The organism is Clostridium sp. CTA-6, from assembly GCF_054768115.1.
On the sequence record NZ_BAAAAU010000006.1, the window covers coordinates 57,672 to 288,357 of the forward strand.

The 230,686-nt window shown below is 28.3% G+C and carries 219 protein-coding genes, 3 pseudogenes and 2 riboswitches (2 of these 224 only partly in view); of the genes and pseudogenes, 34 read left to right on the plus strand and 188 right to left on the minus strand.

The genetic code is table 11. The features are described 5' to 3' along the window. On the minus strand, positions 1-773 hold the 5' portion of the coding sequence (locus ACYUDJ_RS10620) for a PhzF family phenazine biosynthesis protein (protein ID WP_460289637.1). It extends 76 nt beyond the left edge of the window; only the first 773 of its 849 coding nucleotides appear in the window; the start codon lies at positions 771-773; the stop codon falls past the left edge of the window. A 290-nt stretch (positions 774-1,063) separates the two neighbouring features. Beyond that, positions 1,064-1,984, minus strand: a complete 921-nt coding sequence (locus ACYUDJ_RS10625; protein ID WP_043032061.1) for a PhzF family phenazine biosynthesis protein — start codon at positions 1,982-1,984, stop codon at positions 1,064-1,066. A 324-nt stretch (positions 1,985-2,308) separates the two neighbouring features. Between ACYUDJ_RS10625 and pdxR the strand changes: the two genes are divergently transcribed. Beyond that, complete coding sequence (gene pdxR / locus ACYUDJ_RS10630; protein WP_043032062.1) at positions 2,309-3,802, plus strand: MocR-like pyridoxine biosynthesis transcription factor PdxR; 1,494 nt, start codon at positions 2,309-2,311, stop codon at positions 3,800-3,802. Between the two features lie 203 nt (positions 3,803-4,005). Here pdxR and ACYUDJ_RS10635 read toward each other — a convergent pair whose 3' ends face one another. Next, positions 4,006-5,100: an alkaline phosphatase family protein gene (locus ACYUDJ_RS10635; protein ID WP_043032063.1), complete on the minus strand. Its 1,095-nt coding sequence runs from the start codon at positions 5,098-5,100 to the stop codon at positions 4,006-4,008. 665 nt (positions 5,101-5,765) lie between these two features. Between ACYUDJ_RS10635 and ACYUDJ_RS10640 the strand changes: the two genes are divergently transcribed. Continuing rightward, positions 5,766-6,218 (plus strand): staygreen family protein, encoded by a 453-nt coding sequence (locus tag ACYUDJ_RS10640; RefSeq protein ID WP_043032064.1) that lies wholly within the window; start codon positions 5,766-5,768, stop codon positions 6,216-6,218. Between the two features lie 81 nt (positions 6,219-6,299). Here ACYUDJ_RS10640 and ACYUDJ_RS10645 read toward each other — a convergent pair whose 3' ends face one another. Further along, positions 6,300-6,746 (minus strand): helix-turn-helix domain-containing protein, encoded by a 447-nt coding sequence (locus tag ACYUDJ_RS10645; RefSeq protein ID WP_043032065.1) that lies wholly within the window; start codon positions 6,744-6,746, stop codon positions 6,300-6,302. Between the two features lie 167 nt (positions 6,747-6,913). Further along, entirely contained in the window at positions 6,914-7,945 is a 1,032-nt protein-coding gene (locus ACYUDJ_RS10650; protein WP_043032066.1) for an alpha/beta hydrolase, read from the minus strand. 250 nt (positions 7,946-8,195) lie between these two features. On the opposite strand from ACYUDJ_RS10650, the gene ACYUDJ_RS10655 reads away from it, so the two are divergent. Continuing rightward, entirely contained in the window at positions 8,196-8,624 is a 429-nt protein-coding gene (locus ACYUDJ_RS10655) for a DUF2935 domain-containing protein (RefSeq protein WP_003485222.1), read from the plus strand. Between the two features lie 128 nt (positions 8,625-8,752). Here the strand turns inward: ACYUDJ_RS10655 and ACYUDJ_RS10660 are convergent, their stop codons facing one another. Beyond that, positions 8,753-10,105 (minus strand): amidohydrolase, encoded by a 1,353-nt coding sequence (locus ACYUDJ_RS10660; RefSeq protein WP_043032067.1) that lies wholly within the window; start codon positions 10,103-10,105, stop codon positions 8,753-8,755. Between the two features lie 206 nt (positions 10,106-10,311). Continuing rightward, positions 10,312-11,655 (minus strand): nucleobase:cation symporter-2 family protein, encoded by a 1,344-nt coding sequence (locus ACYUDJ_RS10665; RefSeq protein WP_043032068.1) that lies wholly within the window; start codon positions 11,653-11,655, stop codon positions 10,312-10,314. A gap of 125 nt (positions 11,656-11,780) precedes the next feature. After that, a riboswitch (purine riboswitch) is annotated at positions 11,781-11,880 on the minus strand. A gap of 212 nt (positions 11,881-12,092) precedes the next feature. On the opposite strand from ACYUDJ_RS10665, the gene ACYUDJ_RS10670 reads away from it, so the two are divergent. Next, positions 12,093-12,992 carry a hypothetical protein gene (locus ACYUDJ_RS10670; RefSeq protein WP_043032069.1) on the plus strand — a complete coding sequence of 300 codons (900 nt, stop codon included), beginning with the start codon at positions 12,093-12,095 and terminating at the stop codon, positions 12,990-12,992. Between the two features lie 339 nt (positions 12,993-13,331). Continuing rightward, the gene (locus ACYUDJ_RS10675) at positions 13,332-14,654 is read left to right on the plus strand and encodes an APC family permease (RefSeq protein ID WP_043032070.1); all 1,323 of its coding nucleotides are present in this window, start codon (positions 13,332-13,334) and stop codon (positions 14,652-14,654) included. Positions 14,655-14,721: 67 nt separating this feature from the next. Here ACYUDJ_RS10675 and ACYUDJ_RS10680 read toward each other — a convergent pair whose 3' ends face one another. The 11 genes from ACYUDJ_RS10680 to ACYUDJ_RS10730 all read right to left on the minus strand — a co-directional run bounded on the left by ACYUDJ_RS10680 (position 14,722) and on the right by ACYUDJ_RS10730 (position 27,212). Next, complete coding sequence (locus ACYUDJ_RS10680) at positions 14,722-15,456, minus strand: protein kinase family protein (protein ID WP_043032071.1); 735 nt, start codon at positions 15,454-15,456, stop codon at positions 14,722-14,724. Next, a complete protein-coding gene (locus ACYUDJ_RS10685; RefSeq protein WP_003398567.1) occupies positions 15,447-15,662 on the minus strand; it encodes a hypothetical protein in 216 nt (71 codons plus the stop codon). Before ACYUDJ_RS10685 ends, ACYUDJ_RS10680 begins: the two co-directional genes overlap by 10 nt. 296 nt (positions 15,663-15,958) lie before the next feature. Next, on the minus strand, positions 15,959-16,732 hold the full coding sequence (gene hadI / locus ACYUDJ_RS10690; RefSeq protein ID WP_043032072.1) for a 2-hydroxyisocaproyl-CoA dehydratase activator HadI: 774 nt from the start codon (positions 16,730-16,732) through the stop codon (positions 15,959-15,961). 75 nt (positions 16,733-16,807) lie between these two features. Next, positions 16,808-18,484, minus strand: a complete 1,677-nt coding sequence (locus ACYUDJ_RS10695) for a YkvI family membrane protein (RefSeq protein ID WP_043032073.1) — start codon at positions 18,482-18,484, stop codon at positions 16,808-16,810. 309 nt (positions 18,485-18,793) lie between these two features. Continuing rightward, positions 18,794-19,843 (minus strand): electron transfer flavoprotein subunit alpha/FixB family protein, encoded by a 1,050-nt coding sequence (locus ACYUDJ_RS10700; protein ID WP_030035490.1) that lies wholly within the window; start codon positions 19,841-19,843, stop codon positions 18,794-18,796. A gap of 18 nt (positions 19,844-19,861) precedes the next feature. After that, positions 19,862-20,647 (minus strand): electron transfer flavoprotein subunit beta, encoded by a 786-nt coding sequence (gene etfB / locus ACYUDJ_RS10705; protein ID WP_043032074.1) that lies wholly within the window; start codon positions 20,645-20,647, stop codon positions 19,862-19,864. Between the two features lie 39 nt (positions 20,648-20,686). Then, positions 20,687-21,820 (minus strand): putative isocaproyl-CoA dehydrogenase AcdB, encoded by a 1,134-nt coding sequence (gene acdB, locus ACYUDJ_RS10710; RefSeq protein ID WP_003485205.1) that lies wholly within the window; start codon positions 21,818-21,820, stop codon positions 20,687-20,689. Positions 21,821-22,188: 368 nt separating this feature from the next. After that, the gene (gene hadC, locus ACYUDJ_RS10715) at positions 22,189-23,316 is read right to left on the minus strand and encodes a (R)-2-hydroxyisocaproyl-CoA dehydratase subunit beta (protein WP_043032075.1); all 1,128 of its coding nucleotides are present in this window, start codon (positions 23,314-23,316) and stop codon (positions 22,189-22,191) included. Then, complete coding sequence (hadB, locus tag ACYUDJ_RS10720; protein ID WP_043032076.1) at positions 23,316-24,548, minus strand: (R)-2-hydroxyisocaproyl-CoA dehydratase subunit alpha; 1,233 nt, start codon at positions 24,546-24,548, stop codon at positions 23,316-23,318. The genes hadC and hadB overlap by 1 nt, the downstream gene beginning before the upstream one ends. 62 nt (positions 24,549-24,610) lie before the next feature. Further along, entirely contained in the window at positions 24,611-25,825 is a 1,215-nt protein-coding gene (locus tag ACYUDJ_RS10725; protein ID WP_043032077.1) for a CaiB/BaiF CoA transferase family protein, read from the minus strand. 565 nt (positions 25,826-26,390) lie between these two features. Further along, the gene (locus tag ACYUDJ_RS10730; RefSeq protein WP_080333538.1) at positions 26,391-27,212 is read right to left on the minus strand and encodes an EFR1 family ferrodoxin; all 822 of its coding nucleotides are present in this window, start codon (positions 27,210-27,212) and stop codon (positions 26,391-26,393) included. Between the two features lie 555 nt (positions 27,213-27,767). Here ACYUDJ_RS10730 and ACYUDJ_RS10735 point away from each other — a divergent pair. Together ACYUDJ_RS10735 and ACYUDJ_RS10740 are read left to right on the plus strand one after the other, a co-directional pair. Beyond that, positions 27,768-29,039 (plus strand): 2-hydroxyacyl-CoA dehydratase subunit D, encoded by a 1,272-nt coding sequence (locus tag ACYUDJ_RS10735; protein ID WP_043032079.1) that lies wholly within the window; start codon positions 27,768-27,770, stop codon positions 29,037-29,039. A 2-nt stretch (positions 29,040-29,041) separates the two neighbouring features. Next, positions 29,042-30,736, plus strand: a complete 1,695-nt coding sequence (locus ACYUDJ_RS10740) for an acyl-CoA dehydratase activase (protein ID WP_043032080.1) — start codon at positions 29,042-29,044, stop codon at positions 30,734-30,736. Between the two features lie 280 nt (positions 30,737-31,016). Here the strand turns inward: ACYUDJ_RS10740 and ACYUDJ_RS10745 are convergent, their stop codons facing one another. The 11 genes from ACYUDJ_RS10745 to ACYUDJ_RS10795 form a co-directional block, all read right to left on the minus strand. After that, complete coding sequence (locus ACYUDJ_RS10745) at positions 31,017-32,168, minus strand: methyl-accepting chemotaxis protein (protein ID WP_043032081.1); 1,152 nt, start codon at positions 32,166-32,168, stop codon at positions 31,017-31,019. Between the two features lie 696 nt (positions 32,169-32,864). Beyond that, on the minus strand, positions 32,865-34,187 hold the full coding sequence (locus tag ACYUDJ_RS10750; RefSeq protein ID WP_460289638.1) for a sensor histidine kinase: 1,323 nt from the start codon (positions 34,185-34,187) through the stop codon (positions 32,865-32,867). Positions 34,188-34,341: 154 nt separating this feature from the next. Continuing rightward, the gene (locus ACYUDJ_RS10755; RefSeq protein WP_043032083.1) at positions 34,342-35,034 is read right to left on the minus strand and encodes a response regulator transcription factor; all 693 of its coding nucleotides are present in this window, start codon (positions 35,032-35,034) and stop codon (positions 34,342-34,344) included. A gap of 265 nt (positions 35,035-35,299) precedes the next feature. Continuing rightward, positions 35,300-35,758, minus strand: coding sequence for a DUF4342 domain-containing protein (locus tag ACYUDJ_RS10760; protein ID WP_043032084.1), 459 nt, complete (start codon positions 35,756-35,758; stop codon positions 35,300-35,302). A 248-nt stretch (positions 35,759-36,006) separates the two neighbouring features. Beyond that, the gene (locus tag ACYUDJ_RS10765; protein WP_043032085.1) at positions 36,007-36,606 is read right to left on the minus strand and encodes a nitroreductase family protein; all 600 of its coding nucleotides are present in this window, start codon (positions 36,604-36,606) and stop codon (positions 36,007-36,009) included. A gap of 452 nt (positions 36,607-37,058) precedes the next feature. Beyond that, positions 37,059-38,048, minus strand: coding sequence for a choloylglycine hydrolase (gene bsh, locus ACYUDJ_RS10770; RefSeq protein ID WP_043032086.1), 990 nt, complete (start codon positions 38,046-38,048; stop codon positions 37,059-37,061). Positions 38,049-38,320: 272 nt separating this feature from the next. Further along, a complete protein-coding gene (locus tag ACYUDJ_RS10775) occupies positions 38,321-38,914 on the minus strand; it encodes a GNAT family N-acetyltransferase (RefSeq protein ID WP_043032087.1) in 594 nt (197 codons plus the stop codon). 288 nt (positions 38,915-39,202) lie between these two features. Continuing rightward, positions 39,203-40,591, minus strand: coding sequence for a GntP family permease (locus ACYUDJ_RS10780; RefSeq protein WP_003485178.1), 1,389 nt, complete (start codon positions 40,589-40,591; stop codon positions 39,203-39,205). A 226-nt stretch (positions 40,592-40,817) separates the two neighbouring features. Then, positions 40,818-41,822, minus strand: coding sequence for a 4-hydroxythreonine-4-phosphate dehydrogenase PdxA (gene pdxA, locus ACYUDJ_RS10785; protein ID WP_043032088.1), 1,005 nt, complete (start codon positions 41,820-41,822; stop codon positions 40,818-40,820). Positions 41,823-41,834: 12 nt separating this feature from the next. Next, positions 41,835-43,154 carry a four-carbon acid sugar kinase family protein gene (locus ACYUDJ_RS10790; protein ID WP_043032089.1) on the minus strand — a complete coding sequence of 440 codons (1,320 nt, stop codon included), beginning with the start codon at positions 43,152-43,154 and terminating at the stop codon, positions 41,835-41,837. Positions 43,155-43,218: 64 nt separating this feature from the next. After that, a complete protein-coding gene (locus ACYUDJ_RS10795) occupies positions 43,219-43,977 on the minus strand; it encodes a DeoR/GlpR family DNA-binding transcription regulator (RefSeq protein WP_043032090.1) in 759 nt (252 codons plus the stop codon). A 539-nt stretch (positions 43,978-44,516) separates the two neighbouring features. Between ACYUDJ_RS10795 and ACYUDJ_RS10800 the strand changes: the two genes are divergently transcribed. Continuing rightward, positions 44,517-45,017, plus strand: coding sequence for a GNAT family N-acetyltransferase (locus ACYUDJ_RS10800; protein ID WP_043032091.1), 501 nt, complete (start codon positions 44,517-44,519; stop codon positions 45,015-45,017). A gap of 241 nt (positions 45,018-45,258) precedes the next feature. On the opposite strand, the gene ACYUDJ_RS10805 is transcribed toward ACYUDJ_RS10800, so the two are convergent. Further along, positions 45,259-46,152 carry a CPBP family intramembrane glutamic endopeptidase gene (locus ACYUDJ_RS10805; protein WP_043032092.1) on the minus strand — a complete coding sequence of 298 codons (894 nt, stop codon included), beginning with the start codon at positions 46,150-46,152 and terminating at the stop codon, positions 45,259-45,261. Positions 46,153-46,559: 407 nt separating this feature from the next. Here ACYUDJ_RS10805 and ACYUDJ_RS10810 point away from each other — a divergent pair, with 407 nt between their 5' ends. Further along, positions 46,560-47,945, plus strand: coding sequence for a L,D-transpeptidase family protein (locus ACYUDJ_RS10810; RefSeq protein ID WP_043032093.1), 1,386 nt, complete (start codon positions 46,560-46,562; stop codon positions 47,943-47,945). A gap of 85 nt (positions 47,946-48,030) precedes the next feature. Here the strand turns inward: ACYUDJ_RS10810 and ACYUDJ_RS10815 are convergent, their stop codons facing one another. Together ACYUDJ_RS10815 and ACYUDJ_RS10820 are read right to left on the minus strand one after the other, a co-directional pair. Beyond that, the gene (locus ACYUDJ_RS10815; protein WP_154698154.1) at positions 48,031-48,198 is read right to left on the minus strand and encodes a hypothetical protein; all 168 of its coding nucleotides are present in this window, start codon (positions 48,196-48,198) and stop codon (positions 48,031-48,033) included. Between the two features lie 67 nt (positions 48,199-48,265). Then, positions 48,266-48,859, minus strand: coding sequence for a TetR/AcrR family transcriptional regulator (locus tag ACYUDJ_RS10820; protein WP_043032095.1), 594 nt, complete (start codon positions 48,857-48,859; stop codon positions 48,266-48,268). 143 nt (positions 48,860-49,002) lie between these two features. Here ACYUDJ_RS10820 and ACYUDJ_RS10825 point away from each other — a divergent pair, with 143 nt between their 5' ends. Further along, the gene (locus ACYUDJ_RS10825; protein ID WP_043032096.1) at positions 49,003-49,524 is read left to right on the plus strand and encodes an NAD(P)H-dependent oxidoreductase; all 522 of its coding nucleotides are present in this window, start codon (positions 49,003-49,005) and stop codon (positions 49,522-49,524) included. A 147-nt stretch (positions 49,525-49,671) separates the two neighbouring features. Continuing rightward, the gene (locus ACYUDJ_RS10830) at positions 49,672-50,325 is read left to right on the plus strand and encodes a hypothetical protein (RefSeq protein WP_043032097.1); all 654 of its coding nucleotides are present in this window, start codon (positions 49,672-49,674) and stop codon (positions 50,323-50,325) included. Between the two features lie 209 nt (positions 50,326-50,534). Here ACYUDJ_RS10830 and ACYUDJ_RS10835 read toward each other — a convergent pair whose 3' ends face one another. From ACYUDJ_RS10835 to ACYUDJ_RS10845, 3 genes are read right to left on the minus strand one after another with little or no spacing between them, the layout of a single operon-like run. Continuing rightward, positions 50,535-50,786 carry a hypothetical protein gene (locus ACYUDJ_RS10835; RefSeq protein WP_030035516.1) on the minus strand — a complete coding sequence of 84 codons (252 nt, stop codon included), beginning with the start codon at positions 50,784-50,786 and terminating at the stop codon, positions 50,535-50,537. Positions 50,787-50,795: 9 nt separating this feature from the next. Further along, the gene (locus ACYUDJ_RS10840; protein ID WP_003485157.1) at positions 50,796-51,176 is read right to left on the minus strand and encodes a hypothetical protein; all 381 of its coding nucleotides are present in this window, start codon (positions 51,174-51,176) and stop codon (positions 50,796-50,798) included. A 21-nt stretch (positions 51,177-51,197) separates the two neighbouring features. After that, complete coding sequence (locus tag ACYUDJ_RS10845) at positions 51,198-51,563, minus strand: DUF2089 domain-containing protein (RefSeq protein ID WP_043032098.1); 366 nt, start codon at positions 51,561-51,563, stop codon at positions 51,198-51,200. Between the two features lie 361 nt (positions 51,564-51,924). Here ACYUDJ_RS10845 and ACYUDJ_RS10850 point away from each other — a divergent pair, with 361 nt between their 5' ends. Next, positions 51,925-54,387 (plus strand): GxGYxYP domain-containing protein, encoded by a 2,463-nt coding sequence (locus ACYUDJ_RS10850; protein ID WP_043032099.1) that lies wholly within the window; start codon positions 51,925-51,927, stop codon positions 54,385-54,387. A gap of 120 nt (positions 54,388-54,507) precedes the next feature. Here the strand turns inward: ACYUDJ_RS10850 and ACYUDJ_RS10855 are convergent, their stop codons facing one another. The 6 genes from ACYUDJ_RS10855 to cooS form a co-directional block, all read right to left on the minus strand. After that, a complete protein-coding gene (locus tag ACYUDJ_RS10855) occupies positions 54,508-56,238 on the minus strand; it encodes a SpaA isopeptide-forming pilin-related protein (RefSeq protein WP_043032100.1) in 1,731 nt (576 codons plus the stop codon). A gap of 1,052 nt (positions 56,239-57,290) precedes the next feature. Beyond that, positions 57,291-57,965 carry a class D sortase gene (locus tag ACYUDJ_RS10860; protein WP_043032101.1) on the minus strand — a complete coding sequence of 225 codons (675 nt, stop codon included), beginning with the start codon at positions 57,963-57,965 and terminating at the stop codon, positions 57,291-57,293. 612 nt (positions 57,966-58,577) lie between these two features. Continuing rightward, complete coding sequence (gltA, locus tag ACYUDJ_RS10865; protein WP_043032102.1) at positions 58,578-59,960, minus strand: NADPH-dependent glutamate synthase; 1,383 nt, start codon at positions 59,958-59,960, stop codon at positions 58,578-58,580. Between the two features lie 34 nt (positions 59,961-59,994). Beyond that, positions 59,995-60,879 (minus strand): sulfide/dihydroorotate dehydrogenase-like FAD/NAD-binding protein, encoded by an 885-nt coding sequence (locus tag ACYUDJ_RS10870; RefSeq protein WP_043032103.1) that lies wholly within the window; start codon positions 60,877-60,879, stop codon positions 59,995-59,997. Between the two features lie 166 nt (positions 60,880-61,045). Beyond that, complete coding sequence (locus ACYUDJ_RS10875) at positions 61,046-62,119, minus strand: 2,3-butanediol dehydrogenase (protein WP_043032104.1); 1,074 nt, start codon at positions 62,117-62,119, stop codon at positions 61,046-61,048. 510 nt (positions 62,120-62,629) lie between these two features. Further along, positions 62,630-64,594 (minus strand): anaerobic carbon-monoxide dehydrogenase catalytic subunit, encoded by a 1,965-nt coding sequence (cooS, locus tag ACYUDJ_RS10880; RefSeq protein ID WP_080333539.1) that lies wholly within the window; start codon positions 64,592-64,594, stop codon positions 62,630-62,632. A gap of 476 nt (positions 64,595-65,070) precedes the next feature. On the opposite strand from cooS, the gene hypA reads away from it, so the two are divergent. Together hypA and hypB are read left to right on the plus strand one after the other, a co-directional pair. Beyond that, positions 65,071-65,412, plus strand: coding sequence for a hydrogenase maturation nickel metallochaperone HypA (gene hypA, locus ACYUDJ_RS10885; RefSeq protein ID WP_043032105.1), 342 nt, complete (start codon positions 65,071-65,073; stop codon positions 65,410-65,412). A gap of 2 nt (positions 65,413-65,414) precedes the next feature. Continuing rightward, on the plus strand, positions 65,415-66,053 hold the full coding sequence (hypB, locus tag ACYUDJ_RS10890) for a hydrogenase nickel incorporation protein HypB (protein WP_043032106.1): 639 nt from the start codon (positions 65,415-65,417) through the stop codon (positions 66,051-66,053). A gap of 23 nt (positions 66,054-66,076) precedes the next feature. On the opposite strand, the gene ACYUDJ_RS10895 is transcribed toward hypB, so the two are convergent. The 12 genes from ACYUDJ_RS10895 to ACYUDJ_RS10950 form a co-directional block, all read right to left on the minus strand. Beyond that, the gene (locus tag ACYUDJ_RS10895; protein ID WP_061329476.1) at positions 66,077-66,433 is read right to left on the minus strand and encodes a NifB/NifX family molybdenum-iron cluster-binding protein; all 357 of its coding nucleotides are present in this window, start codon (positions 66,431-66,433) and stop codon (positions 66,077-66,079) included. A 103-nt stretch (positions 66,434-66,536) separates the two neighbouring features. Next, on the minus strand, positions 66,537-67,382 hold the full coding sequence (locus ACYUDJ_RS10900) for an ATP-binding protein (protein ID WP_043032108.1): 846 nt from the start codon (positions 67,380-67,382) through the stop codon (positions 66,537-66,539). Further along, positions 67,373-68,203: a nucleotide-binding protein gene (locus tag ACYUDJ_RS10905; RefSeq protein WP_003485134.1), complete on the minus strand. Its 831-nt coding sequence runs from the start codon at positions 68,201-68,203 to the stop codon at positions 67,373-67,375. The genes ACYUDJ_RS10900 and ACYUDJ_RS10905 overlap by 10 nt, the downstream gene beginning before the upstream one ends. Before the next feature lie 24 nt (positions 68,204-68,227). Then, positions 68,228-68,587, minus strand: a complete 360-nt coding sequence (locus tag ACYUDJ_RS10910) for a NifB/NifX family molybdenum-iron cluster-binding protein (protein ID WP_043032109.1) — start codon at positions 68,585-68,587, stop codon at positions 68,228-68,230. Between the two features lie 598 nt (positions 68,588-69,185). Further along, positions 69,186-69,563 (minus strand): hypothetical protein, encoded by a 378-nt coding sequence (locus ACYUDJ_RS10915; RefSeq protein ID WP_003485130.1) that lies wholly within the window; start codon positions 69,561-69,563, stop codon positions 69,186-69,188. A 307-nt stretch (positions 69,564-69,870) separates the two neighbouring features. Next, complete coding sequence (locus tag ACYUDJ_RS10920; protein WP_003485129.1) at positions 69,871-70,635, minus strand: OmpA/MotB family protein; 765 nt, start codon at positions 70,633-70,635, stop codon at positions 69,871-69,873. A 17-nt stretch (positions 70,636-70,652) separates the two neighbouring features. Further along, positions 70,653-71,438, minus strand: a complete 786-nt coding sequence (gene motA, locus ACYUDJ_RS10925; protein WP_043032110.1) for a flagellar motor stator protein MotA — start codon at positions 71,436-71,438, stop codon at positions 70,653-70,655. Between the two features lie 627 nt (positions 71,439-72,065). After that, the gene (locus ACYUDJ_RS10930; RefSeq protein WP_003485124.1) at positions 72,066-73,676 is read right to left on the minus strand and encodes a cell wall-binding repeat-containing protein; all 1,611 of its coding nucleotides are present in this window, start codon (positions 73,674-73,676) and stop codon (positions 72,066-72,068) included. Between the two features lie 316 nt (positions 73,677-73,992). Further along, a complete protein-coding gene (locus tag ACYUDJ_RS10935; protein ID WP_003485123.1) occupies positions 73,993-74,571 on the minus strand; it encodes a DUF4352 domain-containing protein in 579 nt (192 codons plus the stop codon). 416 nt (positions 74,572-74,987) lie between these two features. Then, complete coding sequence (locus ACYUDJ_RS10940; protein ID WP_043032111.1) at positions 74,988-76,106, minus strand: VanZ family protein; 1,119 nt, start codon at positions 76,104-76,106, stop codon at positions 74,988-74,990. Between the two features lie 139 nt (positions 76,107-76,245). Further along, a complete protein-coding gene (locus tag ACYUDJ_RS10945; protein ID WP_042384765.1) occupies positions 76,246-77,691 on the minus strand; it encodes an aminoacyl-histidine dipeptidase in 1,446 nt (481 codons plus the stop codon). 691 nt (positions 77,692-78,382) lie between these two features. Next, on the minus strand, positions 78,383-79,411 hold the full coding sequence (locus ACYUDJ_RS10950) for a threonine aldolase family protein (protein ID WP_043032112.1): 1,029 nt from the start codon (positions 79,409-79,411) through the stop codon (positions 78,383-78,385). Positions 79,412-80,083: 672 nt separating this feature from the next. Between ACYUDJ_RS10950 and ACYUDJ_RS10955 the strand changes: the two genes are divergently transcribed. Then, entirely contained in the window at positions 80,084-80,218 is a 135-nt protein-coding gene (locus ACYUDJ_RS10955) for a hypothetical protein (RefSeq protein ID WP_003485119.1), read from the plus strand. A 20-nt stretch (positions 80,219-80,238) separates the two neighbouring features. Here ACYUDJ_RS10955 and ACYUDJ_RS10960 read toward each other — a convergent pair whose 3' ends face one another. Beyond that, entirely contained in the window at positions 80,239-81,384 is a 1,146-nt protein-coding gene (locus tag ACYUDJ_RS10960) for a glycerate kinase family protein (protein ID WP_042385508.1), read from the minus strand. Between the two features lie 247 nt (positions 81,385-81,631). Between ACYUDJ_RS10960 and ACYUDJ_RS10965 the strand changes: the two genes are divergently transcribed. Continuing rightward, positions 81,632-82,429: an SDR family NAD(P)-dependent oxidoreductase gene (locus ACYUDJ_RS10965; RefSeq protein WP_003485117.1), complete on the plus strand. Its 798-nt coding sequence runs from the start codon at positions 81,632-81,634 to the stop codon at positions 82,427-82,429. A gap of 117 nt (positions 82,430-82,546) precedes the next feature. Here the strand turns inward: ACYUDJ_RS10965 and ACYUDJ_RS10970 are convergent, their stop codons facing one another. From ACYUDJ_RS10970 to ACYUDJ_RS10985, 4 genes are all read right to left on the minus strand, one after another. After that, positions 82,547-82,750, minus strand: coding sequence for a DUF5673 domain-containing protein (locus tag ACYUDJ_RS10970; RefSeq protein WP_003485116.1), 204 nt, complete (start codon positions 82,748-82,750; stop codon positions 82,547-82,549). Next, positions 82,737-83,129: a hypothetical protein gene (locus ACYUDJ_RS10975; RefSeq protein ID WP_043032113.1), complete on the minus strand. Its 393-nt coding sequence runs from the start codon at positions 83,127-83,129 to the stop codon at positions 82,737-82,739. The genes ACYUDJ_RS10970 and ACYUDJ_RS10975 overlap by 14 nt, the downstream gene beginning before the upstream one ends. A gap of 492 nt (positions 83,130-83,621) precedes the next feature. Then, a complete protein-coding gene (locus tag ACYUDJ_RS10980; protein ID WP_003485114.1) occupies positions 83,622-84,800 on the minus strand; it encodes an ABC transporter permease in 1,179 nt (392 codons plus the stop codon). Positions 84,801-84,813: 13 nt separating this feature from the next. Next, positions 84,814-85,533 carry an ABC transporter ATP-binding protein gene (locus ACYUDJ_RS10985; protein WP_003485104.1) on the minus strand — a complete coding sequence of 240 codons (720 nt, stop codon included), beginning with the start codon at positions 85,531-85,533 and terminating at the stop codon, positions 84,814-84,816. A 415-nt stretch (positions 85,534-85,948) separates the two neighbouring features. On the opposite strand from ACYUDJ_RS10985, the gene fosX reads away from it, so the two are divergent. After that, positions 85,949-86,362: a FosX/FosE/FosI family fosfomycin resistance hydrolase gene (gene fosX, locus ACYUDJ_RS10990; RefSeq protein WP_042384757.1), complete on the plus strand. Its 414-nt coding sequence runs from the start codon at positions 85,949-85,951 to the stop codon at positions 86,360-86,362. Between the two features lie 110 nt (positions 86,363-86,472). On the opposite strand, the gene ACYUDJ_RS10995 is transcribed toward fosX, so the two are convergent. Both ACYUDJ_RS10995 and ACYUDJ_RS11000 read right to left on the minus strand, forming a co-directional pair. Continuing rightward, on the minus strand, positions 86,473-87,384 hold the full coding sequence (locus ACYUDJ_RS10995) for an N-acetylmuramoyl-L-alanine amidase (protein WP_043032114.1): 912 nt from the start codon (positions 87,382-87,384) through the stop codon (positions 86,473-86,475). A gap of 280 nt (positions 87,385-87,664) precedes the next feature. Continuing rightward, entirely contained in the window at positions 87,665-88,363 is a 699-nt protein-coding gene (locus tag ACYUDJ_RS11000; protein ID WP_043032115.1) for a hypothetical protein, read from the minus strand. A 479-nt stretch (positions 88,364-88,842) separates the two neighbouring features. Here ACYUDJ_RS11000 and ACYUDJ_RS11005 point away from each other — a divergent pair, with 479 nt between their 5' ends. After that, positions 88,843-88,977 carry a hypothetical protein gene (locus tag ACYUDJ_RS11005; RefSeq protein WP_003485100.1) on the plus strand — a complete coding sequence of 45 codons (135 nt, stop codon included), beginning with the start codon at positions 88,843-88,845 and terminating at the stop codon, positions 88,975-88,977. Positions 88,978-89,166: 189 nt separating this feature from the next. Here the strand turns inward: ACYUDJ_RS11005 and ACYUDJ_RS11010 are convergent, their stop codons facing one another. The 7 genes from ACYUDJ_RS11010 to ACYUDJ_RS11040 form a co-directional block, all read right to left on the minus strand. Continuing rightward, positions 89,167-89,586 (minus strand): ribosomal maturation YjgA family protein, encoded by a 420-nt coding sequence (locus ACYUDJ_RS11010; protein ID WP_003485099.1) that lies wholly within the window; start codon positions 89,584-89,586, stop codon positions 89,167-89,169. Between the two features lie 327 nt (positions 89,587-89,913). Then, positions 89,914-90,882, minus strand: a complete 969-nt coding sequence (locus ACYUDJ_RS11015) for an ABC transporter substrate-binding protein (RefSeq protein WP_043032116.1) — start codon at positions 90,880-90,882, stop codon at positions 89,914-89,916. 152 nt (positions 90,883-91,034) lie between these two features. After that, positions 91,035-91,745, minus strand: coding sequence for an ABC transporter ATP-binding protein (locus tag ACYUDJ_RS11020; RefSeq protein ID WP_003485097.1), 711 nt, complete (start codon positions 91,743-91,745; stop codon positions 91,035-91,037). After that, the gene (locus tag ACYUDJ_RS11025; RefSeq protein ID WP_003485095.1) at positions 91,732-92,496 is read right to left on the minus strand and encodes an ABC transporter permease; all 765 of its coding nucleotides are present in this window, start codon (positions 92,494-92,496) and stop codon (positions 91,732-91,734) included. Before ACYUDJ_RS11025 ends, ACYUDJ_RS11020 begins: the two co-directional genes overlap by 14 nt. Continuing rightward, positions 92,486-93,097, minus strand: a complete 612-nt coding sequence (locus ACYUDJ_RS11030) for a hypothetical protein (RefSeq protein ID WP_141650351.1) — start codon at positions 93,095-93,097, stop codon at positions 92,486-92,488. Before ACYUDJ_RS11030 ends, ACYUDJ_RS11025 begins: the two co-directional genes overlap by 11 nt. A 274-nt stretch (positions 93,098-93,371) precedes the next feature. Further along, positions 93,372-94,442, minus strand: coding sequence for a uroporphyrinogen decarboxylase family protein (locus tag ACYUDJ_RS11035; RefSeq protein WP_003485091.1), 1,071 nt, complete (start codon positions 94,440-94,442; stop codon positions 93,372-93,374). Positions 94,443-94,787: 345 nt separating this feature from the next. After that, a complete protein-coding gene (locus tag ACYUDJ_RS11040; RefSeq protein ID WP_043032117.1) occupies positions 94,788-96,236 on the minus strand; it encodes an NAD(P)/FAD-dependent oxidoreductase in 1,449 nt (482 codons plus the stop codon). Between the two features lie 358 nt (positions 96,237-96,594). Between ACYUDJ_RS11040 and ACYUDJ_RS11045 the strand changes: the two genes are divergently transcribed. Beyond that, complete coding sequence (locus tag ACYUDJ_RS11045; RefSeq protein ID WP_003485086.1) at positions 96,595-97,413, plus strand: MerR family transcriptional regulator; 819 nt, start codon at positions 96,595-96,597, stop codon at positions 97,411-97,413. Positions 97,414-97,486: 73 nt separating this feature from the next. On the opposite strand, the gene ACYUDJ_RS11050 is transcribed toward ACYUDJ_RS11045, so the two are convergent. The 3 genes from ACYUDJ_RS11050 to ACYUDJ_RS11060 all read right to left on the minus strand — a co-directional run bounded on the left by ACYUDJ_RS11050 (position 97,487) and on the right by ACYUDJ_RS11060 (position 100,369). Continuing rightward, the gene (locus ACYUDJ_RS11050) at positions 97,487-98,890 is read right to left on the minus strand and encodes an amino acid permease (protein ID WP_043032118.1); all 1,404 of its coding nucleotides are present in this window, start codon (positions 98,888-98,890) and stop codon (positions 97,487-97,489) included. A 436-nt stretch (positions 98,891-99,326) separates the two neighbouring features. Next, on the minus strand, positions 99,327-99,869 hold the full coding sequence (locus ACYUDJ_RS11055; protein WP_043032119.1) for an ADP-ribose-binding protein: 543 nt from the start codon (positions 99,867-99,869) through the stop codon (positions 99,327-99,329). 242 nt (positions 99,870-100,111) lie between these two features. Then, a complete protein-coding gene (locus ACYUDJ_RS11060; protein ID WP_042384749.1) occupies positions 100,112-100,369 on the minus strand; it encodes a DUF1294 domain-containing protein in 258 nt (85 codons plus the stop codon). Between the two features lie 357 nt (positions 100,370-100,726). On the opposite strand from ACYUDJ_RS11060, the gene ACYUDJ_RS11065 reads away from it, so the two are divergent. Genes ACYUDJ_RS11065 through ACYUDJ_RS11075 form a run of 3 tightly spaced genes read left to right on the plus strand, consistent with a single transcriptional unit; the run spans position 100,727 to position 102,036 of the window. Continuing rightward, positions 100,727-101,191 carry a hypothetical protein gene (locus tag ACYUDJ_RS11065; protein WP_042384747.1) on the plus strand — a complete coding sequence of 155 codons (465 nt, stop codon included), beginning with the start codon at positions 100,727-100,729 and terminating at the stop codon, positions 101,189-101,191. An 18-nt stretch (positions 101,192-101,209) separates the two neighbouring features. Further along, a complete protein-coding gene (locus tag ACYUDJ_RS11070; protein ID WP_043032120.1) occupies positions 101,210-101,641 on the plus strand; it encodes a MarR family winged helix-turn-helix transcriptional regulator in 432 nt (143 codons plus the stop codon). Positions 101,642-101,643: 2 nt separating this feature from the next. Continuing rightward, positions 101,644-102,036: an HsmA family protein gene (locus ACYUDJ_RS11075; protein WP_003485079.1), complete on the plus strand. Its 393-nt coding sequence runs from the start codon at positions 101,644-101,646 to the stop codon at positions 102,034-102,036. Positions 102,037-102,208: 172 nt separating this feature from the next. On the opposite strand, the gene thiM is transcribed toward ACYUDJ_RS11075, so the two are convergent. The 13 genes from thiM to ACYUDJ_RS11140 form a co-directional block, all read right to left on the minus strand. Then, positions 102,209-103,006, minus strand: coding sequence for a hydroxyethylthiazole kinase (gene thiM, locus ACYUDJ_RS11080; protein WP_043032431.1), 798 nt, complete (start codon positions 103,004-103,006; stop codon positions 102,209-102,211). Beyond that, positions 102,984-103,553 (minus strand): energy coupling factor transporter S component ThiW, encoded by a 570-nt coding sequence (gene thiW / locus ACYUDJ_RS11085; RefSeq protein WP_043032121.1) that lies wholly within the window; start codon positions 103,551-103,553, stop codon positions 102,984-102,986. The genes thiM and thiW overlap by 23 nt, the downstream gene beginning before the upstream one ends. Before the next feature lie 300 nt (positions 103,554-103,853). Next, a riboswitch (TPP riboswitch) is annotated at positions 103,854-103,960 on the minus strand. 33 nt (positions 103,961-103,993) lie between these two features. Further along, positions 103,994-104,431 carry an N-acetyltransferase gene (locus ACYUDJ_RS11090; RefSeq protein WP_003485076.1) on the minus strand — a complete coding sequence of 146 codons (438 nt, stop codon included), beginning with the start codon at positions 104,429-104,431 and terminating at the stop codon, positions 103,994-103,996. Positions 104,432-104,556: 125 nt separating this feature from the next. Next, on the minus strand, positions 104,557-105,285 hold the full coding sequence (locus ACYUDJ_RS11095; protein ID WP_003485074.1) for an MBL fold metallo-hydrolase: 729 nt from the start codon (positions 105,283-105,285) through the stop codon (positions 104,557-104,559). 185 nt (positions 105,286-105,470) lie between these two features. Beyond that, entirely contained in the window at positions 105,471-105,743 is a 273-nt protein-coding gene (locus ACYUDJ_RS11100) for a CD3324 family protein (RefSeq protein WP_043032122.1), read from the minus strand. A gap of 283 nt (positions 105,744-106,026) precedes the next feature. Beyond that, positions 106,027-106,710 (minus strand): dethiobiotin synthase, encoded by a 684-nt coding sequence (gene bioD / locus ACYUDJ_RS11105; protein WP_043032123.1) that lies wholly within the window; start codon positions 106,708-106,710, stop codon positions 106,027-106,029. A 2-nt stretch (positions 106,711-106,712) separates the two neighbouring features. Continuing rightward, positions 106,713-107,669 carry a biotin synthase BioB gene (gene bioB / locus ACYUDJ_RS11110; RefSeq protein WP_003485060.1) on the minus strand — a complete coding sequence of 319 codons (957 nt, stop codon included), beginning with the start codon at positions 107,667-107,669 and terminating at the stop codon, positions 106,713-106,715. Continuing rightward, positions 107,662-108,222, minus strand: coding sequence for a biotin transporter BioY (locus ACYUDJ_RS11115; RefSeq protein WP_003485059.1), 561 nt, complete (start codon positions 108,220-108,222; stop codon positions 107,662-107,664). The genes bioB and ACYUDJ_RS11115 overlap by 8 nt, the downstream gene beginning before the upstream one ends. 111 nt (positions 108,223-108,333) lie before the next feature. Then, complete coding sequence (locus tag ACYUDJ_RS11120; protein WP_003485058.1) at positions 108,334-108,714, minus strand: MarR family winged helix-turn-helix transcriptional regulator; 381 nt, start codon at positions 108,712-108,714, stop codon at positions 108,334-108,336. A gap of 328 nt (positions 108,715-109,042) precedes the next feature. Further along, positions 109,043-109,435: an Ig-like domain-containing protein gene (locus ACYUDJ_RS11125; protein ID WP_265575291.1), complete on the minus strand. Its 393-nt coding sequence runs from the start codon at positions 109,433-109,435 to the stop codon at positions 109,043-109,045. 287 nt (positions 109,436-109,722) lie between these two features. Further along, positions 109,723-112,371, minus strand: coding sequence for a transglutaminase domain-containing protein (locus ACYUDJ_RS11130; RefSeq protein WP_242867245.1), 2,649 nt, complete (start codon positions 112,369-112,371; stop codon positions 109,723-109,725). Positions 112,372-112,604: 233 nt separating this feature from the next. Further along, on the minus strand, positions 112,605-113,093 hold the full coding sequence (locus ACYUDJ_RS11135) for a DUF4352 domain-containing protein (RefSeq protein ID WP_003485056.1): 489 nt from the start codon (positions 113,091-113,093) through the stop codon (positions 112,605-112,607). A gap of 225 nt (positions 113,094-113,318) precedes the next feature. Beyond that, positions 113,319-113,915 carry a DUF3862 domain-containing protein gene (locus ACYUDJ_RS11140; RefSeq protein ID WP_043032125.1) on the minus strand — a complete coding sequence of 199 codons (597 nt, stop codon included), beginning with the start codon at positions 113,913-113,915 and terminating at the stop codon, positions 113,319-113,321. Between the two features lie 177 nt (positions 113,916-114,092). On the opposite strand from ACYUDJ_RS11140, the gene ACYUDJ_RS11145 reads away from it, so the two are divergent. Both ACYUDJ_RS11145 and ACYUDJ_RS11150 read left to right on the plus strand, forming a co-directional pair. Further along, positions 114,093-115,886, plus strand: a complete 1,794-nt coding sequence (locus ACYUDJ_RS11145; RefSeq protein WP_043032126.1) for an aminopeptidase P family N-terminal domain-containing protein — start codon at positions 114,093-114,095, stop codon at positions 115,884-115,886. A 30-nt stretch (positions 115,887-115,916) separates the two neighbouring features. Then, positions 115,917-117,314 (plus strand): peptide MFS transporter, encoded by a 1,398-nt coding sequence (locus tag ACYUDJ_RS11150; RefSeq protein WP_003485053.1) that lies wholly within the window; start codon positions 115,917-115,919, stop codon positions 117,312-117,314. 85 nt (positions 117,315-117,399) lie between these two features. On the opposite strand, the gene ACYUDJ_RS11155 is transcribed toward ACYUDJ_RS11150, so the two are convergent. The 4 genes from ACYUDJ_RS11155 to ACYUDJ_RS11170 all read right to left on the minus strand — a co-directional run bounded on the left by ACYUDJ_RS11155 (position 117,400) and on the right by ACYUDJ_RS11170 (position 118,650). Next, positions 117,400-117,648: a hypothetical protein gene (locus ACYUDJ_RS11155; protein ID WP_003485052.1), complete on the minus strand. Its 249-nt coding sequence runs from the start codon at positions 117,646-117,648 to the stop codon at positions 117,400-117,402. Between the two features lie 225 nt (positions 117,649-117,873). Further along, on the minus strand, positions 117,874-118,020 hold the full coding sequence (locus ACYUDJ_RS11160; RefSeq protein ID WP_003485051.1) for a hypothetical protein: 147 nt from the start codon (positions 118,018-118,020) through the stop codon (positions 117,874-117,876). A 97-nt stretch (positions 118,021-118,117) separates the two neighbouring features. Next, a complete protein-coding gene (locus tag ACYUDJ_RS11165; protein ID WP_003485049.1) occupies positions 118,118-118,387 on the minus strand; it encodes a DUF1599 domain-containing protein in 270 nt (89 codons plus the stop codon). Between the two features lie 104 nt (positions 118,388-118,491). Further along, a complete protein-coding gene (locus tag ACYUDJ_RS11170) occupies positions 118,492-118,650 on the minus strand; it encodes a DUF1064 domain-containing protein (protein ID WP_003485048.1) in 159 nt (52 codons plus the stop codon). A 53-nt stretch (positions 118,651-118,703) separates the two neighbouring features. On the opposite strand from ACYUDJ_RS11170, the gene ACYUDJ_RS11175 reads away from it, so the two are divergent. After that, positions 118,704-119,687 carry a sulfide/dihydroorotate dehydrogenase-like FAD/NAD-binding protein gene (locus ACYUDJ_RS11175; protein ID WP_003485047.1) on the plus strand — a complete coding sequence of 328 codons (984 nt, stop codon included), beginning with the start codon at positions 118,704-118,706 and terminating at the stop codon, positions 119,685-119,687. 92 nt (positions 119,688-119,779) lie between these two features. Here ACYUDJ_RS11175 and ACYUDJ_RS11180 read toward each other — a convergent pair whose 3' ends face one another. The 16 genes and pseudogenes from ACYUDJ_RS11180 to ACYUDJ_RS11255 all read right to left on the minus strand — a co-directional run bounded on the left by ACYUDJ_RS11180 (position 119,780) and on the right by ACYUDJ_RS11255 (position 133,912). Continuing rightward, a complete protein-coding gene (locus ACYUDJ_RS11180) occupies positions 119,780-119,947 on the minus strand; it encodes an aspartyl-phosphate phosphatase Spo0E family protein (RefSeq protein ID WP_003485045.1) in 168 nt (55 codons plus the stop codon). A gap of 129 nt (positions 119,948-120,076) precedes the next feature. Beyond that, positions 120,077-120,232: a hypothetical protein gene (locus ACYUDJ_RS11185; RefSeq protein WP_003485043.1), complete on the minus strand. Its 156-nt coding sequence runs from the start codon at positions 120,230-120,232 to the stop codon at positions 120,077-120,079. Between the two features lie 7 nt (positions 120,233-120,239). Further along, on the minus strand, positions 120,240-120,485 hold the full coding sequence (locus tag ACYUDJ_RS11190) for a hypothetical protein (RefSeq protein WP_003485041.1): 246 nt from the start codon (positions 120,483-120,485) through the stop codon (positions 120,240-120,242). Between the two features lie 353 nt (positions 120,486-120,838). After that, positions 120,839-121,246: a hypothetical protein gene (locus ACYUDJ_RS11195; RefSeq protein WP_042385502.1), complete on the minus strand. Its 408-nt coding sequence runs from the start codon at positions 121,244-121,246 to the stop codon at positions 120,839-120,841. Between the two features lie 406 nt (positions 121,247-121,652). Continuing rightward, on the minus strand, positions 121,653-122,246 hold the full coding sequence (locus ACYUDJ_RS11200) for a hypothetical protein (RefSeq protein ID WP_043032127.1): 594 nt from the start codon (positions 122,244-122,246) through the stop codon (positions 121,653-121,655). Positions 122,247-122,442: 196 nt separating this feature from the next. Further along, positions 122,443-122,892 carry a peptide-methionine (R)-S-oxide reductase MsrB gene (gene msrB / locus ACYUDJ_RS11205; protein ID WP_043032128.1) on the minus strand — a complete coding sequence of 150 codons (450 nt, stop codon included), beginning with the start codon at positions 122,890-122,892 and terminating at the stop codon, positions 122,443-122,445. 193 nt (positions 122,893-123,085) lie between these two features. Further along, positions 123,086-123,682 (minus strand): superoxide dismutase, encoded by a 597-nt coding sequence (locus ACYUDJ_RS11210; RefSeq protein WP_003485034.1) that lies wholly within the window; start codon positions 123,680-123,682, stop codon positions 123,086-123,088. Positions 123,683-123,887: 205 nt separating this feature from the next. Beyond that, positions 123,888-125,633, minus strand: coding sequence for an ABC transporter ATP-binding protein (locus ACYUDJ_RS11215; RefSeq protein ID WP_003485032.1), 1,746 nt, complete (start codon positions 125,631-125,633; stop codon positions 123,888-123,890). Then, on the minus strand, positions 125,626-127,431 hold the full coding sequence (locus ACYUDJ_RS11220) for an ABC transporter ATP-binding protein (protein WP_003485030.1): 1,806 nt from the start codon (positions 127,429-127,431) through the stop codon (positions 125,626-125,628). Before ACYUDJ_RS11220 ends, ACYUDJ_RS11215 begins: the two co-directional genes overlap by 8 nt. Before the next feature lie 281 nt (positions 127,432-127,712). Next, positions 127,713-128,671 (minus strand): annotated as a pseudogene (locus ACYUDJ_RS11225) (helix-turn-helix domain-containing protein). A gap of 437 nt (positions 128,672-129,108) precedes the next feature. After that, positions 129,109-129,846 carry an ABC transporter permease gene (locus tag ACYUDJ_RS11230; RefSeq protein ID WP_003485024.1) on the minus strand — a complete coding sequence of 246 codons (738 nt, stop codon included), beginning with the start codon at positions 129,844-129,846 and terminating at the stop codon, positions 129,109-129,111. Between the two features lie 35 nt (positions 129,847-129,881). Continuing rightward, positions 129,882-130,628: an ABC transporter permease gene (locus ACYUDJ_RS11235; RefSeq protein WP_003485021.1), complete on the minus strand. Its 747-nt coding sequence runs from the start codon at positions 130,626-130,628 to the stop codon at positions 129,882-129,884. Then, a complete protein-coding gene (locus tag ACYUDJ_RS11240; protein ID WP_003485019.1) occupies positions 130,621-131,541 on the minus strand; it encodes an ABC transporter ATP-binding protein in 921 nt (306 codons plus the stop codon). The genes ACYUDJ_RS11235 and ACYUDJ_RS11240 overlap by 8 nt, the downstream gene beginning before the upstream one ends. A 318-nt stretch (positions 131,542-131,859) precedes the next feature. Next, positions 131,860-132,771: a sensor histidine kinase gene (locus ACYUDJ_RS11245; RefSeq protein ID WP_003485017.1), complete on the minus strand. Its 912-nt coding sequence runs from the start codon at positions 132,769-132,771 to the stop codon at positions 131,860-131,862. Beyond that, entirely contained in the window at positions 132,771-133,475 is a 705-nt protein-coding gene (locus ACYUDJ_RS11250; RefSeq protein ID WP_003485015.1) for a response regulator transcription factor, read from the minus strand. Before ACYUDJ_RS11250 ends, ACYUDJ_RS11245 begins: the two co-directional genes overlap by 1 nt. Before the next feature lie 296 nt (positions 133,476-133,771). Beyond that, on the minus strand, positions 133,772-133,912 hold the full coding sequence (locus ACYUDJ_RS11255; RefSeq protein ID WP_187116474.1) for a hypothetical protein: 141 nt from the start codon (positions 133,910-133,912) through the stop codon (positions 133,772-133,774). A gap of 207 nt (positions 133,913-134,119) precedes the next feature. Here ACYUDJ_RS11255 and ACYUDJ_RS11260 point away from each other — a divergent pair, with 207 nt between their 5' ends. Continuing rightward, positions 134,120-134,893 (plus strand): 3'-5' exonuclease, encoded by a 774-nt coding sequence (locus ACYUDJ_RS11260; protein ID WP_460289639.1) that lies wholly within the window; start codon positions 134,120-134,122, stop codon positions 134,891-134,893. Between the two features lie 29 nt (positions 134,894-134,922). Here the strand turns inward: ACYUDJ_RS11260 and ACYUDJ_RS11265 are convergent, their stop codons facing one another. The 6 genes from ACYUDJ_RS11265 to ACYUDJ_RS11290 form a co-directional block, all read right to left on the minus strand. Next, a complete protein-coding gene (locus tag ACYUDJ_RS11265) occupies positions 134,923-135,225 on the minus strand; it encodes a Dabb family protein (protein ID WP_042384739.1) in 303 nt (100 codons plus the stop codon). A gap of 161 nt (positions 135,226-135,386) precedes the next feature. Further along, complete coding sequence (locus ACYUDJ_RS11270; protein WP_003485007.1) at positions 135,387-136,223, minus strand: MBL fold metallo-hydrolase; 837 nt, start codon at positions 136,221-136,223, stop codon at positions 135,387-135,389. A gap of 221 nt (positions 136,224-136,444) precedes the next feature. Then, positions 136,445-136,978, minus strand: a complete 534-nt coding sequence (locus ACYUDJ_RS11275; protein WP_003485005.1) for a GNAT family N-acetyltransferase — start codon at positions 136,976-136,978, stop codon at positions 136,445-136,447. 587 nt (positions 136,979-137,565) lie between these two features. After that, complete coding sequence (locus tag ACYUDJ_RS11280; protein ID WP_042384737.1) at positions 137,566-138,309, minus strand: AAA family ATPase; 744 nt, start codon at positions 138,307-138,309, stop codon at positions 137,566-137,568. A gap of 505 nt (positions 138,310-138,814) precedes the next feature. Beyond that, on the minus strand, positions 138,815-139,312 hold the full coding sequence (locus ACYUDJ_RS11285; RefSeq protein ID WP_003484999.1) for an HNH endonuclease: 498 nt from the start codon (positions 139,310-139,312) through the stop codon (positions 138,815-138,817). Positions 139,313-139,421: 109 nt separating this feature from the next. Beyond that, a complete protein-coding gene (locus ACYUDJ_RS11290; protein ID WP_003484997.1) occupies positions 139,422-140,585 on the minus strand; it encodes a helix-turn-helix domain-containing protein in 1,164 nt (387 codons plus the stop codon). A gap of 276 nt (positions 140,586-140,861) precedes the next feature. On the opposite strand from ACYUDJ_RS11290, the pseudogene ACYUDJ_RS11295 reads away from it, so the two are divergent. Further along, positions 140,862-142,234, plus strand: a pseudogene (locus tag ACYUDJ_RS11295) (glycosyltransferase family 39 protein). A gap of 183 nt (positions 142,235-142,417) precedes the next feature. On the opposite strand, the gene ACYUDJ_RS11300 reads toward ACYUDJ_RS11295, so the two are convergent. From ACYUDJ_RS11300 to ACYUDJ_RS11350, 11 genes are all read right to left on the minus strand, one after another. Beyond that, positions 142,418-142,723: a LiaF transmembrane domain-containing protein gene (locus ACYUDJ_RS11300; protein ID WP_003484992.1), complete on the minus strand. Its 306-nt coding sequence runs from the start codon at positions 142,721-142,723 to the stop codon at positions 142,418-142,420. Next, positions 142,716-143,240, minus strand: coding sequence for a hypothetical protein (locus ACYUDJ_RS11305; protein WP_003484989.1), 525 nt, complete (start codon positions 143,238-143,240; stop codon positions 142,716-142,718). The genes ACYUDJ_RS11300 and ACYUDJ_RS11305 overlap by 8 nt, the downstream gene beginning before the upstream one ends. Then, positions 143,230-143,673: a hypothetical protein gene (locus ACYUDJ_RS11310; RefSeq protein WP_042384734.1), complete on the minus strand. Its 444-nt coding sequence runs from the start codon at positions 143,671-143,673 to the stop codon at positions 143,230-143,232. Before ACYUDJ_RS11310 ends, ACYUDJ_RS11305 begins: the two co-directional genes overlap by 11 nt. Beyond that, positions 143,670-144,182, minus strand: coding sequence for an RNA polymerase sigma factor (locus tag ACYUDJ_RS11315; RefSeq protein ID WP_080333625.1), 513 nt, complete (start codon positions 144,180-144,182; stop codon positions 143,670-143,672). The genes ACYUDJ_RS11310 and ACYUDJ_RS11315 overlap by 4 nt, the downstream gene beginning before the upstream one ends. A gap of 408 nt (positions 144,183-144,590) precedes the next feature. Further along, positions 144,591-145,124: a CDP-alcohol phosphatidyltransferase family protein gene (locus ACYUDJ_RS11320; protein ID WP_042384732.1), complete on the minus strand. Its 534-nt coding sequence runs from the start codon at positions 145,122-145,124 to the stop codon at positions 144,591-144,593. Positions 145,125-145,448: 324 nt separating this feature from the next. Beyond that, a complete protein-coding gene (locus ACYUDJ_RS11325) occupies positions 145,449-146,117 on the minus strand; it encodes a YsnF/AvaK domain-containing protein (protein ID WP_003484980.1) in 669 nt (222 codons plus the stop codon). A 78-nt stretch (positions 146,118-146,195) separates the two neighbouring features. After that, positions 146,196-146,660, minus strand: coding sequence for a YsnF/AvaK domain-containing protein (locus ACYUDJ_RS11330; RefSeq protein WP_080333542.1), 465 nt, complete (start codon positions 146,658-146,660; stop codon positions 146,196-146,198). Between the two features lie 171 nt (positions 146,661-146,831). Continuing rightward, entirely contained in the window at positions 146,832-148,184 is a 1,353-nt protein-coding gene (locus ACYUDJ_RS11335) for a CCA tRNA nucleotidyltransferase (RefSeq protein WP_003484977.1), read from the minus strand. Beyond that, positions 148,174-149,184, minus strand: coding sequence for a DNA polymerase beta superfamily protein (locus ACYUDJ_RS11340; RefSeq protein WP_003484975.1), 1,011 nt, complete (start codon positions 149,182-149,184; stop codon positions 148,174-148,176). The genes ACYUDJ_RS11335 and ACYUDJ_RS11340 overlap by 11 nt, the downstream gene beginning before the upstream one ends. A gap of 378 nt (positions 149,185-149,562) precedes the next feature. Next, on the minus strand, positions 149,563-150,387 hold the full coding sequence (locus ACYUDJ_RS11345; RefSeq protein WP_003484973.1) for a CPBP family intramembrane glutamic endopeptidase: 825 nt from the start codon (positions 150,385-150,387) through the stop codon (positions 149,563-149,565). Between the two features lie 3 nt (positions 150,388-150,390). Continuing rightward, positions 150,391-150,618: a hypothetical protein gene (locus tag ACYUDJ_RS11350; RefSeq protein WP_003484971.1), complete on the minus strand. Its 228-nt coding sequence runs from the start codon at positions 150,616-150,618 to the stop codon at positions 150,391-150,393. 257 nt (positions 150,619-150,875) lie between these two features. Here ACYUDJ_RS11350 and ACYUDJ_RS11355 point away from each other — a divergent pair, with 257 nt between their 5' ends. Both ACYUDJ_RS11355 and ACYUDJ_RS11360 read left to right on the plus strand, forming a co-directional pair. Next, positions 150,876-151,208, plus strand: a complete 333-nt coding sequence (locus tag ACYUDJ_RS11355) for a PadR family transcriptional regulator (RefSeq protein ID WP_042384730.1) — start codon at positions 150,876-150,878, stop codon at positions 151,206-151,208. A gap of 73 nt (positions 151,209-151,281) precedes the next feature. Beyond that, positions 151,282-151,986, plus strand: coding sequence for a permease prefix domain 1-containing protein (locus ACYUDJ_RS11360; protein ID WP_187116479.1), 705 nt, complete (start codon positions 151,282-151,284; stop codon positions 151,984-151,986). Between the two features lie 316 nt (positions 151,987-152,302). On the opposite strand, the gene ACYUDJ_RS11365 is transcribed toward ACYUDJ_RS11360, so the two are convergent. The 10 genes and pseudogenes from ACYUDJ_RS11365 to ACYUDJ_RS11410 form a co-directional block, all read right to left on the minus strand. Continuing rightward, complete coding sequence (locus ACYUDJ_RS11365) at positions 152,303-152,623, minus strand: hypothetical protein (protein ID WP_003484962.1); 321 nt, start codon at positions 152,621-152,623, stop codon at positions 152,303-152,305. Positions 152,624-152,810: 187 nt separating this feature from the next. After that, entirely contained in the window at positions 152,811-153,170 is a 360-nt protein-coding gene (locus ACYUDJ_RS11370; protein ID WP_003484961.1) for a DUF1653 domain-containing protein, read from the minus strand. Positions 153,171-153,398: 228 nt separating this feature from the next. Beyond that, positions 153,399-154,694 (minus strand): hypothetical protein, encoded by a 1,296-nt coding sequence (locus tag ACYUDJ_RS11375; protein ID WP_003484959.1) that lies wholly within the window; start codon positions 154,692-154,694, stop codon positions 153,399-153,401. 1,750 nt (positions 154,695-156,444) lie between these two features. After that, positions 156,445-157,071 carry a collagen-like protein gene (locus ACYUDJ_RS11380; RefSeq protein WP_460289640.1) on the minus strand — a complete coding sequence of 209 codons (627 nt, stop codon included), beginning with the start codon at positions 157,069-157,071 and terminating at the stop codon, positions 156,445-156,447. A 276-nt stretch (positions 157,072-157,347) separates the two neighbouring features. Then, positions 157,348-157,617 carry a hypothetical protein gene (locus ACYUDJ_RS11385; RefSeq protein ID WP_042384728.1) on the minus strand — a complete coding sequence of 90 codons (270 nt, stop codon included), beginning with the start codon at positions 157,615-157,617 and terminating at the stop codon, positions 157,348-157,350. A gap of 1,826 nt (positions 157,618-159,443) precedes the next feature. Next, positions 159,444-159,545, minus strand: a pseudogene (locus tag ACYUDJ_RS11390) (DUF1659 domain-containing protein); the annotation flags it as partial. Positions 159,546-159,674: 129 nt separating this feature from the next. After that, positions 159,675-159,809 (minus strand): YvrJ family protein, encoded by a 135-nt coding sequence (locus tag ACYUDJ_RS11395; RefSeq protein WP_003484956.1) that lies wholly within the window; start codon positions 159,807-159,809, stop codon positions 159,675-159,677. Positions 159,810-159,910: 101 nt separating this feature from the next. Continuing rightward, on the minus strand, positions 159,911-160,441 hold the full coding sequence (locus tag ACYUDJ_RS11400) for a sigma-70 family RNA polymerase sigma factor (protein WP_003484942.1): 531 nt from the start codon (positions 160,439-160,441) through the stop codon (positions 159,911-159,913). 158 nt (positions 160,442-160,599) lie between these two features. Beyond that, positions 160,600-163,713, minus strand: coding sequence for an SIR2 family protein (locus ACYUDJ_RS11405; protein ID WP_003484940.1), 3,114 nt, complete (start codon positions 163,711-163,713; stop codon positions 160,600-160,602). Positions 163,714-163,969: 256 nt separating this feature from the next. After that, on the minus strand, positions 163,970-164,251 hold the full coding sequence (locus ACYUDJ_RS11410; protein WP_003484939.1) for an RloB domain-containing protein: 282 nt from the start codon (positions 164,249-164,251) through the stop codon (positions 163,970-163,972). A gap of 98 nt (positions 164,252-164,349) precedes the next feature. On the opposite strand from ACYUDJ_RS11410, the gene ACYUDJ_RS11415 reads away from it, so the two are divergent. Continuing rightward, on the plus strand, positions 164,350-164,523 hold the full coding sequence (locus tag ACYUDJ_RS11415; RefSeq protein ID WP_071236016.1) for a DUF2281 domain-containing protein: 174 nt from the start codon (positions 164,350-164,352) through the stop codon (positions 164,521-164,523). A gap of 58 nt (positions 164,524-164,581) precedes the next feature. On the opposite strand, the gene ACYUDJ_RS11420 is transcribed toward ACYUDJ_RS11415, so the two are convergent. The 5 genes from ACYUDJ_RS11420 to ACYUDJ_RS11440 all read right to left on the minus strand — a co-directional run bounded on the left by ACYUDJ_RS11420 (position 164,582) and on the right by ACYUDJ_RS11440 (position 168,635). Then, positions 164,582-165,391 (minus strand): ATP-binding protein, encoded by an 810-nt coding sequence (locus tag ACYUDJ_RS11420; protein WP_042384726.1) that lies wholly within the window; start codon positions 165,389-165,391, stop codon positions 164,582-164,584. A 33-nt stretch (positions 165,392-165,424) separates the two neighbouring features. Beyond that, positions 165,425-165,568: a DnaD domain protein gene (locus ACYUDJ_RS11425; protein ID WP_141650358.1), complete on the minus strand. Its 144-nt coding sequence runs from the start codon at positions 165,566-165,568 to the stop codon at positions 165,425-165,427. A 325-nt stretch (positions 165,569-165,893) separates the two neighbouring features. Beyond that, positions 165,894-166,499, minus strand: coding sequence for a hypothetical protein (locus tag ACYUDJ_RS11430; protein ID WP_003484930.1), 606 nt, complete (start codon positions 166,497-166,499; stop codon positions 165,894-165,896). A 44-nt stretch (positions 166,500-166,543) separates the two neighbouring features. Then, on the minus strand, positions 166,544-167,344 hold the full coding sequence (arsM, locus tag ACYUDJ_RS11435; RefSeq protein ID WP_154698153.1) for an arsenite methyltransferase: 801 nt from the start codon (positions 167,342-167,344) through the stop codon (positions 166,544-166,546). A 589-nt stretch (positions 167,345-167,933) separates the two neighbouring features. After that, positions 167,934-168,635, minus strand: a complete 702-nt coding sequence (locus ACYUDJ_RS11440; protein ID WP_003484926.1) for a pentapeptide repeat-containing protein — start codon at positions 168,633-168,635, stop codon at positions 167,934-167,936. 762 nt (positions 168,636-169,397) lie between these two features. Here ACYUDJ_RS11440 and ACYUDJ_RS11445 point away from each other — a divergent pair. Continuing rightward, positions 169,398-170,675 (plus strand): FAD-dependent oxidoreductase, encoded by a 1,278-nt coding sequence (locus tag ACYUDJ_RS11445; RefSeq protein ID WP_003484924.1) that lies wholly within the window; start codon positions 169,398-169,400, stop codon positions 170,673-170,675. A 91-nt stretch (positions 170,676-170,766) separates the two neighbouring features. On the opposite strand, the gene purB is transcribed toward ACYUDJ_RS11445, so the two are convergent. Then, positions 170,767-172,197: an adenylosuccinate lyase gene (gene purB / locus ACYUDJ_RS11450; protein ID WP_003484922.1), complete on the minus strand. Its 1,431-nt coding sequence runs from the start codon at positions 172,195-172,197 to the stop codon at positions 170,767-170,769. 252 nt (positions 172,198-172,449) lie between these two features. Between purB and ACYUDJ_RS11455 the strand changes: the two genes are divergently transcribed. Then, complete coding sequence (locus tag ACYUDJ_RS11455; protein ID WP_003484913.1) at positions 172,450-172,671, plus strand: DUF378 domain-containing protein; 222 nt, start codon at positions 172,450-172,452, stop codon at positions 172,669-172,671. A 27-nt stretch (positions 172,672-172,698) separates the two neighbouring features. On the opposite strand, the gene ACYUDJ_RS11460 is transcribed toward ACYUDJ_RS11455, so the two are convergent. From ACYUDJ_RS11460 to dprA, 40 genes are all read right to left on the minus strand, one after another. Further along, on the minus strand, positions 172,699-172,956 hold the full coding sequence (locus tag ACYUDJ_RS11460; RefSeq protein ID WP_003362134.1) for an HPr family phosphocarrier protein: 258 nt from the start codon (positions 172,954-172,956) through the stop codon (positions 172,699-172,701). 111 nt (positions 172,957-173,067) lie between these two features. Beyond that, on the minus strand, positions 173,068-174,261 hold the full coding sequence (locus tag ACYUDJ_RS11465; protein ID WP_003484910.1) for a pyridoxal phosphate-dependent aminotransferase: 1,194 nt from the start codon (positions 174,259-174,261) through the stop codon (positions 173,068-173,070). 33 nt (positions 174,262-174,294) lie between these two features. Then, positions 174,295-174,651 (minus strand): SMR family transporter, encoded by a 357-nt coding sequence (locus ACYUDJ_RS11470; RefSeq protein WP_003484908.1) that lies wholly within the window; start codon positions 174,649-174,651, stop codon positions 174,295-174,297. Next, positions 174,648-175,931 (minus strand): glycosyltransferase family 39 protein, encoded by a 1,284-nt coding sequence (locus ACYUDJ_RS11475; protein ID WP_003484906.1) that lies wholly within the window; start codon positions 175,929-175,931, stop codon positions 174,648-174,650. The genes ACYUDJ_RS11470 and ACYUDJ_RS11475 overlap by 4 nt, the downstream gene beginning before the upstream one ends. An 18-nt stretch (positions 175,932-175,949) precedes the next feature. After that, positions 175,950-176,816, minus strand: a complete 867-nt coding sequence (locus tag ACYUDJ_RS11480) for a decaprenyl-phosphate phosphoribosyltransferase (RefSeq protein WP_003484904.1) — start codon at positions 176,814-176,816, stop codon at positions 175,950-175,952. Positions 176,817-176,971: 155 nt separating this feature from the next. Further along, entirely contained in the window at positions 176,972-177,232 is a 261-nt protein-coding gene (locus tag ACYUDJ_RS11485) for a stage V sporulation protein S (protein WP_003362540.1), read from the minus strand. A 138-nt stretch (positions 177,233-177,370) separates the two neighbouring features. After that, positions 177,371-178,912: a ribonuclease Y gene (gene rny, locus ACYUDJ_RS11490; protein WP_003484902.1), complete on the minus strand. Its 1,542-nt coding sequence runs from the start codon at positions 178,910-178,912 to the stop codon at positions 177,371-177,373. 233 nt (positions 178,913-179,145) lie between these two features. Continuing rightward, on the minus strand, positions 179,146-180,204 hold the full coding sequence (gene recA / locus ACYUDJ_RS11495; RefSeq protein WP_042385496.1) for a recombinase RecA: 1,059 nt from the start codon (positions 180,202-180,204) through the stop codon (positions 179,146-179,148). Between the two features lie 279 nt (positions 180,205-180,483). Further along, on the minus strand, positions 180,484-181,068 hold the full coding sequence (pgsA, locus tag ACYUDJ_RS11500) for a CDP-diacylglycerol--glycerol-3-phosphate 3-phosphatidyltransferase (protein ID WP_003484899.1): 585 nt from the start codon (positions 181,066-181,068) through the stop codon (positions 180,484-180,486). Beyond that, positions 181,052-182,389 carry a 30S ribosomal protein S12 methylthiotransferase RimO gene (rimO, locus tag ACYUDJ_RS11505; RefSeq protein ID WP_003484898.1) on the minus strand — a complete coding sequence of 446 codons (1,338 nt, stop codon included), beginning with the start codon at positions 182,387-182,389 and terminating at the stop codon, positions 181,052-181,054. The genes pgsA and rimO overlap by 17 nt, the downstream gene beginning before the upstream one ends. A gap of 94 nt (positions 182,390-182,483) precedes the next feature. Continuing rightward, positions 182,484-184,760, minus strand: coding sequence for an FtsK/SpoIIIE family DNA translocase (locus ACYUDJ_RS11510; RefSeq protein ID WP_003484897.1), 2,277 nt, complete (start codon positions 184,758-184,760; stop codon positions 182,484-182,486). A gap of 230 nt (positions 184,761-184,990) precedes the next feature. Beyond that, entirely contained in the window at positions 184,991-185,686 is a 696-nt protein-coding gene (locus tag ACYUDJ_RS11515) for a ClpP family protease (protein WP_003484896.1), read from the minus strand. An 85-nt stretch (positions 185,687-185,771) separates the two neighbouring features. Continuing rightward, positions 185,772-186,977 (minus strand): aspartate kinase, encoded by a 1,206-nt coding sequence (gene dapG, locus ACYUDJ_RS11520; protein ID WP_003484895.1) that lies wholly within the window; start codon positions 186,975-186,977, stop codon positions 185,772-185,774. Between the two features lie 15 nt (positions 186,978-186,992). Next, positions 186,993-187,265, minus strand: coding sequence for a YlmC/YmxH family sporulation protein (locus tag ACYUDJ_RS11525; protein ID WP_042384720.1), 273 nt, complete (start codon positions 187,263-187,265; stop codon positions 186,993-186,995). A 76-nt stretch (positions 187,266-187,341) separates the two neighbouring features. Next, complete coding sequence (locus ACYUDJ_RS11530; protein ID WP_003484893.1) at positions 187,342-188,643, minus strand: M16 family metallopeptidase; 1,302 nt, start codon at positions 188,641-188,643, stop codon at positions 187,342-187,344. Between the two features lie 67 nt (positions 188,644-188,710). Continuing rightward, complete coding sequence (locus ACYUDJ_RS11535; protein WP_003484892.1) at positions 188,711-190,819, minus strand: polyribonucleotide nucleotidyltransferase; 2,109 nt, start codon at positions 190,817-190,819, stop codon at positions 188,711-188,713. Between the two features lie 263 nt (positions 190,820-191,082). Next, the gene (gene rpsO / locus ACYUDJ_RS11540) at positions 191,083-191,346 is read right to left on the minus strand and encodes a 30S ribosomal protein S15 (RefSeq protein WP_003388351.1); all 264 of its coding nucleotides are present in this window, start codon (positions 191,344-191,346) and stop codon (positions 191,083-191,085) included. A gap of 132 nt (positions 191,347-191,478) precedes the next feature. After that, a complete protein-coding gene (locus ACYUDJ_RS11545) occupies positions 191,479-192,399 on the minus strand; it encodes a bifunctional riboflavin kinase/FAD synthetase (protein ID WP_030035641.1) in 921 nt (306 codons plus the stop codon). Between the two features lie 12 nt (positions 192,400-192,411). Next, positions 192,412-193,281: a tRNA pseudouridine(55) synthase TruB gene (truB, locus tag ACYUDJ_RS11550; RefSeq protein ID WP_003484889.1), complete on the minus strand. Its 870-nt coding sequence runs from the start codon at positions 193,279-193,281 to the stop codon at positions 192,412-192,414. Further along, the gene (locus ACYUDJ_RS11555) at positions 193,282-194,244 is read right to left on the minus strand and encodes a DHH family phosphoesterase (RefSeq protein ID WP_042384716.1); all 963 of its coding nucleotides are present in this window, start codon (positions 194,242-194,244) and stop codon (positions 193,282-193,284) included. Beyond that, the gene (rbfA, locus tag ACYUDJ_RS11560) at positions 194,234-194,596 is read right to left on the minus strand and encodes a 30S ribosome-binding factor RbfA (RefSeq protein WP_003484887.1); all 363 of its coding nucleotides are present in this window, start codon (positions 194,594-194,596) and stop codon (positions 194,234-194,236) included. The genes ACYUDJ_RS11555 and rbfA overlap by 11 nt, the downstream gene beginning before the upstream one ends. A 30-nt stretch (positions 194,597-194,626) precedes the next feature. Continuing rightward, entirely contained in the window at positions 194,627-196,693 is a 2,067-nt protein-coding gene (infB, locus tag ACYUDJ_RS11565) for a translation initiation factor IF-2 (protein WP_042384714.1), read from the minus strand. Positions 196,694-196,710: 17 nt separating this feature from the next. Continuing rightward, positions 196,711-197,028: a 50S ribosomal protein L7ae-like protein gene (locus ACYUDJ_RS11570; RefSeq protein WP_003484884.1), complete on the minus strand. Its 318-nt coding sequence runs from the start codon at positions 197,026-197,028 to the stop codon at positions 196,711-196,713. After that, positions 197,015-197,287, minus strand: a complete 273-nt coding sequence (gene rnpM / locus ACYUDJ_RS11575) for an RNase P modulator RnpM (protein ID WP_003484883.1) — start codon at positions 197,285-197,287, stop codon at positions 197,015-197,017. Before rnpM ends, ACYUDJ_RS11570 begins: the two co-directional genes overlap by 14 nt. Before the next feature lie 52 nt (positions 197,288-197,339). Continuing rightward, the gene (nusA, locus tag ACYUDJ_RS11580) at positions 197,340-198,704 is read right to left on the minus strand and encodes a transcription termination factor NusA (RefSeq protein ID WP_003484882.1); all 1,365 of its coding nucleotides are present in this window, start codon (positions 198,702-198,704) and stop codon (positions 197,340-197,342) included. Between the two features lie 16 nt (positions 198,705-198,720). Next, a complete protein-coding gene (rimP, locus tag ACYUDJ_RS11585) occupies positions 198,721-199,182 on the minus strand; it encodes a ribosome maturation factor RimP (RefSeq protein ID WP_003484881.1) in 462 nt (153 codons plus the stop codon). Between the two features lie 304 nt (positions 199,183-199,486). Continuing rightward, complete coding sequence (locus tag ACYUDJ_RS11590; RefSeq protein ID WP_042384712.1) at positions 199,487-203,785, minus strand: PolC-type DNA polymerase III; 4,299 nt, start codon at positions 203,783-203,785, stop codon at positions 199,487-199,489. A 278-nt stretch (positions 203,786-204,063) separates the two neighbouring features. Further along, the gene (ispG, locus tag ACYUDJ_RS11595) at positions 204,064-205,113 is read right to left on the minus strand and encodes a flavodoxin-dependent (E)-4-hydroxy-3-methylbut-2-enyl-diphosphate synthase (protein WP_042384710.1); all 1,050 of its coding nucleotides are present in this window, start codon (positions 205,111-205,113) and stop codon (positions 204,064-204,066) included. A 141-nt stretch (positions 205,114-205,254) separates the two neighbouring features. Beyond that, on the minus strand, positions 205,255-206,265 hold the full coding sequence (rseP, locus tag ACYUDJ_RS11600; RefSeq protein ID WP_003484878.1) for an RIP metalloprotease RseP: 1,011 nt from the start codon (positions 206,263-206,265) through the stop codon (positions 205,255-205,257). Between the two features lie 44 nt (positions 206,266-206,309). Then, complete coding sequence (dxr, locus tag ACYUDJ_RS11605) at positions 206,310-207,467, minus strand: 1-deoxy-D-xylulose-5-phosphate reductoisomerase (protein ID WP_003484877.1); 1,158 nt, start codon at positions 207,465-207,467, stop codon at positions 206,310-206,312. A gap of 29 nt (positions 207,468-207,496) precedes the next feature. After that, a complete protein-coding gene (locus tag ACYUDJ_RS11610; RefSeq protein ID WP_043032130.1) occupies positions 207,497-208,477 on the minus strand; it encodes an AI-2E family transporter in 981 nt (326 codons plus the stop codon). Between the two features lie 329 nt (positions 208,478-208,806). Then, complete coding sequence (locus tag ACYUDJ_RS11615) at positions 208,807-209,604, minus strand: phosphatidate cytidylyltransferase (RefSeq protein ID WP_003484869.1); 798 nt, start codon at positions 209,602-209,604, stop codon at positions 208,807-208,809. A gap of 24 nt (positions 209,605-209,628) precedes the next feature. Then, entirely contained in the window at positions 209,629-210,387 is a 759-nt protein-coding gene (locus ACYUDJ_RS11620; RefSeq protein WP_003484867.1) for an isoprenyl transferase, read from the minus strand. Between the two features lie 66 nt (positions 210,388-210,453). Next, on the minus strand, positions 210,454-211,008 hold the full coding sequence (gene frr, locus ACYUDJ_RS11625; RefSeq protein ID WP_003484864.1) for a ribosome recycling factor: 555 nt from the start codon (positions 211,006-211,008) through the stop codon (positions 210,454-210,456). Positions 211,009-211,023: 15 nt separating this feature from the next. Next, a complete protein-coding gene (gene pyrH / locus ACYUDJ_RS11630; protein ID WP_003484863.1) occupies positions 211,024-211,740 on the minus strand; it encodes a UMP kinase in 717 nt (238 codons plus the stop codon). Positions 211,741-212,124: 384 nt separating this feature from the next. Further along, positions 212,125-213,048 (minus strand): translation elongation factor Ts, encoded by a 924-nt coding sequence (gene tsf / locus ACYUDJ_RS11635; RefSeq protein ID WP_003484862.1) that lies wholly within the window; start codon positions 213,046-213,048, stop codon positions 212,125-212,127. A gap of 87 nt (positions 213,049-213,135) precedes the next feature. Next, positions 213,136-213,837 (minus strand): 30S ribosomal protein S2, encoded by a 702-nt coding sequence (gene rpsB, locus ACYUDJ_RS11640; protein ID WP_003484846.1) that lies wholly within the window; start codon positions 213,835-213,837, stop codon positions 213,136-213,138. Positions 213,838-214,073: 236 nt separating this feature from the next. After that, a complete protein-coding gene (gene codY / locus ACYUDJ_RS11645) occupies positions 214,074-214,850 on the minus strand; it encodes a GTP-sensing pleiotropic transcriptional regulator CodY (RefSeq protein ID WP_003484839.1) in 777 nt (258 codons plus the stop codon). 205 nt (positions 214,851-215,055) lie between these two features. Further along, positions 215,056-217,146: a type I DNA topoisomerase gene (gene topA / locus ACYUDJ_RS11650; RefSeq protein ID WP_042385490.1), complete on the minus strand. Its 2,091-nt coding sequence runs from the start codon at positions 217,144-217,146 to the stop codon at positions 215,056-215,058. Between the two features lie 511 nt (positions 217,147-217,657). Continuing rightward, positions 217,658-218,743 carry a DNA-processing protein DprA gene (gene dprA, locus ACYUDJ_RS11655; RefSeq protein WP_003484837.1) on the minus strand — a complete coding sequence of 362 codons (1,086 nt, stop codon included), beginning with the start codon at positions 218,741-218,743 and terminating at the stop codon, positions 217,658-217,660. Between the two features lie 198 nt (positions 218,744-218,941). Here dprA and ACYUDJ_RS11660 point away from each other — a divergent pair, with 198 nt between their 5' ends. Together ACYUDJ_RS11660 and ACYUDJ_RS11665 are read left to right on the plus strand one after the other, a co-directional pair. Next, a complete protein-coding gene (locus ACYUDJ_RS11660; RefSeq protein ID WP_042384705.1) occupies positions 218,942-220,465 on the plus strand; it encodes a YifB family Mg chelatase-like AAA ATPase in 1,524 nt (507 codons plus the stop codon). A 15-nt stretch (positions 220,466-220,480) separates the two neighbouring features. After that, the gene (locus ACYUDJ_RS11665) at positions 220,481-220,852 is read left to right on the plus strand and encodes a YraN family protein (protein WP_003484835.1); all 372 of its coding nucleotides are present in this window, start codon (positions 220,481-220,483) and stop codon (positions 220,850-220,852) included. A 257-nt stretch (positions 220,853-221,109) separates the two neighbouring features. Here the strand turns inward: ACYUDJ_RS11665 and ACYUDJ_RS11670 are convergent, their stop codons facing one another. From ACYUDJ_RS11670 to smc, 12 genes are all read right to left on the minus strand, one after another. Next, positions 221,110-221,919: a ribonuclease HII gene (locus ACYUDJ_RS11670; protein ID WP_003484834.1), complete on the minus strand. Its 810-nt coding sequence runs from the start codon at positions 221,917-221,919 to the stop codon at positions 221,110-221,112. A 109-nt stretch (positions 221,920-222,028) separates the two neighbouring features. Then, positions 222,029-222,928 carry a ribosome biogenesis GTPase YlqF gene (ylqF, locus tag ACYUDJ_RS11675; protein WP_003484832.1) on the minus strand — a complete coding sequence of 300 codons (900 nt, stop codon included), beginning with the start codon at positions 222,926-222,928 and terminating at the stop codon, positions 222,029-222,031. A 299-nt stretch (positions 222,929-223,227) separates the two neighbouring features. Beyond that, positions 223,228-223,752, minus strand: a complete 525-nt coding sequence (lepB, locus tag ACYUDJ_RS11680; RefSeq protein ID WP_003484830.1) for a signal peptidase I — start codon at positions 223,750-223,752, stop codon at positions 223,228-223,230. 58 nt (positions 223,753-223,810) lie between these two features. Further along, the gene (gene rplS, locus ACYUDJ_RS11685; protein ID WP_003484829.1) at positions 223,811-224,155 is read right to left on the minus strand and encodes a 50S ribosomal protein L19; all 345 of its coding nucleotides are present in this window, start codon (positions 224,153-224,155) and stop codon (positions 223,811-223,813) included. Positions 224,156-224,306: 151 nt separating this feature from the next. After that, positions 224,307-225,029 (minus strand): tRNA (guanosine(37)-N1)-methyltransferase TrmD, encoded by a 723-nt coding sequence (gene trmD, locus ACYUDJ_RS11690; protein WP_080333545.1) that lies wholly within the window; start codon positions 225,027-225,029, stop codon positions 224,307-224,309. Next, on the minus strand, positions 225,020-225,514 hold the full coding sequence (gene rimM, locus ACYUDJ_RS11695) for a ribosome maturation factor RimM (RefSeq protein WP_003484826.1): 495 nt from the start codon (positions 225,512-225,514) through the stop codon (positions 225,020-225,022). Before rimM ends, trmD begins: the two co-directional genes overlap by 10 nt. A 115-nt stretch (positions 225,515-225,629) precedes the next feature. Beyond that, entirely contained in the window at positions 225,630-225,857 is a 228-nt protein-coding gene (locus ACYUDJ_RS11700; protein WP_003362589.1) for a KH domain-containing protein, read from the minus strand. 20 nt (positions 225,858-225,877) lie between these two features. After that, positions 225,878-226,126 (minus strand): 30S ribosomal protein S16, encoded by a 249-nt coding sequence (gene rpsP, locus ACYUDJ_RS11705; protein WP_003484824.1) that lies wholly within the window; start codon positions 226,124-226,126, stop codon positions 225,878-225,880. 30 nt (positions 226,127-226,156) lie between these two features. Then, positions 226,157-227,506: a signal recognition particle protein gene (gene ffh, locus ACYUDJ_RS11710; protein WP_003484821.1), complete on the minus strand. Its 1,350-nt coding sequence runs from the start codon at positions 227,504-227,506 to the stop codon at positions 226,157-226,159. A 12-nt stretch (positions 227,507-227,518) separates the two neighbouring features. Continuing rightward, entirely contained in the window at positions 227,519-227,851 is a 333-nt protein-coding gene (locus ACYUDJ_RS11715; RefSeq protein ID WP_003484818.1) for a putative DNA-binding protein, read from the minus strand. A gap of 339 nt (positions 227,852-228,190) precedes the next feature. Then, on the minus strand, positions 228,191-229,102 hold the full coding sequence (ftsY, locus tag ACYUDJ_RS11720; RefSeq protein ID WP_003484816.1) for a signal recognition particle-docking protein FtsY: 912 nt from the start codon (positions 229,100-229,102) through the stop codon (positions 228,191-228,193). 28 nt (positions 229,103-229,130) lie between these two features. Beyond that, positions 229,131-230,686, minus strand: partial view of a chromosome segregation protein SMC gene (gene smc / locus ACYUDJ_RS11725; protein ID WP_003484815.1) — the end only. It continues 2,026 nt past the right edge of the window; 1,556 of the gene's 3,582 nt are visible here — the last part of the coding sequence; its start codon lies beyond the right edge, outside the window; it ends in the stop codon at positions 229,131-229,133.

Genomic DNA, 230,686 nt, shown 5'->3' on the forward strand with positions numbered 1-230,686 from the left:
GAAACCTTAATTTTACTAGGTCTGCCGACAAATCTTCCTTGATTTATTATAATCTCATGACCTACATTAAAAATATTATGCTTATATAAATATGCACCTAATGGTCCAGCTGCACTTCCTGTTGCAACATCCTCAACGTTTCCTTGATTATCCCAGGTCCGTCCTTCTATATAATTCACATCAAATATATAAGCAAATTTAGCACCTACTTCTTTTAACATTTCTTCAAATTTAGAACTAATTATTTTTGCATTCTCTATTCCTGAAGTTAATGGTACTAATAAGTATGGTAATCCTGTTGATACAACTTCCATATGAAATTCTTCGCTTAAATTCTCTTCTGACAAGTTCAATGCATGTACATATTTATTTCTCTTCTCTTTTGAAACTTCACAGAGGAATTCCGCTTTTCCTTGATTCATTTGTACTTCATAATACTCCTCTATCTTTTTTGAATTAACTATAATTGTTTTTTGATTTAATTGAAATGCAATTGCTATATCTTCTTCATTTCTAAAAATATGACTATGAATAGTAGCAGCTGCTCCCAAAATAGGATGCCCCGCAAAATCCAATTCTTCATCTACTGTAAAAATTCTTGCATTAAATATACTATTATCTATTCTTCTCACAAAAATTGTTTCAAATTGCTTAAACTCTTGTGTTAATTTCAACATAAGATTATCCTCTAATTCCTCATTACAAAAAACAACAGTTAATCCATTGCCAGATAATATTTCATTGCTAAAAACATCAACATGAAAATATTCCATTTTAATTCCTCCTTATATAAAAAATATAATTAACATTTATTTTACCTAAAATCATAACATATAGTGTAAATACCGCATCATTTAATTTTCAAAGAAGATCTTTATCATTTACTACGCAAAAATTTCAAATTGTTCATCAACTAAGAAAGGTAGAAATGTCTTTCTTAGTTGATAAAAACAAACACTATATACCATATTATATCAATTTTGTACTATACATCAGCAGTCCTTTAGCTACTCCTAGTATTACCCGATAATGGAATTTATATTTTTTACATGCGAAGCCTGAGCTATAAAGTCGGCAGCTCGATCAACCCGGCTCCAAATTTCACACAGGTTCCACCGATCTTGATTTCAGAAAAATTGTTATACGTTTTGCTAACAGTAATATTAATAAAGCTCGGTCTTCCCATTTCAATTCCCTGCTCATTTATAATCATATATTTACCGTCATACCCGTGTGCCACCAGACCGTGTTCAACCAAATATGCTCCCAGCGGACCGCTTGCCCCGCCTGTAGCTGGATCTTCTGCAATGCCCATAGCCGGAGCGAACATCCTGCTGTGTATGGTTGATCCGACATGGAGGGTTTCCCTAGTAAAAGCGAATATATGTTTCGTATCCTCGCTTGCCGAAAAGAATTTCTCCCATGTATCAAGCCTTAGCTTTATCTTGCTGATCACATCCAGGCTTTTTAGCGGGATATACAAAAAAGGCACGCCGGTAGACACTGTCTGGATAGGGCTGGTTGTATCAATATCGGCGATATCAAGGGAGAGTAGTTCGGCGGCTGTCCTTATATCTCCAAAGACCTGCCCGAATACCGGCATAGGCTGTTCCATTTCAATCGACCTGATTCTCCCGCCTTCCACGTGAATAGAAACAGCTATTTCTCCGACGCCTTCTTCAAAAATAAGCTTGTTCATTCCCTCGCGGGTTTCGACAGCGCCTTCATCAGCAAGAACAAAAGCCGTACCGATGGTTGGGTGGCCTGCCATAGGCAGCTCGGTTTTTGGTGTAAATATTCTGAGCTTTTTATGATTTGGCCCAATATCTGTAACAAAGGTTGTTTCGGAAAGATTAAGCTCTCTCGCAATACTCTGCATTTCTTCACTTGACAGCTTTTCCGCATCTTTGAATACGGCCAGCTGATTTCCGCCAAACACCTGATTTGTAAAAACATCCACCAAGGTATACTCAAATTTTCTCATAATCGAATTCCTCCCATTCATTGTTTCCTAATATTTCTTTTTGATATTATAGCAAATGAAGTTTATTTGGGATTTTTGGAAAAAATAATTTTTCTAAGATTAATAAATATTTTCTCATTAAATAGCCCTCCAATACTTAAACATAATTTACTCCATAATTATAAATCAATTACGTATATAACAGTCAAACACAAAGTATAACAGTTAATTTTTAAACACAATTATGATTTTGATAGCTTTCAATATTGAATCACGATATAATACAGATATATAATTTAACAATAATTATTATACCTATATATAGCACTTTAGGAGAGTTTGTTTATGAATATTAAAATTGATAAGAATAGTCTAATTACTATAACTCAACAACTAGTTCATTACTTTTCGGATAGAATTATGTCTGGATTTATAAAAGCTGGTCAAAAGCTACCTTCTATCAGAAGTCTAGCCAAGGAATTAGGTATTAGCCCAATGACTATAATTAAAGCGTATAATAATTTAGAGCAAAATGGTTTGGTAACTACAATCCAAGGTAAAGGTACCTATGTTAATGAAAGAAACAGCGCGGTGAAATCTAATAATATTACTGAAAAAGATAGTTTTCAGTGGCAAATGTCTGTGCCAGACTATTTATCCCGGTCTCAATTTAGATATAATCCTAATTTATCCTACTCCAATGATTACTATAATTTGTCCGTGGCCTCATTAAATCACAAACTGTTACCTACAAAAACTATATTAAAGGATTCTTTAGGCTTAATTCAAAATGATATAAAGCTTCTTTCTCAATATCCTCCTGCTCAAGGTGATTATGAGTTTAGAAATATCATGTCTCGATACTTGAGATTAAAAGAAATAGCTACTTCGCCGGAAAATATTTTAGTAACTAGTGGTTCACAGCAAGGAATAAGTCTTATAGCCAGCACCTTTATTGGACCTGGAGATATTGTAGTTATGGAAACTCCTACATATCCAGGGGCTATAGATTTATTTAAATGCAGAGGAGCAGTAATTTTAACTGTTCCTGTTGACAGCGAAGGTATGCGAACTGATATTTTAATGAATCTATGTGATAAACACTCGCCAAAGCTTATCTATACTATTCCAAATTTTCACAATCCAACTGGATATAGTATGAGTTCAAAACGGAAAGCAGAGCTTTTAGATATAGCTAGATATAACGATATTCTTATAGTTGAAGATGATCCTTGGAATGAAATTTCATATAAAAGAGAAAAGATTAAAACAATAAAATCCATGGATACTGATGGACATGTAGTTTATATAAAAAGTCTTAGCAAGATCCTAGGTCCTTCCTACCGGCTAGCTGTCATTATATCAGAGAGTTCGATACTCTCACGACTTATAGCAGCTAAAGCTAATCATGATCTTGGAACATCTGTACTAATCCAAAAGACTATTATAAACTTTATCCAGTCCAATAAAATCACATATTATATTGAAAGTTTAAATAAACAGCTGGTAAAAAGACGTGATAAGGTAATTAGTTTATTGAAGATCCATGCACCTTCTGGTATGAAGTGGGCGATACCTGAAGGTGGAATAAATATTTGGGTTACACTTCCTAAAAATTTTAATGTTGAAAAGCTATTATCTTACTCTATTACAACAAAGAATATTTCTTTTTTACCTGGAACCATATGTTATCCTAATGAAGTAGAATTTAATAATCTTAGAATATGCTTCACATATTTAGATGAAGAATTCATAGAAGATACTATAATTGAGCTTTGTAACCTCATAAAGCTTCTATATACGACTAAAAACATTACTGACTATAGGCCTATTATTTAATAAAAATCAGGATCTACTTTATCATTGTAAGTCCTGATTTTTTTAAAATTATATCAATCATTTGTTAAGTTATAGTGAAAATTAATACTTTACGTATAATCTCATGCAATAAAAAATCTAAGACTTCCCTATTAAGTTTATAATGAAATTTCTCACAATTAAATCTGGATGAATCATGATTACGAATCAACTTTTGATAATGCTCATTTTTTGCATATTGCTATAAGTGGTATCTTCAGTTCCTGTTCCGTCATCCCAGCATGATTGGAAATAAATTGATTTGATCTTTGAGAATAAACAATACCTTTGTCACTAATTGCTACTGCTAAATAATCTCCTATAAATTCTTCAAACTTAGGATGCATTTTTCCAACACCAAATATACTCTTTTCGATAACCTCTTCTTTTGAGTACAATAAAAAGTCGTCGCCAAAATTATAATGGAATTCAGTGGAAAAATCATTCAAATATTCATCTTTTATATAGAAAGCTGTAGCTCTTGTCTCGATAGAAGTTGGACGTTTTAACATAGTAATTAACTTAGGATAAACACTCAAAATATAGTGCTTCAAATTACAATGTCCATGGTCTGCAGTAACAATAACCAATGTATCGGATAATCTTTTGCACATATCTGTTACTTTTTCTTCGAGTTCTTTTATATTCTCAGTAACCAGACTGTTATAGCAACCAAACTCATGCATTAAGCTATCAGGATTTTCCCAATATCCATATATGTATTTTTTTTCGGAGGTAGCACACAACCGTTCTACTTCATGCGTCAATTCATCAAATGTTTTTATTTTATTACTTCCGAATTTTGACACACTATATGCGTTAGCCATCCTAGCATCTCTTATTTTTTCGTAAATACTTTTATACGGTAAAATTTGGCTGGCAACATGATAATCCGCCACATGAATTTCTGTGTCTTTTTCCGTATTAATAAATGCGTTTACAATTTTATTTATTTCACTAAAATACAAACTCCATCCTAGCCACCCATGTTCCAAAGGGGTTAAACCACTTTCAATAGAGGTCGTTGCTGATGTAGTAGTTGGAGGAAACACAGATGAATATTCCTTAATCAAATTCTTTCGAAAAAAAACATTTTCCGATAAATGATATTGTAATGTATCAACCCCTAATCCATCAAATAGCAAGATAACTACATTTTTATATTGATATTTCAAAAGCTCGTCCACTTCTTTTAGTGTACTATGTTCACTCTCAGCACCAAAATATTCTAAGATAGAGCAAGCAAGATTCACGATACTATTATTATAATCAACAAACATATTTTCTCCCTCTACTTTTAACAGCTTATTATAAATAATCTTTAGTTCCCCATTTTTTACTATTGTGATATAATTACTAGTAATTATATCATATTTATACACTAATCAATGTTTATTTTAGTAGTAAATATAAAATATTTTTTACTTCTTAACACCGTCTTATTCAATTTTCAAAGAATATTATTCTTATCTACATTTTCAAAAGTTACGCCGCCTTTAATTCAGACTGTGTACAAGTTTAAATGCATCCCTTGTTATTGTTCAACCAAGTATGGGTGAAGTTAAGCAAGGTTAAAAAAAGATTTAAATACATCTCATGTTACTGTTTAACCATAGTAAAATAGCCATTCTTTAATTTCAAAGATATCATAGAACCATTGATTTTACAAGGTCCTAAACAAAATTTTCCAACCGTTTTAAATAATTTGAAATTTACATAAAAAGCACCACCTAACCTCTTATATATCAAAGGTTAAGATAGATTTTGGAACTAGAGTCGGTTGGAAAAAGTTTTTGTTCTTTTCTTTTATTTATTTCAATATTCTTTTTATAAATTTATATAGCGCTAATGATATTATAATAAATTTTATAGCTGCCTAAATGACAACTTCCTTAACCTAATCATATAATAGTCCTATGAGAAATATTGTACAGGAAGGGATTAAATGAGCAAATTGAACCCTGAAAAACTTTCAGTGGAATTTAGAGATGGAGTAACTAATACAGAACCTATTTTAGGAAGACGCTACACCCTTACTCATTCTGATATAACCGCAGAACTTTTTTTAACTATTGGATTAACCTATGCCTATGATAAAATTGATGCCATGCGGGATGAGGTTCTTGGTGAATGGATTGAAAAAGAAAAAAACTACTTATTTCATGTTTATCTACATGTAGATGGAAATAATCCAATTGTTACAGGTGTACGAAATCATATTTTTAGGCGTGAATTACCTCTTGCTTTAGAGGCTATTAGATATGGTGATAGAAAATTTTTTAGTTTTCACCCCAAACTAGATAATTCTCCAATAATAGTGCACTTTATCTCATCTTATCCTAGCTTTAATAGAATAGAAAAATGGGGTACTTTTTCAGATTATTTTTTGAAAAAGTAATAAAACATAATATGATCATATAAAAGCATTTATAAAAAGCCCTCACAATGTGAGAGCTTTTCTCTATAAAGTATGCTCATTTTATTTGGTTTTCTTTTTTTCCATTTTATATTTTTGGTATAAAATATCTTTTAAAACCAAAACAGTATCTGTATCGTTAAAGCCGAAATCATTTTTAAAACTATCATAAATCTCAGATATCTTTTCACTATAAGTGTTTATTCCTTTTATATCTGGATATGAAGCTAAAATGGGGTACTTTTTACTCCATGCACCTGTCCAGTCAATTTCATCAACTATCATTTCAATACCAGTAACATCGCCACTAATATAATTTTCACTAATAAGATAGTCATAACTTACATTGTAAAGTTCACTTAGCAATTTTGCTTTATTAAGTTCAGGAACCGTCTGATCTGTTTCCCATTTACTTACTGTTTGCCTGGATACACTTAATTTTTCAGCAACATCTTCCTGTGATAGACCTGCCTTTTTACGCAAATATAATAATTTTTCTCCTAATGACATAATTCTCACCAGCCTTTACTCTATTTCAAGTTAACTTTTAACTATAGTATACTAGACATTAAAAATCTTTTCTATCAAGTAAAGATGACAATTTGTCAACTAAACTTAACTTTTATCTCTGCAACATCCTTTATAATAAATTTTGTAATAAAATAATTATATTAAGTTTATTTTTGAAACTCTTTTTGTATATATAGAGAAATTTGATTTAATGCTTCGTCTGCTTTATTTGTAATTTTATCCATTGTAATAAATCCATGAGTAATGCCTTTATATCTAGTAACCTCTGCTTTAACTCCAGATTCTTTTAGTTTATTAGCATATGCTTCTCCTTCATCTCTGAGAGGATCAATTTCTGCTGTCACTACGAGTGTATCAGGTAATTTTCTAAGATCCTTAGATAAAAGTGGGGATGCATAAGGGTTTTTTCTATCTTCTTTTTTCGGTGCATAAATTGAAATATACTTTTCCATATCCTCTGTTGAAACATTTAAGCTATTAGAAAAATAAGACCAAGATTTACTGTTCAATTCAAATATATTTGTAGATGGATATATTAATACCTGGCATGTTATAGGAGGTCCATTTTTATCCCGTGACATTGCTGAAACTGCAGCAGAAAGATTTCCACCTGCACTATCCCCTACAACTGCTATATGTTTTTCATTTCCATTTATGCTTTTTGCATTTTTATAAGTCCACTGAAGCACATTATATACATCATTAAGACCAGCGGGAAAAGGATTTTCTGGCGCAAGCCTATAGTTTACAGATATTACAATTGCTTTTGTGTTCTGTGAAAGCTTTCTACAAACCCCATCAATAGTATCAACATTTCCTCCAATCCAGAAACCACCATGTGAATAAATGATTATAGGAAAATTACTACCGTTTTTAGGTGTATATATTCTTACTGGTATTTTCTCATTGTTCATTTTTATATCAAGGTTCTTAATATTGGAAAATGGTATAGGTTTATTTGACCACCTAGTTGATTGCTTATTTAAAGCTCCTCTAGTTTCTTCAATTGATTTACTATTGAGTGATTTAGGATTAAGAATTTTATATAACTGCAAGTTTGCAGCAACATACATATTAAGCTTACCATCCTTGGTCTCAGTTAAATTCTTAATAATAAAAAATCCTGCTATTACAAGTATAACTAGAATAACTGATCCTACTTTTATTACTTTTTTCACTTCATTTACCTCCATCCACTATAAAAATTCTGCAATAAAAATAACTAAATTTACTTATATATTTTTTCCTTTACGCATTTTAATATACTTAAAATCTTTGAACATTAATTTCTAGTTTAGAATGCGGAACTTTAGGCTCATTATATAAAGAACATTGATAAAAAGAATAAATAATTGCTGTACATTTTAAGTCATTCTTCCATATAAATAACATATAATATACTGTTCACACTTTATCAGGAGGTAATCTATGTATTGTTACACTTATGTAAACCAATTTGCTTGTATTTTTAACGAACTTGAACTATGGACCCATATTTCAAGTGAACATCCAACTTTTCTTAAGACGGTGGCTTCTCTTTCTAAGATTAACCTACCAAAATCCGCTGTAGATAAACTTGATGATATTCATAAAAGGTTTTTAGGACTATATAACGATGTAGTGTACTTAAAAAAAGCTTTAAGGGCTAATCCTATGTTATATTATCAGTCTATTGGAAATATAAAAAGAATTATTAATAAATTCATGTTTTATGATACTCAAGCTCTATCCTTCTACCCTGAATTACTTGAGTTTGGAAAAGAAAATAAAGTTTGGCAAGAACTAGTTAATCATATAATTCATGAACAACATTTTATGCTTGAACTATTTAAAAATTTAATATTACAAATAGGATAAGTAAAAAATATATGCACCTTGACTTATTTTGTTATATACCTATATTAATCAATATATAAATTCTATCAAAAAATATTAGAATCATCCTTAAACTATAATTATCTGCTTAAAGATGATTCTTTCTATTTTTAAAAACGTTTTGGTAAGACAATACCTGCTTTTTTAACTAAGGCTGTTGCTTTTTCCTGTGTTTCTCTAATAATATCCTCTTCATCTATAGTTAATAATACTTTATTCTTCATTAGCCACTTACCATTACACATAGAAGATTCTACATCACTAGAGTGCATTGAATATACTATATTTCCAATTGGATCATGCATAGGAAGGCTGCCAATAGATTTAGGGTTAATAATTATTAAATCTGCTTTTTTTCCTACCTCCAAAGAGCCTATTTCATCCTCCCAAAGGGCACATTTAGCACCATTCATTGTAGCCATTTCTAATACTTCATCAGCAGGAACAACCTTTGGATTCAATCTTCTACCTTTATGTATTAATGAGGTTAAATGCATTTCATCAAACATATCCATTCTATTATTAGAAGGAGCGCCATCAGTTCCGATTGAAACATTGATTCCTTTTTCAAGCATTTCTGGAATATGTGCAAAACCTAAAACAACTTTCATTGCAGCACCAGGATTATGGGATACTTTTACATTATGAAGCTTAAATAAATCAATTTCTTGTTCTGTAAGCCATACTGTATGTACAGCTAAAAAGTTTTTATCTAATACCCCTAATTTAGCTAAATGCTGAACAGTGGTTTCACCACGAGTTGCTTCTGCATATCTAACTTCCTCTTCTATTTCAGCAACATGCATATGAATACCTACTTTATATTTATCTGCTAGTTCTTTAGTTTTAGTTATTAATTTATCTGTAGTATTAAAAATAGTTCTTAAGCCAAACCAATACTTAATGCGTCCATCTCCTTTACCATTCCATCTTTCAAGTAACTCTACTTGTTTTTCTAAAGATTCCTCTGTGGTTTCTTGCCATTTTAATGGTAAACCATCACCACAATCCATAGTAGAGCGACAAAGAATACCTCTAAGGCCTGCTTCTCCTAGGGCTTTTCCCATGCCATCTACTTCTTGTCCACCAGCTTCACAAAAAGTAGTAACACCTGAACGTATTAGTTCTGTACAACAGGCCAGTGAAGAAATATAAGAATCCTCTAAATCCATATTGCTTTCGTAAGGCCATATACGTTTGCGAAGCCAAGTTAAAAGATCTACATCGTCAGCTAAGCCTCTAGCTAATTGTTGAGATAAATGCACATGAGTATTTACTAAACCAGGCATTATGATTTTTCCATTAGCATCTATAATTTCAACATTAGATTTAATTAATTCAGATTCCACATTACCTATAGCAATAATTTTAGAATCCTCAACTAAAATATCACCTTCCTCAAATATTCTCTTTGAACAATCCATTGTAATAATATAACCATTTTTTATTAAAATTTGATTCATAATATATTCTCCTTTATCTATCTCTATTTATATATATAATTCAATGAAACTTAGTAAAACTTAAATATAAACATAGTTCTAAGCTTCAGAGGGAGTTTTTTACGCCCACTGAAGCTTAGAACTCGTTATCCCGGGACGTAGCCGCTCTTTATTCCCACTTTGAAGAAGATGAAAGTATTAGAAGGGTTTGTCATCGGATAAAAATTCTACACGGCCTCTTCATATTCTTGTGATTTAGATACTTCTACGGGTGCCTTAGGTAAAAGTATATTTAATATTACTGCAGCCAAAGCTCCTACTGTAATTCCAGAGGAAAAAATATAATTTGCAAGACTTGGCAAACTATTTAATATATCTTTAGGTAAAACAGTAGTTCCAAGTGCTAAAAGAATAGGTAATCCAATTAATAACATATTTCTTTCATCAAATTCTTCATGCTGAATTGACTTAAAGCCGTTCATAGCAATAATTACACAAACTACTGCAAAAACTCCACTAACAACTGCGCTAGGTATACAAGCAATTACATTCATTAATTTAGGTAACATACCAAGGGCAACTAATATGATTCCTCCGGCAATAATAGCCATTCTACTACCAACACCTGTTACTGCAATAATACCTGCATTTGTGGAATAGCCTGTCATTGGAGTACCACCAAACAATGCACCTACAAAACAGCCAATTCCCTCGCCCACAGCGCCTCTATTTAAACCTTCATCTGTTAATTCGCTTCCTGTAACAGCAGAAACTGCAAACCAAGTTCCTGAGGTTTCAACTAAAATAACTGCATAAATAAATAACATAGTTAAAATTGCTTTTAAATCAAATACTGGTTTTCCGAAGGGTAATAATTTAGGGAATGAAAACCAAGCTGCCTTTGTAACAGGTGTAAAATCTACGACTCCTAATAATGAAGCTGCGATAGTACCACCAATTAATGAAATCATTACAGATGTAAGTCGAACAGCTTTGCCAAACTTATTGGATTTACGTCCTATCATCATACAGCTAACTAATAAAGCTGATGAAATAAGAGCAAGGACACAATTTATTTTTAAATTACCCGGTGCAGTAAAAATATTAGTCATAGCCACAGGCATTAAAGATATTCCAACTATCACAATAACAGTACCTCCAACAATATGTGGAATAAATTTAGAAATTATTTTTGAGAGAAAACGTAATGGATAACCAAGTATCATTAAAAATAGTGAACCTGGAATTAAACTACCAACCATAGCTTGTAATCCTAACTTACTTCCGATGGCAGCTAAGGCACCTATAGGAATATAGGAAGGTCCCTGCATAATAGGTAACCGCATGCATAAACCAGTTTGTATTAGTGTAGCAATTCCAGCGGCTATAAAACTCATTTGTATAAAATAGGCTGTATTTTGGGCATCAAGAGATAAAATACCTGCCAATATTATAGGAACTATGTATAAATCCATAGCAAAAACATGTTGTAAACCTAGAAAAAAGGCGTATCTTAAGCTAATTTTTTCATCAATTCCAACAATTAAATTAGTATCTTTAGTGTTTTTCATTGTAAAGTCCTCCTAGTAAAATTCATGCTCATAATAATAAAAAAAGCTATAAGGTATTCACACTATAAATGAAAACCTTATCGCTCATTATTTTAGATAATAAAAATATATACTTAAAAATAATAATTAAGTAGGATTCCACTCATAGTCAGACAATTTACGGTTATCTGGTAGAAACTTCCCTCCATATTCAGGAATTATATGAGCAAATTATTTAATTATGTCTTTATATATAAATAAGTCTGTCGACCTTTTAAATAAAACAATATATTATTTAATAGAATTTGTAACTTGATATTAGCAGAATTAACCTTTTAAGTCAATGATTTTTACGAATATTAACACAAAAAATTGTAAGAACGTTAACAATTATAGTGAATACTATAATTAAATTTTGTGATAAAATAATTATATCAATTATATTTTAGAGGTGACCTATGAGTAATAAACGTAATTTGCAAAGTATAAGATCTTTCTACCTATGTATATTAATTTTCAATATAGTTTACAGTTCAATATTTCATTTAAATAATAAAGGCTTCAATATAAAACTCTTCGGATATTTAACTATGAGATCAGTAGTTCTTTTCACTTTTAATTCCATATTATTCCTTTGTATAGTCATTGTTGTTGAGAAAAAAATTAATATTGATGAAGAAATAAAGACACAAGTAAGTATGAGAATTAAGCCTTTATATTTAGTTAATATGTTTTTTATAACGTATATTTTAGTATGTATTTTTCTTTTAAAAAACCTAGATCTAATCCTATCATCCTTTGTAATGGAAATAATATATATTGGGATTCTTATATTAACTAAAAAAATAATAGCTCTAGAATTAACAGATAGACAATTACAATGGCAAAAGGCTTGCGGATATATTGATGAAAGCTGTGAAAAAAGTAGTTTCCTATGGCGATTTAAAATTTGGTATTCCCCTCACATAAATGTACCTTTTAAAAGTAGATGGAAAGGGCTTTCACGATTGCTATATGACCTTGCTCTTGTGTACGGTATATTTATTTCAAAAGGCAACTTGTTTTCATTACCCCTTTTAATTTTACTTTTTCCAGATGTATTATCTTGGCTAGAAGGACTTTTGGGACTACAGACTTCTCTAACTGGAATCTGTACTTGTATAACTGAACATCATAATAAAAACAGTCATGTTATATATCATAAAGTTTATGTAACAGATTATAAAAACAAAAGAGAACTAACCTTTTATGTAGATGGACCACTTTTCATACATGAAAATTCAAATATGACTGTAGTTCATGGAACCTTCTCTAAAAGAGTTTTATATGTAGAAGGATTAAATTTAGATATAAGATAATTATTGTATAATGCTATTTGCTTTTGAAAAACTGTATAAGGATTTCTAAGTTTAAGAGGGAACAAAAACTTACTCTTAAGCTTAAAAATTCGTTTGTTAATTTCCACAATATTAATAATCTTCCTTTATAAAACCCAAAATCAAAAAATCATTGACGAAAATTATAGAACTCTATATAATAAAACTCAATTCCTAATTAACTTTACTATTGTATCATAGTAAAATTTATCAAATTCTCTTCACAGAATAGATACATTTCATTGATTTAGTCTGAACTACTTCATATAGTTATTAAGTTTTTTAATTATTAGGAAATACTAAAGAAAAGGAGAGGTGTGTATGTTAGAAAAGAAATATGGGCTTTGGACAACAGTTTCCATGGTTATTGGTATAGTAATCGGATCTGGTGTATTTTTTAAAGCTGATAATATTCTTATGGCTTCAGGTGGAAATGTAAAAACAGCCTTACTTGCATGGTTAGTAGGAGCAATTTCTATGATTTTTGGAGCCTTAGTTTTTGCAGAGTGTGCTAATAGATTTGAAAGATCTAACGGTATAGTTGACTATGCCGAGGGTATGCTTTCAGAAAAATTTGCTTATTTAATAGGATGGTTTAATGGAATTATTTATTATCCAGCAATAGCTGCGGTACTAGCTTGGGCAGCTGGTAATTATACTGCTATTTTATTTAATAAAGATGGTAATTTTGTATGGATTATGGCCGCAATATATATGATAGGTATATATATTTTGAACTATATTTCACCTATACTATCAGGGAAATTCCAAATTGCTTCAACAGCAATCAAACTAGTTCCTTTAATGCTCATCGCTATATTGGGTACATTTCAAGGACTCAATAATGGAATTTTAATTGAAAATTTTTCTAAAGTATCTACTATAGGTGACAGTGGAAGTGGTTTTGCAGCTGCTGTATTAGGAGCAGCCTTTGCATATGAAGGATGGATTATTGCAACAACAATTAATGGTGAAATTAAAGATGCCAAAAATACTCTTCCTAAAGCTCTTGTATTTGGCTCATTAGTAATAGTTATTATATATATTTTATATTTTCTGGGTATTGTAGGAATGATACCTACTGAAACTATTTTAAAACAAGGAGACAATACTGTAAATGTGGCTGCTAGGACTGTATTTGGAAACTTTGGAGCATCTATTCTTACAATATTTATAATAGTATCCTGTTTAGGTACTCTTAATGGTCTTATACTTGGAGGATCTCGCTCCTTTTATTCTTTGGCTATCCGTGGTCAAGGTATTAAACCAGAGGCTTTTTCTAAATTAGATAGTAAAACTAATATACCTACTAATTCTACTATAGCAAACTTTATTTTAATTTGCATTTATTTAGTGGTTTGGTATATGAATTTTAAAGGACTATTTTCTAATAAGATGTTTGTAGATATTTCAGAATTACCAATAGCTTTAATATATGGGATTTATATTATTATTTATATTGCATATATGATGAAAATGAAGGACTTATCATTTATAAAAAGATTTGTTATTCCTTCCCTTGCCCTTATGGGAGCTTTAATTGTTGTATACGGTGGACTTTCTAAACCTTCTGTAATAATTGATTTAGGTATTTCTGTTTTTGTATTTCTTTCCGGTTTACTATTTTATAATAAGAAGAAATAAATTAAATAGAGTGTGTCAAAATAGACTTAATTTTATTTTGACACACAACCTTACTTTAAACTGCATCTTACTTATTATAATTACTTTTTAATAATAAGAAATCTCTTTCTACTTCTTCTATATTTTTATATTTTTTCTCAATCCCTAATAATCTTTTTAAAAAATTCATTTCTTCACTAAATAAATCCAATTCCTCATACCAAGGCTTTCCCTTAAAAGTTTTACATTGAAAGGATGTATAATATAAATGTAATAAGAAATCTCCTAAATATGAAAAGTCTACATTCTCAGTGTATCTCTTATTATTAATCCATCTAGCTAATCCAAAATCTACTAGATTAACCTTTTTCTTATAATATATTGTATTTGGAATTCTTATATCTCTATGTACTATTCCACTCTTATGCAAATACTTTAAAATTTCAATAATTTGAATGCATATATGATAGATTTCTTCTCTTTTAAAAACATATTCATCTTCACAAATAATCTCTTCAAAAGTTTTGCCTTCTTTGTATTCTAAAACATATCCAAAAAATTTTTCAAATTGTAATGTTTTTATAAATTTCGGAATACAGTTATGATTAATATTCTTTAATATTTCTTGTTCATAAATAACTTTACTTCCTATCTTTTTTAACATTTTTGTTTTTAATTGTTTTAATATATACTGTTTATTATTACTTTGGACTAAGTAACAAATTCCAAACCTACCTTCTCCAAGTATTTTTAGAACAGTATATCCATGAATTTTTTGCTCTGGTAAATATTTAGTGTCTCTTTTAAAAAATTTTATGACCATGAACTATATTTTTTTCGGCGGTTATGCCTTTTATATGAATGTGAATAAGATCTGCTCTTTGAAGAAAATACAGACATCATAGACCCAAAAAATCCTGATTTTGATCTATGGTGTTTTTTATAATAACTACTTCCTCTATGTTTATTCTTATGGTATCCATTACTAGATGAATTAACTAAATTAAAAATTTTAGATAATATACTCATATAGTTCCTCCTCATGTTTATTAAACTTTAACACTTTTAGCCTTTGCAATAATTTTTCATTGTTTTTAATTTATTTATATTATATCCTAAAAAGCTCTTATTTTTAACTATCTTTACAAAATATTATTTCCCATTTTAGGGAAATGAATTGTATTCGTATTTTATTTACATCTTAGAAAATAATATTTTAAAGTTCTCTGTAAAGACATATTTAATTTTAATATAGCAAAGATAAAAAGTACATAAAATAAACTAGTTTATGAATGTACTTTTTATCTTTGCGCTCTCAATTAAATCTATTTTGTTTCCTCAAAAGCATATATAGCTGCGCCTAATGCTCCAGTTAGTTGTGCTAATTCTGGTACTTTTATATCATGGCCTAGTTCCTTTTCCATAGCTTTAACTATTCCTTTATTTCTGGCTACTCCACCTACCATAACTACCTGATCTTCAATACCTACTCTCATAGCAAGAGTTGATACACGTCTTACTACAGAGGTATGAATTCCTGCTACAATATCTTCTTTTTTTGCATTTGCTGATAGATGAGAAATTACCTCTGATTCAGCAAACACAGTACAGGTACTACTAATTGAAACTTCTTTTGTAGATTTTTCTGATATTTCTCCTAGTTTGGAAACATCCGTTTCAAGAACTCCTGCCATAACATCTAAAAATCTTCCTGTACCAGCGGCACATTTATCATTCATTATAAAATTTATAAGTTTACCCTTATTATTCAACTTCATAGCCTTAGCATCTTGTCCACCAATATCTATTATAGTCCTTGCACCTGGTATTAAAAATGCTACTCCTTTAGTATGGCAACTTAATTCACTTATTTGTTTGTCAGCATCTTTATATTGGATTCTACCATAGCCTGTAACTACGGTTTTTTCTATGTCCTTTTCTGTTAAATTAGATTTTTCTTTTAATTCTTTTATTAATTTTAGAGGTCCACTGGTTCCAGTTCCAACAGGTACTAAAACACTAGCAACTATTTCCTCTCCATCCTTTATAATAACACCCTTAGAGGTAGTAGAACCTATATCCAATCCCATTGTATACATATGTGTATCCCCCTTTTTAAAATATTTTAGTATAATAATTGTTATTCAGACTCTACAGTTGATATACCATCTTTTTTATATATTATCTTGATCTTCTACTGATATATTGTCCTCATCTTCCTTTGATGCATCGTCATCTGTACTTTTTTCCTCTTCTATTGATATACTCTCTTTATCTTCTTTTTGCATATTATCCTGACCTTCTACTGCCACATTTTCCTTATCTTCCTTTAACGTATCATCTTCACCTTCTGATACACTGTCCTGTTCTTCCTTTAATATATCATCCTGATCTTCTATTGACACACTTTCCCTATCTTCCTCCAATGTATCATCTGCATCTTCTGGTACACTGTCCTGTTCTCCCTTTAGCACATCAACTTGATCTTCTACTGGCACGTTTTCCTCATCTTCCTCCGATATATCATCTTGGTCTTCTATTAACTCACTGTCTTCTTCCTTTAACACATCATCTTTGTCTTCTTTTGATGCAATGTCTTTATCTTTTTTGGATATATTATCTTGCTCTTCTTTTAACGCACTATCTTTTTCTTTTAACATGTCACTTTTATCTTCTACTGATGCACTGTTTTGATATTCATTTGATATATCATTTTGCTCTTCTAATAATATACTTTCCTTCTCTTTTTTAAATCTGTTGTTTTTTATTCTTCCTACAACTATACATGGAATAACTACAGCGAATATACCGATTATTCCCACATATCCATAGCCTACAACAACAATTTTAGTTAATCCAAACAAGGAAATTGCCATAGATAACACCATACATACGAGAGAAATTAATCCTCTTCTTTTTTTAATATTCTCTGGTTTCTTAAAAACATGTTCAAATCTAGCCACTGCTCCAAAGACACATCCTATACCTGTGGATACAAAGGCTAAAAATAATACTACTGAATAAGAAAATAATAAAAATCCACTATTAAAACGTTTACATATATATAAAATCGGTATAGTTTCCTTTTGAGCCCCCGGCATCCATGCCAGTAACATTATACAGGATAATGTGATCATTACACCGTTTAAAATAATACCTAAAGTCATTGACTTATTAATAGCTTTATCAGTTTTTAAAGTGTCACTAGCACTTAGTACAATAGCAACAACAAAGGCCTGATAACCAGCATATCGGAGTCCGCTATACAAAACTGTTCCAAAGGATGAAGGTGAATATTTTGTAGAAACAAGATGTGATAAATTCCCTGAATTATTAACTATACCTACAATTACTATGATTGTTAAAAATATTAATATTAGAACGGTTATAATAGTTGAAGCTTTTCTTATTAATTCAGATCCATATATAGTTAATATATAAAAAATGCCGCCTGTGATTAATACCCCTACCAAATAATTAACACCATAATTCTCCATTAAAGAAGCGGAACCTGCTATGGATCCTCCTGTACCTAATAATACTATCATTAAATATCCTATTTCAAAAATAACAGAAAATACTTTGTCATAGGGTTCATACATCTTTTTTGACCAACTTTTATAGTCATAGGTTCCATAGTTTTTTGCTAATATTAATGATTCTCTATAAGTTAAACCTATAATTATAACTATAACTGCAGGTAACCATACAGAATGCCAACCATGTTTAACAAAAAAATTCATTGTTTGGTTACCTGTTGCAAATCCCCCTCCCACATGAGCTCCAAACCATACTGCTGCTACCTGGAAAGCAGTTAAGAATCCTACCTTAGATTTTGAATTTTCACTCATATTATTCTCCCCCATACATATTAAATTGGGCATAATTTTTATATTCTGTCCCCCTCTTAAGACAATCCTTAAATATTGAGATTTGTTTTATTTTAAAACTATCACAGCTAATAATCTCATAAGATATGATATATATTTAAATACTACCCTTCTAATTTTCAGTTGATTTTAAAATTCCGCCTGAAGATTAGAATTATCTTTATAATAACCCCCCTGATTCTAATATTTCTATATTAGAATAGGGAGGTTTATAATAAATACTATAAAATAAATAGTATGGAATACTTAATTTTATAAAATAATTTTATTTTAAACTATTTTGCTTTGTTCAAATAGCTTAGTAATACGATCATCATCATCTAATAATTCTAATAACTTAGGTACTACATCATATAGGTCTCCCACTATTCCGTAGTCTGCTACCTCAAATATTGGAGCTGATTCATTTTTATTTATAGCAACTATAATATCTGACTCTTGCATACCAGCTAAATGTTGTATAGCTCCTGAAATACCGCAAGCTATATAAACTGTTGGTTTTACAGTTGTTCCTGTTTGCCCTACTTGATGTGAATTTTCAATCCAACCAGCATCTACAGCTGCACGGGAAGATCCAACCACTCCCCCTAATCTATCAGCTAATTGTTTCAATAATTTAAATCCATCAGGATTTCCAAGGCCAAGTCCCCCAGATACAATAAAGTTTGCATCTGTTAATGATACTAACTCTTTTTTAGATTTAACTATTTCAACTACTTCTGTTCTTATATCATCCTTAATTAAATCTGCACTTAATTTTAAGATTTGACCCTTTCTATTTTCATCCTTTACAGCTTTATCCATAACCCCTGGTCTTACTGTAGACATTTGAGGTCTATTATCAGGGCATATTATTGTAGCCATGATATTTCCCCCAAAGGCTGGACGAGTTTGTTTAAGTTTTTTATCTTCTGGATCTACTTCTAACTTAGTGCAGTCAGCTGTTAACCCGGTATCCAAATTTGATGCTATTCTAGGAGCTAAATCTCTTCCTATATGAGTTGCACCAATTAGCACGATTTCTGGTTTAATATCATTTACTGCATCAACTATGACCTTTGCATATCCGTCAGTAGTATATTTCTCTAATAATGGATCATTTGCATAATAAACTTTGTCTGCTCCAAACTTTATCAATTCATCTGCTAAATTATCAACATTATATCCAAGTAAAACTGCGCACAATTCTACTCCAATATCATTAGCTATTTTTCTACCTTCTCCTAATAACTCTATAACTACAGGAGTTATTTTTCCCTGTCTTTGTTCTGCAATTACCCAGACATTTTTATAACTACTTAAATCTTTTTTTATATCCATATTACCCTCCGATCATTTTTATATAATATGCTTTTGTTTCAAATTTACAACCAATTTTTCAACAACTTCTTCTGTTGATCCTTCTAGCATAACACCCTTACCTTTAGGTGCTGGAGTAAAGGATCTAAACACTTTAGTTGGAGAAGCCTTAAGACCTACTCCTTCTTTATCTATATCTAAATCATCTATAGTTAAAACTTTTATTTCCTTTTTATAGGCATCAAATATTTTGTCCACAGCCATATATCTAGGCTCATTAAGGGAACTTACAGCTGTTAAAAGAGCAGGTTTTTTGACCCTAATTATTTCATATCCATCCTCTAGCTGTCTTTGTACTGTTATTTTGTCCTCTTCTATTTTAAAGTCTTGTACATAAGTAACCTGTGGAATACCTAATTTTTCTGAAATTTGTGGTCCAACCTGTGCTGTATCTCCATCTATAGCTTGTCTTCCCGCGAATATAATATCATAGTTTCCGATCTTTCTAATTGCTGATGCAATAACCTTTGAAGTAGCCCAGGTATCAGAACCTGCAAAGGCTCTATCACTTACTAAATAAGCCTCATCTGCTCCCATTGCAAGGCATTCTCTTAACATAACATCTGCTTGAGGTGGTCCCATTGAAACCACTGCCACAGTTACATTTTCATCTTTGTCTTTCATTTTTAAAGCTTCCTCAAGTGCATTTGCATCATCTGGATTTAATATACTTGGAACACCTTCTCTTATTAATGTTCCTGTTTTAGGATCTATCTTTACTTCTGTTGTATCTGGAACTTGCTTAACGCATACTACTATCCTCAAATTCTTAACCTCCAATTTTGTTTATTTCTCAATATATAACTATTTAAGAGCTTTTGCAGCAATAACCATTTGCTGAACTTGAGATGTACCTTCATATATAGATGTAATTCTAGCATCTCTATACATTCTTTCTATTGGATAATCTTTCATAAATCCATATCCACCATGTAATTGTAATGCTTTGTAAGCTACTTCATTTGCAATTTCTGCTGCATAATATTTAGCCATTGCAGATTCAACCCCTGGATTTATACCATTGTCTTTCTTTTCTGCGGCATCATACACAAGCCATCTTGCAGCTTGAACCTTTGTCTCCATATCTGCAATTGTAAATTGAGTATTTTGGAATTTTGCTAAAGGTCTACCAAATTGAACTCTTTCCTTAACATATTTTACAGCTTCGTCTAAAGCCCCTTGAGCTATTCCAAGAGCTTGAGCTGCTACTCCGATTCTACCCACATCAAGAGTATTTAAAGCTATCTTAAATCCTTTGCCTTCTTTTCCAATAAGATTTTCTTTAGGAACTTTTACATTTTCAAATATTAAATCCGCTGTTTCAGTTCCTCTAATTCCCATTTTATTTTCATGAGCACCTGTTGAAAATCCGTCCCACTTACTTTCAACTATAAAGGCTGAGATTCCCCTTGATCCTTTACCTTTTTCTGTCATTGCTGTTACTATAGCGAAGTCACAAATAGGTGCATTTGTAATAAATGTTTTTCTTCCATTTAAAATATAATGATCTCCCTCTAAAACCGCTGTAGTTTGACCAGCACCAGCATCAGATCCTGCTCCTGGTTCTGTAAGTCCAAAAGATCCAATATATTCACCCTTTGCAAGAGGCTTTAAATATTTTTCTTTTTGCTCATCTGTTCCAAAATTAAGTAAAGGTAATGCTACTAATGATGCTCCTGCTGTTATAAAAGTTCCAGTAGATGCGCATCTTTTACTGATTTCTTCCATTATTATGCAGTATGATACATAGTCTGCTCCAGCTCCACCATATTCCTTAGGTATTACAGGACTTATAAATTTATATTGTGCAAGTTTTTGTAATAACTCTTTAGGTAATTTCCCTTCAGTATCAACTTCTTCTGGAATATCTTTTAATTCCCTATCTACAAAATCCCTTACGGATTTTCTTAAAAGTTCATGCTCTTTTTTAAATAACATACTTTCCTCCTTTTAAATTTAAACCTTCAATAAAATATAGTGATTTTTCATTTTAATTTTGTAAAATATTTATTTATAAACCTATATACTGTTTTAAAAATTTCATATTAATTCTTCTAATATGTCTTTTCTTTTAGCTAATCTATAATAAAAGAACTTCACATATTAAAACTTTTAGTGAAAAATCACTACATAATTTATAAAAGGAAATTTAATTATTTTTATATAAAATATTTTTATCTCAATCTATCTAATAAACCCATTACTTTTTATTAGCTATCCATCTATAAACAAAGTTTAAAGTTTAATATATAATAAATTTTTTAATTTTTCCTATAATTAAAGTTTCAAATTTAAATTACAATTTTTTATATTATTTCTGAGAAGGTTTGAATTCTTGTTCTTATTTGTTCAACACTCTTATTTTGTTGGTCTACCTCTATCATAGTTGTAGGGATATCTTCTTTTTCAATATCCTTTTTAACAATTGGATAGTCATATTCTTCTGGGTCACAGAATTTCATCATTGCAAATACTACACCATCTATTCCTTTAGCTTTAGCTTCCTTTGCAATCATTGAACCTCTAATCTTTTTAGGATCATATGCCAAAGAACATCCTTCAATATTTGACCATTGTCTTGCTAATCTATCTAGTGCATTTTTTCCTTCTGGTACGTCTGTTCTAAACTGTCTGCTTTCCTGAGCTAAATCATCTGCTACTATTCTTAATTTATTTTCTTCAAAAACATCAAGCATTTCTTTTGAATCTAGAAGTATTCCAGTGACTAATACCTTTTTACCATCATATTTTTCTTCTGGTAAAATAGCTAATAGCTCATTTAATTCTTTTACTATTTTTGTATGTTTATCTTTTCTCATAAAAAATCCACTTTTAATAACAAAATTTCTTTGGTAGTTATTTATTGTATTAGGATGTTTAGCCGCTTCATCTACAAAAGATCTCATCACTTTTCTATGTTCATTGTATATCTCTATACTATTTTGTAACTCTTCTTCAGTTATTTCTTTTCCTCTTATTTCCTCTATTTTTGCTTTTACATGTTTATATTCTTCAACTAAATACTCTACGCCAGCTTCTAATTTTCTATTTTGAGGATGAACTAATGCAATATATGGAATATCTTTAATAGCAAATTTCCAATTTTGTCCCATACAGTTTAATGTATCGCACATTCCAGGAATAATAACAGCTGATAATCCCTCATATATCCCTTTTAAGCCAAACTCCATACAGGATTGCATTATGGAACAACAAAATGCTGGATAATATTGTTTAGCTAAATTAGCTTCAACATCGCCTCCCCAGATACCTATTGGAAGCATATCTGCTGCATATACTATTTCCTCTGGAGTATATACTGGGAAACATCCTATTACTTTATTTCCTGTTCTTTCTTTATAATCTGAAACAACTTTTTTAGGGTTCTTAACAATTCCCTCTAATTTAGATAAAATATTTTTTATATTATCCATTATTTGTTTCCTCCTTTCTTTCTTTCTTCCATAACTTCTACTAGGCCTTGAAGCCTTGTTTCAAACTGAGCCTTACTGAAGTTTCTTGGATCTGCTTGGTCTCCATCGAAGCCTGCGTATGGTATACCTGTTTCTTCAAAAACTTTTCTTTCCATTTCATATTGAATAAAGCTCATTAATTTACAGCTTCTATTCATGTGATAGAATGCTCCATCACAATTTCCATCTATTAAGGAATCTATTCTGTATTTACACATTGTTTCTAAGTTAACATTGTTAAACATAGTACTATAAGCTTTAGCCATTCCGTCTAAATCGTTTACTTCATACTGTAATGCCCAAGCATGAGGGTAAACACTTCCAGTCATGTTAACACCATAACCTGCTAAAGTTCTCATCTTATAGCCTATATATGGCCAGCATGGAATTCCTTCCATCATAATTCTATATTTTTCTTCTCCTCTAAAGGAAGTTGCTTTATTTTTAATATTATCTTCTAATTCAGAAATCAATAATTTGAAAGCTTCTGTAGTTTCTTTTTTGCCTCTATAACATACGATAACAGCCATATAAGTAAATAAGTCAAATCCATTCATTGGTGATGGGAAAGATCCTGATGGTAAACTCATAGAATATTTCCAAAGCTTACCGTTTTCAGCAGAGATTTTCATAACTTCTTCAAACTTCTTAGGATCAAATTTCTTTCCAGAAATTTTTTCAAGTTGTTTTATAGCCTCTTCAAATTGAGCTCTAAGGTATTTAATTCTATTTTCTGTTACCTCATCTTCATTATTAAATGTGGTATCAATCATTATTAGTGGTATATCTAATTCCTTTGCAATGTTTTCATACCATTTAATAACTTGATTACAAATATTATTACAGCAGCATATAAAGTCAGGCTTTGGCATGTTTAAGTTTTCTGATCCACCTTTTTCTAGAAGTCCAAAATTTGTTCTTGCATATGCACATAAATCAATTGAATATCCAGCACTTTCTGCAGCCTCACAAAGTGATAAGGACTCTTTCTTAGCTGCAACCCCAGCCGCTTGGTTTTCTGGATATAATACGTCTAAACCAAAAGTTTCTACTAATTCCTGTGGGAATACAGAAGTTGACCAACCAACCGGTTTTCCCTCTTCTTTTGCCTTCCAAGCATCAGCATAAGATTTAGCTAATATACCATTAATCACTTTTGCCGCTTTCTTTTTTTCGTCTTTCTTATCAGCCATTTATATTCCTCCCCTTTCTCGATCTAAGTTTTTATACCCTCCATCTAAAAACTTACATTAATTTATTTTATTGCATTCTCTTTTCTCATTTCTTCTATTTCTTCTTTGCTATATCCTAATGATGTCAAAATTGCCTCAGTATCTTCACCAATCTTTGGTGCAGCTTTATATGGTCTCATTCCAGCTTCGCTAAATTTAACAGGAGAATTAACTAATACACCAGTATTTCCACTGTCATATGTGGTCTTGAATAAATAGTCATTTGCCCATGCTTGCTCGTCTTCTAATATATCTTCACAATATTGTAATTTTTCATATGGTAAGTCAGCCTTATCTAATAAATCTGCCCATTCCTTTAAATCCTTTTTAATAAATTCTCCTTCTAATACTCCAACAAAAGTTTCAACATGTTTTACTACTTCAGATTGTTTATTAAATCTTGAGTCTTCTATTAGGTCAGGTCTATTTATTACTTCCTTACAGAATTTAGGGAACCATGCATCATATTTAAGCAATGCTAATTGTATCCATCTATCATCTTTGCATCTATAAGTTGTTGCTAATGGGTTATTTGGAGTTCTTCTTGATAATGGCATTTTATTTCCGTATTGAGCTGTAGTAATCATTAATCCCATACCAAATATAGCTGTGTGATATAAACTTACTGTAACTCTGTCACCTTTTCCAGTTAATTTCTTTCTGTGAAGTGCTGCTAATATACCAGCTGCTAAACTCATGCCTGCATAATGATCACCAAAACCTGCATTGGTATTAGCTGGTGATGTTCCTTTTTCCATTAAAGATGTGCTTACAGCTCCTCTTGCAAAATATGCAGTATAGTCAAATCCAGGCTTATCCTTAAGTGGCCCTTTTTCTCCATATCCTAATATATGTGCATGTATTAATGAAGGATATTTATCCTTTAATTGATCATAGGATAATCCACTTCTTTGTAATGCCTTTTCTCTTACATTTGTAACAAAAACATCTGCATCTTTAAGTAATTTTCCTAATACCTCTTTACCTTTTTCACTTCTAGTATTTATTGCAACGCCTCTTTTATTTCCGTTTTCAAGTTCAAACATAGGATTTTCATCATCTCTTGCTGGTGAATTATATACTCCACCTACAACTCTTATATTATCTCCCTGAATTGGTTCTATTTTAATTACATCAGCTCCCCAATCAGCTAACAATTTTGAACAACTTGGAGCTGCTACAAAACTTGATAATTCAACTACTTTTACACCTTCTAAAGCTAATCCCTCTTTTGTCATTTTAACATTCCTCCTTAAATATTAAACTTTACTATATTGAAATGGCTAAGCTTGCCTTACTTTTAAAAGGTAAACTTGTACCAAATTCAGCTAAATAATAAACTTGTACCAAAATTCATTAAATATAAGGCAAATTTAATTAAATAATTTAAAAGTAAACTTGTACCAAATCCAATTAAATAACTAAATTTAAAATGATTTATTCTGTTGATTAAATAAAATCTTTTCTGTTAATGTTGAAAAATAGTTAAAAAATTAACAATTTTACTCATTATTTTTTCATTTTTGATACTGATTTCTATTAAATTAGCCTACTTTATAAGGGTTAAAATTGATTTTTTATATATTTTAAATTTTATTTGTACCTACTATACTATTATTCAAGTATTTTGAAATTATGCTTATTTATGATTGTTAAAAAAAGTACAATTTTTCTTAAAAATTTTTATATATAGTAATTTATATTTATTAAAATTTCTTTTAGTACCATTCTTAAGAAATTTATTATATTCTTATTAAAAAAATCTATATAGATATATATGTGAGAAGTATTTTAAAAATTACATTAAATAAATAATTCTGGTTCTTTCCTATATTTAAAATTATTTTCTAGTTCCTGTTTATGTTTTAAGTAGCCATTATCATCAAAATATTTTGCCTTAACAGGACATTTTTTAATACAGGCACAACATTTTATACAAATCCCATTTAATTTAGTTACATCTTGAAAATCAATAGATCCCATAGGGCAAAGATTCACACAAAGCTTGCAATTTATACAATTATTATTTGTTTTTGGTTTAACTTTTCTTATATCAATGGGATTTTCATTTTCATCCCTCGGCATATAATATTTTCTATAAGGTATATTTCCCTTTACAAATACATTTTCCATTTGCTTTTCATCTATAATCTTTTTATATACTTCATCAGCAAAAAACCTTACTACATCCATATCTTTTTCATCTGGTCTATTTTTAGCAAGACTATTAGAAAAAGAATGTTCCCCTATAAATGCAGCTCCTCCAATAACATTAAAGCCATTTGATTCTAGTATATCCTTTAGTTCTATTAATGCATCATCATAATTTCTGTTTCCATAAACCACTACCGCTACGGCCAGTGCACCATTACCAATAATAGTTTTTAAGTACTTTAAAAGTACATTAGGAACTCTTCCTGCATAAACGGGAACTCCTACTATAACAATATCCTCTTTTGAAAAAGACACTACTTTTTCTCTTACCTTTGGTAATGTAAAATCAACATTACTTATCTTTTCTTTTACCTTAAAATCTTCTGAAAGTTTTTCTGCTATACCACATACTACTTTTTTAGTTGTATCCGTAGCACTAAAATACATTGTATTTATTCTTTTATTCATCAAGGTTTTTCCCTCCTATAGGTGTATCAAAATATTTTATATTATAAAAGGTATTACATATGTATAATTATATATGTAATTGAATAAAGCCTTATGTATTTTTAGTAATATATTATTTATAAATCAGATAGTATATTACTAAAATCTAAAAAAAACATATCTCAAAATAAAATCAATCCAAATTTAACACCACAAAGATAAAAAATACACTCATAAACCGATTCATTTTGCTAAGAAGTTCTAAATATGGCTCCGTTAAAAATTTTCTACTCAGTGGAGGCACCGTCCTTGGTTTCACCACTAGCTCCTCACGTCCTGTGAGGAATTACGAAAATTTTTAACTTCTCCATATTAAGAACTACTAAAGCTTATTCATATGGTTTACTACGTGCATTTTTTTATCTTTGCTATATTAAAATTAGATCTATTTTCATAGGACTTCTTTTTAAATTTCAATTATTTTTTATAGTATTTACATATTAATCATTTTGTGGCATATTATATATTGTAATATTTTAACTATTTTACATTTATTTATAAATAAGGATTGGTGATGAAATGGATTTAATTAAGCACTATGGTTCAATTATAAAAAAGAACATAGATACTCCATCACGTACCCGTGCTCTTTTAAAAACAGGATATACTCTTAATTACAAATTTATGGACAAGTTTCCTAACCATCAATTCCCTTCATCCCTACAATATCTTGAAAAAATATGCATGAAATTTATATTAGAACCTCTTAAATATCCAGAACGTTCCGCAATGGTTAATTTGTTTGCTCCTTGTGAATTTTTGCATGCTCTAGACATTTATCCTATGTTTGTTGAAGGGATTTCTTCTTATTTATCTGGGACAAAATGTGAAGATGGCTTTATAGATTACGCAGAAAAAATGAATATTCCAGAAACTCTTTGTAGTTATCACAAAACCTTTATAGGAGCTGTTGAATCAAAGCTACTTCCCAAACCACGGTTTGCAGTTACAACTACTATGGCCTGTGATGCTAATATAAATACCTTTAGACATGTTTCAAATTGCCTTGATATTGAATTGTACATCATTGACATTCCTTATGAATATTCAAAGGATGGAGAGGAATATGTAGCCTCTCAATTATATGAAATGGTAGAAATGATTCAGGATATAATGAATGTTAAATTAGATGAAAATAAACTAAAGACAGTAATTCATAATGAAAATCTTTCAAGAACATATCAGTTGAAATATATGAAAGAGCTTTCTTGTAGATACTTTCCAAACACATTAACCCTTGAAATGTATAAGCTTTTTACTTCCCACGTAGCTATGGGTAGAATAGAAACTTTACAATTTTATAGAAAAATCTATGAAGATATTCTTACTTATGATAAAGGTGAATGCAAAAAATTCTTGTGGGTTCATTTACTGCCTTTTTATCAAGAAACTCTAAAAAAATACTTTAATAATAATAAAGAAATTCAATTATTAGGCTGCGATTTATCCTTTGATTATTTAGCAGAGTTGGATATAAAAAATCCTTATAATTCAATAGCAAAAAAGCTCATACTAAATCATTTTAATGGGCCTCAGTTAAGGAGGGCTGAAAATATATTGAATGCAGCAAAAACTCTTAATGCAGATGCAGTAATAAATTTTTGTCACTGGGGTTGTAAGCAATCCAATGGAGGAGCCATGCTACTTAAAAAAGTTATGGAGAAAAATAATATTCCTTATCTATCTATAGATGGAGATGGGGTTGATAGGCGAAATTCTCAGGATGGTCAGCTTCGTACCAGATTGGAAGCATTTTTTGAAATTTTAGAAAATAATAAAGGAGGTATCTAACTATGATTGCATATACTTGTAAATATACCCCCCTTTCTATACTTGAAGCTTTTGATGAGGTTCCCATAAAAATAAATCCTATAGCATATACCTTTGATAGAGCTGATGTACTTATGCACCCAAATATGTGTACATATTGTAAGTCCTTATTTGAAAACCTTATTGATTATAATAGTGATCAGTTACTATTAATGAACTGCTGTGACAGCATGAGAAGATTATATGATGTTTTAAAATCCCAATCAAATATGAAATATGTATATATGATGGACTTACCTCACAAAAACAACTGTTGTTCACGTATTTTGCTTAAGGAATCCTTTATGAAATTCATAGATAGTTATGAAAAGTTTAGTGGAAAAAACTTTAATGTTGAAAAATTCAAACTATCTATTCAAAATCATATTGTTACTGGTAATACCTGTGAAAATAATTTTAATAGCAGGATTGCTCTTTTAGGTGGTAGATGTGATGAATCCCTTATAAATGTGATAGAAAATTGTACTGAATCATCAGTATTAAACCTTACTTGTACAGGGGAAAATTTTATATGGGACAAATTACCTGATTTATCTTCTATAGATGATCTTATTTTATGGTATGCTGGAGCTATTTTGTCTCAAACTCCTTGCATGAGAATGTCTGATATTTCCTACAGAAAAAAACTTATTCTTTCTAATAATATATCAGGAATTATTTATAACACAGTAAAATTCTGCGATTATTATTCCTTTGAATATGCATCAATTAAAAAGAAACTTAATATTCCCATATTAAAGATTGAAACTGATTATACTAATCAAAGTAGGGGACAACTTACTACCAGAATAGAGGCCTTCATTGAAAGGTTGTTTAAAGGGAAAACAGAAACAAGTTGTGAAACCTTCTCCCGCTTAGAAAATAACTGCTATGTAGCAGGTATTGATAGTGGATCAACTTCTACAAATGTAGTGATTCTAGATAAGGATAAAAACATAATCAGCTACTCAATAGTAAGCACTGGTGCTAAAAGTATTCATGGTGCAAAGGCTGCACTGGAGGTTGCCTTAGAAAAGGCTCATCTTTCAAGGGATGACATTAAATACATTGTTTCCACTGGCTATGGTAGAATAAATATTCCTTTTGCTAATGAGGATGTTACTGAAATAACCTGTCACGGCATTGCAGCTCATCACTTAAATCCTAACATTAGAACAGTTATGGATATTGGTGGCCAGGACAGTAAAGTAATAAGATTAGACGAAAATGGGAATATTAAAGACTTTGCAATGAACGACAAATGCGCTGCAGGTACAGGCCGATTTCTTGACATGATGGCTAGAACTCTCCAAATAAGCATTGATGAAATGAGTAAGGAAGGGCTTAATTGGAAGGAAGAACTTAAAATAACCAATATGTGTACCGTATTTGCAGAATCTGAAGTGGTGTCCCTTATAGCTGAAAACAAGGAAAAGTGTGATATAATTCATGGACTTAATGATTCCATAGCTTCAAAAATGCTATCATTATTAAATAGAGTAGGAAAAGAGGGCTCTTATATGATGACTGGAGGTGTAGCAAAAAATCTAGGAGTAGTAAAAGCCTTAGAAACAAAACTAAATAGCAAAATCTCTATATGTGAAGAACCTCAAATATGTGGAGCTCTTGGGGCTACCTTAATAGCCTTTAAAAAGTATGAAGAGGCTTTCTCAAAATAAAATATATTTAATTTTAAATATAGCAAAGATAAAAGATGAATTTAATAAACGGAACCAATCGGTTTATAAATATATTTTTTATCTTTGCCTTTTTAAAATTAAATCTCTTTGATCCACCCCTTCTTACAATTTACTTTGAACTCAATTTCTCACTTTTTAGTTACATTCTATTGTTTTTAAAGTAATTTTATAAAATTCTAATATTATATTGTTTTGTATATACTTTTAAAATCACAAAGTATTTGGTAAAAATTTCACATTCACATTTATAATAATAATCCTATAGTTTCTGTGCAATAGTATTTAATTCTTCAGACATAGATGTTATTTCCTCTATACCTGCTGTAATTTGCTGTGAAGCTGCTGCCTGTTCTTGACTTGAAACTAATGAGCTTTGGCTTTTTTTACTTACGTCCTCTACCTTTATCTTAATGTTATCTGTTAACTCTTTAATTCTTGGTACTGTACTTTTAGATTGCTCAGACAACCTTCTTATTTCCTGTGCAACTACACCAAACCCTTTGCCAGCCTCTCCAGCTCTAGCAGCTTCAATAGCTGCATTTAATCCAAGCATCTTTGTTTCATCAGCTATTGCCTTTATAAAGGAAGATATTTCGTTAATTTCCTCTGATACAGTTATTATTTTGTCTATCTCTTGATTTAAATCCTGTTCATTAGTATGTATTTGTGATGCAGATGCTGCCAACTGTTCAATAGTAGCAGAGATCTCTGAAAGATTGTCTTCAAGATTATTAGACATAGTTCTCAATTTGTCTGCAACTTCCTGTGGCATAATTATGCAGAAAGAGCCTACAACTTTGTTTCCATTTTCCTCGTCAAATAATGGATATCCTGATAAAGTTACAGGAACTCCATATTCTAAAGTTTTTACTTGTTCTAACTGTGGTTTTCCTGTTTTTATTACTTTACTTGCTATAAAATCCTCCTTAAGCTTATCTCCAGATTGTATAGTTGGAACATCAAATTTTTCTGATGACTGTATATCTACAATCTTATTTAAATCCGTCGTAAATAAAAACGCCCCTTCTGGGAACATTTCCCCTAGCATTGGGGCAAAACTTCCAAAAGATTTACCGATAGGATGTAATTTTGGCACTGCCATAGCAAAAGCTCCAACCACATTATCTTCCTCATCTACAATTGGAATTGAAGTAATTGTTAATCTTATTCCGTAAGCAGAACGGTCAATATTTTGAGATAAAACTCTTCTTTGACGCATTGCAACAAGAGTAGTACTATCACTACCCAATTTATTTCCTACACTAAGTAATTTAATATTAAGTGAATCAGAGGATTTTACCCATACTATAGTATCCCCTTCCATTATTCCAAATATAATTCCCCCTGGAACTGTATTTGCCTGCACTTCAGCTAATACCTTTAAACTTTCCAATTCATTTACTAAAATCATAATACGTCCTCCCTATATTAAAATGTTCATTACAAACACATAAAGTATTAAATAGCTTATTTTTCATTATATTTGTATACTTTAATAATAAAAAATATCTTCCCCAGTGATAATGATACTAATCTGTCACCTCTCTTTTTTTCTATATTTTGTTTGTATATTTTACACAATTCTACATAACATTAGTTATTCCTTCCTAATATTAGAGTGGTATCTATATATTATAAGGATTAATAGGGACAATTTACGTCCTTTATTTACTTTTATTTACAAACTAAATAATATATCGCTTAATTACAAAAAAAATGTCTCAAAATAAGATCAGCTTTAATTTTAAAACAGTAAATATAAATAAATACATTCATAAAGCAATTCATTTTGCTAAGCAATTCTAAATTTGACTCCATTAAAAATTTTTTACCCAGTAGAGGCAACCTCCTCTGGCTTCACTACTGGCTCCTCACGTCCTGTGAGGAATTACAAAAATTTTTAATTCCGTCGAATTAAGAACTGCTAAAGCTTATTCATATGTTTATTACATGTATTATTTTTATTTACTATATTAAAATTAAAGCTATTTTGAGACACTCTCTTTTCATTTAAAATATTTATATACTTACCTTTGAGCTTAATCTATGTTTATCTTCCATTGGTTTATTATTATCTGAATCCCATTGCTTTGCCTACATAAGTGGTTTAATCCTTATTTTTTACAGATATAAATATACTTATTTTGGTTCCTATATTAACTCTACTTTTGATTTCTATTCTGCCTTTATGCTCTTTTATAATCCATTTTGCTATAGAAAGCCCTAAACCACTGCCTCCTTTATCTTTTGTTCTAGCCTTATCAACTCTATAAAATCTATCAAAAATATAAGGTATATCTTCCTTAGGGATTCCTGAACCTGTATCCTCAACTGTAATAACAACTTTATTTTTATTTATATGTGATCCAATAGTTATTTGCCCATTTTCCGGTGTAAATTTCAAACTATTATCTATAAATATTCGTAAAGCTTGCTTTAACAATTTATAATCTGCAAAAACTAGAATATTATCATTACTTTCATTAATAATATTATGACTTGAATTTATTAACCTAGTTTCTCGTACAATTTCATCCAATAATTTATTTATATAAAACTCTTCTTTATGAATCTTCTGAGTTTTTTTATCAGCCCTTGCTAAGAATAATAATTTTTCAACTAGATCCTTCATATTTTCTGACTCATCTTTAATAGCGGTAACGGCTTCTTCTAAGACTTCTTTATCATCTTTACCCCATCTATAGAGCATATTTGCATATCCCTGAATAACTGCAATCGGGGTTCTAAGTTCATGGGAAGCATCCGATACAAAACGATTTTGATTTTCATAAGACTCTTCAATTCTATCAAACATATCATTAACTGTCTGGGTAAGTTCTCTTAATTCATCATGGAAACCTTTCACATTAAGACGAGTATCTAAATTTTGTACATTTATCTTTTTTATTGTATAATTCATTTCATTTATAGGATCAACAACTTTTTTACCTATACGAGAACCAAATTTTATAATTATAATTATAATGGAACTATCAATAACCCCTAGAATGATAAAATATAAATGAAAATATTGATTTTCCTTTTGTAAATCACTTATAACTTGTATATAATATATTTCATTTTTTAATTCAAAACTTTTATTTAAAATTAATCTTTCTATATTATCATTTCCTGTTATAAGATATGGTAAATCCTTTTTAAAATTCCCATAATATTCTTTCATATTTTTATTGGTTGAGTAAATAATGCTTTTATCATTTTCCAAAATATTAATAGATACATTACCTTTTTTAGCAACACTATCTATTAATTCCTTTGGGACTTTTGGAACATCTTTTATATTATTTGATACTATTTCTGCATACATATTTAAGTTATTCTTAGCCTCTTTTATTAAAAAGGACCTAAAACCAAACAAAACTGTATATGTAAATAAAAATAGCAATATTGATATTATAAGTGTATACATAAAATTCAACTTAAAAGTAATAGAGAATCTTAATCTTATTTTAAATTTATTTAATAAAGCTTTAATAATTCTTGGAATTACTATTATTATTTTTTTTATAATTATATAAATATATTTAAAAATATCTCTAATAACCTTTATAAAACTCAGCTTCTTATTCATCTTTTAAAAGGTATCCCACTCCTCTAATTGTATATATAAATCTTTCACTATACTTATTATCAATTTTTGTTCTTAAATATCTTACATAAACATCCACCACATTAGTGTCCCCAAAATAGTCAAATCCCCATACTTTATCCAATATTTGTTCTCTATTTAAAGCAATATTTTTATTTTCCATAAAAAATTTTAATAAATCGAACTCAGTCTTTGTAAGATCTATAATTTGTTGATTATAGGATACAATATGTTTATCTAAATCTAATTCTAATCCTTTTATAGAAATAGTATTAGAATCTTTTACTTCTAATTTTTTTCTCTTCAATGCTACTCTTATTCTAGCTAAAAGTTCTTCTATAGCAAAAGGTTTAGTAATATAATCATCAGCACCAGTATCTAATCCCATTACAATATCTGTGGTTTCGTCCTTAGCTGTTAACATTATTATTGGTATATCTGATATTTGACGTATCCTTCTACAAACTTCCATACCATTTAATTTAGGAAGCATTATATCTAATAATATTAGGTCACACTTTTCATTTAAAGCTTTATCTAATCCTTCTCTACCGTCATATGCTTGCTCTATTTCATACCCCTCATATTGTAATTCTAGCTGAAGAAAACGAGAAATTTTAACTTCATCTTCTACTATAAGAATTCTTTCCTTATGCTGTTTATCCATTTTAATTCCTCCAAAAATTATTCCACTTAATCTAAAAAACTATTTATATAAATTATACCTTAATGAATAGCTTTAAGTACTTGTTTTTAGCTAATATATTTTTATTATACAAAATATTTTTTAACTTGTATAAATATATATACAATAAAAAAAGCTACCTGAAAATATATTTAGTTTTAATATAGTAAATATATTTTTTCAGACAACTCTTTTTACTTTTATAGAATAATTCTTAAATTTAAACCACAGTTTATTTAAAATTTATTTAATTATACACTTCTTTTTCTTCTGATAAATCATCAACTATATCATTAACTTTAGTTGATACTTTATTTAAAATATCATTAACCTTTGAGTCTTCTCCTGAATTTTTTTCTATTCTAATAGTATGCTTTGTTACTAAAGCAATTATAGTAGCCGCTATTGTAACTGGAAATGCTAAAGCAGCACATAATATAACCACATTAACTGGTACTTTTAATACAGTTTCTTCTTTTTTTCTGACTACAACTTTAGTTTTATTGCCTTTTCTAATTAACATCTTAATTTTATTAAAAAATTTACTCTCACAGCAAAAATCCTCATTGACCTTTTTATTCTTTTCAAGATATACTAAAGCTTCTATAATATCACCATCAAATTTTTCTAATACCTCTTTTGCTTCTTCATAGCTTACATTTGCTCTCTTTCTTAATAAGTCTATTTGTTCTAAAGACACATTCATTATAAAATCCCTCCATTTTTATTATATATGTTTAAGAAACTGCATCTAATCTAATAATTTCTTATACTTTATGTTTTTATTATATATAGTGAAAATTAGAGGGACTTTAATAAAAGATTAGAATTTGATTAGAAAATATACCTATATATACATAAATTGCTTATCTTGTTCCTTACTCTAAAAACATTTTAAACGCTAATATACTTAAGCTCCCACAATATGAGAGCTTAAGTATATTATTATTTTAATTATTTAATTATTTTAATACGTTCTTCTAATGGATTATATTGTTTTTCATCTGGATTTACTACTGGTTTTCCAAAAGGCATTTGAGCTATAAGCTTCCAGTTGTTTGGTATATCCCATTCTTTTTTTACATCTTCTTCAATAAGTTCATTATAATGTTGCAATGAAGCTCCAAAACCTTCTATTTCTAATGATGTCCAGATAACAAATTGATGCATTGCACTAGATTGTTGAGACCATATTGGGAAATTATCTTTGTATAGAGCGAATTGTTTCTGAAGATCTTCTACTACACTCATATCTTCAAAATATAAAATTGTTCCATAACCACTAGCAAAAGAGTTTATTTTTTCTTCAGTGCTTCCAAATTTATCTTCAGGTACTATCTTTCTCAAAGCTTCTTTTGTAATACTCCATAGTTTATCATGTTTATCCCCTAATAATAGTACAATTCTTGCACTTTGAGAATTAAAAGCAGAAGGTGTATGCTTTACTGCATGCTCAATAACTTCCTTAATTCTATCATCTGAAACTACTGCTTCCTTACTAATTCCATAAAATGTACGTCTCTTTTCTATTGCTTCATAAAAATCTTTTTTCATTATTGATTCCTCCAATTTTATATATGATTTTGATTTCATCATTAAAAGGTAATTATATTTAATATGATATCTTATATTATAATATCCAAAACCGTTATTTATATTTTCTAATTTTATTATTTGTATAAAACTATGTACTCTATTCTTAAATTTAAGTTATAAATAATAATATACATTTCTTTATCAGTTGGTTACTATTTGTAATTAACTTTGATCATATTATTTCATATATTTTCTTATTAGTCAATAATTATTTTTAATTAATTATTATTATCCATCCTATCTTCAATTTCTTTTAATAAATAAAGTTACAATTTCCATACCAATTTTTCTTGCCATTGATTAGTAATTCCCCCTCCCAATTGACTACAAGGGCTTCTACTGCTAAATGCATGCTGGATACAATATAAAAGACTATCTCAAAATTTAAATTAAGATAGTCTTTTATATTATCAATTCATATTATTAATTGATTCTACTTTATTGATTGGGAACTCTTTCATAAGGGGAGCATTTAAATCTTCATTAAATAAATGAACAGCTGAAATTTGGCAATTTTCATAAGTATAATAATAATATGTAGCTGATTCACTACACATTGCAGAAGTATATAATGTATAATCACAAGCATTATCAGATTTTAAAACTGTTCCTTTAGGAATTTCACAATTAGACAATATATGAAATATACCATTTATTCCTTCAATCTCATTATCAATATCCACAATATTATTTTTTAAATAAACTGCCCTAACAAAGCGAGAGGGTGGAGTAAAATCTCCTGGTAATCCAAAAGTTCCAGACCCTTGGCTAAAAGCAGATAACTCTAAACCATTCCATGTAACATTATCAAATTGTTTAGCTCTCACTCCAATATATTGACGTAAATTACTTAAATGCCATTCAAAATTAGGACTATTTGTCATAACACCAATTGGATTATCAAATACCTCTAATCCCCTATATGTTCTTTCTATCACTATACTTTTACCAGATTTATCAGATAAAATCCAATGCAAGGGTGGAGCAAAATTTAATATAGACAATACTTTATTAATAATTACTACATTTTTCAATGATTTTTTTACTTCCTCTAAATTTTTAAATTGAGATAGTGCCCATAATACAAAATCATAACAAGCTATATTTTCTTTATTTTCAATATTTTCCTCCTCATACTTTGCAAATCCAGGGAAATAAAGAGTAGCACAGGTTAAACCTTTTTCATTCACACCATCAGCAAAAACGGGATGATTGTCTGTTACTACAGACATACCAATAAAAGCATATTTTGTACTTTTAACATTTTTATCTGTTACATTAGTCCATTTAAATTTTCTAGGAATTAAACGAACAGATTCATCAAACTTCACTGAGAAGTCCATTGTACGTCCAAACAAATTTTTACTATCCTTTGTTTTTAGAATTACACTAGTGCACATAAATTAAACACGTCCTTTTAATTCCAATATATTACCAATACATTAGTTAATTTTTATAAAAAACAACATGCAATTATCCTCTTAAATATTATTTTTACAATAAACATAATATTTATTCTTGTAAAATATATTTATATATTGGTATTGTTAATATTAACTTATATCTATGTATTTTTTAATATATTGTAAAATTTATAAATTTATAAAAACAAAGTGTAAAAGATCTTATTCTAAGCTCTTTTACACTTTGTTTACATTTATTCTAGAACCATTTAAACCATTTTAACCATTCTATATAAATATTGTGAACAATACTTTTCCTTCTTTTCAAATTTATAATCTAATTTTTCATAGAATTTTCTTACATTTTTATCCTTAGCCAATAGTGAACAGCCCTTATATCCTTCTTCTTTAGCAATTTTTTCTGCTAGTTTCATTAACTCTTTTCCTATTCCAAGACCTCTAACTTCTTTAGTTGTGGCTAAGTTTGCTATATAAAGTTCTCTTTTTCCGCCCTCTTCTAAACTCATTCCCTTAATAAAATCTTTTATAAATTTTACCTTTTCTTTAATCCCTTTAATCATAAAAAGCAACTTTAAACTAGTTTTAGTATCTAGCTGTGCTATTTCTTCACTATTTAAAAGAATTATAGCTCCACAGATTTTATCATTTCGCTCTGCTACCTTTATATTTAAATAAGAATATCTAGATTCACCACTTAATACTAACAATTTAATCCTATTTAAAATTTCCTCTTTAGTCCCCTGGCCCCAAATATGCTCTGGAAGATCCTCCGTATCATATATAAGACCAGTGATAATGGGGGCGTCCTCCTCCACTGCATCTCTTAATGTCAAGTTTTTCATAATTATCCCTCTTTCATAGAATTTTCTTTTCAACATTATATATATAATTATATAAGAAATTACTTAATTAATTAAGACCGTGGAAGCATAACATAGTAGTACCATTGTACTATTATTAGATTTTTACTAATTTATACAATTATTAGATTAGTACTTATTATGTAAATGTGGAAATAAAATAGATTTAACTTTCACACCGCAAATATAAAAAAATAAGAGCATTTTTTATAATGCCTATTAAATAAAAATTAAGCTGAAGTAAAAACTTCAGCTTAATTCATTTACATTTTATAGTATAAAACTTAATATAATTAGTTCTATTAAACCTACTGCCCAAGCTATAGTAGTAGTAACTGACCATACTTTTATTTGTTCTTTTGCGTCTTTTATTCCAAGAGAACGGTTAACTACCCAGAAATAACTATCATTGAAATATGAGAATAAAAGTGATCCCATACATGCTCCAAGTGCTGCTAATATTGGATTAACATTTGATGCTGCAACAATTGGTGCAGTTATAGAAGCTGCAGTTATCATGGCAACTGTTCCACTTCCTTGGATAAGTCTTACTAAAGAGGCTATTATAAAAGGTATTAATACAACAGGCATATGAGAACCTGCAATTGATTTCGCTATATAATCTCCTGTACCACTATCACGAAGCACCATACCTAATGCTCCACCGCCACCGGTAACTAATATTATTATACCAGCAGATTTTATTCCTTTTTCCATTTCATTTATAACATCTTCTTTGCTTAGCTTACCCGCTAGTCCATATATAGCAATTACAAGACCAATTCCTACTGCGATTATTGGCGAACCTAAAAATTGAACCATGTTAGTAAATCCACTAGGAGCTATTGATTTTTGTTTAATTAAAACATCTAATATAGTATTTATAAGTATAAATATTATAGGTGTTATTATTGGTGCAAAAGCCATAAAGGTAGATGGTAATTCTCTATTATCCTCTTCATGTTCAAAATCATATACTGGCTCTTGATATTCTGTTCTAATCCACTCATCTTCTTTATCCCCTGGAATTTGATATATTTTTTTTCCTATATACTTTCCATAAATCATTCCGGCTATCACCATAGGTATAGCTAAAGGAATTCCCCATAAAATAAAGTTTCCTACACTTACTCCAAATATCCCTGCAACTCCCACTGGGCCAGGTGTTGGTGGTACCAAACTATGTGTAATTACAAGTCCTAATCCTAAAGCTACTCCTAGAGAAACTACTGATTTTTTAGTTTTCTTGGAGATTGCTTTTGCAAGTGGTGCTAAAATTATAAATCCTGAATCACAAAATATAGGTATAGACACTATAAACCCTGTTATTGCTAATGCTAATTCTTCTCTTTTTTTACCTAAAAACTTTATAAAAGTTCTAGCCATTCTCTCCGCTGCACCAGATACTTCAAAAATCTGGCCCATCATTACCCCAAAACCTATGATTATACCAATGCTTCCTAATGTTCCCCCAAAACCCTTAGATATTGAATCAATTATTTTATTAGGTGGCATTCCTCCTACAAGTCCAGTAGTAGCTGCTGCAATAATTAGTGCTAAAAATGTATGAATTTTAGTTTTTAATATTAAAAATACGAGTATGCTAATTCCAACTACAAGTCCTAATATCATTTGATTTCCTGCTACTGTGTTTCCCATTATTCTTCCTCCTTTTGTTTTGTAAAGGTATTCATTTGTATTTAAAAAAACTAGTAAAAAATTTTATGTATACTTTATCTATGTAATAAATTTATGTAATATAAATTTCCCCTATGAAGTTAAAACTTAAATTTCAGCTTATCTATTATCCTAGCTGATTCTTATCTTCATCTTTCATCGGGTGAAGATAAGAATCCCTAGAACTTATCATAATTATTAATAAATTTTATTTTTTGAATTTAGGTGAATATTTAGCCGCTAAAATTATAGCTTCTACCATACTTACAGAACTAGCTTGTCCAGTACCTGCTATATCAAAAGCAGTTCCATGATCTACTGAAGTTCTAAGTATTGGCATTGCATTTGTTACAGCAATAGTTCTTTCAAAATCTAATGTTTTTGTTGCTATATGCCCTTGATCATGATACAAAGATAATACTGAATTATATCTTCCCTTAAGAGCTAGATGGAATACTGAATCTGCTCCTATAGGACCTTCTACTTTATATCCCATTTTTTGAGCTTCCTCTATAGCTGGAACAACAGCTTTCATTTCTTCATCCCCAAACAAGCCATGTTCTCCACTATGAGGATTTAAACCTGCAACAGCCATCTTCCCATCCTTTACTCCTAATTTTTCTAGAGCTTCAGAGCATCTTATTATATAATCTAATACTCTTTCTTTAGTTACTAAGTCACAAGCTTTTCTTAAAGAGACATGTCTTGTTAAGAAGAATACTCTCATTCCTCTAACTTCAAACATAGTAAGAGGATCTTCTGTATCTGTTAAATCTGCTAAAATCTCAGTATGACCAATATAATTTACATTACCTTCTCTTAAGGACTCTTTATTTATTGGAGTTGTAGCTATAGCATCTAGCTCTCCCTCTTTAGCCATTTCTACAGATTTTTTTATATATTCAAAGGCTGCTTTTCCTGCTATACCTTGAACCTTACCTATTTTTAATTCATCAATATTTATATTATTTAAATCTATCAAATCTATAGTTCCTAAAGTAAACTTACCCTCATCTGCTTTTTTAATTGAATTTATATTTAAATTAACATTGCAGAATCCCATAGCTTGTTTAATTACTTTTGCATCTCCTATTAATATAGGATTACATTTTTCATAAACTTCTGCTTCAGTTAATGATTTTACTACTATTTCTGGCCCTACACCGGCTGGATCTCCTATAGGTATTCCTATTATTGGTTTATTATTAATCATATTTAGTCCTCCCTAGTCACAATTAATATTTTTAAATAAATAATCTACACATAACTCCATTCCATCTTCTTTTCCTACCATTCCCCCTTTGCTTACAATTTTCATGTCTGGGAATTCTCCTTCTATAAACTTGCCATAAGCGGCTAAAGGCATTACTTCATCTAAAAGTTCTAGTCCTGCTGAATTAAATTTTCTACAAATACTAACACTTATATCTCCTCCACTGCTAAATATACCCTTTATAGATTTTATTTCTTTCATTATTCTATAACTTATTTCCGCTACTGAAGTATTCATTATTTGAGATAAAAATTCTTTTGTAGTATTTTGTTTTTTTGCTTCCTCATCTAAATTAATCCTTACTTCTTCATATAAAGAATCTAGCACTACACAAAATACATCATATAAATCTTTATTTTCTATAACCTTATTTATTACTCTGTCTATTTCTTTGTGTTTTATATTTATATCACTTAATATAGCTCTAGAATTTATATCTACTTTATATATATCCCTATCTTTTGAAAGTCTTTCTAGCTGTGCTCTAGTAGTATCTGTTATACTTCCTATAGACATAAGCACCTTATTGCTAATCTTTTTATCCCTTTTACTCTCTTTATCTAAAACAATATGTTGCTTTATTACCTCTGCAGTAAAAGGACCTGGATCTACAGATATAAACTTAATATTTGTATTTATTAATGCTTTTGATATAATTTCTAAATCATTGTTATCTAAAGCATCAAATATTATTAATTTTTTACCCTCATCATAGAACTTTAATATTTTGTTTTGTAAATTTTCACATCCCTTTTTAATATCTTCAATATATATAGATGCGGCTTCATATTTACTTTGCTCTTTTACTAATTTTTCAATTATAGAAGAGTTTATAGGCTTTTTACCATCCTTTGCTGCATCTGAATCTTCTAAAGCCTTACCATTTACTAAAAGATATCCTCCCACAGCTTGTCTGTTAGCCTCTGGGAAAGACGGTACTACCGCAGCTATAGTACCTTTTGGAAGGGCGTCTAACATTCCATCTATCTCTGATCCAATGTTTCCTCTTAAAGTACTATCTATTCTTTTTCCGTAAACTTTTACATTTGGGCTAAAGAAAAATTCTGTAGCTTGATAAACTCTTTCATAGGCATCTTCTTTTTCCACCCCTCTACTATCTGTTGAATAAAGAACTGTATCGTAGGATTTTTCTAAATCATCTTTTCTTAAAGAATTCATCAATGTTACAGGTTTTAAGCCTAATTTTTTAATTAAAACTCCTGTAGCATTAGCTCCCGTCAAATCGTCAGCTATAATAACATAATTTAACATTTAATGTCCCCCTCGAACCAATCATTTACTAAACTTCATAGGATTCATTGAATAAAATTCCTATTTATACATTGATTATTTTTACATTTAATGATTCTAAATATTTATCTTCATCTTTATCAAATTTTTTATCTGTAATAATGCAATTTACTGATTCTATAGAAAATATATTTACAAAGGATTCCTTATTAAACTTACTACTATCTGTTAAAAGAACAGAATAAGATGCTGATTTTACTATACGCTTCTTTAAGTTTGCCTTTTCAAAGGTAGGAGTAGATAACCTAAAATCAGAATCTATTCCAGAGGTTCCTAAAAAAGCTACATTAACTTTTATATTAGATATAAATTCATCTGCAGTAGGGCCTATTATACATCCTGTTTCTTCTTGTATTTTCCCCCCCACTATATAAGCTTTCACACTGTTTTGATACAATTCTAAAGCTATTTTAAGATCGTTTGTTATAACTGTTATATCTTTTACTTTGTTAAGCACTTTAGCCAACTCAAAGGTTGTAGTACCTGCATCTAAAAATATACTATCTCCTTCTTTAATTATGCTCAAAGCTTTTTCTGCTATTTTTTCTTTTACATATATATTGCTTATCTTCTTTAAATCATAGGCTTGTTCTGATAAATAAGTAGAACGTTTTACAGCTCCTCCATGACTTCTATATAAAATACCCTTATCCTGTAATCTATCAAAATCTCTTCTTATAGTCATTAAACTTACATCTAGTTCATTAGCAATATCTTCAACTTTCACAGTTCCTAGCTCATCTAACTTTTCAATTATGTATTGTTCTCTCTCTACTGGAAGCATATTATCACCTCTTATTTTCAGTATAAAAACAAATTAATCTATATTAATACAATTTACTTATGAAATCTAATTTGTGTTTTTCTTTTCGTTTCCGTTGTTCGTTTATGTTAATTAAATATTATACTGTATTTTATAATTTGTCAATATATTTTATAAACCTTTATATTTCAACATTAATTGATATTTTTATAACAAATATAATTTAGGTATAGCTAATAAAATAATTGCCAGCTTATATATCTAACAAAAACTCACACACTTACTTGTGACATTACTATTTTGTATATTAAGCACAAAAATTAATAAATGTTTTGAAGCTTTTAGTTTAACATTGAATTAAAACTGTGTTTTAACTCAATATTGAAATGAAAATATATATTAATCTGAATTTACTAGAGAAAAAGTCTACCCTCATTATATTAAGATTAATATTATAATGAGAATATAGAATAAGCTATATTAAGTATACTCGTGTTGAATCATGCTACTTAAATATCATATAATGTTTATAATAATACTGGATATAGGGGGTATAACTTATGAAAGCTATAGTTGATAATAAAAAACATATCATTGAGTTTAAGCATATAACTGAACAAGATATGATAGAAGAAATTAAGCAACTTTTTTTAGAGTATGTTCAATCACTGAAAATAGACCTTTCTTTTCAAAATTTCGAAGCAGAATTTAATTCACTGCCAGGTAAATATGGACCCCCCTATGGAGTTTTAATATTAGCATTAGTTGATGGCAAAGAGGCCGGCTGTATTGCTCTTCGTAATATTTCTGAAAATATATGTGAAATGAAAAGATTATATGTTCGTGATTGTTACAGAGGATTGGGAATTGGTAAAAAGCTTATTACTATAATAATTGAAGAAGCCTCAAAAATGAATTATCAACATATTAGACTTGATACTCTTCCAACGATGAAAAGCGCTCAAGCCTTGTATACATCATTAGGATTTTATGATATTGAACCATATGTATATAACCCAATTGAAGGAACAAGGTTTATGGAGTTGAGATTGAAAGACTAATTTCTTATATTGTTGAATAGAGTTAAGACGCAATTTTTTTAAAATGTTTATTTATGTATTAAGGAAAGTCTCAAAATGGCTTTCCTTAAAATTAAAGACTATTTTATATTAAAAATCTCTTTCTACAGATATAAAAGCACCCAGCCGTTATAAGCTGAATGCTCTTTATAATCTTATTTATTATTTTTTAATATATTGTCTACTTCTTTATATTAGACGAACTAATAATTTACCTTTGCTTTTATAAATGGATTTTTTCATATGAATTTTTAATTTTATATAATAATATTATTATGGCTACAGATAAAACTATAGTACATGCAATTCCGGCTTCTGGGCCAAAGGAACCTCCCGCAAATAAATCTGAGCCAACTAATTTTAATTTCATTAAACTCCCAATATCTGTTTTTATACCACTTACTTCAAGCCCAAAAATATTTCCCTGAAAAAAATTCCAAGCTGCATGAAGTCCGCAAGCTCCCCACAAATTCTTTGTTTTTATAACATACAATCCGAAGACTATTCCTGTTATAAATAAATTTAAAATTGCAACTAAACTTACATTAGGATTAAAAAAATGTAAGAGAGCAAATAGTAATGATGAAAATATTAACCCTATAGTAATATTATATTTTGCACCTAACACATTCATAAGCCATCCTCTTACTAATACCTCTTCCGTTGCACTTTGAATCATCCATCCTGGTAAAACTATTATTAATGGTAATATGTTATTTAAATTTAATCCATTTACTAAATTTATATGACCTGTAACTATAAGAACTATAACTACTGATGAAAATAATATAACACCTACAATAAAACCCGAAATGTATTTTCCCAAAAATCCTTCTCTAAAAAATCCTAGGCCAGCAATACTACGTTTTTCTCGTTTTTTTACCCAAATAAATACAATTAAAGTAGAAAATAAAAAACCTGTTATTAGATAAAGCGAAAAATTAATTGGTGTATTATTGGGAATCTTTAATATTGTTTTTATTATAAGAAATACAATTCCTCCTATTATTTGTCCTATAACCATAAATAAAAATACTAACAAATAAGCCACAATTATATTATATAAGTGCCTAGATTCTTTAGCTTGTCTAACTAATTCTGTTTCTTTTAAAATCATAAATTGCCTCCCCAACACTATGCTTAATTAAATGAATGAATTTTAACAAAATATCTGGATTATTATATCATAAAATACATAATTATACTAATTATTATGTTTATGCTAAAAAAACAATTCCAATTTTATGAAATTAAAATAATAAAATAACCTGCAAAAGGATTGATAATCATTTATGTTCTTTTATTAAACATTTTATTATAATTAATTTTTAATATAATTATTTTGTAAAAACTCTTTTCTCCTTTAATCAAAATAAATTCTATTTAGAGGCTTTTTATCCCAATTAAAGATTATTCCAGAAAAATATATAAAAAATATATAAAATTTGTATAAATGAATTGAAAAACCAGTCGAAAATGTTATATATTATATATGGTAACTAAAGTTTAGGAGGCATCTTTTTAATGAGTAAAGGAAGAACTAAAAGTAAAAATCATATTAGACCTAGTATTATAGGGTTATTAAGCGTACTTATAATCTACGTATGTATGGTATTATACTTTAAGAATCATTTTTATTTTAGAACAACTATCAATGGCATTAAAGCTTCATGTAAAACTGTAGAAGAAGTTAATAAGGAAATGGAAAGTGAGGTAAAAAATTACACACTACAATTAGAAGGTAGAGATGGAGCTAAAGAAAGGATTTCAGCAAAGGACTTTAATCTGAAATATAATACTAATACCGAAATTAAAAAGTTAAAAGATGCTGAAAATCCTTTCAATTTGTTCAAAGGTATTTTTACGAAAAAAGAACACGAAATACCTAGAACTATTTCTTATGATGAAAATTTATTAAAACAACATATTGATAAAATGGTTTTTTTAGATAAAGATAAAATAACTAATCCTAAAAATGCTAGTTTAAAATATACAGGTAAAGATTATGAAATTGTACCAGAAGTTATGGGTAATAAAGTTAATGAAGATACACTGTATAAAGAAATAAAAAACGCAATAATTAAGGATAAAAAACTTATAGATTTAGAAAAAAGCAATTGTTACGAAAATCCAAAATATACTTCAAAGTCAAAAGAAGTTATTGAAGCTAAAAAAACTATGAACAAATATTTACAATCAGTAATAACTTATGATATAAGAGGAAATAAGGAAGTAATAAATGCTTCTACAATAAATAATTGGCTTAAAACAGATGAAAAATTTAATGCTTATATAGATAAAGAAAAGGTAAGGGCTTATATAGATAATTTAGCCTATACCTACAATACAACAGGAAAAACCAGAGATTTTGTCACAGCAACAGGAGAACATGTAAAAGTAAGTGGAGGAAGTTATGGTTGGGCTATTGATAGGCCTAAAGAGACTGAAAATTTAGTACAAGCTATAAAAGAAGGAAAAACTATAAATAAAAAACCTAGTTATGCTCAAACTACACCTTATACTGGTGCTGATGACATAGGAAACACTTATGTAGAAATCGATCTAACAAAACAACATTTATGGTTTTTTAAAAATGGAAATGTTGTTATTGATGGAAATATCGTTACTGGTAATGTAAGCGCAAATTATGCAACCCCTGAAGGTGTTTATAAACTAGATTATAAAGAAAGAAATGCTGTATTAAGAGGAGAAGGATATGCTGCTCCTGTTGATTTTTGGATGCCTTTCAATGGTGGTATTGGTATGCATGATGCTTCTTGGAGAAAGGATTTTGGAGGAACTATTTATAAAAATGGTGGTTCTCATGGCTGTGTAAATTGTTCTCACGCTTTAGCACAAACTATATTTGAATCTATAGAAGCAGGAACTCCAGTTATTTGCCATAATTAATAAGACAAATTGTTTTTACATTTATTTAATTTCTATATATACAAATATAGTATGAAATAAAAATTTCGGTAACTTTTTAAAGGGACTATCCCAAAAATAAATTTTGAGATAGTCCCTCTTCATTTTCAACATTATCTGTCATAGCCCTAAATCTTTCTCCTGACTGTACAAAATCGCCACTTTTATCAATGGTTTCCCTTACTAACTTTCCTTCAACATAAATTGGATACTCTTTGCCTTTAAGATGTTCCAAAGGTTTATTATTATTTAAAGCATTATTGGTTTTTGATACCCTCTTAAATATTTTTAGTAATTCAAATCTAAAACTTAAGATTTTTATGTATGATATTTTCAACGAGTTCTAAGTAATCTCCATTATAGATAAATGTTCTATTTGCTAACATTACCGCAATTCCATGTACCATTGACCACATAGCTATTACATCCTGTGCATATTCTTCTCTTTTTACATTTATACTTTTTAAGTATTCAATAGCAGAGTTTTTAAATAATCCAAAGGCTCCTGAAATTTTAGTTTCAAGTTTATTTTCATCAACTATAATCTCGTATTTATAATTATTTAAAAATAAAAATTTTAAATAATCAGGATTTTCAACCATAAACCAAACATATTTTTTCCCAAGCTCCATAATTTTTTTATATGGATCATCCTTATACATTTCTGCTATTTCCCTTAAAGACTTTTCGAATTTACCAAATACATACTGAGATATGGCATTAATTAATTCTTCCTTATTTTTAAAATGTTTGTATGGAGCTGAATGACTTACATTACATAAAGCTGCTACTTTTCTAAGTGAAAACTTATCTGCACCCTCTTCATTGAATAACTTTAGACCCTCTATTATTAAACTTTCTTTTAAATCTCCATGATGATATGTATCACTTGCCATATAATAACCTCTTTTCTAAAAATATAAATATATTATGATATATTGTATCATCTTATGTTGACAGTGTAAACTTTCAGAGATATAATAAATTAAAGTTTACACTGTCAACATATCCCTACTTAAATGTGAAAGGAGTACTTTTTATGTTATTAATTCATGACCTAACTAAAGAAAATTCAAGTAATATATTATCCTTATTACCACCTAAGACTAAAATATTATCAGAAGAAATAAATACTATACATCCCTGTTGTGGCTGTTTTAATTGCTGGACAAAGACCCCTGGAAAATGCATTATAAATGATTCCTATACAGAAATGCCTAAATATATTTTACACAGTAATGTACTTATTATAATTACAAAAATATATTATGGTTGCTACTCTCCTTATATAAAAAATGTTATAGATCGCTCTATAGGGATTCTACTACCCTTTTTTCAGAAAATTAATGGAGAGATTCATCATATTTACAGATATAATCAATCCCCTAAGCTTGTAGTTATAGGTTATGGAGAAGATATCTCATCTAATGAAGAAACTACATTTAAAGCTTTAATTAAAGCCAATTCTTTAAACTTAAATTTTAAGGATTACAAAACTTTCATAGTTAATGATATATCTAAAATAAAAGAAATTTTAGATAATTTATCATGTAATCCTTAGTTTTAGATTGAGTTTATTTATAATGAATATCTTACTTAATATAAAACTTAAAATAACATCTCTAAGGACATAATTGCTCTTATCTGCCACTCATAAAAGCTAAGAATATTAGAGCAGATAACGATGAAATAAAGGAGGTAAATTTTTATGAATAGTTTATGCATAATAAATGGCAGTCCAAGAAAAGAAAAAGGTACTTCTAGCTACCTTATTAATGAATTAGTCCAATTACTTAATAATAATATTAAAACAAAAGAATATTATATAAGTGAACTTATGGAAAACAAGAATTCACTTCAGGATGTTATATCCTTTAATAAAATTATTTTTGTTTCTCCCTTGTATGCAGATTGTTTACCAAGTACCATGCTTGATTTTATGATTTATTTTGAAGACTTTATTAAAGATAAAAAAAATCTAAATATGGATATGTACTGCCTAATTAATTGTGGGTTTTTAGAAGGAACTCAAAATATATTAGCCATTGACATACTAAAAAATTACTGTAAAAGAATAGGTTTAAACTGGCGATTTGGTGTAGGTATAGGTGGTGGTGAGTTTATGGCTAGTTCAAAAAACATGCCTCTAAACTGCAAAATGAAAATGCCTGTATATAATGCCTTTTTAGATTTAAAGAAAGATATTGAAAACAGTGCTAGTAATCCTACTTGCTCAGAAGCTATCCTTGTTAATGCTAAAATGCCTAAATTTATATTTAAATTAGCTGGTAATATGTCTTGGAAAGCAATGGCTAAAAAGAATAACTTAAAACCAAAGGATTTATATAAAAAAATTTATTAAATATAATATTATTAAATTTTTATGAGGCATTATATAATCAATAATTTAACTTTGTTACTAAATATTTCACAATATAAAACTCAAATATAACTTTTTAGGTAGACATTAAAAACTCATATTAGCCTTTAATGCCTACCTAAAAATTTATATTCTCTTAATATTTACACCCTTATGATTGAAACTATAATTACTTTAAAATCACTAAAAACTCAAACTTTAATTAACACATATGTACCATCTTCATTTCTAACTTCTACTAGTTTAAGCCCCTTATGTTTCTTTAATTCTTTTATTATACACATAATTGAATCTACATCTAAGTATTTTATATATTTAATACTTTCACTATTATTACTTGATTTTCTACACATAGCTTTTAAAAATTTTAATACATATGGCAAAATCGAAATGGGGACTGGAACATACAATCTTGTATGTTTATGTTTTACTATTATTTTCATTTTTATCACCTATTCAATAACTATTCTTACAATATCACCCTTGCTTGAATTAACTGATACGATTTCTCCTAGTATTTCACTTTCTATTGCTTTACTTATTGTTTCTGCTAACATTTCTAAATCTACACCCTCTAAATCTGCATTTTTTATAGGCAATTTCCCTGTGATTTTTAAAATGGAATTCAATACAACTACAGGAATATTAATTTTAACATTATCTCCCTCTGAAGAATCCACATATATCTTAAACATTTTTTCATTATAGTTATTTACATTAGTTATATTTGTTTCCTTGTTTTTATATATAGCCTCTACAAGATCTGCACACTTTTCTATATTTATTTTTCCCTCAGATAACATTTTTAAAACTTTTATTAAATCCTCTCTCATAACTATCCCTCCACTATTTCATTAATCTTCCTTTAATATTTTTATAGCCTCATCAACAGAAATTTCTCCTCTTTCTAATGCCCCGATAACATCTTTTTCTTCTTTTTTCTCCTTAATTAATTCTTTATATCCTAATGCATTAATTACTTCATCTAGTTTTGCCCTAACCGTAGGATATGAAATCCCAAGTTGTTTTTCCACATCCTTAATACTGCCTCTACACATAATAAATACTTCTATAAATTTTAGCTGTTCTTTAGTTAAATAATCAAATTTAGAAAATTTAAAATCATTTTCTATAACAGTATTACATGAAGAACATTTAATCCGTGTTATTTTTAGTTTTTTACCGCATACTGGGCAAGTTGTTATTGCCTTATATATCATTCTATCCCTCCTGCTATTTAATATAATACCCCTTTATATTAAATTAGTCAACAGATTATATTAATAAAATTAATATTAACATTCAAAAAATTAATCACAATTAATATATAAATTAATTTTATTAATATATTGTTTAATACCATGCATATTTTCTACATTCAAATTAAAATTTTCATATTCATGTTATTATGTAGATATTAATATCATTTTAAATTGCTAAAACAAATACTTATTTGTTTTTTATAAATCCATTAATCACCTGTATACAAGTTATTTAAATAACATATTCTATATTTATATTAAGTAATTGATAATTAAAGATACAATTTACTTAAAATTAATATAGAAGAGGTGATAATAATTGAAAAAAATTTTTAAATTAAATATATCTATTCTATTAGTATTAGTAGGTGTACTTTGCTTTTTCTCAATAACAAATAAACCTACTTCAGCTACAGATGATGATAATACTGTAAATCTAGTTTTAGATTCACGAAATAACAATGAGATTCCAAAGAAATTTCGTAAATCCTCTGATATATCAAATGTAGAGAAGAATAAAAATATAAATCTTAGTGGATTAAACACATTAAATATTTCTGGTAGTAAGCAATTTTCTGAACAAAATCTTCCACTTATAATAAGTAATATAAAAACTTCATTGCCTATAACAGTTGTTGATTTAAGACAGGAATCTCATGGATTTATTAATGGATTACCTGTTAGTTGGGCTAATAAAAAAAATGATGCTAATATAGGATTAACAAAAGCTGAAGTTTTGGAAGATGAAAATAATAAATTAAAAAGTATTAAATTAAATTCTCCTATTAGTTTTTACAATGATCCTGATAAAACTATAATTCCAACAAAAGTTGAAAATGAAGAACAGCTTGTTAAGCATAACTCATTATCATATGTTCGTATACCTGTTACTGATACAAAGTTACCTACAGATGATATGGTTGATTACTTTGTTGATGTGATTAAATCTAATCCTAAAGACACATGGTACCATTTTCACTGTAAGCAAGGCATAGGAAGAACTACTACTTTTATGATTATGTACGATATGATGAAAAATGCAAAAGAAGTATCTGCTGATGATATTATAAAAAGACAACTCTTATTAGCAGGTTTTGATGAAAAGCAAATGAAATCTTTCTACAATGATAAAAGGTCTACTTTTTTACAAGGTTTCTATAAATACTCCAAAGAAAATGGTAACGATTTTAAAATCAAGTGGAGTGATTGGAAAAAAAGTCTTAATACTAGAAGCAATAGTTCCTTATCTATTGCTTCTTCAAATAAAGGCTCCTCTAACTATATAAAAAATTCTAAAATCCCAACTCACTTATATGTTATCTCTCAAAATATAATGACTCCTAGTGAAAGAACAATGATAGCTACCCTTCAAGGGATAGTTAATAATCATTGCTCTCATCAAATATACACTCTTAATTCTTCACAACCAGATTATCAAATATGGCTAGATGATTTAAAAAATAATTATGGTGTATCATACAAAAATATTTCAGATCCATGGGAATTATTGGATATATATAAAAGCTATGTTCAGGGATATGTGCTTTATAGCAATAAATCATCAAAAGATCCTTCTATAAATAATGCTTGTTCTCTTGCTTCATTAAATAATTCCATTGCAGTTAATGAAAGCATTGAAAATAAAGTACGAGCCCATAGTATAACAAATATTAGTGGAGATTGTAGAAATACGGACAAAAATTGGGCTTACAATAAGTTATGGAATTCTGGATTAAATCATTCAATAGTAATTCAATTATCTCCTGAAAAGGAAACATCTTTAAGAGACTACGCTATAATGACTAAGGCTCTAATATTTTATGAAGATAACATAAATGATACATCTCTCAGAGATAAAGTATTTTCCTCTATGAATGCCAATTCTATTTGTTTAGGATGGGGACCGGATGAATTTATAAATGTAAGCACTTCATCAAAACATGGTGTAAGTATAATAGCTGCAGATTGGTCTTATAATTTAACTGTATTAAGTGCCTTTCCTTCATCCCCTATGACCCAAAAATCCTCATCAAATATAACTAATAAAAAAGATGTCCATTATGTAACATTTATTATGTCAGATGGAGATAATCAACAATGGGATCTTGGAACTAATTATGGGTCTCCTAAGTGGTATGGTTCCCCTTATAGAGGTAACTTTAATCTTGGTTGGTCTTTAAGTCCCTCTTTGTATTATTTAGCTCCTACTGTTTTCAGCTTATATTATAAAAGTGCCTCTCATGGATCTACTAATGATTATTTTATAGTATCACCTTCAGGCAATGGATATATGTATCCCAGCAAATATGATAAGAATGCTCTAGGTACATATATTAATACACTAGATGATTATATGAAAAAAGTAGATGAAAAATATGTAGCAATTATAGATGACTCTTCTTTTTATAATAATAAGCTTTGGGATAAATTTACTGTTAAGCCTAACATACAGGGATTGTTTTATCTTGATTACCATAAACACGACAACTATCATGGAAAAATTATTTGGTCTAATAATAAGCCTATAGTATCTTGTAGAGATCTGCTTTGGAGTAACCTAGAAAGCGAAGATGAATTGGTTAAAAATATTAATGAAAGAGTTAGTTCTGGTGAGGTAGATATTCATGATCCTAATAGCTACACCTTTGTATATGTTCATGCTTGGAGCAAAAGCTTAAATAATATTGAAAATGCTGTTAATAAGCTAAGAAAAAATCCTAAAGTAGAAATAGTAACCCCCGAAACATTTATGCAATTGATAAACAAAAATGTAAATCATTAATTAAAAATTTTCATATTTTATATATACTCAAATAACCCACTAAATATATTTATAATCTAGTGGGTTAACTATAGAAATATTTATGTTAAATTAATCAAATATTTTAGCAGTTTAATCTCATTATTTACTTCTTAATTGTTTTTGTCTTCTTATTAAAAATATTGATGCTATACTTATTAATATAAAACCTATTCCTAGCATAATAAAGTTAAAGCTATATCCAGTACGTGGTAATTTATTATTTGATTGCATTATTTTACTATTTTCTTGGATTAACTTATTGTCTGGTTGCATTGGTTTATTCTCGCCAGAATCTAATAGTTTTTTTTGTATTTTCCCTAAAGCTTCATTGTATTTTATTAGATTTAAAGTATTAGTTTGTCCAACTTTTACAGTGAATTTTACAGGATTTTTATCTAATTTATATCCATTAGGAGCTTTTGTTTCCACAAACTGGTATTCTCCTGGCACTAAATCTTTTACATAAATTTGTCCATTCTTATCTGTCTTCAATCCTATTTTTATATCTTTTCCACTCTTGTTTTGAAGACTAAATTCTGCCCCTTCTAATGCCTTTTTACCACTGCTATCTATTTTGGTTAATATTACATTTCCGGGTATTGCTGTATTCTCCTTATTTACTCTAATATCTCCAATTTGTCCATCTTTTATAGTAAACTTTATTGGTGTTTTATCTAATTTATATCCATTAGGAGCTTTTGTTTCCACAAACTGGTACTCCCCTGACACTAACCCTTTTACATGAATTTGTCCATTCTCATCTGTCTTTAGACCTATTTTTATGTCTATACCCATTTTATTTTGAAGGCTAAATTCCGCATCTTTTAATACTTCTTTAGTATCACTATCTACTTTAGTTAATATTACAGAAGGATCATTAATCCCTGCAGCTTTTCCTCCACCTTCTGATGATTTTGCCTCCACTTTTGTAAACTTCTCTTCAATATTATCTCCATCTAATCTTACAGTATTAGAAAATATTATTTGATTAGAATTTGTTATTTTTGAATTAAACTTAATAATATATCCTTTATTTATATTACCTAAATCTATATTAAATCCTGTATTATTTTCATTCATATTAAATTTATCTGTAACATCTATACATTCATCATAATTACCTGTATTGTGATTAAATGTAACTTGTGAAATCTTCACACTGCCTTCTATATAATTTTGTCCTTCACCTAATTCTTCCTTTATAATAGCATTATTTATTTCAGCTTGAGCATAATTTACTCTTATAACCCATTTTATAATACCATCATCTTTATTAACAGTTCCCCATTTATAAATTTTTTCATCTTTATTTGGTAAATACTCTGGAATAATTTCTATTGGTTCAGTACTTATATTATTGTCTAAACTAATTGGATACTTTCCTGGTTCATTTATTATGTCTTTGTTAAATTTAGTAGTAAAATACATATTACCATGAATATTTTCATGCGTTTCTATGTAATTTGTAGTATCCACAAGTTCAACCTTAACATGACCATTTTTATCTGCATGAACTTTTTGGATTAATACACCTTCATTTGTCTTAATATTGAAATGCAAACCATTTTCTAATTGAAATTCCTTAGGTAAATCGAATTCTTCTACGTCTCCTTTTTTATGATCTTTAAGTGACCATTCATAATTTAAATTTACTCTTTCCCATGTATACCACTGGTTCTTATCACTGCCATCCTCGTGCGTAATGTTTAAATTATCTAATATGCTTGAATTCTTTTGGCCTTCCGGTGTCTCTGCATTAACTGAATAAGAATTAAAAAAAATATTAGTGATCATAAAAATTACTACAAAAAATTTCATTAGTTTGTTCATGTTGTCATCTCCTTACAATTATAATAGTTCTGTTAAGCTATATAAACATTGATTTCTAGCATCTTATCCATCAGTATAACGTTTTCATTTCTAAATGTTATCTATGCAATAAAATATAGAATCAATGTGTAAAACTACTAAAACTTCTTGTCTAGATGTCGCAGTAATACTTTTTATAAGTTGAGCAAGAATACAAACAGTAATAACAAATATCTATATAAAAGTTGATATTTAAAATAATGTTATTGCTCTTCTTAATTAAAACCATATTTATATATCTATATCCAATTTTTCGATTTTATTGATTTCATAATAAAATTTATATTTTTTTGAAAGATTACCCATAAAAAACTTTTTTTATTATAATACCTTAAAAGTGTCTACTTTGTCAATTGTAATTTACAAAATTTTATGTACTTTTGTAATTATTTAGATTTTTCAGACTTCTTATGTGAAAACAAAGCATATATTTCATATATACATCTATATTTTTTTAATAATATAGATATAAAAATTAGAATTTAACTTTTTTAGTCATACTAAAAACTAAAAAACTTTACTTTAAAATATATACTACTAAAGTTTTAATATTAATTTTATGAACATAAAAAAACTACACCTTTTTAAGTGTAGATTTTATATGAAAATTGAATCAAATGTAGTTAGTACAATGGCTGTATTTATTTAGCATGAAGAATTTCCTCTTATTTTCAGCTCTATATATTCATTAAATTTAATAAAATCTATAGCTAAAAATTTCTAGAAGACATCTAAAACTTTTGTTTCTTTTTACATATACTTTAATTTTATTACTATCATTTTAGAACAAGTTTTTTCTTTTACTTCTGAATTTATTATAAAAATTTTTAAACCTTTAATAATTAATTTTTTATACTTTTTACAATTTTTTTGTTGTTTTTTATTTTAAGATAATCTTTTTTAATATATGATATTCTAAAAGCACCATTTTTTTCACTATTTTAACATCTTTAAATCTTATATAGTATATACAATTTATTTTTATTTTCTTCCTATAAAATTCAGTTATTATTTTATGAAATTAAATCAAGTTTTACTATAAATCTTTCAGGTGCAGATCCTATATATCTAAATGGATAACATGTAACTAATGTAATGCTTGATTTATTTTCTTGTTCTAGTATTGACTTATCCTCTGGATTTGTAATATATATTTTTTTTACTTTAAATTCATAAATTTCATTTAAACTTTCTATGTTAACTTTATCTCCAATATGTATATTTTCTAAAAAACCAAAAGTTGTTTCTCTATGTCCTAAAATTACTGAAGTCCCATAATCCCCAGGATATATTCCATTATCATATAGGGTAGCTCCACCCTTTAAATTTTCTTCTGTAGCCCCCTTTAATATAGGAATCTCATCACCAGTTTTGGGAAAAATAATCTTGCCTATTATACTTTTACCTTTAATCCTAACTTCAGGAAATTTTTTTTGATTATCTTTAATATTTTCTGATTTATTATCTTTTAATTTATTATTTAGTGATTTATTACTTTTATTATTTTCTAATTTATCATTATAAACTATGACTCTTTCTTTATCCCACTTATTTAAATTTTCAGATATTGTTCTTTTATCCAAATATATTTGGATAAAAGGATAACTAATAAATAATAAACCAACTATTATTGTTATAATGACTAAAAAAGTAATAATCCTATGCCTCTTCTTATTCTCTAAATTCATTTAAAGCACCTTCCTATAATTTAATTATTATAAACTAAATAATTTATTTTCCTTACACCTTTGTTAATACTCAAAACTGCTGAATTGCAGTATCAACAATGCTATAGCTTTTACCTTTATCATTAATTTTTTTAATACAAGGTTTATAATATCAAAAAACAAAGATAAATAAAATATATATTTTATTTATAATTTACATTAGTTTATACACTGAAATGCCCCTAAGCCTTAGAGAATATGATTACTCGCTCTAATACTACCATCTTCTCTAAAGTCGCAACTACGTCCCTAGATTCGTTCAACTAAGAATCAAGTGGAGTTAGCTCCATCTGATTCAAATTTCACTTCATAGACTTTGTTAACTAATTAATGTTTATTTAATGATTGATATGAAAAGAAGTATTAGAATTGATCAATGCTGAGATGAACTTCAAGATATTCAATTCTGTGAAGTTCATCTCAGCTTATTATAGAAATTTCAAAAAATATATTAGTAGAAAAACTTTTTCTTTGAAAAGCTATTATTGACTCAATAATAGATAGTTTTATTGCTTCGCTCTCTTGTTACATCAAGGGAAAACTAGTGTTTTGGTCCTGGGAAAGCTGAATAAATTACTTACTTAAATATTCATCTATAGCGTTAGCAGCCTGTTTTCCAGCTCCCATAGCAAGTATTACAGTGGCAGCACCTGTTACTGCATCTCCTCCTGCATATACTCCTTCTCTTGTAGTTAATCCTGTTTCTTCTTCTGCTATTATACATTTTCTTTTATTTGTTTCTAATCCCTTTGTAGTAGAGGATATTAGTGGATTTGGAGAAGTTCCTAAAGACATTATTACTGTGTCTACATTCATTACATATTCTGAGCCTTCTATCTCTACTGGTCTTCTTCTTCCAGATTCATCTGGCTCTCCTAGTTCCATCTTAATGCATTTCATTCCTTTTACCCAACCCTTTTCATCCTCTAATATTTCTACTGGATTAGTTAAAAGGTTAAATATTATTCCTTCTTCCTTTGCATGGTGCACTTCTTCTACCCTTGCAGGAAGTTCCTCTTCTGATCTTCTATATACTATATGAACCTCAGCTCCAAGTCTTAGAGCTGTTCTAGCAGCATCCATAGCAACATTTCCACCACCTACTACGGCTACCTTTTGTCCTACTTTTATAGGTGTATCATATTCATCTTTAAATGCTTTCATTAAGTTATTTCTTGTTAAAAATTCATTTGCTGAGAATACTCCATTAGCATTTTCTCCTGGTATTCCCATAAATCTTGGAAGTCCTGCTCCAGATCCTATAAATACTGTATCAAATTTTTCTTCTTCTATAAGCTCATCTATAGTTACAGTTCTCCCTATGATTACATTAGTTTCTATTTTAACACCTAATTTTTTTACATTCTCTATTTCATGTTTTACTACACTATCCTTTGGCAATCTAAATTCTGGTATACCATATACTAAAACTCCACCTGGTTCATGAAGAGCTTCAAATATAGTTACATCATATCCTTTTTTAGCTAAATCTCCTGCACAGGTAAGTCCTGCTGGACCACTTCCTATTACTGCTACCTTTTTATTTTTACTCTCTTCCCTCTGGGATAAATCTACATTATGTTCTCTTGACCAATCTGCAACAAATCTTTCAAGCTTTCCTATAGCTACCGGTTCCCCTTTTATACCGAGTACACATTTTCCTTCACATTGGGTTTCTTGAGGACAGACTCTTCCACAGACTGCTGGTAATGCACTATATTTAGCTATAGTTTTTGCAGCCTCTTCAAATTCTTTATTTTTTACATGTTGTATAAATTCCGGTATTCCTATTGAAACTGGACATTTTGTTACACACATTGGTTTTTTACAATTTAAGCACCTACTAGCTTCTTTAACAGCTTCTTCTTCATTGTATCCTAAGCATACTTCTTCAAAATTAGTAGCTCTTATCTTTGGATTCTGTTCTCTAACTGGTGTTTTTTTCATTCTATCCATTAAATTTTCCTCCTACTATCCGAAACTTTTTAAATTAATTATTGCTACATCCACAAACACAGCCACCTTCATGAGAATGGCTTTTTCTAAATGCTTCTTTTGCTTCTTCTGTTTTATACATAGCTTGTCTTCTCATAGCCTCTTCAAAATCTATAAGATGACCATCAAACTCTGGTCCATCTACACAGGCAAATTTAGTTTCTCCTCCTACAGTAACCCTGCAAGCTCCACACATTCCTGTTCCATCTACCATTATTGGATTTAAGCTTACAATTGTTTTTATCCTTAGCTCTTTAGTAAGTTTAGCTACAAATTTCATCATTATCATAGGTCCTATGGCAATAACAAGATCATAATTTTTCCCTTCCTTATGAACCAAATCTTTTAAAAGATTTGTTACTAACCCCTTATATCCATAAGAACCATCATCTGTAGATATATATAAATTTTCCGCTACTTTTTTCATTTTTTCTTCTAATATTACATAATCCTTTGATTTTGATCCAACTATAACATCTGCTTTCACTCCATTTTTGTAAAGCCATTTAATCTGTGGATATACTGGAGCTGTTCCTACTCCACCTGCTATAAACATAATCTTTTTATTTTTTAATTCCTCAATACTTTCATTTACTAATTCTGAAGGTTGTCCTAAAGGACCTACAAAGTCACTAAAAGAATCCCCTACTTCATAATTAAGCATTTGTTTTGTAGATTTTCCTAAAGTTTGAAACACTATAGTAACTGTACCTTTTTCTTTATCATAATCACAAATTGTAAGAGGTATTCTCTCACCCTTTTCATCAATTTTAACTATAACAAATTGTCCTGGTTTAGCTGATTTAGCCACTCTTGGTGCTTCTATATCCATTAAATATATTTGATGTGCTAAACATTCTTTCCTTACTATTTTATACATATGTACCCTCCGCAATTTAACATAATTTTAGTATCATAATTTTAGTATACTGAATATTGTATCTGAAAATAGATTTAATTTTAATATATAAAACAAAGTATTTTTTATCTTATCCTTATTAAAATTAAATCTATTTCATTTTAAAATGCTCTATTGAAATAATTTATTATAAAAGCGATTTATCTGGAGTTACAAGAATTTTTACATGTTTTTTCTTTTCTGGTCCAGTTAAAGCACCAAATCCTTCTTCTACTATATCATCTAAAGCTATTTTTTTTGTAATATATCCCTCTGTTTTTATTCTTCCATCCTTCATTAATGCCATAGTTGCTGGAAATTCATGTCTATATGCTAAAGTTCCTACAATTTTCTTTTCAGTAAATACTAACACATTTGGATTAAAGTTTGTATCCTTTTCCCATATACTAGTTATAACCATTGTACCTTCATATTTTAAACTTTCAAGACCAGTATCAAATCCTATCTTAGCTCCTGTAGTTTCAAAAGCAGCATCTACACCTACTCCACCTGTAAGTTTTTTAATTTCTTCTGGTATATTAACTTCATTAGGATCTAGAACCACATCTGCCCCTGCTCTTTTTGCATATTTTTGTCTTATAGATTTTCTTTGTAAAACTACTATGAGTCTTGCTCCAGCTGCCTTTAAACATTCTATTGTAGCAAGGCCTATTGGTCCTGCACCTAACACTAAAGCTGTGTCTCCTGTATTAAAATTAGCCATTCTTACAGAGTGGAGGCCTACTGCCATTGGTTCTACTAGGGCTGCATCCTCATAGGACATTTCATCCGGGATTTTATGAACAAAATCCTCTGGGAATACAGTATATTCTGCAAGTCCACCACCACTTCCACAAAGTCCATGGAAACCTAAAGACGAACAAAGATTATATTTTCCTTCCATACATGCTGGACATTTTCCACAAGCTACTATAGGTTCAACAATTACTCTATCTCCAATATTAAATTTTGTTACACCTTCTCCTAATTCTACTATTTCTCCTGAAAATTCGTGTCCTAAAACTACTGGTGCTGTTGTTCCACTCAATGCATGAGGTTGTCCTACTGGAATAAATATAGGACCCCCTAAGTATTCATGTAAATCTGAACCACATATTCCACACCATTTCACTTTAATTTTTACGGATCCTTTTACTACATTTGGTTCTTCAATTTCTTCCACTCTTACATCTTTTTTTTCATACCATAATGCTGCTTTCATAATAGCCCTCCTAGAGTTTTATTTTTAACATAGTTGTTAATTAATTAACATTATTTAAAGCAATTATAATGCCAAAGCTTTAATTCCCCTAAATTTGTAGTTTTATTTATCAATTGTGCCAATATGATACAAATTTTGCTGTATCATATTGGCACATAAATATTAAAATTCTTATTTTGGCACACTTTTTTTTAACATTAAGCATCTTTTCAGCTATAACTATGTTAAAGTTATGTATATTTAATATTTGCTATTAAAAAATCTAAGTTTATAAAATTTACTTTACAATATAAATATTAAACAAAATGAGGATATAATATATATTCATGAATAAATTCATTTTATACACAAAGAATAGTTTTTTATACAAATATAATTTTTTAATACAGATAAGGGGCTGTTGCACTAAGAATAACTCCTACAATATATTGTGTTAACTTTAAATTTGCAAAACAATATATTGTATGTAAATTTTTTAATGCGACAGCCCCTAAATTAATCTGAATTTATTTAGCTTAAACCTAATTTATTTCTCTTACCTACAATATGTGCTTCTATATTATTTGCCACCTCTACTGGATCATCTCCAAGGGCAACCTTTCCTCCAGTTATACCTTCTACATCTTCTGTTAATAATTTTACAAGCTCAGGTGCTCCAGTCATAAATGGCACTGGTGATAAATGAGTATATGCGCCATAAGCCACTGCAAATATTCCATCAATAGTTGCCTTTTGCTCCATCCACTCTGGAGCAGTAACAGCTATTGGAAGATCAGATACATCTAAATTCATATGGTCTGCAAGAGCAGTTACAAGCATTGATATTCTTCCTGTATCTGTGCAAGTTCCGAAACTTAGTACTGGAGGAATCTTTAAAAGATTGCAAACCTCTTTTAATCCTTCTCCAGCTATAGTATTAGCGGCTTCTAGTGTACAAAGGCCTGCTACCTCTAAGGCATGATTTCCACAGCCTCCAGACACTACTAATATATCTTTTTTAATTAGTTCTTTTGTAAGATTTACTGTGTTCCAATCCTGTGGTCCATTTCTTAGAGTTGAACAGTTTGCAAGGGCAACTACTCCTTTAATTTTTCCTGCAGCAATTACATCTACTAAAGGATCAAGTTTATTTCCAAGAGCTCCTAAAACCGCCTCTGTAGAAAACCCAGCAATAGCCTTTTGAGTAATCTTAGGCACCATAGGTTTAACTTTATCTTTACGATTTTTAAAGTTTTCTATGGCCAAATCTATTAAACTATCTGCCATGGCATCTACCTTTTCAGGATCATAAGGAATCTTATGTTGCAGTCCTGGTATATCTATAATAGTACTTATACTTACCAAAGTTGCTCCATATTTTTCAGCATAATGGTCTATAGCTGGTGGTGAACAGTTTTCCTCCATAGCCATAACGTCCACTGTACCTGTAGCTAAAAGAGGCTCTATAGCTAACCAGTTACCCATTAAACCTACAAAAACATCATCTACTTCAAACCTTTGAAGTAATTCCTGACCTGTTTCAATAGAACCAACTACTCTAAGCCCTTTTGCACCTGCCGCCTTAGCCTTTTGTTGAACTTCTGCCATTTTTGCCTTTTGTATTGTGGCAACTCCTCCCCAAGGTTGATGTCCATTAAATACTATATTTACATACTCTGGATCCATAATACCTAAATCGACATCTACTTCATGAGGCATAGGTGTTCCAAATAAAATATCCTGAACCATTTCAAGTCCAATCTGAGAATTATATATAGTAGCTATACCTAGACGTAAAGCCTTTGCTGCTAAAGACTTATAATTACCATCTACATTAGTTAAACAACTAGCTACACAGTTTTGCTCTTCATGAACAGTTCCAGCAGGATAAATATTTAATTTTCTCCAAAGCTCTTTTCTCTTTTTTGGTGCAAAGGCTTCTACCATAAGGTTTTTATCCTCTACATCAATTTTCTGTTGCTGTTCTAATAAATCTGCCAATTCTATAGCCATTTGATTTGTATCTTTATTTGTGTCAATACCTAATTTTTCACACATCCATTTTAATTTATTTACATCTTTAATATTAAATGGAGTTTTTCCTTCTGCTGTAGCTTTTAATGTACGAAAGGCTTCATAGGCATGATGGCTATATGTACCTGCGCCCATTATATTTTTGAGCAAGAAATTTCTCATTGCCATAGCATCCGGTCCAATACCACATACACCTTTTTTTTGTGGTCCCTTTTCATTTATTCTACAAGGTCCTTGAGAACAAAGTTGACAGCTTAAGCCTTGAAGACAAAACTTACAACGAATTTTTTCTTGTTCTATCCATCTGTCAAATACATTAGACATTCCATCTTCTCTTATACGCTTTAACATTTCCTCTACTGAATCATGATAACTTACACGCCCTTCAGCTTTTTCTAATATACTTTCACCCATAACACTTAGCTTTATAAAATCTATAAAGCTATTATAGATTTTATTCATACAATTACTAGTTTAATTTAGTATTATACTACTAGTAATGTACATAATAGCATATCTCTATAATGCTATACCATAAGCCAATGGTATTTTTATCACTTCCTTCCTAAAAATAGAATAACTAATTTTTATTTTAAAATATAGAGTAGTTATTCTATTTATATTTTTATAATTTAACTACATTTTTTATTAATATGTGAATAAAACAGTATCAATTTTATTTTGTACCTTAAAAGGTTTTTTATACAATAATTCGCCTTTTAAACATTATTATTTAAACTATACTTATTACCTTTCATATATACAAAAATATTTTAATTTACCAGAAAAAGCTTGTATTGAGATTGATAATTTCCCAAAACAAATAGGTTTATCAACTATGTTTTTAAAAGCTCATTATAAAGGAAGCATAAAAGATGAAAGTAAATGCATAAGATATAATAGATGAAAAAATATGAAATTTAAGGTGGCAACATAATATGCATGAAACAGCTGTGATTTGTGAAGTTGTAGATATTGTTTTAAAGACAGCAAAAGATAACGCTCTAGAAAAAATTACAAAGGTTATACTGCGTATAGGAGAGTTTTCTTGTGTTCAAGAGAATCAACTGAAATTTAGTTATGAAATAATTTGTAGGGATACTCTACTTGAAGGTTCAGATTTAGTTATTGAATGGGTACAACCTCTGGCCTACTGTAGCCATTGTAATGAAAACTTTCCCGTATCCTTTACTTATAAAGAATGTCCAATTTGTCATAAAGTTAGTGAAAAAATTGTATCTGGGTATGATACCTATGTATACAGTATAGAAGGTGATTAAAAATAAAAACCATAGAAATCAATGAAAGTGTTTATAAGAAAAATAAATCTATTGCCTACGACTTAAAAGATAAACTTCATAAAAAAAACATAAAAATGATTAATTTATTAGGTTCACCGGGATCAGGAAAAACCACTTTACTAGAATCTATAATAAAAAATATTAATAATAGAGAAAAATTAGCGGTAATTGAAGGTGATTTATACACAGATAAAGACGCCAAACGAATTGAAAAATTAGGTGTTAAAACTGTTCAACTTAATACTAATGGGGCCTGTCATCTTGAAGCTGGTGCTATAGTAGAAGCAGTAAATAACCTGGATATTAATAAGGAAAAACTTATAATTATTGATAATATAGGTAATTTAGTTTGTACCGCAGAATTTGACTTAGGGGAAGATATGAGAATAGCTGTTATGAGCGTTACTGAAGGTAATGATAAACCTTTGAAATATCCCCTTATGTTTCAAACAACTGATGTAATTGTACTAAACAAAATTGATATATTGCCTTATACTAATTTTGATTTAGATCAATTTTATAAGGATGCTAAGTGTCTAAATCCTAAAGTAAAAATATTACAAGTATCAGCTACTAAAGGTGATGGAATAAATAGAATTTGTAAATATATAAGTGGTTAGCTTAAAACTAACCACTTATATATTTAGTCTTCACAATGTCCCTCATGTTCATGTTCTCTACATACACTACCTGTTGACTTTAGTTTCCCCTGTATGTATTTTTGAGCTATATCATCACTAAATCCCTGTGCGCCAACTACTACTTCAATATTGTTTTCATTAAATAAATTTTGTGCTGTTTCTCCCATTCCACCTGCAATAATAATATTTACATTTAATCCTTTTAAAAATACTGGAAGATATCCAGGTCTATGTCCAGGATTTGGAGTAAAAGTTTTATTTAAAGATTTTCCTTCTTCTACTTCATAAATTGTAAACCCTTCACAATGTCCAAAATGTCCACTCACATATTTTCCATCACTTGCAATTGCTATTTTCATTTAAAATTCCTCCTATATTTTAATTTAATAATAATTTTATATATATATAACTTATATAACTGTAAGATAACTATTCACTTAATCTTTCTATATCTTTTCCAATTTATATTGTTTCTTTAATGCTTTTCCACATATGTTCAATAGCTTCTTTAGCTATACTTTCTTTATAATGAGTTATAGGGTTTAGCTCATTTATAGATTTCATAACAGTATTATCATATGGGATTTTACCTACTAATTTTATGCCTTTTTCATTAATAAAATTTTCTATATCTACTGTCATTTCTTTGTTTATGTCATATTTGTTTACACAAACCATAGCAAAAATACCAAAGTGGTTGCATAAAGCTACTACTCTTTTTAAATCTTCAAGTCCTGATGCAGTAGGTTCTGTAACAATAAGTATTGCATCAGTCCCTGTTATGGAAGCTATAACAGCACATCCAATGCCAGGAGAACCATCTATTATTGTTAATTTGTCATCTTTATTTAATTTTTTAGCCTTTTTTCTAATATCAGTTACTAACTTTCCTGAACCATCGCTACCTACTTCCATTTCTGCTCTAGAAATTAATCCTTTTTCTAATTCTGTAATAAAAGTTTTTGCAGTTTTTTCATCTTCTAATTTTATGGCATTTTGTAAGCATATTAATGTACAAGCACCACAACCCTCACAGAGAAAAGGATCTATTTTAAAATTTTTTATAGCATCAAATTTACAGACTGATTCACATTCCATACATTTAATACATATATCCTCATCTATATTAGCTTTTTTCCCACCTATAAAATCACCTTTTTCAATATCTTTTCCCTTATAAAACATATAAAAATTAGAAGCATCCACGTCGCAATCTACTCTTATTACATCATTATAAAGATCTGATAGTGCTGTTGCTATTGTAGTTTTACCGGTTCCACCTTTTCCACTTAAAACCACTAAATCCAATTTAGTACCTCCTTAGCTTTCTTAGAAAGATTATCAAATACTGCTTTGTGATATGAGTCATCATAAAGTACTTCACCCTTAGAATAAAGAATTGCTGTTTTCTTAGCATAGGGTATAGTACCTATCAAATTTATTTCTTCTTCTTTGCAATATTTTTTTATTATGTTATCTTCTCCATCATCTTTATTTATAACTATCCCAAAAGGCATATTATACATTTTTACAAGTTTCACAGCCATTTTCAAATCATGAAGCCCAAATTCTGAAGGTTCTGTAACAAGTATTGCTCCATCTGCATACTTTAAAGCATTTACTACGTTACAGGAAGTGCCTGGAGGACAATCAATTAAATTGCTCTGACCTGATAAATTTTTAAGTAATTCTTTAATAACAGGTACCGCCATAGGTTCACTTATATTTAAAATTCCTCTGCTACAATTTATATCATGACTAGACCCACTTTCAATTTTCCCTATGCCCCTTTTATCATAAGTTATAACATTATATTTACAGGCAATTTTACAGGCTCCACAACCATGACATAATTTTTGAAAAAGCATAATATCATCCTTAACCTTTGCCAGTGCATTAAATTGACAAGCATTAGCACAGGCTCCACAATTAACACATTTATTATCATCTATAATTGGATACTCTACCATAACCTTTTTTTCTACCTCTACTTTAGGTTTTAAAAATAAAAAGCCATTTGGTTCTTCCACATCACAGTCTATATAGTTAGACTTGAATGCAAGGGCAAGATTTGTAGATACTGTAGTTTTACCTGTTCCTCCCTTTCCACTAAGTACTGCTATATTCACTATATATTCATCTCCATTCTGTTATTACATTCCATGATGTGCAGGGCCAGACATATTTATTTGTTCAAGCTCGCCCTTATTATATTTCTCAATAACTAAAGTTATAGATATAGATTCACACTTATAGGCTTTGACACCTGCCTTTTCAATAATTTCAAAAGCATTAGGTCCAAAATTTCCTGTAATAATAACATCTACTTTTTCATCTACTAATTGGTTAGATGCAACAATACCTGCTCCACCACTTGCATTTCGACCTTCATTTTCTAATATTTTAACTTCTTTACTTTCAGTATCATGGATTTGAAAATATTCACATCTTCCAAACCTCATATCAAGTAAATTTTCCATAGTTTTTCCTGTGGATGAAATTGCTATTTTCATTTTTATTCCCCCAAATCTTTTATTATAGTATTGATAATCAATTCAAACCTTTTACTTAAATTCCCATATCCATATTAAGGATATTGTCATTTGCCACTTTTATATTACTCCTATTTTTAATTATTGTCAAATGCCAATATTATTTTTATTATTAAAACTTATAAATAAAATCTCTATTTCTTATAGTAAGAACTAAAATAATTCCCTAATAACTTACACATTACGAAAAATATAAAGCTCCATAGGCTTCACACCTATGGGGCTTTTAGCTATAAATTTAAATCTATTTTGTTATATTTAATGAGGATGTCTCAAAATAAAAATAGCGCTAATTTTAATATAGTAAATATAAATAATAGATGTAATAAACATATGGATGAACTTTAGTAGTTCTTAATTTGATGGAATTAAAAATTTTTGTAATTCCTCACAGGACATGAGGAGCCAGTAGTGAAACCAGAGGAGGTTGCCTTTACTGGGTAAAAAATTTTTAATAGAGTCAAATTTAGAACTGCTTAGCAAAATGAATTACTTTATGAATGTATTATTTATATTTACGGTTTTAAAATTAAGGCTATTTTCAGACATCCTCATTAATTTATAGTTTTATTTCAACTTTCAATGGATCTATATTTTCCTCTTTAAGTACTTTCAAATAATAATCACTTAAATTTAATTCTATAGATTCATATAAAATATGATACATTTTTAGCTTTCCATCTTGACTAAAATTTATCATCTCTTTTTTTATAAGTTTTTCTATATTAGAGTTTTCCATTTCCCAGGTAGATGTATTAGGTCTTTTGTTTTTAGAATTCTCATATTTATGGATTTTAAAATTATCTATATCCTGAATATATTTCTTTTTACCCTTCATAAATACTACTATTCTTGTACCTGTATACTCATTAGTTTCAGAATTATATTGTTTTATAATATGAATATGAGATCTTCTTCTATTGGAGTATTTATTCATAAAATTAATATACCTTTCTTAGAAATCTATATTTGTATTTTTTCACATTATTTATATATTAATTATATTGTACCCATAACCATCTAATATGTAAAAACAATATATAATTCTCTAATAATGTCTCTTGTAATATATCTTTTTATAAAAAATTAGTTTGAATTTGAAAATATAAAAATCACCTTCATAATATAAATTGATCTGCACATCAAAATTACCATGAAAGGTGATTAATAATCTAAAATATATTATTATATAATTAAAAAGCCTCTTAAGTTTCCTTAGTGCTTAAAACTAAATTACAGCATTACTACTTTTCCCTTTTATCCTTATTAGTTTCTTTTGTAACTGGCGTTGATGGATACTTACGAACTATAGCAATTTCTACTCTTCTATTTTTTGCTCTACCGACCTCTGTAGCATTATCAAATTTAGGCATATACTCACCATAAGCTTGAATTGATAACTTATTTGCAGGAATTCCTCCTATATTACTGAGAAAATTCATTACGTTTATAGCACGTATTGCACTTAAATCCCAGTTAGAACGAAATTTTGAATTACTTATGGGTTTATTATCTGTGTGCCCTGTAATCTTAATATTATTATCCAAACCTTTAAGCATTTTAGAAATTTGTGTTAATAGTGCTGATGACTGTTTTAATACCTCTGCATCGCCAGAATTAAAAAGCACAACATCTTGTATATCAATCTCTAGACCATCAGCGTCAACTCCAACTTTAACCTTGTCAGAATATCCACTTTTTTTAATTTCTTTTTCCAAATTTGATTTAATTTCTTTCATCTTGATATCCTCAGTCACACTATCGCTCGGAACAATTGAAACACCTGCTTTACCTACTGAAGCGCCTCCACCGCCACCTTCTTGCACTACATTACTCCCCGCTTTAAAAATAATATTAAACTCCTGGCTAGCTTTCTGCAATTTTGCAGTATCTACCTTGCTCATAGCAAACATAACAATAAATAATGCCAAAAGAAGAGTTAACATATCTGAATATGGAATAAGCCATGTTTCATCAATATGATCTTCATGAGATTCTTTTTTTTTCATTTTTATTCTCCTTTAAGTTATCCTTTAATATTGTGTGCCTCTATTTTTATTCTTTCATTTGGTTCTAACATGCCTATAAGTTTTTCTTGTATTTTTTGAGGATTTACCCCCTCTTGGATAGCTAAAACACCTTCAACTATAATATACATAGAATTTATTTCTTCATGAGATTTTCTTTTAAGTCTAGATGCAAAAGGATGGCATACTACATATCCAAAGAAAATACCATAAAGAGTTGCAACGAACGCTCCCGCTATCATATGTCCAAGTTTTTCGACATCGTTTAAGTTTCCAAGAGCTCCAATCAAACCAACAACAGCTCCTAAAACTCCAAGAGTTGGTGCTGCTCCCCCTGCAGTTGTAAAAATAGAAGCTCCTAGACGATGTCTTTCTTCCACACTCTGAATTTCTATTTCTAAAACTTCCCTTATATAACCTGGTTCCGTACCATCAACTACCATAGTCAGGCCCTTTTTCATAAATTTATTTGACATACTATCTACAATCTTCTCAAGTGCTAGCAAGCCATCTTTTCTAGATGTTTTTGATAACTCAACAATCTCATTTACAATAGAAGCTTGTTCTCCTTTTCCTTTTTCTTTAAAAAGCACTCCTAAAATTTTAGGAATTTTAAGAAATTCATCCTTAGGGAAAGAATTCATTACCGCTGCCATAGTTCCTACAAGAATTATAATTGCTGCAGCAGGATTTAATAATACTGCAATATTTGCACCTTTTACTATCATTCCTACAATAACTGCTGAAAGTCCTATTATCACACCTAAAGCTAGAAAAATATCCATTTTACATTTACGCCTCCTGGTTACTTATATGTTTCTTTATAATTTTTTATTTTTTAATACTAGCATTGTCTTTATTATACTTAGTTCTTAAAATAAAATTATGTCATATATTTGTATATCACCTACCTTTACAAAAAAACCTACATAATCCATTATGGAATTTTGTAACACCATCTCTTTGTAATTTTTTAAAATTTATATCCTTATATTCGATTGAACCTTATTAATATTTATATATGTAAATTTTATTTAACATACAAAATTTAACATATGAAATTATTTGTTCCCTAGGTAATAACTCCATAAATCCTGGTAATATTGATGGTTTAATAATTTTATTATTCATATATAACTCTTCCATTTAAATATATTGTACAAAGTATTAAACACTTTTCCATAAATAGATTGCATACATTATATAATCTATAATTTTTAATATAAAAAGCCCTATAGGTTCGCACCTATAGGGCTTTACTTTACAAACTAAATGTTTTGCCACCATAGATACAAGTCTATTTCAATACTAATAAACTTGTACCTATGCAAATTCATTGATCTCCTGATTTTGTAACAAACATTTAATGTATTTTATCATATTAAGTATTTATATAAGTTATAATTTAATTATTATTGGACCTTTTTTTCATAATTAAAATACGTATCTTGATCCATAGACTTAAAACCTAAATTATAGAATAAACCATTGTCTAAATTGAATTGCCATGAATGTATATAGAATAAACCATTCATATTATTATAAGTTGCTGTTTCAAAAATATTTTCCTCTCTTTGATTAAAAAACAATGAATTAAAAGTAGATGCCTCATTCTTTATACCTTTTTTATCTTTAAAATATGTTTTTTTAATTTCTCCATCTTTTATATAATAAAGCCTTATTTCTGAAATATTACTGGATACTGGCATACCAATCATAAGAAAATCTGAACCATTTGATTGCTTATTTTTATATACTTTAACTAAATTTCTGTTTAAATTTAGTGTTATTGATTTATTATCATATGCATCATATATCTTTGGTTCACCCTCACCATGCTTTACTATAGCTATTTTATAATGACCAGTACTTAATCTATCTCCTTTTTGTACTCCAGCCCAGCTATACTCTGCTGTTTCTATTTTTTTGTCATCACTATATAGGTACGCTGAATAAATCTCTCCATTGTTATCTTTCATATTAGAGTTATAAACACTTTTACTTTTTATTATATCTAGTTCATTTATTGTTCCATTTAAGATATTTTCTAAATTAGAACTTATTGCTCCTGAACCACCAAGTAAAATTAAATTTTTATAGTTTGTTATATTTAAATATTTTTTCTGATTTAACATATCTTTACCATTTGTAAGTATTATTGGAGCATTCTGCTTTGCTGCTAATGCGCTACCAGATAAAGCATCTGGGAAATTTTCTCCATTAGCAATTACTGCTGTATCTGAATCTAAGTTAAAGTATTTACATATCTCTAATGAAGTATCATATCTACTATTTCCCCAAACTCTTGTTATATTGCTATAATTTAATGAAGGTACTATATTTCTTACTTCTGTAACTATATTATTACTTAAAGAACCTTGTCCACCTATTAAATATAATTTAGAAGGTTGAATTTCTCTAATTTTAGCTTTAATTTCATCAGGCAAAGTTTTAGAATCACTCATTAAAATAGGATATCCTTTTGAGGCTGCAGCACTAGAAACACTTAATGCATCTGCAAATCCATATCCATTAGTTATAACTATTGGTGTTCTCTTTTTTATATTCATAGAATTTATTATTGCTCTATTTGTATCAAATCTATTTTTCCCACCTAATCTTATAATATTTTTATATCCTAAGGATTTTATGTAATTTATATAATTTTCACTTACAGAAGCATTACCACCTAATATGTATACATTTCCATTTACATTTAAATGGTTCTTTATATAATCTATTGAATCTAAACTATCCTTTACATCTTTATCTACCAATAATATTGGAGCATTCAGTTTTTTAGAAAGACTACTTCCCGCTAATGCATCTGGGAAATTTCTTCCACTTGCTATAATTACATTGTTTACTTTATCATTACTAAACTGTTTTGATATGTTTGAAGATGTTTTGTATCTATTTGCCCCTTCTATTCTACTTACATTATAATTATTTTCTCCATGCGCTATAGTCGATGTTCCCAAAATTAATGCTATGGAAGTAGCTAATATAACTACTTTTTTCATTGAATATCTCTCCTTTATAATTGTTAATAATACTATTATGCTTTAATATTTAAAAATAAAATTTAATTTATATAAAAGAATGAATAAGACATATTATATAATTGTATACAATATTACTCCAAATTTCCATATAAATTTACAATACAATAATTTATAACTTTTTTACACTATAAAACTATTTAATGTAAATCATTTATTTATTTACAAATTATATATATATGCAAATTTTATGCTATGTTAATATAATATTATAAAGATCAAATTGTATATTTTTGATTAAAAAAACCTCAGAAATTAATCTAAGGCTTTATTACATTTAATTTAATTTTACTATTACTTGTCCACCTAAAAGTAAAGAACCATTAAACTCCAATTCTAATCCAGTAGTTCCTTTCGGAACCTCTACAACATAAACTCCTGTTATTTTTCTACCTGGGCCAATTTCTCCATCCATTTGTCCTGCCTTAGCGGCTGTCAAACCTCCTATTGACTCTTCACATTCTCTACCATCTTTATCTACAACTTTAAACATCATTACTGAAGACACTGCCTGTTGTTCATTTGATATGTTTTCTACCGAACAATCTACTGCAATAAATTCATTACCTGGCTGAGGTTGAGAAAGCTCATCCCCCTTAACTTTATAAAGTTTATTAACTGTAACTTTAAAGTCTTTTAATTTTACAACATCTCCAATTTTAAAAACTTTAGATTTATTTGTTTCTGTACTGGTTTCTGTACTTTTATCCTGTACTTTTGCACTTGTTTGTCCTACTTTTTGAGGTTCATCTATAATTGCTCCTGCACCAGCTCCTATTCCTATTCCAACTATCAGAATCAATATCCAGAACCACCATTTTTTATAAAATGGCTTCTTAACTTTTTTATTTTTCATACATAATCCTCCCTAAATTTTCTACATGATATAATATATTCCATGTTAATTATACATTACATTTACATAAAGTTCAAATTTTGTACATAATTATCTGAAAATAAAATTATTATATAAATATACCAAAAATATTAAAAACTCTTTAAAATTTCACATAAAAAATTTCATACAAAAAGAGCCCTATTTAGGACTCTTTTTAAAGTAAGGAGGTCTCCAAAAATGCCTGACTTACAAAACAGCTATATATATAAATTTCTATAAAAGTAAAAAAAATCCTTCTATTGATCAAAAAATTTTTTAGAAGTTTGAAATAATTTTTAGTTAATATAAAAAAACTACCTTAACTTCTTATTAAATAGAAACTTAAGGTAGTCTTTAAATTGAAAGCTAGCTAAAAAAACATTTTCATTCTATTGTTATCTGTGTAAAGCTACTTTATTTAAACTATTTAATTTTTGCAAGTTTATATTTTCTTCTTTTAATGTGTCTTTTTCATTGCATACAATTACATTTTTAGTTCCACTAATTCTTTCATAAAATAATATTTTATCATTTTTAATGGTTTTATATAATATATAACCTGGTATTGTTAAATTGTGCACAACTACAAAAACAGGTGATATAAATGATAATACTAATTGAATACTTATAGTGAAAAATAAGATCCCATTTCTTTTTAATATTTCCTTAAAGGTTATTTTTTCTCTTCTTCCTTTTATCTTTATTCTTACTATCAATTTTCCAAGGGTTATTCCGTTAGTTATATATGGCAAAATTATATAATACAATAATAAAGCAACTACTGAAACAACTAAATTATTAAATACTGTAATTATTGTAAAATTTATAAGAATATCAATGCCCGCTCCTACGGATCTTCTTATAAATCCAACTTGCATATTTTTCAAATCAATTCCCACATCAAATTTATCAGAACCAGGTAGAAAATACGTTATTTTAGGTGCTAATAAATAGCCTATCATGCCCCCAAAAGTATTTAACATTAAATCATCCACATCAAATAATCTGTAAGGTGCCTCATAAATACCATACAATCCTGTTATTTGGGTTATCTCAAAGAATAATGATATTAAAAATGTTATTAATACTGTTTTTCCTAAACTTTTTCTAAAATAATATCTACAATAAACACCTAAAGGCATAAGTAGCATAACATTTAAAATTACTTGCAGGAAAGCTCTTTCTTTTAAGATGATTAAATAGGTAATTGGCTCATTTAACTGAACTTTAGTTTCCTTTAAAAAATCAAATATAAATGTAAAAGGTATTAATTGCATATATTCAGTAATAGGTTTTTTTAATGGATGTATACTCTCTATATTGGGAAGTGGCAAAATAACTAAATAATATGCATTTATTAAAAATAATAGTAATGAATATACTATTACTAGTCTTATTTTGTTTACATATCCATATTTTTTATATTGAAAAATTAAAAAGGGTACTGTAAAAACTGCAGCTATAAATGGAAATGTTATAATGGCAATTTTTATTGGTTCTAAATATCTATTCATAATTCTCACATCCTTATAATAAAACTATAAATGTTAACTATAATTTTATTATAAGGATTGTATACATTTAGTACTATTTAATTTACTTACAATTTAGCATTTTAATCTTACATTTTTGTAATAGATGAAATAAATATATTTATTTAATATTCTTTAATATTTCTTTTAGAAGCCTCCAATATTTTTCAACTGAAGATATTTTTAAATGTTCATTAGCTGTATGAACATCTATTATATCTGGGCCAAAGCTAATCATATCTGTATCTTTCATAGTTTCTTTAAACAATCCACATTCAAGTCCTGCATGAATTGCTGTTATAGTTGGTTCTACATCAAATAGGTTTTTATAAGCTAAAACAGATACATCTCTTATTTTAGAATCTTTATCGTATTCCCAGCCTGGATATTCTGACTCCCTTTTAACAGTAGCACCAACAGCCTCTGCTAAAGCTTCAATTTTATCCGCTATTTCAAATTTTCTGCTATAAACTGAACTTCTTATAGAAGATATAATTTCAACTTCATCTTCTTTTGTATCTATTATTGCAGTATTTAAGCTACTTTCTACAAGACCTTTTATATCTTGACTCATAGATTGTACTCCATCTGGAACTGATGTTAAAAATCTAACAATTGACTGTGTGTTATTTTTGCTTAAATGCTTGTCTACTTTATCTGAACTTTCAACTTTTATTTCCACTGAAGGATCTTGTACACTATATTCAGCTTTTAAATCTTCCTGAACTTTACTTAAAATTTCTTTAACTTCTTCTATTTTATTTTTATCTAAAGTTATTACGGTACTGCACTCCCTAGGTATAGCATTTTCTTTTGTTCCGCCATCTATATGTGCAATATTAAAATCAATATACTTACTTAAAGTATATAAAAGTCTACCCATTAATTTATTTGCATTCCCTCTTTGTTTAACTATTTCCATTCCAGAATGTCCACCATTTAAACCTACTACTCTTATTTTAATAGCTTCTTTTTTGCATTTTTCTGACTCTACTTTTATTTTTGTAGTAGCTGTAATACCTCCTGCACAGCTTACTATAAATACGCCATCTTCTTCTCCATCTATATTTATAAGCATTTTACCTTTTAAATTTTTAGTGTCTAACGCAAAAGCCCCATCCATACCATCTTCTTCATTACTTGTAGCAACAAATTCTATTGGTGGATGATCTATATCTTTTGAATCTAATACTGCGAGTCCATAAGCTATAGCAATGCCATCATCTCCACCTAATGTTGTTCCTGTAGCATAAATATAGTCATCTTCTATTCTTAATTTTAATGAATCTTTTTCAAAATTATGATCTACATCTTTTAGCTTTTCACAAACCATATCCATATGACCTTGTATTATTACAGTTGGTGCATTTTCATATCCCTTTGTGCCAGGCTTTTTGATTATTACATTTAAGGCCTTATCTTGATATACCTCTAAATTTCTTTCCTTTGCAAAGCTAACTAAAAAATCACTGATTTCTTTTTCATTTCTTGATCCATGTGGTATTTTAGTTAATTCCTCAAAAAAATGAAATACTGATTTAGGTTCTAAATTACTTAATACTTCCATCATATAACCCTCCCAAAATTCATTAATATATTTTTAGTACAACAAATAAACAGAGTTCTTGACTTCAGCGGGAGTTTTTACTCCCTCTGAAGCTTAGAAATCGTTATCCAGGGACGTAGCCGCTCTTTACTCCCACTTTGAAGAAGATGGGAGTATTAGAGCGGGTAGTCATCGGATAAAAAATTACAAGTATGATTCGAACCACAAATTTACATTTTAAATATAAATTTCAATTTCAGCTGTCAATATCAAATATATTACAATTTAACCATTATTTCAATATTATTTTTTTATTACTCTACAAGTTTTATAGTATTTAAAAAACATATTTGATAACGTTTACCCAAACTAATTATTCAATTAATTACTTTTTTCATTAAAGTGATAGTATTTTCATAATTATTTAGTGCCCTTAATTTGTTATTTTCGACAATATCTAATTAATTCTTAATTTTTCTTACAGTTGCCGCCTTAATTCACTATAATTTAATTGTTTTTGAGAATAAAAGTAACCTACACCTCTTTATGATTTTTTAATAAACCTGAAAAAAGAAAGGCATCTCAAAATAAAATAGATTTAACTTTAATACTAGAAATATTAAAATTAAATCTATTTTGAGACAAGCCTTTCTATATTCTTCTTATAATTTTTTAATCTTTGTTACATCTATCTAAATCTTATCTTGAAAATCTATTCTTCTAATTTTTTTAATTCCTGAACAAAATCGAGTACCGCTTCTTTTTTTGTTGCCCAGGAGGTAACTAATCTAATAGCAGAGTTTTTATTGTCTACCTTTTCCCAAATATTAAAAGAAAATTTTTCTTCTAGTTTTTTAATGCTTTCATTACTTAAAATAGGAAAAACTTGATTACTTTTAGATTCCACAAAGAACTTACAATTAGCTTCTTTTAGACCTTTAGTTAAAATGCTCGCCATTTCATTTGCATGATTTGCAAGATCAAAATAAAGATTATCCTTAAATAGTTCCTCAAACTGTATTCCTAAAACTCTTCCCTTAGCAAGAAGTCCACCCTTTTGTTTTATATTATATCTAAAATCTTCTCTTAAATTTTGATTTTTTATAACTAAAGCTTCCCCCATAAGGGCTCCATTTTTAGTTCCACCAATACAAAATGCATCTGAAAAATCACACATATCTTTTAAAGTTAAATTTGATTCTTTAACAGCAAGGGCAGAACCAAGCCTTGCACCATCTACATACAAAATAAGATTTTTATCCTTGCAAAATTCGCTTAAATTTCTCATCTCTTCTTTGTTATATATGGTTCCAACTTCTGTTGAGTTAGAAATATAAACAAGCTTGGGTTTTACAAAATGCTCATTTCTATAAGAATCTAATATCTCTTGAATTTTATCTGTAGTAATTTTTCCATCTTTTGAATCTACAGTAATTACTTTATGTCCAGTATATTCAATAGCACCCGTCTCAGGACCTGCAATATGACCTGAATGTACACATACACAAGCTTCATGAGGCCTTAAAAAGGAACTAATTGAAATTAAATTTGTTTGAGTTCCTCCAGATATAAGATGAATATCTACATTTTCATTTTGTACTAATCTCTTTATTATAGAAATAGCATTTTTAGTATGGTAATCTTTTCCATAACCTTCTTCTTGAGTATCATTTGACTCTGCCAATGCCTTTAGAATTCTAGGATGGCATCCTTCGCTGTAATCACATTTAAAACTATACATTTACAAGCCCCCTCTATAATTTGAATGTTGATGTTTATAAAACAGTTTGCATAACTACTCTTTTATAAATTTATATAGAACTATATGAATGGATAGATGAAAAGTTTAAATACATCAGACTACAAATATGACCCCAAATCACATTTTATGGATTGGTAACCAATCCCAAATCACCTTACCAATTAAAATATATTACAAATTAGCGCTTATTTCAATGTTATTTTTTTATCAACATTCAAGTTTTATAACATTTAAATAACTTACCTGATAACTTTTATTTCATTTATTATTTAATTAATTACTTTTTTCATTAAACCTATAACATTTTCATAATATTCTATAAGAATTAATAATCTTATTTATAGTATCCTATTAATTTTTCTTATAGCTAAACTATTACTTCAGTATAATTTAATCATTTTTTAACTAAAAATTACCATAAACCCTTATAATTTTTAATAAATATAAAAAAAGAGCCTCTCAAGATAAATTTAACATAACAAATAAACTCTATTTTGACACAACCATTTCTATAATAATATTAATAATAATTTTTATATTACAAAACTGTAACTTTAAAAGGCAAAATTGTAATCTAAATAAATGGTTCAAATCCTCTTTACTATTTATAATTAAATCATAAGTTAAATAAATTTTGAGGAGTGATTTAATATGAAACAAGTAGTAGATTTATTAAAAAAATTAAAAAAGAAGAATGTTAAAGAAAAAAATTGTAATGAAATACGAAACTTATCAAAAGAAGTTCTAGATTTAAATACTTTATTAAACAATAACATATTATTTTAAGATTGTGCAAAGGCTGTTCATTATTCATATCTTCTTGCAACATCTAAAATTCTAGTTATATTTTCACTAGCCTTTTCCACGTTTATTTTTCCTTCTTTAAGGGCACTTTTTAAGTCCGTAACGCCCCTTAAAATTCCTACAATGGAGTCAATTCCATTTTCATATAAAATATCTATATCATCTCCAATATGTGCTGCGAAAGCTATAACTGGTATATTAAATTCTTTTGCGACTTTGGCTACTCCAAAAGGAGTTTTTCCAAAGATTGTTTGAAAATCTATACTCCCCTCTCCTGTAAACACAAAATCTGCATTTTTTACTTTTTCCCTTAATTTTGTATACTCAATTACAAGATCAATTCCTTTTTCAAGTTTAGCATTTAAAAATGCCATAAGTCCAAATCCTAAGCCTCCTGCTGCTCCTGCTCCTGGTACTTCTTTTATATTTTTACCCAACTTATTTTCTATAATATTTGCAAAAGAAGCTAAATTCTTATCTAATATTTTTACTATTTCAGGGGTAGCTCCTTTTTGAGGACCAAAAACATAAGAAGCGCCTTTTTCTCCTAAAAGTGGATTATCCACATCACAGGCAACCTTTATATCTACATGTTTTAATCTTTCATCTAATTTTTTTAAATCAATTTCCTCTAGTTTGTCTAAATATCCTCCCCCAAAAGGGATCTCCTTTTTATCTTTATCTAAAAGTTTTGCTCCAAGAGCTGTCACCATACCTGCACCACCATCATTTGTTGCGCTACCACCGATACCTATAAGTATTGTAGAAACCCCTTTATCTAATGCTTTCTTTATAAGTTCTCCTGTTCCATATGTTGTAGTATATAAGGGATTTCTCTTTTCAGATTCTATAAGATGAATTCCACTTGCACTAGACATTTCTATAACTGCAGTTTTATAATCTCCAAGTATTCCAAATACAGCATGTACCTTATTTTTCCCATCTGGACCTGTTACCTCAGAATGAACTATTTGTCCATTTGTTGCGTCCACTAGAGATTGAACTGTTCCCTCTCCACCATCTGCCATAGGAACTTTCACACATTCAGCATTTTTTAAAACTTTTTTTATTCCCTTTTCCATAGCATATGCTACTTCCTTTGCTGTCATACTTTCTTTAAAAGAGTCTGGAGCTAAAATAAATTTCATTTTTGTAAGGTTGTTCATTTTAATACCTCTTTAATTTATATTTTAATATTTATTATACCTTTTATTTGTACATATTAGGAGAAAATTTAAAATCAACAATGATACTAGTATAAATTATCTCCCATAGATTATCCTAATATAATAAATTTAAATAATCCATTGAAATATGTTAAATTCTTTATATTAGGATAATCTATTACTCAATTGTAAAACATAAATAATATAAAAATTTTATGGAAGTGATATCATGAGTAAAATATTAATTACAGGTGCAGGTTCTGGTCTTGGGAAGGCTTCTTCTATTGCTTTAGCTAAAAAAGGACATAAAGTTTATGCAACTACTCATAAAAAGTCTCAAGCAGAAAATTTAAAGGAAATAGCCTTAAAAAAAAATATAAATAAGAATCTTGAAAGCTTTAAGTTAGATATAACTTTAAAAGAGGATAGAGATATTGTAAAAAATTTAGATATAGATGCATTAATTAATAACGCTGCTATAGGAGATTCTGGTTCTGCATCAGAAGTTTCAATTGACAAATATAGAAATGTATTTGAAACCAATGTATTTTCTGCTTTAGAGCTTACTCAAATTGTATTTAATAACATGATTAAAAAAAAGGAAGGAAGAATTATCTTTTTATCTTCCTTATCTGGTAGAGTTACAATACCTTTTTTATCACCTTATACATCCAGCAAATTTGCTTTAGAAGCAATAGTATCTTCTCTAAAAGAGGAAATAAAAGAACTTTCTGACTGTAACATTAATATAATTTTGATTGAACCTGGAGCTTATAAAACTGGCTTTAACCAAAGAAATATTGCTAAACAGTTTGTATGGATGAAAGAGAAATCATATTTTAAAGATAAATTAGTAAAATTAGAAAAGAAGCAATACAGCTATTTTGAATTAATGGAACATAAATCCTTTAATTCTATAGTAAATCAGTATATACATGCTATAGAAGATGAATCTCCTAAATTCAGATACAAAGCTCCTTTAGTTCAAAGTACTTTTACCCAAGGACAAAGAATATTAGGTAAATAAGATGTAAACCAGATTAAAAAGTTAATACTTTTCATTGTTCCTTTATTATTTATATATAATATACTTTTTAACATTTTTATTATTTATATATAATATACTTTTTAACATTTTTATTATTTATATAAAAGCTAAAACCTGATTTTTTTCAATTATATCCTGTACTTTTTCAATATTTTCTGGTTTTATTTTTATTTTACGTATAACACCTAGTTTATTGATCTTAAGTTTTAAAAGTTCATGATCCCATTCATAACCATCAATTTCTTCCCACTTTAAGAAAGTAGCAAAATCTACATAAATTCCATTTTCATTTGTTACCACTGTGTTCATCCTCTGACTCTATTGGAGATGATTTAACAGTTGGTGGAGCTAATACATTTACAGAAATAGGATTTAATACTTTAGGCTGTATAAATTTTGATTTTACTTCCGGACTAAGGGTTCCAAATATAGTCCCAACATTTTGAACTCTGTTGATTGGTAATGACTGTTCTTCTGTTTTATTTAAATTCGAAGAAGCAAATAGTTCTTTTATATCTATACTAATACTATAACTAAATACTCCCAAATAATATCCCGCACCTATAACATATAGTATAGTTGCTGCTCTTATTCCTAATATGCTTCCTGTACTTCTGGCTTTCATTAATAATATAAGAAATATAATACCTAAGTAAAAGCAAATTATAGTAATCTTCATGAAAACTCCCCCTTACATAGGAAATTATATCATATCATTGTAATATTATTCTATATTTTCCTTAAAGCTATTGTAAATCTAGTAAAATACCATTTATTAAATTCAATAATAATTAAAAATTTTATAAATTCTTCCAAAAAACATTTTTTAAAAAAGAGGTTGTCTCAAAATAAAAACAGCCTTAATTTTAAAACCGTACATATAAGTAATACATTCGTAAAGCAATTCATTTTGCTAAGCAGTTCTAAATTTGACTCCATTAAAAATTTTTTACCTAGTAGAGGCCTTCACCACTGACTCCTCACGTCCTGTGAGGAATTACAAAAATTTTTAATTCCGTCAAATTAAGAACTACTAAAGCTCATTTATATGTTTATTACATGTATTATTTATATTTACTATATTAAAATTAAGGCTATTTTGAGACATTCTCTTTAAAATGAAAATTTATATAAATACTTTTTTAAATTATTTTCATTTATACAACTTATATTATGTTCTAAATATAACTTCTTCTTTTGAGAACATATATCTTGCAAATGAAATAGATGCAACTATATATACAATTATCCAGCCAAAGGTTATTGCTATGTGAGTATAGTTATAAATTCCAGCTAAAAACTCTTTCATAAGACAAACTCCATTTGTAAGTGGTATATTAAAATAAAGCATTCCTATATTTTTAGGGTCTTTCATCATAACCATATAAATTAATACCATAGCTATAATAGTTATAGGACTTAGGTACGTTTGAGCTTCTTTAAATGATTTTGCATAGATACTAATGGCAAGTTGAAGTGCTCCAAATACCATTGTATATAAAATAGGTAAAATCATAATAAGAACTAAAGTAGCTGGTCCTAAATTTAGTCCTGCATCGCCAAACATTCCATTGGGTTGATTCATTGTTAGTATTATTCCAATTAAATAAGCACAGGACATTAATATTCCCATTACTGTTATTGCAAGAAATTTTCCTACAAGTAAAGATGTTCTTCCTGCTTTTGTTGTAAGAAGTGGTTCAAGTGTTCCTCTTTCTTTCTCTCCCGCTCCTAGATCTACTGCTGCTCCAATTGTACTTGTTGCACTGTAAAGCATTAAAAGTAAAGGAATCATCATTGAAGCCATTATTTTCCCAAAACCATCATCTTTATCTCCAACCACATTATCTACAATATTAATTGGTGTTAATATTGATTGATCTATATTTTTCTTTTCAAGTCGTTTTGAAACTATTTGTTTTGAATATTCATCTATGTAATTTTTAATCATTGATACAGCTGTCATTGCATCATTACTTGAATTATCATATTTTAATTCTATTTTTTCATTAGAATCCTTTGATATGTTATCATCAAATCCTTTTGGGATTTTAATCTGTACATATACATCTCCTTCTTTTATATCTTCATCAATATTTTTAGAGTTTATTACCTTAACATTTTTATGAGATTTTATAAATTTAGAAAAACTGCTATTTCCTTGATCTTCTATAGCTATTTTAAGATTGTTTTGAACCTTATCACTATCAGACTTCGCCATTTTGCCAATAGCAAAAGACATTATGGGTAAAAGAATTATTGGAATTAATATACTTAATATTAGTGTTTTCTTATCTCTAAATAAATCTAAAAGTTCTTTTTTTAATACTACTCCTATTATATTTTTCATACAATCACCTTCTTTACTTTGCTATTAAATTTATAAATATTTCTTCTATGCTATTGTTATATTTTTCTTCAAGTTCTTTAAGCTTTCCTTCTTCTACTATTTTACCTTTATGAATTATAACAATCCTATCACATAGCTTTTCTACTTCTGGTATTGTGTGACTTGAGAATATAATAGTTCTTCCATCACTTTTACATTTTAATATAAAGTCTTGTACAATTTTTGCAGAGGTAACATCTAATCCTATAGTTGGCTCATCAAATAAAACCACAGATGGATTATGTACTATAGATCTTGCAATAGCTACTTTTTGCTTCATACCTCTCGAAAATTTCCCAACTCTTCTATCAAGATATTCTGTCATGTCTAAATTTTTTGCAAGTTCCTCTATACTTTTATTAGTTTCTTCTTTAGACATACCATTAAGCTCTGCAAAATATTTTATATTTTCCCTTGCAGTAAGTCTGTCATAAAGACCAACTTCACCACCAAACAAAATACCTATTTCTCCTCTTACCTTATCAGCTTCTTTACTTACGTCATGACCGTTTATTAGCGCTTCACCCTCTGTGATTTTAAGCATAGTAGCAAGCATTCTAAGGGTTGTTGTTTTACCTGCTCCATTTTCTCCAAGCAAGCCAAGTATTTCTCCATCATTTGCTTTAAAATTTATGCTATCTACTGCTGTCACACCTTTTTTAAATCGTTTAGTTAAATTTTTAGCTTCAATCATAGCTTCCTCTAAGCCTCCTTAATAATAAAATATAGTTCTTTATAAGATTTTAGTTGATTTATAAGACTACTTGTCCTCTTATTACAATACTATTTTGTTACTTTGTAAAAATTAATATGTAATAAATAAAAATTTAGTTATAATTATAACATATTTGTAGTTAAAAATACATTTTTTGTATTATATTTATATCTACTGGTTCAAATGACTATAGTTGTTTAAAAATGACAAGGAAGTTGCAAAAATCAAAAACTTTATAGTTCAATATAATTTAGCACATGCTTACACAAAGATAACTACTTTTTAAAGAAAGTCAATTTTTATATAATGCTATAAAAACTAATGTTATAATTAAAATATGAGCAAATTATAACTAAATACACATTGGTTGGATGAGACGGAGGACGATACATATATGATTGAAAGCATAAGCCATATTACTTTTGTTGTGAAAAATTTAGACAAAACTACTCAATTATTTAAAGAACTGTTTGATGCTAAAGAAGTCTATTATAGCGGTGAAAAAAAACATTCTTTATTTAAGGAGCGTTTTTTTATTATTGGTAATCAGTGGATCGCTGTTATGGAAGATGAAAATATACTTAACAGAACTTATCATCATGTAGCATTTAAAATATCAGATTCTGATGTAGATAGTTATTTAAATAAAATTAAAACTTTAAATTTAGAGTTAAAGCCTCCAAGAAAAAGAGTATCTGGGGAAGGCTATTCTATATATTTTTATGACTATGATAATAATTTATTTGAGCTTCATACAGAAACATTAGAGAAAAGATTAGATTCATATATAGAGATAGATACTATATAAACTTAAAATACGAATAAAGGAAAGTCATTTTTGACTTTCCTTTAAAATTCATATATTATCAACATTATTCTAGAACATAGCTTAAATAAAAAAGCTATCTTTTTTCTAATTTATCTTAAATTTCTAAACAAAGCTTTCCATGTCTCTTTTCCTACAATTCCGTCTACAGAAAGGTTACAATCTTTCTGTACTGCTTTTACTGCGGTTTCAGTACCATCTCCAAATACACCATCTGCTCCTGAGGAACCTACTGGATAGCCTATATTGATAAGCATTTTTTGTATTGCTTTAGTTATTCCACCTTTGGCTCCTTTCTTAACTATTGGTGCTACATTTGATGTTGCCTCTCCCGCTATTCCATCTACTTTTATATTTCCAAAGCCCTGGCTATTTATTTCTTGTTGAAGTTCTTTTATTAAATAATGATTACCATATATAGTTGAACCAGAATTACTTGAGCCAGAACTAGTTCCCCCAGAACCAGAATTTCCACCTGATGGAACATCAGTCGTTTTTCCTACTAAACCTTTTACTATAGCATCTGCCATCTTATCTGCATTAAACCTACTCATGTCCCCAGAATTATCACAGAAACAACATTCTATAAGCATAGACTTAGCTTTTGTATTTCTAATTACATAAAGGTTACTTCCATCTTTTATACCTCTATTTGTATAACCTAGGGAAACTATATTATTTAACACAGAAGTAGCTTCACTAAACTTATTTCCTCCATAGGTTAAAACCTCTGTTCCATAAGCACTACCATTAAAAGCATTAAAATGAATAGATACATATAAATCTACATTGTTATTGTTAGCTGTATTCGTTCTATAACTTAAACTATCTTGTAAACTACTACAAGTATCTTTATAACACTTAATAACTGTATGGCCTAAAGCTTGTAATTTACTTATTACTCTAGTGCCTACTTCTCTGGTTAGATTTGATTCTGCTTTTATTCCCACAGCCCCATAATCAGCTCCAGATAAAGTATGACCACAATCTATTCCTATTTTCATAATATTCCCCCCCATATATAATATATAATTTTTTTAAAACAAATGTTACTTCTGGAATTTTGTTTTCATCTATATATATGACTAGGAGAAAAAACTGTAGAAAATATTTTAAAACTTTACTTCTTAAAATAAATTTGCTAGTTTTAAATTCTTCAAAAAATAATTTTGGTGTTTATCCATATGTCTTTTATTTCTATTAGTTCTAATTTATATACATAAAAATACTCTTTAAATTAATTATATTTTATATTAATCTAAAGAGTATTTTCATAATTAGACTCTACCACATTTTATTATTTATATAGTGTTCTATTAATACTATGACTTCCTTTATTTTTTTATAATCTATTCTATCTACAGTATCTTTATTAGAATTTATCCAGGGTAAAACTAATTCATTTTTATTTTCTTTCTTTATACAATTAGCTCTTCTTATTGTAAACATATTAAACTGTTCCTCATAAAAACTATCATAAACACTATCTAAGAATTGCCCTACTAAATATTTTATATTTTTTTCCTTTAAATAATCTATAAAATCATTTTTAAATGTGTTATGCTTTTCATTACTACTTGATATTAGTATATTGCTTCCCCTACCAACACACTCAATATTAATTACTTTTACATTTTTATAATTTTTTAATGTTTCTAATACACTCTTCTCATTATCAAAGAAAATAAACTTTGTCTTTTTTCTATAATCACTTAGTTTTTCTGATAGTATTATAGTTGATATTAGTCCTGAAGTGTTGCTATCAGCATCATATCTAAATAAGCTATTATAACGTGTGATGATTATAAATTCTGGCTCATTACATAATGTTTCTATGTTGCGATTACATTCATTTGAAATATGTACATCATATCCACTATTACATAAAAATTCTTTGATTTTTTCACTAGCTCTTCCTTTATTAAAGCTATCATCTCTTAAATATGAAAATATACCATATAATGTCTCAATCCTGTTTGTCAATTCTAATTGCCTTCTTTCGTAAATTAATCTTATTAATATAATAAGTTTTAATTTTAGTTATTTATTGTTATGTATAATACTAATGTCTATAATCACTTCCTTTACGTTAATGCTCTTTTATATTTATGTCCTAATTTAATTATATCACAGTATATTTTTAAACTCTAAAAGCATGTTGTTAAATATTACACAACACCTTAAAATATTTTAATTTTTCACATTCTTACCACTTTATACATAAAAGATTAAAATTCTACAAATTTATCTTCACCCTTCTCATCTTCAAAATCAATTTCAATAGTAACATGTTCTATTCCTCTTTTATTTATTAGTTCTCTAATATTATTTTTTATTATAAGTTAATAATATATATTCTTATCTAACAAAAAACTCCATACATATTGATAAGTAATATGTAAATCCTATAAATATACTTAATAATAATTAGCAAGTCTTATTATTGAAAGGGGCTTAAATTTATGAATAGAAACAAAAAAAATAAAAATGTTAAGGTTAATAAGGCTATAGAAAATTCAGGCAATAGCAATAGCATAGATGCTTTAAATTCTGCTAGTAGTAACACTCAGAAAAATACTAAGCATAAAAACAAATAATAATTTACGTGCCAGTAGCTTGCTCCTAGAAATGAGTTTTCTAATTTTGGAACAATGAATTACCACAAAAGTAAAGGAGTCTGTATAAAAATATATTTAATTTTGATACAGACTCTTTTCTCTATTTTATATTTAATTTTATAATTTCAAGGCTAAATGCATCTATAACTTCTATATATTCATTATTACCTATTTTAATTGTTTAACTCTATAAGTATCATAATAATAAAATACTCCTTCCACTATGATGCCTATTCCAATACCTATAGCATAAGCTAATAAATCCTTCCATGAAAATACGTATCCTAATACTAATCCACCTAAAGTTGTTTTTCTTATATTATCTATCCAGTTAGAATGGTATAATTGGCTTATTTCAATGAGATAACAAGATATTAGAGCTATTAATGCAACTATTTTTGTTTTTGTACCTTTAAAAATAAATGCAAATAACATAAAAATCATTAGTGCCCAAAGGGCATCACCTAAATATACATTTAAAAAATCCGGTATAAAATATTTTAGCTTTCTTGAACATAATCCCAAAAACATTACAATTAATGTAGTAAATCCATATACTAACCTATTACGATTACGTTTATAATCCATACTTAAAAACCTCATTTAAAACAATTTTTATTTAATTTTTAATACAGGTTAAAATTTATATTTACTCAAACATAAATTTAAATCTTTAAATAATTCTATCTGTTATTATATCATCATTAATATATTTTTATAAACGCATTTACAATTTTTTATATAAACAAAGTTCTTGGTTTTAGTTGAATTTACACTCTATCTTAAACCAAGAACTCTATTTATATAACTATGCCATTTTTTATTAATAGTTTTTTAAAACCACAATTCCTGATTATTTTATAAATTCTTATTATAGAGTTTATACATTAAGAAAAATTGATGACTTTAATCATTCTATTTATTTATAAGTTTTTGTATGTCTATCTTCTTATCTTGAAGTCCATTTTTTATCATAAAGTCTTGAGTTTTTTCAAGCTCTTTAATGTCTTTATCTTTTATTGTCATATCGAAATCATACCATTTATACATTTCTTTTGTTTCTTCAATAGTTAGTCCAACTTCCTTTGATACTACTTTTAATGCTTCTTCCTCATGTTCTTTCATATATTTTAAAGTTTCCTTATGAGTAGCTTCAAATTTATCTACTAAATCTTTATGCTTGTTTAAAAAATCTCCACTAACTGCAGTTACTATTGTCCCATCAACTATTCCTTCTCCATTTACTACTACTTTACCACCATTTTTTATAGCCTTTAAAGCAACTGGGCCTGCTAATAATGCAGCATCTACATTTTTATTATTTAATGCAGCAAAACCTTCTGGTAACCCCATATTTATAAAGTCAACATCCTTGCTTGTTAAGCCTTCTTTTTCTAAAGCTCCTACTAATAATTGATGCAGCACTGTTCCTTTAGGTCCTGCAACTTTTTTACCCTTTAAGTCCTTTGCTGTTTTTATATTTGGGTTATTGCTAATTATCATAAAGGCCTTTGGTGCTCTACTATATACACCTATTATTTTTAAATCCACTCCATTTGCTCCTGCTAATATAGCTGATGTGCCACCAAGAGCATGAAGAATTTGTAAGTCCCCTGAAGCTAATGCTTGAGTCTGCTCAGGTCCAGCTGTTATTTCATGCCAGTTTATTTTTATATTTTCTTTTTCAAAACTCTTGTCAAAGGATTTTTGCTCCTTTTCTAATATAGATGGTACATTTAAAGGAGCTTTAACATATGTAAGATTAATTTCTTTAGGATTATCCTTTTTTCCTTCCTCCTTTTTATTAGAACTACTACAACCTATAAACACAGAAATTGTTATTAGTAAAGTCATACATAATGATAAAATCTTTTTCTTTTTCATATTACACTCTCCTTTTAATATTCTATTGTGTAAAGTCCACTTCTTAAATAATGTAAAATATACATATTTAGTAGTTACAATTAAATATTCTATATATAGTACCTTTCCTTATAAAAATGAACTTCTTTATATATGTATGTTTTTAATTAACTTTATAATTTTGAAAGTATATCTTTTTTTATATTTAATAGTTTTTCTGAAGATATATCCCGTGGAAATTCTAGGTCTACATTATATTCTTCTAAAACCTTTCCTTTATCTAAAATAACTATTTTATGACCTATCAATAATGCTTCATCCACATTATGGGTTACAAAAACTATGCCCTTGTTAGTTTCCTTGTAAAGCCTTAAAATTTCCTCTTGCATATAAGATCTAGTAAAAAAGTCTAAAGCAGCAAAGGGTTCATCCATCAAAAGCATATTAGGCTCATAGGCTAAAGCCCTGCCTATAGCCACTCTATGGGCCATTCCTCCTGATAATTGTGAAGGATATGCTTCTCCAAATTTCTCTAACTTCATAAGGTTTAAATATTTATTTTCAATATCAATCTCTCTCTTATTTAAAAAGAATGTTAAATTTTCTCTAACATTGAGCCAAGGGAAAAGTCTGCTTTCCTGAAAAACCATACCTATTTTAGGTTTTACTAAAATATTATTATGATAAAATTCTACCTTACCGCTAGTGGCATCATCCAGATATCCTAAAAGTCTAAGTAATGTAGTCTTTCCACAGCCACTTCTTCCTAATATAACAGTAATCTTGTTATCCTCTAATAAAAGAGTTAAATTATCTAAAATTTTAACTGGCTTGCCATTAATACAAAATTCTTTGATTACATTAGTTAATTTATACCCCTTCATTATTATTCACCTCTTGTGCATAGTTAAATTTATTGGTTAAAAGGCCAAATACCCAATCACATACTGTTCCTAGAATACCTATTGATAATATTCCTACTATAACTACTGCGGAACGGGATAACTGCTGGCCATCTAAAATTAAATATCCTAGCCCTGAAGAAGCTGCCACCATTTCAGCACCAATTATGGCTCTCCAACTATACCCTATGCCTAATCTCATACCAACTAAAATATTAGGTAAAGCCCAAGGTATTATAATTTTTTTAAATATATTTATCTTACTAAGATTAAAAGTCTGTCCAACTTCTATTAATTTTTTACTACAGCTTTCAACGCCACTAATGGTATTTAATAAAACAGGAAAAAATGAAGCTAATACTATAATTATTATTTTAGATTTTTCTCCTATGCCAAACCAAAGTATTAAAAGTGGCACTAAAGCTAGTGGTGGTGTATGTCTTAAAAATCCAAGTAGATTTTTAAAATAATCATAGATACTCTTATTAACACCAAATAGTATGCCTAAAGGAATTGCTAAACATATGGTTATAAAAAATCCCTCAAAAACTCTTAAAGTACTTATAGCTATATGCTTAATTAAAGCTCCTGATTTTATTAATTCTCCTAATGATACTATAACTTCTTTCGGAGTTGGTAGAATATACGGGTTCCACCACTTCAGTATACTACCAATACTCCAGATAATAAGGATTATTGTTATAACTAAATGTTTTTTTAACTTAGACACCATCTCCATTATTACATCCTCCTAAGCAATATAACATCTCAATAACATCATACTCCTCTTTTAAAAAGGATTCATTAAATTTATTTTCACCACTTATTTCTAAAACATTTTCTGAAATATCTCTAAAGAATCCTAAGGGAATTGGAGATAAATTGCATTTTGAGGCTACGTCTATATTAAGCTTGTCACACACCTCTAACCAAGTATAAAATTCTATACCTGGTTTATTTTTAAAAATATCTTCCCCTAGTTTTTTTAAAGCTTTGCAAGGTGTTGTAATAATAAGTTTATCTTTTTTCATATCTTTTATATAAAACTCATATAAATATCTTGCTGTATGAATTAAAATGGGCTCAATTTTAGGTATATTATATTTATCTTTATCAATATTCTTATTAGCATAATCAACAGCTACAGGACATCTTGTATCTAATACAGTCTTTTTAGAATTCATTATTTCATTTCTAAATTTATTTTTAACCTGTTCAAGTTGTCCACCTGCTGAAACTACTTTAAATCCTTTTTTTCTAATATTATTTTTAAGACCATCTAAATCTTTTTTGTACATTTTTTCAACTACAGGATTCATCCAAATATAGTTCAAAGCCTTCACCTCTTGATAATAATTTTCATTAGCATATGTTATATATTATCAAATCTTGTCTTATTAGTCAATTTTTTTGTATAATTATGTCTAAAATGCGAATAAGAGCCGCTTATATAGCGACTCTTGCTTTTAACATGTTAAATATTGGATTTTAAAAAAACTTTTATTAAATAATTTTTTGTTCTTCTACATGATATAATGAAAGAATTTAATAATTTTTCAAGTTCAGTATTGTATTCTTACATTTTTCATTTTTTAATACATTTATATTTTAAAGAAAATTATTTGGATTCAATGGCCACTTTCCATATTTTCTAGCGGCAGCCATAAATTGATCAATATTTTCCAGAGGAACTCCCCCTGAAAGATCACATCCTGATGCTAAAATATATCCACAAGGGCTATCATATGTCTTTTGAATACAAGTTTTTACTGCTAAATCCACATCATTAGTACTGCCTAAAATTAACGTACCTACTGGATCTACATTGCCAAGAATAGGAACTTTATCTCCTACTACTTGTTTTGTATATTCTAAATCTACTCGATTATCTACACTAATCATATCACAACCTGATTTCACCATATCTCCTACAATTGCGGTTGTATCTCCACAAATATGATAACAAACCGTTCCTTTTGCATCATGAATATCTTCCATTAAGTCTATTGTATATGGCAAAACAAATTCTAGATATTTTTTAGGATTAAGAATTGTTCCTGATGCAATAGGATCACATAACAAAATAAGGGAACCTGTCTTTATAAACTCTCTGCAAATCATTTTTAATCCCTCGGTACAAAATTTAACCAATTGATGTAACTTTTCAGGATTTTTTCTAGTTGCTCTTAATAAATCTTCTGTTTTATAAATGCTTGCAGCGGCAGTAAAAGGTCCAGATATCAAAACACCAGTGGGAACCTCTTTGCCTACTTTATCAATCAAAATATCACAAGCTTCTATATGTAATTGAAATGCCTTATCCTTTTTAAGTTCCAATTTTGACATATCTAATTCATGAACATTATTCAAATCATCTAATGTATATTTCATAATTGCTGGAACCGAATCTTCTGGATCACTCATCTGAGTACCTAAAGCCATACCCACACCATGTAATCCATATTCAATGACAGTTAAGTCATTACCAAACCTTTCATAACATGCAATCTGTGCTTTAGCTTCATTCAAAGCACTGCTTCTTTTTTCTTTATGAGTCATTCCTAATGCTAGCCCAGACATGGAGCAAACAACTGGCATAGCAAGGATTCTATCCATAGGTTTTCCTGTCATAAATGCAGCTAATCGTTCATTAGGTGTCATTTGATCATCTTTATGCATATAATAGCCTCCCTATATAAATTATTTTTTAGATAATTTTAACATCACTTATTTAAGATTATCACTTTAAATAATAGCTAGTCCAATAAATATTTGTTATTATAAAGTATCTACGTTATAAATTATTTTTATAATAGCAAAAACAATTAGTAACATTTATTTCAATATAGTTCAGCTTTTTTATATACTAATAATATTTTTATTCACACATATTATATATTGTTCAATATTTTAATGAGCCTTTATAAAGTTATACCTAAAATATGAATAAGAGCTACTTTTTTATTAGTAGCCCTTATTTACATCTTAGGCATTTCCTTATATTTTATTAATATTTAAAAGAAATCAAACACCTTGAATTTTTCTTATTACATTAATATTTACTCTTTTAGGAGGTTCTCCTGAATCTTTGCCTCTTACAGTAATTTTTTCTACCGGTATGCCCATTTCTCTTGCTATTATAGCTTTTACTCTTGGTCTACAGAAATTACCTTGGCAAAACCCCATACCTGCCCTTGTACGTCTTTTTATTGCATCTGTAGATTTTACAGGAATTCCTCTTTTCATTGCATCTATTATTTCTGATTCCGTTACTTTTTCACACCTACATATTATGTTTTTAGTTGGATCTTCATCATCTATCTTTCCATCAAAGGATTTATCTTTTTTAATAATTATGGGCTTTCTGTAGGGATTGAATTTTTCATTTTTTATTAATTGCAATCCAGCTTCCTTAAGAATTCCTACTATTTTTTCTGCTATAGCTGGTGAAGATGTAAGTCCTGGTGAATCTATACCTGCTGCATTTATAAAGCCTTTAACTTTAGTTTCTCCTATTACGAAATCTCCTGTACTACTAATTGCTCTTATTCCTGCAAAGGTAGTTAAAGATTTTCTTACGTCAAAATCTGGTATAGATTTTCTAGCTGTTTTTATTATATATTCTATACTTTCTATATCTGTTCCTATATCTTCCTTGTCTACTACCTCCTGTGCATCAGGACCTATCATAAAGTTTCCATGATAAGTAGTAGTAACTAATATTCCTTTTCCTTTTTCTGTTGGCACTTGGAATATAACCTTATTTACAAGATAACCTTGATCTTTGGTAGAAAGTACATACTGCCCTCTTCTTGGCAATATTTTAAAATCATCCATCCCTAGCATATTGGCTATCTTATCACTATATAATCCTGCAGCATTTACAATATACTTACTTTTTATTTCTCCTTTATTAGTATTTATTATAAAAGCTTCATGTTCTTTATCTATAGTTAATACTTTTGTTTCTAATTTTAAATCTACTCCATTTTCCATTGCATTTTCAGCAAGGGCTATAGTCATTTCATAAGGAGAAGCTACACCAACACTTTTAGCATATAATGCAACTTTAACATCTTTATTTATATGAGGTTCCAATTCTTCTATTTTATCCCCGTATATTATTTCTAGATCATCACACCCTATTTTCACACCATTTTCATATAATTTTTTTATTCTATTTTCATCATCTTCATCAAAGCCTATTACTAATGCACCTGGATTTCTATATCCAAAGTTAAGCTCTTTTTCCAGCTGATTGTACATACTGTTTCCTTTTATACATAATTCTCCCTTTAGGGTTCCATATTTAGCTACATATCCACCATGAACAATACCACTATTTGCTTTGGAAGCTCCTGTTCCAACATCCTCCTCTTTTTCTATAAGACATACTTTTAAATTATACTTTGATAACTCTCTAGCAATGGCTGATCCAACAACTCCAGCACCTATAATACTAACATCATACATAATTTCACCCTCTTATTTTTATTATTTTAAATTTAATTTCAAGTTCCCGAACAATTAGTATCCTTTAATATCTTTTATTATTATCTTAATACTATTTTACATCTTAAAATAAGAAAACAAAAGTACAATTATAATATTTTAAATTTGAAAGAATATTACAAAAAATTTTAAAGCTATATGTGTATCATATGCTACCATCATATATATAACAACAAAAAACATCGCTTAATAACCGGCTATAAAACATAAGAAAAAACTATTGTAAGATAAATCCAAATTCATCTGTTGACTCTCACATTATGGTATACTCTATACTGTAAATGAGCTCAAAAAACACATATATGTGAGGTATATATAAATGTTAAAAATAGGTGATTTTTCAAAACTATCAAGAATCAGCATAAGAATGCTTAGGCATTACAATGAAATAGGTTTGCTTATACCTGAAAGTATTGATGATTTCACAGGATATCGTTATTACAGCGAAGCACAACTCCCTGTTGCAAATCGTATTACAGCATTAAAAGATATGGGATTTAGCCTTGCTGTAATAGGCCAAATTCTATCTCAATATGGCGAGCCCCATAAGCTTAAAACCTATCTTCAGTTAAAACAAAGGGAGATAAAAGAGGAAGCTGACATCTTAAACCAGCGACTTTTACTTCTAGAAAGCACATTAAATAGATTGGGAAAGGATGATAATGTTATGAATTATAATGTTACCTTAAAAGAGTTACCAGAAAGAACTGTTGCAAGTGTACGTAAAGTTATCCCTTCTTATGATCAAGAAGGAATGCTTTGGCATATTCTAGTGAATGAAACTGCAGATCTTCAAATGCAAGACGATAGTCCATGTTATACCCTTGCAATCTTTCATGATGGAGAACATAAAGAACAGGACGTTGATGTGGAAGTACAAAAATCTGTTAAAGGAAATTATAAGAATACTGAAAATGTAGTATTCAAAACAGTTGCCCCTATTCAAATGGCATCAGCAACTTATCAAGGTAGTTATGAAAAAGTCAATGAAGTGAACGAAGCTGTTGCTAATTGGGTTCGTGATAATGGTTATGAATTTAATGGATTGTCTTTCTGTATTTATCATGTTAGCCCTTATGAGACACAGAATCCTGAAAAATGGGTGACAGAAGTATGTTACCCTGTAAAAAAGAAATAACCTTATATAATAAATGCCGTCTGCTTTAAATAGCAGACGGTTTTTGGTTATCTTAAAATTTATCTATAAATTACTAAGCATTATTCTTTTTTGCAAGATAAGGCATGATTACACCTAAACCTATTAGCACAAATGGTGTTACAATATTAAGCACTAATTTAAACATATCAGTAGAATACATACCACCAATACATGCAAAAGCTGTAAAGACAAAGCACCATGCACCTAAAATAATACCTAATTTATCATTCCTTACAAAATAATATTCTCTATTAAATTTCTGTCCTGCTTTTTTCAATGCAACATATGCAGCAAATACCCATAAATATCTAAGAGGCATACATACAGCATTTAATTTTACTAGCCATTTAACTAATTCATCCACGCTACCAATTCCTAGGGCTGGTACTACAATTAATATTGATACAATTACTAAAATAAGTTTATTTCCATTTTTATATGAACCATACTTATTTTTTTCAAACATTTTTTTAGGAATAAATCTTTCGTCTGCACTATCAAGTAACATACGTAAAGGTGCATCAATAGATATAATTAATACAGCAAATTGAGCAATGATATTTGTAATTGCATATATAATTACGAATGTATTACCTAATTTATAATATTCCCCTAATTTTTGAAATGCATAATATGCACCATTAGTCATTAAATCTTTAGGAACATTATTTGAATCAAACATCATGCCAAGGGAAACTGTACCTAAAATTGCACATACAGCTACCATAATTGCTAAGGCAATCATACCTTTTGAAAATCCTGTTTCTGGATTTTCCATTTTATTAACATAGGGTGATATTTTTTCACATCCTCCCACAGCAAATACCAAAATAGCTAAATTAGTAAAAAATTTTGTATCAAAAGTTGGCATAAAGGTTTTAAAAGACCAATCAATTTGATTTAAATGTGCATTTGTAATTGCAGGTGCTGCCATCATTAAAATAATAAATAAAATAGACATTACAAACATTGATGTTCCTGCAAGTGTTGCTAATTTCTTTAGTGGATTTAATCCCTTTGATGCAATATAAATGGCAATTAAAAAGATCACCAAGCAAATTAATTGCATAAGTTTTGTGTTCATTGAACTAATTCTTTTGTCTTGAAAAATAGCCCAACTTGTGGCAATCATAAGCCCTGATGGTTTTTGTGAAATATAAGGCATATGAACCACCCAATACGTCCATCCAGCATAATATGCAAGTTTAGGCCCTATAGTTTCATGTATCCATGAACTTACTCCTCCCCCATAATCTTTAAATGCTGATCCTAATTCACCCACCATTAAAGCATATGGTACAAAATAAATAGCAAAAATTATAATCCAAGAAACAATTGCTTTAAGCCCTTCGTATTCTGAGAAACCATTAATAACATTACCAAAACCCCATACAGTGGAAAATGCCATAAAAGCAAGCATATACCAAGCAATTCGCTTATCTTTATTTTTTGACATGATATACTCCTCTCATCCTTTAAATATTCTCGTTAAAATAATAAGTTATTGCGTTCATAATCTATTTACTCTCCTCAGGCTTCCTTATTATTGCAACTACCTATTAATTCTTATTCCGCAAGATTACATTCTATAACTTCTTTTTATAAAATTTTACTTGCATCATCCATAATAAAACAATTCTACAATCATATGTAAAATCCTTCAAAAAAATTAAAATAAAGATTAAATATGAGTATTTTTTCTATCTATTACATTCTGGCTGTATTATTGAATCTATTTAAATTTAGATATTTAATAAGCTAATACAAAATAGAAAAAGCGCCTGATTTTAGGCGCTTTTTCTACTATTTATAAACTCAGATTTAAATCCATGATACTTTTTAACATTGTTTTACTAATAAATAATTAGTAGTAAAACTCTATAAAAAAACTCTTATCTAGTATCAGCAAATAATAAGTCCTGATATAATTTATAATTGTACTCATCAAAACATACAAATCTTACTTCTTCTATATTTTCATATTTTATTAAACTCTCTTTTACTGAATTATAGGAAACCTTTGCTGCCTGATTTTTAGGATATCTATATACCCCTGTGCTTATATTAGGGAAAGCAATGGTTTTAATATTTTTTTCAGAGGATAATTTTAAACTGTTTTTATAGGCATTAGCTAAAAGAGTTTCTTCATTACTCTTTCCTCCATGCCATATAGGTCCTACAGTATGAATAACATATTTAGCCTTAAGATTTCCTCCAGAGGTTATTACTGCTTCTCCTGTCTTTAATGAGCCTATTTTACTTACAATACTCCTACATTCCTCAAGTATCTTATTCCCACCTGCTCTATGAATAGCTCCATCTACACCGCCACCTCCAAGCAAACTACTATTTGCTGCATTAACAATAGCATCTACATTTTCTTTTGTAATATCACCCTTTATTATCTTTATTTTATTTATATATGATATAGACAAAATCTAACCCCCTTAATATATTTTTATTACTTAGTATCATAATTATAATGTCATCAATAACAGCTTCCACAATATTACATAATTCTATATAAGCTTTATGGTTCCTTCTTAATATCAATGTTTCCATACTGAAATACACAAATTAATAGAAAAAAGAACCACATAAATGATCCTTTTTATTTTAATGTCTATACAATTTTTCACTATAAAAATTAAGTTCTTACATCAATTATACTTAAGCATTATAATTTACCCAAATATAAAAATATACATAGTTGAATTAATATTATAAAAGGAATTCCATATTTAAATTTAGAATGTTTAGTCTTATGCCTAAATATTTTCATTCCCACATAGGATCCTATACTTCCACCTAGTAAGGCTATTAACAATAAAGTATTCTCCTTTATTCTCCACTTATTTGCTTTAGCCTTTTCTTTATCTATATACATGCATAAAAAACCCAATAAATTTAATACTATAAAATAATACTTAATCATAAATCCTCTCTTTCCTTTTAACCCAATTGTAGAATTTATCTTTTATAATTGTTAATTGAACTCTACTTTTCCTTCTAGTCCGTAATCTATTTTTATTATATTAGTAATGATTTTAAATCTATCCCCAATTTATTTCAAATTTAAAATTATAATTAATTGTACCACATTCTATAAATATAACCATTATTAAATTTTTAAAGAAAATGATTCATTTGTAATTTATATAATATGAACATTAAATATAAATTCCAAATATTGCTTATTGACAATATTTATTGTTTAGAATAAAATAGTTTGCATAGAAACTAATTAATTCGCATGCAAACTATTTTTTTATATAACATAGGAGATGAGATTATGAATAATTTTTTTAAAAAGCTTACACTTAAAGTGGACAAAAGAACCTTACTATTAGTAGCAGGTTTAGTTTGGGGATTTGCAGGATTTAAGGTATTGACTTTAGGGGCTGAAGGTATAAAAATTAATAATCCAAATTGGATCTTTATCCTCTTATTTGCTACTTTAGTATTCTATATATTTTTCAAATTTATATTTAGTAAAATGTTTAAAAAGCATACTAAAAGGATCATAAATAACACCTTAGAAAAACATTGTATATTTTCATTTTTCGATATTAAAAGCTATTTTATAATGGCCTTTATGATATTCTTTGGAATAACCATAAGAAGTCTTGGAATATTTCCTCCTGTATATTTAGGCACTTTTTATATTGGATTAGGCTCAGCTCTATTTATGGCAGGACTCTCTTTCTTAATAAGCTCATTGAAATTTGAAAATACTATATTAAAATATAGAAATTAAAATCGGAGGAAATTTAATATGAAATATGATTGTTTTGAAATAGCAATGCTTATAAAAGAAGTTTATGCAAGTACAATGGGAATAGTTAGCAATAGTTTAAAAGATAGTGGATTTACCCATCAGCAAATTATGGTTATAAAATTAATTGCACATAATGGACAAGTTAATATATCCCAATTATGCGATGAAATGTCCTTAGCTAAAGGTACTGTTTCTGGCATAGTTACAAGATTAGAAAGTGCTGGCTACGTAAAAAAAATTAAAAATGAAAATGATAAAAGGAATACCTATGTTACATTTTCAGATAAAGGATTAAAATTTGCAAAGGAATTTAGAAAAGAAATTAATAAAAGCTTTGATAAAATATTTAGTAACTTCACAGATGAAGAAATAATGGAATTAAGAAATAATCTAATAAAAGTAAGAAATAAAATTAAAGGAGATAATTAATAATGGATGGGAAATTAGTTTTTGCAATTGTTACAATAACTTTAGCTCTAGCATTCTATACTGCAGGGGTATGGTCTGAAAGAAAATCTAATACATTAAAAAAATGGCATGTAATCACCTTTTGGATAGGTCTAGTCTTTGATACTACTGGTACATTGACTATGGAGAAAATTGCCAAGGTAGGTAGTACATCAATTTCTTCTGATCAACTTTCTCTACATGGATTTACAGGAGGATTAGCCATAGTGTTAATGCTATTACATGCTCTATGGGCAACATGGGTATTGTATAAAAATGATGAAAATAAGAAAGTTATCTTTCATAAATTTAGCATAACAGTTTGGGTTATTTGGTTAATTCCTTATATTATTGGAATGATTATAGGAATGTCATAATTCATACTGACAATCCCATTTATAAACTTTAATTTACATATTAACTTTAACAGCATCTAAAGCTAGAGAACTTTATCTAACTCTAGATGCTATTTTAATTAAAGAATATCTAAGTATTTATTTTTTTATACCCAAGTGACTTGATATTTCAAAAAAAATCCTGTATCCATAATTAATAACTATTTATTCTTATTTTTTTTATTATAATATCATCGGAAATACTAAACATATTATCTATAAGCTCATTTCTGAAACTCCCAGTACCCTTAACATTCTGAGAAAGTTCACCACATATTCCCATAAGAGCTGCAGCAAGAGCAGTACCATCTAGTATATTCTCAGAAGAAATATAGCTTGCTATAAGCCCAGTAAGCATACAGCCTGTACCAGTTATCATTGAGAGCATTTCACAACCATTTGATATTATATATGTATAAGTACCATTACTTATTATATCCACCACTCCTGTGGCTGCAACAACAGAACCGGTTTCCATGGATAAACTCTTTATCATTTTTATATTTTCATCAAAATTTTGCTCTGTTATAATATCACATACTCCAACATCAATTCCTTTTGCACTACTTTTTATGCCATAGATTGCTTTTATTTCGGACATATTACCTTTAATAACATTTGGATGACACTCTGAAATAAATTTCTTTGCATAATCTAAACGAAGTTTGCTGCAACCTACGCCTACAAGATCGATTATTTGTGGAATCTTCTTTTCATAGGCTGTTTTACCTGAAATCAACATGGACTTCATTTTATTATCTGTTATATTCCTAAGGTTAACTCCAAGAGATTTTGAAACAGCAGTGATTTCGGAAACTTCCAGAGGATGCTCGGCCATAATGGGCTTTGCACCAACAGCAAGAATCATATTTGCGCAATCATTTATTGAAATTGGGTTTGTAATATAGTGAATGAGAGGTTTTTTTAATTTAACACTCTGTCTTATTTGCAATAGTTTGTTTATTATTAACTCTTGGTTTGTCATAAATTTTTGCCCCCAAACTTCTTTGAATTTTTGCAAGATTACCTGTCCTACTTAATGCTCCTAGAAAAATAAATGCAATTGTTCCTCCAATAAACGTAGCCATAATAAATGAAGGAACATAAAACATCCATGTAAGACCTGTTCTGCCCCAAATAAATGTCATAATAGGATATGACAGTATGGCTCCTATAACACCAGTTCCTATAATTTCACCTATAATGGCACAAATTAGCTTTCCCTTAGATACTCTATATAAGACTCCAGACAAAAATGCCCCGAAAACCGCTCCAGTTAAAGCTAAAGGTGGAATCCCCATAAAAAACATTCTTATTACACCAATCAATGTAGCACAAAGCAGTGAATACCAGGGTCCAAGAATAACAGAACATAGAATGTTAATAAAATGGGCCATAGGACACATTCCCTCAATACGAAGAATTGGTGAAATTACAACTCCCATTGCCACCATCATTGCTAACATAAGTTTTTTTAATAGTTTTGAGTTTTTTTCCATAATAAAATACCTCCTTAACAATATTAAATTTCCCAATATGTCATATAGGAAATAAACACTATTATTGAGGTATGATTTTAGTGTAACCAAATAGCATTTTCCTATATGACATAAGTCATATTAGTCGGTCGAAGCTCAAAAGCTTCCTCTCACCTTGAAACACAAGTTCCCTCGCTATTTAGTTGCATTTTTCCATAAAAGCTCTAGGTGCTCCCCTACAGCTCATTGAAGATATACTTCCTTGAAACAACATAAAAATGGGATACACCAAATAAGGCATATCCCATTATACTTACAAAAAATAGTATAAATTAATATTTCCTTACGTCGGCATTATCCGAATCAAGTTATGGGTCGAAATATACATTTCCTCTCAACCTGCATTGCAAGCTCCCCTTTTCAAAAATTATATCATACAATTTTCTTAAATACAATATGACTTAAAAATCGTTTTTTTGCCATGTCATTATATATTCCATGAAACCGGAGTCTTCATGTTCTTTTTCCTCTTTTATAATAAAACCACAGTGTTTATAAAAATTAACTGAAGGTATATTATCAACATAAACTGCTAGTTCTAAAGTTGAATATAAAGATTTACAATGGTTTAGTAGTTTTTTCCCTATTCCTTGACCCTGATACTCCTCTAAAACAAATAATGCACCAATAAATGAATTGTCTATAATGCTTATAAATCCTTTAATTATATTGTCTTCTTTGTAAATAAAAGTTTGGGAAATAGGAAAGTATTCTTCTTTAACAATATTATAATTTTTAATCCAATATTTCTTTGCTATAAAACTATGAGCAGTAATATTAGTTTTTAACCAAATGTCCATAACTTCTTCAATTTCAAATTTTTCTAGTTGTTTAATCATATTTTTTCTCCTTTCTTGTTTACACAAATTAATTATAAAAATACATTTATATGTGAAATTCCTTTATTACTTCTCACACACTGATATAAATGTTTAAGCTTAATTTTTCAATATAAATAATAAAATTAGTCTGAAATAATATTTTGTAATGATTTTTTAATATCTTTAGTATATACACCACCATGGTAACATACGATTTTATCTATTTCGTAATTTAATAACTTTTTTATAGAATTTTTAGCACTAATAATATCTAAGGTATACTGTGGATTTGCTATAGTTAATTTATCATCTTCTACTACTAATGCATCTCCAGCAATTAATGTTTTGCTATCTTTTATATAAATTGAAATATGTCCTGGCATATGCCCTGGAGTAGCAATTATTTCTACACCTCCACAAAAGGAAAAAGAATCTTTATCTCTTAAACATACATCAACAGGAACATTTTCTATTGTTCCAATAAAATCCTGAAACTCCTTTGCGCTCTTTTTCTCTTCCTTAGGAAGTTTATCATATATAGACTCCGCTTGTTGTAATCTTAAAGATTTTTCTTTTCCACTAATATACTTTTCATCATCAATTGACGCAAGAATCTTAATATCCGGATACTCTCTTTTAAACTCGGCTAAAGTTCCCATATGATCAAAATCATGATGAGTTATAATTATTTTTGTTAATTTACTAATATCAATTCCATTAGCTTTTGCAGTAATTTTTATTAAAGGTAAAAAATTAGGATACCCGCAATCAATTAAAATATTTTCCTTTTCATCACTTAATATTACAGGGAAAATGACATTTCTATCACCATTAAAATCAAATCTTACTTCTAAAACTGTCAATTTGTTCATTTCTTACTCCTTCTAATTTATTCGTATAATTATAATCTTCCCATAACTATAGTAAACTTATTTCATATCCTTTCTCAAGTTCATAAATACTTCTATATCAAACTTGTTCACATATTTCAATTAAATACCAATAATAAAAAATCGGTGTTAATTATCAATTAAGATAATTAACACCGATTTTTTATTTATATATCTTTTTGTTGTCTAATTATTCTTCTTATACTATGTTCAGTAAGATAATACTGCTGTGCAAGTTTTTTAATGGCTATTCCTTCTTCATATCTATTAAAAATTTCTATATTTCTTCTTTTTAAAGTATTTTTTGTACTAGTATTTTCTCCCCAAACTTTTTTATTCTCATATTTTATTGGTATATATAAATATCCACCTTCCATATATTCTTGAATCAATTCAATAATATGTTCTGGCAGTACATTTTGTGCGTTTTTGTATTTCATACTTTTGCTCCTATCTACTTTATTATTCGTAAATATCGAAGCAAAGACCACACAAAACAATTTTAGTCAGAGTAATCTAATAAACTAGGCTCTGAACAAATCTTTGTTGTTTTTATTCTGTGTAATCTTTGCACAGAGCCAAAATAGGCGGTATATTCTATAGTATAATCCACTGATTTTCCCCTCCATTTCTCCATTAAACCTATATCATTCTAAATTTATTACAATATTAATATTACACTAACTATATTAATATTATTTGTCAAGAGAGTTAAAGGTTAAATTATATCTCCTCATAATATTCAATTAATTTTTCTGCTGGAATTTCTAAATTATTAGAATTCTTATTACATGTATAGACTGGAATCGGTAAATTATCTGATAGGTATCTCTTATTTTCTATATGAATTATATCTTCATGGTTATAATTGTTTAATAAAATCATTTTTACAGATATATTTTTCTCTTTAATATATTGTAAAGTTAAAATTGTGCTGTTAATGGTGCCAAGACCTGCATCTGCTACAACAATAGCTGGTAATTTAAAGATCTTTATAATATTTTCAAGCATTATTTTTTCTTTACCCATAGAAATAGGACAAATTATTCCTCCACTACCTTCTACAGTTATATAATCATGTTTATTTTTAATATATGAAAAATCTTTTTTTATCTTCTCCATAGATATTTCTACATTATTTAATTTTGCGGCTAAATGAGGTGAAACTGCTTGTTCAAAAATATAACTCACTGCATCATTAGGATCTCCATTTATATCGGCAATATTGTATACATAATTAGCGTCTCCTGCAATAAGTTTGCCATCTATTCTCTCTGCTCCGCTCAGTGCTGCCTTATAATATCCACAGTTTATATTAAATTCTCTTAATTTCTTAACAATTAAAGCTGTTATATAAGTTTTTCCAATATCAGTTCCTGTTGCAGTTATAAATATTCCTTTTGCCATACTTATACCTCAAATCCTAAATTCTTTATCATTTTAATGTCCTCAGAGGTTTCAATTCCCAAAGTAGTTAGCATATCTCCAGAAATTACTCCATTTACTCCACTCATTAAAGCCTTTTTCCCTTTATCTCCTAAAAGAGCACGCCCTCCAGCTAACCTTATTTGTACTGTTGGTAAAATAAAACGAAAAATTGCTAGAGTTTTTATTACTTCCTCATAAGATAGAATCTCTTGATTTTCAAGTGGTGTTCCTTTAATAGGATTAAGAACATTAACTGGAACACTATCAACTGAAAGTTCCCTTAGGGTAAATGCCATATCAATTCTATCTTCCATGGTTTCTCCAAGACCAATAATTCCACCGCTACATATCTCAAGGCCAGCTTTCTTTGCATTTTTTATAGTTTCAATTTTATCATCATATGTGTGTGTGCTGCATATCTTTGCAAAAAATTTTCTTGAAGTTTCTAAATTATTGTGATAACGCATTACTCCAGAATCTTTTAACCACTTTAAATCTTCATATTTTAATAATCCATGAGATGCACATAGCCCAATAGAACATGTTTCCTTTAATTTTGAATAGGTTTTACACAAGGTATCTACTTCATTATTATTTAGTGTACGGCCTGATGTTACTACTGAAAAACGATGTACTCCCTTATTATAATTTGATATTGCACTATTTATAATTTTATTACTATGTAAGATGTTGTACTCTATTATATCTGTATTAAAATGAACAGATTGGGCACAATATTTACAGTTTTCTTGGCACCTTCCACTCTTCCCATTTATAATCGTACATAGGTCAAATTTATTTCCACATAGAAATTTTCTAATTTCATTAGCTGTCACTGCAAGATCTGTAGTATCTTCCTCTAAAAGCTCTTCTACTTCTTCTTTTATTAGTAAATCTCCGTTTAAAATTTTTTCCTTATATTTAATTATATTACTCATTTCTTTCTCTCCTTAAAATTGGGTTAATTTTATTGGCAAATAATGCACTGATTACGCATAAAAATATATCGCCAGGCATGTCCAATGGAAAACAAGATAAAAATATAATCATAAAACTTGTTGGAGTTTTTAAGTATAAATTCAGTATTAAAAATTTATATGTTAATCCAATAGCATAAGTTATTATAAATCCCATAAAAGCTGATAATAAATATGCTCTAAATGTTCTTGCATTTATTTTTTTAACCGTATATCCAACAGCATAAGCAGTCATTATAAAACCTAGCAAATATCCAAAGCTTGGCTTAAATATATATCCTATTCCACCACCTGCTGCAAAAACAGGCACTCCTAAAAGTCCCATCAGAACATAAAGTCCAACTGAAATTGCTCCCTGTTTTTCTCCTAAAATCATACCTGCTAAAAGTACAAAGAAAAATTGTAATGTGAAATAATCCATAAAGGGTACTGGTATTTGAATGTATGCACTAATTGCTACTAAAGCTGTAAACAAAGCACATCTTGACATTGTCAATGTTTTAGATTGTCTCATTATGTAGTTCTCCTTTAAAATTATTATATTTTACTTATAGATTATAATCATATAAAAAAGTATTGTCAACCTAAGTAATATTTAAGTTGACAATACTTTTTATTCCTTTTACTAAGATAAGTATTTTTTTGCTCCCTCACTTAATATTAAAAAACCCTTCTGTATTATTTCTAATTCTGAATCACTAAGAGATCCAAGAACTTTCTTTAGTTTGGCTTCATCCAAATTTGTATGGCGATGTAAGGTATATTTACCTTCTTCAGTTATTTTCACTATAACCTTTCTTTCATCTACTTCACTTCTTTGCTTAGTAACAAAACCTTTTTTTATTAATCTTTTAATGTGCTCCGAAGCTGTATTTGAAGATGTATTTATATGCCTTGCTAAATCTCCAATGGTTATTTCTTTGTTTTTATCAATATATTGTAGCAATCGAATTGCTTGATGAGTTAAGTTTTCTTTATCTATATAATGTAGTAAATACCTGTCCATTCTTCATTAATTATTTTAATCTTATTTTCAAGTTCCATCATAATCACCTCATTTTATGTCTTATAATACGATATAATCGTTTGTCAAGATATAATTTAGTATTAAAAGAATATACTACTCTATAAAACACCACCCTATATATCAACTTTTATTGTATAATTTAATAAAAAAACAAGGATACTTGTGAACTTTTACACATAGTACCCTTGTTTATATCTAGTAATTATTCGTAAAACAAATTTAAGATCAATAAATTTTGTTTTCTATTTTAATGGCTTATTACAAAATTCAATTTTATATTTATAAATAATTTTCTGTAAAATCAATACTAATCTTCATAACTAGTATAGACATAAACTTTAATTGGATTTTTTAATTTTTGGTTTCCTTTAGACTTAATTCTATCTGAAATTATTACTATATAGTTTGTACCTTTTTCAAGATTCTTAGATGAAATTTTTAATTTTTTATTGTTAATTTCTACTTTAGCATCTATTTTTTGTAGTTCATCTGCATCTAAAATATATATGTTATCTTTATTAATAAATTTATCATTAATTTCTCTGTTAAACCCCACTGTAAATGTTTTATCAGGTTTTATATCAGCAAAAACTTTACCCCATTTATCATATTTCTTTATTTTATTAACCTTTTCTTTTACCTCTTTATCATTTTTTATTTTATTATATTTTCTTTCCAGCTTATTTATTTTTTTCATCATTTTATTTTTTTGATTTTTATCATCTATATTATTAGCTTTGATTTTTAACTGATTTATTTCGGATATATCTAAATCAAACTTAAAACTAACTTCTTTTAATTTACTTTTTAAAATATTAACTTGATTTTCTGTATTTCTATCTATATTGTCCTTTATTTCTTTTAATCTATTAATATAAACTTTTCTGCTTTCAATATCTTCTATATTTTCTACCTGTTGTAATGCTTTTTTATAAGAATCATCTGTACCAATATCTTCAGCTTTTTTAACTAAACTATCTACATATTCTAAGGATTGTTTTTTTCTGTTTCTTTATCTAATTTCTTGATTCTATCTTCTACATTTTTTAAATTATTTAATAATTCGCTCTTTATATTTCCATCTCTTATAACATTTACAGCATCTTTTGCATTATTATAACTAGTTATAGAAGGATATCTTTCAGCATATTTAACTAACTCTATTGCTTTATTTGTTTTTATATTCTCTATATTAATTTTAACTTCATAAAGTCTATCTAATAATTCTTTTTTGCTTGCACTTTCTTCTAATACATTTACAATAACTAAAGCTTCACTGTAGCTTTTTTCTTCATTTTCCCTTTCTGCCTGTTCAACTACTTTAATAGCCTCTTCTAAAGCCCTTTGATTTTTAGCTTTTTCTTCTTCCTTAGCTTTATTATTATCTATAGTAGTTTTAACTTTATTAAGTCTATTTAATAGGTCTTTTTTAAGTTCATTATCTCTTAATCTATTTATAGACTCTAACGCTCTATTGTAATTTGTTTCTGTATTATCCTCTTCGGCTAATTTTACTAGCCTTGTAGCTTCTTCTTTTCTACCTATATCAACTTTAACTTCACCTAGTCTATCCCATAACTGTATTTTAATTTCTGAATCTTGTAAATTTGATACTAAATTTGTAGCACTTATATAATCTTCATATATAGTAGTTCTTTCAGCCTTTTCAACTGCTTTTGTGGCATTTTGAACTTTAGCTGCATATTCAGCCTGTTTTTCTTCTTCTGTTTTTTTATCATCAATATCTTTTTGTATTTTATCTAATCTAGTATTTAAATTTGATTTATCCGTATCTTTTAAGCTATTAACTACTACCCTAGCATTATCAACATCTGTTTGATTTTTGCTATTTTCAGCTTTTTCAACTGCTTTTGTAACATTTTGAACTTTAGCTTGATATTCAGCTTGTTCTTGTTCTTCTACTTTTTTTGTGTAGTTATTGAGAAATCGATCATATTTGGATATATAGCTAAGTTTATATTTATTCTCTATATTTGCATTGTCAAGAAGATTACTTAGTTTATCTAAATTTTCTTCTGTTAAATTTCCTTCTGTTTCTTTAATAAGATTTTCTATCTCATATCTTTTTTGTATCTTATCATATATTGTTTTAAACTCTTCTACAATTTCTTCTGATGCATTATTTAACATTTCTTTTAATTTCTCAAATTTATTACTATCTATTACATCACTATTTTCTAGTTCTACAACAAGTGCACCTATTTCATATTGTAATTCATCATTTTTTCCAATAGAATCTAATTGTTTTAGTATATCTTTCCTTTCTTCACTATCAATTAAGGTTTGTGCTAGTTTTCTAGCTTCTTTTATATCTTCTTCTTTTTTAGTATTCTTCGCAATTTCTAATAATTTATTAACAGAATCTATTCTTTCTTGATAGTTAGAAAAAGGTTGGTTATATACTACACTTTTTATAGGTTCACCTTTTATAGTTACTTTTGAGTCTAATATTTTAAAGTCTATTGTTCCATCGCTTGTCCATTTGTATGTATGTGGTTCATTATTGTATCCTAGTACGGAATGAGCAGGTATAAGATCTTTACCATATTTATCATTACCTATAAAATTCATCATATTATATTGTAATGCTAACTCATCTACTGTTTTAAGACCTGGTACTGTAGACTCTACTACAATCCAACCATAATAAGGTAAATAAAATTCTGCCCAAGCATGACGACCTGTTGCACTACCTAACCCATATACATATCTTGCTGGAATCCCTATTTCTCTACACATAGCAATAAATAAAGAGGCATAATCTTCACATACGCCTTTACCAGTATTTAAAGCTGATATTGCACCTTTATTAGCATATTGTTTAACTTGTTCATTATCTTCAAGGTTAACATAATACATATGTTTTACTACAAATCTATATATAGATTGCACTCTTTCCATATTATTTGCACAACCTTTAGTTATTTCTATAGTTTTATTTTTAATTTGTGTATTATTGTAAGGAATTTTTTTATCATCATCATATTTATAACCCTTTAATAAATCTGAACTATCATATGAAGCATATGAAGATTTTAAAACTTCTTTTAGCTTATCACTAAACTGTTTATATTCTTTATCTTCCGCATCATTTTCTTTGTACAAACCATAATCTAAATTACCAGATATAAATTCTTTAGATATTTTAATATTTTTGTTAAAGCTATCAGTAATATTAAAAACATATACATGTAATTTATAATTCCCACCTTTAATCTGCTCCCAAATACCAAACACTTGGTTTTTATTAGAAGTATTATTTAATTGTTGATTTTTTAATTCTTCTTCTTTTTCTTCTAATGATTTTTTATTACTGTTAAATATATTTATATTCTTTCCATCTATAGTAGCTCTAAAAAATGTTGTATCTAATTGATGTGCTGTAGAACTAATGGAACCTACATATAATTCACCATATGCATACTTGCACTTTTGTTTTATTTTTATATTATAACTTGCAGTATATTCATATGTTCTAGCATCTTTTATTTCATAAACAGCCTTTGTTTTATCAAAAGCTTTTACCTCTTTTATACTACTACCTAAAAATGATAGAAATATTGTTAAACTTAATGTTGCTGATGTTATAATTCTTTTAGTTTTTTTACTTAACATTAATCCACCCCGATTTCAAATTAATTTCAATAATACAGCTAATTCTTATACAAATAACCTAATTACAATTCATAAATATTCCATATATTTAAATGGCATACAATTTACATTATACACCATTATTATGGTTTATAATGTATAATTTTTCATTCTTTCAATATACATCCAATATATCACTTCTTTTTTATTATAAAAAAAACACCTATATAATTATAGATGCCTTAAATTGCTCTTTATTTTTTTACATTAAAAACAGTATGGTTTTCATCATCATAAGAAATTTCAAATGTTTTAGGAGTATCATTTTTTTGAAGCTCATATGCTATTTCACCTTTTAGTTTTTCTCCTGGTTTAATTGTGTCCAGTAATAGCTCTCCATTTAATTCTTGGTTATTTATAGCTTCACCTTTTCTATTTTCAACAGTTTTAAGAGTATAATTATCTAAAAAGCTGCTTTTCAAATCTTGTTTTGAAGTATTTTCTATTTCAACTTCAATTGCATACACTGTATCCTCAGTATTTAATTTTCTAATATTAGTAACTGATACTTTTGCTATAGGCAGCTTAGCCTGTTCTCCAATTTTATGGACTGTTGTTTTTTGTTCTGCTGATTCTTTTTTTTGTTCAACATCATCTTTAGCATTATTATTTTGATTTCCACACCCTACGAAACTTAATACAACTAAAATAACCATTAGTATACTTATTAATTTATTTTTCATTTATATCCCCCTCTTCAAACTATATTATAGTAAAAATAGATTATTTTTCAAGCTATTCTTTAATATATCTTTTACCTATGCTCTGTAAATTAAGATACCTCAAGAAAAAATAACCATTTAAGTGATTGTTTAATTATACATTTATGTTTTTATTTCTTAAATATCCACAATATTCATCTAATTTACAAGAGATGCTTAAATTCTTAAGCATCTCTTTAGCTCTATTTAATTCAATCCAAGTCGATTTTTCGAAGTTACTTTTCCATTTTGAAATGTTACATTCATATTAGTTCCATTAGTATTAGCCCATAAATATATTGATTTAGTACTTCCGTTAATTTCAGATATAGACATTAATTTGCCATCACCTAATATTTCTTTAACTTTACTATAATTCATTCCTGTTGTAATTTTTGTATATTTTATTAAATTTACATCTTCCTTTCCCATTGAAAGGCCAGTTTGAGCTTTTCCTATAACTTTATTATTTTTAACAATAACATCCATGTTACTATTATCATCATTGTACCACGTATATATAACTACTTTTATACCATCTATTTCAGATTCTTTTGATTCTTTATATTCGCCTAAAATGTTCTTTACTTCCTCATAAGTTGAACCTATTTCTATTTTACAAAACTTTTCATAGGTTACTTTTCTAGTGTCATCCTTTTTAACTTCTGTTTTAGCAGAAGTTTTGGTATCTGTAATATTTGTTTTTTTATTACCACAATAGCTAGCTACTCCACATATAATTACTATAGCGATAATCCAGAACCAAATTTTTTTATAAAATGGTTCCTCTTTTTTTTCTAACATTTAATCGACCTCTTTCCTCTAAATGGTTCAGCTATTATTATATGAAACTTATCTTTTATATGACACTACTTATTGAGAATTCTTTCATGCACATTCCACTAATTGGGATAGTTTTCCTTCTTCTTTTGTGCTATAATTCTTATGAAAAGCAATATTAATTGAAGGGGGATTAATACAATGAAAGTATCTGAAAGACTTACAAAATTAAGGACCTTGATGACTGAAAAAAATATTGATATGTATATCGTACCTACTGCTGATTTCCATCAAAGCGAATATGTAGGTGAACATTTCAAAGCCAGAAAATATATAACTGGGTTCTCTGGTTCTGCAGGAACTGCTGTTATAACAAAAGATCATGCAGGATTATGGACAGACGGAAGATATTTTCTACAGGCTGGAAACCAATTAAAAGGAACCACTGTAGAATTATTTAAAATGGGAGAACCGGGAGTTCCAACTATAGAAGAATATATCATGAACACACTTCCTGATAAAGGCACTCTTGGATTTGACGGACGTGTTGTTTCTATGGGTGATGGCCAAACTTATGAAAAAATATTGTCAAGTAAAAATGCTGACATCAACTACGATTGTGATTTAATTAATGATATATGGGAAGACCGTCCACCACTTTCTGAAGAACCCGCATTTGAACTTGATATAAAATACACTGGAGAATCTACTGCTTCAAAATTAAAACGTATAAGAGAAGCAATGACAGCTGAAGGTGCAAACACACATGTTATTACGTCTCTAGATGATATTGCATGGACTCTTAATATCCGTGGAAACGATATCGAATTTTTCCCACTAATTTTAAGCTATCTTATCATTACAATGGATGAAGTTCATCTATTCATCAATGAAACTAAATTAAGCGATGAAATTAAGTCAAATCTTAAGGAAAACGGTGTATCATTCATACATCCATATAATGAAGTATATGAAACAGTTAAAAAATTCACTAATTCTGATGTTGTTTTAGTTGACCCAGCTAGAATGAATTATGCATTATATAACAATATTCCTGAAGACGTTAAAAAAGTAGAAAAACGAAATCCATCTGTTCTATTTAAAGCTATGAAAAACCCAATTGAAATTGAAAATATTAAAAAAGCTCAAATAAAAGATGGAGTAGCTCATACTAAATTTATGTACTGGCTTAAACATAATATAGGCAAAGAAGTCATCACAGAAATAAGCGCTTCTAATAAACTAGATGAATTCCGCGCAGAACAAGGAGGATTTATTCGCCCAAGTTTTGAACCTATTTCTTCATTTGGTGAGCACGCTGCCATAGTACACTATGCTCCAACTCCTGAAACAGATATAGAACTAAAAGAAGGTTCTTTATTCTTAACAGATACAGGTGCTGGTTTCTATGAAGGTTCTACAGATATTACAAGAACTTATGCATTAGGAGAAGTACCACAGATAATGAAAGATCACTTTACTCTAACTGTTAATAGTAATCTTCATCTTGCCCATGCAAGATTCCTTTATGGTTGTAATGGTATGAATTTGGATATACTTGCACGTGCTCCATTCTGGAATAGCGCCTTAAACTTTAACCATGGTACAGGCCACGGTGTTGGATATTTAATGAACATACATGAAGCACCAACTGGATTTAGATGGCAATACCGTGCAAACGAAACTCATCCTTTTGAAGAAGGAATGGTTATCACTGATGAACCTGGTATCTATATCGCAGGCTCACACGGTGTTCGTATTGAAAATGAGCTTCTTGTATGCAAAGGAGAAAAGAATGAATACGGCCAATTCATGTACTTTGAGCCAATTAGTTATGTACCTATAGATTTAGATGCAATAAATCCTGACCTTATGACCACAGAAGAAAAAACATGGTTAAATGAATACCACGAAATCGTATACAATACAATTTCACCATACCTAACTCAAGAGGAAAAAGATTGGTTAAAAGAATACACTAAAAAAATTTCATAATTAAGTCCAATTGAAAGAAGGTATGTAACAATGTCACAAAAAGAGCAAAAACATCCTATAGGCCTTTCACTGGTAAATATCTCTATAGCCCTCCAAAGCTATGCGGGGTATGCAGTATCATCTGTATTAATATTATTTTTTACAGCTGATATCAGTCGAAATGGCTTAGGATTAAGCGTGCCAAAAGCCGCTTCTATCATTGGCCTATATCAAGGCGTTAACTATATGGGGTCACTTGTTGGGGGTTATATTACTGATAAATGGTTAGGAATTCAGAAATCACTAGCATTAGGTTCCTTCCTAACCGCATGTGGATATATGGTACTATTCTTTGCAAAGCCAAATATTGGAAGTATATGGTTAGGACTCATTGTCTTGATTATAGCAGGTGCATTTTTCAAAGGACAAATTAGTACTCTTGTAGGATCACTTTATGGGAAAAATGAATTATCAAAAAAAGACGCTGCCTACAGCATATTCTATATGTTCATAAATATTGGTTCCTTTTTTGGTCCTATAATTGCAGGGTTAATCTCTGATAAATGGTTCGCTAAAGTAGCCGCAGACGGAGAAATTGCATCCTATGGTTATAAATATATTTTCCTTATGTGCGCTATTGTGATGATAATCGTATGTGCCTTGATTTTGATTTTATCTCCTAAATGGTTAGGAGATGTGGGAAAATACCCAGTATCAAAAACTGAAGCTAAAAAAGCTTCCTCAAAATCCGAAGAAAAAGTTACAAACAAACCTTTAACACATACAGAAAAGAACCGTATTAAAGCTATGATTGTCATGTTTCTATTTGTGATTATATTCTGGTCTGCATGGTACCAAACCGCTACATCTTTCTCTTTGCTTGCGGATAAACTAGTAAACAGAAAATTTGGTGGATTTACAATGCCTGTGCCTTGGCTTACTTCCGTTAATGCAATCTTCTGCGTAGTGTTTTCCCCAATACTAGCAAATATCTGGGTAAGACTTGGAAATAGCAAGAAAGGTGATTTATCAGTTCCTACTAAAATGGGGCTTGGACTAATTTTAGCAGGAGCTTCCTTTATTACCTTGATCTTAGGTATTTCTACACTAGGCGGTGTAACAGATGGAAGTAAACAGATGAATATACTTTTTATCATTGTTGCTTACTTTTTATTAACATTGGGTGAACTTTGCCTATCTCCAATAGGAATGGCTATGTTCAATAAACTAGCTCCTGCTAAATATGGATCATTAGCAATGGGGGCATGGTACTTAAGTTTCTTTTTTTCAAACTTGATTTCAGGAAAGCTTGCAGGATTCACAGATACCATGGGATATACAGAAATCTTTGGATTCATAGCTGGTGTTGTAATCGTATTTGGTATAATCCTGATTTTATTAAGAAATGGCTTATTAAAACTAATGGCTCTTACTGAATTCGATAAATAAATTATATGAGTCATCATATTTATAAGTATAACATTACAAAAGACTATAATGCTATTAACTATAGCATTATAGTCTTTTCATAGCTTTAAAACTTGTCAGCCATTTCCTTTAATCCTTCTGGAAGATATTCTTTTAGATATTTATAATGTACTCTTTCAGCCATTTTTGCTGTTGCATAAAACTTCAAATATAGATTTATCAAATCGTCAACTTTTATTGGCTTATCTGATTCATACTGATCTATTAAATATATGTCTAATAGCTCCATAGCAACATCATTGCTATTCCTTTGTATTGGTGTTGGTATTAAATTTTCTCTTATTTCTTCTGCCATAATATTAAGCTCCTCTCACTATATTTAATCGTACATTTCAGTATATTCTTACTTATGCAAAAATGTGTATATACCGCAGTTGATTCTATAATAAAATAGCTTATGTATTACTGATTGTTATATATCCATTATTTTCTCTGCCCTCAAACCTTTTTATATCATATACTCAGTATAATCACCTAGGCAATTTTATGTATATAAAAAGCACATGGGATTCACCAAGTGCTAAGCTCTATTTTTGTATATATTTCTCTTTAAAATTTCTGCAAATGATACCTCTTCATTATTATCATTTTCCTTTTTTATTTTAGGCTCAATTCTTATTCTTTGCTCATAGCATTTATCAATTTCTATTATTTTATTAACTCTCATATTAAATCCCCTCCATATATATATACGCAAGGCTTTTAATATTTAATGGGGTACTAAAACAATTAATAAACCATATAAGATATCCATATTCATAGCATTATTCTTCCTCTTCTAACTCAATTAAAGTCATAATGCTGTAGTTAGCTAAATCTATTAATGTATCTTTTATAGATTCATCCACTAGAGCATCCTTAGTACATAAGCTTTGTAACCTATTAACTTTATCTGTAATTCTAGTTACTGCACTTATTATTCCTAATTTTTTATAGGTTTCTCCAAAACTGTCCCCATAGTCATGATTCTTAATTTTATAAATTTTATTAAGTTCCTCACATATAATTTTATGTTTATTGGCTTTATCCATCATTGTTACCTCCTAAAGCTAACCTACTTCCCTACATCATATTTTCTCCATACATCTAATTTTAATCCTGGATAATTATAATCAAATATCTTATTTCTCATTTCACCTTATTGTGTAATCATCCCCTTAACATCTATTAATTCTTCTGTAGTATCAAGATGATATATTAGAAAATCTGGTACATATGTTATACCTCTATATGTCTTTCCATTCTTCTTAAATTCTGGTCCTAACTCATACTTAAAGTTTAAAATCTTTTGTAACAAAATTATATTTAAGAAATATTTTAATAGTATGAAGATAAAGTGGAGGGATAGGCATGGAGTACGAAATAAAAGATTGTATAGATGCTGGTAGTGAATACTGCCCTTGTCATTTAGCTGAAACAGGAGATTGTATATTATGTTCTCAGTTATCCGGCAAAAAATTTTGTGATTGTATAAATTGGAAAGGTGTTTGTATATATCAAGAATTTATTTGGAACGGTAAAAAAGCTAAAGAAGAAAGAGAAACCTACTTAGGTAAAATTATAGGAAAAGATAACATAGAAGATAAAACTATGGTGCTAACTATAGCATTAAGTCATAAATTATGCCAACAGTTAGTTTATCCAGGTAGTTTTGTATTTTTAAGAAACAAAAATGATTTTGGTTTTTACGATGCTCCTATTTCTATTATGGATGTGGATACAGAAGAAAACTTTATCAAAATTGCTATTGAAATTAGAGGTGTAAAAACTAAAACTATAGCTAGCTTAAATAAAAATGATGATATTTTGGTGAGAGGTCCTTTCTGGAATGGAGTTTTAGGTCTTAAAAATGTTTATAAAACAAAAAATGGAACTAGCCTTTTAATATCAAGGGGTATCGGTCAAGCCCCTTTAGTCCCTGTTATGAAAAAATTGCACTCTAATGGGAATAAAATAATAGCTATAATAGATAATTCTGGTTATGAAAATATATTGATAAAGGACTATTTAGAATTATATAATGCAGAAGTTATAGAATTAAATACTTTAAAGGCTGGTGAACTTACAGAGGAATTAAAGAATACATTAACAGATATCCTAGATAAAGAAGACATTAATATAATTCACTGCTCTGCTCAGGATATTATAATATATAAACTTGTAGAGTTTTTAGAAGGGAAAGTTCCAATATCTAGTTCTAATAATGCAAAAATGTGTTGTGGTGAAGGTGTTTGTGGTACTTGTACTGTAAGATACAAGGGACATATAGTTAAAAGATTATGCAAAGTACAAACAGATCCTAAATATGTGTTTAGAGAAAGAAGACTTATTTAAGCTTTAGAGAACCCCAGACATTTTTGCCTGGGGTCTTTTAAATAACTTAAGCATTAAAAATTAAATACTTTTCCTCTTTAGTATGCTAATAGTTAGTGATTTTGGCTTAAGAATTTGTTGTACTCATTAAGTAATGTGTCTAATTGTTGACTTAATAGTACAAGATCCTCATCAATAAGCTGCGATCTTTCACTTATTAGCTGGTTCATTAAGGTTCTAGCTTCTTCTATTTTCTCTAATAATAACTGCTCTTTTGACATAGTATCCCTCCTTTCAATTTCAACTATATAAAATTGAAAGGATACTATGTAATAATTTGGAACAAAAAAATAACTATCTCAAAATAAAATCTATTTTGAGATAGTTTTCTTAAATTCACCTCTACTAAATCATATTAGCTTATAATTTCTATTGTTTAAACATCTTTGCAAATATACTATTTTAGTGTTGTTATTCTCTATTGAAAGTTTTATTCCTTCTCCTGCTTCATAGTGAAACATAATATTAACTTCATCAGAGTCAGATTTTAATTCATTTACTTCCACATTACCCCTACTTTACAGTTTTCATCTGGTTTAATATGTGTAATAATTTATTTTTAGCTTCACTGGGGACCATATCTTCAACTGCTTGAAACACAATATCTTCTGTTACAACTTCTACTTTATGATTAATAATCCAATTAGCTACCACCCTCTTTATACTACCTTGAAAAAGTTTAGGTACCGCTTTTAGAATAACTTCATACATCCTCTTACTGTTGCCTTCCCACTTAAGATTATTTAAGATTTCTTCCACAAAAATTCCCCCTTAAACTTTTTATATATTTAATACTTTTTACTCACCTTTAATACTCTAACTTTATATAAAAATAGATCACATTATAATTCTTAAACTATTTAATAATATTAATAGTTGTCTTTAAAAACGTTTTCTGTTTATATTTTAAAAGCAGAACTTAGATGGGCACACATAAAAATATTATTAATTATACAAGTTTATATATATTGAATTTATTTTAAAAATATTACTATATAAAATTAAATTATTTATTTTCTTATTTATAACAGAATAGATAAAAATAAAAAGCTGTTGATAAAATATGTTTATCAACAGCTTGAAATATCTCCTTGAATGGAACTACCTATTTTCTAGTTTCCTATTTTATTTTCCTTAGAATTTGGTAACTGCTTTTCTTCATTAATTATTTGATCCGCCGGTTCAAGTAATTTTGATTGCTTTATTTGAGTATTTATTTCTCCAACAATGGCCTCTCTAAAATGATCTAAATCCTCTTGCTTTAAGGTTGGTATTTTTTCCATAAGCATACTATTAAACTTCTCTGCTTTTTCTTCACCACTTTTTGGCATAAATCTATATTCCTGCTCTATTGCATAAAATACACTTTTAGCAATGTTGTAATACATATTATATTGTTCATTTCTCATTTGCTTTATTAAAGCTTGTCTCTTTTGCTTAAAATATTGTACTGCTACTGTACTTAAATATATAATAACTACTCCTAGAATATTTGTAAGGGCATCTGTAATTATTTGCATCATCTGATTATTCATAATATAATCCCCCTAATCATTTATATTCTGAATTCCTTTATCTCTATATTTATTTAAACTTACTTATTAATATTATATTAGCCATTAGCTTAATTTGACTCTCTAACATATAAACTTCAATTTTCCTCTATTTTTTCACAAAGAGTTATTATGAAATTTTATTTAGATAATTATTTAAATAATATTAAGATAAGGATATTATTCTTTTTTTGTATAAAATAAAAAGCCTTATTTCTAAGACTTTAAAATCATACTTTATTTATATGGTATACAGGCCTTTTTAAATATGATAACATTTCCTTAAAGGGAGGTTTTTTATATGCACAATCATACTTATCCTCAACAATAGAAGCACATACTATTATTACTTAGTATGTGCTTATTAATTACTTTATTTAGATTGGAACTTTTTTCCTACTGAATAAAGATTGCCACTTAGCGCATTTGCTAATTCTTCATCGGGCTCTATAAGCCATCCATTATCTCCTTTAACTAATTTTACAGTAATATTTGTTTTTATTTTTGGAGCATTAGGATCATTTATAGAATTCAGCATATGTTGAATAATTACAGCCTGTTGTTTCTTTTCATCAATTTTTCCTTTGGAAAAAGCTTCATCTATTAAATTTGGTAAAATTTCATCAATTGTTTTTGTTGTTATTTTTCCTAAATCTATTGATGTTACTGAAACTTTTGCTGTAGCAGTATGACCATTCTTTTCTACATCTCCTAAAGAATAATCAAATTTAGATAAAACAGCTTTTACAATTTTCTCCTGCTCTTTGCTATCAAATTCATCAACTTTTAATTCTTTATAAAAAGAATTAACGTTTATAAATGTAGATGCCTTTTTAATATCTTGTTGCTTAAGAGCTCCAAAAAAACCCTTAACAGTTTCATCTGGTTTTGGACTACATCCAGTTAAAGAAATAGATAAAAGTGTTATAAATATAACTGGCATTAATTTTTTAAAAATAGATTTCATTATATAGTTTCCTCCTAAAATAATAATATGAATACGTATAAATTATACAATTAATATGACAACAAGTAAACTTTTTATTAATTTTTGGATATTATTGGACTTGTTTTTTACTTTTTTTGTTAGCTCTAGTTTTTTAAATTTTATACTTTGTATAAATAAAAGTTTTAATTTAAACTATTAATAAAATCTATTACTATTATTTAGACAACTTTAAATATTCATCATATCCTTCTTCTTGAAGCTTGTCTTTAGGAATAAATTTAAGTGAAGCTGAATTAATACAATATCTTAATCCCCCTAATTCTTCTGGTCCATCACAAAATACATGACCCAAGTGAGAATCAGAATTTTTACTTCTTACTTCCGTTCTAATCATTCCATAACCTTTATCAATGGATTCTTTTATTATTTTTCTATCTATAGGTTTGGTAAATGCTGGCCATCCACATGAAGAATTAAACTTATCTTTTGAAGTAAATAAAGGCTCTCCATTGGTTATATCTACATAAATCCCTTCTTCATTTAAATCCCAATACTCATTTTTATATGGTGCTTCCGTTCCATTTTCTTGAGTAACATAATACTCCTCTTCCGTTAGTATCTTTTTTAATTCCTCTTTAGATTTTTTACTATAATTCTTATGCATATTTCCTCCTTGATTTAATTTTTTTAAAAAATTATAAAGGAGGATGTCTCAAAATAGCCTTAATTTTAAAACCATAAATATATTAAAATTAAGGCCATTTTTATTTTGAGACACCCTCTTTTTGAACAATCTGAATAAAGCATCTGATAAACAGTAAATTTTTTATTGTGTTTTTGATTAAATACTATACTATTTATTTTATAGCATTGTCATATCTAGTATTTACTATATCCCAATTTACGATATTCCACCAAGCATTAATAAACTCTGCCCTTCTATTTTGATATTTTAAATAATACGCATGTTCCCATAAATCTAAAATTAGCAATGGAACTACTCCCCATTGAGTTAAATTTTGATGTTTTTCTGCCTGCAATATTACTAATTCTTGAAACATAGGATTCCATGCTAAAATAGTCCAACCTGAACCTTCTACTGCTATAGCAGCTTCAGTAAATTGTTTTTTAAATTTTTCATAGTCCCCGAAATCTTGTTTTATTCTTTCAATTATAGAGCCCTCAGGATTTAGATTTCCATTAGGGGTCATATTTTCCCAAAATAATGTATGTAAAATATGGCCTGATCCATGAAAAGCTATTTCCTTTTCCCAATGTTTTATTAAACTAAAATCGCCTGATTCTCTAGCTTCTTGAAGCTTTTGTTCTGCTTTATTTAATCCATCTACATAAGCTTTATGATGAATATCATGATGTATTTTCAAAGTCTTCTCATCATAATGAGGTTCTAATGCATTGTAATCATAATTTAAATTTGGTAAAGTATGTGCCATATTAAATATCTCCTTCTCTTATTTTATCTATCTTTACTTAGTATTAATATCTATTAAATAAATATTCATGCTAAATGCAAAGCATGATTAAGTTATCCAATAAATATAATGCATATGATTTATATAAGCTTTTAATTATACACAAAAGGTACTTTTTCAGCACCTTTTTTCAGTCTATATGGATAAAATCACAAAACAAATATTTTTAAATACTCCATTCCTCTGCTGTCTTTCGTATGTCTAGAAATCTCTTATAAACTCCTTCCTGATTTATTAGTTCTTCATGACTTCCTCTCTGAACAACACTACCCTCATCCACCACAAGTATCTGATCTGCATTTTGAATAGTGGCAAGACGGTGTGCAATAATTATAATGGTTTTCCCATGTACTAAAGCACTAATAGCCTTTTGTATTGCATGTTCATTTTCCGGATCTACACTAGCAGTTGCTTCATCTAAAATAACAATTGGAGCATTTTTTAGCATTGCTCTAGCTATAGATATTCTTTGCTTTTCACCACCTGAAAGAGTGGAACCACCATCTCCAATCACTGTTTTATATCCATCAGGAAGACTCATAATAAAATCATGACAGCAGGCTTTTTTAGCCACCTTTATCACCTCTTCAAAGCTTACCTCTGGTTTTCCAAATCGAATATTATTAAGCACCGTATCATGGAACAAATATACCTTTTGAAACACCATACTTATATTCTTTAAAAGACTGTCACAGGTTATATCTTTTATGTTAACCCCTCCTATGAATATACTGCCTTTGTCCACATCATAGAATCTAGCAATCAAGCTGCATATTGTAGATTTTCCGCTTCCAGAAGGACCAACTATTGCTGTAGTAGTATTCTCTGGTATAGTGAATGATACATTCTTTAATACATCCCGCTTTTCATAACCAAAAGTAACATTTTTAAAGTTAATATCATATGTTGATAATTTTATATCTTTGCTATTTTGGTCAATAAAATCTGCACTTTCTATGGCATTTAATTTATCTAATGTTGCATCAATAATTTTTAGAACATGAGCTGCATTATTTATAGTTTCAATATGCCCAAATATAACAAAAGAAAATATAGCCATCATGAGCATTGTAGCTATATCCATAGCCCCCTTTACAGCCATTATTGCTGATACAAGAACCATGGCTACAGATGCAAATTTAAGTACAAATAAGTGTAGACAATTATAAGGAACATAATCTTTTTCAATTTTAATATTTATATCTTTGCTCATCTTATAGGCATTACGAATACCCTCTATAGAAACTCCATTCTGCTTAAAGGCTTTAACTACTGACATTCCCCTAATATACTCAATAGTAGCTGTTATCATGCTGTCTTGTGCCCTCTGATGTACTGGAGCGTTTTCATTGCTCTTATCTCCCAGTAATTTCAAGAATATAACTGATAACAAAATGCCTACTGCTGCAATTATAGCAATCCACAAATTATAAAAAGCTAAACAAAATACCATTGTAAATGCACTTATATATCCATTTATAACAACATCAATCATCTTCATTCCATACATTTCAATGAAAGATAAATCTGTTGTTACAGCTGAGGCAATTTCTCCAGCATTTTTTTCGCTAAAAAATCCTAAAGATACCCTTTTTAATATATCTCCAATTCTAATCCTTTGTTCTGCTGTTACTTCATATCCAATACTATCTTGGGTGGATGCCCGAAGATAAGAAAACAAAAATCTACCTAACACAGTAAAAACCATAAATAATAACATATAAAATACCCAATCTATTGTTAACTTCTTATTCCCATTCATGTCCTCTACTATAAGATTTAATCCATATGCAGCTCCCATAATTGGCATGGCTGTAAACATAGTATTAAAAAAGGAATATATAAACCCTATATATAATCGTTTTTTTCGGTGTCCAGCCCATTGAATAATTCGTTTTATTGATTTAAACATATTGCTTTACTCCTCCTTTCTCATTCTCATTGTTGGCTGCCCATTTCTTTGCACCAATATGGGCCTGCCACATATCCTTATAAAGTTCGCATTCTTTAAGCAACTCTTCATGTGTACCTATATCTACAATACAACCTTTTTCCATAACAATGATTGGGTCTGCATTTCTAATAGTTGACAATCTATGAGCAATCACCAATAAAGTTTTCCCTTTGGTAAGAGCAGCAATTGATTTTTGAAGTTTATCTTCATTTTCAGGATCTGTAAAAGCTGTTGCTTCATCCATAATAACAATGGGTGCATTTTTTAAGATAGCTCTTGCTATTGCAATCCTCTGCTTTTCTCCTCCTGATAATTTTCCTCCTGCTTCCCCAGCATTAGTCTTATATCCATTATCAAGATTTTTGATGAACTCATGGCAACAAGCTGCTTTTCCGGCATTAATCACTTCTTCATCAGATGCACTAGGATTCCCAAGCCGTATATTTTCCATGATTGAATAATTAAACAAGAAATTGTCCTGAGTTACAAAACTCACTGTATCAGCAAGCTGTGACAAAGGAAATCTTTTGATATTAATACCACCAATTTTAATCTCGCCTTTACTCACATCCCAAAATCGTGTAATCAATCTTGCAACCGTAGATTTTCCACCTCCTGAAGGACCAACCAAAGCTGCAAATTTTCCTTCAGGAAGTTTTAAATTAATGTTATTAAGTACATAATTATTTGTTCTACTTAAATTATCATCTTTATCAATATTATAGGAGAAGAATACATTTTTAAGCTCAATATGATATCTACAAATATTTACTGGCTCTAATGGATTTTCAAGTTCCTTTAAATTTAAAAATTCATAAGCATCCTTTACAGCATATTCTATAGCTTTAGCTTCATTTACAAATACCGTAAAGCTAGTTAATGGTGCTACAATTCCTAAAGACAATATAAGGCACATTGTAAGATCTGCAGGACTTAAAGACCCATTTATATACAAATACATTCCAATAGGCATAGTACCAAGTAAAGTTGATGGTAAAACTGCTCCACCAAAATTCATAAGTTTCCAAGTGCTTTCAAACCAGTTTAATGTATATACTTTAAAAGATTCCACTGCTTTTTCAAATTTTTCATAAGAAGATGATGATCGGTTAAAGGCCTTAATAACCTCAATTCCTTCTACATATTCTACAATAACGCTATTTACATAATTACTAGACTCCATATAATTCTCATACTGTTTACTAAAGGTCTTCATCATAAATCCATATGCTATAATAGCTATAGGTACTGTAATTATTGATGCCAGTGCCATACGCCAATCTATCATAATAATATAGATAAATACTCCTATAGGCAAAAGTAGATTAGAAATTCCTTCTGGTATCATATGAGCCAAAGGAAGTTCGATAGTTTCTACACGATCTACAATTATATTTTTTATCTTTCCTATAGGTTGGTTTAATACAGTACCAAGTGGAGCTTTCATTAATCTATCAGCAATATTAAGCCGCATCTTCTCTAGTATGGTATATGCAGAAAAATGGGCTAAGGTAGTAGATATGGCATAAAAAACAAGCTTCACCATATATCCAATAAGACATATTACTGACCAAAACAATATGTCCTCTACTATCTGCCTTCCATTAAAAAATAAAATTATTATTTGATAAACTCCTACATAAGGCAAGAGTCCACCTATAACGCTGATTATTGCACATAATACGGAAATGATCATCTTTACTTTGCATTCCTTAGCAAAGGACAAAACAGTTCCTAACCAATTTTTTTCTTTCATTTTACTCTTTCACCTCTCATGGATTTTTTAATTTAAAAGACTACTTATTATATAAGCCTTTAAAAACAATTATAGGGATTAGTTATAATTAACTAATCCCTATTTTAATCTGTGAAAAATATTTTCACCACTCCATAAAGCCTAAACCTGCTCCGATTAGACATTGAAGTTAGTCTATTCTAACTTCAACGCCTAAAAAATGTCCTTGAAAGCTTATAAACACATATATAATATATTAATAAAGAAACAGCTTTCAGAACAATTTACAAATAGTATTCTATTCAAACAAATTTTCTTCGATATTCAGAAGGTGAGCTATTCATAACTTTTTTAAATGCAGAGGCAAATTTACTAGAATTTTCATAACCTACTTTACCTGAAATAACTGTAATACTTTCATTTGTTTCACGTAGCATTAAAGCAGCTACTTGCATTCTGTAAGATCGCATATAAGAATATATTGATGTTCCATAAATTCCTTTAAAATAATTTTTCATAGAAGTTAATGGTATCTCAAATTTTATGGATAAATCTTCTAATGTAAAATTTTTATCTATATGCTCAGTCATATATTTCATAATATTTTTACTATTTCAACCTGCTTTTTAGTAAAATATGGTCGTTCCTCTCCCTTTGCTTTTACATCTACTACACTTAAGAATAATAGCAATTCTAAAATTTTAATTTTAAAATAATTTGTGCGTATTTCACTAGGTACATTATAAAGCTCAGAAAAAATATGTTCAATTGAGTCTTTTGCACGCATAATAAAAGGGGATTCTTTATAACAAAATTTATTATATAATTCTTGCAAATCAATAGAGAATCCCTGAAAAATAGTTGATAATGTTTTTAATGCCTCTTCAATATATATAGCAACCGTGATTCCTTTATAATGACTTAAAGGAAAACCAAATCCAACATTATGATGCTTTCTTCCATTAATCTGCATATCTCCCTCTTGCAAATATATATATGAACTGTTCTGGAATTGCCATTCAATACGCCCTGTTTTGCAATGATCTATTGCCATCATTTTCACCTTTGGAATAAATTCTGAAAAGCAATTCTTCAAGTGGAAATCATTGTAGATTAAATCAATGCCATGGAACACATTGTAACAAGTCATAGTTCCTTCACCAGTAATGTCTTTCATTTTATATACAATACAGTTTTCCCCTCTCTTTATTACAGTAATATTATTACCCAAAGATACATTTTTCTCCATCAGCTTATGCAAATTTAGTCATCTCCTTTTAATATTCTAATAATTTCCTTTAACAAATAAAAAATTCTTCAGTATCTAATAAAAATAGTTAGTATTCTTATTTTAAAGATCCTGTCCTTGTTTTTTAATATAAAAAGTTTCAAAAGTATACCTAGATAACGATATAATTTTATTATAATTTTTATAGCTATTTATATAAAGTTAAATTTAAAATATTAAAAACCTTTTAGTAATATATTTTATCATAGTTTATTATTCCATATTCGACGCTTTCTCTTTATATGTAAATAGAAATGCCCCTTATTGTAGCTTCATTATATATGGTACAATAAGGGGCATTGTTACAATCTAAAAATTCATATAAACACTCTATTTTTTAGAATATTAAAAGAGAAACTTATTTTTTCATTTACCCTTTTAATAGATTAGTATTTCGATAATAATATATCCTATTGTTCTACCTCCATTTTATTTATATACCAACATCCGTATGCAATGCCTCCAACAAACATTACAGTAGCTATTATAACCTGACTTGGCATAATTGAAATATCTTTAATAATTTTATGATGATTACGTATTAGCATGAGATTAGATATAACTGGTAGTGGAAATGGTATAAATGCTCTTACCGCTGGCTCACTTAAAAATATAAAACTAGCTACAAGTTGAATACCAATATATATTATTGGCACAATTATCTTTTTACTTACAATTACCAAAGATGCAGTTACCGTAATCATAAGCATCTGAAAGAAAAAAGCTTTTAAGGTTATCATTAAATGTTTTATCATAACCGCTGTTGTAAGTGTATCTCTAAAAGATATATAATTCATTAATGTAAGCATAAGAAATTCTATAATATATAATAGTAAAGATATTAATACTGCAGAAATAATTTTGGCAACAAAGACTTTCCATCTCTTATGCTTATATGTTAACATAAGTAGCATTGTGTTATTATTAAATTCCCACATAAACATATAAGCAATAAGCATATTTATAGCTGCAAGAAAACCATAGGAAAACACCGTTAAGTTCACCCAGGTAAATAAGTCATCTGCATTTTTCATAACTGCTGTATTTAAAGTTACTGAACTAAATTGAATAACAAGAAATACTCCAATAATTAATGGAATCCAAATTCTTTTAAACTTCTTTAGTTCACATATTACAATATTTAACATAAAAGACCTCCTAATTAAAGATACTATCTATCTTCTTAATAAATGTTAGCTTTTCTATAAAATAACATGCATCCTAAAATGCCTAAAACAAATACAAAAATACCAATATATATATCAGTATTGCTTATTACCATATTTACTGGTATAGGAACCTCTAATATAGGTGTTCTAAGCTTTGCAACGGGTGCCGCTGGTAAAATTGAAAATATATAATCACTATACTTATTTCCTAAAAGATAATTTGCATTTCCTATTATTAGTGCTAAAGAATAAACTGATGAAATTATCGTACTTTTACCCATTAAAGCTACTAAAATTGCCATTGGTACCAGCGCCACTTGAAAAATAAATGAAATAACAAATATTTTAAAATGATTTATAAGAGGTGCTATGCTTAAGGGAGTTTTTAAAAACATAATACCTTTTAAAACTATAAAAATGTAACTCATTAAATAAATAATAGCTATAACTATTATGCTCATTAAAAATTTATTAATAAAAGCTCCAAATCTACCATTAGGATAGGAAAATTCTATAGGTGCTGTTTTATACCTGAATTCTCTAATAAATATAATCCCAATAATGTTGGGGATCACTAATGTAAAAAATATACTAAAAGCTATAAATTCAAATTTAGAAAAGTATCCATACCAATTTAGAGATGACATCATATGTTTATTCATTGTACTAAACTGTAAACAAATTAAGCCCACTAATAAAATAGTAATATAATATCCCGTTCTTTTTAACTTTAAGAACTCACTATATAATCCATCAAGCACCTTGTCCACCTCCAGTAAGTCTTACAAAATAATCCTCCAGAGTATCATTCATAACATTAACTTCATAAACATCTATTCCTTCTGAAATCATTTTTTTTGCAACATCATTTGATTTATCAAGCATCTCGTATATTCTAATTTTATTTGGCTCTATTACTTCATAATCTCTGATATTCATTGATTTTTCTAAGATAGTTATTGCTTTTTTATCATTATTAACTCTTAAATTAATATAATGCCTATTCTTCTTCTCAAAACTTTTGTAATCAATCTCTTCTAAAAGTTTTCCATTATGAATAATACCAATCTTTGTTGCGAGTTGTTGTATTTCTCCAAGTATATGACTTGATACAAGTATTGTTATTTCTTTCTTTTTATTAAGATCTAGCAGCGTTTCTCTCATTTCCTTAATTCCTACTGGGTCAAGTCCATTAGTTGGCTCATCTAATATAAGAAGTTCTGGTTTATGTAAAAGTGCTCTTGCAACTCCCAATCTTTGTTTCATACCTAAAGAATATTTCTTAACCTTTTTCTTTTCAATATCATAATTAGTAAGTCCCACAATTTGTAATGCTTCATCCACATATTCCTTATTAGGAATTCCCATCAATCTTCTATGAATATCAAGATTCTCTCTTGCAGTTAAGTTTGGATAAAAGCCTGGTGTTTCAATTATTGCTCCTATTCTCCCAAAGACCTCTCTATCTCCCATCTTCTTTCCAAAGAGTTCATATCCTCCTTTTGTTGGAGAAATAAGTCCCATAATCATTCTCAAAGTTGTTGTCTTTCCTGCCCCATTTCTTCCTAAAAATCCGTATATCTCTCCTTTTTTAATATTCATATTAATATTATCAACTACAGCTGTAGTACCATATTTTCTTGTAAGATTATAAGTTTGTAATATATTTTCCATCGTTTTTCCTCCCTTTTAATTATGTGATTTTCTCAAATAGCTAAAACTACAAAGTTCTTAAGATTAATAGATGCTTAAAAAATTTATAATTAAATAATTAAGGATTATCCCTCATCCATATTCATAATAAGGGATAATCCTTAAATCCAAACTACGTAATTATTACAAATTTATTAAATTAATTATGTTAAAATAATTCACTAGAATAAGAGATTAAATTAAATGCTTTTAATCTTTTTCTTGAATATTGCATAAGATATAATCCTCTAAAATACTTTATTAAGTTTCACCTAATATTTTTAGTACTTTCGGTCAATTTTAACTGTTACCTTTAGGAATTTTTACTGTAAATATTGTTTTTTCATAAGGTATGCTTTTTGCAGTTATAATTCCATTCATATGCTGGACCATATTTTTTACTATACTAAGTCCAAGGCCGCTACCTTGAAAATTTCTATTTCTAGACTTTTCCCCGGTATATAATCTATCAAAGATATAAGGAAGCTCATTTTTATCAATACCTTTTCCTTTATCCCATATGCTAAGAATTACCCATTTATTATCTTCCTTTAAATCAATACCAATAACTTTTCCTTCATATCCATATTTTAAACTATTTGAAATTAGATTTGTTATCATTCTGCTCATATAGTTTTTATCCCCTAAAGCAAAAATCTCTTCATCACCTATGTTTATCTCAGGTGTTATATTTCTTTCATTTATTTCATTCATAAAAGTAATTATATTCTTTCTTACTATTTCTGATATATTAAATTTTTCAATAGTTATGTCCACATCATTACATTCAAGCTTTGCCACTTGAAAAAACTCTTCCATAAGATCTTTTAAAGCAGTACCTCTTTCTCTAATAATATTAATATATTCTTCCTTCTTTTCTTTTGTAATAGAATTATCTGAAAGAAGATCAACATATCCCATAAGAGCAGTAAGTGGAGTTCTTATATCATGAGAAATATTTGAAATCATTTTTTGGTGATGATCCTTATAATTTTTATTATCAATAGAAATACTCTCATATTTATCAAGAAAAATATTAATTTCTCTAACAAGTTCCTTATTATTTGCACTTAAATTATAAAACTTTATTCTTTCCCTTGAATTTTCTTTAAGAATTTTTTCTAATTTTCCAGTAATTCTTTTAGTTTTTATTTTATCATTTAATAATAGTGTAGATAATATTATTATAATAATTATTAATAACCAATTCATTATCTGTCACCTATTAATTTGTATCCTATTCCCCAAACAGTTTCTATAAGTTTAGGGTTATTAGAGTCATCCTCAATTTTACTTCTAAGTCTTCTCATATGTACTGTTACCGTATTATAATCTGATAAAAATTCTTCTCCCCATACACTATCATATATCTGAACTTTGGTAAATACTCTGTTTGGATTTTCAAAAAAAAGCTTAAGAATTTTCATTTCCTTTGCAGTAAGAGCAAGTTCCTTTCCTCCTTTTGTAACTATATATTTATTCATATTAAATTTTATATCACCATACTGATATATTTTATCTTCATTATTAGCGCTAGTTTCATTATAGTAAATAGCTCTTCTTATATTGGATTTAACTCTTGCTATAAGCTCTGATATTGAAAATGGTTTTACAATATAATCATCCGCTCCCATACCAAGTCCTATTATTTTATCACTGTCTTCTCCCTTTGCAGAAAGTATTATAATTGAAACTTTGCTTTTTTCCCTAATCCTTCTCATTGCCTCAATACCATCCATAACCGGCATCATAACATCCATAATTACCATATGCCACTCTTCACCTTGAAATTTTTCCACAGCTTCAAGTCCATGAAAAGCTTGTCCTGCATCATATCCTTCCTTTATTAAAGATTCTTTTATCATATTATTTATATTAATATCATCTTCTACAATTAATATCTTTATCCTTTCCATAATATCACCTTGTATATTAAACCCCTTTCAAAAATTTATTATACTCTTTCCCTTAATAATATTTTTATGATTATTTAATAAGTTACCTATGTATATAAAAAATCACAAAAGCCTATTACAATTATACAAAATAGTAAAATATTTTTCTATATGTGAATTAAACACACTAAAAGCCCCCATTATGTGAGAGCTTTTAAACTATTATTCTCTCATTGTAAATAAGCATAAGACAGAGACTAACTGCTGTCTTATGCTTATTTATGTTTACTTAACTAAAAAGTACTTTTCTCTAAAAACTATTGTCCATTTGCTTTTAATACATTAGATTGGTGTGTTTGATCTATTGCAGGATTTGAATGTCCTACACTATTGTAGAAATACATATCTAAATGACCGGCCAGACCGTTATCATAAATATCAGTATCACCATAAGGCATTCCAGTTACACCTATAGCAAGTTGGTAATATTTTCTACTTTGAGAAAAACATAATATCATGGGTCTTTTATAGTTCCATGACCAACTAGGAAAATAGTTGTAAGAACTGTTGTAATTAACTTCTTCTTTTGTGTTATTATAGTAATAAATATTTATACAAATACAACATAAAATACTAAATATAACTGATATTTTAGGAGATGAATTATGAACTATATAATATTTGATTTAGAATTTAATCAGGGATATAATAACCACTTTGAAATTAAATGTCCTTTTGAAATAATTCAGATAGGAGCTATAAAGCTCAATGAAGGTTTCACTACCATTGATACTTTTAATGCATTAGTAAAACCTGAAATATATTCAGATTTAAATCCTTTTGTAAAAAATCTTACTAACCTCACAATGGATTCTTTAAATAAAGCAAGACCCTTTAGAGATGTTTACAAAGATTTTTTGGAGTTTTTAAACAAAGAAAATAAAGATAAGAATATTTTCTGTATCTGGGGCATGACTGATATGAAGGAGTTATTTAGGAACATAGTATATTACGAATTAGATACTAAATCTATCCCTAAAGAATACATAAATGTTCAAGCCTATACAGGTAAATATTTAAACTATCCTAAATCTGTTAATATTGGACTTAGTAATGCTGTTGAATTATTCCATATAACTAAAAATAATGATTTTCATAATGCTTTTAATGATGCTTTCTATACTACTGAAGTTTTTAAAAAAATCTACTCAGAAAAAATAAAAACTAAAATATATAAACCAATGAATAATACAACTACTTGTAGACATAAAAATACAAAAACAAAAATAGACACAGTAAACCTCTTTAAACAATTTGAAAAAATGTTTAATACGAAACTCACCTTGCAAGAACAAGATATGATTAAATTAGCTTATATGATGGGAAAAACCAATCAATTTCAAATTAAATCTCATAATAAAACAAAAAAAAGTAGATAAATTTTTTCTACTCTTTTTAGATTATTATTTTACACTTCATAGTCTGTAACTATTCTTTCCTCTTTAACCTTATTAATAAATTCTCCAACCTTTAAATGATCAGGATGATTTTGATATAAATTTAAATCTTCTAGATTTTCAAATTCTGAGTATAAAACAACATCATATGCTTGTTTGGAATCGTTAATGTTTACGCCAACTTCAATTAACTTAAGTACGTCAATTTTATTTTGTAAATCTTCTAAACTTGTTTTTAATATATTAGCATTTTCTAACTTGGATTTTCCTTCAACAAATTCTTTTAGTTTCCACATTACAATATGTTTAATCAAATTTCTCACCTCTTCATTTAATTTTACTATACTTTATTATATATCTTCTAAAATATAATTTTAAAATATCTTTCTTAATATATTTTATATTATATAGAATATATCCAGCCTAAACAAATCTTATTTACAGTTCTACAACAGTTCCAGTACTAAAATCTTATTTACAGTTCTACAACAGTTCCAGTACTAAAATATTCTACTTTCTCACCTAATGTTTTTTTCAGTATCTTATAAGCTGGCTCTCCAGTACAATGACAAGTATAAATATGCTCTACTCCCAAATCAACCAACCTATTTCCAAGGGCTTTAACTTCTTCAGCTTTAATACTCATAGAACTTGTACCGGTAAGTCCCATTAAATGAAATCCTCCAATAACTGCTAAGACTTTCTTACCTTGAAAAGTGGCCTTTACTTCTTTCACAATATTATCTATACCACCGTGAGAACAACTATTTAGAATTACCAAACCATCATCAGTGTCAAACACTAAACTTTGCTCATGATGAAAATCATCAGGCTTTAATCCATTCTTTGTCATACGATACATATGAGCTTTTTTGCCTCTAACTTCTAGATTATCAGTTTTGTGTGATATAAGATGCACACCCTCATGAATTTTATAATCTCCATGTACATAAATAAACCTATCTGCATACTTATCTAAAATACCTTTTGGGATACCAATATAGCGCTTAAATGGTCCTATTTTACCATAACATAATTCCTTGGCTTCCTTTCTAACATACACATTAGCTTTCTTATTTCTATCAAAAAAACCATTATAACCACCAGAGTGGTCATAGTGACTATGAGAAAGAATTGCAGCATCTATCATGCTCAAATCCACACCTAACTTGAGAGCATTGTCAGTAAAAGTATTTGATGCTCCTGTATCTAAAAGATAGCGCTTACCATTATATTCAATATAAACAGCTAGTCCATGTTCTCCTATGAGTTTAGAGTTAGATTTATTTTCTATAAGTGCAATTAACTTCATAAATAGTCCTCCCTTTGTAAAATATCAACAAAGTAAATACCCAACACGCAACAATACATTCAACTGCCAAAATCATTTTTTCCCTCCCAATATAAGTTTTCTTCGCCTTATTTGCCTATTATGAGTCAATTATACTATATTTTCTAATATCTCATTATTTAGTTTTTGTTGTTACATAAAATAATAAAGTTATGTACTACACTCTATACGTTTATATTAATTTATTTAAACGACGATTTATCTAAATTTAATTTATAATATAATAATTCTACACCAAAATGTTCCTCTATTCCTTTATATTCAAATCCTATTTTCTTAATAACATTACTTGATCTATTATTATTAGGATAGACTAATGCAACTACATGATTTAGTTTAAAGTTTTCAGATAAAAATTCAATTGCAGCCATTGAAGCTTCAGTGGCATAACCCTTTCCCCAGAACTTAGAATCAAAAGCATATAACAATTCTGTTTCTTTTGTATCTTCAAGAATATTAAATCCACACTGACCTATAAGTTTATTAGTCTCTCTATTTGTTACAGCCCAAACACCATAATTATTTTCAACCCAATGTTTTTCAAAATTTTTCATTATAAGTATAACATCCTCTGGACTTTTTCTTTTTCCGCTCCCAAGCCACATACTAACTTCTTCTTGCTTTAAAATATCATAATAATCTTCAAAATCACAAATCTCAAATTTTCTCAAAAGCAATCTTTTAGTGTAAATCTCGTTAGATTTTTTATTATTCATTTTTAAATTTTCCCCCTATTATATAAATAATCTGCATTTTACAGTATATTACTATTTTTATATTATATTGTAGTAATCATATCATATTTATATAATTTAATTTTACATTCTTTTAAAATAAATGTAAAATCACTCCATCTTTTAGCACCACATTATTCAATTATCAAATGACATTATTCATATTTTCATATTCAATAGTTACGTCGCTTTAATTTCAATTTGCGTTATTATATAAAACCTCATCTGTTTTTATTATCCACAATATACTAGCGTCGAACAGTGTTCCTCAGTTCTTCTTTCCATAATCCGGTATCATCTAATTAAATAGTATAATTATATGACATATATTCGCATAAAGACGGTGAAAAAGCAGGATGGCTCAGCCAATCAAGGCAAAGCTATCCTGCTTCTACATAAAGCATATTTTATTTAGTGAGATCTATATACTCAAAAGCAATATCTGCCATTTTAGCTTTATTAACTTCCTTTCAATAAAAATTATGTAAGTAATATACTCCTAAAAAAAACCACACTTCCCTTTCAAAAATATTATTTCTGGTAATGGTAATACAATTCAATAAAGAGATTTACTCTTCAGATAAAAGTATTTTTAGCATTTTTTCAGGTTTATCAAGGAAATTTCTTGTGATTTTATAATGTTCAGTATCCTTGTACATCACTTCTTTTATACCATCGCTTAATTCATAAATGATTGAATCTGGATAAGACATTATTATAGGGGAATGAGTAGCTATTATAAATTGAGAATTTTTCTGTATTAATTCATGCATTATAACAAGCATAGACATTTGCCTTGATGGAGACAATGCTGCTTCTGGCTCATCCAAAATATATAAACCGCTTCCGCTAAATCTATTTCTAACAACTGATAAAAAAGATTCTCCATGAGACTGTGAATGTAGTGATACTCCCCCATATGGATCTAAATCATCTATTTCATATATTTCATCTATATTTGTAGCCACATTATAGAAGCTTTCTGCTCTTAGAAAAAAACCATCGTATGGTCTTTTAACTCCTCTAACCAATTTAAGGTTTTTATATAGATCTGAATGAGTATCATTTGTTGAAAAATTAAAATTTCTAGTTCCACCTTCTGGATTAAAACCACATGCTATAGCAATAGCTTCAAGTATTGTTGATTTACCAGTACCATTTTCACCTACAATATATGTCACTTTGGGATGAAACTCTATTCTAGATAAATCTTTTATTGCTGATAAGCAATATGGATATTCAGAAAATGACTGTATTCTTTCTCTGCATAATTCAACATATCTTAAATATTGATCCCATTTCGTTAAATTCATTTGTTGCACCTCCACAAATGATATAGATAACAATTAAATACAAAATGTTAATAGCAACAAGGCGTTATACCTTACTGTTTTACCTTAACTAATAGTAATTATATCATGTTTTCTAACTTCAAATGACCATTTTCTGTAATAGATAAAATAAGCCTATCTGCAGGGTATATTTTAACTAATATTGGGACTAGATAATCTCTTTGTAGGCCTAGAAAAAAGCGGCTTATTTGTTGGGCATAATGATGCTTGCCAAAACAAATCGCAAAGTTTTGCAAATTTTACCAACCAATATATATCATGAATTATATGATACTTTAGAAGAAAACACACTAGGGAAAACTAAAAAAATCAAAAATATTTTAAGTTTTTCTTGAAAACAACTATCCCCAAATGTGGCTTAAGTAAAAATTCAATTGAATGTCTAAAAATTTCTTATCTTTATCAGGGTCCAAATGCTCTTTAGCTTTTTAATAATATTTCTAGTATTTTCAACATACAACAACTATTATTTATACTTTTTTAATACACTTCTAATAACTCCTGCTAATGTTGCTGAATTTAGATAAGGGTGACCATAATGAAATGTTGTTTTCTCGATTTGCTCTGTAACTATTTCTTTAAACTTATTAATATCCTTTATATTTCTTACTTCAAACTCCTCTTTCAATGATTTATTATATTCTTTTATCCCTTGTATTGCCCAAAATGTATCATAAAATGTCGTCCCATATGCACTAAGCCAATCCCACATAATCTCTGGATCTGTGACATTAGGATTTTCTAAATGACATCTGTGACAAAGTAGCACAAGATTTGAAGGTTTATCTTCACCTCCTAAAGAGTGTGGAATAATATGACATCTTTCCAATGATTTTTTACATCCGCATCTCCAGCATCTTTCATGTGCCTCAGATGCATCTACACTTAATCTACATTCATCTACTCTAGAAAACCAATAATTCACAATTTCCTCTTTTGGAGTTTTAATTTTTTCTCTTTTCATATTAATAGCCTCCTAAAATCTTAGTTAGCATAAAACTTTTTACACCATTTGATATTATTTTTTTACCTAATAATTATAGTTACATATATTATTAAATAATAGAGAATTCCTAATCATATATACATAAATAATCCTCATCATCTTTGTACTCAATATCATATAATGTATCATCATATTTCCTTCCAAGTACTTTATCTTCTTTTTGAATAATAGGATTTATCCATTCTGATTTTTCCTTTGCCCATTCTATATATTTAGAAATTTTAATTCTTTTCTCTTTGTCTATAATATTGGTTAGTTCTTTTTCCAATGTATTTATGTACTCATCTATTTTAGTTGATAATATATAATTTTCAGCACAAATCTTCAATTCCTTACTCCTTTTCATTTCATAATCTTGTTTCTTTTTCAACTTCTCTTGTTCTATTTTCTTTTTCTTTATTATTTCAGCTTCTACTTTTACCTTCTCTTGTTGGATTCTAAGAATCTCAGCTGTGTCAATAACAGCAATAATAAAGTCCCCCACCATATTTTCTAATTTGATATTATCTAGATCTCTCCAATTTTTTCTTGGAGCATAATATTCATCAATAAATAATAATAATTCACCAGAGTAATTATAATCATATTTAGGACCCCAATATGAATCTTTATCAGTCTTAATATGCTCAACTCTAATAAGTTTTTCTTTCAATCCTATTCTAACTTCTTCATTGCCTACACATATTCTAGTATCTTTATCCTTACTTTTTATCTTAAATCCTAGTTTTTCTGAACTTTTAAAGATACTGTCAATTATCCTAATAGCTCTGTTCTTCAACTCACTTGATACTTTCATATTTAGATTATTAGCTCTCCCATCTCTTATCATATCTCTTTTGTCATTGTAAAATTTAATTTCCTTAATAAGTTGATGAGGCTTATATAAACTTTTCGGCACTTTTATATTATTACAAAACTCTAAAATCTTATTTTTCTTTTCTTCTGTCATATATTTTAGTCTGTTCTCCTTGGTATAGCTATACTGATTATTATATTCATGCTTTTGTATAACCATTTTATTCTCTCCATCGAACTGTGGTAAATTTACCTTTTTAGGATTACTTCCATTTCTAACTTTAATCCAATATCCACTCTGCGGAAATGGTACATTTAATTTTCTACAATATTTTCTTAGAGTAGCTTCTGAAATTCCATACAACTTTGCTAGCTCCTTCATCTTTATACTCCAAACTTCTTCATATAATTTTTCTCTTTCAATTACTATTAACATATAATCATCTCCATTTTGATTAAATTTTAATATAAAAAGGTAATCAAAAATAATAAAACCTATTAATACTAATTAACATATTATAGATATGAATTTTTCCATTATTAATACTCCTCTCTAAAAATTATTGTTAAATCCTCCATTTTATTTACATTTTGTAGATATTATTGATATAATTACATTAATATAAAAATTATGGAATATATTATTGATATATATATTATAGAATAATATTACATAATTTGCACAAAAACTCTTAAATTAAGGAGAATTTTAATGGGCTCTATACATAAAAAATCTAAAAAAATAAAATATATTTTGGGATAATAGTTCTTCTAGGAATTTTAGTACATATTTTTTTTATATTAAAAGTTCCCTGCAAGCCTATATCTGATTTCCAAAAGTATCAAGAAATAGCTACTAATATTTTTATGGGAAAAGGTCACTATTATTAAGGAAAACCTATAGCATTTCAACCAATGGGATATCCTTTTACTTTAGGAATTTTTTATAGATTGATGGGATCAACCGATATAATCTTAGGCAAAATATTAAATGTAATATTTTCATCCATAACATTAATGATTATTTTAAATATATTATTAAAAGTATTTCACAATAAAAAATTAATATATATTACATTTTTTATTATCGCTTTCTTACCTAATTATATTGCCTATAATAATGTATTAGGCTCAGAGGTATTAATAACTTTATTATTATCTATAATAATATACTTGCAATTGTGTAATTTTAATAATAAGTTCAGATATGCAATTATTGGCTTGTTCATAGGATTAGCTACTTTAACTAAACCTTTCTTTATATTGTATCCTATAATAATAGCAATAACAGAATGGTTAAAAAACAAAAATATAAAAGAAACATTTAAGATATTTCTTATCTCTTATTCAATTGTATTTCTAATAGTTGCACCTTGGACTTATAGAAATTATAAACATTTCAATTTATTAATTCCTGTATCTTACAATGGTGGATATGTTTTATTTATTAATAATAATAGTAATAATCAAAGTGGAGCATGGATGCGTATATCAGATATAGATTTATCTAATAAGATGAAAAGTAAATTTAAAGAATATAAATTTTACTATAAAGGTAGCATTAAAAATGAAATAAATCAAGTTATGTTAAAACCAGAATTAAATAATATATTTAGACAAGAAGCAAAAAGGTGGATACTTCATCACCCTAATAAGTTTATTAAAATGGGTATTTTAAGAATAAAAAATACGTTTTTTAATGGTTCAGGATATATATACCAATGGGCAATTAACAGTAATGCAAAAAATAATTACTCTGCTTTAAGAAACAATTATTTTAGTAATTTTTTTAATGCTATTATTTATATATTAGACTTTTTCGGATTCTTTTATGTTGTATATAATTTTAAATATATATTGATCAGTTTTTTTAATAAAGAATTAACTGTCCCATATATAAAATCTATACTAGTTTTAAATATTTTATATTTTGTATTTATTTCTTTTGTTTTCGAAGGTCAACAAAGATATAATTTTCCTATACTATTTTTATGCGCAATTAGTATGATTAATTGTGTAAATATTTTTTATAAGATGCTATCTATACAATTAAATAAAGTGAAAATCCAAAATAAAAATATATAAATTTTCAAATAATATTTATTTTGTTCACTCCATTTTTTATAAGAATTATATTTGGAGTAAAATATTTTTCTATGAATTTTACTATTCTTAAAATATTAATACTTTTTATCATTAATTTTTTCATGTTAACATAAAAAATAGTAGCCTAACCACCGGTTATAACGCTACTATTTTTTATTTATATTAAATTATTCCTTTAAACTGGGCCAAATGGTTAATTACGAATTCTGCTACCCCCATCCCCATAGCAAAGAATACTAAAATAATAACTAATACTATTGCACCAAAATCATATTTCATTTTTTCTTCTTTGTTTATTATATAGGCTACAATAATTTCTATTCCTAAAAGCACTAATATAATGGGCCAAAGAGATGCTATTAAATAAATATTAATATTAGCAGTAACTAATCTTAGTAAAAATATTACACCAAATATAACTAAAATAATTCCTGCAGTTAATGTACCTACTCTACGTCCCTTAAGCATCTATTTTACACTCCCTTTTTTTCCCTATAATAAGTCTTATACCAATAACAATTATTGCCACTCCTATAATTATCTTAGGCGTTTGTCTCATAAAGTTATTAATAACAGAATGAAATTGTTGTGGAATATATTGTGATAAAATATTCATTATATTATCTGCCATTAAATAAACTCCTAAAATCAATAATACTACACCGGCAGCAAGATTACGTTTTTCAAATATACTTTTATCTAATTTTGCTAACTTATCAATAGAGAATAAATACTTATCTTCTAAAAGTAAAAATTCTTCATTATCTAAACTTAATCTATTTATACAATCAAAAAAGGAATAAAACCAAATAAGTGGTAAAATAAATAATAATGGTCCTATATCAAGCCAGGTAGAAAGAAATATTATAAAGAAAAATACAGACATAAAAGATACACCCATATTCATAAATCCCATATACATATGCCCTGCACCAGGCAACATTGAAAAAACAAAAGTTAAAAACTTACTTTTTTTATTTATCACTATTAAAGACCTCCATTTTAATTATTTTTTCAGAAAAGGTATTAAGATCTGAATTAAATGAATTTATAAAACTTAAATCCAATGGCTTCACATGATTTGTTTTTGTATTAACTATAAAATTTAATCCATTTGAAAAAACCATCATCAATGCTATACTAGCAGCAACTGCAACTCTAGCGCAGTAAAAACTAAAGTGAATATTACTTTTTTTCTTATTCTTTATTTTAATTTGTACTTTTTCTTCAAACCCTAAAGGAGCTTCTGCAAGTTCATCACCTTCAAAACTATCTGCAAATACACTAGCACATTCCTGACAATCACTAATATGTTCCAATATAGAAATCAATTCTTCATCCTTAAGAGTGCCAAGTTTAAGTAACTTTACTGTATCTTCAGTTAAATGTCCTTCTTTATTAAATAATGTAGTCTTCACATAAACTCCTCCTTCCATAAATCCTTTAGTAATTTTTTTGACCTATAAAGTTGTGTTTCTAAGGTTTTAATGTTTTTACCAGTTTCCTTTGCCAAATGTGAAAGTTTAATATCTTTACAAAAATAGCTTATGGCTACAGTTCTGTAAGGCTCTTTTAACTTATTACATAATCTATATATTCTCTCAATAGTATTCTTTTTCACTACTGTTTCCTCGGGAGAATCTCCATGATCTCTCAAACTCTCATACTCTTTCTCTGATAAGCTAACGTTTGTTCTTGCTTTACTCTTAAGATAATCCTTGCACTTATTTGCAGCAATCGTAGTTAGCCAAGCTTTAAAGTTGCTACCATCAAATCTTTCATAATTTTGATATGCAGCTAAAAAGGTTTGCTGTGCCAAGTCTTCCGCATCAAAGTAATTTTTTGTAAAGGATAGACAAATAGTAATAATTAACCGTTCATATTGTTTTATACAATCTCCAAATTTTTCTTTTTCAATAACTGTCACCACCCTTTTTTATCCTTACATTTAATATAACGATTGAGAAATAAAAAACACTTCAATATTTAATATAATTATACTAAAAATTATATTAACAACATTTTTTATTTCTATTCTTTAATATATTTTAGGCAGTGATTTTAAATATCTAAAAATTAAAATAACTAAAAAATGATAGGATATTTAAATCTAAAAAAATAACCTTAGCCACGTAATATCAATGACTAAGGTTATTTTTGGTATTTGTTTATGATATAGTTCACTATTTATTATCCTAAACTTTATTCAGTATTTATATACTTTGCCATATCAAAATACCATCAGAAACATAATAGGTCTAAATTACAAATAATATATTTAAAATTATAATAACAATAACTCTTTAAAAACATTAAATAATAAGATTGTAAGTTATTATAATTTTATTAATACACTTTTTTTATTTAATTCTAATTGACTTGATGTAAGTTGAATAATCAATTCTTCAATTGCTGATATACTTGCCACAAAACAAATTATATACATTGGCACAGTTGTATTAATATATGGAATCAATATAGGAAATAGGAACAAAACTAAGCCAGTAATTTTATTTCCATAAGTATGAACACTTCCAAAGGTTTTATATTTTTTCATTGCTATAAACATGGATGCTAATCTAATAATACCAATTAAAATAATCCAAATGACAATTTTATTTGTAAGATTTGCAATTGGATAAATTAAAAATAATAATACACCTACCATTATCATATCAGCCATTGAATCAATCTTTGCACCCAAACTACTCGTTGTTCCTGTCTTCCTAGCAATAAATCCATCCATAATGTCACTAAATCCACAAATTATATATATTACATAAAAGGCTAAGCTTAATGGCTTGGTATAAATTAAAGTCAAAGAAAAAATTATTCTACTAAAGGATATACAATTTGGTAGTAATTTCATATAATCACCTAACCTAAAATAAATCTTTAGAAAATTATATCATACCTCCATTTTATATATAACTAAATATGTAAAATAAAGTGTTTTGAAGCATCTCTTTATTTACTTTTGAAGGAACATTCTTTTAATTAATTTAAACTATAATAATTTCATTCTTAGACATAATATTTAAATGCCACGAAAAAACACCATAAAATTCTAACTTGAATAATATAGTGTTTTAGTAAATTATACATTTTTCAGTTGTGACGTTAAACAAAAAAGTTCCTAACCCTCCCTTTTTACAATCAGAAAGTATTTAGAGCTGTTAATTATCCCATATTTCTAACTTCGATATCTTTTATCGATTTCCTTATCCACAATTTTTGCATCTCCATTAATACTAATATGAGGTACTTCCTTTTTTAATGTTTCGGTTATATGCTTTACCTCCTCATATTGATCCTTACTAACTGAAACATCTTCTAAATCTACTGGTTTCTTTTTTATGTCGATACGTTCTTCCTTTATAGGAATTCGAATAGTCTTAGTATGACCTTCTGATTTATTATGAAATTGCGAATCACAAACAGTGTTTTCAATAACAAGTTCCTCACGTTTTACAGGTACAGTAATATTCTTTTCTTCTGTTAAAACTTCTTTATGAATAGAAACCTCACCAGTTTGTATTTTGTTTTTAGATATTTTCATCTGTTCTTCGCGAAGTTGCATTTTCATATCTCTATGCATCCTTCTTGAATTTGTTTCAATATTGTCCTCATATGTCTTACTCTGAGGCATTAACATACCTATAATTACGCCTACAACAATGCCTAATATAGTTCCGGTTATGATTGGGTCAACTGATGTAATTGTAAATATAGTTACAAATCCGGGTATAGTTAAAATAGAGAACTTATACAAAATAGAAATTATAAAACCAATTATTCCACCAATAATAGCGCCTGCTAAATATTGACTACTTTCTATATTAGGTACATCTTTGTTTAACATAATATATCCTCCTAAAAAACACCTCCTAAATCTAATATATAATTTGAGAGGTGTTTTTTTATTTATTTTATAAATTATTTAATGCAAGCCCTCATCTGTATCTTTATCTACTATTTCTGCATCACCATTTGTGTTTATGCGAGCTTCTTCTCTTTTTAGGGTTTCATCAACGTGCCTTGTATCCTCGACTTCACGTTTATGAGCAGATACCTCTCCAGTTACTACAGTGTGTTTATCCACATTAATCTCTTCTTCACTAACTGGAATACGTATGCTTTCTTCATCACTAATATGTGTATCACTAGCTTCGTTATCTAATGCTTTTCTTTCAATAACAACTTCTTCATGAGTAACGGGAACATCAACTGTTTTTTGTTCTTCAATAATTTCCTTGCCTAATTCAACTTCACCCTTTTGAACGTGGTTTTTATTTATATCAAGCTCTTCTTTATGAAGTGTAAGTCTTCCTTCATCTTTACTTTTCTTATTTTCATTGTCATCATCATTGCCATTGCCAAAAATATTGTCAAATAAGCCCATCATAAGTATTACCTCCTATAAATACATATTTTCAATTCATTAATATTTTATCCCTGCTATAGTAATATATACTTTGTGAAATATGGAGTTAGAGTAAATAGCTTACAACAAATAAATACTATTTTCATTTAAAAGGTTATATAATACTTAGAATATTTAAATAAAATATTTCTTTTAAATACTTTCAACTATTTTAATTAGGTCTTCTTTATTATTTAAATTAGGATTCTCTAAAATTATGTCTAATAATTTATTTAACACAATACCTATTTCTTCTCCTTGTTTTATTCCTAACTTTATTAAATCATGTCCATCAATATCTAAATCCTTAATTGTTAAAGGCTGTTTTTCACTAAGTATTTTTTCACACTTTATTTTTAAATTTAATATATTATTGAAACTATGATATTCTTTAGCACTTCCTTTTATATCAGCTATTTGCAGCTCAAATAAATCATCTAAATTATCAATTCCTACTTTATTAATAAACTTTTTTATGCTAGGAGTTCTTAATTTATTGTATCTAGTCATATGATTATAAACTAATTTATCTACCTTATCTATTGTCTTATTATCAAATTTTAATCTTTTTAGTATATGTTTAGTCATATCCGCACTTATCTTTTGATGACCATAAAAATGCCCTTGTCCATTGTCTCCTATACTAAAACACTTAGGTTTTCCTATATCATGTAATAACGCTGCTAATCTTAATTCTAATTTATTAGGTACATTTTCTACTACAGATAATATATGACCATATACATCTTTATCATGATGTATATTATGTTGCTCAAAACCTACACAATCTTTTAGTTCAGGAATAATATAATCTACTAAATTTAATTCAACTATATTTCTTATGCCATAAACCGGTTGGCTACTTACTAATATTTTGCATAATTCATCTCTAATTCTTTCCATAGATACATTATTTATATTTTTACTTAATTCTCTTATATTAAATTTTGTAGATTCCTCCATATGAAAATTTAATTGTGACGCAAATCTTATGCATCTTAACATTCTTAATGAATCTTCATTAAACCTATCTTTTGAATTTCCTACGCATCTAATTATTTTATTATTTAAATCTTCTAATCCATGAAAATAATCTATCAATCCCTTTTTGTCATTGTAAGCCATTGCATTAATAGTTAAATCTCTACGCTTTAAATCTTCTTTTAAATTTGATGTGAACTTAACTTCTTTGGGACGTCTGTTATCTTCATATTCTCCATCAATTCTAAATGTAGTTACTTCATAACCTATAGAATTAATTAATATTGTTACGGTTCCGTGTTTCAATCCTGTAGGTATAATTTTATATCCTAAATTTTCAAATATGTTCACTACTTCTTGTGGATCGGCACTAGTAGTTATATCCCAATCATTAACCTTTCTTTCAAGTAAGCTGTCTCTAACTGCACCACCTACTATATATGCTTCATAATTATTTTCTTGTAAAGTATTTATAATATACTCTACACCTTTAGGTATTTCAATTTTTATATTTTTATTTAGCATTATTTATCACACCTTTATTAATTTCTATAACTAGCTCTTCTACTTTTTTATAATTAGGTATGTTAGGTAAATCTGTATTATCAGATGCATATTTAAAATCTTTTTCATATTCATCTACCATTTCAAATATTTCTTCATAACTATACTTACCATTTCTTATATCTAATAATAAACTTCTATCTTTTTCTCTATATGTATTTATTCCTTTACCTTCTAGTAATTCTGTTCCCATTTTTAATAATCTAATCAAGTGTAATGCATGTTTATTTAAATGTAACTCGTCTTTTTTGCTATTTCTATGATTTAGCTTCTCATAATCTTTAACTATATTGCTCATTTCTGAATATATATTTTTGAAGTCTCTTAAAGGATAATTTTTTAGATTAACATTCATAAATATTTCACTATGTAAATCTTCTTTTTTAGATTTATCTATATAGAAATTAATATTTTCATTTGTAATTTTTTTATATCTATCTTCAAAAGACACGATTTGATTCTTTATACTATTTAATATGTGTTGCTCCTTTTCAGGTTGAGGATAAGAATCTCTAGCTAAAGCATTTTGAAGTCTCCTTAATTGAGCCATAGCATATCCTCCAAAGCTATGTATTACTTTTTTAGATAAGAATAAGTTTACATTATCTCTTAATAATTTACCATATTGGTTGCAAATAAATAAATGTTCATCTTTTGTTCCAAACAATTCTATTATATTGGGATTACAATTAAGCATTAACTTTATAACTTTATTTAATGCATATATTGTAGTATCTGTTTCTTTATTTTCAAACTGTTCAAATGAGGATAATCCTATTAATTCTTCTATTCTTTCTGTAGCTATGCCTCTTATATCTAAATCACTATTTTCAACATTAGTACCATAGGCATAACTTCCTCCTGTTGTTAACAAAATTATATTATCTCCTAAATGTTCGTTGTTTATTAAAAAACTATATTCCCTGCTATTTAACTTTTGTTTTATATCCTGCGTATTCATAATACTCTTTACCTCTTAATTAATTATTTAATCATTTTTTAACTGAACTTTATCTCTATTTTCTAAATCATACCAGAAATTTATACCTGAATCCACACCATAATCTATTAAATAAAAAAAGTAATGCTATCTAAGCAATACTTTTTTTAAAGTTTCATTCATTTTATTTATCTATTTTTTAGATATGATTTTTTATTTACTTTAACTAATTCTTATAATTTTAAGTTTGAAATATGAGCATAAGTCTTTCTTTATCCATTGCTTGTACGTATTTTCCCATTATGTATATAATCACTTAATATTTTTCTTAGATTATTTATTTAGTTCTTATTTATATGTTTAAAGTATTTTTATGCTTCTTATGTTTTAACTTATTATTTATATCTTTGACGACACACTATTTTCCTGAGAATTTATATCAATATATTTTAACTCTTTAATATATTTTTGAAAAAATATTGCTGCTATTATAAAAATTATTGCACCTATGAAAAAACTTATAATATTACGCTGAATACCTAAGATAGGTATTAAATTGTTTATCATATGAGCAACTATACATAATACTAAAGATCTTGTTTTATAATATATAACTCCCAAAAATAATCCTCCAATTGTAGCATTAACAAATTGAAAAATATTTAAGTGCATTGCTCCAAACATAATAGATGAAATAATTATAGCAGTTGCTGGCTTATACCTATTTAAAAAGCCTTCTAAAATAATACCTCTCATCAGTATTTCTTCAAAAATAGGTGCTATTATTATAAATGAAATAAACATAAGATAAGGATTTTTTGAAATATCCTCAAAAACTTTTTCCCAAGATTCAGATACTGGAATTTTTCTTATCATGATACCTATTGAACTATGAAACAAAAAAAAGAATCCTAACATTAAAAAAATTGTACATAATAATAGCTTAAAATTAAATTTTTCAGTATATTTTATTTTAAAATTAGGTTTATAATACTCTTTTATTACCTTTAAAATAATTATTATAGCTAAAATATTAGGAACTACCTCTTTTAATATACCTACAATTAATTCTAAAGATTTATTATAAGAATTAACATGTATAATTTCTGATAGGATTTCAAAAGGAATAACCACAAGAAGTTCTAATATAAAATCACATATTATTATTACCAAAGCACCTATCACAGATAATTGAAAACCTTTATTACTTAATTTACTTTCCATAAATCACCCACCTACATAATAAAATTTTAATATAAATAACATAGTATTAAATAAATTAGAGTAGTAACCTTTATAATACAATGAAAGACTGGAGACAATTAAAGGATATTCTCCAATTGTAACAGTAATTTTTATTTCTTTTTTTGAGGAGTTGCATCCAGTTAATCCAATCACTTCTATTGATAATATTGTTGCAAAAATTATTGTCTTGAGATATTTTTTATTAAACATAAACTCACCCTATTCAACTGTGTATGTTAAATTTTGATTGTTACAACTAATTATAACATATTATTACATAATATAACATATAAATACAACTAAAAAATGTATATATCCTAGAGAAATTAATAAAATTTTCATTAACCTATTGACATATATAGATAATCGATATATCCTAATATTAACAAATCATATATAGATTATCTATATATAATTATACCTATAAAAGTTAAATAAATTTCTAATATATGAAAGAGGTGAATAAAATGCCAACTGACAACAGCTTATATTCAGGAGATATGACTATGCTTATCTTAAAATTACTTCAAAATAAAGATATGTATGGTTATGAAATGATTGAAACTCTACAAGTTAATTCAAACAATGTATTTCAATTTAAAGCAGGTACATTGTATCCTTTACTACACAATTTAGTAAAACAAAACTATTTAAATTGTTACGAAAAAGAAGTTAGTGGAAAAATTCGTAAATATTATTCCTTAACATTACAAGGTAAAAAATTATTGCAAGATAAAACTTCTATATGGCAAAAATATGTTAAAACTATGACATCTGTGCTAGAACTAGAGGTGGATTAATATGAGAGAAGATGAATACTTACGTATTTTAAGTAAAAACATTTCTAATAGAAAAATCAGGAAGGAGATTTGTATGGAAATAAAAAATCACATTATGGACCAAAAAGAAGTTTATATTAAAATGGGCTATTCTAATGATGATGCTGAAAAAGCTGCTATTAAAGACATGGGCGATCCAAAAGCTACAGGTAAAATGTTAGATTCTGTACATCCTCCAACAATTGATTGGATTCAAATTATTGCACTAATTATGATAACCCTAACTTTACAGGTATTAAAAATGCTATCAGAATTAGGTGGATCATATTTTTCATCTATAGCACCAATTGATATTTTAAGAATACTAGGTATTTTTTTATCAGCATATGGGCTAATATGGATAGGAGTTGAAAAATATTCAGACCTTCCATTCTTTTATGGTAAAAGTCAACGTGGAGGTTCAAATGCCAACGCTGTATTTATTTGTTCATTAGCAATTGTAATGATGTCTCATTCTCTTTTACAAACTATAATACTTCTATTAATTTTTGCACTAATAATAGCTATTGAACGCTCTATTATTGAATCTAAAAGAATAAAAAAAGAACAAAAATTTCTTTGGCAACAAGGAATAGCTTATGAAGATTTTAATTATAAGGGTAAGGCTATATTCAACAATGCTCCACAGAAAGTATATTCTCAAGATGAGCCAATAAAAAAAGGTGACCCTATAATCATAACAAAAATAGATGGATTTAATCTAATTGTAAAAAAACAAGATCTTCATAATAATAACTAGCATATTAATAATATATAAATTCAACATCAAAAAAAGCATTTCATGATAAAATAATAAATCATGAAATGCTTTTGCTATCCTAATTATTTTTGTTTTCAAGCAACTCTTCAATATTATACAGTTTTTGTTTCATATCCCTTATTGATTTCTTAATTCCACTAAAATATCCATATAATCATATTATTATAGCTAATAATATAGTTCCTATAAATGTACCAGAACCAATTAATAATTCTTTCTCTAATAGTTCACCATAAAAACAAATCAAATTCTTACTTGTACTTTTAATTCATCCTCTGTCATTACTCTTTACACTTTATAAAATAACTTTATTCTTCATTTTTATCCATAGATACTTATTTTTTAAAAAAGTTATATAAATAAAGCTAAGTAATGTTCTCCATCCACTTATAGAACTTCCACAATCAAACTCTATAACTTCATCACTGGAAGCATAAAATTCTATTTTATTACTTTTGCACCAATCAATCTTTAAATAAATTGTATGCTTACCTTCTGTAACTTCAAATTCTCTTGTTTCTTTACGCTTAATCTCTCCTAAGCATTCATTGTCTAATATTATTTTATAAGCTCGTATTTTATCTGCATAGCTAGTTGATCTATTAATTTTTATCATGGTATTACCTCAACAATCTTAATAATATTTACCCTTATTTAACTTCTACAATAAAAATTTTATTATATTCTTTCTATTATGCATTTTATTATCTAACTTGATATTAAATTCAACCCATATCGTTGCTATAGATAACCTTAATAAAAAACATTTTCTAAATGTTATTACACTTTTTTGTATGGTTACATTAAACTTTTTGTAATTCAAATCTAAAGACTTGTTTTGTATCTGGATATTTTTTCTTATCCACTTCACTTAAAAACATATCAATTGGTCTTACATATATTCCAGTATCATCATATAAAGTTTTATATAATACCAATATTTCTTTGCTATACTTAGCGTCATGCACTATCTCTTTATTTTTAAGCTTCAATAATACAACTTTTTTCTCTAATTCAGTATGATAAGCAACAAGATGCCCTTCATCTAAATTTGAAGTTTGCATTTCTTCTTTATTATTTATAGGATTACTTATCCCCATTGTTGCATAGTATTTGTTTTTAAAATGCTTATATATTGCAGGATAAACTAAAGCATTTTCCATTTATGTTTCCTCCTTAATTTCATATTGTCTAAATTTTAAAGCAAAATTTTTAAACCATTTTCTTATACATTTTATAATTTATTCAGTAAAAACAAATATTTATTGAAAATATAACCTTTATTTATACATTGCATAAATTCAAGTCGCGGCTTTATGCTTGCCCTAGGAGAGAAATGACATATATTATTTTAGGTTTACTTTTTAAGTTCATTAACAAATTGAAATTTATCAAACATTTTCTGAATCAATTACTTTATAGCCCTTATCAATCAATGCTTTAGCAAATAGTCCATTGCCTTTAATTAATAGTTGGTAGAAAACATATCCTCTTTGCCTCTCAGAACCAAAGGGATAATTTACAGCACCAGCAATTTTTTCAGACTCCCTTTCACTGCCAAAGCAATCACTTTCTGAAATCATCTCATTCTTTAATCTTGGTATAGTTGATGAATAGCTCGTCCCATTCTTTTTATATAATAGCCTTCCATTTATAAGCTCTAACCTTTCCGAGCCACTAATTGTAAACCCATCATGCCAATATGCACCTCCACCTAGCCACTGAAAATATTCAATTGCATACATTCGATTATCCTTTAGTTCAACATAAATAATTGTTGATTTCAAATTACTTTTTCCTGGTTTTTGAATAGTATTATTGACACCAAACTCATCTTTAATAGTTTCTTCCTTAGAATCAAACATCAAAAGTTTACTAGAAACGTCTATATGTATAGCATCCTTTAACTTATCAACTTCATCATCCCATATATCTTTAAGAATAGTTTCTCGAAATCCCATATTCATGAGCATATCTCGGGTTTCTGAAGCCTTTGTAGGAATAAATTCTGTGGAACCCAATCTAATATGATTAGATCCTAAATTACAAATGATAAATATAAAAGCACATCCTATTATATATTCTAAAACATGCTTCTTACTCTTAGTCCTTACAGTCTCATCTGAATTTTTAAATTTAATACCACCTAAATCATCCACTAATTTATAAAGTGAATGGAAATTATAAAAATAAAAGAAAATTACAGGAATATATATAAACCAATAAATACTCAACTTTGTTATGACAAAAATTACAATAACAATCCTCCAAATAATTACACCTAAAAGAGGATCATTCCTGGGTGTTACACTAGCCTTTTCAAAAACCTTCTTTAACCCTTTTCGAAATATAAGAAAAAAGCTTACTTGAAAAGCAGTTAAAATAAATATCATAATAGCATTATTCTTAAAATTAACGTTTAATGGCGTATTTGCACATATTAAACATAATACATGAACTAACATATTTATTATAGAAAAAATCCATGCATTATTAAGTTCTTTATTTTCCTTACGTAAATCATAAAAACCAATATATATAAGTCCCACTCCAATTGTTGGCAAAATATACTGCAAACCTAAAAAGTTAAAAGTCATTATAGTAAATACAAATCCCCATGTAATATTGCTCATGGGTTTACGCCAAGGATTACTAGTCTTATATGATTGAAAATCAGTATTACTCATTTATACCCCCCTTACCTTTTTAAGTTTATCTAAACTCCCATATATCCATTTTTTTAATGTTACATAAAAGCCGTAAACTACGAATTCCACTTTATCTATATGTCATACAAATGAGATTAAATTAACTGTTTTAACCATATTTTATCACATTTTCAAATGCCGTACTATTCAGTTTAAAATAAACATATTTTTCTTTTAGTTCGTCTTATAATTTATTATGAACATTCTAAAATAGACTTTTAAATATATTTTACTTATACTACATAAATTTAAGTCGCCGACTTTATACATGCTCTACTCTAGGAATGGCATGTATAAAGTAAACCAGTCTGGCAGGTATAATTTGTAGCGGTTGTGACAAACGAATAGCTAATACAAATTGTACCTGCTTGGATAATCCAATTTTCCCGTATATACATCTAAAGCCTTAATTTTTTGTATCAAAAAAAGCCCTAAGAAATTTTTTTCAAAGGACTGATACTTTTTGTTTTTCTAATGTTATATATACAAATCCTAGTCTATTTAGCTTTACTATATTGTTATTATTATTAAAATAATTTATAATATTGAAAATATGTTATAAAAAATAAATCAAGATTTATAGTTTCCACATGTGGTGTGTGTTTAACCATATTACCAAAGTATATTTTTTTATATCAAAATATACTTTGGCTTCCTTTAAAAATATTAACATGTGAGATTATAAAAATCTTATTGTATTTTTTTATAACTTCTGAAATTTTATAATAACTTCTGCATTAATGTAAAAATAGCGGAAAATTTAATACTTCCGCTATTTTCTTTTTCCCTTATATATCAATTGTTTAAAGATTTTATTTGCATTAATAAAATAGTAAAGAACTCATCCTAACTATTTATCTTTTTCCTTATTACAAAATATTTTATAGCATCTTTATAAGAAACCCCCTTAATTTCAATAAAAGTTTATTTCTGTATTAAATCACACTAATATTTCAATATATATTATTATGTATTCTATATCCTAATTGTTATAAAATCAACATTTATATAACTTACTATATTTTTATGTATCACACTTTATTTTATCATTTGGTGTGAAAGTGGTGGAAGTATTCCAATCTTCCGCCACTTTTTATAAATACATGACCAATCTATAGTAATAATATAACTATACTATTATTAATTCTAGCTTTAAATTTATTTTAAATATAATAGAAGCTTCTTTAGCAAAGGGCTACCACCTAATAGGAACAATTGAATCTATCAAGAAAATATATCCATTAAGAATTTCCTTACAGTTATCAGAATTTCGAAGATTCATTAGTCCTAACACCCTAGACCTCGTTACCGTTGACAGTAACGACTATAAAGTATATACCTATGAAGGTAATGTTGCTAAATTCTTTTATGCTAAAGTACTAATTTGCTATGAAGTTACCAATGATGGATTGAAAAACCCAGTATACTTGCTGTTTACCGACACTTCATTAAATGTAGAAACTATAATTAAATATTATTTACACAGGTGGAGCATAGAAACTTCATAATAAGTATTTAAAAAGCAATTTAGCTTTTAAAATTGCCTAACTAAAGTTAGAAACCTAATGTAGTATGTGGAATATGAATATTCTATGTTTATAATTTATTGAAGGTTATTATAATTTTATAATAATATTGTTTTTTATTGTAATTAAAAGGGAACCCTAAATTAATAGGGCTCTCTTTAATAATACTGTAAATATTTAAACTAAAAGTATAATTTTTTATTTTATTCAAGTTTTATTATATTAACATTAGCTCCTTCAACAGTTATTGGATGCCCTGAAGCATTTGATAATGTTAAAACACTAGGAGCTCCTCCAGGTGTATTAAAAACAGCTGCTGAACTTAATGAAAACCTAGAGGATGCAGGTAAATTTAAGCTTTGTAAATTACTAAATTCACTTTGTGTTCCTCCTACTAAAGAGCCATTTAAATTAAATTGTAGAATTGCACTTCCTTCACCAGCATTACCTAAATTTGATGCGGCTTCATAAGAAGCATAATAAGTCTGATCAGGTTCTAAAATAATAAAAGGTGTTCCTGGTGTATGAGAAATTGCTGTTCCATTAATAACATTATTTGTTGAAAGAGAAACTGGATCACCTGTATCTACAGTCTGAATGGCAGCATTTGTTATACGAGCATTATTGGCTGTAACAAGAGGTCCAGTAGGACCAGTAATACCTTGTGGCCCAGTAGGACCAGTAAYGCCTTGTGGCCCAGTAGGACCAGTAACGCCTTGTGGCCCAGTAGGACCAGTAATGCCTTGTGGCCCAGTAGGACCAGTTACACCACGAGGGCAAGTGCATCTACCACATGTGGGAATACATATCATCTTACATTTATTATTCAATAAAATCACCTTCTGTTTATATAATTATATTTTTCCTAACAAAATTTAATCTTTTGTTATATGCTATATAATATGATAAACTTTTTTTTTTGATATAAGAATTAATATTATTATATAATTTAAACACAAAATGTATAAAATTATATTATCAACCTAGAATAAATAATAAAAATAATTAAATTACTTTAGTTATGGAAAATAAAAATAACGCAAAAGCTACATCCACTAAAAATTAAAATTACAAATAATAAAAGGTTTAATAACATAATAACTAATTTATATCTTTTCAAACTTTAAAATTAATGGCTGTAATACGAAAATTGATATGATTAACCAGAGAAATATAATCCATCTTTCATTTAGCCTAGTTAACACTATTATAGGTGACAAAGCAATAAAGAAGTATATTAATATTGATTGTTTTGATGCCTTATATTCACAACCACATTTGGGACATGTGTATTTATAATAGTTATTAAAAAATCCTCCTATATAAAAATCCTTAAAAGAAATATTATTGTTACATTTAATACATTCTTTTAACATATAATGCACCTCCGTTATTGATTTTTAAATAACATCCATAATTGCTCATTCAAAATAGTATTTAATAATTTACCATTATATACCCTCTAAAATATAATTTCTAACTCTCTTTCTTATATATTTTTCATTATATAGAGTTTTTCTTACAAAAACAAACATTTATTTAAAATATAACCTTTATTTATACATCACATAAATTCAAGTCGCCGACTTTGTACATGCCCTACCGGAGGAATGACATGTACAAAGTGGAGTAGCCTAGCATGTATAATTTGTAGCCAGCTGTGAAGAATGAATAGCTAGTACAAATTGTACCTGCTTGGCTAGTTCAAGGCGACGATGCGTAGACTACACTATGAAATTTAATCTTTTTTGGTGCGTAGGTAACCATAGAGGAATACCCTAATAAGACCTGAAAGTAGTACCCCAGACGCTTGTTTATTTTGCTAAACAATAGATTTGGCGAAGTCAGACTAGCCTTAATGGCTTGTTTTACTTACGCTAAATCTCCCTTTGTTTAGCGAAGTAGACAAGCGAAAGACCCTATAGGAATGCCACGATAAGACCCCAAAGTAATACTTAAATTCACTACTGCGGGTACCCTAATAAAGGACTAGTTAAAATCGTGAAGCTCTTAGATTTAAAAAGGCTCGGAAATAAGGGAGAGACTTTTTAAACCTTAGAGCTGCTAGATAGGAACCTGTACTTTTTAGGGTGCAGGTTAAAGTGCCCAAATAATATTCTTTAAAAAAGGTTAGTATATCTATATCAACTAACTAAATATATATAATAACTTTAATAGCAATAACTCTAATACAAGAATTTTACATAACTTTATGTTTACACTACTTGCTTTTAAAATTAAATATCCTTATAAACTAATTTATACTATATATAAAACATTGAATTACTTTTACCACACTAACACAACTTTTATAAAGATTTATATTTTTTTATTTTTGTTGAACTAGCTTTCTTTTGCCGTTCCTCAAAAGGAATACCCTATGGCAGATGGAAGCCTGTACAACAATTCCTATTTGGAAATTTTAAAAAAGTAATGCCACCCTAAGCAATACTTAAGATAGCATTTCTTTTTTAATTCTAATTTATCCTTGGAATTGCTTATTTCTGCAGCTACAAAGGAATACTTAAAAGTAGCAGATATAAGCTAGTACAAGGCTACCTATTTCCTCACCATACTTTAAAGTAGGCTAGTATTAATATTATTCACAGTATAATAAAATCCTTCTCCTTACTACTATAAACTTTAAATACTAATACTTCCTGCCTGTTTTAAAGTATTACGCCCTAGCGGATTAGAGTCTTTAGATAAGCTACTTAATGCTCCCTATAGGAATACCTAAAATTAAGCATTGTGTAGATTAGATAAAGCTTCCTTCAAAACTATTTTAGGCATCATTACTATATTTTTATTTCAATCACATTAATTATCAACTGCTTATTAAATTATTCCATAATAAAATCTAACCTATACCAGTTTTCAATAGAACAATTATAATATAGCTTTAGGAATTAATTCATAATCTAGGCTATAATCATCAAGTCCCATAAAATAAATTGGTACATTCAGAGTATAAGCTATATCAACTAAATGTTTTTTATTAATCTCCGAGCATTTATATCCAACATAAATTACTTACTAATTACAATTTTCTTTATACCATTCATCCATATATAGGTTAATTATATTTCCTTCATAATACTTATCCCACATTTCATAAAATTCTTGAAATAATCCTTGATTATCTTCATTTATATTTTCATGAATGCAGTTAGATATAACTATCGTTTTTCTTCCATTCCTATTTATAAGTAGCCTTTCTCATGATAGCCTTTCCCTTCTTATCTAAACCATCTTGATATTCTAAAGCCAGATTTTTTTCTAACATATTCTTACTTACTGCCATAGCTTTATACCTCCTTATTTTTGTTTGATTTTGTCTTCACCTATATATATGACTTAGAGATACAAAATGCAAAAATAAAAAGAAAGGTCCTAAAATTAAGACCTTTCTCTTTTGGTGTTCCATAACATATTATTGTCCTTTAGTATAGTCATTAAAAGCTTTAATTAAATAATCAAGTTTTTTTTCAACTCTAACTAAAAGATAAACACTAACTGCTACTGGGAATCCTACATTACTTATAAGCTCTACTAGGCTGTCATACATATTCCCACCACCTTTTAAGTAGAGAACCCAAATCTACGATTTGGTGTGAATCACTTACTCAGAGAAGTATAAATCTGAGTTACATTTCCTCTACTCTAATACTAACTATGCTTTTTTAAAGTACTTTGCAGTTTTTTTATTATCTTATCCTTTTCATACCTTATATTGTTATAGCTTTTATGGTTCTCTTTAGCAATACTTTCTATAGTTTTATCTCTAAAATAAAAACCTTCTATTATGTTCCTTTCATCCTTGGTTAAAGCATCTAAGGACTTGTACACTTCCTTTGTTTTTTCATAGGCCAAGATCTCATCTTCTAAAGTAAATTCATAAGGATATATATCTTTATCCGCTGGTATTTCTCGATGATGCTTTATTTCACCTTTTAGAAGCGCTTTGTAGTTTTGTTTTATAGCTTTAATACAATAGAATTTAAAATTTTTATCTTCTCCCTTGTACATATTTGCAGCTTTTATAACAGATAAATAGCCATGTTGAACTAAATCCTCATAATCATAACATTTTATTTTATACTTTGAAGCTTCCTTTAAAATAAGAGGAATAAAATTATCTATTATTTTTTGTAATGCTCTATTGTCACCTTCTCTATATTTTTTAATAAGTTGATGCATTAACATATCACCACCTTAAAGCTCTATTACCAATATTATACATCTAATGTGTTATGTTTTCATTGTTTTATAACTAAAAAAGCTAAACTTTTTAAAAGTTTAGCTTTTTAATTAATTGTCTATATATAACAATTGCTAATTTAAATAATATAAATTTTCTAGTTATAGTACCTGAAAAATATATTCTTAGTATGCTTTTCACATTCATTTTGTATTATATATTGTTGAAATTTTTCTTTTATAATAATTTTAGCTTTTTCACATTTATAAACTCTTCCATGTAATTCATCACTAAATTTAAAGATCCATTCTAATTCAAAATTATCATAATTATAGTTAGCTATATCTATTAAAAAACTAAATTTTTCACTATTATCTTTAAATTTATAGAATTTATCTGATTGTATAATTAAGTCATTTAAAATTAAATAAGCTATATTTAGCAATAAAATTTCCAAATTTTCATTTTTTAATATTGCTTGTTTATTTATAAATTCTAAAATTTTTTCTTCTAATTCTACAGAACTTAATATTATTTTATCAATAACAGCTTTATAATATACTGAAAAATGTCTTTTATTAAACTTCTCATTATCATTCAAATTTCCATAAACTAATTTATAAACTGGAATCAAAGTATATTCCAAAATATACAAATGCATTTCCACTTCCATTTGTCTTATTAATAATTTTAAATTTTTATCATCTTTAAATTTATAATCTTGATTTATATTGTCCATAATAAAAGCTATTTGTCTTATAAAATTCATTGCAGTATTTTCTTTATAAAAATTTCTATCCTTCTCTAAATTTGAACTTATTTTGTAAATCATATAATTAAATATTTCTTCAATCTTTTCTATAGATATATTTTCCTTAAAATTGTTATTCTGTTTTATAATAAAAATTAATAAATTTTCATATAATTTATCTAATTCTATAGAATAATTATCTATAACCTTTAAAAATCCATCTATTAATCTTATAAAGAGCTCTTTTCCTACATCTATTCTAGATAGTATATAGATAAACTTGTTTAATATTTGTTTAGCTTCTAGTATATTTTTCTTTTGAAGTATTGAATTAATTACATTATCATAAGTATCCTGAACAAATTCTAAAGCTTTTTCTTCTAATTTTATACTTTGTACATCATACTTTTCAAATAAATATTTAATCTGTTTTATATTCGAATAATTTACCATTACAAATAATGTAAAACCATCTATTTTTTTAAGTTTTATAACTTTTCCAGGCAAGCCCAGAATAGATTCCTTTTCTTCTATATATTTAGTCATATGGCTTAATAATGCACTTTCTATATAATTATAAAAAACCATTTCAAGTTCTTTATAATTATCCAACATAAGTCTATTCTTAGTTATAAATTTCCAGAAGTCTTCTATATTTTTTTTAAATTTATGTATTTCCCCATCACTACTACCTTTTCCTATATAAATATTATCTTTATTTTTTTCTACTTTTTCTTTTAAATCTGCTGTATCCCTTATTTTTCTATATACAAATTTTAAATTTAATATATCCTTCAAAAACAACAACTTTACTCTATTACTTGAAGGTAGCTTTAAATATATATTATCTAAATCTATTTTTCTTATTTCCTCTCTTATTTCTTTTTGTATGTCCTCATGTATTCCTAGCATTGAAATAGAAAAAATATTAAATGTTGAAATTGCGTGACCTAAATAATATCTATTAAACTCTGATATAAAATATAAATAATATTTTTTATTTAAAAAACATGTTTGCGATAGTCTTTTCAACACTTCATATGCTTGTAAATATTCTCCTAACTTATATAGTAAATAAGCCTTATTAAAAAATTTTTCTTCATTCCCATCAATATCTTCTAATTTCATATCATCTAAACATCTATACATATTTAAATAATCAAACTGCGAAATATACTCTTCTAATTCATCCATCTTATCATACAAATTTATATTTAATTCAAATGAATATTCAATTGCCCTTTCCTTTTCTAGACCTTCAGATTTTCTATGCAATGAAAGTACTTCTTTTATATAATTTTCATTTCTTGCTACTATTTTTTTTATACCAGCTTTATAAAGCACCTGTTTTATAAGATTTACTTTTATCTCTTTAGAAAAATCTATTTCTTTTTTCAATTCCCCTTTTTCTTTATAATCTTCACATTTATTAAACTTATTTAACTTATTATCATATTCTTTTATTTCAAGAAATAGATTAGTTACAATGCTTGTATTTAACTCTAAGCTCTCTTTTTCTAATAAAAAATGTGAATAAACAATTGTTCCATCATTTTCTTCAAATGGCGTTTCCAAATCTAATGCATCTATTATATTTTGAAAAAATATTTTATTTAAATTATTCAAGTTCTTCAGTCTTTCATATGCATAATCTATATTAATTTTATTCAAAGAATCTGTATCTAATATATATCTTAAAAAGATACAAGTATTTTTTGCTCTTTCATCAGTTAAATTTTTAAACTGTATAGATTTTTTTAAGTATTTAATTTCATCTGTTTCAGAATAATATAATATATTTATCCCCCTATTTTTATAGTAATCAAATTCCACCTGATTAAATTTCTTATTCTGGTTATTTTCTAAAAAATAAGCTTGCTGAAAACTATTCCCCAGTATATCCTTTACCCATTGAAAAATATATTTTACATTAATATCGTTTATAGAGTAACCTAAAAATAGAATTGTATATGTGGATATCAACGATTTAATATAATTTTGTATGAGCTTAAAATTTCTAAAATATGATAAATAATCATCTTCCTTTAATACTATATTTTTATTTTTTAAGTCTCCATGCATCTTTATTATCATATTATTATTTAAAGTGTATGGTAAATCTTCATCTTTTGAAACAACATCATAAAACACACCTTGATTACGAGCAGCTTCTTCTAATAATTCATCATAATTTGTTGTTACAATATGATATGGCTTAAGCTTAAATATAGCATCATGTATATCATTTGGTTTTACATTAACATTAAATTTATCCCATATAACATCATAGTAGTCTTTTTCTTTTCTTGAATTATAATAATATTGAGGTATCTTTAAATAATCTTCAGAAGAAATATTTTGTGTATCTATTCCTAATCCTCTTGCGAATTCTTCAACAAGGCTTGTCCATGAAGGGTATCCAGAATTAGCAGACACTCCAGCTCCAACAAATATAACTAGCTTGTTATTTTCACTAGCCTTTCTAATTATTCTTTTACTTTCATTTATAAAACTTTGCATCTATCTCTCTGCTAAAATTTATTACTAAATATAAAAATTATATAACATACTTTAATATACATTATTTTACCATATTATATTTCACATATATAATTCTATTTGCTTATTATAAATATAACTTTTCTAAACTATATAAAAAGTAACCATGCTCCCTGCATTAAATTACAAGTACAAGCTTTGTAAAAAAATCATTTCCATACAGCTTACGTAGCAAGGCAAGTCCACCTTTTAAGTTAATTATCGCTTTAGAGTCTTATTATGATATTTCCAACATGAACTGTTCAATTAACTCATAAAAGTTCATTTTCTTTACATCTTTAAAAATTAAATCGCTTTTGTTTATATATTTATTATGAAGTTCCTCTGCATTTTTAATTGCATCCTCAACATTACCCTTTTGTATAATTTGACGTATAATCCCTTTATCTGATTTTTTATATTCCTTACTTAAATGATACCCCAGTTTATTATAAATCTGATTTTTTCCCAACCTGTTATCTACATTTTCAAAATACATAAGTAGCCAAATTTCATGCACATATTGTAAGTAAACCTTGTATATGTTACAGTATTATTATAAAATTAAAAGTTACTAATATAATATGTATCTTAGATATATGGAAAGTAGTGATGTTAATGACTTTAGAACAAAAACTTATAGAATTATCTAAGGATATGTCAGAAGATATGTTATCAGAGGTTATAGATTTTGCAGAATATCTAAAGGAAAAAAATAATAAAGAGCATAAAAAATTAGTTGATGAATTTATAAAAGAAAATGACATAGCTCTAAAGGAGTTAGCTAAATAAAGACGATATTAAACCACAGTATTTAAGCATAAGACAGGAAATGGTTACTGTCTTATGCTTAAATTTTTAATCTATAATTATTTTCCTTCCCAACTATTTCAACTGTATAATCCTTTGCCATTTCAATTATTCTACTTCCTATAGCTTCATCAAAATCTAGGAGCTTTTCTACGGTAAATTCAGAACTAACTATCATAGGTAAATAATTCATATATCTATAATTAATTATTTCAAACATTATATTTATATCAGATTCATTTATTTTACCCTTAAATAAATCATCTATAAGAAGAATCTTTGCCTTTTGATATTTTGATAAAACCTTACTATAATATTCTTCATCTATCATATTCTGTTTTATTTTTGTTATAGTATTTCTATAAGGCATATATACAACTGGAACTTGTTTGTTCTTTAAAAAATTCACTGCTAAAGCTATACTTAAATGAGTTTTGCCGCTACCTACTTGCCCTATAAAAGCAATACTATTTTGTCTTGTATTTTTGATTTCATCAAAGTTTTTATAGTATTGAATGGCTGTATTCTTTGCTAATTCAGTTGTTTCATTATAGGGTTTATAATTTGAAAAGGTATGTTTAGATTGCTCCGTATTTATTCCTGCTAAGTTCCACATATCTTTAGCCCTTTGCATTTCATAGCAGCTACACCTTCTGCAGTAAACTCTACCCTCTTTATCTATATTAGTTATCCATGTACTACCACCGCATTTATTACAAACTTCTTTATATGAGTCCCTTACATTTTCTATCCCTTTGCAATTTAGGTTTTGGTGATTTATACCCAGCCCATTTTCTCTTTGATTCTTTATCTCCTCCATTATTCTGTTTATGCTCGTTTTTAGTGCCATCAAAATCACCACCTTTTACCTTCTTATTTTCCATTACACCCCATCTATTTTCCAATTTTCTAAAATCCCCTTAATATACTTATAACTGTGTTTACCAGATTCATCTGCTATTTCAACTTTTCCGCTTTCGGTAAGTTTTGTACAAGCTTCACTATTATCTTTTATAAATTGTGGAATTTAAAAAATATTATAATCATATCCACCTAAGAGTTTTCCTTTAGAATCCCTTCTTAAAACTCTTTCTATATATCCTGCACTTTCAAGTTCATTAATAGCTTTTGATATATCGTCTCTTTTATCCCTACAATTTTTATAAATAACAGGAGTAGTTCCAAGCTTTCTATTGTATTAAGTACATTCTATTTAAATATACGATATATGAAAAATATATATTCAACATAATATATATTTTAAAAACTTAAAAACCTACAACTTTTGAAATTTTATAAAGGGAGTAGAAAAAATTTTTTCTACTCCCTTTAAATTATTATTCTAATCACTATTAAAATAATTTTTGAATTTCTTTAATATCTTTGTTATTTAAATATTCACATTTTATTGCATTATCTATGTACTCCATAATATCATTGGTGGGTTGAATTTTTTGAATTTCAGATAATACTTTTATTATATCTACCAGAATCAATTTTCTTTGGCTGTCTTTGTATTTTGATATATCTATACTTATAAGTTTACGTACAACTAATGATAATAAGCCTTTTTTATACATAATCCATTTATTAATACTTTGAATTGTTTGTCTTGCAGTAATAAATTTTTCATCTTCACAATGGGATAAATATATATCAATAATATCCTCAAATTTATTCTGATCATCCCAACGATTATTTTCTGCAATAAGCATTATACCAATACTTCGTTGATATGAATTACTGTTACTGAGTTTTTTGCAAAAATCTTTCCAATACTTATAAACATCTGAAAACATTTGACTACTACTTTGTAGAACAAGAAATGCAGTGTATCTTACTTCATTATTTTTTTCATTTAATAGATTTATGAGATATTCTATGTCGTTAGTATTTAGTTGCTTAGCAACCTCATCTATGGTATTTTTATTTTCAATTAGATATTCTATCTTTATCATATATGCCACCCCTACATACCAAACATTATATCTGCAACGTTTTACTATTTTGATTTTATTGCTTTTATTGATGCAGACATAATATATTCTCCAACTTTTAAGTTATGTCCCCATTTTTCAGCATATTCCTTTGAGACTTCTTGAGTTTCAATTCTAATATCACTAAAATCAGCCTTTTCTAAATATAATTTTAATTCTTCAGCTGAAGATGCCCCAGTAACTCATCCACAATAAAGCTTCTCATCTTGCTTCATTTCCTTGGTCAATTCTCTAATAAGAACTATATCAGAAATAGCAATTCTACCACCTTTTTTTAATACACGATAAGCTTCATTATATACCCTTTGTTTATTGGGAGATAAATTTATAACGCAATTTGAAATAATTACATCTGCAGTATTATCTGCTACAGGAAGATTTTCAATTTCACCTAATCTAAAGTCTACATTTCTATATCCATATTTCTTAGACATAACTCTTGATTTATTAATCATCTCTGGAGACATGTCAACTCCAATAATATATCCCTTAATCCCAACTTTCTTTGAAGCCAAAAAACAGTCAAATCCTCCTCCACTTCCAAGGTCTATAACAGTTTGGCTTTCTTTAAGATTAGCTATTAATTGGGGATTTCCGCAACCTAACCCCATATTAGCTTCCTCTAGAGCAGTTGATATTTCTTCATCAGAATATCCAATTTTACGTGATATCTCTATGAAAGATTTTTTAAGATTAATACTTCCCCCACAGCATCTATCCTTTTTTGCATTTCCAATAGCTATCTTCCTATAACTATTACGAACAGCATTTCTAACATCGCCCTTTTTAAAATCACCATCTTTTATCCTCCTTACCTTAATTCTTCATTGATAAATAAAAGTTGTAGAACTTCATCATCATCTTAATTATCTTTAACTCTCTCAACTAAGTTTTTTTATTTTGTCTTCAATGATATCATTAATTATTTTCACATTTACAACTATTCCCCAATTTACTTTTATAATTTCTTAAATCTTCACAAGTCATTCCACTCTTTTTATATTTATTGTTGCAATGCAGAATTTTACCAATCTGACTTACTTTAAGAAAATTATAAATAAAAAAACATATCATATTATACTTTATTACTTATTAATTTTCGAGCAAATGACCTTGGATGCTCAATTTTATCCTCTGTTATAAACAGAGATTTATAGCCAAAATTGTTCCGAATTACTACCAGGAGTGTAATAATATTTTAAATTTTATCTTGAAAAATTTCAGGACATCTTAAAAAACAATATATATCTTTTAAAGAAGGAAATACAACAGAATAGAGTAAAATAAAGTGTGTAAGTTACAATTAACAAACTTATGCACTTTATTTTATTTATAAAGTTCTAGCTTAAAAGAAAGGATTATGAATAATGCTGTATTTTAAATAAATGTTCGCTTTTAATAGTTCTTTGCTTCTTCTCTTGTCATCCAAAAATGAATACCCGTAGTAGAGTCCATCCATCTATCCTCATTAAAATCCTTTACTTCTACCCATTCGCCTACACTATAAACAAAGTTCTCATCTACTAAAGACCAAGCTTCCACATAACTTTCTTTATAGTCGAAACTTTTAATTGTAAGAACTTTTGCCTTATTGCAGCGACAAGAAGGTAACGTAGCCGAAGTGCGCTTTGCATCTGCCGGTATTAGAAGTTGTACTAAACGATCATTAAAACACTTCTTATATGCAAGGAAGGCTCCTTTCTCTGGACAGCGTAAATGAAACCATTTTGTATCCTTATCGGAAATAATAGCATCCAATTTAGCATATTCTAACACTGCACCATATAAATTTGCACCTTCAATGTTACAGCCAGTCATATCTGCATATCGAAGCACTGCACATTCTAAATTTGCATGTCTAAAATTCGTCTTACGTACAGTACATTCATCAAACAATGTATTAAAAACACTGCTATACTCTAGATTTGCCTCATCAAACTTAACTCGATGGAATGCGCTCAAAGAGAAATCAATATTAGATAAATTCCAGCTTGTAAAATCCATGTCAAAAAGTTCTATCTCTTTTAAAACAAGTCTTTCTTTTGGTTTCCTATTCTTTAATATCTCTTTAAATTCCTCTTGTGATAATTTGCGCATGATATTTTCCTCCTTTTCTGCGTCCGTAATTCTATATTTTTCACATATACTTTGCCAACCTGCATTAATTCCTTCTTAGGTACGTACCTTCAGCACAAGTGTCCAAAATATTCTCATTATATTTAATAGATAATAGCCTTATAAATTTCCAAATACTCTACAATATCTTACTAATTTCAATTATACCATGAATATCTAACCATTTTCATTATCGTTACTATACATTATGCTCATAACCTCACTACAAATTCTTTTCAAAAAGCGCAACTTTTACGCTACCATCCATATATTCTTTTGTTATATTAAAACCGAGTTTTTGGTAGAAATAGTGATTACGCTTTTTATCAACAGGAGTTTCAAGCTACCAATGTTTAGCATCAACAAAATAGTCAAAAATAAAACTCATTACTTTTTGTCCTATGCCTATATTTTCATATTCCGAAATGACGCAAAGCGCCCCTAAATAATAGATAATCCGATAAAAAAGCCTTCTTTTGAAACACCTTCATTGTACATTATATCAAATTCAGCTTTTTTAAAAATGAGTGCAACCTTATTTCTCCCTACTTTTATAAAATCTTACTAGTTTATTTTTTATATTCATAAACGGTTATTATAAAACTTTATGTAACAAAAATCTTTTAAAAAAATATTTTGATAGTATGAGGATAAATTAGGAGGGTTACAACGGTTAAAAAATTATATAAATAATTATAAAACATGTTTAATTAAGACCTATATAAATTTGGGGGTGGATTTTTAATGAAGGTTGTAGTTATCGGCGGAGGTTGGGCAGGATGTGCCGCAGCTATAAGCGCTAAAAAAGCTGGTGCTGATGTTAGTATATTTGAAAAGACGGATTTGCTTTTAGGATTAGGTAATGTTGGTGGGATAATGAGAAATAACGGAAGATTCACCGCAGCAGAGGAGCTTATATCTTTAGGTGCTGGTGATTTAATAAATATAACAGATGAAAACAGTAGACATAAAAACATAGATTTTCCGGGTCATAAACATGCCTGGCTTTACGATGTAAATAAAATAGAACCTGTTGTAAAAAATCATATGAAAAATATGGGCATAGATATTCATCTTATCTCTAGAATAGTAGATGTAAAAAAAGAAGGAGATAAAATAAAAGGCATATATATTTCAGACGGAACTTACGTAGATGGTGATGTATTTATAGAAACTACTGGTTCTACAGGACCTATGGGCAATTGTTTAAGATATGGTAATGGATGTTCTATGTGTGTTTTAAGATGTCCTGCCTTTGGCCCTAGAGTAAGCTTAACTTCAAGAGCCGGAGTAGATGATTTCCAAGGAGAAAGAGAAGATGATTTATTAGGAGCCTTTAGTGGTTCCTGTAAACTAGCTAAAGAAACTATGTCTGATGAATTGGTAAAAGAACTTGATGAAACTGGAGTATTGGTTTTAAAGGTTCCAAAAGAAGATATAAACCTAGATAAATTAAAAATGAAAGTTTGTCAACAATACGCTCTAAAAGAATTCGCAGAGAATATTGTCATTCTAGATACTGGACACGCAAAATTAATGACTTCCTACTATCCTCTAGAAAAACTAAGAAAAATAAAAGGACTAGAAAGTGTAAAATATATAGATCCTTATGCAGGTGGAAAAGGAAATTCTATAAGATATTTGTCTGTGGCTCCAAGAACAGATGATATGAAAGTGAAAGGACTAGATAACCTCTTTGTAGGAGGAGAAAAAAGCGGCTTATTTGTTGGGCACACTGAAGCCATAACCACAGGAAGTTTAGCTGGACACAATGCTGTAAGATATTGCTTAGGCATGCCAATGTTAATTCTTCCAAGAAATATAGCTTTAGGAGATTTAATAGCCTATGCAAATGATAAGCTTTATTCAAAGAAAGGTAGAAAAAATAGATATACCTTTGCCGGTGCAGAATACTTTAAGAGGATGGTTGAAGAAAACTTATATACTACAGATAGAGAAGAAATAAAAAAAAGAGTTTCAAAATTAAACCTAGAAGATGCTTTAGCTCAAAAATTAGTATAAAATTTAGGAGCCATAATTTTGGCTCCTTTTAAATATTAAATAAACTTAAAACTATTCCTAAAATTATAAACTCCAGAATTTATAATTTCGTTTATACGTTTATTTCTGCTTTTTCTCCTAGCATTGCTTTGTTTTGTTCTAATATTGGGTCCACTGCTTCTTTTATAAAGTCTACTACTTGACCCTCTGCTCTTCCTGTAAATTTTTTAGGGTCTATTAAAGCTAATATTTCTTCTTTAGTTAATCCAAAGGATTTATCATCTATTATTCTATCTATTAAATCATTAGATAATCCTTCCTGTTTAACTCTTCTTGCAGCTTCCATAGAGTGAGCTCTTATAACTTCGTGAAGTTCTTGCCTATCTCCACCCTTTTTAACTGCTTCCATCATTATATTTTCTGTAGCCATAAATGGAAGTTCTGTTTTTACATGGCTTTCTATAACTTTTTCGTATACTACCATATTTTCTGATATATTCATATATAATTTAAGCACTCCATCTAAAGCTAAGAAGGCTTCGGCTATAGATATTCTCTTATTAGCAGAATCATCTAGTGTTCTTTCAAACCACTGGGTAGAAGAGGTTATAGCTGGATTTAGGGCATCTACTATAACGTATCTTGCTAAAGCTCCCATTCTTTCTGATCTCATTGGATTTCTTTTATAGGCCATGGCTGATGAACCTATTTGATTTTTTTCGAAGGGTTCTTCCATTTCCTTCATACTTTGAAGTAATCTTAAGTCATTGCTAAACTTGTATGCACTTTGCGCTATTTCTGATAGTGTATTTAATATAGTTGAGTCAACCTTTCTTGGGTAAGTTTGACCTGTCACCATATATTCCCTTGAAAAGCCCATTTTTTCTGCTACCTTTTTATCTAAAGCCTTTACTTTACTTTCATCTCCATCAAATAATTCCATAAAGCTAGCTTGAGTACCTGTAGTTCCTTTAACACCTCTAAATCTTAAAGTATCTATAACAAATTCTAATTGTTCTAAATCTAATACTAAATCTTGCATCCAAAGGGTTGCCCTTTTACCTACTGTCGTAAGTTGAGCCGGTTGAAGATGAGTAAAGCCTAAAGCTGGTACGTGCTTATATTCTAAGGCAAATTTTTTCAAGTTATTTATAACATTTATAATTTTCTTCTTTATTAAAATCATGGCTTCTTTCATGATTATTAAATCTGTATTATCACCTACATAACAACTAGTAGCTCCTAGATGTATTATCCCTTTTGCTTTAGGACATTGAACACCATAAGCATATACATGGCTCATAACATCATGACGAACTTCTTTTTCTCTTTCTTCTGCTACTTCATAGTTTATATCATCTATATACTTTTTTAATTCATTTATTTGCTGATCTGTAATGTTAAGACCTAATTCTTTTTCACTCTCTGCTAGGGCTACCCATAATTTTCTCCAAGTTTTAAATTTCATCTCTTCTGAAAATAAATAGCTCATTTCTTTAGATGAATATCTTTTATTTAAGGGATTATTATAAATATCTCTCATTACTCCATCTCCTCCATACGTACAATATGTATATAGTTTTTTTATTCATTCATATTATAACATATATTATAATATTTTTTCAATTTTATATTCGTACTTTATCTTAATATGCTATTTTAAATTCTTTCTTATAATGGGGTTTTAACTTTATAATTATTCTTTAAATAAACATTATTTAATAAAAATATTTTTGTTCTATTTTTTTATACTGTTAATATAATTTATTAAGATGTATTTAAAGGAGTGGATTTCATGTATAAAGTAAGTCTTATAGATAAAATTTCTTTTATATTAGTAATCGTTGGAGCTATTAATTGGGGACTTATAGGTTTATGTAATTTTAATCTGGTTGGTGCATTATTTGGGGAGCCTGCAAATTTTGTAGGAAGATTAATTTATATATTAATCGGAGTGGCTGGAATTAATATGATACTATTTCTTCTTAAAACAAAAGGATCTTTAAAACATAAATAAAAGGCTCCCCAAAAGAGCCCTTAATTTTTATTCTAATGTATTTATTAGTTTTGAGATTTCTTCTATAGCTAGAGTTTCATCATCACCAGAAGCTATTAATTTTATTTTTGCTCCACTTGTAACTCCTAATGAAAGAACTCCTATAAGACTTTTTATGTTGGCTTTTTTACCGTTAAATTCAATAGATAAATCTGATTTAAAGGATGAAGCCTTTTTTACTAATAAAGTCGCTGGTCTTGCGTGTAACCCAGTTGAACTGTTTACTGTTAATTCTCTTTCTAACATTTTATCCACCTCTTTTATAATCTATCTGTTTCTTAAAAAAACATATACATAACATTATACCATTTTTTTCTACAGTTTTCAACAGTTTTTATAAACCATTACATGATCTTATTAACTTAACTTTTTCATGAATTTTTCTATTCTATCTAATCCCTTTTCTATATTTTCCATAGATGTAGCGTAGGATAATCTTATAAAATTGTCATCCCCAAAGGCTATACCTGGTACTGCTGCTACTTTTTCTTCTTCTAATAAAATCTTTGAAAAACTTATTGAGTCTTTTATGGTATCTCCTTTTATTGTTTTTCCTATAGCTTTTGATATATTAACCATTACATAAAAGGCACCTTTAGGATTTATAGATGATAAATTTTCTATAGAATTCACTTTATTGACCATATAATCCCTTCTCTTTTTAAACTCAACTATCATATTTTCAACTTGAGTTTTATCTCCTGTAAGAGCTTCTAAAGATGCATATTGAGCTATGGAGTTTGGATTAGATGTGGTATGGCTTTGTATATTACTCATCACTTTTATTATGTCCAAAGGACCTGCTGCATATCCTATTCTCCAGCCCGTCATGGAATAGGATTTAGACATACCATTTATTACTACAGTTCTTTTAAAAGCATCCTCTGACAAGCTTCCTATACTTATATGTTTCTCTTCTCCATACATTAGCATCTCATATATTTCATCTGCTATTATTAATAAATCATGTTTTTTTGCAAAAAGAGCTAAGGCTTCTAAGTCTTCTTTGCTATATACTGTTCCTGTAGGATTATTAGGGCTATTTATTATGATGGCCTTTGTTTTATCTGTTACTTTATTTTCTAACTCTTTTATTTCATATTTAAAATGATTTTCCTCTTTTGTGTCTACAAATACAGGCACTCCACCATATAGTTTTATAAGTTCTGGATAACTTACCCAATAAGGTTTAGCTATTAAAACTTCGTCTTCTTCATTTAATATAGCCTGAAATAAATTTGAAAGACATTGCTTTGCTCCATTACTTACTATTATTTCACTAGTTTTATAATTTAAACCATTGTCTTTTTTAAATTTATCTACTATAGCCTGTTTCAATTCTAATATACCTGAAGCCGCTGTATATTTAGTATATCCTTTTTCTATGGCTAACATAGCTGCTTTTTGTATATTTTCTGGTGTGTTAAAATCTGGCTCTCCCGCTCCAAAACCTATAACATCTATACCTTCTGCTTTCATTTTTTTAGCCTTTGCAGTTATTTCTAATGTTAAGGATGGTTGTATTTCTACTGCTTTTTTAGATAACTTCATATTTTTGCCTCCATTTTTATTTATTTAAAAAATTTAACTTCTTGCTACTAGTACTACTCCTATCATTATAAGTACAACTCCTACTATTCTTATAGGTGTTATATTTTCCTTGAAGAAAAAATAAGAGAATATCATTATTAATACATAACCTAAACTTACCATTGGATATGCATAGCTTAGTTCTACTTTACTTAATACTTTTATCCACAATAAAAAACTGAATCCATAGGATATTATACCTGCCATTACAGGAATATTTTTTAATATGGATAATATACTAGGTAAGAAGTGTGCTGGTGAAAAATTTAATGTTAAATTAACTGCTCCATACTTTACTAATATTTGTCCTAATGCTCCTAAAAAAACTGATGTTAATATCAAATATATCATCTTCTTAACTCCTTAAATAAAAGTATTCCATGTTTAATAAAATAAAACCAAAAGTATACCATTATAAATATTAATGGGAAAGCATATCTACCTTGTCCTTCAGTAATAAAGTATACTGAGGTGAACATATAAAATATAATTGTAGAATATAAATTAAATTTATTTAATTTTTCTGTTCTTCCTTTTATTATTTGTATTATTATAAAAACACTATAAATTAATATATATATAATAGCAGGAATAAAAAATGCATTTCTTATACTGTTTGTTATAGGAAATAATGCAAATTTAATGTTATTATTTATAGTTGAACCATAGGTACTGTATAATACGTCATCTGCCCACATGTATGTATTAAAAAGTCTTTTAAATCCTAATACTACAAATTCCTTTGGATGAGATTTTATCCATTCTTTAGCTGCTTTATTTAACATCTTATTTTTTCCTGTAGCAGAGGCTTTTTTATATTCCTCTGTTTTTGCTAGAGAATTTTCTACATCTAGTATATCCATCCATCTTCCCATATCATTTTGAGAATTATTATTTATATAAAGTACTATACCTCCATTATTTGATACAAAGGTACGCTCTCCATTATATTTTGTATTTCTATAAAGCCAAGGGCTTATGGAAATTAAAGCTACTACAACTATTATTATAGCTGATTTTAAAGGTTTTATGAAAGATTTTTCTTTTAATAATTCTACTAAGAATATAGCAAAAGCATATAGTAGAAAAAATGGCTTTACCATAGTTGTTGCTCCTACCAATACTCCTAAGATGATATATTTATATTTTATATCACTAAAGTACAAATATGTTAATAATAAAAGTAATGTAGTAAATAATATTTCTGTACCTACAACACTATTAAAAAATATATTATTTGGGAATAAAGCAAATAGAGTAAATACTATTTTTCTATTTCTTTCTGTAATTTCTGTTTTTCTTAAGATACCTAAAAATAATACTTGTCCAAAAAAAGTTAGTACTAAATTAAATATTTTAGCTAAGGCTAAGCTAGCTCCAAAAAGCTTAAAGAGTCCTCCTAAAACTATGCTGTATCCTATGGAGGTATAAGTATCTCCCCATTCACCTCCATTAGCTATATCCACTGCTAAATTATAATAATATTCAAAATCTGAAAATGGCTTTGTATCTACAAAAATTACCCAAAGGATACAAAGAACCATAGATAGACCTATTATGATCTTATAATAATTTGTTTTATTATAATTATTATTTTTACTTTCATAACCACTTAAATAATTAAATTCCATTACATTTATACACCATCCTTAAAGTTTAAAATATATTATAACCACTACTGATATTACCCACAACACCATATTTATTAAAAAAGGTTTATCCTTACTAAAAACATCCTCTGGCTTTCCTCCCAGATTACTCTTAGCCATTAAATATTGATATCTAAATATTCCATATAATACAAAAGGTATGGTATACATCATCCTTTTGCTTTGTACTGAACTAAAAGTATATATACAATAGGATATTAATATAGACGGGGTTACTATAGTTAACATATTGTCTATAAGTTCTACAGAATATTCTTCTAATATCTTTCTATGGCTCCCACTCCTATCTTTCAAAGTTATTATTTCACTTTTTCTTTTATTTAAAGCTAAAAATAGGGATAAAAGTATGGTACATAAAAATAACCAAGGTGATACAGAAACCTTTGTAGCTAAGCTACCACTTTCTACTCTTAATACAAATCCAAAGGTTATTACCATTACATCTAATATAACTACATTTTTCAATTTAAAACAGTAAAATATATTCATTACAATATATAATAAATATATATACATAATCTTATAATCTACAAATTTATAGGAACAAAATAATACTGTAAAAAGTATTACTATATTCATAATTATAGCTGTAGTCTTAGATACTCTTCCACTTGGGAGAGGTCTGTTTTTCTTTTCAGGATGTTTTTTATCCTTTTCCAGATCTACTATATCATTAAGTATATATATTGTAGATGAGGTTAAACAAAATAATACAAATGTTATTATATTATTTTTTAATATACCTTCATTTATTAGATTACCTGAAAATATTATCGCTGCAAAAACAAAAAAATTCTTTATCCATTGTTTTGGTCTCATCAATGCTATAATCCCTTTTATATCCATTTCTTCCTCCTAATAATACCATATATATTTTTAGGTCTCATTTAAATAAAAATATTTATAGTATAAAAATATAACTAACATCTAATTTATCACATTTTCAAGATAAATTAAAGGACTTGAATATAAATTCAAGCCCTTTTGTTTTATTATTTTAATTATCTTGGCTGAACTATTAATTTAATAGCAGTTCTTTCTTCGCCATCGATTTCTATATCAGTAAAGGCTGGTATACAAATTAAATCGATTCCACTTGGAGCCACAAAACCTCTTGCTATAGCTACTGCCTTAATTGCTTGATTAATAGCTCCTGCTCCTATTGCTTGTATTTCAGCAGCACCTCTTTCTCTTAGTACCCCTGCTAGAGCACCCGCTACTGAATTTGGACTTGATTTTGCTGAAACTTTTAATACTTCCATAAGTAAACCTCCTATTTTAACTTTAATTTAATAGTCTTACTTACATATATCTATTCTACAAAAAACTAAAAATTCCTTTTAAATTTTGTAAATTTTAGCAACTTATAAAACTTAAAAGGAATTTATTTTATAATCTAATTATTTAGCATATTCAATGGCACGAGTTTCTCTGATGACATTAACTTTTATTTGACCAGGATATTCAAGTTCACTTTCTATCTGTTTAACTACATTCCTAGCCATTTCAATACAGCCAGTATCATCAAGCACCTCTGGTTTAACCATAATTCTTATTTCTCTTCCCGCTTGAATTGCATATGACTTTTCTACACCTTCACACTCATTTGCAATTTCTTCTAACTTCTCTAATCTCTTTATATAAGCTTCTAAAGTTTCTCTTCTAGCCCCTGGTCTTGCTGCAGATATAGCATCTGCCGCTTGAACAAGTATTGCTTCTAGAGATTGTGGTTCCATATCACCATGATGAGCTCCTATAGCATTTACTACTAATGCGGATTCACGGTATTTTTTAGCTATTTCAGATCCTATAATTGCATGTGGTCCTTCAACTTCATGGTCTACTGCCTTACCTATATCATGTAATAAACCTACTCTTTTTGCTAAAGTTGGGTCTATTCCAAGTTCGGAGGCCATAAGACCTGCTAAATATGAAACTTCTATAGAATGCTTTAATACATTTTGACCATAACTTGTTCTGTACTTTAATCTACCTAATAATCTAGTCAATTCAATATGAAGACCATGAATACCTGTTTCAAAGGTAGCCTGTTCTCCTTCTTCTTTAATACTAACTTCAACTTCTTTCTTAGCCTTTTCAACCATTTCTTCAATTCTAGCTGGGTGGATTCTTCCATCAACTATTAATTTTTCTAATGCAATTCTTGCAACTTCTCTTCTAATTGGATCAAAACCAGATAATATAACTGCTTCTGGTGTATCATCTATTATTAAATCAACCCCTGTAAGCGTTTCTAATGTTCTTATATTTCTTCCTTCTCTTCCAATTATTCTTCCCTTCATTTCATCGTTAGGAAGATTAACTACATGTACTGTAGTTTCTGCTACATGATCTGCAGCACATCTTTGGATGGCATATGTAATGACTTCTCTTGCTCTTTTGTCTGCTTCTTCCTTAGCTTTAGTTTCTATTTCTTTTATCATTACTGCAGTTTCATGTTTTACTTCTTTTCTAACTTGCTCTAATAAAAATTCTTTAGCCTGTTCTGTTGTAAGTCCTGAAATTCTCTCTAATTCTGTTCTTTGCTTTTCGTGAAGCTCTTCCATATGTGTTTCCACATCTTCTATTTTTTGTTGCTTTTTATTTAAAGCTTCTTCTTTGTTTTCAAGGGCCTCACTCTTTTTATCTAAAGCTTCTTCTTTTTGAATTATTCTTCTTTCAAGACGCTGAACTTCATTACGTCTTTCTCTATTTTCTCTTTCAACCTCTGCTCTTAATTTATGAGCTTCTTCTTTAGCCTCTAATATAGCTTCTTTCTTTTTTGCCTCTGCATCTCTTTCAGCCTCTTCTTTTAATCTTCTAGCTTCTTTGGATGCCTCTGATAATTTTTCTTTAGCTTTTTTATCAACTACATATAAGCCTAAAATCACACAAATTATTATAATAACCACTGCGATTATTACATATTTCGTTGGACCCATAAAACACCTCCTTTGCTTTTTCTGCTTGCCATATATAAGTAAATATGAAGCTTAGAAAAGGTGTCATATTATTCAATTGGATCGTGTATGCTAAACCAGATTTTGTTTTCATTTTATATTAAAAAATTGCCATTGTCAAGTTTATATAACATTATCTGCCCCCTTATTCATATTATTTATAATTTTTATATTTATATAATTTTTCGTAAAAAAAGTAGGATAAACTCCTACTTTTATCCTTCCTTATTCTCTTCTTTTTTATTCTCTATATTTAAGTTTTTTGCATCAACAACTGGTAAATCATGTTTTTTTCTTATAGTATTTTCTATCTCTAAAGCTATATTCATGTTATCTTTTAAAAATTGTTTTGCATTTTCTCTTCCTTGCCCTAATCTTGTGTCTTTATAAGAGAACCAAGAACCACTTTTTTCAACTAGCTCTTCTCTAACACCTACATCTAATATATTTCCTACCTTTGAAATTCCTTCATTATACATGATATCAAATTCTGCCATTTTAAATGGAGGTGCTACTTTATTTTTATTTATTTTTACTCTTGTTCTATTTCCCAAGATTTGATCACCTTGTTTTATAGAATCTATTCTTCTTACATCTAGTCTAACAGAAGAATAGAATTTTAATGCTCTTCCACCGGGAGTTGTTTCTGGATTTCCAAACATTATACCTACTTTTTCTCTTAATTGGTTTATGAATATAGCCACACATTTAGATTTATTTATAGAACCTGCTAATTTTCTTAGAGCTTGAGACATAAGCCTTGCCTGAAGACCTACATGGGTATCTCCCATTTCTCCTTCTATTTCCGCTCTAGGAACTAAGGCTGCTACGGAGTCTACAACTATAACGTCTACCGCCCCGGATCTCACTAAAGCTTCTGTAATTTCTAATGCTTGCTCTCCTGTATCTGGTTGAGAAACTATTAGGTTGTCTATATCAACACCTAAATTTCTAGCATAGGATGGATCTAAAGCATGTTCTGCATCTATAAAAGCTGCTGCACCACCTATCTTTTGTGCTTCTGCTAATATATGAAGTGCTACAGTGGTTTTACCTGAGGACTCTGGTCCAAATATTTCTATTATTCTTCCTCTAGGAACTCCACCTATACCTAATGCTATATCTAAATCTAAGCTTCCTGTGGATATGGATTCTACGTTTAATATACTATCTTCTCCAAGTTTCATTATGGAACCTTTTCCAAATTGTTTTTCTATTTGCCCCATAGCTGCTTCTATGGCTTTTAATTTTTCTGGATTAACTTTGTTTGCCAAAACTGACACCAACCTTTCCTTTACCGAACTTATGTTCTTAATATAATTATATACTATTTTTTTACTAGGGTCAACTTAATATGATATAAATAAAAGCTCCCATAAAGGAACTTTTATTTTAATTATTGACAATATCTTTTTTTATAAACAGAGTTCTTGGCTTCAGTAGGAGTTTCTACTCCCACTAAAGCTTAGAAATCGTTATCCAGGGACGTATCCGCTCTTTACTCCCACTTTGAAGAAAATGGGAGTATTAGAGCGGGTAGTCATCGGATAAACCTATTTATCATGGCTCATTACATCTTTATTTTTAATAAAGTAATCTACACCAGATACTATAGTTATTATTATAGCTAAAGCCATAGTAATATTGGTTATATTTGCTATAATGTTTATATAATTTACAGCCCAATCTCCTAATATATATATTCCCTCTTTATAATTTAGATTTATAAGGGCAAATATTATAGCTACAATTTGTATTACAGTTTTAGCCTTTCCCCATTTACTAGCAGCAATTACTACACCCTCTGCAGAAGCCACACTTCTAAGTCCTGTTACAGCAAATTCTCTGGCTATAATTATTATACAAGCCCATCCAGGAACTATTTGAAAATCTACTAAAGATATTAATGCTGCTGTTACTAACATTTTATCTGCTAATGGATCCATTATTTTACCAAATCTAGTAACTTGATTTCTACTTCTAGCTATGTACCCATCCAATTTATCTGTAGCTGAAGCTATTACAAAAACTGCGGTAGCTATTACCGTACCATAGGGTATATTTTTTACCGATATAAATATAAGAAATATTGGAACTAAAAAAATTCTTAATATAGTTAGTTTATTTGCTAAGTTCATTATAAACAACTCCTATTAAATCATATTCTAAACTATGAGTTACTTTCACCTTTATTATATCACCAATTTTTACGTTTTCATCCTTTTCAAAGTAAATTTCTCCATCTATTTCTGGTGACATCTCATAGTTTCTTCCACTATACATATTTTCTTTGGTGCCTTCTACTATAACTTCATATATTTTACCTATTTTTTCTTTATTTATGTCTTTAGATATCTTTTGCTGAAGTATCATTATTTCTTCTTCTCTTTTTTCTTTTACTTCTTCCTCTATTTGATCCTCCATAAGAGCCGCTGACGTTCCTTCTTCCTTTGAATATTTAAATACACCTAGTTTATCTAATTTTATATCTGAAACAAATTCTTTAAGTTCACTAAACTCTTCTTCTGTTTCCCCAGGGAATCCTACTATTAGTGAAGTTCTCAAGGTAATACCTTCTATTTCTTTTCTTAATTCTTTTATTATGTTTATAATAGTTTCCTTTGTAGTTTTCCTTCCCATTCTTTTTAAAACGGAATTGCTTATCTGCTGTATAGGTAGATCTAAATATTTACATACCTTATCATTATTTTTAATCTCTTTTATAAGCTCCTTAGTTATTTCCTCTGGATAACAATATAATAACCTTATCCACTTTACACCTTCAACTTTAGAAATATCTCTTAAAAGCTCATGTAAAACTTTTTTGCCATATATATCTATTCCATACATAGTTGTATCTTGAGCTATTAATATTATTTCTTTAACTCCTTGTTTAGCTAAATTCTCTACTTCCTTTAATATATTTTCTTTGCTTCTACTTCTATACTTTCCTCTTATACGTGGTATAGCACAGTAAGTACAAAAATTATTACATCCTTCTGCTATTCTCACATAAGCTGTGTATGTTGGAGTAGTTAATATTCTATTTCCCTCATTTATTTTTATATCACTATATTTATAATAAAAACTTTTTTCTCCTGATTTTAAGAAAATTTTTATACTCTCAAGTAACTTATCATAGTCGTTTACCCCTAACATAATATCCATTTCTGGGATAAGATCTTTAAGTTCCCCTTTATATCTTTGAGTTAAACATCCTGTAACTACTAACACTTTGCAATTATGCGTTTTTTTATAGGAAGCCATTTGTAAAATGGTATTTATAGATTCCTCCTTAGCGGTTTCAATAAATCCACAGGTATTTACTATAATTGCCTGTGCTTCTTTAGGATCTTTTACTAGTTCTGCTTCTTCATTTAATTTGTATAGCATAAGTTCTGAATCAATTCTATTTTTATCACAACCTAAGCTAACTAATGCTACTTTAATTTTTTCCACCTGTTCCCCTCCTACATTTTTTATATCACAAAAAATATTTTAAATCTACTTAAGAAATTTTACAAGTATTACGTAACATGAATTTTAAAAGTGTTTACATATTTCCGTGGAAATATTTTCCGTAGGTTTCGTTATTTTGGTCAATTATCACTTGTCTTGGTTTATTACCATCTCTTCTGGAAATTATTCCCTTAGCTTCTAACTGTTCTATTATTCTTGCAGCCCTATTATATCCTATTCTAAGTTTTCTTTGAATTAGTGATGTGGACACTTCTCCTAATTGTATACATATTCTTATAGCTTCTTCTAAAAGTTCATCTTCATCTCCTGATTCTACATTTACTGCTGTATCTATTTGATCTATTATTTCCTCTCTATATTCTGCTTCTCCTTGCTCATCTTTTATACATGAAACTACCTTTTCCACTTCACTTTCAGATATAAAGGCTCCCTGTATTCTAGTAGGCTTTGGAGATCCTGTTGGATAAAATAGCATATCTCCCTTCCCTAAAAGTTTCTCTGCTCCAGACATATCTAATATAGTTCTAGAATCTATAGAACTAGATACTGCAAAGGATATTCTAGAAGGTATATTGGCCTTTATTATTCCTGTTATAACATCTACAGAAGGCCTTTGTGTTGCTATAACTAAATGCATTCCTGCTGCTCTGGCCATCTGAGCTAATCTACTTATGTAGTCTTCTATATCATTTGGGCACACCATCATTAAATCTGCAAGCTCATCTATTATTATTACCACATAAGGTAATTTATTTTCTATTTTACCCTGCTCATATAAATTATTATATCCTTCTATATTTCTTACACTATTTTCTGCAAATAAAGAATATCTCTTTGTCATTTCATTTACTGCCCAATGAAGAGCTCCTGCTGCTTTTTTAGGATCTGTGACTACTGGAATCAATAAATGAGGTATACCATTATATATGCTAAGCTCTACTACCTTTGGATCCACCATAAGCAGCTTTACATTTTCTGGGGAATATTTATATAAAATACTTATTATTAATGTATTTATGCATACACTTTTTCCTGAGCCTGTAGCTCCTGCTATTAATAGGTGAGGCGTTTTTGATAAATCTGATACTACACAACTACCACTTATATCCTTTCCTAAAGCAAAGGCTAGTCCATCATCAAATTTCTGAAAGTCATCGCCTTCTATAACCTCTCTTAAATATACCGGTGTTAAAGATTTGTTTGGCACTTCTATACCTACTGCAGATTTTCCTGGTATAGGTGCCTCTATTCTAACGCCTGAAGCTGCTAAATTTAAGGCTATATCATCTGCTAAATTTACTATTTTACTTACTTTAACTCCCGCATTAGGTTGAAGTTCAAACCTTGTAACTGAAGGGCCTCTACTTACTTGCATAACTTTAGCTTCTACACCAAAACTGCTTAAAGTTTCCTCCAACTTATTAGCGTTATTTATAAGTTCCTTTTTATCTTCTTTATTTAGTTTTGATTGAACATTTTGTTTTAAAAGTTCTAAAGTTGGATAGTTATATTCTATTTTTATATTGTTTCCTCTTTCATTTATATTTTTACTAAGTTCTTCTTTTATAGCCTCTTCACCGGTGTCTTCTTTAGCTTTTCCTGTGTTTTTATTGAAAGAATTATCCACAATATTTAGTGGTTCCTCTTTTATTTCTGAGTTTTTCATAAAATCTAATATTTTAATTTTATCTTTAATATTCCTAGTTAATCCTTCATCTTTTTCTAAGTCTGAAGCTAATTCTTTTTCTATACCGCCTATGTCCTCTTTATCTTCTATAGATTTTTCTTTAACTTTTTTATTTTTTATACTTCTTTTTACCTGTAAAGTCTCTAGTATAGTACCTAAGGATATTTGAAATATTAATATAAAGCTTATTATATAAACACATATAAACAATATGTAACATCCTATAGTTCCAAACAGTTTATATAAAGGAACATCTATTAGATAAGAAATTATACCACCATGAATCATTGTATCTTCTCTATAGAATTTTGATATGCCAAGCATTATATCTTCTGTACCATAATTTTTAAGCAATATCATTTGTAAAAATAAAAGTGTATTTATAGAAAAAAGAACTATCCCATAAAATTTAGAGTTTAAATTTATTTTATTTTTCTTTCCTATAAAACAACATCCTGTGAATATTATTAGTATTGGAAATACTAAAGATCCTAAACCTAATACAGCTATAAGTACTTTTTTTATGAAACTCCCAACTATTCCAGAGGCAGAAGGGGAAAACACACTAAAAAGCACAAAAATTCCTATACTTATTAAAATTATACCCGTTATATCATTATTCTTTTTTTCTGTTTTACTAGATTTAGTTCTTTTCTTTACCATACTTTTAATTCACCTCCCAACTAGTAATGTTTAATTTAAGCTACATTTATAGATTCTACATTGAACTTTTATATCCTTTTATATTAATTAATGCATACCTGGTTTGTTAAAATAAATATGTAGCTCCCTCTATAATTAAAATACACATAGCTTGTACTTTTTATAATCCCATAAAATGATTTTAATGCTATATTGCATAAGGCATTAAAGTACCATAGGATTTATACATCCTATGGTTTTTGTTTTTCATCTATTAAATTATTTAATTTATCTAAAGCTTCTTTTACTCCACCTACTTCATTTATAATACCAGATTCTACCGCTTGTTTTCCTATAAGTATAGTTCCCATATCATTTAACAATTCATCACTTTGTAGCATAAATTCTTTTAATTTTTCCTTGCTTATTTTAGAGGTTCTAACTATAAATTCTATTATTCTCTCTTGCATTTTATTAAAATATTCAAAGGTTTGAGGAACCCCTATTATTAGCCCATTCATTCTTATAGGATGAACTATCATTGTGGCTGTAGGAGATATAAAAGAATAATCTGCTGATGTAGCTAAGGGTACACCTATAGAATGTCCTCCTCCTATTACTAAAGATACTGTAGGTTTACTTAGACTTCTTATCATTTCAGCAATAGCAAGCCCAGCTTCAACATCTCCTCCCACAGTATTTAATATTATAAAAACTCCTTCTACCTCTTTTGAAGTTTCTAAAGCTATTAGTTGAGGGATTAAATGTTCGTATCTTGTAGCCTTAGTTTGAGGAGACAACACCATATGTCCTTCTATTTGACCTATTATAGGTAGAACTTGAATTCTATCTGCCTGTCTTGGTGGTAAATTTGTAGTTCCAAATTCTTTTAAAGTATCTATCTTTTCATTTCTTTCTTTTTCATGTTTTTCTTTTTCATCTGCCATAAATAATTACCTCCTACCATATGCATATAAATATCTTGTGCATATGGTAGAGGTACTATACATGAAAAAATATTAATTTATATATTTATATGCAATCTAACTTAAATTCACAGTGTAATGATTTTATAGCTTTTTCTGTATCTTCCTTAGAAACAAGACACCATATAGTTGTATGAGAGTCTGCAGTCTGAAGCACTTCTATATTTCTTTCTACAAGTGCCTTTAATATTTTAGCCATAACCCCAGGTATACCTCTCATTCTACTACCTATTATAGCTATTTTACTGCAATCTTTTAAGTAGGAAAATTTTATTTTTAAATCTTTCATTATAGAACTAAACTCATTAAAATCTTTTTCATCTATAGTAAATATTTTTTCTTTAGGAAAAACATTTATAAGATCAATACTAATAGAATTTTCTGCCAATGAATTTAATAAGTTAGTATAGTTTTTATTTCCTTTGTTTTCTTCTGCATCTACTATAATTTGTGTTCTATTACTCATATGGGTAATACCTGTTATAACATTATTTGAATTTTTAATTCCTATATTATTTATAGTAGTACCTTTGCAATCTGTCATAGTGTTTTTTATTACAAGTTTTGTATTTGACGTCATGGCAATTTCTACTGCTCTTGGGTGTATTACCTTAGCTCCTTGATCTGCAAACTGAAACACCTCATTATAACTTATTTCTTTTATTAAAGATGCGTTCTCTACTATTCTAGGATCTGCAGTCATTATACCATCTACATCTGTATATATTTCTACACTTTCGGCCTTTAATGCAGCTCCTAAAAGTGCGGCAGTAACATCACTACCACCTCTTCCTAAGGTAGTTATATAACCCTCTTCACTTTTTCCTTGAAAACCTGCTACTACAGGAATTTTATCTTTTTTCAGTAAATCTATTATTCTATCCTTTTCTACTCTAAGTACAGAAGCATTATTAAAATTATTATCTGTTATAATACCTGCCTGTCCTCCCATTAAAGGTACTGCCTCTACTCCCTTATTAAAAAGCTCCGAACTCATAACTACTGTGCTTATTAGTTCACCACAGCCCATTAAAAGATCAGCAGCTAAGGTATTTTTATCCAAAAAATTTTCTCCAACTAAAGATCTTAATGTATCTGTAGCATAAGGCTGTCCTTTTCTACCCATAGCAGATACTACTACCACTGGATAATAACCTGCTTTTTTTGCCTTAACTATTTTATCTACTACTAAAGCCCTTCTTTCAGCTGTAGATACAGATGTTCCTCCAAACTTTTGAATTAAAATTTTCATTTGTCTACCATCTCCCTAGCGGATTTTTTTTAACTCACTCTTTTCAGCATCAATTATTATAGTTCTTGCTCCTATCTTTCTTACATAATCCCAAGATACTTCTAATAAACTTGGTTTAGAAAACAATCCAAGTTTTCCACCTGATTCACTTAATATTAAAAACTTTAAATATCCATCCCCATCTACTACCACATCATTGTTTCCTAAAAACCCATATTTATCTCCATCATTTACATTTATAAGTTCATATCTTTCCATATCGCTATAGCGTTTTATATCTTGTTCCATAATAATCCTCCTATTACTTCTCATAATATTCATATTCAATATTATGAAAAATAGTGAGAACTTATTACAAAATATATTATATTAATTTTGATTTAGTTTCTTTAAAAGCCTTTTTGTTTGTATCTAAAATATTTTTTACATTTTCTAAATTTAATTTTTCTCCTACAAAGGCTGAATTTTTTACACCAGCGCCAAAGGTTCTAGCCATTACTTCCTGTAATTTATCCTCAGTTATTTTATCTATCTTTTTCATTATTATTTCTGGGTCATTTATTCTATTTAGAAATAGTACAGATTTACCATTATTAAACATTCTGGTACTAGTACTTTCTAATCCTAATATGTAACTTCCCTTTAATTGCTCTTTTGATTTTATTAATTTTTCTTTATTTATGCCTTTCTTTGAAAAATCATTTACTACCTGCTTTATTAAAGTTATCGTATCTTCTGTATAAGTTGGGTTTAACCCTGTATAAATGCTTACCGCTCCTGTTTTGTTAAAGGAGGACATATAAGAATATATACTATAACATAGCCCTTTTTCTTCTCTTATCTTTTGAAATAGTACAGATGAGGCTCCTCCACCTAATACATTACTAAGTAATACAAGAGGATACATATCATCATTACCTAATTCTAATCCTTCAAAACCTAAACTTATATGAAGTTGTTCTATATTTTTATTTTTAAATAAGTGATTATTTTCTATTTTAGGTTTGGAATAGCATGTTATATTTTTATTTTCACCGCTACTCCAGTTACCAAAATACTTATTTATTAATTTTTCTAATTTATTTATATCAAAATTACCACATATAGATATAACAGAATTCTCTGGGATATAATATTTATTTATGTAATCTACTATATCGCTTCTTTTAAAGGATTTTACAGTTTCTAAAGTTCCTAAAATAGGGTAGGAAATAGAGTCATCTCCCCATATAGCCTTACAATGTAAATCAGATAATACGTCCTCTGGAGAATCTTCAGTCATACTTATCTCTTCAATTACTACGCCCTTTTCTTTTTCTATGTCTTCTTCTTTAAATTTACTATTAAATAACATATCAGATAAAACTTCTAAAGCTAATTCCATATGGGAATTTAGTATTTTTATATAATAACAAGTGGCTTCTTTACCTGTAAATGCATTTATTTGTCCGCCTACATCTTCTATACACTCTGCTATTTGTAATGCACTTCTATTTTCTGTACCTTTAAACATCATATGTTCTATAAAATGAGAAATACCATTGTTTTTTAAATCCTCATTTCTTGAACCATTTTCTATCCAAAGCCCTACACTTACAGATTTAACATAGTCTATATTTTCTAAAACCACTCTTAGTCCGTTATCTAATGTAAATAAATTATACACTAATTAATTCCTCCTAAACCCTATATTGCTAAAAAATAAAAAGGCAAATATGCCCTTCTATTTTTTATTATTTATCTTTTTCTTCTTCTTTCTTTGCAATAGCATCTTTTCGTGATAAATTTATTCTTCCTTGGTTATCTATATCTGTAACCTTCACTAGTATTTCATCTCCTACAGATACTACATCTTCTACTTTTTCTACTCTAGCAAAATCCAACTTAGATATATGAACCAAACCTTCTTTTCCTGGTAGTATTTCTACAAAGGCTCCAAAATTAGTAGTTTTAGTTACTTTACCTAGATAAATTTCTCCTTGAACTACTTCCTTTGTTAATCCTTCTATTATACCTATAGCTTTTTTAACCCCTTCAGGTTCATTGTTAGATGTTACAAATATTTTTCCATCTTCTTTTATTTCTATTTTTACGTTGGTGTCTGCTATTATTTTATTTATTACCTTTCCACCAGCACCTATAACATCTCTTATTTTTTCTGGGTCTATACATATTATTTCTGTTCTTGGTGCATATTTAGATAATTCTTTTCTTGGTTCTGGTATGCATTCTTTTATTTTTCCTAATATGTGTAGTCTTGCCTTTTTAGCACCTTCTAATGCATCTTTTACACAACTATTTGATAACCCAGCTATCTTTGTATCAAATTGTATAGATGTAATTCCTTTTTCTGTTCCTGCTACCTTAAAGTCCATATCTCCAAAGAAATCTTCTATACCTTGAATATCTGTTATTACTTTTTCCTTTTCTAAATCCTCACTAGTTATAAGTCCCATAGCTATACCTGCGGCTGGTCTTTTTATAGGTACACCTGCATCTAATAGAGCTAATGTACTTCCACAAACACTGGCCTGTGATGTTGAACCATTTGAGCTTAGTACTTCTGATACTAATCTTATAGTATATGGAAACTCAGATTCAGATGGAATTAATGGTTCCAAAGCTCTTTCTGCTAAAGCTCCATGACCTATTTCACGTCTTCCAGGTCCTCTTAAAGGTCTAACTTCCCCTACACTATAGGATGGGAAATTGTAATGATGCATATAGCGTTTTGACTCTTGCTCTGCTATACCATCTAATATTTGAACATCTCCTAAAGCTCCTAAAGTAGCTACAGTCATTACTTGAGTTAATCCTCTTGTAAATAAACCTGTACCATGGGTTCTAGGAAGTATTCCTACTTCACAGCTTATAGATCTTACTTCATCAAAAGCTCTTCCATCTGGTCTTCTATCTTCATTTAAAAGCATATTTCTAACTATTTCTTTTTGAGTTTTATATATAACTTCTTTTATATCTGCGCCTTTGTCTTCATATTTTTCTGAAAATTCTTCTGATATTTTTTCTTTAACTTTGTCTAGGGCAGCATTTCTTTCATCTTTATCCATTATATACATAGCTTCTTTTATCATATCAAAAGCAAAGCTTTTAACTTCTTTCTCTACTTCTTCGTCAGCTTTATACAGTGCTGGTTCATCTTTAGTTTTTCCAAACTTAGCCATGGCCTCTTCTTGGAATGCAACTATATTTTTACATTCTTCAAAACCAAACATGATAGCATTATACATAGTTTCCTCATCTATTTCCTGTCCACCTGCTTCTACCATCATAACTCTTTCTTTTGTAGCACATACAGTTAAGTCTAGTATAGTATTTTCTCTTTGGGCTACAGTTGGATTTATTATAAATTCTCCATCTACTAAACCTACAGAAACTGCAGCTACTGGTGTTGTAAATGGTATACTAGATAGGCACAAAGCTAAAGAGGAGCCATTTATAGCTAATATTTCTGGTAAATTATCTTGTTCTACAGATAAAACTGTATTAACTATTTGAACATCATTTCTATATCCCTTTGGGAATAAAGGCCTTAATGGTCTATCTATAGATCTGGCATGTAATATAGATTTGTCAGAAGGTTTTCCTTCCCTTTTGATGAATCCTCCTGGAATTTTTCCTACTGAATATAGTCTTTCTTCATAATCAACGCTTAATGGGAAAAAATCTATTCCCTCTCTTGGCTCTTTAGAAGCGTTGGCATTTATCATAACTACTGTATCTCCATAACTCATGAATATAGCAGCATTTGAAAGCATTCCTGTCTTACCAAAATCTACTTTCATTTTTCTTCCTGCTACAGTAGTTTCTAATGTATGAATCATACATTAACCTCCCTTCAATAATTGAACTAATAGTATCATTATATCACTATTACATTTATAGCAAACATTTAATTTTTATATTTGTTTATAACCTATTACTATATTTTTGTAATATTTTATGTATTTATAACACTTTAAATATTAGATCTATTTATTACTATTATTTATAGTATTTTTAATATTACAGTTATTATACTTAATAATTTTTCCAGTATAATTTATTAAAATAATAGAGCGGGCTTTAGCCGCTCTTATTACTTTTATTACTTTCTTAAACCTAATTCTTTTATGATAGCACGATATCTTTCAATATCTTCACGCATTAGGTAATTTAAAAGACCTCTTCTTTTACCAACCATCATTAAAAGACCTCTTCTTGAGTGATGGTCTTTTTTATGTTCTTTTAAGTGGCTGTTTAAGTGGTTAATTCTTTCTGTAAGTAATGCTATTTGCACTTCTGGAGAACCTGTATCTCCTTCATGTCTTGCGTGTTTAGCCATTAGTTCTTGTTTTTTTGCTTTATCCATTGTAAGCACCTCCAAATAATTATCACCTTTATCCAAGGATACCGTTGGCAATTCAGTATTCTTAGTATAAGGTTCACGAAATGTATTATAACAAATAAATATATAATTGTAAATTAATTTTTATAAATTAATTTACATACTTTGTCTTTTAGCAAAACTTTTATCCTTTTTTAATTGATGTTTTAACTCTTCTAAAGAAGAGAATTTTTTCTCATCTCTAATTCTCTTTGAAAAATATATAACTATATTTTCTCCATATATATCCTTATGGAAATCTAATATATGAGTTTCTATATTTAACTTTTTATCTTGTACTGTAGGATTATAACCTACATTAGTAATACCCTTATAAAGTTTATTTTCATATTCTATTAGGGTATAGTACACTCCCCCTCTTGGAAGAACATATTTTGTATTATAATTTAGGTTTACTGTAGGGTATCCAAGTTTTCTCCCTAATTGTTTTCCTTTTACTATATCGCCCTTTAAAAAATAGTTTCTACCTAGCATTTTTTTTGCTTTATCTACATTGCCATCCTCTATTAATATATGTCTTATTTTAGAACTGCTTATGATTTCATTTAAATATTTAACTGGGGAAACTACTTTAAGATTAAAATTAAATTTTTTGCTCATTTTATTCAGAAGTTCTATATCTCCTAAATTTTTATATCCAAATCTATAATTAAATCCTACTACAAATCCACCTGCATTATAGTAATATAGCATCTTTTTTATAAAATCCTCTGGACAAAGTTCCATATATTCTTTATCAAAATTAATAAAATTAACTAGATCTACTCCATATTCTTCTAATATTTTTGCCTTACTAGGATTATCTAATAGAATTTTAGGAGCTAAATCTTTATTTATAGTATTTAAAGGATGGTCTTTAAAGGTTAAAACCATGCTTTTACCATTATTATCCTTAGCCATTTTTTTTGTTTCTTTTATTAATTTCATATGACCTTTATGAAGTCCATCAAAACTTCCTAAAGCTATATAAGTTTTATCTTTTGATTTAGTAGAAAAGTTATCCTCCATAATTATCATAAGCTATTACTCCTAAGTTAATAATTTATGAATTTTAAATCCATATGCGTTTTTCATTCCTAATCCTATAAAGTTATCATCTTCTATATAAGTTCTATATAGTTTATTTTCTTCTATATTATCTAAAACTCTTCTATCTTTTAATATTACACCATTTAGTACAAGCTTTTCAAATTTTTTATCTAAATATAATTTTTCATAATCCTTTAAAGCTTCATCTATAGGTGTTATAAATTGCTTTATATTTTCCTCATTTAAATCTTCTAATTTTATTGCTTCTTTTATATTAAAGGGGCTTGCTTCCAATCTTTCTAGATTCCACATTACCGCTCCTGAGCCTAAATCATTTCCTATATCAAAACATAAACTCCTTATATAAGTTCCCTTTGAACACTTAACATCAAATATAATATAGGGCATATCTATACTTAAAATACATATATCATGTATTTGTATTTTTCTCGCTTCTCTTTCTACCTCTATACCTTTTCTAGCTAAATCATAAAGTTTTCGTCCATTAACTTTTAAGGCAGAATACATAGGTGGCACTTGCTTTATATCACCTTTATATTTTTCTATAGCCTTTTCTACTTCTGTAGGAGATACACTAACTTCTTTTTCCTCTAACACAGTACCTTCTCTATCATAGGTATCCGTAGTAGTTCCAAGTTTCATTTCTACTCTATAGGTTTTGGTTCCCTCCATTATATAGTCTACTATTTTTGTAGCTTTACCTATACACACTGGAAGAACTCCAGAAGCTAAGGGATCTAATGTACCTGTGTGACCAACTTTTTTTATTTTTGCTATTTTTCTTATATCTCTAACTACATCAAAGGATGTTATTCCCTTTGGTTTTAAAACATTTATTACTCCATCCATTTATATCAACTCTTCTTTTATAGTTTCTATTAGTTTTTTTTCTACTATATTTAAAGCTTCTCCCTTTATAAATGCTCCTGAGGCACGAGTATGTCCTCCACCGCCAAAGTTTTCAGCTATTTTTCTTACATCCACATATTCTTTTGATCTTAAACTTATCTTTACCCCTTCTTCTACCTCTTTAAATAATACAGCAACTTCTACAGATCCTATTTGCATACCTTGTGATATAATATCTGATGTATCCTTTGCATCCTCTATGTTTAACTCCTCAAGCATCTTTTCCGTTACTTTCATAACACATAACTTTTCATCTTCTAAATACATTTCCTCTAGAACTTTTCCATAAAGCTTTAATCTTTCAAATTTTTTATTTTCAAATATTTTTCTATGTATTGAGCTGAAATCTAGACCTGTATTTATTAAATCTCCTGCTATCATATGGGTTACAGATGTGGTACCTGGATATCTAAAAGAACCTGTATCTGTAACTAAAGATGTGTATAGACAAGCTGCTATATCTTTATCTGAATTTATCCCTAATATTTTAAGTAATTGATATACAACTTCAGCCACTGCCGGCGCATTTGTGTCTACAAAATTTAAATCACCATACATATCATTAGATAGGTGATGATCTATATTTATTAAGGAGTATTCTCTATTTTCTAAATCTAATTCTGCATTTATTCTTTCTACATTTCCACAATCTAGAACTATAACACATTCTGTACCTTCTATAGGCTTTTTTATATCCCCTGTAATTTCTTCACTACAAGGTAGATATTTAAAAGTTTCTGGTATAGGTTCTTTGGAAAGTATATAAGCTTTCTTGTTGAGTCTTCTTATACCCTGAAGTAATCCTAAGGCACTGCCCAAGGAATCTCCATCAGGAGAAGTATGGAAAGTAATAGCAATACTATTACTTTCCTTTATTTTATCTAGTATATCGTTAGTTATCATTTGACTCATTCTCCTTTATTGAATGAAGAAGTTCATCTATATGCATACCTCTTTCAATACTATTATCTACTTCTATTATAACCTCTGGTGTGTTTCTTAATTTAACTCTTCTTCCAATTTCTTTTCTTATGAAACCTACAGAACTTTTTAAAGCCTGTAGGGATTCTTCTTTTGCTTTTTCATTTCCAAAAATACTTACATATACCTTTGCATATTTCAAATCTTTTGTAACATTTACATCTGTTACACTCACCATGGCACTTAGTCTTGGATCTTTTATATCATTATGAATAATACTACTCACTTCTTTTTTTACTTCTTCATTTATTCTTCCTGCTCTATATTTTGCCATGAAAACCACTCCTTTTTTTAGAAGAGAACTTTATAGTGTTTTCTTTTTAATCTCTTCCATGATAAAGCATTCAATTATGTCGCCCTCTTTTATATCATTAAACTTTTCTATGCTAAGTCCACATTCATATCCCTGAGCAACTTCTTTAGCATCATCTTTAAATCTCTTTAAAGATCCAAGTTCTGATTCAAATATTACTATACCATCTCTTATTACTCTTGCTCCTGCATTTCTAGCTAATTTACCTGTTTGAACATAAGCTCCTGCTATAGTTCCTACACTAGATATTTTATAAACCTGTCTAACCTCTGCAGTACCTATAACTACTTCTTTGAATTCTGGTTCTAGCATACCTAACATAGCTGATTTTATATCTTCTATAGCATCATATATAACTCTGTATGTTTTAATATCTACTCCGTCTCTTTCAGAAGCTATAGTAGCATTATTGTCTGGTCTTACATTAAATCCTAATATAATACCATTAGAAGCTGTAGCTAATGTAACATCTGTTTCGTTTATAGCTCCAACACCACCATGAATAACTCTAACCTTTACTTCTTCTGTTGAAAGCTTTTCTAAGGATTGTTTTAAAGCCTCTACAGAACCCTGAACATCAGCTTTTACAATTAATCCTAATTCCTTTACTGTTCCTTCTTGTATTTGATTGTATAAATCTTCTAAAGAAACCTTATGAGTAGATTGTAGATATTCATCTCTTATTTTTTCTTTTCTCTTATCTGCAATACCTCTAGCAGTTTTCTCATCTTTGACTTGGTAGAATTTATCTCCTGCTTCAGGAACTTCTGATAAACCTAGTATTTCTACTGGTGTAGAAGGGCCTGCTGATTTTATATTTTTGCCTTTATCATTAAACATAGCTCTTATTCTTCCATATGTAGATCCCACTACTATAGAATCTCCTACTCTCAAAGTACCATTTTGAATAAGTAATGTAGCTACTGGGCCTCTTCCTTTATCAAGTTTAGCTTCTACTACTGTTCCTTTTGCTTTTCTATTTGGATTTGCTTTTAATTCAAGTATTTCTGAAGATAAAAGTATCATTTCTAGTAGGTCATCTATACCTTCTTTTGTATGAGCTGAAACTGGAACACATATAGTATCTCCGCCCCAGTCCTCTGCTACTAAACCATATTCTGTTAATTCCTGTTTTACTTTATCTATATTAGCACCAGGTCTATCTATTTTGTTTATAGCAACTATTAATGGAACATTAGCTGCCTTACAGTGACTTATAGCTTCCTGAGTTTGAGGCATAATTCCATCATCTGCTGCTACTACTAATATAACTATATCTGTAACTTGTGCACCTCTTGCTCTCATAGCTGTAAATGCTGCGTGGCCTGGAGTATCTAAGAAAGTTATAGCTTCTCCATTTAATTCTACAGTATAAGCACCTATATGTTGTGTTATTCCTCCTGCCTCTGTGGAAGTTACCTTTGATTTTCTTATAGCATCTAATAAAGAGGTTTTTCCGTGATCAACGTGACCCATAACAGTTATAATAGGTGATCTCTTTTGTAAGTGTTCTCCTTCTTCGTTATCTTTTAATATATCTTCTAAATCCTCATCCTCATCTTCATCTTCTTTTAAAATTTCTGTGTCAAATTTTGCTGCTAATTTCTCAGCCATTTCAAAGTTTATTTCTTGATTTACAGAGGCCATAACACCCATAAGCATTAGTTCTTTTATAACTTCTGCATAGGATTTTTCTAATTTATCTGATATTTCTTTTACTGTAATAGTATCAGAAGTCATTGTTATTATAGCCATGTCTTCTGCATTTTCAGTGCTAACTTTTTCATTTTTGTCTTCTCTTTTATTAGATTTTTTATTATTCGTTGATTCTTTTATTTGGTTTTTCCCTGTAGTTTCTATTTCATCATCTTCTTCCTTTGTTTTTTCTGATTTTTCTTTGCCTGATAATAATTCTTTTATAAGATCTGCATCCTCATCTTCTATAGCACTCATATGGTTTTTAACTTCTACACTAAATTCTTCTTCTAATAATGTTATAAGTTCTTTACTTGATATGTTTAATTCTTTAGCTAATTCATATACTCTTATTTTTGCCAAATTATTCACCCCCGAAACTAATGCTCTTGGCTATCATTCCATAATTTTAATAACTTATTAGCCATACCTTCATCCTTTACAGCTAATATTTTTATAAAGTCTCTTCCTAATACATTGCCTAGCTCTTTTTCACTATAACCTTCTATTAAAGGTATATCATTTTTTTCACATTTTACTTTAAATTTATTCTTACTATTTTCTGAAGCATCACAAGATATTATAACGGCATAAACTATTTTTTTTGTTACAGCCTCTTCACATTTGTTGTATCCTTCTACTAAATGTCCTGCTTTTTTAGTTAAGCTTAAAAACTGTAGGAACTTATTTGGTATCATCTTCTATCTCACCTTTTAATCTTTCATAAACTTGTTCATCTAGTTTAATTTCTAGATTTCTTTCTAGTCTTTTAGATTTATATGCTTTATTAAAGCATTCTATATCTTTACAAATATAAGCTCCTCTTCCTGCTTTTTTGCCAGTTAAATCTATTGAAACCTCTCCTTCTTTGTTTTTAACAACTCGTATAAGTTCTTTTTTAGGTTTCATTTCGCTACATCCTGTGCACATTCTTAAAGGTACTTTTTTAACTTTCATCCTTTAATCACCTGCTTTATTATATATAATTATTTTTGATTTTTTTATTCTATTAAAATTCATCTTTAAAGATTTCTTCTATAGCTTTTTCTGTATCTATACTTGGTTTTTCATCATCATCTTCAAATAAATTTATATCTTTTTCTAATTTATCTTCAGTATTAAAAACTTCTTCCATAGCCTTTTCTAACTCTGAATCTACTTCTTGATTATTCTCAGATACACTTATCTCTTCTTTTATATTTTCTTTTGTATCTTCAACCATGCTATCCATTTCTTCATATAAATCTATTTTTTCCTCTTTGTCATCTTCTTTATTCTCTAAGATTACTTCATCTTTAGTTTCAGATAAATTTAATATTTCTTCTTTTTCTGCTTGAGATTTGCTCTTTATGTCTATTTTCCAACCTGTTAACTTAGCTGCTAGTCTAACATTTTGACCTTCTTTACCTATAGCTAAAGATAATTGGCTATCATCTACTACAACTCTTGCAGCTTTATTTTCTTCATCCACTATAGTTACATCAATTACTTTAGCTGGGCTTAAAGCATTGGATATAAGCTCATCTGGAAATTTACTCCATTTTATTATGTCTATTTTTTCATTTTTAAGCTCATTTACTATATTTTGGACCCTTACACCTTTAGGTCCAACACAAGCACCCATTGGATCTACAGCTTCATCATTAGAATATACTGCTATTTTAGTTCTTGATCCTGCTTCTCTTGCTATGCTTTTTATTTCTACTACTCCATTATATATTTCTGGCACTTCAAGTTCAAATAACCTTTTCACTAATCCTGGATGAGTTCTTGATATTAAAACCTGTGGTCCTTTTGTAGTATTTTTCACTTCTACCACATATAATTTTATTTTTTCATTAAATCTAAATTGTTCTCCAGGTATTTGTTCATTTGGTCCTAAAACCGCCTCTGACTTACCTACGTTTATAAGGATATTTCCCTTATCCTTTCTTAAAACTGTCCCTGTTAATATATCTTCTTCCTTTTCTATATATTCGTTGTATACAATTCTTCTTTCTTCTTCTTTTATTCTTTGTATAACTACTTGTTTTGCTGCTTGAGCTGCTATTCTTCCAAACTTTTTAGGTGTTACTTCAATATTTATTATATCCTCTAATTCATAGTTTGGATCGATTTCTTTAGCATCTTCTAAGGATATTTCCTCAATTTCCTCTTCTACTAGCTCTACTACTTTCTTTTGAGCATATACTTTTATTTCTCCACTTTCTCTGTTCATTATTACCTTTACATTATTAGTTGATCCACCTTGTTTCGCATAGTTTTTCTTATATGCTGTTACTAAAGCATCCTCTATAGTTGTAAACAAAAGATCTGCACTTATACCCTTTTCTTTTACTATTTCCTTTAATGCTTCAACAAATTCCTGGTTCATTTTTTTATTAACCTCCTTACAGTTCCCCTTTTAAAGTAGTTTTTGATATCTTTTCCCTAGGTATAATTACTATGTTTTCTTCAACCTTTATATTTATCTCATTTTCATTGAAGTCTACTAATTCACCTTCATATTTTTTCTTTTTATCTATAGGTGAATATAAATTTAATACTATATTATAGCCTTTATATTTTTCTAAATGTTTATCTGTATATAAAACTCTGTCAATTCCTGGTGAAGAAACTTCTAAATAGTAGCTTTCTTGAATTGGATCTATGTCATCTAATAATTCACTAACTGCTCTACTTACCTTTTCGCAGCCTTCTAAAGATACACCACTTTCACTATCTATATATATTCTTAAATAATTTTCTTTTCCTTCTTTAACAAATTCTATATGATATAGATCATAGCTTAAACCTTTAACGATAGGCTCTATTTGCTTTTTAAGATTTTCAATCAAACTATGTTTACTCATAAAAACCCCTCCTTGCTATTTTAAAATATATTTTATACACTTAGTTTTTCCAAATAATCAGCTATTATTTTATATTAATTTAAAAACGCAACTTGCGCTGCGTTTTTTTACAAATAGAAAGAGCGGGTTTATACCCACTCTGTGCTTTAACATATGTCTTGCTCTTTACTAGTTTTATTTTATCATAGTAGAATATGAATTTCAAGGAAAAGTTATGAAACGAAAGAAATAACTATTGACAACATAAAGTTCTTTAATAAAAATATCCATTTCATTATAACTGTAGCTCAAATTTAACTTTAAACTAAAGACTAAATAAAGATATTTGATTAGTTTCCTGCATTCCCCTTAAGCAACCATGATTTGCCAATGTTTCTATAACAGTTTTTGTAACCTTAGTTCTTAATCTTAAATCTTCTTTTGATATAAATTCTCCCTCTAATCTGGCTTCTTCTATGCTTTTAGCTGCATTTTTCCCTACACCTTGAAGGGCACTTAAAGGTGGTCTTATACTATCTCCTTCTATTAAAAATTTAGTAGCATTAGATTTATATAGATCTACCTTTAAAAACTTTATACCTCTTTTGTACATTTCATAACATATTTCAAGTATAGTTAAAAGTCCTTTATCCTTTTGAGTTATATTATTGCCCATGGCATATAATTCATTCATTTTTTCTTTTATTTTTTCTTCTCCCTTTACTATTAAATCTGCATCAAAGTCATCTGCTCTAACAGAAAAATAAGTAGTATAATAAGCCTTTGGATAATAAACTTTAAAATAAGCTATTCTCATGGCCATCATTACATAGGCTACGGCATGACCTTTAGGAAACATATACTTTATTTTCTTACAGGACTCTATATACCAATCTGGTACATCGTGTTCTTTCATTAGAGCCTCCTGTTCCTCTGTAAGACCTTTACCCTTTCTTACTTTTTCCATTATTGTAAAAGCACTCTTTGGTGGCAGTCCCTTTTGAAGTAAATATACCATTATATCGTCCCTTGTAGATATACAATCCTTTATAGTAGTATACCCCTCTTTTATAAAATACTGAGCATTATTAAGCCATACATCTGTGCCATGGGATAATCCTGATATTCTAACCAATTCTGCAAAACTTTTGGGTTTGGTATCTAATAACATTTGTCTTACGAATTTAGTTCCAAACTCTGGGAGTCCATAGGTTCCTACAGGACAATCTATATCTTCCTCTGTAACTCCTAGAGCCTTTGTAGATGTGAATAAACTTATAACCTTTGGATCTCCTAGGGGTACAGCTTTAGGATCTACCTGAGTTAAATCCTGAAGCATTCTAAGTACTGTAGGGTCGTCATGACCTAATATGTCTAATTTTAAAAGTCTACCACTTATAGAATGATAATCAAAGTGGGTGGTTATAACGTCACTTTCTGTATCATCTGCTGGATGCTGTATAGGTGTAAAATTAAATATTTCATTATCTGCCGGTACAACCATAATGCCTCCTGGATGTTGTCCTGATGTTCTTTTAACTCCTGTACATCCCTTAGATAATCTTTCTATTTCTGCATTGTTGGCTTTTATATTCTTTTCATCTAAATATTTTTTTACAAACCCATAGGCAGTTTTTTCAGCTATAGTACCAATAGTTCCTGCTTTAAAAACATGGCCCTTTCCAAATAAAACTTCTGTATATTTATGAACTACCCCTTGATATTCTCCTGAAAAGTTTAAATCTATATCCGGTTCTTTATCTCCTTCAAAACCTAAAAAAGTTTCAAAGGGTATATCATGACCATCTTTTATTAATTTAGTTCCACACTTTGGGCAATCCTTATCCTCTAAATCCGCTCCTGAACCTACAGATCCATCTGTAAAGAATTCACTATATTTACATTTAGGACATATATAATGAGGTGGTAATCCATTAACCTCTGTAATATCTGACATAGTAGCTGCAAAGGAAGATCCAACGGATCCTCTGGAACCTACCAAGTATCCATCTTCATAGGATTTAGCTACTAGTTTATGGGCTATCAAATAAAGTACAGCATAACCATTATTTATTATAGAATTTAATTCCTTTGTTAATCTTTTTTCTACTATTTCAGGAAGTGGATCTCCATATATATCATGAGCTTTTTTTATAGTCATATTTCTTATATCTTCTTCCGCACCCTCTATCTTAGGTGGAAAAGTTTCCTCTGGAATTGGTTTTATTTCATCTATCATGTCCGCTATCTTGTTTGTATTATAAATTACTACTTCCTTTGCCTTTTCCTCTCCTAAATACTCAAATTCTTTAAGCATTTCCTCTGTGGTTCTAAAATAAAGAGGTGGTTGATTGTCTGCATCACTAAAACCTTGACCTGACATTAATATTCTTCTAAATACTTCATGTTCTTCATCTAAAAAATGCACATCACAGGTGGCCACCACAGGTTTATTATAAAACTCCCCTAATTCACATATTTTTTTATTTATTTCTTTAAGTTCTTCCTCATCTTTTACAGAACCATTTTTTACAAGAAATTCATTGTTACCTAAAGGTTGTATCTCTAAATAATCATAAAAATCTATCATATTTTTTAATTCTTCTTTTGTTTTTCCCTTTAATATTTCTTTATATATTTGACCCGCCTCACAGGCAGAACCTATTATAAGTCCTTCTTTATACTCATTTATAAGGCTTTTTGCCATTCTTGGTCTTTTAAAGAAATACTCCAGATTAGATTTAGAAACTAATTTATATAAATTTTTAAGACCTACTGCATTTTTAGCCAAAATTATTAAATGATAGGTGGGCTCTTTTTTTATATTTATATTCCCTAAAAATTCCTTATTTAAATTATGTAAGGTAATTATTTCTTTTTCTTTTAACATTTCAAAAGACTTTAATAAGATATCTGCTGTGGCTTTAGCATCATCCACAGCCCTATGATGATTCTCTAGAGATATGCCTAAATGCTTTGCTATGACATTTAATTTATATCTCTTTAATTCAGGGAATAAAAATCTGCTTAATGTTACCGTATCCATTACACTATTTTTAAATTCTATTTTTAAATCTTTACAATTTTTATTTATAAAAGATACATCAAAGGCTGCATTATGAGCAACCACCACAGAGTCTCCTATAAACTCTATAAATCTTGGAAGTATTTTATCTATAGCTTCTTTATCATCTACCATATCATCTGTTATGCTTGTAAGTTCTGTTATTTTCTCTGGTATGCTCCTTTCTGGATTTACAAATTCACTAAACCTATCTACTATTTTTCCCTTTTCTATCTTTACTGCACCTATTTCTATTATTTTATCATTTTTACTGGAAAAACCTGTTGTTTCTAAATCAAAAACTACAAAAGTATCCTCTATGGTTTTATCCCCTGCTTTAGATACAATAGGTACTCCATCATCTACAAGATAAGCTTCTATTCCGTATATAACTTTTATATTACCTTTTTTAGCTGCAGACATTGCATCTGGATAAGCCTGAACTACACCATGATCTGTAATAGCCACTGCTTTATGGCCCCATTTAGCAGCTCTTTTCACTAATTCTGATACTGGAGTCATCCCATCCATGGCACTCATTTGACTGTGCATATGAAGTTCTACTCTTTTTTCCTCTGCTATATCCATTTTTTCTATTTTTGTAGTTTTTACTATATCCTTTGCCATTATTACACATTCTCTTGCATAAGGGTCATTTACTACTTCACCTCTAACTTTGCAATAAATCCCTTCTTTTATTTCTTCTATTATTCTATCTGCATCCTTAGGCCTTGGAAACAGTTTAACTGTCATAGAGTTAGTATAATCTGTTATAAAGAAAGTTACTATTTTTCTCCCGGTCTTTGTTTCTATAACTTCTTTTTTAAATATATCTCCACATACTACAACTATGCCAGAATTTTCATTTAGATCTTTCATGAATATACTATCTTCTCTTATACTTCTTCCTAGTATGATAGAATTATCCTTACCTTCATTTTCACTAGGCTTTGGCGAATTTTCTTTTTTAACTACTTTCTTTTCTTTAGATTTAATTTCACTTAAAACATTTTTTATCATGGACTTTTCCATAGTTTCTATAGTCTTAAAGTAGTCCTCTTCGTTAAAGGATTTATCATATTCTAATTTTATATTGCATTCTATCCCAAATATATCCCTTATATAGGATTTCAATTTACCTTCGAATTTATTTTTTGAAAGAAACCTACATAAAAATTCATTATTATAGGTTATATTTATACTATCTTCTAACACTTCTCTTTTAGATTTTAAAAGACAATCCCTTGCAATAGGTACAGAAGAAGAAGCTAAATTAACTATATCTACCCAATATTTTTTTGAAAGTTCCTCTAAGGTAACATGGGATAAATCCTTATAGCAAATTATTTGAAAATCCTCCACCATAGAGAATCTCTTCTTTAATATATTTTTTATATGATCTTCCTTTTCTTTAGTAAAATTACTAATGGATTTTAGTATTATTTTTAGTTTATTTTTTTTTCTAAAATACTGAACTCTTACTATTTTTATTTCTTTATCTATATCAAACTCTTCTTTATTTATTTCCTTTTGCAAATCACTAACTGAAGTATTCTCCATATTATTCCTCCTAAGAGTAATGTTATCCATTAAAACATAATAAATATATTATCACATTTATAAAAATAAAAAAATGAATTTCAACTTAAAATTTAAAGTAATTTTTATCTAATGACTATCATCCATAAAGGAATGAATTCTACGCCTCTAGATAAACATTTCCTAACTTTAAATTAGAGTTAAAACCCTAATATCTAAAACTAAGAACTTTCTTTATACTCTATCTTCTATGTATGTTGAAATTCAAATTAATTTAAATAAACTAAAACATTCACAAATTACATCTTTTCTATTTCTTTTATAAGTTCATCTATTATATCTTCTTCTTTAACTTTTTTTATAATCTCTCCCTTTTTGAATATAAGCCCTTCTCCTTTGCCTCCTGCTATACCTATATCTGCCTCTCTTGCTTCTCCAGGTCCGTTAACTACACAGCCCATTACCGCTACTTTAATATTTTTATTACAGTTTAAAAGTCTTTTTTCTACTTCCTCGGCTATGGATATTAAGTCTATATTCGTTCTCCCACAGGTTGGGCAGGATACAAATTCTATTCCTTCATTTACGTATCCTAGAGATCTTAATATTTCTTTTCCTATTTTAATTTCTTGTAGCGGATCTCCTGTAATAGATACTCTTATAGTATCTCCTATACCTTCTGCCAGTAGGGTACCTATACCTACACTAGATTTTATAGTTCCTCTAAATGTAGTTCCTGCTTCTGTAACTCCTAAATGCAAAGGATAATTTACTTTTTCTGATATTAATCTATAACTTTCTATCATTTGCATAACATTAGAAGACTTTATAGATATTACTATATCATTAAAATTGCATTTTTCTAATATGCTCACATGCTGAAGGGCACTTTCTACTAATGCTTCTGGGCATACTCTACCATATTTATCTAATATATCTTTTTTTAATGAACCTGAGTTTACTCCTATCCTTATAGGAATAGACTTTTCCTTTGCGGCTTCTGCTACCATCTTAACTCTTTCCATAGAACCTATATTCCCTGGATTTATTCTTAAGGCATCTACTCCATTTTTTATAGATTCTAAAGCTAATTTATAATCAAAATGTATGTCTGCCACCACTGGAATTTTTGATTCTTTAGTTATTATTTTTAAAGCTTCGCTAGCTTCCATATCTGGAACCGCGCATCTTATTATATCGCAACCTATTTTATCTAACTTATTTATTTGATTTAGTGTACTTTTAATATCTCTAGTATCTGTATTGGTCATAGATTGTATAGATATAGGAGAATCTCCTCCTACATATATACTTCCTACTTTAACTTTTCTAGTTGGCTTTCTCATCATTGTTTCATCTCCTAGCTTTAAATTCACCTGAATAAAATCAAGCAATCTTTGGGCTTAAATAAAGTTTCTTATTAATCTATCTTTAGATTCAGGTGAAATTTGCTTAAAAAATTACTTTAATCCCTTTAAACCTTAAATTTATCAAAATTTTATAGGATATAATATATCTTTTATAGTTACTAACACCATCAGACCCATTAATATAGCAAAGCCTATATAATTTACAAACCCTACTTTATTTTCATCTACTCTTTTTCCTGTAATAGCTTCAAATAAAAATAAGAATATATATCCTCCATCTAAAGCTGGAAAAGGTATAATATTAAATATAGCCAATTGTAAGCTTATATAAGCTGTAAAAGCCATTAAACTCATTACACCCTCTTTAGCTACTTTTCCTGAAACTTTAATTATAGTTAATGGTCCTCCTACATCATTTTTAGAAACCTTTCCTTGGAATAGGGTTTTAAAAAATCCAACAGTTTGTTTTACTAAGGATCCTGTTTGTGTAAATCCCTGTTTTACAGATTCTTTAAAACTTAAATTTTCTATTAGTGTAGGATATATACCTATCATATATCTATTTTCTTTAGTATCTTTAATAGGAGTTAACTTAATATTGTTCTCTACATTATCTCGTGTGAATTTTACATTTAAAGGTGTTCCATCTCCTGAATAAATAACTGCAACAAAATCATCCCAAGTAGTTATCTTTTTATCATTAACCTTTACTATTTTATCTCCTGGCATAAATCCTGCCACCGCTGCTGGACCATTTGGTACTACTTTTTCTACTATAGGTGCCCAGTATCCTCTTTGAGACGCTAATATAGCAAATAAGACTACGCTTAATACTAAATTCATAAAAGGACCTGCCACCACTACACTTAATTTTCTTAAAGGAGATTTGTTATTAAAAGCTCTTTCATCTGTACTTTTTTCTTCGTCTCCTAGCATTTTTACATAGCCACCTATTGGTAAAAGTTTTATTAAATATTCTGTTTCTTTCCCCTTTATTCCTATAAGTTTTGGGCCCATACCTATAGAAAATTCCTCAACTTTTATACCATTTGCTTTAGCCATAATAAAATGACCAAATTCATGGACTAAAACTAATATGCCAAAGGCTAAAATAGCCGCTATTATATACATTAACTAACCTCCCTCAAAATTGTACCTATAAATTAATTTTATTATTATATATCATATTTTTTACCTAAATACTCTCTAACTTCCTTATCTACACTTATTACATTCTCTAATGTAGCTTCCATAGGTCTATAAAATTTATTCATGCATTCTTGTAATAGATCACCTATTTGTAAAAATTCTATTTTGCCCTTTAAAAATAAGTCTACAGCTACCTCATTTGCTCCATTTAATATAGCTGGCATTACTCCGCCTTTTTTCCCTGCTTCATAAGCTAACTTTAATGGTAAGAATGTATCCATATCTGGCTTTTCAAAGGTTAGATCAGATATTTTATAAAAATCTAAAGGTTCTATTTGACTTTCTTTCCTATTGGGATAATTCAAGGCATATTGTATAGGTAATTTCATATCTGGAGTTGCCATTTGTGCTATTACACTTCCATCTTTATATTCCACCATAGAATGAACTATACTTTGTGGATGTACCACTACTTTTATATCTTCATAATCCACACCAAATAAAAAATGAGCTTCTATAACTTCTAATCCTTTATTCATTAATGTGGCAGAATCTATAGATATTTTTCTTCCCATATTCCATTTAGGATGTTTAAGAGCATGCTCTGGTTTTACCTCTATAAGTTCTTCCTTTTTTCTACCTCTAAAAGGTCCTCCTGAAGCCGTTACTATTATATTTTTAACTTCTTCCTTTTTATTTCCTCTTAAGCATTGAAAAATAGCTCCGTGTTCTGAATCTACAGGCAATATATTTACATTATGTTCTTTAGCTTTACTAATAACTAGTTCTCCAGCTACTACTAAGGTTTCTTTGTTAGCTAAAGCTATATCTTTTCCACTTTCTATAGCTTTTATGGTTGGAACTAATCCTATCATTCCTACCACAGAGGTAACTACTGTATTTACCTCCTCTAAGGTGCTTATATATATCATCCCTTCCATACCTTTTAAAACTTTTGTATCTACTTTATTATCTATACAAAAATCTTCTACTATTTTAAAGGCATTCTCTTCCATTAAAACCGCATACTTCGGTTTAAATTCCTTTATAATTTCTATAACTTTTTTATAACTTTTGTTTGCGGATATAGCTACTAATTTTAAATCTTCTTCTTCTTTTCTTATTACATCTAAAGTTTGGGTTCCAATAGAACCTGTAGCTCCTAATATAGTTATGTTCTTCAAAATGTCATCTCTCCTCTAATAACTTTCATTTAAGTTTTTACAAATTCTTTAAGGGTTATTATATATAATGGTCCTAGAAGTAAACCTAAAAACCCTAAAATTTTAAATCCTATATATATAGATATTATTATAGCTAAAGCAGGTAATTGAAGCTTAGAGCTCATAAACTTAGTTTCTAATATTTGTCTCGTTATTATTAATAATAAATAAAGACATATAAGACCTAAAAATATTACATAATTTTTTGTATAGAATTGGTATAATATTAAGGGTAAAAAAATTACAACTGTTCCTATGTAAGGTAACATGTCTAATATACCACATAACACTCCTAATATTAAATAGTTATTTATATTTAATATTTTTAAACCTGTTATGGTTTGAAATGTGGTAAATATAACTAAAAAACATTCTATCTTTATTATTTCCTTTAATTTATATATTTTATCTTTAATTTTTTCAAATTCATTAACACCTATATATTTTTTAATATTTTCTAATATAGCATATTTATCCACCAAAATAAAGTATATAGAAAGACTAGCTATAAAATATGCAAAAATCCATTCTGTGGTGTAACTAGCTCCTTTTCTAAAAAAGTCTCCATTTAATAAAGTTGTATCTATATTATTTAAATTTTTGTTAAATATATGTTTGTTTATATTTAACACTTTGTTTATACCACCTAGGAAACAATCTATCTCTGTTTTAAAATTATAATAGTACCCTTTTAATAATATAAAATGATTATAAATAAAATTTCCTATTAAAAAAATTAATAAAAACAATATAAGATTTACTAAAATTATGCTTATAATAGAATTTACATTATTATTAAATAATTTTTTACTACATAAAAAATTATAAATAGGGTTACATAAAAAAAGTAAAACTAATATTATAAAAAAGGGCTTAAAATAATTTTTAAGTAATAGAGCTAATAAAAAAAATATTATGAATATTATTATAGCATAGATTATATCTTTATATTTATGTTTATAATGCCTCAAATCCTTTTCTCCTATTATTGCTTTCTACATAAATATATTCATAATAAAGCTCATATATTAAGCTCCTTTATAAAAACTAAAACAACTACAATTAAATTTTAATGCAATTTTAAATATAAACTAGTCTTTACTAATTCTATTGTTCCCTCTGTTCCCTTATTTATATTATTAATTTTATTTTTATGCATACCAATGCAAGAATTAAATAAGCTATTCAAATTCATATTAACTATATTTTATTTGTAATATTGCTGTTTTAATTATTAATTATACTAAAAAACTCAATCTAAGAATAAATATAGATTGAGCTCTTTTGCTTATATTTTATTTTAAAGTTGTAATATAAAAGTTAAATAATAATACACTGCCACTGATGAAAATAAAATACTATCAAATCTATCTAATATTCCTCCATGGCCTGGTATTAAATTGCTATAATCTTTTACTCCTGCATATCTTTTTATGGATGAAGCTACCAAGTCTCCAAATTGACAAACTATCCCACATATAAGACCTATTAATATATAATGTATAATTTCTATATTAACTCCAAATTTAAATATAGCCATTCCAAATATAGTGCAGGCTACTGAAGCTCCTATTATTCCACCTATAGAGCCCTCTATGGTTTTTTTGGGACTTACTTTAGGACATAATTTATTCTTTCCTAAATACTTTCCTACATAATAAGCTGTAGTATCACAAAGCCAAGCAGAAATAAATATAAGCCACACTAAATAATTTCCGTGAGTTTTATTATTAACTAAAACTATGAAACTAAAAAATACGGGCACATATAAAAATCCTAAAAGTGTTATTGCCACATCTATAAAATTGTACTTTAAATTTATAACTGGTATAGCTAGAAGTATAAAAACAGCTAAAGTAGTTATATAAAAAATATTTTTATAATTTATACTATTTAAAAGTGGTATATAGTATATTAAACATAATAAGTATCCTACTATCTCTATGGGATGTATACCTTTGTTTTTAATTACTTTATAAAACTCATACATACCACCTAAAGAAAGTGCTAATATACCCCACTTTAAAAATACTCCTCCTATAAATAGGAATATTACAAAGGGTGCTAACACTAACGCCCCTATATATCTACTATTCATGTTATTCTCTCCTATTCTAAAAGGTTATTTTACAGATCCAAATCTTCTATCTCTATTTTGATAATCATATATGGCCTTATGAAGATGCTCTTTTTTAAAATCAGGCCATTTTATATCTGAATACCAAAATTCTGAATAAGCGCATTGCCATAATAAAAAATTACTTATTCTTTTTTCGCCGCTAGGTCTTATTATTAAATCTGGATCTGCCATTCCCTTTGTATAAAGATAATTAGAAATAAGTTCTTCATTTATTTCCTCTTCTTTTATCTTTCCTGCTGTTATATCTTCATATATATATTTTACTGCCCTTATTATCTCATCTCTACCACCATAATTTAAGGCTAAATTTAGCACTAACCCTGTGTTATTTTTAGTTTCTTCATAGGCTTTCTCTAATTCCTTTATGCACATCTCTGGTAATTTTTCCATATCGCCTATTGCATTAACTATTACATTGTTTTCATTAAGCTCCTTGACTTCCTTTCTTAAATATTGAACTAATAAAGTCATAAGAGCGCTAACCTCATCTTTTGGTCTTTTCCAGTTTTCTGTAGAAAAAGCATATAAGGTTAAGTACTTAACACCTAATTTATCGCATTCTTTAACTATTTCTCTTATAGTCTCGACACCGGCTTTGTGTCCCATAGTTCTAGGCAAACTTCTTTCCTTTGCCCATCTTCCGTTTCCATCCATTATGATAGCAATATGTTTTGGTATATTGTTCATATCTAAATTCATATCTGTACTAGCTTTTTTGTTACTTGAAAAAAAGTTTTTCATAAAGTTCCCCCCAACATATTTACTTCTAAATTATTAAAAAACCTGCTGATAAGCAGGTTATAATGTTTATATAGATAGTATTTCCTTTTCTTTTACACTTATTATAGAATCTACTTCTTTTATATATTTATCTGTTTTCTTTTGAATATCATCTTCTGCTTTTTTAATATCATCTTCTGAAACATCATCTTTTTTTAGATTCTTAACGTCATCATTACAATCTCTTCTTATAGATCTTATAGCTACTTTTGCTTCTTCTCCAGTTTTTTTCACAGTTTTAACTATGTTTTTTCTTGTTTCTTCTGTTAATTCTGGTATAACAAGTCTTATTACAGTACCATCATTAGAAGGATTTAAACCTAAATCTGATTTTAATATAGCTTTCTCTATAGCTGATAAAGCACTTTTATCCCAAGGTTGTATTAAAAGAACCCTTGCTTCTGGTACAGATATATTTCCTAATTGATTTAGTGGAGTCATAGAACCATAATATTCTGCTTCTATTCTATCAAGCATAGCTGGATTAGCTCTACCAGCCTTCATTGAAGCTAATTCTCTTTTTAAAGCTACAATAGTTTTCCCCATCTTTTCATCTGCTTTTTTTAATATTTCTTTTATCACTTAAATAACCTCCCCTTATTTTGAATTTGAAACTAGAGTACCTATTTCTTCTCCAGTTACAGCTTTTATTATATTACAAGGTTCATCTAATCCAAAAACTAATATAGGAATATCATTATCCATACATAAAGAAGTAGCTGTAGAATCCATCACTTGTAATCCTTGTTCTAATACTTCTATATAAGATAATTTATTATATTTTTTAGCATCATCATACTTATGAGGATCTTTATCATAAACCCCATCTACTTTTTTAGCAAGTAATATAACATCTGCTTCTATTTCTGCCGCTCTTAATGCTGCTGCTGTATCAGTTGAAAAATATGGATTACCTGTTCCAGATGCAAATATTACCACTCTTTCTTTTTCCAAATGTCTCATAGCTCTTCTTCTTATAAATGGTTCTGCAATTTCTTTCATTTCTATAGCAGTTTGAACTCTAGTATTAACTCCAAGTTGTTCTAATGAATCTTGAAGGGCTAAAGCATTTATACAAGTAGCCAACATTCCCATATAATCTGCTGTGGTTCTATCCATATCTGAACCACTTCTGCCTCTCCAAATATTTCCTCCACCAACTACTGCGCCTACTTCTATTCCCATGTCAACTAATTTTTTTATTTGTTCTGATATTTCCTTAGTAAAATCAAAATCAAATCCAAAACCTTTTTCCCCTGACAAAGCTTCTCCTGATAGCTTTAACATAACGCGCTTATACTTTGGTTCATTCATCTATATTATACCTCCAAATTATTTTAAATTAAATATATTATGTATTATAACTTCAATTCTAGGTTAAAAGAAATTTAATATTTCTATAAAGCACAACAGGAATTTTATAGAAATCATTTCCTTATGCATAGCATTTGTATAAAATTCTATTTAACTTTATTTATCATATTATATCATATAAAATTATACCATCGCTACCTTCTACAATGTTTCCAGTAGTTATTACTCTTTATAAGTTCTTCTATAAGATTATAACAAGTAAATATTTATCAATAATAAAGCTTTTTATAATTTTAAAAATGCTTTGATTTTCTACGTTTCTTATAGGATTTATCATTAACTTATTTTTCAAAAAAAGAGAACACTCAGTGTTCTCTTTTTTAATTATTTACCTTGGTTCATTTGTCTTTGAACTTCTTCAGCAAAGTCTTCTTCTTTCTTTTCTATACCTTCGCCTTTTTCGTATCTTACGAAAGCTTCTACAGTTATATCTGCACCGATTTCTTTTGATTGTTCTTGTAAGTATTTAGTTATAGTGTAATCTCCGTTTTTAACCCAAAGTTGTTCAACTAAACAGTTTTCTTTATAGTATTTGTTGATTCTTCCCATAACCATCTTTTCAACAACTTTTTCTGGTTTTCCTTCGTTTAAAGCTTGAACTCTGTATATTTCTTTTTCTTTTTCTAAAGTGTCCATATCAACACCATCTCTATTTAAGAATAATGGATTTGTAGCTGCAACTTGCATTGCTACGTCTTTAGCTATCTCAGCTAATTTTGCATCTTCTTTTTCACAAGCTAATTTTACAAGAACACCGATTCTTCCACCACCATGGATATAGCTTGTTATAACACCTTTATCTACTGAAAGTTTAGCTATTCTTCTTAAGTTCATGTTTTCACCTAATTTAGCTATTAATTCAGTTATTACATCTTTAACTAATTTGCTTTCATCTGCTATATATTTTTCTTCTAATAATTCTTCTGCAGTTGAAACATTTGAAAAAGCTGCTTGTTTTGATAAATTGTTTGCTAACTCTACAAATAATTCGTTTACTGAAACGAAATCTGTTTCACAGTTGAATTCTACTATTGATCCATTTTTCATGTCTTCAGATATGTATGTGCTTACAATACCTTCTGCAGCTACTCTTCCTGATTTTTTAGCAGCGGCTGCTAACCCTTTTTCTCTTAATACTTCTACAGCCTTTTCTAAATCTCCATCACATTCAGTTAAAGCTTTTTTACAATCCATCATTCCTGCGCCAGTTTTTTCTCTTAGATCTTTTACCATTTTAGCACTGATCATTATATATTCCTCCTATTTTAACTAATTTAAAAGGTAAATGAGAGATTAGTCTCACCTACCTTATATTTTTCATTTATAATAGCTAAATTATTCTGCTAATTGTTCACCTTGTCTTCCTTCAAGAACAGCATCAGCCATTTTTGCTGCTATTAATCTTACAGCTCTTATAGCATCATCATTTCCTGGAATTACGAAATCTACTTCGTCTGGATCACAGTTTGTATCTACTATAGCTACAACTGGAATTCCAAGTCTTTTAGCTTCTAATATAGCATTCTTTTCTTTTCTTGGATCAACAACGAACATAGCTCCTACATTATCTGCATCTAACTTTCTTATTCCACCTAAGTTCTTTTCTAGTTTTTCTCTTTCATTTTTTAATTTTATAACTTCTTTTTTAGGAAGAACTTCAAATGTTCCATCTTCTTCCATCTTATCTAATTCTTCTAATTTGTTTATTCTAGCTGTTATAGTTGTAAAGTTTGTTAACATTCCACCTAACCATCTATTGTTAACAAAGTGCATTTCTGATCTTTTAGCTTCCTCTTCTATAGCTTCTTGAGCTTGTTTCTTAGTTCCTACAAATAATACATCTTTTCCTTCTTCTGCAACTGATCTTAAGAAGTTATAAGCCTCTTCTACTTTTTTAACTGTTTTTTGTAAATCGATAATGTAAATTCCATTTCTTTCTGTAAATATGTATGGAGCCATTTTAGGGTTCCATCTTCTTGTTTGATGTCCAAAATGAACACCTGCTTCTAATAATTGTTTCATTGATATAACTGACATAAATTTACCTCCTTGGTTTTTCCTCCATTACCCTTATATTTATAAACTACCCCTTAAGGCACCATTTATAAAATTAGATAATGTGTGTATTTTCTCCTTAGGTAGTATATCACACCCTACTATGTTATTCAATAATAATTTCAAAAAAATTTTGGTATATTTTTATCCAACAATTACCTACCTAAGAATTCTTTCATAATTATACTAAAAAATAAAGAAGTCCTAAGACTTCTTTACTATTTTATCTTCTTTAATTCTTCTAAAAGCTTGTCATTTAATATTCTAATATGAGTACCTTTCATACCTAGGGATCTTGATTCGATTACCCCTGCACTTTCAAATTTTCTTAATGCATTTACTATAACAGATCTTGTTATTCCAACTTTATCTGCTATTTTAGATGCTACTAATAATCCTTCTGTACCATCTAACTCATTAAATATATGTTCTACAGCTTCTAATTCTGAATAAGATAATGTTCCTATAGCTAATTGAACCACAGCTTTTTTTCTTGCTTCTTCTTCTATTTGATCCTGTTTTGATCTTAATATTTCAAGACCAATTATTGTAGCACTATATTCTGCTAACACTAAGTCTTCATCAGTAAATTCTTTATCAAATCTAGCTAATAGTAATGTACCTAATCTTTCTCTGTTTCCATTTATAGGAACTATTGTTGATAATTTATTATTTATTGAACAATCCTTTAAATTATCAAATACACATTTATCATGGTTAGGTGAATTTGATAAAGTTTCATTTACATTTAACAATTTATTATTGTAGAAGTCTGGGAATCTATTTTCTTTTAAAACAACTTCCCTTACTTCATCACATTCAAATCCTGAATAAAATTTAGATCCCAATATCTTTCCTTTTCTACTAATTATATATACGTTGCACTCTAAAACATCACTTAATAAATCACATATATCTTCGAAATCTACTGGTTCTGTACCTGATTTTTGCAATATTCTATTCAACATTCTTGTTTTATCTAGTAATGAACTCATGGGTTTTCCTCCTTATATTACCTCTTTTACTTTAATTTATATATTGATTCCTGCTGCCTTTTTATATTATGTCTCTAAAAATTTTGACTATTAAAAATATTTAGAATTGTTGCCTGTCCTTATCTATAATAACATAAGGGTTTCTTTATTTCAACATTTAAGATATATAAATAACAATTATTTATATAAATTAATTATTAATACATTACTCTTTATTATTTAAATATTTTCTATGCTTACATTCTGAATTAGCACATTCATAGTATTCACCTTTAGCTTTACTTTGTTTTTTTACCATGTAGCTTCCACATTCTTCACACTTTTCTTTTACAGGTTCTGACCAACTTACAAAATCACAGTCTGGATAATTACTGCATCCATAAAACTTTCTACCTTTTCTACTTTTCTTTATTAAAACTTTTCCATCTCCACATTTAGGACACTTAACATCTATTTCCTCTACTATAGGTTTAGTATTTTTACAATCCGGATATCCTGGACATGCTAAGAAATCTCCATATCTTCCATGTTTTATAACCATATTTCTTCCACATTTTTCACATATTACATCTGTTACTTTATCTTCAATGGTTACTTTTGCTATTTCTTTTTCTGCTATTTCTATGGATTTTTTTAATGGCTGAAAGAAATCATCTACTACCTCTCTCCATGATTTTTTTCCTTCCTCTATATAATCTAGCTTATTTTCCATATCCGCTGTAAATTCTAGATCCACTATTTGTTTAAAATATTCACTTACTATGTTATTTACTATGTCTCCTAGTTCTGTAGGTTTTAATGTTTTTTTCTCTCTTTCTACATATTTTCTATCTAATATAGTAGATATAATAGGAGCATAAGTACTTGGCCTTCCTATACCATTTTCTTCTAAAGTTTTTACTAAAGAAGCTTCTGAATACCTAGCTGGTGGTTGGGTAAAATGCTGACTTTTATTTATAGATTTTTCTTTTAGTATTTCATTTTCTTCTAATTGAGGTATCTTTATACTATCCTTTTCTTCTTCTGTAGAATATTCATATACCTTCATGAAACCATCAAAAGCTATTAAGGATCCACTAGCTCTTAATCCATATTTGCCATTTTCTATACTTATAGATGTTGAATCTAGAATACAAGAAGCCATTTGGCTTGCTACAAACCTTTTCCATATTAATTCGTATAGTTTATATTGTTGAGGTGTTAAGCTTTCCTTAGCCAGTGTAGGAGTTATTCCAATATTAGTTGGTCTTATAGCTTCATGGGCATCCTGTATATTTTTCTTTCCTTTAAAAACTCTTGGAGTTTTTGGTATATATTCCTCTCCAAAATTACTTTTGATATGCTCTAAAGTTGATTTTTGAGCTTCTTCTGATATTCTTATAGAATCCGTTCTCATGTAAGTTATAAGACCTACTGCACCGAAGCCCTTAATATCTATACCTTCATATAGTTGTTGAGCTATAGACATAGTCTTTTTAGTAGGAAAATTTAATTTCTTATAAGAATCCTGTTGAAGAGTACTTGTAGTAAAAGGTGGTAAAGGATTTTTATTTTTCTTTGTCTTCTTTATTTTTTTTACAATAAATTCACCTTTTTTTAAGTCTTGTATTACTTCAATAGCTTCCTCTTCATTAGTTATCTCTATTTTTTTTCCTGATTTAGTAGTTAACTTTATTATGAAAGGCTTTTTATTTTTTTCCTTATGTACCTCACATTCTATAGTCCAATACTCTTTTGGTATAAATTCTTCAATTTCTCTTTCTCTATCGCATATCATTCTTAAAGCCACAGATTGAACTCTACCTGCACTTAATCCCCATTTAATCTTGCTCCATAGTATAGGGCTTATTTTATATCCTACTAATCTATCCAAAACTCTTCTTGCTTGCTGAGCGTCTACTACATTTTCATTTATTTTTCTCGGAGATTTTATTGCTTTCTTTATAGAAGTTTTAGTTATCTCATTAAATTCTATTCTGCATTCCTCGTTCTCATCTATTTTTAAAACATGAGCTAAATGCCAAGAAATAGCTTCTCCCTCTCTATCCGGGTCCGTTGCTAAATATACTTTAGAGCTTTTTTTAGCTTCTTTTCTAAGCTTATCTAAAAGTTCACCTTTTCCTCTTATTGTTATATACTTAGGATCATAATTGTTTTCTATATCAACACCTAACTGACTTTTAGGTAAATCTCTTACATGTCCCATTGATGCCTCAACTACATAGTTCTTTCCTAAATATTTCTTTATGGTTTTAGCTTTTGCTGGTGATTCTACTATTACTAAATTTTGTCCCATTTTTTGTCCCATTCTATTTCTCTGGTAAAACTAATAACCAGAGTCACACCCCCTTACCTGATATACTAAATTTAAAATTACACCCTTTTTATGGTGCTACTATTTTTATTAAACCTTAGTGAGAATTATACATTAACTTAATGTTATATCAAGTGATTCTTAGATTCAGGTGGAGTTTCTTTAAAATAATTACTTTTCTCCATCTGAACATAAAAAAAACTTATCCAGGTACTTAGCAGTGCTTAGCTCCCACTTTCATAAAAACAAATACCTCAAATCTTAAGTAGCGAACCCAAATCTATGATTTAGAATGAATCGCTTACTCAAAGTGCTGATTTGTAATGAGTCGTCTCCATAGACTGCTGTTTTGGTGATGCCCTCTCAAAAAGTCTATAGGAATATTATCAATGGTAGCACTTGGATAAACAGGTTTTTATAATATTTATATATACCTACAAACACTTTTATGTGTAATATATAAACTCTATATTTTTATATTATACTCTACCCATTAGGATTTAACATAATAGTTGCCAGCCAAACAAATTATTTCTTTTTTTAGCTGCAATTCAAATAATACCTCATATAAATGTTTTATGTCAATATCCATTAATTTTAATAAGTCATCTATATGTTTAGGTTCATGGCTTAATACATTGTAAACTTTTCCCTGCAAGCTGTCCTTTAAAGCCACCTTGTTATCCTTATTATTATTTATTTTTATTTTTTCTATACCCATATAATTTAAAATATCTTCTACAGTTGTAAATACATAGGCGCCTTCTTTTATAATTTTATTTGTACCTATGCTTTCCCTGGAAAATATAGAACCTGGAACTGCTACTACATCCTTTCCTTGTTCTAAAGCTATTTCTGTAGTTATTAATGATCCACTCTTTTCTCCCGCTTCTACAACTATTACTATATCACTTACTCCACTAATTATTCTATTTCGCCTAGGGAAATTATAGGATAAAGGTGGTGTTCCTGGTAAGAATTCAGATATTACACATCCATCATCACTTATAATATCATATATTTTTTTATTTTGCTTTGGGTATACAACATCAATACCACTACCTAAAATTGCTGTAGTAAAACCTTTATTCTCTATACAATATAAATGAGCATAATAGTCTATACCTTTAGCCATTCCACTAACTACCATTATGTTATTATCAGCCAAAGTTTCACTTATAATTTTGCTTACCTTCATACCATAGGTAGAACACTTTCTAGAACCTACGATAGCGGCACTTTTAAGATTATTTAACCTTTCTATATTCCCTTTATAAAACAACACAGCTGGTGCATCTTCATAGTTTCTTAATTTGGATGGATATTCTTTTTCCATATAGTTTATTATTTTGATATTGTCTTGTAATATCTTATTTTTCATATTTTTTATTTTTTCTTTATTCCAGGCCATTTTAAAATTGTTTATTACTTTAACTATGTTTTTATTTATATTTTCTTCATATTTAAAATTTTGTACATAATCAAATATATTGGATACAGACTTAAATTCCTGTAATAATTTTGTTTTTATATTATTTGAAACCTTGGCACTAGCATACCATAAATTTAACTCTATCATTCTTATCACCTTTTTATAATTTTATCTTTAAATTGTGGTCAAATATTATTTTTTTATTCACTTTTACCATATAAAAAAATAAATATTGGAAAATACTTATATATTTAAATAAATAGTCAATAATTTATATAATATAAAGATATATTTTTATAAATTATATATGAAATAAAATATATATTAAATTATGAGGTGATTTTTTTGACTAGTAAAGTTATTACAGCTACCTTAAATGGAGCTTGCTGTAATTTAATATCTGTAGAAGTAGATATAAGTCATGGTCTTCCTGCCTTTAATATAGTAGGTCTTGCAGATACCTCCGTTAAAGAATCCAAAGAAAGGGTAAAATCCGCAATAACAAACTCAGGTTATGAGTTTCCTATAAGCAAAATAACAGTAAATCTGTCCCCTGCTGATATAAGAAAAGAAGGTTCTTCCTTTGATTTACCTATAGCTCTTGCTATATTAGCTGCTACGGAGCAAATCAATGATGAATCCTTAAAGAGTTATATAATTTTAGGGGAACTTTCACTATTTGGAGAGATAAATAAAATAAGGGGTGCTCTTCCTATAGCCTTAGAAGCTTTAGAAAACAATTATTTTAACTTTATAGTTCCTATAAGTAATGCTAATGAATGTGCTATGCTAGATAAAATAAATGTTTATCCCTTTTCCAATTTAAAAGAAGTTATTCATTTTATTTGTTACAAAGATTTACTTCCACATAAAATTGATACAAACAACATAGCTTCTAATACAGTAAAAGAAAAAGATTTCTCTGAAATAACTGGTCAAGAAAGCTCAAAAAGAGCTTTAGAAATAGCTGCAGCAGGCTCTCATAATGTAATAATGTCCGGTCCTCCTGGTTGCGGTAAAACTATGCTAGCTGAAAGATTCCCTTCTATAATTCCTGAATTAAATTATGAAGAATCTTTAGAAGTAACTAAAATATATAGTATAGCTGGTAAATTAGATAAAAATGGTTCATTAATAACCAAAAGACCTTTTAGAAATCCCCATAGTACTTCCTCTCAGGCAGCCTTAACTGGAGGTGGAATACATTTAATTCCTGGGGAAATTTCTTTAGCTCACAACGGTATTTTGTTTTTAGATGAAATATTAGAATTTAAAAAGGCAGTATTAGAAGCTTTAAGGCAACCTTTAGAAGATAAAAAAATAACTATAAGTAGATTTAATGGTACCGCTACTTATAACTCAAATTTTATATTACTAGGAACTTTAAATCCCTGTCCTTGTGGCTTCTTAGGTTCTGAAAAACCTTGCAGCTGCAGCGATTATGAAATTAAAAGGTACTTAAATAAACTTTCTGGGCCACTTTTAGATAGAATTGATATTTTTACCTTTGTTCCTTCTTTATCCTATACTGAAATTAGGAATAATAAAAATTCAGAATCCTCTGATGCTATAAAAGAAAGAGTAAATATAGCACGAAAAATACAAGAGAAGAGGTTTCTTAATGAAGGGATTTATACTAATTCCCAAATGAAAAGAATCCATTTAAAAAAATACTGTAATTTAAATATAGGAGCTTCCAATATATTAGAGAAAATATATGATAGGTTTAATTTAAGTGTTAGATCCTATGGCCGTATACTTAAAGTTGCTCGAACCATAGCTGACTTAAATAGTAATGGCAAAATTCAAAAGGAAGATATAATAGAAGCTCTACAATATAGAAAATTTATAAATAATGATATAGTATAACGAAAGGTGATATTTATGCACTACTGTAATAAAGATATTGGTTCTTTTGGTGAAACTATAGCTGCTGACTATATTAAAAATTGTGGATATATTATATTAGAAAAAAATTTCAGGTGTAAATTAGGTGAAATAGATATAATAGCTAAAGATAAAAGTTTTATTGTCTTTATAGAGGTTAAAACTAGATATGGTTCTATTTATGGTAGTCCTAGTGAAGCTATAACTTTTAAAAAGCAAAATAAAATTTACAAAACAGCCCAATTATACATAATAAAAAAAGCTATACATAATAAATTTTATTTTAGATTTGATGTAATAGAAGTAATCTTAAACACCCTCAATAGTAATTACTCTATAAAACTTATAAAAAATGCTTTTCAAATATAATCAAATAAGTACTTGTATATTTAAATGGAAACACAAAATATGGTGTCTCAAAATAAAATATATTTAATTTTAACACCACAAATATAAAAAATACACTTAATAAACCAATTCATATGTTTGTTAAATGTATTTTTTATATTTACCACATTAAAGTTAAATCTATTTTCAGATATCATCTTTTATTTATTCAATTTATGTTATATTTATTTAAATACAAAAATAATATAAATCACTTTATAAATAAGTTTTTTATTTAATTATAATATATTTGTTAAAAAACTCATTCTATGTATTTTAGAAGTTCCATATTTTTTTATTGCTTGTATATGTTCTTCTGTGCCATAACCTGCATTATGGTTAAAACCATACATACTTAACTCTTTAGAATATTCTTTCATCATATTATCTCTATATACCTTAGCTATAATGGATGCAGATGCTATACTAACACTTTTACTATCACCTTTTATTATAAATTCATTTCTTATGTTCAAATTTTTAACTGCATATCCATCAGATAAAACTAAATCAGGTTTTACATTCAGACCTTCTACTGCTCTTTTAAGTACTTCATTATTACTCCAAGCTATACCTCTTTCATCTATTGTTCTATTATCTACTAAGGCTATATTGTAGCTTATAGCTTTTTCTCTTATTATTATATCTAATTCTTCTCTCTTTTTTTCTGAAAGCTTTTTAGAATCCTTTATATTAAGTATCCTATGCATTTCCTCTACATTTAAATCTAAAACCACCGCAGCGGCCACAATAGGACCTGCTAAAGGCCCCCTGCCAACTTCGTCCACTCCTGCTATTAAATAACTATTGCCATATCTTCTATCGAAATTATACATAGTATTTATTCTTTTTAATTCTTCTTCATACTTATTTAAAAATTTTTCAAGAGACTCACCTAACTTTATAACATTTTTTCGAGAATCTTTATTTAATTTTTCTATTATGTCCATAATTTCTTGTTTTTGAGAAAATGTAAATTCTTTTTTAATTTTATCTGCAAATTCCTTTATTTCATTATATCGTATATTTTCTAAATTATTTATATTCATAACTATACCCCTATACTAATTTACCTTCTAGTATTTATTTTTTATTTAATATATATACTTATAAAAATGGATACATTGCTCTAATGTATCCTTCAATTATATGATATTATTACTCCTTAAGAGAACTTTCCTGTTCCTCTATTTCTATATTATCATTTATAATATCCTCTGGATCTTCTAAAGAAATAGCGCCTAATTTCCCAGCTCTAAATTCATCTAAAAGAATTACAGATATTCTATTATAGTCTATTTCTCCCTTAGAAATTAAAGCCCCTCTTTTTCTACCTATATTATCTAAGTTGTCTAAAGGATTTTCCTCTAATGCTTCTAATTTATATCTTTTCATCAATCTTTCTGGATATTTATCCTGAAGCCTTTCTACCAATCTTAAAGCTAAGGTTTCTATATCCATAATTTCATCTTTAATAGCTCCTGTAAAGGCTAAATTTAATTGTACAATTTCGCTATCTAGTTTTGGCCATAAAACTCCTGGAGTATCCATAAGTTCTATATCCATCTTAGTTTTTATCCATTGTTTGCTCTTTGTAACTCCTGGTCTATCTCCTACTTTAGCTATAGAGTTCTTAGCCATTTTATTTATAAAAGATGACTTTCCTACATTAGGTATACCTACTACCATAGCTCTATCTACTATTTTAACTAAACCTTTATTTTTCATTCTTTCATGTTTTTCTTTTAATAATTCATTTAATGTAGGTTTTATCTTATTTAATCCCTCTCCTGTTACAGAATTTACTGCTAAAACTTTTATATTATCCTGTGATAAGGAATTTATCCATTTTTTAGTTACCTTATCCTCGGCTAAATCCTTTTTATTTAAAAGAATTATTCTCGGCTTATTACCACATATATCTTCTATCTCTGGATTTTTACTAGAGCTTACTATTCTAGCATCTCTTATCTCTATTATGGCATCTACCATTTTTAAACTTTCTTTTATTTGTCTACGAGTCTTTGCCATATGACCTGGAAACCAATTTATATTCATCTTTATATCCTCCTTCTATTTTTTATCTAACGTTTATTAGCCCTAATACTTTCTCTTACTATGAAAATAGCTGTAACAAAATTAGTATTCTATACAAATTACTTAGTGCAAATTTTCACTTTGTATAAGTAATTAACTCTAACTTATAAATTGTTGACTTTTTCTAATTAAGGGTTATCCTATGTTAATATTTTTTAATATCTGCTTTCCTAAAATGAAAGATACGATATATTACATCCTTAAATAATGAATTTTCAACTTAAACTATAGAATTAAAAATTCACCTAAAGTTAAAAATTTTATTTATTCGTAGAGTACAAACTACCAAATTTGTTAAAAGGATATATTCTTATAGCTGCTCTTCCTACCACTAATTTATAATTTACAAAACCAACATCCGGGAATCTACTATCCCTACTATGATTTCTGTTATCTCCCATAACAAATACTGAATTTTCTGGAACTTTCACTTCATTAAAGTCTTCCATATAATTTTCCAGTATATAACTTTCTTCCTTAGCTTTACCATTTACATACACTTTATTATCATGTATACTCACTGTGTCTCCTGGAACAGCTATAACTCTTTTTATAAACTTTTCTCTAGTATCTGATGGATATTTAATTACAACTATATCTCCATCTTTAGGTTTTCTAAAATAATAACTTACCTTTTCTACTATAAGTCTATCTCTATTATTTAATGTTGGATCCATAGAATGTCCTTCTACACTTACGGTTTCAAATACAAAAGTTATAATTAAAAAAGCTGCTATTACAGCTACTATTATAGATTTTACAATTTCCATTAATTCTTTTAACATAAAATCCACCCCTCTTATATGAAAAAAAGGGACTTATGCTAAAGCCCCTTATGTTTCATTATATTCTTTCTTTAACTTTTGCTGCCTTACCTACTCTATCTCTTAAGTAGTATAGTTTAGCTCTTCTTACTTTACCTCTTCTTACAACTTGGATCTTCTCAATTAATGGTGAGTTAACTGGAAAAGTTTTTTCAACTGCTACATTGTAAGCAACTCTTCTTACTGTGAAAGTTTCTCTTGCTCCACCATTTTGTCTTTTTAAAACTGTTCCTTCAAATACTTGAACTCTTTCTCTAGTTCCTTCTTTGATTTTTTGGTGAACTTTTACAGTGTCTCCTACATTGAATTCTGGTAAATCACTTCTTACTTGTTCTGCTTCTATAGCTTTTATAACTTCTAACATTGTGCATTCCCTCCTTTAATTTTTTGACGTTCTTGCTTAAATTATGTAATACAATGTATATAAGCAGAGGACCGCCCGTACTAGCACAAAATTCATTTTACCATAGTAAAAATTTTTATTCAATATTTTTTACAACTAAAAAATATTTTTCCTATAATTTTTTATTAAAATCTTTTAATATTTTTTTATCTTCCTCTGTTAATCTATATTTTTTTAATAAATCTGGTCTTACTTTCTTAGTAATCATAAGGGATTTAGCTTTTCGCCATTTTTTTATATTTTCATGGTGACCAGATAAAAGCACATCTGGCACAGCTTTTCCCTCATATATAGGCGGTCTTGTATATTGAGGATATTCTAAAAGACCATTATAAAAAGATTCGTCTTCATAACTTTCACTACTTTTAAGTACTCCATCTACTAATCTACATATAGAATCTACTATAGGAATACAAGCCATTTCTCCTCCTGTTAAAACAAAATCACCTAAAGATATTTCCATATCTATATACTCATAGACTCTTTCATCTATACCCTCATAATGACCACATAAAAATATTAATTCTTCCTCTTTTGCCAGTTCTTTAGCTAAATTTTGATTAAAAGTTTTCCCTTTAGGTCCTAAAAATATAACCTTACCTTTATTTTCTGTTTTTACCATTTTTATAGAATCTACTATAGGTTGTACTGACATTACCATGCCTGCTCCCCCTCCATAAGGGTAATCATCTACTTTTTTATGTTTATTTATTGTATAATCTCTTATATTTACAGTGTTTATTTTTAAAATTTCCTTTTCCATAGCTCTTCCTATTATACTGTGATTAAATATAGAGAACATTTCAGGAAATAGTGTTAGCACATCTATTCGCATTGCCATATCTCCAAAGGTTTTATAGTTACAGTTTTGTTTTCTATATCTATATTTGTAACTATATCTTTTATGGCCGGTACTAATACCTCAATCTTTCCTTTTACCTCATACACATCATTGCTACCAGTTTTTATTACATCTGATATTTGTCCTATTTCTCTACCCTCTTCATCTATAACCCTGCATTCCATTAAATCTGCTATAAAATAACTTCCCTTTGGAAGCTTTACAGAATTTTCTCTTTTAATTTCTAAAAGCTTTTTCCTATATTTATTAGCCTCTTCTATAGAATCTATGCCATCTATTTTTAAAACCACATTATTAGGTTGAAGTTTACAGGATACTATTTTTCTTTCCTCTCCATCTATAAATACTTCTTTTAATTTTTTAAATCTTTTCATATCATCAGTTAAAGGATATACTTTTACTTCTCCCTTTATACCATGAGTATTTATTATTTCTCCTACCGCTAGAAACTCTTTCATATATCTTCTCTCCTCTAACCATTATATATTATAATTATTCCCATTTTCCTTTTATAAATTCAACAGTATGAAAATATATTATATATTAAAAAAGAGTTAGGTGCACCTAACTCTTCTAAATTATCTCAACAACAACTCTTTTGTTTTCTTTTATAGCTGCTGCCTTGACAACAGTTCTAATAGCTTTTGCTATTCTTCCCTGTTTTCCTATTACTTTTCCCATATCTTCAGGTGCAACTTTTAGTTCAAGAATTACGGATTGTTCTCCTAAAATTTCATTCACTTGAACTTGATCTGGGCTATCAACTAATGCTTTCGCTATAGTTTCAACTAAAGCCTTCATTTGAATACACCCCCAGTTAACTATTTAACAGAAATACCTGCTTTTTCGATTAATTTTTTAACTGTATCAGTTGGTTGCGCACCATTTTTCATCCATTTTTGAACTTTTTCTTCATCTAATTTTATAGTTGAAGGTTCAGTTATTGGGTTATAGTATCCTATTTCTTCTACGAATCTACCATCTCTTGGTGATCTAGAATCAGCAACAACTACTCTGTAAAATGGAGCTTTTTTAGCACCCATTCTTTTTAATCTGATTTTTACTGCCATGTTTTTCACCTCCTTTAAAAATCTATTTATTTAAAATGGTAATTTACCAAATAAACCTTTTTTAAATCCCTTTTCCATACCTTTCATTTGCTTCATCATTTTTTTAGAAGCCTGAAAGTCTTTAAGAAGCTTATTTACATGCTGAACATTTGTCCCTGACCCCTTTGCTATCCTTCTTTTTCTAGAAGGTGAGGAAGATATTAATGAAGGATTTCTTCTCTCTTTTATAGTCATTGAACTAATTATAGCTTCTGTTTTTTTCATTTCTTTTTCACTAGAACTTAAATCTATATTTTTTAATTCTTTGGAATTCATTCCTGGAATCATTTCTAATAGCTTGTTAATAGGACCTAATTTTTTCATTTGTTGCATGGATTCTAGGAAATCCTCAAAGTTAAATTCTTGATTTAACATTCTTTCTCCAATTTCTTTAGCCTTATCCTCATCTATAGATTGTTGTGCTTTTTCAATTAAAGAAAGTACATCTCCCATGCCAAGTATTCTTGAAGCCATTCTATCTGGGTAAAATACTTCTAAATCATTCATCTTTTCCCCTAAACCTACAAATTTTATAGGTTTACCTGTCATAGATTTAATAGAAAGGGCAGCTCCACCTCTTGTATCCCCATCTAATTTTGTAAGTATTACACCACTTATATCTAGTTTATCATTAAAATTATTAGCTACATTTACAGCATCTTGCCCAGTCATAGCATCTACCACTAATAGTATTTCAGTTGGATTCACTTCTTCTTTTATATTATGAAGCTCATCCATAAGTTCTTCGTCTATGTGAAGTCTTCCTGCTGTATCTATTATAACCACATTGTTTTTGTTATTTTTAGCATGTTCTATAGCGGCTTTAGATATGTCTACAGGACTTAATTTATCTCCCATAGTAAAAACCGGAATATCAATTTGTTTACCAACTACTTGAAGTTGCTTTATAGCTGCTGGTCTATATACGTCACAAGCTACAAGTAAAGGTCTTTTATTTCTCTTTCTAAGGTGAAGAGCAAGTTTTCCCGCCATAGTAGTTTTTCCTGCCCCTTGAAGACCTACAAGCATTATAACTGTTAGTCCTGAAGTGGAAGAATTTAAAGTACTTTCTGTACTTCCCATAAGCTCTGTTAACTCTTCATTTACTATCTTTATAACCTGTTGACCAGGTGTTAAACTTCCAAGCACTTCGTTACCCATGCATTTTTCAGTAACACTTTTTATAAAGTTTTTAACAACTTTATAGTTAACGTCTGCTTCTAATAATGCAAGTTTAACTTCTCTCATGGCTTCTTTTATATCTTTTTCTGAAAGCTTACCTTTACCTCTAAGCTTTTTTAAAGCATCCTGAAGTTTAGAAGCTAATCCATCAAATGCCATTATAATCCACTCCTAAATATTATCAATTATATATTTTTTTATATGATCAATTTCTTTTATATTTTCTTTTGTTACTTTATTTAACATATTTAATAGTTTTTCTTTAGAATTTTCTAAATTTATAAACCTTTCCATCATATGAAGTTTTTCTTCATACTGAAGAAGGGTTTTATGGCATCTCTTTACTATGTCATGAACCGCTTGCCTACTTGTGTTAGTTAGTTCTGATATTTCTTTTAATGAATAATCATTGTTATAGTATAAGTCCATAATTTTGTTTTGCTTTTCTGTAAGTAAACTACCATAAAAATCTAGTAGTAAGGACATTTCCACTATTTCTTCCATAAAATATCACAGATTTTAATCTAACTCCCTTGCTAATTATTAAAAACTATTATTTTTTCATCAACGAAATATATAATATCAAAATATTAAAAAGCTGTCAAGTATTTTTACTTAACAGCCATAATATTTTTTATTTTCATATTATATTTTTTAATTGATAAGCAATATTTTCTTTATAGTTAACACATATTATTGTGATGAAATTCTAATTTCTAAATGTTTTATCCGATAACTCCCCGCTCTAACGCTCCCATCTTCTTCAAAGTGGGAGTAGAGAGCGGCTACGTCCCTGGATAACGATTTCTAAGCTCCCTCTGAAGCCAAGAACTCTGTTTATTGTTAAAATAATGCTTCTACAAACTCCTCAGGATTAAATTCCTGTAGATCATCTATTCCTTCTCCAACTCCTATAAGCTTTACTGGTATATCTAGTTGGTCTTTTATAGATATTACTACCCCACCTTTCGCTGTTCCATCTAGCTTAGTAAGTATTATACCATCTATAGGACAAGCTGACATGAATTCTTTTGCTTGTATAACAGCGTTTTGCCCTGTGGTGGCATCTAAAACTAATAAAGTTTCTTTGGATGCATCCCCATATTCTCTTTCTAAAATTTTATTTATTTTTGAAAGTTCATTCATCAAATTCTTTTTGTTATGTAATCTTCCTGCAGTATCACATATTAATACATCTGCTTTTCTTGATTTGGCTGCCTGAACTGCATCAAAAACTACCGCTCCTGGATCTGATCCTTCCTGATGTTTTATTATATCTACTTTAGCTCTACTGCTCCATACCTCTAATTGATCTATAGCCGCTGCTCTAAAAGTATCCGCTGCAGCCATTATAACCTTATAGCCCTGATCTTTTAGCTTTGCTGAAACTTTTCCTATGGAGGTGGTTTTTCCTACACCATTAACTCCAATTACGAGCATAACTTTTGGAGTAGTGTCTGGGGTTATAGAACCTTTTTCTTCTCCTAGTATTTCCAATATTACCCTTTTAAGACAAGGCTTTATTTCCGCTGGATCTTTTATTTTTTCTTCCTTTACTCTTTCTCTTAGCCTATCTATAATTTTTATGGAAGTATCTACACCTATATCAGCAGTAACAAGTATTTCTTCTAACTCTTCATATAAATCTTCATCTATAGTTACGGCTAAATTTAATACACTACTTATCTTATCTGTAAAGCCATCCTTAGTTTTTGTTAATCCTTCTTTTAATTTGTCAAAAAATTTTCCAAACATACTATCGCCCCTTCTAAATGCTTATTATTTATAAAGTCGCTGCTACCTCATCTTTTGATGTTAAATCTACAGATATAATCTTTGAAACACCCTTTTCTTCCATAGTAACCCCATATAGTGCATCACAAGCTTCCATAGTACCCTTTCTATGAGTTATAACTATAAATTGACTGTTTTCTGAAAATTCCTTTAAAAAGTCTGCATATCTAGTTACATTAGCATCATCTAATGCGGCTTCAATTTCATCTAATATACAAAAAGGTGTAGGTTTCATTTTTAAAATAGCAAATAACAATGCTATAGCGGATAATCCCTTTTCTCCACCAGACATAAGATTTATATTTTGAAGTTTTTTACCTGGTGGCTGAACATTTATTTCTATATTAGCTGTAAGTTCATCTCCATTAGATAGTATTAAATCTGCACTACCACCTTTAAATAACTCTATAAATGTTTCATTAAAGTTTTTTCTTAATTTATTAAAATTTTCACTAAATACAGTTCTCATTTTGTTAGTCATTTCTTCAATAACATTCAAAAGTTCTTCTTTTGACTTTACTAAATCTTCCTTTTGATTACTCATAAATGTTATTTTTTCATTTAATTCTTTATATTCCTCTATAGATCCTACATTTACTGTACCTAAATTGGATATTTCTATTTTTAAATTTTGTACATACTCCTTATATTTTATAACATTTATATCTTCTTTTTTATAACTAAGTGCTTCTGCATAAGTTAAAGAAAATTCCTCATTTAATTTGTTATATAAATTCTCTCTTTCTGTTATGTACCTAGTTTTTTGTATATCTTGTTTATGAACTTCATCTTCTTTTTTACTTAAAATTAATAATAAATTTTCTTCCTTATTTTTATTTTTTTCTAATTCTTCCTTTAGTTTTATTCTTTCTACTTCATACTTTTTAAATTTTTCTTCTAAACTTTCTAAATAAGTCTTTATATCTTTTATATTATCTTCATTTTCTTTTATATTATTTTCAAATTTTTCTATATTTGTTCTATCCTCATGGTTACCTTTATTTATATTTTTATTTTCATTATTTAAGTTTGTAATATTAGTATCCATAGAATAGAATTCTTTTTTTATACTAACTAACATTTCGTCTAATTTAGCTTTTTCTATTTTATACTCTATTAATTTATCTTTTATATTTTTTACATTTTCTTCTTCATTTTCAAGAAAATCTTCGCATTCCTTTATATCATTATGATTTAAATCTTTTCTTAATTTAAGTTCTTCTAATTGTTTTTGTGATGCATTTATATTCTCTTCAATGTCTTGTATTTTATCCTTTGTTAACTTAATTTCTTCTCTTGATATATTTAAAGAACTTCTAAGTCTTTCTGTATCTTCCTTTATAGCATTTAATTTTCCCGTAAATTTAGTTATTTCTATATTATTGTAGTAAATTTCATCCTTTATATTTAAATTTTCTTCATCTAAAGTTTTTATTTTATTTTTATTTTCTAATATATTACTTATAAATTCCTCTATGGTATTCTTTGTTTCTTCTAATTCTTTCTTAGTCTCCTCTATCTCCCTTTTTCGGCTTATTATACTGC

Bases quoted from the DNA above. Each gene is read 5' to 3' on its own strand.
- ACYUDJ_RS11420 (WP_042384726.1), bottom strand. From the start codon at position 165,391: ATGGCACTAAAAACGAGCATAAACAGAATAATGGAGGAGATAAAGAAT.
- truB (WP_003484889.1), bottom strand. From the start codon at position 193,281: ATGGATGGAGTAATAAATGTTTTAAAACCAAAGGGAATAACATCCTTT.
- ACYUDJ_RS11470 (WP_003484908.1), bottom strand. From the start codon at position 174,651: ATGATATATTTGATATTAACATCAGTTTTTTTAGGAGCATTAGGACAA.
- ACYUDJ_RS10795 (WP_043032090.1), bottom strand. From the start codon at position 43,977: ATGCTTCCAGTAGAGAGAGAACAATACATAATTGAAAAGTTAGATGAG.
- ACYUDJ_RS10750 (WP_460289638.1), bottom strand. From the start codon at position 34,187: ATGTATACACTTATAATATCAATATTGCTATTTTTATTTACATATACA.
- ACYUDJ_RS11180 (WP_003485045.1), bottom strand. From the start codon at position 119,947: ATGTCAAAAGAGCAGTTATTATTAGAGAAAATAGAAGAAGCTAGAACC.
- ACYUDJ_RS11590 (WP_042384712.1), bottom strand. From the start codon at position 203,785: ATGGAGAATACTTCAGTTAGTGATTTGCAAAAGGAAATAAATAAAGAA.
- ACYUDJ_RS11510 (WP_003484897.1), bottom strand. From the start codon at position 184,760: ATGGTAAAGAAAAGAACTAAATCTAGTAAAACAGAAAAAAAGAATAAT.
- ACYUDJ_RS10845 (WP_043032098.1), bottom strand. From the start codon at position 51,563: ATGATATATAAGGCAATAACAACTTGCCCAGTATGCGGTAAAAAACTA.
- ACYUDJ_RS11535 (WP_003484892.1), bottom strand. From the start codon at position 190,819: ATGATTCATACATTAGAAACTACTGTAGCAGGAAGAAAAATGAAAGTA.
- ACYUDJ_RS10985 (WP_003485104.1), bottom strand. From the start codon at position 85,533: ATGATTGAAGCTAAAAATTTAACTAAACGATTTAAAAAAGGTGTGACA.
- ACYUDJ_RS11160 (WP_003485051.1), bottom strand. From the start codon at position 118,020: ATGAGAGTTAATAAAATAATAGAAATTGATAAATGCTATGAGCAAAGA.
- ACYUDJ_RS11125 (WP_265575291.1), bottom strand. From the start codon at position 109,435: ATGATGAAAAAAATAAATAAGCTGGAAAGAAAATATAATAAAATAAAA.
- rseP (WP_003484878.1), bottom strand. From the start codon at position 206,265: ATGTATATAATAGCGGCTATTTTAGCCTTTGGCATATTAGTTTTAGTC.
- ACYUDJ_RS11715 (WP_003484818.1), bottom strand. From the start codon at position 227,851: ATGGAAGAAATAGTGGAAATGTCCTTACTACTAGATTTTTATGGTAGT.
- ACYUDJ_RS10870 (WP_043032103.1), bottom strand. From the start codon at position 60,879: ATGTATAAAATAGTAAGGAAAGAATGTTTAGCACATCAAATATATTTA.
- ACYUDJ_RS10675 (WP_043032070.1), top strand. From the start codon at position 13,332: ATGTTAGAAAAGAAATATGGGCTTTGGACAACAGTTTCCATGGTTATT.
- ACYUDJ_RS11100 (WP_043032122.1), bottom strand. From the start codon at position 105,743: ATGAAATACAAAAACGCACAAAATGTACTGCCAGAACATATTATTGAA.
- ACYUDJ_RS10775 (WP_043032087.1), bottom strand. From the start codon at position 38,914: ATGAAAAACTTGACATTAAGAGATGCAGTGGAGGAGGACGCCCCCATT.
- ACYUDJ_RS10825 (WP_043032096.1), top strand. From the start codon at position 49,003: ATGTTATTAATTCATGACCTAACTAAAGAAAATTCAAGTAATATATTA.
- ACYUDJ_RS11165 (WP_003485049.1), bottom strand. From the start codon at position 118,387: ATGATGGATAAAGCCAATAAACATAAAATTATATGTGAGGAACTTAAT.
- rpsO (WP_003388351.1), bottom strand. From the start codon at position 191,346: ATGGATAAAGCAAAAAAACAAGAACTAATGGCTAAACACGCAAGACAT.
- ACYUDJ_RS11200 (WP_043032127.1), bottom strand. From the start codon at position 122,246: ATGAAATCTATTTTTAAAAAATTAATGCCAGTTATATTTATAACACTT.
- ACYUDJ_RS11230 (WP_003485024.1), bottom strand. From the start codon at position 129,846: ATGTTAAATATTGTAATATGTGAACTAAAGAAGTTTAAAAGAATTTGG.
- ACYUDJ_RS11245 (WP_003485017.1), bottom strand. From the start codon at position 132,771: ATGAATTGGTTATTAATAATTATTATAATAATATTATCTACACTATTA.
- rny (WP_003484902.1), bottom strand. From the start codon at position 178,912: ATGGGTCCAACGAAATATGTAATAATCGCAGTGGTTATTATAATAATT.
- ACYUDJ_RS11300 (WP_003484992.1), bottom strand. From the start codon at position 142,723: ATGCTTAAGGGACGTAGAGTAGGTACATTAACTGCAGGAATTATTTTA.
- ACYUDJ_RS11290 (WP_003484997.1), bottom strand. From the start codon at position 140,585: ATGTTAATAGTAATTGAAAGAGAAAAATTATATGAAGAAGTTTGGAGT.
- ACYUDJ_RS11570 (WP_003484884.1), bottom strand. From the start codon at position 197,028: ATGATACCAAATAAGTTCCTACAGTTTTTAAGCTTAACTAAAAAAGCA.
- rimP (WP_003484881.1), bottom strand. From the start codon at position 199,182: ATGAGTAAACATAGTTTGATTGAAAATCTTAAAAAGCAAATAGAGCCT.
- ACYUDJ_RS11215 (WP_003485032.1), bottom strand. From the start codon at position 125,633: ATGTTTAAATCAATAAAACGAATTATTCAATGGGCTGGACACCGAAAA.
- ACYUDJ_RS11355 (WP_042384730.1), top strand. From the start codon at position 150,876: ATGCCAACTGACAACAGCTTATATTCAGGAGATATGACTATGCTTATC.
- ACYUDJ_RS11360 (WP_187116479.1), top strand. From the start codon at position 151,282: ATGGAAATAAAAAATCACATTATGGACCAAAAAGAAGTTTATATTAAA.
- ACYUDJ_RS11445 (WP_003484924.1), top strand. From the start codon at position 169,398: ATGAAGGTTGTAGTTATCGGCGGAGGTTGGGCAGGATGTGCCGCAGCT.
- ACYUDJ_RS11345 (WP_003484973.1), bottom strand. From the start codon at position 150,387: ATGGAAAGTAAATTAAGTAATAAAGGTTTTCAATTATCTGTGATAGGT.
- rplS (WP_003484829.1), bottom strand. From the start codon at position 224,155: ATGTTAGAAGTTATAAAAGCTATAGAAGCAGAACAAGTAAGAAGTGAT.
- ACYUDJ_RS10680 (WP_043032071.1), bottom strand. From the start codon at position 15,456: ATGGTCATAAAATTTTTTAAAAGAGACACTAAATATTTACCAGAGCAA.
- ACYUDJ_RS11005 (WP_003485100.1), top strand. From the start codon at position 88,843: ATGAATAGAAACAAAAAAAATAAAAATGTTAAGGTTAATAAGGCTATA.
- ftsY (WP_003484816.1), bottom strand. From the start codon at position 229,102: ATGTTTGGAAAATTTTTTGACAAATTAAAAGAAGGATTAACAAAAACT.
- ACYUDJ_RS10860 (WP_043032101.1), bottom strand. From the start codon at position 57,965: ATGAATTTAGAGAATAAGAAGAGGCATAGGATTATTACTTTTTTAGTC.
- ACYUDJ_RS11020 (WP_003485097.1), bottom strand. From the start codon at position 91,745: ATGAAGGGGTATAAATTAACTAATGTAATCAAAGAATTTTGTATTAAT.
- dprA (WP_003484837.1), bottom strand. From the start codon at position 218,743: ATGATAGAGTTAAATTTATGGTATGCTAGTGCCAAGGTTTCAAATAAT.
- ACYUDJ_RS11095 (WP_003485074.1), bottom strand. From the start codon at position 105,285: ATGAACAAATTGACAGTTTTAGAAGTAAGATTTGATTTTAATGGTGAT.
- ACYUDJ_RS11320 (WP_042384732.1), bottom strand. From the start codon at position 145,124: ATGAAATTACTACCAAATTGTATATCCTTTAGTAGAATAATTTTTTCT.
- ACYUDJ_RS11220 (WP_003485030.1), bottom strand. From the start codon at position 127,431: ATGAAAGAAAAAAATTGGTTAGGAACTGTTTTGTCCTTTGCTAAGGAA.
- ACYUDJ_RS10975 (WP_043032113.1), bottom strand. From the start codon at position 83,129: ATGAAGATTACTATAATTTGCTTTTACTTAGGTATTATATTTCTTATA.
- ACYUDJ_RS11140 (WP_043032125.1), bottom strand. From the start codon at position 113,915: ATGTTAGAAAAAAAAGAGGAACCATTTTATAAAAAAATTTGGTTCTGG.
- ACYUDJ_RS10700 (WP_030035490.1), bottom strand. From the start codon at position 19,843: ATGGATATAAAAAAAGATTTAAGTAGTTATAAAAATGTCTGGGTAATT.
- thiW (WP_043032121.1), bottom strand. From the start codon at position 103,553: ATGGAAAAAAACTCAAAACTATTAAAAAAACTTATGTTAGCAATGATG.
- ACYUDJ_RS11515 (WP_003484896.1), bottom strand. From the start codon at position 185,686: ATGGCAGATGAAAAAGAAAAACATGAAAAAGAAAGAAATGAAAAGATA.
- motA (WP_043032110.1), bottom strand. From the start codon at position 71,438: ATGGATATTTTTCTAGCTTTAGGTGTGATAATAGGACTTTCAGCAGTT.
- ACYUDJ_RS11255 (WP_187116474.1), bottom strand. From the start codon at position 133,912: ATGCCTTATGGTGATACTGATATTTATGATAACGGTCTGGCCGGTCAT.
- fosX (WP_042384757.1), top strand. From the start codon at position 85,949: ATGATTGAAAGCATAAGCCATATTACTTTTGTTGTGAAAAATTTAGAC.
- ACYUDJ_RS11270 (WP_003485007.1), bottom strand. From the start codon at position 136,223: ATGAAGTTAATTGCACTTATAGAAAATAAATCTAACTCTAAACTCATA.
- ACYUDJ_RS11385 (WP_042384728.1), bottom strand. From the start codon at position 157,617: ATGTTAAAAGAATGTATTAAATGTAACAATAATATTTCTTTTAAGGAT.
- ACYUDJ_RS11195 (WP_042385502.1), bottom strand. From the start codon at position 121,246: ATGCAAATAATTACAGATGCCCTTACAAATATTCTAGGAGTAGTTATT.
- ACYUDJ_RS11025 (WP_003485095.1), bottom strand. From the start codon at position 92,496: ATGGTGTCTAAGTTAAAAAAACATTTAGTTATAACAATAATCCTTATT.
- ACYUDJ_RS10645 (WP_043032065.1), bottom strand. From the start codon at position 6,746: ATGTCATTAGGAGAAAAATTATTATATTTGCGTAAAAAGGCAGGTCTA.
- tsf (WP_003484862.1), bottom strand. From the start codon at position 213,048: ATGATCAGTGCTAAAATGGTAAAAGATCTAAGAGAAAAAACTGGCGCA.
- dapG (WP_003484895.1), bottom strand. From the start codon at position 186,977: ATGAAAATTTTAATTCAAAAGTTTGGAGGAACATCTGTATCTACAGCT.
- ACYUDJ_RS11340 (WP_003484975.1), bottom strand. From the start codon at position 149,184: ATGAATACGCAGGATATAAAACAAAAGTTAAATAGCAGGGAATATAGT.
- ispG (WP_042384710.1), bottom strand. From the start codon at position 205,113: ATGATGAGAAAGCCAACTAGAAAAGTTAAAGTAGGAAGTATATATGTA.
- ACYUDJ_RS11365 (WP_003484962.1), bottom strand. From the start codon at position 152,623: ATGATAAAAATTAATAGATCAACTAGCTATGCAGATAAAATACGAGCT.
- ACYUDJ_RS11015 (WP_043032116.1), bottom strand. From the start codon at position 90,882: ATGAAAAAGAAAAAGATTTTATCATTATGTATGACTTTACTAATAACA.
- msrB (WP_043032128.1), bottom strand. From the start codon at position 122,892: ATGCATAAGAATTATAGTAAAAAATCTAAAGAGGAATTAAAAAAGATA.
- ACYUDJ_RS10670 (WP_043032069.1), top strand. From the start codon at position 12,093: ATGAGTAATAAACGTAATTTGCAAAGTATAAGATCTTTCTACCTATGT.
- acdB (WP_003485205.1), bottom strand. From the start codon at position 21,820: ATGTTATTTAAAAAAGAGCATGAACTTTTAAGAAAATCCGTAAGGGAT.
- hadB (WP_043032076.1), bottom strand. From the start codon at position 24,548: ATGGCTGATAAGAAAGACGAAAAAAAGAAAGCGGCAAAAGTGATTAAT.
- ACYUDJ_RS11210 (WP_003485034.1), bottom strand. From the start codon at position 123,682: ATGGCACATACTTTACCAAATTTAAATTATGATTACAATGCATTAGAA.
- ACYUDJ_RS11060 (WP_042384749.1), bottom strand. From the start codon at position 100,369: ATGATTAAGTATTATTTTATAGTATTAAATTTATTGGGTTTTTTATGC.
- ACYUDJ_RS11280 (WP_042384737.1), bottom strand. From the start codon at position 138,309: ATGAATTTAACGAAATGGGATCAATATTTAAGATATGTTGAATTATGC.
- ACYUDJ_RS10935 (WP_003485123.1), bottom strand. From the start codon at position 74,571: ATGAAAAATAAAAAAGTTAAGAAGCCATTTTATAAAAAATGGTGGTTC.
- ACYUDJ_RS10685 (WP_003398567.1), bottom strand. From the start codon at position 15,662: ATGAGTATATTATCTAAAATTTTTAATTTAGTTAATTCATCTAGTAAT.
- ffh (WP_003484821.1), bottom strand. From the start codon at position 227,506: ATGGCATTTGATGGATTAGCTTCTAAACTTCAGGATGCTTTAAAAAAG.
- bioB (WP_003485060.1), bottom strand. From the start codon at position 107,669: ATGAGTAATATAATTAAATATAAGGAAAAAATTTTAAACGGAGATTTA.
- ACYUDJ_RS11400 (WP_003484942.1), bottom strand. From the start codon at position 160,441: ATGCATCAACTTATTAAAAAATATAGAGAAGGTGACAATAGAGCATTA.
- ACYUDJ_RS11130 (WP_242867245.1), bottom strand. From the start codon at position 112,371: ATGTTAAGTAAAAAAACTAAAAGAATTATAACATCAGCAACATTAAGT.
- ACYUDJ_RS10765 (WP_043032085.1), bottom strand. From the start codon at position 36,606: ATGAAAAAAGATTTTTATGAAGCAATAGAAAAGAGACGTACATTTTAT.
- ACYUDJ_RS10980 (WP_003485114.1), bottom strand. From the start codon at position 84,800: ATGAAAAATATAATAGGAGTAGTATTAAAAAAAGAACTTTTAGATTTA.
- ACYUDJ_RS11040 (WP_043032117.1), bottom strand. From the start codon at position 96,236: ATGTATGATGTTAGTATTATAGGTGCTGGAGTTGTTGGATCAGCCATT.
- ACYUDJ_RS11440 (WP_003484926.1), bottom strand. From the start codon at position 168,635: ATGCGCAAATTATCACAAGAGGAATTTAAAGAGATATTAAAGAATAGG.
- ACYUDJ_RS11455 (WP_003484913.1), top strand. From the start codon at position 172,450: ATGTATAAAGTAAGTCTTATAGATAAAATTTCTTTTATATTAGTAATC.
- ACYUDJ_RS11120 (WP_003485058.1), bottom strand. From the start codon at position 108,714: ATGGACAGGTATTTACTACATTATATAGATAAAGAAAACTTAACTCAT.
- pdxA (WP_043032088.1), bottom strand. From the start codon at position 41,822: ATGATTAATAATAAACCAATAATAGGAATACCTATAGGAGATCCAGCC.
- ACYUDJ_RS10755 (WP_043032083.1), bottom strand. From the start codon at position 35,034: ATGGATAAACAGCATAAGGAAAGAATTCTTATAGTAGAAGATGAAGTT.
- ACYUDJ_RS10895 (WP_061329476.1), bottom strand. From the start codon at position 66,433: ATGAAAATAGCAATTGCAAGTGATGGAAAATATGTGAGTGGACATTTT.
- ACYUDJ_RS11525 (WP_042384720.1), bottom strand. From the start codon at position 187,265: ATGGAACAAGATATAAAACGCTATAGCGATATGGAAAGATATGAACTT.
- ACYUDJ_RS11415 (WP_071236016.1), top strand. From the start codon at position 164,350: ATGACTTTAGAACAAAAACTTATAGAATTATCTAAGGATATGTCAGAA.
- ACYUDJ_RS10735 (WP_043032079.1), top strand. From the start codon at position 27,768: ATGGATTTAATTAAGCACTATGGTTCAATTATAAAAAAGAACATAGAT.
- ACYUDJ_RS10945 (WP_042384765.1), bottom strand. From the start codon at position 77,691: ATGGAAGTATTAAGTAATTTAGAACCTAAATCAGTATTTCATTTTTTT.
- ACYUDJ_RS10960 (WP_042385508.1), bottom strand. From the start codon at position 81,384: ATGAAATTTATTTTAGCTCCAGACTCTTTTAAAGAAAGTATGACAGCA.
- ACYUDJ_RS11090 (WP_003485076.1), bottom strand. From the start codon at position 104,431: ATGATTAAACAACTAGAAAAATTTGAAATTGAAGAAGTTATGGACATT.
- bioD (WP_043032123.1), bottom strand. From the start codon at position 106,710: ATGGCAAAAGGAATATTTATAACTGCAACAGGAACTGATATTGGAAAA.
- ACYUDJ_RS11010 (WP_003485099.1), bottom strand. From the start codon at position 89,586: ATGGATTATAAACGTAATCGTAATAGGTTAGTATATGGATTTACTACA.
- ACYUDJ_RS11135 (WP_003485056.1), bottom strand. From the start codon at position 113,093: ATGAAAAATAAATTAATAAGTATACTAATGGTTATTTTAGTTGTATTA.
- ACYUDJ_RS11405 (WP_003484940.1), bottom strand. From the start codon at position 163,713: ATGCAAAGTTTTATAAATGAAAGTAAAAGAATAATTAGAAAGGCTAGT.
- purB (WP_003484922.1), bottom strand. From the start codon at position 172,197: ATGAGAGATATTTATAATAATCCCTTAAATAAAAGATATTCATCTAAA.
- ACYUDJ_RS11395 (WP_003484956.1), bottom strand. From the start codon at position 159,809: ATGTATGACAGCCTAGTAGAGCTTATAAGTAATGTAGGATTCCCAGTA.
- hadI (WP_043032072.1), bottom strand. From the start codon at position 16,732: ATGTATACAATGGGATTGGATATAGGTTCTACTACCTCTAAGGGTGTT.
- ACYUDJ_RS10810 (WP_043032093.1), top strand. From the start codon at position 46,560: ATGAGTAAAGGAAGAACTAAAAGTAAAAATCATATTAGACCTAGTATT.
- ACYUDJ_RS11075 (WP_003485079.1), top strand. From the start codon at position 101,644: ATGGATGGGAAATTAGTTTTTGCAATTGTTACAATAACTTTAGCTCTA.
- ACYUDJ_RS10740 (WP_043032080.1), top strand. From the start codon at position 29,042: ATGATTGCATATACTTGTAAATATACCCCCCTTTCTATACTTGAAGCT.
- ACYUDJ_RS11480 (WP_003484904.1), bottom strand. From the start codon at position 176,816: ATGGATATAAAAGGGATTATAGCATTGATGAGACCAAAACAATGGATA.
- ACYUDJ_RS11665 (WP_003484835.1), top strand. From the start codon at position 220,481: ATGCACTACTGTAATAAAGATATTGGTTCTTTTGGTGAAACTATAGCT.
- rpsB (WP_003484846.1), bottom strand. From the start codon at position 213,837: ATGTCAGTTATATCAATGAAACAATTATTAGAAGCAGGTGTTCATTTT.
- pdxR (WP_043032062.1), top strand. From the start codon at position 2,309: ATGAATATTAAAATTGATAAGAATAGTCTAATTACTATAACTCAACAA.
- ACYUDJ_RS11250 (WP_003485015.1), bottom strand. From the start codon at position 133,475: ATGGAAAGGATAAAGATATTAATTGTAGAAGATGATATTAATATAAAT.
- ACYUDJ_RS11370 (WP_003484961.1), bottom strand. From the start codon at position 153,170: ATGGAAAATGCTTTAGTTTATCCTGCAATATATAAGCATTTTAAAAAC.
- ACYUDJ_RS11070 (WP_043032120.1), top strand. From the start codon at position 101,210: ATGAAATATGATTGTTTTGAAATAGCAATGCTTATAAAAGAAGTTTAT.
- ACYUDJ_RS11465 (WP_003484910.1), bottom strand. From the start codon at position 174,261: ATGAAGTTATCTAAAAAAGCAGTAGAAATACAACCATCCTTAACATTA.
- ACYUDJ_RS11700 (WP_003362589.1), bottom strand. From the start codon at position 225,857: ATGAAGGCTTTAGTTGAAACTATAGCGAAAGCATTAGTTGATAGCCCA.
- cooS (WP_080333539.1), bottom strand. From the start codon at position 64,594: ATGAATAAAATCTATAATAGCTTTATAGATTTTATAAAGCTAAGTGTT.
- rimM (WP_003484826.1), bottom strand. From the start codon at position 225,514: ATGAAAGAGTTTCTAGCGGTAGGAGAAATAATAAATACTCATGGTATA.
- ACYUDJ_RS11485 (WP_003362540.1), bottom strand. From the start codon at position 177,232: ATGGAAGTATTAAAAGTTTCAGCAAAATCAAGTCCAAATTCAGTAGCG.
- ACYUDJ_RS11350 (WP_003484971.1), bottom strand. From the start codon at position 150,618: ATGTTTAATAAAAAATATCTCAAGACAATAATTTTTGCAACAATATTA.
- pyrH (WP_003484863.1), bottom strand. From the start codon at position 211,740: ATGAATGAACCAAAGTATAAGCGCGTTATGTTAAAGCTATCAGGAGAA.
- ACYUDJ_RS11430 (WP_003484930.1), bottom strand. From the start codon at position 166,499: ATGATAAAGATAGAATATCTAATTGAAAATAAAAATACCATAGATGAG.
- ACYUDJ_RS10915 (WP_003485130.1), bottom strand. From the start codon at position 69,563: ATGAATAAATACTCCAATAGAAGAAGATCTCATATTCATATTATAAAA.
- nusA (WP_003484882.1), bottom strand. From the start codon at position 198,704: ATGAACCAGGAATTTGTTGAAGCATTAAAGGAAATAGTAAAAGAAAAG.
- ACYUDJ_RS11545 (WP_030035641.1), bottom strand. From the start codon at position 192,399: ATGATAATTATGGAGGATAACTTTTCTACTAAATCAAAAGATAAAACT.
- ACYUDJ_RS10800 (WP_043032091.1), top strand. From the start codon at position 44,517: ATGAAAGCTATAGTTGATAATAAAAAACATATCATTGAGTTTAAGCAT.
- ACYUDJ_RS11115 (WP_003485059.1), bottom strand. From the start codon at position 108,222: ATGAGACAATCTAAAACATTGACAATGTCAAGATGTGCTTTGTTTACA.
- rpsP (WP_003484824.1), bottom strand. From the start codon at position 226,126: ATGGCAGTAAAAATCAGATTAAAAAGAATGGGTGCTAAAAAAGCTCCA.
- ACYUDJ_RS10660 (WP_043032067.1), bottom strand. From the start codon at position 10,105: ATGAATCAAATTTTAATAAAAAATGGTTATATTATTACAATGGATTGT.
- ACYUDJ_RS11240 (WP_003485019.1), bottom strand. From the start codon at position 131,541: ATGGAAAATATATTACAAACTTATAATCTTACAAGAAAATATGGTACT.
- ACYUDJ_RS10940 (WP_043032111.1), bottom strand. From the start codon at position 76,106: ATGAATAGATATTTAGAACCAATAAAAATTGCCATTATAACATTTCCA.
- ACYUDJ_RS10930 (WP_003485124.1), bottom strand. From the start codon at position 73,676: ATGAAAAAAGTAGTTATATTAGCTACTTCCATAGCATTAATTTTGGGA.
- ACYUDJ_RS10745 (WP_043032081.1), bottom strand. From the start codon at position 32,168: ATGATTTTAGTAAATGAATTGGAAAGTTTAAAGGTATTAGCTGAAGTG.
- ACYUDJ_RS10805 (WP_043032092.1), bottom strand. From the start codon at position 46,152: ATGATTTTAAAAGAAACAGAATTAGTTAGACAAGCTAAAGAATCTAGG.
- ACYUDJ_RS10760 (WP_043032084.1), bottom strand. From the start codon at position 35,758: ATGAATGTGTCTTTAGAACAAATAGACTTATTAAGAAAGAGAGCAAAT.
- gltA (WP_043032102.1), bottom strand. From the start codon at position 59,960: ATGGATAGAATGAAAAAAACACCAGTTAGAGAACAGAATCCAAAGATA.
- hadC (WP_043032075.1), bottom strand. From the start codon at position 23,316: ATGGATAATATAAAAAATATTTTATCTAAATTAGAGGGAATTGTTAAG.
- ACYUDJ_RS11475 (WP_003484906.1), bottom strand. From the start codon at position 175,931: ATGGAATTTAATTATTTAAGTGGTTATGAAAGTAAAAATAATAATTAT.
- trmD (WP_080333545.1), bottom strand. From the start codon at position 225,029: ATGCGAATAGATGTGCTAACACTATTTCCTGAAATGTTCTCTATATTT.
- ACYUDJ_RS10830 (WP_043032097.1), top strand. From the start codon at position 49,672: ATGAATAGTTTATGCATAATAAATGGCAGTCCAAGAAAAGAAAAAGGT.
- ACYUDJ_RS11150 (WP_003485053.1), top strand. From the start codon at position 115,917: ATGTCACAAAAAGAGCAAAAACATCCTATAGGCCTTTCACTGGTAAAT.
- ACYUDJ_RS10875 (WP_043032104.1), bottom strand. From the start codon at position 62,119: ATGAAAGCAGCATTATGGTATGAAAAAAAAGATGTAAGAGTGGAAGAA.
- ACYUDJ_RS11555 (WP_042384716.1), bottom strand. From the start codon at position 194,244: ATGATAACTAACGATATACTAGATAAAATAAAGGAAAGTAATAGTATT.
- ACYUDJ_RS10965 (WP_003485117.1), top strand. From the start codon at position 81,632: ATGAGTAAAATATTAATTACAGGTGCAGGTTCTGGTCTTGGGAAGGCT.
- ACYUDJ_RS10725 (WP_043032077.1), bottom strand. From the start codon at position 25,825: ATGACAAAAGAGGGATTAGCTTTAGAAGGTGTAAAAGTAGTTGAATTA.
- ACYUDJ_RS10950 (WP_043032112.1), bottom strand. From the start codon at position 79,411: ATGTATAGTTTTAAATGTGATTACAGCGAAGGATGCCATCCTAGAATT.
- ACYUDJ_RS10840 (WP_003485157.1), bottom strand. From the start codon at position 51,176: ATGAGAGAGGATTTAATAAAAGTTTTAAAAATGTTATCTGAGGGAAAA.
- bsh (WP_043032086.1), bottom strand. From the start codon at position 38,048: ATGTGCACTAGTGTAATTCTAAAAACAAAGGATAGTAAAAATTTGTTT.
- ACYUDJ_RS10625 (WP_043032061.1), bottom strand. From the start codon at position 1,984: ATGAGAAAATTTGAGTATACCTTGGTGGATGTTTTTACAAATCAGGTG.
- ACYUDJ_RS11065 (WP_042384747.1), top strand. From the start codon at position 100,727: ATGAATAATTTTTTTAAAAAGCTTACACTTAAAGTGGACAAAAGAACC.
- ACYUDJ_RS11615 (WP_003484869.1), bottom strand. From the start codon at position 209,604: ATGAATAGTAGATATATAGGGGCGTTAGTGTTAGCACCCTTTGTAATA.
- ACYUDJ_RS10955 (WP_003485119.1), top strand. From the start codon at position 80,084: ATGAAACAAGTAGTAGATTTATTAAAAAAATTAAAAAAGAAGAATGTT.
- ACYUDJ_RS10910 (WP_043032109.1), bottom strand. From the start codon at position 68,587: ATGAAAATAGCAATTTCATCCACAGGAAAAACTATGGAAAATTTACTT.
- ACYUDJ_RS10665 (WP_043032068.1), bottom strand. From the start codon at position 11,655: ATGAAAAACACTAAAGATACTAATTTAATTGTTGGAATTGATGAAAAA.
- ACYUDJ_RS11145 (WP_043032126.1), top strand. From the start codon at position 114,093: ATGAAAGTATCTGAAAGACTTACAAAATTAAGGACCTTGATGACTGAA.
- ACYUDJ_RS11050 (WP_043032118.1), bottom strand. From the start codon at position 98,890: ATGTCAAAAAATAAAGATAAGCGAATTGCTTGGTATATGCTTGCTTTT.
- topA (WP_042385490.1), bottom strand. From the start codon at position 217,146: ATGGGACAAAATTTAGTAATAGTAGAATCACCAGCAAAAGCTAAAACC.
- lepB (WP_003484830.1), bottom strand. From the start codon at position 223,752: ATGTTAAAAGAATTAATGGAAATTGTAAAATCTATAATAGTAGCTGTA.
- ACYUDJ_RS11620 (WP_003484867.1), bottom strand. From the start codon at position 210,387: ATGAAAAACTTTTTTTCAAGTAACAAAAAAGCTAGTACAGATATGAAT.
- ACYUDJ_RS10640 (WP_043032064.1), top strand. From the start codon at position 5,766: ATGAGCAAATTGAACCCTGAAAAACTTTCAGTGGAATTTAGAGATGGA.
- ylqF (WP_003484832.1), bottom strand. From the start codon at position 222,928: ATGAATATAAATTGGTTTCCAGGTCATATGGCAAAGACTCGTAGACAA.
- ACYUDJ_RS11285 (WP_003484999.1), bottom strand. From the start codon at position 139,312: ATGAAAAGAGAAAAAATTAAAACTCCAAAAGAGGAAATTGTGAATTAT.
- ACYUDJ_RS10790 (WP_043032089.1), bottom strand. From the start codon at position 43,154: ATGTTAAATTATGTTATTATAGCTGACGATTTGACGGGAGCTAATGCT.
- ACYUDJ_RS10855 (WP_043032100.1), bottom strand. From the start codon at position 56,238: ATGAACAAACTAATGAAATTTTTTGTAGTAATTTTTATGATCACTAAT.
- ACYUDJ_RS10695 (WP_043032073.1), bottom strand. From the start codon at position 18,484: ATGAGTGAAAATTCAAAATCTAAGGTAGGATTCTTAACTGCTTTCCAG.
- ACYUDJ_RS11335 (WP_003484977.1), bottom strand. From the start codon at position 148,184: ATGCTAAATAAAAATATAAAAATTGAAATACCTAAAGGTGTAGAGTAT.
- ACYUDJ_RS11035 (WP_003485091.1), bottom strand. From the start codon at position 94,442: ATGCATAAAGATGATCAAATGACACCTAATGAACGATTAGCTGCATTT.
- ACYUDJ_RS10655 (WP_003485222.1), top strand. From the start codon at position 8,196: ATGTATTGTTACACTTATGTAAACCAATTTGCTTGTATTTTTAACGAA.
- ACYUDJ_RS10780 (WP_003485178.1), bottom strand. From the start codon at position 40,591: ATGGGAAACACAGTAGCAGGAAATCAAATGATATTAGGACTTGTAGTT.
- ACYUDJ_RS11260 (WP_460289639.1), top strand. From the start codon at position 134,120: ATGAACTATATAATATTTGATTTAGAATTTAATCAGGGATATAATAAC.
- ACYUDJ_RS11275 (WP_003485005.1), bottom strand. From the start codon at position 136,978: ATGAATAATAAAAAATCTAACGAGATTTACACTAAAAGATTGCTTTTG.
- ACYUDJ_RS10995 (WP_043032114.1), bottom strand. From the start codon at position 87,384: ATGAAAATAGGAATAGATTGTGGTCATACTTTATCTGGAGCTGATTAT.
- ACYUDJ_RS11375 (WP_003484959.1), bottom strand. From the start codon at position 154,694: ATGAGTAATACTGATTTTCAATCATATAAGACTAGTAATCCTTGGCGT.
- ACYUDJ_RS10635 (WP_043032063.1), bottom strand. From the start codon at position 5,100: ATGTTTGTTGATTATAATAATAGTATCGTGAATCTTGCTTGCTCTATC.
- ACYUDJ_RS11155 (WP_003485052.1), bottom strand. From the start codon at position 117,648: ATGGCAGAAGAAATAAGAGAAAATTTAATACCAACACCAATACAAAGG.
- pgsA (WP_003484899.1), bottom strand. From the start codon at position 181,068: ATGAACTTAGCAAATAAACTAACTATATTAAGAATTTTTTTAGTTCCA.
- ACYUDJ_RS11670 (WP_003484834.1), bottom strand. From the start codon at position 221,919: ATGAATATAAATAATTTAGAAAATATACGATATAATGAAATAAAGGAA.
- ACYUDJ_RS11175 (WP_003485047.1), top strand. From the start codon at position 118,704: ATGGAGTACGAAATAAAAGATTGTATAGATGCTGGTAGTGAATACTGC.
- rnpM (WP_003484883.1), bottom strand. From the start codon at position 197,287: ATGAAAGTTAAAAAAGTACCTTTAAGAATGTGCACAGGATGTAGCGAA.
- hypA (WP_043032105.1), top strand. From the start codon at position 65,071: ATGCATGAAACAGCTGTGATTTGTGAAGTTGTAGATATTGTTTTAAAG.
- ACYUDJ_RS11330 (WP_080333542.1), bottom strand. From the start codon at position 146,660: ATGATGGGCTTATTTGACAATATTTTTGGCAATGGCAATGATGATGAC.
- ACYUDJ_RS11460 (WP_003362134.1), bottom strand. From the start codon at position 172,956: ATGTTAGAAAGAGAATTAACAGTAAACAGTTCAACTGGGTTACACGCA.
- rbfA (WP_003484887.1), bottom strand. From the start codon at position 194,596: ATGGCAAAATATAGAGCAGGAAGAATAAATGAAGAAGTAAAAAAAGAA.
- ACYUDJ_RS10835 (WP_030035516.1), bottom strand. From the start codon at position 50,786: ATGAAAATAATAGTAAAACATAAACATACAAGATTGTATGTTCCAGTC.
- ACYUDJ_RS10920 (WP_003485129.1), bottom strand. From the start codon at position 70,635: ATGAAAAAAAAAGAATCTCATGAAGATCATATTGATGAAACATGGCTT.
- ACYUDJ_RS11325 (WP_003484980.1), bottom strand. From the start codon at position 146,117: ATGTTAAACAAAGATGTACCTAATATAGAAAGTAGTCAATATTTAGCA.
- codY (WP_003484839.1), bottom strand. From the start codon at position 214,850: ATGAGTTCATTACTAGATAAAACAAGAATGTTGAATAGAATATTGCAA.
- ACYUDJ_RS10820 (WP_043032095.1), bottom strand. From the start codon at position 48,859: ATGGCAAGTGATACATATCATCATGGAGATTTAAAAGAAAGTTTAATA.
- ACYUDJ_RS11045 (WP_003485086.1), top strand. From the start codon at position 96,595: ATGTTAAAAATAGGTGATTTTTCAAAACTATCAAGAATCAGCATAAGA.